The organism is Ottowia thiooxydans, from assembly GCF_040548795.1.
Classification (GTDB): domain Bacteria; phylum Pseudomonadota; class Gammaproteobacteria; order Burkholderiales; family Burkholderiaceae_C; genus Ottowia; species Ottowia thiooxydans_A.
The window spans coordinates 399516-616665 of the sequence record NZ_JBEPSH010000003.1 but is presented as its reverse complement, the minus strand read 5'-3'; the positions used below and the strand labels follow the sequence as shown (position 1 = coordinate 616665).

Genomic DNA, 217150 nt, shown 5'->3' with positions numbered 1-217150 from the left:
TCGCTGGGCCGCCCCGAGACAAAAAGGCCCCCTCAGGGGGCAGCGAAGTCCACGAAGTGGCGAGCGTGGGGGTCCGTTTTGTCGCTGGGCCGCCCCGAGACAAAAAGGCCCCCTCAGGGGGCAGCGAAGTCCACGAAGTGGCGAGCGTGGGGGTCCGTTTTGTCGCTGGGCCGCCCTGAGACAAAAAAGGCCCCCTCAGGGGGCAGCGAAGTCCACGAAGTGGTGGGTGTGGGTGCGAGTTTTTTCGTTGGACAAACTCGCATCCGATGATCGCAACGGATCAAGTCTTCTTCGTCGTGGTGACCCACTCTCGTCATTTACCTCCATCCGCCTATCCCCGTCATTCCCGCGAAGGCGGGAATCTAGGGTAACTAGCGGGGCTTGCGCAGATAGCCGGTGGCTTTTTATCGGCGTGTTTCAAGTGGTTTAGCTATAAACCCTCTCGCGTGAGGGCTAGTTGCGTCACGTAATCCTGGATTCCCGCCTTCGCGGGAATGACGGGAAGAGGCGAACGGGCCAGACCGGAAAGACGGCTAAGACGCCTGAGACGCCTGAGACGCCTAAGACGCCTAAGACGCCTAAGACGCCTAAGACGCCTAAGACGGGATGTGGCCTTGTGGTCCCTATGTGCCGACTCTGTTCACCCCCGCACAGATCTGGAGGGCCACGTCGCCAGCACCACACCCGCCAGCGCAATGCAAAAAGCCAATATTTGCATGCCTGCCAGCCGCTCTCCCAACACCACAACCCCCACCGTTGCAGCGCTAATAGGAAGCAGCACCGTAAACACACCGGCTTGAGAAGCGGGAACATTCTTCAGTCCGGTCATCCAAAGCCACACCGTCCACACACACGCAGCAAGCGAGTAAAACAGCAACAGCATCCAGCTACCCGTACTGACGGCGCCGAAGTCAAAACTCCAGGCCAGCCAGATTCCAAATGGCGTGGTCAAAACGAATCCCCAGAGATTGATCAGCGAAGTGATGCGGCGCGGGCCCAAGGTGCCAGTCAACTTCTTGCCGATCACTGCGTAGCAGGCTTCGCAAAACACCGCTCCCAGTAGCAACAGGTTGCCGAGCCAGGCTCTGTCCGGGCCACTCTGGTGGGAAACTGGGGTGGAGTGGGAAAGTGAAAGCAAGCCAATACCCAGCACGGCGCAAACCACTCCCCCCCACACTCTTGGGGCCACGCGTTCACGCAGGAATGCCCATGACAGCAGCGCCACTGCTGCGGGAATGGCGGCCATGATCACACCCGCGGAAACGGCCGTCGTGAGCTTGACCCCAGAAATCATGCACAGCGTGAAAAGGAAATTGCCCAGAAACGATTCAAGAAACAGCAATCCCTTCACCTGGCGCGTCATGGGCGGCTCATCGGCAGGCTTTTTCAGCCATCCAAGCATGGCCAAGCCGCCTATGCCAAATCGCAGCCAAGCAAGAAGGAGCACGGGAAATACCGCCGCAAGCGGTTTGGACAGGGCGACATAACTACCAACCAATGCCATTGACAGGGCCAGGCAAGCGTAGGAGAAGGCGCGGTTTTGAGCGGAGGTCAAGTGAGGCGGTGTTTAAGGAATAGTCATGATCATGCCCAACTTTCCGTGCAGGCTCTCACTGATCGCCGTGGGCCCGAAAACGGCAGCCGTTTCGTGAACGGCTTCCTGACCCCGCCGCATTTATTTTGCAATACGACTTTCATTTCTTGTATAGTGAAATATGAAATGCTGCGCTGCCGCATTTTTTCTCAATATGGGATAAATGATTTCACATTGAGATATATTGAAAATAAGTAATTGATTTAAAAGGAATAAATTTTTCTCTTGTATAAGACATAAGAATGTTCCAAGGTCTTATACAAGAGTTATGATTTGTCCCACGGCGCAATCAAAACTGTGGCGACTGCCACAAGCCAAGCCGCCCTGATTTTTCAATTTACCCACTGGAGCTTCACATGCCACAAAACGTTACTGAGCAACTTAGCCGTGAGCAGCAGATCGCTGCCCTGGAAAAAGACTGGGCTTCCAATCCACGTTGGAAAAGCGTCAAACGCGGCTACTCCGCTGCTGACGTCGTGCGTCTGCGTGGCAGCCTGCCCATCGAGCACACTTTGGCTCGCCGCGGTGCCGAGAAGCTGTGGCGCCTGGTCAATGGCGATGCCAAAAAAGGCTATGTGAACGCCTTCGGTGCCATCACTGCTGGTCAAGCCATGCAGCAAGCCAAAGCTGGCTTGGAAGCGGTTTACCTGTCGGGTTGGCAAGTCGCCGCTGATGGCAACACCAGCGAAACGATGTACCCAGACCAGTCGCTGTACGCCTACGACTCCGTGCCAACCATGGTGCGCCGCATCAACAACACGTTCAAGCGTGCTGATGAGATCCAATGGGGTCGCGGCATTGAGCCAGGCAGCAAAGAGTTCATCGATTACTTCCTGCCCATCGTCGCTGACGCGGAAGCCGGGTTTGGCGGCGTGCTCAACGCATTCGAGCTGATGAAGAACATGATTGCTTCTGGAGCAGCCGGTGTTCACTTCGAAGACCAACTGGCCGCCGTGAAAAAATGCGGCCACATGGGCGGCAAAGTGTTGGTGCCTACGCAAGAAGCTTGTGAAAAACTGATTTCCGCACGCTTCGCCGCCGACGTGATGGGCGTGCCTACCATCATCCTGGCTCGTACAGACGCTGAAGCAGCTAACCTGATCACCAGCGACCACGACGCTAACGATAAGCCTTTCCTGACTGGCGAGCGCACGCAAGAAGGCTTCTACCGTGTCAAGAACGGTCTGGAACAAGCCATCAGCCGTGGCGTGGCTTACGCCCCTTACGCCGATCTGGTGTGGTGTGAAACTGGCGTGCCAGACATCGGCTTTGCGCGTGAATTTGCACAAGCCGTGCACGCTTCCAGCCCTGGCAAGCTGCTTTCCTACAACTGCTCGCCATCGTTCAACTGGAAGAAAAACCTCAACGACAAGCAAATTGCTTCGTTCCAGGAAGATCTCTCTGCGCTGGGCTACAAATACCAGTTCATTACCTTGGCCGGTATTCACGTCAACTGGTATCGCACTTTCGAATTCGCCAAGGCATACGCTGAAGGTGAAGGCATGAAGCACTACGTCAACATGGTGCAAGAGCCTGAGTTCAAGGCACGCGAACAAGGCTACACCTTCGTGAGCCACCAGCAAGAAGTGGGCGCAGGCTACTTTGACGACGTGACCACGGTCATCCAAGGCGGCTCTTCCAGCGTCAAGGCGCTGACGGGCTCGACCGAAGAAGAGCAGTTCCATTGAGTGTTGTAGTGGCGCCGAATCGGCGCTACTAGAAAAAAAAGCCCGAAGGTGATCCCTTCGGGCTTTTTTTTTGTTATCAGGGTTATCGCCAATATTCTCAAACAGATGACCGAGACAGACTTAATAAACCGCCCGACCGGTCGGTTTATTAATTGCAAGGCTCTTCGCCTCGCAGATCCACGAAGTATAAAAAGAGGGTTCCCTACATGCGTTTTGCTTTTAAAGCTGGCCAGATAGTTTGGCCGGGTCTTGTTATCTTGATCGCTCTTATCACCGGTTGCGGTTCTTCAGATGGTCCTGATCCGGCCCCTCAAGTTCGGGCGCTTTCTTCAGATCCCAGCCGTGTAACAGGCGGGAATGTCCTGATCGAAGTCACGTTGGACGGTGCCACCAAGGACGGCAAGGTCAAGGTGACGTCAGGCGCAAAAGATTTCAGCGACTCCTTCAAGCCTACAGATTCCAACCGCAGGTATCTTGGCCTCGTCGAAGGCCTTCCAGAAGGAGCCTCTACTCTTGAGATACAGGCAGTCAGCAATTCCGGCCAGACCTCTGCCACCTCTAGCTTGAAGGTTATCAATCACCCAAGCTCCGGACCCGTTTTTGCGGGTGCAAAAGAGACCCCGTACATCTGCACCCTGTCGGAGAACGGAATGGGGCAGGCGCTCGATGCGAACTGCTCGGCGCAGACGGAAATCAGTTACCGGTACTGGGCTTCAAACGGAACATTCAAGACACTGAGCCCGGATTCGCCATTGCCTGACGATGTCACGACGACGCGAACATCAGAAGGAAAAACCGTCAATTTCATTGTGCGTCTCGAGCGTGGCACGCTCAATCGCGGTATCTACCAAATCGCGTTCTTGCATCAGCCAGGAAGCGCGCTTCCCGATCCCTGGACTAGCACTAACGAATGGAATCGCCGCTTGCGATACAACTTTGGTGGAGGATGTGGTGGCGGGCACACCCAAGGGACGTTTGAGACTACGGTTGGGGGCGTTACCTACAGCCTGGCTACTGTGCTAGATAAGACTGCTCTCGCACGCGGCTACGCCGTTGCGACGTCGTCTCTCAATGTGGGTCAGGTCAATTGCAACTCGGTAGTTGGAGCAGAAACCCTTGCCATCGTTAAGGAGTACTTCATCAAGCGATTTGGTCAGCCTGTCTGGACGGTTGGCAAAGGTGGCTCAGGCGGGGCGGTGCAGCAATTCGAGATCGCCCAGGGGTATCCGGGGCTTCTGGATGGCATTTCGCCTGACTCCAGCTTCCCCACGATGATGGAAGCTGCAACGATGTTCTCCGATTGCAAGCTGCTACGGACCTATATGACCAGTGGGGAAGCTGCTGGCTGGACTGAAGAGCAAAAGCGTGCAGTCTCCGGCTACGCGACGTGGACTACTTGCAATGGTCTTGGTGTGGGTCTTGGCAACTCGATGGTGAACGCATCTTCTTGTGATCCACGTCTGCCTTCAGGGTTCGCATTCAATGCTGTAAGCAATCCGGCAGGTGTGCGTTGTGCACTCGCAGACGTTTTCTTGAACGTTTATGGCCTTGATCCTGCCACTCAAGTTGCTCGGAGGCCATTGGACAATGTGGGCGTTCAATACGGCCTCATTGCACTGAAGAATGGTGACATATCGGTCGATCAGTTTTTGAATCTGAATGAAAAGATAGGAGGCTTCGACCTCAATGGATCAGTTCAGCGGCAACGACATGTGGGCGATACGCAAGCTTTGAAAACGGCGTATGACACGGGCCGCGTTCTCGTTGGCGTCAATCTCGATGCAGTCCCCATGATTTCATCACGCACTTACAACGATAAAGCAGGTGACCTGCATGATCGCACTCGCGACTTTCAGATCCGCGCGAAGCTCGATGATCGATTCGGAAATCATGAAAACCATGTCTTGTTGATCGCAGCGCCGGGGTCCCCTTCAGGGAGCGCCGAGATGCTCAACATGCAACTCATCGAGATGGAAAAATGGCTGGATGCTATTGCCGCAGACGCATCTGCGGATGGACTCGCCCAAAAGGTAAAACGGCATAAGCCCGTTACTGCTCAGGACACGTGTTGGCGTCCTGATGGATCGAAGGTCACAGAGCCTGCGAGTTTCGAGAGCACCGGCACTTGCAACTCACTCTACAAGCCGTACTTGGATCCGCGCTCGGCAGCAGGAGCTCCGTTGGCCGAGACAGCTCTCAAGTGCCAGCGCAAGCCTGTTGATGTGACTTCCTACGGTGTTGCTTTCTCAGCGGACCAAGCCGTGAGGTTATCTGCAGTGTTTCCGGAAGGGGTTTGCGATTACACCAAGCCAGGTGTAGAACAGAACGCTCCTACTCGCTTTTGGGCCTCGTTCTGATGCTTGCACTAAGTTTTATTAAGCCATTTTCTGTTGGGTGGGCTGCGCGCGCTACCTTGATGGAGGTGGCGCGAAGCGGGTGCGCTCAGCTTTAGCTGGAATTGAGACCTGGGACGCCACCTCTATCGAGGTGGTTCTTCCAGCGCCAAGTCGCTGACTGGCTCGACCCAAGAAGAGCAGTTAACCTGATCTGCCGGAGATCAGGAATGCCACTCATCGGAGTGGCTTTCAGCCTGCTCACAAAGCCTCCCGTAAATTGGAAGCTTTGATCATTCTGGATTGACGTTGCATCCAGCATTACCAGAAGATCTACGTGATCCTGCCGGCCAATCGTTGGTGACGGTCATGCACGGCGATCGCGCACTACGTCCTGCGTGATCTTGGGGGGCTCGATCGCCAATCGAGCGTGCTTTGGGCTCAAGGTCCATGGGGGCTGGGTACGGGTGCTACACGCCGAAAACCCATTGCGCATCCTACCAATGGGGTTGCATCTGGTTGTTCGTTCCGCCGAGGCCCAATGCGGATTGATTCATGTTGCTGAGTGGCAGTTTCCGCATAGCGGATCTCTCAAAGTGTGAACTAATTTGATTTTTGGTTTTTTACTAAAAATTCTTCAATCCTGCTATTTACTCTGAAATCACCATCGGAGAAGATCCTGGTTAATGCGGTTTTTTTACGCCGCTCCTGGATTTTTCAACTACTCGAGGATTGCATCTTTTATCGCGGTAGGCGTGCCGCATCCCTGCCGTGGCGGGGTGGACGTGAAAGCACATTTTTTTGTTGGATGCTCAGCTGTGAACTGGGTGGTCCTCTGGTTGACGAGGGACGGTTAACTGGATGACGTAGAAAAAATGCTTAAAAAATGCCAATGAACTGCTACCGAGCTGAAATGGAATTTCCTTGGCTTGCAACGATATAAATATCTTCATGAATGAAGAAAGATATTTATATCAGAATGAAAATTTATTAATGTGTACGTGTAGTCAAGGAGCGATTTAGAGGCGCTGCAAGCCTTGGGCTTTAGCTTCGAAGGCTCAATGGCGATAGCTTTCAGCTGAAAATTTTATATTAACAATAAAAAGATAAGTTTCTTTTTTTATTGTTAAGTAAATTCATATCAATCGAATTGAATGGGTAGGGAATGTCTTTAATTTATAAAAATTTTGCCATTAAGTTCTTTGGAATTTTAATGGTTTCATTCATAGGCAATGTTGCTTTGGCCGTGCCAGGGGTTCCTCAGGCCCCTACAGTGATTTGGAAAGAGGATTTTCAGAATCTTCCCGTCCCGAATGCAAGTATGGGAGGCATTGATTTGCTCACCTACCTGGGGGCGTCCCCCGCGGGGCAGATGTACACGGCAGATCCTGCTTGGCGCATGTCGTCCAATCATTGCAATGGCATTGTGACTGCATTTGATATGAATCCATCATCAAGTGCCAGTATCAGTGCTTGCGCAGGCAACACTGTAGCCTGGAGGGGAACTCAACAATTTGCCCAGGCCTTGGGTATGTTGCGTGGGCAGGATCCGGCCACCACTGCTAAAAGTAATTATGCGGTTTCTGCCTATACCGAAGGCGCGAACCCTGGGGTGGGCGGCGTTATATTTAGAACAATAAATAACATTCCTTTATCAATCGCCAATCGATTTTTGATTACTTCAATTGATACGGCTGCTACTAGTTGTGTGACAAATCCTGCTACTCTGGCATTTTCGTTGATAAGTCAATCAAATGTGGAGTTGCCAATATCGACTGCGACGGTTAGTGTGTGTGCCGGCAGCACTATAGTTAACGTGAATGATCCAGCAGGAGGCTCCGGAACGGCTATTAACAGGGTGAAGACCAGCGTGTCACCAGCAGCCATCGGTTTTTCTGGATCATCAGTGGGCTACATTGTGCGTAATCAGCAAGGGTCGGGAACAGGCAACGATTTTGCATTTGATAATCCAACCATCCTGGATGCTTCTCCTCAGCTGGATAAATCATTTTCACCTGCCACTGTTCCGCTGGGAAATACAAGCAATATTCAGTTTACGATAACGAATACCAATGATTTGTTGGCAAAGAATGGTTGGTCGTTTACAGACACCTTGTCTTCAGGGTTGACAGTAGCGGGGAACGCAACGACGACCTGTCCATTGGGCATTTCCATCATCGCTCCAGTGGGTGGTAATTCAATCACTGTGACAGGAAACCTCGATAGCGGAATGGCGTCGTGCACGGTGACTGTGGCGGTACTTGCTAATGCGGCAAATACGTTTACAAATAATGAAACTAATATTACTTCCAGCTTCCTCACGCCACCTCAACCAAACACTACCAATCAATTGGTTGTTACGCCATCAGCGGACATGCAAGCGACAGGCACGACTTTGCCAAGCACTGTCATCGCAGGTCAGACCGTTACTGGAACTATCACGTGTACGAACGCGGGACCCAGTGCAGCTGCAGATGCGACGTGCACCATTCCCGGCTTGCCCGCTGGATCGACGGTTGTTTGCACTCCCAGTTCTCCAACCGTATCGCCATTACCTAAATCTGGCGTCATTTCTTGCCAGGTCAGCTATGTTGCCCCGGGCACGGGTGCCGTGAGCGCCACTCTAACAGCCGGTAGTTCTACGCCTGACCCAGTGCCAACCAACAACACTCAACCTTACAGCGCGACTATCACGCCATCAGCGGACATGCAGGCAACAGGCACGACCTTGCCTGGTACGGTCACCGCAGGTCAGACCGTCACAGGTACTATTTCTTGCTCCAATGCGGGGCCCAGCATCGCCGCAGATGCGACATGCACCATTCCAGGCTTGCCTGCCGGCGCGACGGTGGTGTGCACTCCAAGCTCCCCAACCCTATCGCCGCTGCCTGTATTTGGTGTCATTTCTTGTGAGGTGAGCTATATCGCCCCGACGACTGGCTCTATAGCGGCCACCGTTACGGCAGCTAGCTCTACGCTAGATACTGTGCCAAGCAACAACACGCAACCTTATAGCGCCACCATTACGCCATCAGCGGATATGCAAGTAACAGAAAATACTCTGCCGACAACTTTCTCCGCAGGGCAAACCATCACGGGAACTGTGACGTGTACCAACGCGGGACCCAGTGAAGCTGTGGCAGCTAGCTGCTCAATATCAGGACTCCCAGTCGGCGCCACTGTCATCTGTAACCCCAGTTCTCCAACGGCAACACCACTCGGAACTACAAATTCCATGACTTGTGCCGTCAGCTATGTTGCCCCGGACAGCGGTTTTGTAAATGCAACTATTACAGCAGGAAGTTCTACGTCGGACCCTTTGCCGAGTAACAACACGCAGCCTTATGCAGCATCGAGCAAGTTGTTAACTATTGCACCAGTTCCTACGCTTAGCCAGTGGACACTGATGATCCTCTCTTTTGTGCTTGCGGGATTCGCTGTGCGGGGCTCTCGACGTTTTCGCGCGCATTGATAAAAAACTGAGCGCGGATTTTTTTGACGGCATGACAACTGCAATTCAGCGCTCATTTATCTGCAATCGAGACCTGGACGCCACCTCTATCGAGGTGGCTCTTTCAGCTCCAAGGCGCTGATGGGCTTGACCGAAAAGACTGAAGTTCCATTGATCCGCGGATCTGCCACGATCAAGACTGATCTTAAGCCAGACCTTTCAAAATTTTCCCTAGCCTGCGCACCAGTGGGCCCATCGTTTCCACGGCCGTATTGCCGTAACCCAGGACCAGCCCATTGTCCTGTAGCTGCGGCTCCAGCGCGAAGGTAGACAAGGCTTGCGGCGCCATGCCGTAGCGTTGGGCGGTTTCGGCCACGGCCACATCGGGATAGTCCGCAGCAAAACGAACGCACAGGTGCAGGCCGCTGCGCCCGCCTTCGATGCTGTGCAGCACACCCAGATGCTCGCCTAACGCGCTGCGCAGGGCTTGCTGGCGTTCGCGGTAGATGCGGCGCATTCGGGCCAGGTGGCGCACAAAGTGGCCCGCCTCCATGAAACGGGCCATGGCCAGTTGTTCGTGGCTGTGTCCGCCGCGCAGCAACTCACGCAAGGGCCGATCCAGCAACGGCTGCAAGGGCAGGGGTAGCACCAGAAAGCCCAGCCGCAGCGATGGAAACATGGTTTTGGAAAACGTGCCTACATACAGCACCGGCGCATCTGCCATCAAACCCTGCATCGCCCTGATGGGCTCTCCACTGTGACGAAACTCGCTGTCGTAGTCGTCCTCAATAATCCACGCGCCGTGAGCCTGCGCTGCGGCCATCAGCGCCAATCTGCGTGCTACAGACATGACTGTGCCCAGCGGGTATTGATGAGATGGCGTGGTGTAGATAAGTCGGGGTTGCTCGCTGCGCCAGTCATTGGCGGTGAAGTACAGACCCTCAGCGTCCAGGCGTTTGGGCAGCACGCGCAGATCGCCCGCGTGCAAGGCCGACTTGCCACCTCGGTAACCCGGGTCTTCCATCCACGCGGTGTCGCCGGGGTTGGTGATCAATCGCACGCACAAATTCAGCGCTTCCTGCGCTCCTTCGGTCACTACCACCTGTTCCGCCATGCAATGCACACCGCGGGTGATCGCCAAATGGCTGGCAATGGCAGAGCGCAAGGCTGGCTCGCCTAAGGGGTCGCCGTAATTGAGCGTGTTGGGTGTGGCCGTGCGCGCTGCATGGGCCATGGCCAAGCGCCAGTGTGCCTGCGGAAACTGCGTGAGCGCGGGCACACCAGGGCGCAGGGCGGTGCAGTCTGTCTTGATCATGGGGCTGGGGCGCAAGCTGGCAAGACGTGCAGCCAAGCGAGGCCGCGGCGGCGGTGAGCTTGCCTTGGAGAGTACAGGTGTGCGCAGCTCGGCCACCACGGTGCCCTGCCGGTCTGCCACCACATATCCCTCAGCCAACAGATGGTCGTAAGCCATGCTGGCGGTGTTGCGCGAGATGAGCAAACCTTGCGCAAGCACTCGTGTGGCGGGCAGGCGTAATCCGGCAGGTAAATGTCCGCCCACGATCGCGTCCTTGATGCGGAGGCACAGTTGGCGCTGCAACGGCTCGGCGCTGGCCCGATCCAGCGGGGTCTCCAGCAGTGCGGGTAAAGACGAAGGCATTTTCATCGCATCCTGGCACCATGAAAAACCAAGATTGTGGCGCTTTTTACCATGCCACAAATTTTTTATGCTTGATCGTCAGGTGCTTGGATTTGCAGATTCTGAGCGTTCAAACCAGGAGACGAAGTTATTAAGGACGATGCACATGCAATCTCGATTGGCACAGGCTCAAGACTACGCGCAGTGGCTGCCGCTTTGGGAGGCCTACCAAGCCTTTTATAAAACCAGCATCGCTGAACCGGTCACGAAACAGACATGGGCACGGTTCATGGATCCTGCCGAGCCGATGCACTGTGCCGTAGCCGAGCAAGATGGCGTGCTGGTGGGTATCGTGCATTACATCTTTCACCGCAGTTGCTGGACCTCGGATGACTACGTTTATTTGCAAGATCTGTTCGCCGCCCCTGAACTGCGCGGCAAGGGAATAGGGCGGGCTTTGATTGAGCATGTCTACGCGGCCGCACGAACGCAGGGCGGTAGTCGCGTTTGGTGGCTCACACATGAAAGCAATGCCGACGCGATGAAGCTCTACGACAACATTGCCGATAAAAGCGGCTTCGTCCAGTATCGAAAGCTCATGGAATGAAGCAGTGTTCAATATCGCTTGTGACGGCCACGTTTGGGCTGAACGCATCGTTGCTGCAAAGGGCACCCTTGGCACCCGGTGTTGGCGGCAATGGCATGGTTGTCGGCGCCCCCCGGCTGGTGCTGTGCTGCTGATGCGCGGATCCGGGCCTTCGGGCTTCTTCGGCACTTGGGTGGTGCGTGCTGCTTTCGTGATGGCCATTTTCGGGTGGGGCGTGGGCTTTTATGGGCCTCCGATTTACCTGCATGCTGTGGTGGAGCGTACGGGCTGGCCACTGAGCACCGTATCTGCAGTGGTGACACTGCATTTCCTGAGTGGCGTGCTCGTGGTGGTCAACCTGCCCAAGCTCTATGCCCGGTGGGGACTGCCAACCATCATCAGCGTTGGCGCGGTTGTTACCTCGGTCGGCATATGGGGATGGGCCGCCGCATCCGAGCCCTGGCATCTGTTCGTTGCAGCATTGGGCAGTGGTATGGGCTGGGTCACGCTGGGGGCGGTCTCGCTCAACGCAGCAATTTCGCCCTGGTACAGGCGCACACGCCCCAGGGCATTGGCCATCGCGTTCAACGGCGGAACTTTCGGAGGGGTGCTCTTTTCCCCGTTGTGGGTCGCACTGATTGCATGGCAGGGATTTCTGGGCGCTTCTGTGCTGGTCGGTGCCGTCATGGTCGTGGTGATGATTTTGCTGGCATTCCTGGTGTTCACCCATACACCTCAGGCTTTGGGTCAACAACCTGACGGCCCCGGCCCGTCCTTGGCAGCGCGGAACCTTGCTACGGCATCGCGCCCTTCGCTGCCTGGCCCACAATTGTGGCGAGACCGCGCATTCCAGACGCTGGCTGTTGGAATGGCCGTCGGGCTATTTGGGCATATGGGGCTGCTTGCGCACCTGTTTTCGCTGCTCGCAGTCAGCTTTGGTGCCCAGTATGCGGGTCTGGTCTTGGGTGGTCTCACGGTGTGCGCCATGTTGGGGCGGACAGCGACAGCCCACCTGCTGACGCTAGGGTGGGATGGGCGCGTAATAGCTGGCTCGGGCTATGCGATTCAAGCTCTGGGGGCTTTGATTTTCTTATTCGCAGACTCGGGGCATAGCGGCCTGATTTTGTTGGCTGCCGCATTGATCGGTTCCGGTCTTGGAAATGGCTCGTATCTGCCGCCCTTGATTGCCCAGAGCGATTTCGCAGCAGAAGATGTTCCTCGGGTGGTAGCCACCACCGTGGCTATCTCGCAAGCCGGCTATTCGCTTGCGCCTCTGGTGTTTGGCTTGTTATTGTCTGTATCGGGCACTGGGCCGCATACCGGAATTGGCGCGCAATCGGCCATGTTCTTCGCTGTAGCAAGTGGCGTGTTGCTTGCCGCAGCCGGGTGCTTCTTTTTCGGCCGGTGGGCCCCTCAGCTTGCTCTACGCCAGTGAGGTCACTGAGGTTACAACGATTACAACGATACTGGAGATGCAATGAAACTAACAGCTCAGGACAAACGTACCGTCTTCAGGGCACTTCATGAAAAGGGCTGCTTCGTATTGCCCAATCCGTGGGACGCCGGCAGTGCACTGCTGCTGCAAGGCATGGGCTTCAAGGCCTTGGCAACCACCAGTTCAGGCATGGCCTGGTCACGGGGGCAAGCTGATGGGGCGGTTTCCCGTGCCCTCGTTCTTGAGCATCTGCGCACGATGGTTGCGGCCACAGATCTGCCGGTCAATGCCGATTTTGAGAGCGGCTTTGCGGCAAACCCGGAAGGTGTGGCCGAGAGCGTGCGTATGGCCATTGATACGGGTGTAGCCGGTCTCTCGATCGAAGACGCAACAGGAGACCCCCATAACCCGTTGCGCGAACTGGGCGAAGCGGTTGCACGTATCAGGTCTGCACGTGCTGCCATCGATGAGGCGGGCGGAGAAACCTTGCTGGTCGGGCGCGCCGAAAACTTCTTTCTGGGTCGCCCGGACATCGACGACACCATTCAACGCTTGCGGGCCTACGCAGAGGCTGGCGCTGATTGCCTCTATGCGCCCGGCATCAAAAGCAGGGCGCACATTGAGGCCGTAGTGGCCGCTGTGTATCCCAAACCGGTTAATCTGTTGATTGGTTCTGCCAGCGAATTTACGCTAGAGGACATTGCGGCCATGGGCGTCAGACGCGTCAGCGTGGGTGGGGCATTGGCACGCGCCGCCTGGGGCGGATTTCTTCGCGCTGCCCGTGCCATTGCAGACGAAGGCCGCTTTGATGAATTTGCAAACGCGGCATCAGGCGCCGAACTTAACGCTCACTTTCATCCATCGGCCGAATGAGAAGTCGCTTGTGGAAACCACTCATCAATACTCACTTCATCCGATGACTCTTTGACCATCGTCTCGGAATTTCTCGCGGTACACCTCGTCAGCCCAGTCAATGAACACGCGCACCCTGGGTGAGAGTTGCCTGTGAAATGGGTAAAGCGCGCAGACGGGCATCTGGGGTGATGGCCAATCGGCCAGCACCTGAACGAGGGATCCGGCATTCAGATGCTCCTCCAGACGGAAGCGAGGCAACTGAATCAGTCCGCACCCTGCGAGCGCGGCGCTGAGGTAGCAGTCGGCATCGCTCACGGACATCCAACCTTGCGTGTGGAACTCGGCGACCTGATCGCCGATGATCAACTCAAAGGGGTATCGGTGGTCACTCCCTTTGGAAAAGAAACCAATGCCCTGGTGGGCGGCTAGGTCTTGAGGAAGGGTAGGTGTGCCGTATTGAGCCAGGTACTCTGGGCTGGCACAGATGATCTGTGGCATCTGCGCGAGGCGCCTGACCACGAGTGAGGAGTCACGCGGTTCTCCTGCGCGTACCACGCAATCGATACCTTCCTTGACCAGATCCACCAGTCGGTCACCGCTGCTGATGGCGAAGTTGATATGAGGGTAGCGCTGCTTGAATTCACCGATTCGCGGCAAGATGATGGCGCTTGCATGGGCGCCATGAAGATCCAGCCTCAAGGTGCCATGGGGATTGGCTACCTGGGTACTGAGAGATGTTTCGGCATCTTCCAATTCAGCCAGCACGCGCTTGCTGCGCTCGTAGAACGCCTGGCCGTCCAGAGTGGGCTTGACCTGCCGCGTAGTTCGGTCAAGCAGGCGGGCACCTAGCCGGTTTTCCAACGCCTTGATGGCGTGCGTGGCGGTGGCTCTCGGAATATTCAGTACGCCCGCTGCTTCCGTGAAGCTCCCCAATTCCACGATCTTGGTAAAGAGTTGCAGAGCGTCAAAGCGGTCCATGAGGGCGATTGTTGTGGATAGTTGAAAGATGAATGCAATTTATAGCCATTTATTGATGAGTCGTAAACCACGATGATCACATTCACCAATCTTTTCCAGATCTCGTCAGGCAATTGGGCTGCTGAACGAGCAAGTACCCAGGCCAATACCTGTGGCCCCCTTATCAATCAAAGGAAATCATCATGAGCACCATTCAAACGTCTTTCGCTCCCGCTGCTCTTGTTACGGGAGCCTCACGTGGCATAGGCCGCGCCATCGCGCTGCGCCTGGCCGCAGACGGTTTCAAGATCGCGGTCAACTATTCAGACAATGCGGCAAGCGCTGCCGAGGTGGTGGCCGCCATACAGGTAGCCGGTGGTGAAGCTATGGCCGTGCAGGCGGACGTGGCCAATACTGAAGACGTTGAGCGTCTGATGACCAAGACCGTCGAAGCATTTGGAGGTATCCATGCTGTTGTCCATAGCGCTGGCGTCATGCCGCTGGCTCCTATCGCTCCTGAAAGCACCGACCTATTTGACCGTGTCATTCATACCAATCTGCGTGGCGCGTTCATCGTGCTGGCTAATGCAGCCAAATATCTGCAGGACGGAGGCCGCATCGTCGCGCTCTCAACCAGCGTGATCGCCAAGTCTTTTCCCCAGTATGGGCCCTACATTGCGGCCAAGGCGGGTGTAGAAGGCTTGGTGCATGTGATGGCCAACGAACTGCGCGGCAGAAACATCACAGTCAACGCGGTCGCTCCAGGGCCTGTGGCCACTGAGCTTTTTCTTAGAGGCAAGTCAGACGAGCAGATCGCTCAACTCAGCAAGCTCCCGCCGCTGGAGCGCCTTGGCCAGCCGCAGGACATAGCTGGGGTGGTTTCGTTCCTGGTCGGTGCGGATGGCGGATGGGTGAACAGCCAGGTGGTGCGGGCCAATGGCGGGTTTGCTTGAACGCCTATCGCTGCAACAGGGATCTCTGCGCAGTCCTGATGGGTGTGTATTCCTTCAGGCGTAGTCGAGAGGAAGCGCTGTGGTGTATTTAAGCTGCTCCATCGCGAAGCTCGAACTCACATCAAAGAGCTCAACATCCCGGATCAAGCGGCGGTAGACGGCGTCGTAGGCCTTGATGTCAGGCACCACCACTCGCAGCAGGTAGTCGTTTTCACCGCTCATGCGGTAGAACTCCACAATCTGGGGAATGGTGGAGACCACGTCTGCAAACTTCTTGAACCACTTTTCGTTGTGCTGATTGGTCTTGATCGCCACAAACACAGTCACACCGACATTGAGCTTCTCCGGGTCTAGCAGAGCCACGCGACGCTGGACGAAGCCTTCTTGCTCCAGTCTCTGAATTCGTCGCCAGCATGGCGTGGAAGACAGGTTCACACGCTCACCGATCTCGCTGACCGAGAGCGTGCAATCTTTTTGCAGAAGCTCCAGTATGGCTCTATCGGTGTTGTCCAACGTGTGTGTCATGTCTCCAGTTGCCCTTGGGTTTTTCTGAATAGGTCGCTTTTCCTGCCTCTTGGCTTTTGCGCTTCTTCAAGCGGCGGAAGGGCTTGTCCTTCCGTGACGAATCGGCTTTTCGTATCAGTCCTTGCTTAAACTTCCACCGCAGCGCGCAAGGCATTTAGATTCGCAGTCGAGGTGCTGGCTACCTGAACCGAGCACCCGGGCCCCAGCAGAAAGGACTTGCCGTCCATTTCTTCAATCGCTGAACGCGCCATGGCTTTGACCTGCTCCGGAGTTCCCACGCGAAGGGTTTTTGCATCCACGCCTCCACCGACGGCCTTGCCCAGTTCTCTGTGGCCCGCAGCCAACGTGGGGTTATGCCCCGCGCTACGGTCCCAGTGAAAAACCTGCACAGGGTAGTCGGCCATCGCCTCGAGACGAATGGAATCTTCGCAAAGGTGAAGCATGTTGCACCACAATGGCTTCGCCGCTTCAAGCACCTGCAAGTCGAAGGGCCGAACGAAGCGCGCATACTGTTCTGCCGTCAGGCGCCCGTCGTTGGCCCATTTGGTGGAAAAGAAAATGCCGTCAACACCTTCGCCCACCAACTGCGTGACAAAGCGGGCAAACGTGTCTCCGAAGGCGGCCATGGCGCTTTCCACCGCTTGGGGGTTCTCTTCAATATGCGCACGCAGCAGCGCACCGTCGCGGTCCACCAACTTGTCCGCCACATCCAGGGGCGAGAAAACCGTCATGATCAGCGGAACCTCATGGCCTACGCGCTGACGCATGTAGCGAATGGCTTCTATCTGCTCATGCAGGGCGGGCGTGTCCAGCGGCAAGGGCCTGAGCTTGCCCCAATCAGCACTGGACTTGATAGGCATGGCGGTGCACTTGTGCAGCTCTGCTGGGTCGGTTGAGGCTTCGTAACGGAAGCCCCAGCCTTCCACGTGGTAGCTGGCGCGTGCGTGCACCTTGAGGTAGTCCCAGTCATGGCGCTCAAAGAAGTCCACCATGGTGTCGGCCAGCGAGCGCGCTGAGGTTTCCTGAGGATAGAAATGGCCCCAGGCGCTCACCGGAACGCGGTCGGGTGAGCCACCTTGGACAGCAGCTTCTAAACGGGTACGCCGCGCATCTTTCAACTGCACGGAGTTGGCTGCGCGCGTCATTCGATTTTCATCCCGCTGTCTTTGACCACTTTGGACCAGCGCACCAGGTCTGCCTTGATCAGATCGCTGAACTGCTGTGGTGTGTTGGTAGAGATGATGGCGCCTTCGGAGGCCAGTGCCTTGCGACTGCGCTCGGTACCCATGACCTTCACGATGTCGGCATTGATCTTGGTGACCAGCTCAGCAGGCGTGCCTGCAGGTGCGAGGATGCCGAACCAGGGAGAGGGGTCAAAGTTGCGCACACCGGCTTCTGCCATGGTGGGAGCGTCAGGTAAAACTTCCAGACGTTTGGGGCTGGCAACGGCCAATACCTTCAAGCGACCGCTCTGTATGTGGGGTAGCACAGTCGCAGCGCCCACCATCACCATGGACACCTGATTGCTGAGCAAATCGGTGACTGCAGGGGCCGTGCCTTTGTAGGGAACATGAACGATGTTGGTCTTGGTGAGCAGCTTGAAGTATTCCATCGCCAGATGGTTGGCACTGCCGTTGCCGGCCGAGCCATAGTTCAGCTTGCCTGGGTTGGCCTGGGTGTAGCTGATGATTTCGCCCACCGTCTTGGGCTCCAGCGAGGCATTGGCCACGAACACCAAGGGCAGCAGAGTCACAAGGGAGATGGGCTCGAAGCTTTTGACAGGGTCGTAGGGCAGCTTGGGGTAAAGCAGAGGATTCACCGACATGGTTCCGGTGTGGCCCAGCAGCAGCGTATAGCCGTCTGCCGGCGACTTGGCTACAAAGTCGGCACCAATGCTGCCGCCCGCACCAGGGCGGTTGTCGACCACCACCTGCTTGCCCCATAGATCAGTCAGCTGCTGGGCAAGCGCGCGGCCGATGATGTCTGTAGAGCCGCCTGGAGGGAAGGGAATCACCAGTTTCACTGGGCGATTAGGGTAGGAAGACTGAGCTTGCACAGGCAGGCTGGCAAGGGCTGCCACAGACAACAGTGAGAGCAAAAAGGCACGAGACTTCATGGAAAGCTCCAATAGGGGGTATCAGTTAAACGCGCGGTTAGCGTGATGAATCTGTAGTGGAGTCTACCAACGCCCCCCGGAGAAATCATTGCGATGATGATCGCTATTCTGATAAATCTAGAACAATTTGCTATATGAAAATGAAAATTTGAAATTTCATTCTAACCACGATTGCTCCCCATCGACCATGAACCATGGACCATGGACGCAAGGGCCCGCGTGGAAAGCCAATCAATGCTGCGCCTTTGCGGTAGAGCAGGTTTTGCATTTCGTGCTCAGACCACTTTTTCCAGCAGATGTGCGGAATGAAAAGGGGCACAGGAAGTGGTTACTTCGACGCTCGGCTTCATGTTTGGAACTGCAGCCAGGGCTGTGGCTTCGAGCGCGTGGGCCATGTCAGACTCCAGATCGCAATAGGCCTCCAAGCCCACATGCACACGAACCAGCGTGCCCTTGCTATCCCATGGAACAACGGCTCTCTTGGGAGCGTCCATAGGAAGGACCAGGCTCTCGTATCCGCCCCAGGACAGGCCTATGCCAAACAAGCTGAACGAGTTGAAAAATGCCTCGGTCTGCGCGCGCGTGATGGGTTTAAAGAGAAATGCGAAGAGTCCGCTCGCACCAAGAAAATCGCGTTTCCATAGGCTATGCCCTGGGTCGTCTGGCAGGCCGGGGTGGAGCACGCGCTCAACCATGGGGTGTTCCTGAAGAAACTTGGCCAGACGCATACCGCTTTCCCAATGCCGTTGCATCCTCAAGGAGAGGGTTCTCAACCCGCGGAGCACAAGAAATATGTCGTCAGGGCTCGTGGTTTGTCCAAAGTCCTGAGCGCCTGCCCGCAGTAACGGCCAGGCGCGCTCGTTGGCTGTGGCGACACCCATCAAGGCGTCGGAGTGACCAACCAGGTATTTCGTTGCAGCCTGTATGGATACGTCCACGCCATGCTCAAAGGCTTTGAAAAACAGCGGACCGGCCCAGGTGTTATCCATGACGACGAACGTATCGCGCTTGTGAGCTTGCTCGGCAATGGCGGGAATGTCTTGAACATCGAACGTGGCAGAGCCCGGAGACTCCACAAAGACCAGGCGCGTGTTGTTCCTCATCTGATCCGCAATACCGGCGCCTATCGCGGGATCATAGAACTCCACTTCCACTCCAAGACGGGTCAGCACGTCTTCGGCAAAAGCCCGGGTCGGACCGTAGACGCTGTCGGTCAAGAGAACGTGATCGCCTGCGCGTACGAATGCCAGGATCGAATGAGTGCATGCCGCCAGGCCGGAAGGAAACACCAGGGATCGGTGTCCTCCTTCCAACTCGGCCATCATGTCCTGCAGCGAGGCTGTGGTCGCCGTGCCAAAACGCCCGTAGGAAGCGTAGGGATTGCCGGGCGTCTTGCGCGCTTCCCATTCCTGAAGCGTAGGCGCCACGATGGTGGAGCCCCTGCAGATCGGGGTGTTGACCAGACCTCCGTGGTCAGCAGGGTTTCTGCCGCTGTGCAGCAAACGGGTGTCGATGTTGAAATTGGATTGCACAGGTACGCCTATTGAGTTGGGGGGACGCCTTGTTTTGAAGACGTGTTTCACAAACTGGAGTAAGGGGAGCGCGTTGTTTCGAAACGCGCCAGGTGTGACGGGTTTATTGATTGACGCGTGAAAGCAGGCCCGTCACGGTTTCTCCCGCCAGCTTCAGCGGTTCGAGCAAGTCGTTCTCGGCTACGAAGTCGCGGTTGGTCAGGCGATGCGCTCGGCATGCAGCTTCTTGGTGGCCGAAGACACCACTGCAAAGAGTGATGGAAATGACTTCTGACTTCACGCTAGCTCCTTGAGTGAGGACGAGCTCATGCAAGTACCGCATTCCGGTCTTGAATGCCGTGTAAATCCCCGCGAATCAAGGATCAATGAACTCGTGTTTGCTCAGAAAATTGTCGTCAGACCGAGGGAGTTTTTTCCTGCGTAATTGGATGGAAATCGCCGGTTTCTTAGATGACTTTTCTCGTGAATGGGCAAAATATGAAATCGTGTTTCACCCAAGTTTTTTTGATCTGAAGCCCCGGTCTTTTTCCCAAGCCAAGTGGATGTTCCAGCGCCCAGAATGAAAATGACCGCTGCAGCCGTAGCTGGAGCGGTCATGAAGGGGACGGTGACTGAAGGTTTGGAAGTTCAGATGGCCGCAAGAATGAACTGCGTGGTGCAACCGTGGTGCGACCGCGGTGGTCAGCAGATCCTCCTATGGGTCCGGAAGCCAGTTATCACGAATTATTTAAGATTTGGTGAGGATTTCTAGATCACTATTGATCAAAATAATTAGCAGACTTGTTGAACCAAAAGTCGGCAGATTTCTTATGGTGCTGCGCGGCGTTCTGTTTTGTCATTCGGTAACTTAAGGGACTTACTATGTTGATCCACACCCGAGACTCAGGATTTATCCATCCTCACGGCAGCGAGATTACATCGAAGTCGGTCTATTTACGCCGACGTGAGATGCTGCAATGGGCCACGGTGGGCAGCCTCGGCGGCGTTCTGGGTGGGCGCGCCGTGGCTCAAGACAAGCCTCAAACGGCCCTGCGTGCCATTCCTGCCACCAAGTCGACGGTCTCTGGTGCCATGGCCAGCGATACGCTCACCTCTTTCCAGGATGCGTCGAGCTACAACAACTACTACGAGTTCGGCCTGGAGAAAAGCGATCCCGCGCGCAATGCACATACCCTGCAAACCAGACCCTGGACGGTGCGAGTGGAGGGTCTGGTCAACAAGCCACAGACCCTGGGTATCGAGCAACTGCTCAAGCTGAGCGCTCAGGAAGAGCGTATCTACCGTCTGCGATGCGTGGAAGGATGGTCCATGGTGATCCCGTGGATCGGTTATTCACTCTCGAAGCTGCTTTCCCTTGTTGAGCCTATGGGAAGTGCCAAGTATGTGGAGTTTGTGACCTTGGCCGACCCCAAGACCATGCCCGGATTGCGTGCCGGCGTGCTGGACTGGCCCTACACCGAAGGGTTGCGGCTGGACGAGGCCATGCACCCGCTCACGCTACTGGGCTTCGGAATGTATGGCCGTGAACTCCCGTCGCAGAACGGTGCGCCTGTGCGCCTTGTTGTGCCTTGGAAATACGGATTCAAGAGTGCCAAAAGCATTGTGGCCATCCGCCTGGTTGAACGCGAACCGAGTACGGCCTGGAACAAGGCTGCACGCAACGAGTATGGGTTTTATTCCAACGTGAACCCAGATGTGTCACATCCACGCTGGAGCCAGGCGACCGAGCGCCGCATTGGCGAAGGCGGGTTATTTGCCAAAAGGCGCAAGACCCAACTGTTCAATGGCTATGAGGCCCAGGTAGGTCAACTGTACGCAGGGATGGACTTGCGCAAGAACTACTGAGTGGCTGGAATGAGTGTCCTGCGAAAGGCGGTCATTCGTGTGGCACTACACGGTCTGTGCCTCGTCCCGGCTCTATGGCTTACCTACCTCGCGCTGACCGATGGCTTAGGGGCCAATCCTGCCGAATCGCTGTTGCGGTCTTTGGGGGATTGGACCATTCGTTTTCTGTGTTTGGTGCTGGCTGTAACGCCGCTGCGCCAATGGCTGCGCTGGAATGCGCTGGCATCTTACCGGCGCATGTTGGGGCTGTACACCTTCTTTTACGCCACTCTGCATTGGCTGGCGTACGTCGTTTTCGACATGGGACTTGATTGGCAAGCCATTGTGCAAGATTTGCCCAAGCGCCCCTTCATTTTGGTGGGCACGTTGGCCTGGTTGATCTTGCTGGCGTTGGCTATCACTTCCATCCCCCGGCTTATCCGTCGCATGGGGGGCAAGCGCTGGCAGCTATTGCACCGCTCGATTTATGGCGTGGCTGCGTTGGCGGTGCTGCACTTTTTTTGGATAAGAGCCGGGAAGAATAACTTTGCAGAGGTGGGGTGGTATGCGGCCATACTCTCAGGTTTGCTGCTTGCCCGTTGGTTGTATCAACGCCGAAAGTCGAAGAAAAAGTGAGTTCGCTTGGTCGCCCAGATCGGTTGGCAATGTTGGGATGCCGAGGTCAGGCTGGATCGGCCTACACCTGCTTTGCCTTCCGGGTTCATCAGCGCCAAGTAAAAGGCCCTCTGCAAGGGATTTCCTTGCAGAGGGCCTTAGCCTTTCTCAGCAGATCAGTGTTTGCGGCGACGCGAAGTCCACAACCCTGCGATGGAAAGGAGCAGCACCAAGGCTGCCAATGATTTGACATCAAGCGTTGGAATGGGCTCAAGGCCCGCTTTGGATGCCACCAGATTGTTCTGGATGTTGACGACATCGGCGCCTGTGATGGTCACGGTGACGCTTGGTGTGAACATGGGGGCCTGGAACCAGAATCCCGCATTGGCGGTGGGTTGCGTCTCGGTGACCGTGCAGCTTGCGGCCAACGGCACCGGCACGGTTTGGCTTGCATCAGCGACCAGGTTGAAGCTCTGAGGGAACCCGGTCACTCCAGGCCCTGTGCAGCTCACGGTGACGCCAAACGGCTGACCCGTATAGCCCGCCACGAGACCGGTCACGGTAGGCGTCACGGTGAGTGAGCCCATGACGAGAGTCAGGGGGTTGTTCACGGTCACAGCGGGTGCTGCAGTGCCACCAGCCGGAGCATCGAACGTTTGCGGGCTGATGACCGGCGAGCCATACACAAACCCTGCAGAGACCGTTGCGGGGGTGGCGCCTTCGCTCACGGTGCAAGCGACCGTTTGTGCCCCGTTGGTGGGGGGTATTGGCATGACCTGAGCTGTGTTGGGCAGCAGGTTGACCGTCTGTTGCACTGTGGCCGCGGAGCCGCCTGCAGTGGGTGTCACTGCGCAGCTGACCGTCACCGGGAAGGTGCTGCCAGCGACATAGCCGCTGACTTCTCCAGACAAGGTTTTGGTCAGGGACACGGTCGCCGGAGGAACTATGCCAAAGTTGATTGTGCTGCCATTGTTCGTGGCTACCGTGTCGTAACGACCATTGCGCCCGCTGCCTGATGTGGCATTGGACGTTACGGTGTTGCTGAAGCTGCCGGTGTTTGCAACGGTGCCTGTAACCGCACATTGCACAGAAGCCCCATCGTCCATCCTGGGAATGACGGCGTTAAACGTGTTGTTCGCACCGGAGATGTTAGCCAGGGATACTGAAGGTGCATCGGCGCTTCCCGAGATCACACTGCAGGAGGCCGCTGTCGGCGTGAAGTGGGCACCCAGCACATCAGTCACCGCGATGTTGGTTGCCTGGTTGGCCATTCCCACCACCGCCATGCTGTTGTTGGTGAACTGCAGGTTGAACGTCATGGGTACCCCCGCAGCTGGATTGACCGGAGAGACGCTTTTGTTGGAGGCGACGTCCACACATGCTGGTACATCCGGGTCTATACGGACCTGGGCCGACGTGGGTGAGTCCGAGGGCTTACTGAAGTTCACGTAGGCGCCACCTGGAGGCATGATCAGAACCGAATCCACCTTGTTGGACACTCTTTTCCGATCAGGCAGGCACGTCAGCGTATTGATTCCAGTCCACCGTTGCTCCAGTCTGATTTCAACAAAACCGCCGCTGGCAATACTGCCTTCACCGAGGGGGGCAGTTTGATTCCCATAGGATTGGACAGGGGCTAACAATTGGCGCGGATAGGGGCCCGGTGGGCAGGCAGAGCCGGTCCCCAGCGAATCCACGGTACAGCTCATCAGCCAGAGTGAGTGAAAGGGCGCTGGGAGCGCACTGGTCGCATTAGAGCCGTTTTCGTTGAAGTATTGAACTACGTCACCAAACCTGATACCAGCCACCGGCACATGCGGACTTGTATATTGCGATCGAATCACATACCCCACGGCCTCGCCTTCGGTATCTACCACCGTATCTGAGGGGTTCGCCAGAGTCTTGGTCGTCACCAGGGTATTGGTGGCTACAGGGCAGGTACCTACACTGTTGAGGACCAGAGTGGCCCTGGCTCGGTCATTGTCAGAATTTGAATCTGACACGATGGTTCCGCCACCATTGGCGTGCAAGGTCAAAGCTGCCTCATTGACTACGCGCAAACCACCACAAACGGGAGGGGCGAATACAACGTCTTCCTCAATGACCAACGTGCTGCCCGCGGGCAGTGAAATTTTGGTCTGACTCAGTAGCTGGCCAGCACTCATCGTGGCGCCGCTGACTGCGGTAACGGCGGGTGGTGAGCTGGGGCAGCCAGTCGCACCACCGGTGGCTGAGCAACTGGCAATCGTACTGGTGTAGGGGACACCGCCGTTATTGCCTCCGTCTGTCCCCGATACGCTTTGCCATCCGTCAAAGGTGCGAGGATAGAAACTCCCCAAGTTGGGTACGGAAATGTTGGGGTCTCCGTGAAAAGTGATGCGGTAACGCACCGGGACGCCAAAGTTGGCGGGTGATGCCGTCACCAACTCCTTGGTTACCCGCAAGTCAAAGTTCGCCTGCGTGACGCTTGTGGTCACAACGCCCGAGTTGCCGGCCGGGTTGGTCTCAGTGTCGCTGGCTGCGGCGTTCACAGCGATCGAGTTGACATAGGTGCCGGGGGTAGAGGCTTTCGCTGAAATCGTGATCTCGCAACGGGCACCTTGCGGCAGGCTGGGAATGGGAATCGAGACCGTTTGGCCCCCTGTAGATTCGGCGGTTGCCGAGCTGCGTATGGCTGTCGGGATGGCGGCGTTGACTTCAGCCACAGTCGGACATACGGCGCTTCCGAAGGGTACGACGCTGGTGGCGTTCAAATCGTACAGCCGCGCGGGCAGTGTATCGACCACGGTGCTGGCGCCAGTGGTGGCATTGCCAATATTGCCTACCGTTATGGTGTAGTTGAAGGGCGCCAAAGTGACCGCGGTGCTTGGCGCGGCTTTACTGACGGTTAAGTCGACATTGGCCGCGTGGGCCATACCACTACCGGCCAATAGGGTCAGGCCCAAAGCCAAGGCAATTGCCAACTTGGGGGAATTGGTGCGACACGGCCGTTCAGGCAACGGCGCTCGGGAAATGGATGAGATGGACACAGATTCCTCCGGTGTTTAGAGCGCGTCGAATCACGCGCAGGAGGCACGATTGGATAAAAACTCAGGCCTATCTCAAAGGCATTTCTTCACGAATTGAAAGGAAGATTGAAAGGATTGCATGCTGGACATCATCAAATGAGTTCAAAAGTGATCATTAAATAGTGAATTTGGTACTTGCCTTGCCGTCAATAGTGTTCGTGTCGGTGCGGCGTGGCACCATTTTCTTGCGCCTTCGTTATCCTCTTACCCACTCCTAAAGTGGTGCTTGGCGGACCTTGCGTGGGCCTGCTTCGGGACTGGCTGCTCACGGAAGCCGGGCGTGCTTGACTTGACTATCGTCTCCAACCTCCGCCGCGCAGCTCCCATCCGCCGCGCGGACTGGGTGACCAGCGATGAGGGTGGTAGTTGTATCCAGCGCGCGGGCGCTCATAGCGGCCAGGCACCCACACGTGGCGCCCGCGTGACCAATTCCAGTAGCCGCCCACCCATACCGCACCAGCAAATGGCATCACTGGAATGACTTCTGTATAGGGGGCTGGTGGAGCAACAGGAGCATAGACGCCCTCAGAGGAGTAGGCCGGCCCGCCATATACGGGGCCCGGGGTGGGCGCCACCACGCAGCCTGTGAGTGCTGCACCTGCTGCCAGCGCCACGGCCGCTGCTTTCAACACGGGTAGATAGGTTTTCACGCGAGACTCCTTGTCAATACTGGAGCGCACGCCCCAGTTCACAGCTTTAACGACTTGAGAGAGGCTTCGCTGACGTCAAAGAGCCATACTTTGCGTTGCATTGCGATCTTTACCGCTGCTTCACAGACGAATGCCGCCGTGAGGAGACTTTGAACAGGCTCTTGGGCAGTGGAGAGTGCGAGGAGGCAAATTGAGCATCTCGTGCGGGGTAGGGTGGGCAGGTCCCAGCCGGAACCGTTAGAATTGCGCTATCGGCAACCCATAAGGGCGAGAAAGGCAAATTCGGTTATGACACCGCGAACTACAACGGAGAGTTTTACCAGCCACTAGGCTGGCCGTTCGCGCCTGCACGAGATTTATCCTTTCCCCTCGAAAAAAGCGCGGACGTGTTCCGCGCTTTTTTCTTTTTGAAGACAAGGATTCCCACATGATTCACATCACACTTCCCGACGGCTCCCAGCGCGAGTTTCCCGGCCCCGTCACCGTAGCCGAAGTTGCCGCGTCCATTGGCGCGGGCCTGGCCAAAGCCGCGCTCGCCGGCAAGATCGACGGCAAAGTGGTCGACACCAGCTTTCAGATCACACAAGACAGCCCGCTGTCCATCATCACAGCCAAAGATGCAGATGGCCTGGAAGTCATTCGCCATTCCACAGCCCACTTGTTGGCCTATGCCGTCAAAGAGTTGTTCCCGGACGCACAGGTCACCATCGGTCCTGTGATCGAGAACGGGTTCTTCTACGACTTTTCGTACAAGCGCCCCTTCACACCTGAAGACCTCGTCGCCATCGAGAAGAAAATGTCGGAACTGGCTGCCAAGGACGAGCCCGTGGTTCGTCGCGTGCTGCCACGTGATGAGGCTGTTTCCTATTTCAAGGGAATTGGCGAAGCTTACAAGGCTGAGATCATTGCCAGTATTCCTTCCAATGAAGACGTTTCGCTGTACCGCGAAGGCGCCTTTGAAGACCTGTGCCGTGGCCCTCACGTCCCTTCCACCGGCAAGCTCAAGCACTTCAAGCTGATGAAGCTGGCCGGCGCCTACTGGCGCGGCGACCACCGCAATGAAATGCTGCAGCGCATTTATGGCACAGCCTGGGCCAGCAAGGACGAACTGCAGAACTACCTGCGCTTGCTGGAAGAAGCAGAAAAGCGTGATCACCGCAAACTGGGCCGGGAACTCGATTTCTTCCATATTGACGAGCACTCGCCGGGCACGGTGTTCTGGCATCCCAAGGGCTGGACCCTGTGGCAGCAGGTGGAGCAGTACATGCGCCGCGTGTATATCGACAACGGCTACCAGGAAGTCAAAGGTCCCCAGATTCTGGATCAATCGCTTTGGGAAAAAACCGGACACTGGGACAAATACCGGGACAACATGTTCGTCACGGAATCGGAAAAGCGGGACTACGCGCTCAAGCCGATGAACTGCCCTGGCCACATTCTGATCTTCAAGCAGGGCCTGAAAAGCTACCGCGACCTGCCGCTGCGCTACGGCGAGTTCGGCAACTGCCACCGCAATGAGCCTAGCGGTGGCCTGCACGGCATCATGCGTGTGCGCGGGTTTACGCAAGATGACGGCCATATTTTCTGTACGCCTGAGCAAATCCAGGCCGAATGCACGGCCTACACCACATTGCTTCAGAACGTTTACAAGGATTTCGGGTTTACCGAGATCATCTACAAACTGGCCACCCGGCCAGAAAAACGCATTGGGTCCGAGGAAAGCTGGGATCAGGCTGAAGAAGCCCTGGCGGCGGGCCTGCGCGCCTCAGGGTGCGAATTCGAGATCAGCCCCGGAGAGGGTGCCTTCTATGGTCCCAAGATCGAATACACGCTAAAGGACGCCCTGGGCCGTGAATGGCAGTGCGGCACCATGCAGGTCGACCCCAACATGACAGAGCGTCTGGACGCGGAATATGTAGGCGAAGACGGAGCACGGCACCGCCCCATCATGCTGCACCGCGCGATTGTCGGCAGCCTGGAGCGCTTTATCGGCATGCTGATCGAGCACTATGCGGGCGCATTGCCCGTTTGGTTGGCTCCGGTGCAGGTTGCAGTGCTCAATATCACCGACGCACAGGCCGAATACGCCCAAACCGTGGCGAAAACGCTGCGCGATCAAGGGGTTAGGGTGACGACAGATCTGCGTAACGAGAAGATAACGTATAAAATACGAGAGCATTCGTTGCAAAAGCTCCCTTTTATCCTTGTCGTGGGAGACAAGGAAAGAGATGCTGGCGCCGTGGCAGTGCGCGCCCGAGGCAATGTAGACCTCGGCGTAATGTCTCTTGACGCGTTTTCCAAGCGCGTTGCCGAAGACATTGCTTCCAAAGCCTGACTTTCTACCCGAAACAAGCTCTGGCCCGCGTGTAATGAGCGGCTTTCGCTACGTGTTCGTAGCATTATGTATTGAGGATTTTTGCCATAGCTACCAATTTTCGTGATCGCCGCCAACGGGAGGAGCGTGCCCACCGTCTGAATCGAGAAATCATGGCCCCAGAGGTTCGCCTCAACGGTCCAGAAAATGAGCCAATGGGCGTAGTGCCTATCCAGGAGGCCTTGCGCCTTGCGGGTGAGTACGACGTCGATCTGGTTGAAGTTGTCGCCAATGCCAATCCGCCGGTTTGCCGGCTGATGGATTACGGCAAGTTCAAATATATCGAGCAGAAGAAGGCCGCAGAAGCCAAGGCCAAGCAAACGGTCATTGAGATCAAGGAAGTCAAATTCCGCCCTGGTACGGACGACGGTGACTACAACATCAAGATGCGCAACATTCGCCGCTTTTTGGGCGATGGCGACAAGGTGAAAGTTACCCTGCGTTTTCGCGGTCGTGAGATCACCCACCAGGAAATCGGTATGGCTTTGCTGAACCGCATTCGGGATGAACTGGCTGACCAGATTCTGGTTGAGCAGTTCCCCAAGCTCGAAGGCCGCCAGATGATCATGATGCTGGCTCCTGCGCGCAAGAAGCCCGGCGTTGGTGTTGCCAAACCTGCAGTGCCTGGTCAAGCAGCTTCCGCACCGGCAGAAGGTTGATCTCCGTTGGTGAGATGGTGAAAAGAGGAATTTGCCAGCGTACCCCGGCTCCATTGGAGATGAGGGCACAAAGGCAGATAAGTCAGCTGAAAGGCTGACTACAAGAAGTGTCTCGGGGCCAACAAGGCTGCAAGGAGTTTGCAGACGCCTCACGAGCACAACTTAAAAAGGAGCATTTAAATGCCCAAAATGAAAACCAAGAGCAGCGCGAAGAAACGTTTTCGCGTTCGTCCAGGTGGTACCGTCAAGCGCGGCCAAGCCTTCAAACGTCACATTCTGACCAAGAAGACCACCAAGAACAAACGCCACCTGCGCGGTGCGGTGAATGTGCATGAGACCAACATGGGTCACATGGCACAGATGCTGCCATTCGCTGGCCTTTGATCAACTGACGAACAAGGAGAAATAACATGCCTCGCGTCAAACGTGGTGTAACAGCCCGAGCTCGCCATAAGAAAGTCCTCGCCCTTGCCAAGGGTTTCCGCGGTCGCCGCGGTAACGTCTATCGCGTCGCCAAACAGGCGGTGATGAAGGCCGGTCAATACGCATACCGTGACCGCCGTACCAAGAAGCGTGTATTCCGTCAGTTGTGGATCGCCCGTATCAACGCCGCAGCGCGTGAATGCGGTATGACCTACAGCCAGTTTGCCAACGGCATCCGCAAGGCCGGCATCGAAATCGATCGCAAAGTCCTTGCTGACATCGCTGTGCATGACAAGGCGGCTTTTGCCGGCATCGTGGAGCAGGCCAAGGCTAAGCTGGCTGCCTGAAACCCTCTCTGCAAGCATCGCCTCCCATAGCGGAGTTTGCAGATTGCCTAAGGGGTTGAGGCCTGAACCGGCTTCAATCCCTTTTTCATTTCATCGTTGTTTTCCGCCTGCCATGAACGTACCCGCTTCCGCTGCCCCTGAACTCGATTCGATTGTCGAAAGCGCGCGCGCGGCTTTCGCCGAAGCAACTACCCCGGCTGATCTGGAAAACGCCAAGGCCCAGTACCTCGGAAAGACCGGACGTCTTACCGAGTTGATGAAAGGTCTGGGCGCTCTGCCGGTAGAAGAGAAGAAAACACGGGGTGCGGCCATCAACGTAGTCAAGCAAGCGGTCGAAGGTGCACTGAACGCACGCCGCCAGGCTCTACAGGATGCTGAACTCGACCGCCAACTTCGTGCCGAAGCCCTGGATGTCACCTTGCCTGGACGCCAACGTGGCATGGGCGGGCTCCATCCTATTTCGCTGGCCTGGGAGCGCATTGAGGCCATCTTCGGCAGCATGGGCTTTGATGTGGCCGATGGCCCCGAAATCGAAAGTGATTGGTTCAACTTCACGGCGTTGAACAACCCGCCGAACCATCCCGCACGTTCCATGCAAGACACCTTCTACGTCGATATGAAAGACGAAGACGGCCAGCCTTACTGCTTGCGTACCCACACCAGTCCCATGCAGATCCGCTACGCCACCGCGCACGCCAAGGCGCAGGCCGAGCGGCTGGCCCGGGGCGAGATGAGCGAAATCCGCGTCATTGCACCCGGACGGACCTATCGCGTCGACAACGACGCCACACACTCACCCATGTTCCATCAAGTCGAAGGGCTCTGGTTGGGTGAGAACGTGAGCTTCAAGGATTTGAAGGTCACCTATCTCAATTTCTGCAAGGCGTTCTTTGAAACGGACGACTTGATCCTGCGGTTTAGGCCCAGTTACTTTCCGTTTACCGAGCCCAGTGCTGAGATCGACATCCAGTTCCAAACCGGTCCGTTGGCTGGCAAATGGCTGGAAGTGTCGGGTTCAGGCCAGGTGCATCCCCAAGTGGTGCGCAATATGGGTCTGGATCCCGAGCGCTTTATTGGTTTCGCCTTCGGTTCTGGCATCGACCGCCTGGCCATGTTGCGCTATGGCGTGAATGATTTGCGCCTGTTCTTCGAAGGTGATGTGCGCTTCCTGCGCCAGTTCAGCTAAACCGTTAGCCAGTTCCCACAGAGAGTATTTATGCAGTTTCCTGAATCCTGGCTGCGCCAATTCTGCAATCCTCCGCTATCGACCCAGCAATTGGCTGAAGCCCTCACCATGGCTGGCCTTGAAGTCGAAGAAGTGAGCGCATTTGCGCCGCCTTTCTCCAAGATTGTCGTCGGTGAGATCAAACAAGCCGAACAGCACCCCAACGCTGACCGCCTGCGCGTATGCCAGGTGGATGTCGGTCAACCGGAGTTGCTGAACATTGTGTGCGGTGCGCCTAATGCGCGTGTGGGCATCAAAGTGCCTTGTGCGCTGGTCGGGGCCGAACTACCGCCTGGCGAAGATGGCAAGCCCTTCCTCATCAAGACTGGCAAGCTCCGCGGCGTGGAAAGCCAGGGCATGCTCTGCTCCGCCCGAGAATTGAAACTCTCGGAAGACCACGGCGGTTTGCTGGAACTCGCTGCGGACACGCCCGTAGGCAAGGACATTCGTGAAGTGCTCGCACTCGATGAAGCCTTGTTCACCCTCAAGCTCACACCCAACCTGGGCCATGCGCTCAGCGTGTACGGTATAGCACGCGAGGTTTCTGCCATCACTGGCTCGCCCTTGTTGACGCCTGTGCATCCGCCGGTGGCAGCAGGCTCCACAGAGGTGCTGCCTGTCAAGATCAGCGCCCCTGATCTATGCGGTCGCTTCTCGGGCCGAGTGGTTCGAAACGTCAATACCAAAGCTGCCACCCCTCAGTGGATGGTCGATCGCCTGGCCCGCTGTGGTCAGCGCAGCGTGACTGCTCTGGTAGATATCTCGAACTACGTCATGTTCGAGTACGGACGACCCAGTCACATTTTTGACCTTGAAAAGATCCATGGCGGCCTGGATGTTCGCTGGGGCAGGGTGGGTGAGCAGCTCAAGCTCTTGAACGGCAATACGGTCAGCCTGGATGCATCTGTCGGCGTCATCGCTGACGACCAGGAAGTCGAATCCCTGGCTGGCATCATGGGCGGCGACGCTACTGCTGTGTCTGACGACACGCAGCATGTCTACGTCGAAGCCGCTTTCTGGTGGCCCGATGCGGTTGCAGGCCGTTCTCGCAGATTCAACTTCAGCACCGATGCCGGACACCGTTTCGAGCGTGGGGTCGACCCTGCGCTGACCGTTGCGCACATAGAACGCATCACTCAGCTCATCATCGATATCTGCGGCACGCCTGCCACCGTGTGCGGGCCAGTGGATGACCTCCAGCCCAATATGCCTACCCCGCAGCCGGTCACGCTGCGCGTGGCACGTGCAGCGAAGGTGATTGGCATGCCGCTCACGCAGGCTGAATGCGCGGATGCGCTTGGCCGCCTTGGGCTCACCCTTCAAGAGGGTGAAGGCACCATCACGGTCGTGCCGCCTGCCTACCGATTCGATCTGCGCATAGAAGAAGATCTGATCGAAGAGGTTGCTCGCCTGATTGGCTTTCAGCAATTGCCCACGACGCCACCCTTGGCGCCGATTGTTCCGAACGTGCGTTCCGAATCGCGTCGCAGCCCGTTTGCGGTCAGGCGCATGCTCGCAGGATTGGGATACCTTGAGACCATCAATTTCAGCTTTGTCGAAGAAAGCTGGGAGAAAGATCTTGCGGGCAACCCCGATCCCATCCGTCTGCTCAACCCTATTGCCAGCCAGATGAGTGTCATGCGCTCCTGCCTGGTGGGATCGCTACTGCAGGTGGTCAAGCACAACACCAATCGCCGGGCTGATCGTGTCCGTGCCTTCGAAATAGGTCGTGCTTTCTTTCGTGATACCTCTGTCAAGACGTCTGACACTGCCGTACAAGGCATTCGCCAGCCGTTGCGGGTCGCTGGGATCGCGTACGGACCGGACGGTCAACAAGGCTGGGAAGGGCGGCAGTCCGCGGCAGATTTCTACGATGCCAAAGGCGACGTGGAAGCGCTGCTCTCGCCTCGCCAGCCAAGCTTTGAGCCAGTTTCACACCCTGCCTTGCACCCTGGCCGTTCGGCAGCCGTTCTGCTGGACGGCGTTGCAATCGGTTTCGTGGGTGAATTACACCCGCGTTGGCGCCAAAGCTGGGAATTTGCGCAAGCTCCTGTGGTGTTCGAGCTTGATCTTGAGGCTGTTCTGGCGCGTGCCTTGCCCCAAGCGCAGGCAGTGCCTCGGCACCAGCCCGCCGAACGGGATCTGGCTGTAGTTGTGCCTGAAGCCGTCACCCATGCACAATTGATGCAGGTCATATGGAGTGCTCCAACCGAGGGCTTGCTGCGCGATGCGGTCCTCTTCGACGTTTATCGGCCCAAGGCAGACGCAGCTTCTGCCGGCGGGCTGTCAGCCGGAGAGAAGAGTCTGGCGGTGCGATTCACACTCAGCAGCGCTGAAGCCACCTTGACCGATGAGCGTATTGATGCGGTGATGCAGTCTTTGTCTGCAGCACTTCAACGCGATTTGGGCGCCAGGCTTCGGGCTTGAGTGTCATTTTTTGAATTCAATAAGAAGAGGGAGCGAGAGCGTCATGGAACTATCGGTTGAGAGCCTGGAAATATCGGCTTTGACCAAAGCGCAGCTTGCGGAAGTTCTGTTCGAGCAAATCGGACTGAACAAACGCGAGTCAAAAGACATGATCGATGCATTTTTCGATCTGATCAGCCAGCGCTTGATTTCCGGTGAGGAAGTCAAGTTGTCGGGTTTTGGAAACTTCCAAATCCGGGTGAAAGCGCCGCGCCCCGGTCGCAATCCTCGAACGGGCGAGCTCATTCCCATTGAGGCCAGGCGGGTCATTACGTTTCATGCCAGCCAGAAACTGAAGGACCAGGTGCAGTCAGATTTTGCGGCCACCGCCGAAACCTGAACATTTCCTTTTCGCCTCTCGCCCCTGGTGCGAGAGGCTGCCGTGAATGAAGTGTCGTTCGAAGCAGCGCACATGTGGTCAAGCCCTTTCTTGCAGCGGCTGAATCTTTCTTATTCCCAATATCGGCCTACAAACCGTGACTCAGAAGCGTTTCTGAGTTGTTCATTTGTTTCGGTTTTTCAGTGGGAAGGCCATCTTGCCCCGAGATACTGAATACAAAGTCACAACTTGGCTCTTTCCCTGTAGCGGTAATGTCCAACTTGCGCTACTCTTTCGGATGGTTTGCAAGGTCTTGTAGGTCACCAGGTTAAATGGAGAACGTACTCCCCCCCATCCCGGCGAAGCGCTATTTCACTATTGGTGAGGTAGCGGAGCTGTGTGGCGTCAAGCCCCACGTGCTGCGCTATTGGGAACAGGAATTCACCCAGTTGCGCCCCATGAAGCGAAGGGGCAACCGCCGCTATTACCAGCATCACGAAGTGCTGATGATCAGGCGTATCCGTGGTCTGCTCTATGACCAGGGTTTCACCATCAATGGTGCGCGTCACAAGCTTCAGGAGCTCGCTCAGACTGAACGTGAGCGCAGCAGGTCAAATGGCTTCGGCATCCCCGTGCTCAACGCTCTGGATCCGGAAGAGTCAGTTTCGGGCGAATCGCTCGATTTGTCTGAGCAAGGTGATGGTGAAACTGATTTGGTGTTGGAAGAAGGTCATGTGCCCGAGCAGATCCGCCAGGTCGAGCGAGAACTGAAAGCCATACGCGATCTGCTGACGGTTTTCTGAACTATTGACTTTGGCGGAGCGGGCTGCCCCCTGGGACCGCCAAGCTCCAGCTTGGCAATTCGGCGCCCTAGCACAACCCAAGATTGCCAAGCTGGAGCTTGGCGCTCCCAGGAAATACCGGTGCTCTCTCGCTCTATCTACTGCCCGTTCTACTGCGGGCAAGCAACGCGTCCGTGTGCTGCCCCAGAGTTGGCGCACCAGCTTGCACACTAGTGTCTTGCCCCGCCAACCTGAAGCCGAGACCAGGTGTGCGAACCGTGCGCTCTCCCTGTGCATAGCGCCGAATCGGAAGCGACAACTTCGAGCCGTCCTCAACTTCATCCAGGAACTCCCCCAGCCGCCTCACTCTTGCCGCAGGCACACCCACGGCATTGAGCTGCTCTTCCATGTCCCTGGCAGACCGCGTTGCAAAAGCGGCATTGAATTGCTGGCGCACGTAGTCCAGGTCACGAGCAACCACAAACCCACCGCCGGGAGCATTGAATGCCGCCAGATCAAGCGCCTTGCCGTCTTCGCACAGATGCTCCAGGCCAAGAACCCGGGTCAGCTTGCGAAACTGTCCAGGCGTATTGGCTGCCGTAGAGAGCCAGCCGTCCTCGCAGCGGTAAGTGTCGGCTGTGGGGCTACCTGTGTAACCCCGGTTGCCCACCCGCTGAGGTTCCACCCGCTGGGTCATGAAAGCGCTCGCATTCGGGTACATGAGCGTCATGGCTGCTTGCACCATTGAAACATCAATGAGCGCGCCTGTTCCATCGCGGGAACGCTGGTGTACGGCAGAGACCACAGACAAGGCGCCCAGCAGACCCGCGGCTACATCGATCACTGGAAACCCCACCTTCAGCGGTGGTGCTTCCGCCGAGTCGCCAGACATCATCATCATGCCCGTGAGCGCTTGCACCACGTGATCGTAAGCGCCGCGCCCGGACCATTCTCCTTCCTGCCCGTAACCAGAGATCGAGCAGTAAATGATGTCTGGCTTGATCGCCTTGACGCTCTCATAGTCCAAGCCATATTTGGCAACCACGCCTGGACGGAAGTTCTCTATGAAGACATCCGCGCTGGCTGCCAGGCTCCGTACGGCCTCATGCCCTTCGGGCGTTCGGATATCGATAGCCAGTGATTTCTTGCCAGCGTTGAAAGTCACAAACCCGGTAGGCGTATCTCCCTCCGCAGGGTTGGCTTTGCTGGAGCGCATGACGTCCCCGCCAGCCGGTGTTTCTATCTTGATCACCTCGGCGCCGAATTGCGCCAGGTAGAAGGAAGCCATGGGCCCGGCGATCACATGGGAAAGATCAAGAACGCGAATGCCTGCAAGTGGCAGCATGTTTTTCATAAGCTTCAACCTCCGGTTACGTTGCCCTTGCGGATGATCTCTGCCCACTTGGAATTTTCCGCATGGACAAACTTGGAATAGGCCGCAGGGCTTTCACTTGTCTCCACCTCGCTGCCCCCATCGCGTGCCTTGGCCTGAACGGCAGGCGACTTCAAGGCCTTGTTGATGGCTGCATGTACCTGGTTGATGATGTCTGGCGGCGTCTTTGCGGGTGCCCAAAGCCCGGACCACGATTCCTGGATAGTCAGTGGATCGCCGGTCAACCCGTGCATCGTGGGTATATCGGGTAGCTCAGGCAAGCGCTTGGTGCTTGTGACTGCCAGCGCGCGGACTTTTCCACCCTTGACCTGAGGCACCGCGGTTCCCGCAGTCGGAAAAGCAAACTGGGTATCTCCGCGCAGTAGAGAGGCCGTGATCTCAACGGACCCACGCAGCGGAATGTGTACGGCCTGCAAGCCCTTGAGAGCTGCGAAGGTCGCCGCTGCCAGGTGCGCGCCGGTTCCTACACCGCCCGAACCGTAGTTGAACTTGCCGGGTGCTGCCTTGGCAGCGGCGGCCAGTTGATCCAAGGTTTTGTAAGGGGAATCGCTAGGGACAATGAGAATCGAGGGAGAGGTCGACATGTTTCCGGCAAACGCGAAATCCTTCAAGGGATCAAAGCTCAGCGTGGGCTGCAGTATCTTGAGGATGAGGTGTGTACTCGATCCCATGAGCAGCGTGTAGCCGTCTGCGGGCGCTGAGGCCACGAACTGTGCCGCCAGAACTCCAGCGGCTCCCACCTTGTTCTCCACCACGATCGGCTGCCCTATCGCCTCCCCAAGCGCGGGCGCCATCTGCCGCATGAGCACATCGGGGCCGCCTCCCGCGGCGTAGGGAACGATCACTCGAACAGGGCGATTCGGAAAATTGGATGCCCATGTTGCCCCGGTGGGTAGCGCCAGGGCAGATGCTGCCATGCAGAAGCTGCGTCGTTTCATGATGTCTCCTATGTGATTTTTCACCACTGTAGGCTTGTTATCTGATTCCAGGAACTGATAAATTTCTATTTACTGATAGCTTTTTGGAATTAGCATGGAAAACCCTGACTCGATCAACACTGGCGATGAAGAGCGCTTACGACGGCTGGTTCTGAGGCTTCGGTTCAGGCACTTGCAACTTTTGGCTGCGTTGCGAAAGGCCACAAGCCTGCATGCCGCAGCCAAACTGTTGCACCTGACTCAGCCATCGCTCAGCAAGATGCTTCATGAAGTGGAGCTGGCGTTTGGTCAGCCGCTTTTCCAGCGCACCGCGAGGGGCTTGGATCCCACCCCCTCAGGCCATTCAGCGATGCATGGAGCAGAAATGCTGCTGGGCGAGCTTGATCGCCTGTCCCGCGAGCTCAGTAGTCAGCCACCCCAGATGCTGCTCCGTATTGGCATGCCCCCATTCGTCGCTCATTCGCTGATGCCCCACGTTCTTGCCGAGCTTCGAAGCATGTCCAAGGAAGTCAGAGTGGAACTGACGGAAGGGGGCGTGCCCGGTTTGCACCGAATGCTGCTCGACGGCAAGCTCGATGCTCTGGTCACCAGCTTTGCCAGCGACATGTCCGAAACGGAAGGGTTGAGATTCGAGCGCCTTAAGACCACTCGTATCTCGGTCGTGGCTGCTGCGTCTCATCCCTTGGCCAGCAAACGCCAGATCAGTTGGGCCATGCTCTCAGAAGAGCCTTGGATTCTTCCGCCGCAGGACTCCCGGGTAAGGCGTTTTGTGAACGACATGTTTGCGCAGGCTGGTCGTATGACTCCCAACCCGATGATCGAGTCATCCAACCCTATCACGAACCTGCGGTTCGTGGCCGCAGGACTCGGGCTTGCGGCCGTACCTCAGGAATGCTTGCGACTCGTGGAAAACCCTGATGCCATCGCCAGCCTTCAGCTTCGAAGACGCTTGCCCGAGAGCATTCTCGCGCTTGTTCATAGAACTGACCTGAGTCATCCGCGCATGCGGATTTTTAGAGACGCCCTATGGAAGGCGAGCCAAAACAAGGCGGTTTTCTGACTGCCGAGAACGTCATTTCAAATTTCGCCTGTTGAAAAGTACGGAAAATCAGCTTGTTCTGGCGGCCTTGCAGACGCATCATTCAGCACAGAGACAAACACAAACCCGCGTTACTGCTGCAAGCCACATCTATGCCCATAGACAGCGCCACCATCAAGGCGGTTACCGCTAATCTTTACGAGCGCTCGCTCAAGAAAATTCCTGACGACACGCGACGCGTGCTCGCCACGACCGGAGCGCGCGAAACAAACCCCACAGCCAAGCGCACCATCACCATGATGCTGGAAAGCGCGGACTCGGCTGCGGGCAACGGGCAGCTCATCTGCAGCGATGTCGGCATTCCCACCTACAGCATCAAGGTCGGCACTCGCGTGCAGTTTGCCGGGCCCGTGCGCCAGGCCATCACCGAAGGCTTCGCTGAACTGGCGGCCAACATGAATCCGCCCATCCTGAAGATGGTCACGCACCCCTTGACGCACGAGCGAAGCTACGCTGGCAAGGATATTCCCATCGTCAGTTTCGACATGGTCGATGACGTCGATTACATGGACATTGTCTGCGCCCCCAAAGCCATGGGAACCGGACGTTGGGAGGCAGTTGAAGCCTTCGTCTATCCCACAGAGGAAGACGTGGAGAAATACGTGCTTGACGTGGTGCTGCGCGCCGGCTCACAGCCTTGCCTGCCGATTGTCGTCGGTGTGGGCATAGGAGGTACGTTCGATCAAGCCACACGCCTTGCCAAGGAGGCCGTGCTCCGTCCTCACGGCAAAGCTCAATCTGATCCGCTTTTGGAGCGTATGGAAAAACGCCTGCTCAATGCCATCAATGAAATGGGTTTTGGCGCAATGGGAACGGGTGGCGACACCAGTGCAATGGCCGTGAATGTGGACTATTCCGCGAGCCACGGATTCGTGCCGGTGGCCGTGTGCTTCAACTGCTGGATCAATCGCAGAACCGCTGCGCGCATCCATGGGGACGGGCGCGTGGAAATGCTGTACGAGTGAGCGCCGCGATGAGCCGTTTTCACGATTTGAAGCTTCCTCTTTCAGATGCCCAAGTGCGCGAACTGAAAGTGGGCGATATGGTGACCATCACGGGGCCTGTCACTGTAAGCATCGGAATACCCACGCACAAGCGCATGGCCGAGGCCGCTCGGTCCGGAACACCGTTGCCCGTGGATATTCGCGGCGGTGCCTTCTTTCATCTGAGCACCTTCGTACGGGAGCAAGAGGGCGTTTCGACACCGCTGTATCTCAATCCCAGCACCAGCACACGCTACAACGCCTGGATGCCCGACATCGTACGGGGCCTCGGTCCGCGTCTGGTGGGAGGCAAGGGTGGTTTAGATCAAGACAGTGTGGCTGCGTTGCGAGAGAGTGGCTGTGTGTACTTATCGTTCCTCGGCGGTGGTAGCCCACTGCTTTCTCGTGCTCTTCGTGGTGTGCATAGCTCGCACTGGAACGAGTACATCTCGCAATTTCGATTGCTGACGCTGGATGTCGAAGCACTCGGACCGGCCACGGTCTCGATTGATTCGCACGGTACCAGTGCCTATGACGATCTGGTTGGCCAAGCCCAGGCGCGTCTGCCCGGCATTCTTGAGCGCATGCGCAAGGCGCGCCAGATTGGTTGATGGACCGAGCCGCCTCACGGGCTTTTCAAATAATTAAAGGAGAACTGATGAAACGAAGAACATTCAAGATGGCCGTGGCCGCACTGGTTGCAGGCTTGGCCGTTGGCGCGCCTGCATTGGCTCAGAGTAACTGGCCGAACAAGCCCGTACGCATACTCGTGCCATTTCCCGCTGGTGGAAGTACCGATCTGGTGGCGCGCTACATTGCGCAAGGTCTGTCGGACAAGCTCGGCCAGCAGTTCATCGTTGACAACCGCGGCGGCGCTGGCGGCAACATTGGAACGGACGCGGTTGCGAAGGCTGCTCCTGATGGCTACACCATTGGCTTGTCCACCTCAGGCCCGTTGGTCAATAACAAGTTTCTTTATAAGAGCATGCCTTTCGATGCCGATAAAGAACTGGCGCCTATCGCCCTGGTCTGCGAGATCCCGTTGGTGATCATGAGCAACCCGAAAGTACCAGCCAAGAACCTCAAGGAGTTCGTGCAGCTGGTCAAAGCCAAACCACAGAGTTACTCTGTGGGGCAGCCAGGCAATGGCACGATTGGTCATCTCGCGCTGGAGCAGCTTTCTCTGGTGAGCGGAACCAAGTTCACCACCGTCCCTTACCGCGGCGACGTTCCCGCCATGACTGATTTGCTGGGTGGCAGCATCCAGGCGCTGTCTGCGCCGATCACGGCGTTCATTCCCAATCTGAGCGCCGGCAAGCTCAACGGCCTGGCGGTGACTTCATCGGCCCGATATCCAGGTTTGCCCAACATCCCGACAGCCAGGGAGCAGGGCATTGATATGGTCGCGACCGTGTGGTTTGCGGTAGTGGGCCCTGCCGGCACACCCCCTGCCATCATCGAAAAGCTCAACTCCGAGATTAACGCCATCGTTGGTACCACCTACGGCAAAGCCAAACTGCAGCAGTATGGTGCCGTCGTGAATACCGGCACGCCAGATCTGCTTCGCAAGATGATGGATGAAGACTCCAAGAGATGGCAGAAGGTGATTTCAACCGCTGGCGTCACCATCAACTGAGTCCATCAGTACTTAAATTCAGGACCCCTCATGAGCTCATCTTCCCGCCCCCTTCTGTTCGATTCGCACGCTCACCTGGTTGCCGATGACCAGACTGCCTATCCGCGCAACCCCATGCAACGTGCGGCCAACGCGCCTCCACGTCTGCCTGGCGTCATTGGCACGCCTGGAGGCCACCACGGTCCCAAGCCCATTAACGAGGTGCCGGATGTCTCGCGCATGCTCGAGTGGATGAAAGAGGAGAACGTTGACGGCGCGGTAGCTGTGCAAAAACGCATGATCTACCGTTACGACAACAGCTACATCCTGGATTCATCGGACAAACATCCAGACATCTTCTCGGCCGTGGTCATTCTCGACGCGGAAGACGCAGGAACTGCACCACTGGTGCGCCGCTATATCGAGAACAATGGGTTGGCCGGAGTTCGCCTTTTTGGTGGCCGCCAACCTGACGGCAGCATGCCATGGCTCAATTCACCCATGGCCCTCAAGACCTGGGAAGTGGCCAATGAATTTGGCCTCGTCATGGACCTGGAGGTGCTGGCCATTGGAGGAGGTGGCCCCTCGATTCCCGCGCTGATAGCGTTGTCTGAAAAGTACCCGAATGTACGCATCGTTCTGGACCACCTGCTCGAGCCAGAGATGGACGAAGGCGAACACTTTGGCCTCGACGAGCGTTACGAGACTCTCTCTCCCGTAAAGAATATTTCTTTCAAGTGGACTTCGATCAACCTCGATATCTGCCGAGAAATGGGAATCCCCGCTGACAAAGTGCTGCGCCGGGCGGTCGATCTCTACGGCGCCGATCGTGTGATGTGGGGATCAGACATTGGTACCTCTTCGGGCACCTACAAGGACATGGTGCAACGCGCCATCGACTCCACGACATTGCTGAGTGATGCAGAGAAGCGTGCCGTATTTCACGACACAGGACGCCGCATATTCTTCAAGGGCGGTGGTGGCCGAAGCGCTTGACAGAAAGAGCAGTCAATCCGCCCACACGTCCGAGGTTTTGCCGCGAGGATACGAATGACCCAACCTGATTCCAGCTTCACCACCTTGGACGCTACCACCATGGACACGGCCACAGCCTACCGATTGCTGGTTGGCGCAGTGGTGCCACGTCCGGTGGCATGGATCACCACGCGCAGCAAAGACGGCGTGGTGAATGCGGCGCCTTTCAGTTCATACAACTATGTGGCCCACAGTCCACCCATGGTGGCGGTCAACATAGGTAGCCGAGACGGGCAGCTCAAAGACACGGCGCGCAACATCACGCAAACAGGTGAGTTCGTGGTCAACGTAGCCACCTTCGAAGCCATGGAGCTGATGCATGGCAGCGCAGCAGAGTATCCACCTGAGGCCAGTGAGATAGAGGCCTTGGGAATCGAGCTCATCCCCAGCGAGCGTATTGCGCCGCCACGTATCGCGATGTCCCCCATACAAATGGAATGCCGGCTTGAGAGGGCCATTACCTTGGGCCGTGGGCTCAATACGCTTTATATCGGGGAAGTCCTGCTATTTCATATCTCATCGACCGTGTTCGATGGGCGTTACATCGACAGCGTGAAGATGCGACCCATCTCTCGCCTGGGTGGCCCGCTCTACGCAGAGCTTGGTGAGCTGCACAACCGTCCTCAATTGCAGAAACCTCCAAAGTGAAATGAACATGTCCAATTCCTTCAAGCTAGGAACATTCGTCAAGACTGCGTCACCGCATGTCATCGAGGTGCTTGGCACCACTCGGCTCGATTTCGTGTGCATTGACGCGGAGCACGCTCCAATGGACCGCGCTGTGCTCGACATCATGGTGATGGCCGCTCGCACCACCAGGTTGCAGGCCTTTGTGCGTATTCCCGAAATCAATCCAGCTGTGGTGCTCTCCACATTGGATATCGGCGCCACCGGCCTGTTGGTTCCTCATGTCGATAGTGCTGATCAGGCTGCCGAAGTGGTTGCCATGGCCCGCTATAAGGGTGGTTTGCGCGGCTTCTCAAGTTCACCGCGTTTCGCAGGTTATGGCAGCCTGGGCATGAAGGAAGCGCTTCGCGCAGGGGACGAAGCACAGATCATCTGCCAGATCGAATCTGAAGAAGCACTCAAGTCTGCCGCTGCCATTGCGGCTGTGCCCGGTGTCGCCGGACTCTTTGTAGGCCGTGCCGATCTCGCGCTTTCGATGGGGCTTGATAACCCGCGCGACGAACGCGTGACCCAGGCCACGCTCGACATACTCCGCGCGGCACGGCAGGCGGGAAAAATCGCCGGTGTGCACGTGGGCAACAACGCCGAACGCGACCAATTCGCCGCCGAGGGCGCCGATTGGTTCATTGTTTCTTCTGACCAGACCCTGCTGCGCCAAGCCGCGCAGGGCATAGCGCACGTTGACTGAACTCTGCAGGAGCCACCATGCCATTTCTTCCTTCCCAGCTTCCTACCTACGCACGCCATCACGAATATGCGCCACGCGAGGTGCCCGGTGACACATGTCTTGCCTGGATCACGCGCGGCGCCAATTTCAACGTTGTCATCTCGCGCGCATCGGACGGCGACACGTTGACCCGTGACAACATAGACGAATATGTTCTCGTAGTGCCTCCCGATGTTCCTGGGCTTTCCGTACAGGTCGAAGCTGGTGGGGAAACTTTGCACGCAGGTTCAGACAGCCTGACCATCGTGCCCCCGGGTCCGAGCAAGCTTCGAGTACAAGGGTCCGGTTTAATTGTTCGCGTGTTCTCGAGCGACGTGACCGATTTGTTGGAGCTGGCTGATAACCACGAAGCCTATCGAATCCCCAACCCTGATTGTGCTCCCCTGGTGCCTTGGCCGGAGCCCATCGGCGGATACAAGCTGCGCCACTATCGCTTGGCCGACTATGTCACAGAGGGCAGTCAGCTGCGAGTATTCCGTACCCGCAAACTGATGATCAATCCTTTGCTCAAGCGCAACTCTCCGCGCGACATCCATAAACTCAGCCCGCATACCCATTCAGATCTGGAGCAGGGCTCTCTGGCCTTGCAGGGCACCTACGTCCATCATTTGCGCTACCCATGGGGCGTTGACATGGACTTCTGGCGTGAAGACGATGCAGTGCAAATAGGTAGCCCATCCTTGACGGTGATTCCACCCAAGGTGCTCCATACCAGCCGCAATGTAGATGGGCCTGGCGTGTTGCTCGATATCTTCGCGCCTCCTCGCTGGGATTTTTCTCGCAAAGGACAAGTCTGCAACCAGGACGAATACCCCATGCCCGTGGATCCTGCCACAGCGTGAGAACTTAAAGATTGCCCAGCCTGGTGCCAATGAGGTGAGAAAGATCCTGCAAGGGCTTAAGGTAGCGGGCAACGGCTTCATCGTCGCTGATGGCCGATGCGATCCAGGTCATTCCTAATGAGGCGACCACACGCTTGTCTTCCATAACAGGGACTGCAAGCGTGCGCGAAACCGGTCTGATGCCCGGTTCGCGCAAGGAGTAACCTCGCTTGCGGGTCTGGCGCAGCATGGTCATGGTGGTTGCATGGTCGTGAGCAATGGCATCCTCCTCGTTAGTCGACAACTTGAGAATGTCCAGCAGGGCCTTTCTTTCCTGAACGCTGCAGAAAGCGAGGTAGGCACGACCCAACGCTCTCCCGGTGAGCGAAAGGCGCATGTTGATCGTAGAGTGCAGCAGAGCGAGTGGCGAGTTGGGAATAGTGCTGTAACGCACTACAACCGCGTCGTAGTCCAGCACAGCCACGGCCAAGGGCCACTTGATCTTCCGGGTCAATGCGTCAGCGGGCTGAGCTGCCGCTTCAACGATGCGTGGTTCCCCGTGATAGCCCGCCGCCAGCATCTTCACGCCTGAGGCCAGGCGGTACGCTCCATACTGCGGGGCATGGGTGACGAGATCCTTGCCTTGCAAGGTCTCCAGCAAGCGGACCAGCGTGGGCTTGGGTATGCGCGTTTGTTGGTAGAGCTGCTCCAGTGTGGACACCGGAGATCGGTTCAGGGCCAGCAGAACCTCTAGAGCACGCTCTACTGATCGGACGGGAGCAAATGACGGCATTGCAGGCTGTGTAGAGTGGGAAGGCCTTTACACCGAATTATGTTCAATCGACACACCGTTCGGGCTGAGGTTCCATGATCTCTATTAAGCATTAAAACCGTTCGGGCGGAGGTGCTAAGGTTTCTGTTAAGCATTAAAACCGTTCGGCCTGAGCCTGTCGAAGGCTTGCGCAACGCCACTTCGCCAAGCGCAGCCCGAACGGTTTTAGTTAATTCAAATGCCACTTTCCGCTCGACCAAAATCACAGAACCTCAGCGCGAACGGAGTTTGAAACTGTCGCAGCCTAGCTTAGCGCTTCAATCTCTCGACACCCGGATCAGGCCCTAACCGGCAACCCTATCAGCTTCTCCAGTTCGGCGTGGCTTAAACCATCCACTTTATCAATCAGGCGCAAACCATCGTCACCGCACTCCAGTGTCGCGAGGTCTGAATAGATGCGTTTGACACAAGCCACGCCAGTCAAGGGATAGCTGCAGCTTTCAACGACCTTGCTCTGGCCTTGTTTGGTCAGCAGATCCATCATGACCCAGGTCTGCCTTGCTCCAACTGCCAAATCCATGGCCCCACCCACTGCGGGGATGGAGTCGGGCTCACCAGTACTCCAGTTGGCCAGATCACCGGTGGCAGACACCTGGAAGGCACCCAACACGCAAATATCAATGTGACCGCCGCGCATCATGCCAAAGCTGTCTGCATGGTGGAAATAGCAGCCGCCTGGCAGCAGGGTCACCGGTTGTTTACCTGCGTTGATGAGATCGTAGTCTTCTTCTCCAGCGGCAGGCGCTGGGCCCATGCCCAGAATGCCGTTTTCACTGTGCAAGACCACTTCTACGCCAGTTGGCAGGTGATTGGCCACTTGAGTGGGCATGCCAATGCCCAGGTTGACATAGGCACCATCGTGAATGTCGCGTGCGACACGTTGGGCCAGTTCGGTCTTGGTGCGGCGGGTGTAGCTCATAGGGTGTCCTTTCATGCGGCCTTGAAGCCACCTGCCTGCGTTTGCGTGCGGGCGATGCGCACGATCTGGTTCACATGAATGCCTGGGGTAACCACGGTCTCAGGGTCGAACTCACCCAGCTCCACAATCTCGTGGACGGTGGCGACGGTCTTGCGCGCTGCCATGGCCATCACGGGTCCAAAGTTGCGAGCGGCCTTGCGGTACGTCAGGTTGCCCCAGCGGTCTCCGCGTTCGGCCTTGATCAGTGCAAGATCGCCGTGGATGGGCTCTTCCAGCACATAGCCTTTACCGTTGATGATGCGGGTTTCCTTGCCTTTGGCCAGTTCTGTGCCATAGCCTGTGGGTGTGAAGAAGCCGCCAATCCCTGCACCTGCAGCGCGCAGGCGTTCGGCCAGGTTGCCTTGAGGCACGAGTTCCAGCTCCAGTTTGCCGCTGCGGTAGAGACCGTCGAAAACCTGGCTATCTGCCTGGCGAGGAAAACTGCAGACTACTTTGCGTACACGGCCGGCCTTGAGCAATGCGGCCAGACCAGTCTCACCGTTGCCTGCGTTGTTGTTGACTACAGTCAGATCACGCGCTCCCTGCTCAATAAGCCCGTCAATGAGCTCACCGGGGATGCCCGAGGTACCGAAACCACCGATCAGCACGGTGGCGCCATCCTGGGTATCTGCCAGTGCGGCGGCGATCGATTCAGCGATTTTATTGATCACATGTCCCTTTTCTGTTCGTAGTGCGAACATTTGTTCATAATACGAATTATAAAGAACTTCAGATTTCAATTCAAATCCCGCCATGAACAACCGCGCCGAGCCCACTACGCCACGCCCCGGTGATAACTATGTACAGTCGTTTGCGCGTGGCCTGCAGGTTTTGAGAAGTTTCAGCGCCCAGGCACCTCGCCAGACACTCAGCGAAGTGGCCGAACGTGCGAGTCTTACCCGTGCGGGTGCGCGCCGTATCCTGCTGACGCTGCTCACTTTGGGCTATGTGCAGTCCGACGGCAAGCTGTTCTGGTTGACCCCTCGCGTACTTGACCTGGGCTTTGCATACCTTTCCTCCATGCCGATCTGGGATTTGGCAGAGCCTGCGGTAGAGGCTTTGGTCAATCGCGTCAAGGAGTCGAGTTCCGTAGCAGTGCTGGATGGCGCGGAAGTCGTCTATGTGATGCGCGTGCCCACCCAAAAGATCATGAAAATTTCCCTTGGCATTGGTTCGCGACTACCTGCTTTCTGCACCTCGCTCGGCCGCGTGCTGCTGTCAGATCTTGAAGACAGCGAAATCGTAAGGCGCCTGCAAAGTGCTCCGCGTACCGCGCTTACCCGCCACACGGTGACTGAAATACCCAAGCTCCTGAGCCGAATTCAACAGGTGCGAAAGCAGGGCTGGTGTCTGGCCAATCAAGAGCTTGAAGAAGGTTTGATATCGGTTGCAGCCCCACTTCATGGCGCAGATGGGCGCATTGCCGCAGCCATCAATGTCAGCGGGCAGGCCAACCGAACCAATGCCCAAGCCATCCAGGAGCAAATCCTGCCGCACTTGCTGGACACCGCGCAGACCATCAGCAGATTGCTGCGGCACAAGGGTGGGTGAGTGGCTCCATGAATCGGACTTGCGACGTGATATACATCGCCTTGACTTCGCTGCAGTACCGCCTTTGAACGTAATTTGACCGAGCTGAAATGAGTAGAGTGCTCCCTTTCGTTTGTCCTCCCGCCTATCCGTTTGCACGTCAATGGATCGAGGCGCTCCAAGTTGCCATGCCAGACGAGAAGATCATGGTCTTCGAGGAACTTGATGCCGAGCAACGTGCATCATGCGATGTCGCCATCGTTGCCAACCCGCCAGTCCAGAGCCTTCGAGAATTACCTCATCTCAAGTGGGTGCACAGTGTGTGGGCCGGCGTGGAGCGACTGGTGGCTGATCTCGCAGATCTCGACTTGAAGATCGTGAGGCTGGTTGACCCGAAGATGGCTGAAACCATGGCAGAGGCGGTACTCGCCTGGACGCTTTACCTTCATCGCGATATGCCTCGCTATGCCCGGCAGCAGGCGTCCCGCCAATGGCTGGAGCATGAGTATTTGAGCGCGGAAGAGAAGACAGTTTCGCTGTTGGGTCTGGGCGCCATGGGGGCCGCCTCAGCTGCGAACCTGCGAGCCGCTGGGTTTCAGGTTTGCGGCTGGAGTCGGACACCCAAATCGATTGAAGGCGTGCAGTGCTACTCGGGCGAACAAGGTTTGCAGCAGATGCTGGCGCGTACTGATATTCTGGTTTGTCTGGTGCCACTTACCCCGCAGACAAAACACATCGTGAACGCCAAGTTGCTTGGGGCCTTGCCTCGGGGCGCGTCCATCATCAACTTCGCCCGCGGCCCTGTAGTGGACGATCTTGCCCTTAAGCAGGCGCTGGACGCGGGGCATCTCTCACATGCCGTACTTGACGTATTCAATCAGGAGCCGCTGCCCGCAGACGAGTGGCACTGGGTGCATCCTCGTGTGACTGTCTTGCCGCATATCTCAGGCCCTACCAATCGACGCACCGCTTCGGCTTTGGCTGCGGCCAATATCCATAGATACCGCACGGAGGGCAGCTTGCCTCCCACCGTTGATAGAGCCAAAGGCTACTGACATACCGCTCATACCGCGCAGCTGCGCATTGCATTCGCTCACTCCAGTTTCATACCACTGCTACCTCTGGTGGCCACTCGCTAAAGGAAATCTCATGACACGTGACTTTGCCCCGAAGAACCAGGATCTTTTCGATCAAGGCTTGTCTACCCGCCGAGAGGTATTGGGCTCAGAGTATGTTGATGCAGCCCTGAAGAACGCCACGGACTTCAACATTGATATGCAGGAGATGGTGACGCAGTACTGCTGGGGCGACGTGTGGAACCGACCTGGCCTGGACCGCAAGACGCGCTCATTCCTGAACCTGGCCATGCTGACCGCACTAAACCGTCCGCATGAACTCAAGCTTCACGTTCGTGGCGCCATCAATAATGGCTTGACCAAAGAAGAGGTCAAGGAAGTCTTTCTGCAAGCCGCTATCTACTGCGGCGTTCCCGCCGCCATCGATTCATTCCGAGTGGCCTCGGAAGTGTTCAAAGACATGGAAGCCTGAGCCGACCGACCGCTAGGCATGCGCTCGACATTGCGGCGTTTGCGGATCGCCTCGCATGGCCATCTGGAGCTATGCGAGCCCCCGGCATCTGGTGGAAAAGCCGCGCGTCAGATTCGCGCTCCGATGCCCGTCAATGCGTCTGAGCCTTCAAGCGCCAGGAAGATCTAGATTGCCCTGACCTGCCGTGATCAACAACTGGAAAAATTTCAGGGCCGCCGGAGACAGCGTGCGGTTGCTGCGTTGAATCAATCCAATCGTGCGCGAGATTTCAGGTTGCTCCAGTCGAACGCCCGTCACGGCACCTTTCCCTCTGGGGAGCGAAAGTTCCGGCACGATCGCCACCGCAAAGCCATTTTCAACGACACCTATCAAGGTTGAAACATGCCGAACCTCACAGACGGGGCGCGGGAGGCCTTTCACATAAGCCAAAGCCTGGTCTATGAGCACCCGGTTTCCGCTCTCATGCGATACCAAGGCGTAGGGATGCTTAGCCAGCTCGCTCCAGCGGACGGACCTCCTCCTGGCCAAAGGATGATCTGATCGGCATGCCAGTACAAAAAGCTCCTTGAAAAGTGCTGTGAACTGAACATCCGGATCCTGCATGCCGGTGTAGCCCAGCGCGAAATCAGCAGCCCCTTCCTTCACACTGGCCAAAACTTCATCGGCCCCTTCTTCAATGATGCGAATCAGAACATGAGGGTGTTGCTCGCTGAAGATGCGCATCACGGATGGAAGAAAGTGATGCACGGCGGAAAAGACGCAGCCGACCGTGATATCACCCGCTTCTAGATGCGCAACATCTTGGAGATCTACAACGGATCGATCAAGATCTTCAATGGCATTTCGCACTTGCGCCAGGAAGCGCTGTCCCATTGCGGTGAGCTGAACTTTCCTGGAAGTTCGATCGAACAACCGTACATCAAGCAATTCCTCCAGGTGAGAAATGCGGCGCGAAAGTGCTGGTTGAGAAAGATGCAGTGTGTTGGCTGCGCGCGCGAAGCTGCTGAGCTCCCCCACGGCTACGAAGGCACGAAGATCGGCAAGGGTAGGTTTTGTCATCGACTCATCGTTGCGGTGATTGCATTGATCAATAAGAACAATGCAATTTACAGGATATCTGTTCAACGTCAAGATGCGCCCAGCTTCCGCAGTGATCGGAAGGTCGAAACGAGTGGATGTGGCAAATGCCACGCTGATCAACGTAATCGCTTCCGACACCCACACCTTCGACTACGGCGACACCCACCTCAAGACCATCATCCATGCAGCGGGTCCCTTGTGCTCGCTGGTTGGCACTCGCCGAAAAGACCGGTACCACCGGCCAGCAAGTGTCTTCATGCCATCAGTTGGCTGCATTTATTCAAAAACCTTGGAGACTTCATGCCATACCTCGCCTCTTGCCAATCTGCCTCTGATGACGCTTGCCAATCGGATCGTCGCGCTTTCGGTGTGAGACTGCGAACGCTAGCGTGCGCAGTCTTGAGCCTGACGGGATTGTCCGTAGCCGCTCAAGACAACATGACGCGCATCATCGTTCCCTTTGCCGCTGGTGGACCCAACGATGTGGTGGCTCGTATTGCTGCACGTGCCATGGCGGAGCCTCTGGGCACTACGATCATCGTGGAGAACAAACCGGGCGCCACGGGAGCCATAGCCAGCCAATATGTCGCTGACTCGAAGCCAGATGGAAAAACCATGCTGCTGGCCAGCAGCAGTACGATGCTCTCACCGCTGCTTCTCAAGCACGTCAAGTTCAATCCGCTGAAAGACTTCATCCCGATCGGAGTGATGGCCACGGACGACAACATTCTGGTGGTTCACCCCTCAGTCAAGGCCAGCAACGTACAGGAGCTGATCGCTCTCGCAAAGGAAAAACCAAATGGGCTCAACTACTCAACCTCTGGAAACGGTAGCAGTTACCATCTGGGAACGGAGCTGTTCAACTCCCTTTTGAACATCAAGATGACGCATGTTCCGTATAAGGGTACGGCGCCAGCAGTGGCTGACCTTCTGGCCGGCCATGTTCAAGTGCAGTTCCAAGCTGTCTCGCAAGCCACTGGCAATATCGCCTCTGGCCGTGTCCGTCCATTGGGCATCGCCAGCCTGAGTCGTCATCCTGCCTACCCGCAGATTCCTCCTCTCTCGGAAGCGGCCAATCTTCCTGGCTTCGAATTCTCAACGTGGATGGGTATCTTTGTGGCGGCGAACACACCTGAGCCTGAACTAGCCAAGTTGCGAGCAGCACTCACCAAGGCAGCAGCACAACCTGAAGTACGCAAACAACTGACCGATATCGGCATGCGACCCGTCAGCATGTCGCCGGATGAAGTCATGGCCCGTATCAAAGGCGATATCGACAAGTGGGGACCTTTCATCAAGAAGAACGCGATTTCGGCGGACTAAGCGCATCAAGACCCGGGAGAATCTGGATATGGGATTGGTATCAACACTCTTGCCATTCCGCGATGCGGTGGTCCGGTTTCGAGCGGGTAGCTGCTCGCCGCGCGAATATCTTGAGCAGGCGATCGAACATGTCACTCAAGCTGAGCCCACGTTGGAGGTGTTCGCACATCTGGATCTGGAGAGCGCTCGCAAACTTGCGGATGCTTCGACCGAGCGGTACCGCCAGGGGCAGGTGCTTTCGCCGATTGACGGAATGCCGATGGGTATCAAGGACATCATCGATACCTCAGACATGCCCACTCAAATGGGCAGTGAGATATATGCAGGCTGGCGTCCCATGGCCGATGCAGCCTGCGTACAGGCTCTGCGTCTTGGCGGAGCGCTTAGCCTTGGCAAGACGCGGTCAACGGAATTCGCCATAGGGCGTGCCACCATCACCCGCAATCCCCACGACACGGGGCGCACGCCAGGTGGCTCATCTTCTGGTACGGCGGCAGGGGTGGCAAGCGGCATGTTCTGCGCGGGCCTGGGTACTCAGACACAGGGCTCCATCGTGCGGCCTGCCAGCTATTGCGGTGTGGTCGGCTACAAGCCAACGTGGGGCGCTTTGCCATTGAATGGTGTGCACTCTGTATCCACTAGCCACGACCATTTAGGGGTGATTGCCGAGAGCGTTGAGTCCGCCTGGCAAGTGGCCAGATGGATCGCTCAAAAGACGCCCATTTTGTTTCGCCATGGACTTAACGGAGCGCCTGATCACGAATTGCCACCCAAGCCCGTGCGACGCCTGGCGGTTCTGCGAACCGCTGGGTACAGTGAGTTGGACGAAGGCTCTTTGGCGGCTTTTGAAGGGCAGCTTCAAGCGTGGCGAGCCAAAGGAATAAAGATCGTTGAACCTTGCGAAGACAAGGCTCTTTCAATGTTCTGCGCGGAGGTTGAACAGATCCCTGCAGCATCAATGAGCATGGTGGCGCATGAGATGCAATGGCCCTATCTTTCCTATCTGGAGAACCACGGAAAACTCGTGAGCGAGAAGATTCACCATCTCGTTCAGCAGGGCGCAGGGGTAGATCGGTTGCAGTATGAACGGCTATTGCGGCTGCGTACAAGTCTCGGAGTGCAGGTCCAAGCCTTGGGCGAGTACTACGACGCGTTCGTGCTCCCCGCTGCCTCGGGCGTAGCTCCAGTGGGGCTTGAAAACACCGGGTCTCGCACCTTGGTGGTGTATAGCTCGTTTCTTGGTTTGCCGGCTTGCAGCCTTCCGTTGCTGCAAGTGAACGGCTTACCACTAGGTGTTCAATTCATGGGCTCTCGCAACGGCGATTACCGCCTCTTGGGCCACGCCCAGTGGCTGATGACTGCGCAATCCACTTGAGCTCCTGTTGACTCGAGTCGCCGCCGGAGCGTAGGTGCTCATGAGTTGACGTGCACTCCCCACGGGGAACACGCAAGATTACATGCGCAAGCTGAGAGCGGTATTAGGTACTGACTAGTGCCGTTCAACAGTAACCGTGCTTCAGCTATGGAAGTGGTGCCCCCATCAAACGGGGCCTTGACGGGCCAGGATTTCCACCGCTTCCCGCTTGGTGTGCCGACGCTTGCGCACTCATCCGTGTCCGAATCTGAGTTGTTCACTCAACTCAGCTCCCCATCCCCCGCGGTGTCTGGCTGGCGATCTTTACGCGATCACCTGCTGGAGGACACATTTCGGTCCGAGTGTGATTGGGGCAGCCACATCGCATGAGGACCAGGCGGTCTATCAGGGTCGCGTCGATGATCTAGGTAATAACCCTATGCTAAAAAGTTTTGTATCGACCTAAGATGCATTCAAAATTTGCACGGAATAAACAATTAACGAAGTGATGGTTCAATTAAGCGTTGAAAATTTGCGTGAAATACTAAATCAAGAACGTGCCAGGAGCGGCCGAAGCCGCGTGGGCGAGAAGGCTCTTGTGGTGTTGGAGGACATGTTGAACCGTCCAGGGCCGGCGGCGGTAGACAGTATTTCTGAGCTGGCGGCAAAGAATGGCGTCGATCCTTCAACGCTTACCCGCTTGGGCAAGAGGCTAGGTTTTGCCGGCTTTGCGGAGTTGCAGGATGTCTTCCGCCGTCAAGTAGCTCAGACCCAGCCGTTCTATAGCAGCCGTGTACAAGAGCGCGTGGCGGAGCCGGTGGGTATAGATGATCCGCAGGAGTTGATTCGCATCCACGCTCAGTCTGAGTGCCAACGTGTGCTCAAACTCGCAAACAGCTTGGATGCCGATGCCGTGACGCGCGCGGTCGATGCCATTGTTTCAGCCAGACATGTGCATGTACTGGCCATGCGCGCCACTTATGCCTTCAGCCACTTTTTTGGTACCTACCTTGGAACTTTGCGCGAGAACGTGACCATTTTGGGAGTTCCGGGGCAGGGGCTCACCTTGGAACTGGCCAGTCTCACCCCTGATGACTTGTTGGTCGCGGTGAGTTTCCGCCCGTACACGCGCGCAGTGGTGGCAGCCGTTGAAGTCATGAAAGAAAACGGAGTGCCCATCCTGGCGCTTACGGATGCGGATTCCCCAATTCAAGTAGGTCCTGAGCATGGCACTTCGGTCGTCATTGACGAACCCTTTTACTTCGATTCAGCGACATCTCAGTTCTTTGCAATTCAGACTATTTTGCTGGCTGCCGCACGCCGATTGGGCCCTTCTGCTGTCGCCATGGTCAAGCGCCGCGAACGACTGGACAAAGCACTGAACGTAGAAATTACCTAGAAGATTTTTCCCTTATGCCCGGTCGTTTTCCGACGACTTACTTCAATTTGCCCAATGACAGCACAAACCTCCGGTTCGACAGCCATCCAGCATGCGATAGACGAAGCCAAGAGCCGCTATCGCGCAAGCAATCCCAAGAGCTGGGCGCAGCACCAAAAGGCGGCTCGCGTTTTGCCGGGTGGCAACACCCGTACGGTTCTTTTCAGCGACCCTTTCCCGATTACGCTGGCCTCGGCCGAAGGCTGCCGGGTGACTTCACTGGACGGTCAGACCTATACCGACTTTCTAGGAGAGTTCACGGCGGGCCTTTACGGTCATTCTGACCCTATCCTTAAACAGGCCATGATGCTCGCCATGGAAAGTGGGTGGGTGCGCGGTGGTCACATCGAGCAAGAAGAGCAACTGGCAAGCTTGATCTGCAATCGGTTTCCATCCATAGCGCAGATTCGTTTTGCCAACTCCGGCACCGAAGCCACGCTTTATGCACTCTCCAGCGCACGCGTGGTCAGTGGAAAAAACAAGGTCGTCGTATTTGAAGGTGCATACCACGGCGGTGTCTTTACCTTCGGTGCGCAGGTGAGCCCCTTGACTGCTCCCTTTGACTTTGTGCGCGCCCCCTATAACAACTGGGAGGAAACTGAGGCATTGCTGAACGCGAATAAAGATGATCTCGCCTGCGTGATCATTGAACCCATGCAAGGCTCGGGCGGTTGCATTGTGGCTGATCCGGACTTTCTCAGGGCCTTGCGTGACTGGACAAAAGCCCGTGGCGTGATCCTGATCTTCGATGAAGTTCAGACTTCCCGTTTGGCAGGTGGGGGGCTTCAAGGCGTCTACGGTATCGAGCCCGACATGACCACGCTTGGAAAATACATTGGCGGTGGATTTAGCTTCGGCGCCTTTGGTGGCCGTGCCGACATCATGGAAAGGTTCAATCCCCTGCGCCCAGACTACATAGCGCACGCTGGTACCTTTAACAACAACGTATTCACGATGTCCGTGGGGGTGGCTGGCCTTTCAAAGGTGTACACCCCCGAAGCTGCGGCAGCGCTTACGTCTCGCGGAGACGCTCTGCGAAATCGGCTTAATGAGATTGCCAGCAACGCCAGTTTTCCCATGCAGTTTACGGGCATCGGCTCAATGATGAACGTGCATATGTGTGAGGGGCCGGTCCGCAGCATCCGCGACTTGGTAGGCAGCAACTTGCCGCTGCGCGACTTGTTCTATTTCGATTTGGTTGAGCAAGGTTACTGGCCTGCGCGGCGTGGAATGTTCAACCTCTCGCTGCCGATGGGCGACGCAGAGATCAGCGGGCTGACGGATGTTGTCGCACGCTTCGTGCGAGATCGAAGCGCGCTTACCCAATGAGTTGGGGCAATCCCTTTACTGACAGGCCCCTACGAAATGACCCACGAAGACATACAGATGCTCAAGAAGTTTGACGCCGAGATAGACAAGCTGGCTCAGGTGGCTGAGCAGCTCTTTCTCAAGATTGCAGAGGCGTCGCGTGATGGAGAAGGAATCACCCGGCCGGCCTATTGCGAGCAAGAGACTACTGCCGGTAACGTCCTGCGTGAGTTTGCTGAAGCAGAAGGACTGCGTTGTGGTCCCGACGCAGTCGGCAATTTCGAGTACGAGCTCGAGGGCAAAGACAAGAATAATTTTGTCTTGATGGGCTCTCATCTGGACTCAGTTCCCATTGGTGGCAACTATGACGGCTTAGCCGGGGTGGTGGCTGGTGTTCTTCTTCAGGTGGCACTCAAGCGCTGTGGTCTGGTGCCCAAGTTCAGCTTGAAAACCATTGGATTCAGAGGGGAAGAGAGTCCGTGGTTTGGTACTGCTTACATCGGAAGCCGGCTGCTTCTAGGCGAGTTCGCGGGCGAACAACTCACATCTCTCACGCACAGTTTGACTGGTCTGACATTGCAGCAGCACCTGCACGAGCTCGGCGTCAGCATTGATGCCGCTGCGGCCGGCACGAAGAGGCTCGACCTGAACTGCGTTAAAGCCTATCTGGAACTTCATATTGAACAGGGGCCACTTCTGGAAGCCGAAGGCGTTCCCATAGGCGCTGCGTTGGCCATAAGGGGGAATATTCGCCGGCCTTTTGCTTCTTGCCGAGGTGAGTATGCGCACTCTGCTGCAACTCCGCGTCATCTTCGCAAGGACGCCGTCATCGCGACGGCGCATTTAGTCGCTGCTGCGGACCGGTTCTGGCAGGAGTTGATTGATGCTGGCGGCAACGACGACCTGATCATCAACTTCGGAGTTTTCGCCACCAACGCCGCAGAACACGCACTGACAAAAGTATCTGGCGAGGTCACGTTCAGCCTTAACGTGGCGGGCACTAACAACGCCGTCCGGGACGCCTTGTATGAACGCATCTTGAACGAAGCGGCACGCCTGGAGAGGGAATTTCGGGTGTCCTTCGACTTTGGTTCAAAGGTCGGCACAGATGCGGTTCAGCTCGATGCAGGTTTGATTTCGAAGACAGAGAAAGCCGCTAACGAACTTGGGCTTGCGGTGTTGACCATGCCTACGGTGGGTCACGACGCAGCCTTGTTTGCGAGAGCAGGGGTGCCAGCAGGCATGGTGCTTATCCGCAACCAGAACGGAAGTCACAACGTCCATGAATCCATGGAAATCCGGGATTTTCTCGACGGCATCAAGGTGCTGGCCCGTTGCGCGCTGGAGCCAATTTAGCTTTCTTTTGGTCTGACTCAGCTTTTGGATTTCATTTTTACAGGAGAAATCATGATGAAAAAACTCTGGCGTTTTCCGCTTCTTTGCCGCGCTTTGCTCGGCCTCGGGGTTGTAGCAGCCTGCGCTGCTCCACCGGCATTCGCAGCCTATCCAGATCGCCCTGTGAAAGTGTTGGTGGGATTTTCCGCAGGCGGCACTACGGATATTGCGGCGCGCATCATTGCCGCTGAGTTGACCAAGAGCCTGGGCCAGTCATTTGTTGTGGAAAACAGGGCCGGTGCGAGTAGCAACCTGGCTACCGCTCAAGCTCAGGCTGCTGCGCCCGATGGATATACGCTACTGGTGTTTGCCGTGACCTCAGCGATCAATCAGACTTTGTTCAAGAACCTCAAGTTTGATATCACGACCGACTTCGAACCTGTTGCCAACTTTTTTCTCTCTCCTAACTTGCTCGTGGTTAACCCATCACTTCCCATTAAGAATGTGAAGGAACTGGTGGAATACGCCAAGAAGAATCCAGGCAAGCTGGCATTTGCATCTGCGGGTACTGGAGGTTCAACCCACATGGCAGGTGAACTCTTCAAGATTCAGGCGGGCGTTGATATGCTGCACGTTCCTTACAAGGGCAGTGCGCCTGCGCTTCAAGACCTGATCGCTGGCCAAGTACAGTTGAGCTTCGACAACATGCCGTCGGCGCTGCCCCATGCCCGCGCCGGTAAGTTGAGAGCGCTTGCAGTCACAAGCCGTGAGAGATCCCCAAGTGCTCCTGATATTCCTACAGTGGCCGAGGCTGGATACCCCGAGTATGCAGTTTCGGCATGGTTCGGCATGCTCGCTCCCAAGGGTACCCCATCTGACATCGTGATGAAGCTCAACGCGGCTGTCAACAAAGCGCTGGCGGAGCCATCGGTTCGTCAGAAATTGGATCAGATGGGCGCCATCCCCTCACCTATGACCCCGGCCGAGTTTGGCCGCTTCGTGAAAGCGGAGACCGACATGTGGGGTAAGGCTGTTCGCGCTTCAGGCGCAACCAGCGAGTGAGATTGCTGCCATGTTCAATCAACTTTTAGCTGAAGGTACGGCCAAGGTATCGAGCGAGGAACTTCGCGGGAAGATCCAAACAGTACGCGGACTGATAGAACCGGATTCCCTGGGTAAGACGCTGATGCACGAGCATTTGCTGTGGGACATCCGAAGCGCGGAGCAGAAAGCTGCTGTGGATCAGGGGCCAGAAATTACGCTCTGCAACTGCTACAAGATCAATTATGGTCGCTTGAAGGTTCCAAGAAATAAAATCTTCAGGAGCTGGGAAACCGCGACGCGTGAAGTTCAACTCATGCTGGATGCGGGTGGTAATTCGATTGTCGAACTCAGCAATGGCGGCTTGGCGCCAGATCCGCTCGGCCTTAGAAATATCGCAGAAAGCACAGGCGCCCATATAGTGATGGGCTGCGGCCATTACGTTGATGCCTATCAGGACGATAGCAATCGAGACCGCTCGGTTGAGAGCTTTGCCCAGGAAATCAGATCGCAGATTCTTGAAGGTGCATGGGGCACTGACGTTCGCGCCGGCATCATTGGCGAAATCGGATGCCAGGCGCCTTGGACAGACCTTGAGAAGAAAGTCATGCTTGGTGCGCTGATCGCACAGGCCGACACCGGCGCTGCGCTGAATGTACACCCCGGCCGGCACGAAGATCAGCCGAAAGAAGTGATCGACTTCATGGTCAGTCACGGCTACCCTGTTGAACGGGTGATCATCAGCCACATCGACCGGACCATTTTTGACAACGAGAGAATTCTTCGTCTCGCTGACACTGGTTGTGTCTTGGAGTTTGATCTTTTCGGTCAGGAGCACTCGTACTATTCGCTAGGCGACATTGATGGGCTCAATGATGCAATGCGACTGAAATACATCCGTACCCTCATTGACCGTGGGTATTTGGCGCAGATCGTGATCAGCCATGACATTTGCCATCAAACCCGACTCGTCAGCAATGGTGGCCACGGCTATGGGCACATCTTTGAGAACGTAATCCCGATCATGGACCGCCATGGGTTCACTGAACAGGAGAAGTCTGCAATCCTGGTGGAGAACCCTAAGAGGCTGCTGACGTTTGCCTGAGGGCAGCCCTCCAGCAGAGCAAGGTGATGCGAGTCAGCTCTGATCCGATCATAAAATCAACACTGCATGTCAGGAGCTTGGCGCACATCTCGCGGGCCACCACAAAGACACGTCAAGCCTTGGCACTCGTTCTTTTTGCCCAGCGCAGCACACCGGTCGCGCAGATCAGTGCCACGAACAATCCGCCCAAACTGATCGCTAAACGTCCGGGCACTCCCAGGAGTTTCCCGGAGTGAACAGGATAAAGCCACACCAGGAAGCGATCAGAAGTTGATCCGCTGATATATCCAAAGCGGCTGAGCAAATTGCCGGATTCGTCGTCAACGAATATCTGTTCATACCGAACTCGAAAAACATGCTCACGCAGTCCGTTCTCCTTAAACGCAGCGCGATACAGACCTCGTGAGGCGTCATAACCCAAGTACCAATTTTCATAGTCACGCGCTTCATCTGGCAATAGCGCGCGGGCTCGATCGAGGGCTTGCTCAGGAGAAAGTACTGGCGACTTGGCCAATGGTGTTGAAGCCTTGGGTATGGTGGTGAAAGGGTGTGGCGTGATGGGGCCGAACAGGCTGACTACTGGTTTGAAAAGCTCGTTCCCAAGATTGAGGTAGATACCGGTGAATGCGGTGGACAAGGTAAGCGGCAGTACCCATAAACCGGTGGCCCTGTGCAGATCATTGATTTTCCGAAAGCCTTTGGTTCCTCCTTTGATCTTCCACGCTGGCTTCCATCGACTCCAGTAGGTGGTGACCTTCGGTTGTCTCGTACCTAGCTCTGATGCCTTGCTCGTTTTCAGTTTGGCCGGCAGCGTGAGGTAGAGGCCTGCCAAAGATATGAACAGCCACACCACTGCCACCGAGCCCAGCAGTTGATTTCCTATGCGGCCCGGCAGGGTAAGGCTGCGGTGAAAGCGGTTCATCCACGGCATCAGGTGAGCACGATCCCATTGCCACACTCCCCACTGACGCGACCCAAGCATACGGCCTGTCGTGGGGTCTACGAACAGACGATCAAAACCAATGGATGCTCGGTGGGGGCCTGTGATGGTTTTCGGTTCTACGTGTACCTCGCGCGCTTGCCCTGGCTGTGTGTCCAACGGCATTTGCGTCACGCGCAGTCTTGGATCTTGCTCTTCGATTTTGGCAATCAACGCATCAAGCGGTAGTGCTGCCCGGGCTGTTTCCGTATAGAAAAGCTCGGGGTTGAGCCAGGAGTCCAGCTCGTGTTCGAACGCTATCAAGCTTCCCGAGAGGCTGCTTGCCAACAGAACGATCGCGACACTGAGGCCGCACCAGCGGTGCAGCCTGCGGAGCAGGGCGCGCACCCGATCACCACACGTGCGTGTAGCTGATTTTCAGCACAGCGCCTGCCGCCGGAAGGCGGCTGGTGTTGTTGTTGCTTCTGAGAAGTTGGCTGTAGAGTGGGTAGTAGTGGCGATTGAACAAGTTTTCAATTCCGAATGAAAGCCGGTTCTTTGAATCGATCTTCCATTGGCTGATCAGGTCCACTGTGGTGTAGCCCTGGGTGTCGTAGCGGCCGAAACTCGTTTTCCCGTCCAAGCGGTAATCCCTGGATGCGTAGGAAGTAGCCTGAACCCGATGGCTCCAACGCGCATTCGGCCTGTATTCCACATACGCCGTCAGTTTGAGGGGAGGAATTCTGAAGCCGGTCATGCTTTGGTAGTTGCTCGCGGTCTGCAGCAGTTCGCGGCCTTTCATCCAGGTGAGAGTGCCCCCAAGGCTCCAGCGATCGTCTGTGCTGAAGTAATCCAGGCCGGCTTCCAGTCCGTGAATCTTTTCTTTGGTGCGCAGCAGCGTAAGCCCATTATTGAAGCTTTGAACGGCTCCCAGATTGGATTGAGATTGGAAGACGCTCAGGTTCGCCTGGACGTTGTTGAATTTGCCGCGCCAACCGAGTTCAAAAGTGTTGGTCTTGATGGGTTGAAGATTGGAGTTGCCTATGTCAAATCCAAGTGTGGCGTTGCGCACCACGACTCCAATATCCGGCAATTCGAAGCCTTGACTGTAGGAAGCATAGAACTCCTGGCGTTTGACAGGCGTGAACACGGTACCCAGGTTAAACGTCGAAGAGCCATACTTGACCGTACCTCCCGCAATAGACTGTGGAGTAGCCAACTTCGACTGAGAGAGCGGCGTGAAGTCATTGAAACGCGCTTCTGCCCGGTCATAGCGCGCACCGCCTTCGAGAGACCATTTTTCGTTGAATTTATGCTGCAACTGCGCAAAGCCGCCAAAACTGCTGGTGGTAATGGGCGGCATGTAGATCAAGCGGCCAGTCTTGTTGAAGACGAGGCCACCGCTGGCGTCGTATGCCTTGGGGTCGAACACGTCAATGGGCATGTCCGTGCGCTCATGGTTGAAGTCAGCACCCCAGATGAGCAAGGTTTTCTTCTCTTGCCCCATTGGAGTCTTGATGGTGAGCCGGCCGCCAAATACTTTTGAGTTCTGCATGGCCTGATCGATATTGGCGCCACGCACGGGAACCGCACGCGCATCGAAAGGCGAGAACCGGGTGAAAAAATCCCGGTAATAGAGTTGCGCGGCGAGCTTGCTTCCTCCGATGTCCCGGTTCTCATAGTCCAGGCCAAGCAAAGTGTTCTTGATCTGATTCTGATCTGAAAGCACCAGCCCTTCTATAGGGCGGGCTGCAGCGGTGCCAGGCGGCAAGCGGGCCACGGAGGGATCAGAGGCGTAGCGAGTGTCCTGATTGGCGTTGTAGTGACTGGCGGAGAGCTGCAGCCGCTGGTTGGCATCGATCTTGAGGCCCACTTTTGCGGAAGCGTTGTAGACATTGGAGTCGAACAAATCGCCCTGGCTGGGCTCCGGTGCAATACGATCGCCCTTGGCATCGAATGAGCCGCCAATTCGCCGACCACCCACGCTGAACGAGTAGTCGAGCTTGTCGTTTCCACCGGAGAGATAGTGCTGCACTTCACCGCCAAGGCCCGAACCTCCCAGCCTGGAGAGTGGGCTTAGGCCGGTCACGGTGGTTTCGGCCTTGGCCTCGCCTGAGGGTCTCTTCGTTTGAATGGCAATGATGCCGCCTGCTGCGCCACTGCCGTAGATGGCGCTGCTGCCACGCAACACTTCTAACTGCTCAATATCTGCAGGGTTGATGTTAGCCAGATTCCGGGATGAATCACGGTTGGTGTTGAGAGGAATGCCATCTATCAGCACCAGCATGTTGCGGCCGCGAAGCGTCTGCCCATAGTCGGTGATGGTATGGCTGGAATCCGCCATACCTGGAACCACTTTGCTGAGCATGGTGGCAAGACTGTCTGAACCTTGCCTGAGCTGCTGAATCTCCTCGGCCTCCAAAACGGTGACCTGCCTTGTGGGGGCTGTCAGGTTGTTCTGCGTACGCGCAGTAACCGTTACTGTGGCCAGTTGTTGCACTTCACCCGCTTCGGTGATTGAGTTCGAATCGTCCACAGCGACTTTGGATGCGGGTATGGCCCTCAGCCCATATCCGCCGCCGCTCAAGGGGATAGCTTGCAGGCCCGTGCCTGCCAGCAGCGCGACCAAGCCGCTGGCTACATTGAATTCGCCCTTCAATCCCGGGCTGGCTTTGCCTTGGGTCAGGCTGCTCGACGCCGCGAGATGAATACCGGCTTCAGCCGAAAATTGCGTGAGTGCGAATGGGAGTGGTCCGGACGGAATATCATAGGTCCGTACGGTCGACGGAGCGGTCTGCGCATGTGCGGGAGACGTTATTGCCAGAAATGAACCGCTTGCCAGTGCTATGTGCAGGGCAGTTGTAATAGGCCGCAAGGCAAAGGCAATGCAGGATTGAGAACCACGAAGCATGGTGTTGGTCTTGATCAAGAAATGTGGAGAAATGGCGAGCGCCTCATTTCCTGCTTCGATCTGGCTGCCTGCTATACGGTGGCTGTCGCTCTTGGATGTGGCCCTCTCTCACTAGGTAAATCAGCCCAGATAAAAAAAGCGGAACCATTTCTGCAATTTTTTCAAACTTTCCTGAAGATGGTTTCTTTGCCAACGTTTTTCATCTGGTGATGGGCTAGTGACGAGACTGGCAGGCGGTAGCGCGGGAGCGTCAAGTGAAAAAGAGATGCTGCTCGGGAGCCGCATCAACACGGGTTCACAACGGTTCCAAAGTGACCCACCACGGCAGCGTGCGACGCACCCGCAATGTGGCGGCATGTGCCAGAAGATTCAGTGTGGTGTTTACATCGTGCAGAGGAAACGAACCAAATACCCGCTGCTGTGCAACGGCGGGGTCCACACCAATGTGCTGGTGCGTGTAGCGGCGCAGTTCTTCCACCACTTCGATCAGAGGGATGTCCAGCGCCACCAGAGCGCCGCGACTCCACGCGGCACCTGATTGGTCGGTAGATGTCAGTGGCCTGATGCCTTGCGCGTTGAAGCGCGTTTGTTGACCTGCGCCAATCGTTTTGACATCACCGCTCGCGGCGGTACGTATTTCAACCGCTCCTTGATACACCGCAAGCACGGTTTGCTCGTTGTCTTGCCGGACTGTAAAGCGGGTTCCAAGGGCACGCAACCGGCCCTGAGGTGTCTCAACGATGAACGGGCGCTTGAAGTCATCCGCAGCGGTGTCGACGAGGAATTCTCCAGTCAACAGCTGCAAGCGCCGGAAGTCGGCGCTGTATTGTTGATTGAATGCGCTGGCGGTGTTGAGCCAGACGCGGGTGCCGTCGGGTAACTGAATCTCGCGTATTTCGCCTACACCCGTGCGGTGATCGGCTCCCAAAGCCAGTACCCAGGGGCCTGGTGAACTGCGCCAACCCATCCAGCCCAGCGCACTCGCGCTGGTGGCCACCACCACCCCGGTGAGCACATGGCGGCGGCGCCAGGTGCGGGTGTTGGCAGAGTGAAGGTTCTCTGCGGTCAAATGGGGGTCCGGGGTGTCCTGCAGCGGTGCCAATACACGCTGACTGACTGTTTCCACATAGCTCCAGGCTTGGCGATGTTCCGGATTGGTTACTAACCAAGCTTTCCAGCGTGCCCGGTCGTTGGCTGTTTCTTCGCCCGAAATCAGCAATGCGTACCAATCGGCCGCTTGCTGCATGGCGACATGGGAAGGCGTGTTCATCAGGCGCGGATCACGAGTCCTGAAGCAGGCCGGTTACCGTTTGGCTGGCTTGTGCCTGCATGCAACGGAGCATGACCTGCGCTACGTACTTACGCACCATCCGCGTGGAAACGCCCAGGTCTGCGGCCACTTCCTGGGCGCTCATTTCGCACACAGAGGATAGAAGAAAAGCCCTGGCAGCCTTGGGCGGCGCGCCTAGCAGAAGTGTGCCAATTTCGTGTAACGCTTCCAGCACAATGGCTTGCCGTTCTGCAGAGGGGGCGAAGGCCAACGGATAGCCGGCCAGAGTATCCAGCCAGGCTTGCTCGATTTCGCGCCTATGCCAGAGGTTGATGCACATCCCTTGAGCCATGGTGCGCAGATACCCACGCGCCTCTCCCTCGCTGGCAAACCCCCGTGGAGCTGGCTTAACGATCAGCCGCAAGAAAGCGTCGTGCGCGAGATCGGCTGCATCTGCAGCGCTGCCCAGGCGTTTGCGCAACCATCCCAGCAACCAGCTGTGATGATCGAGATAGAGTGTTTGCACGTCAGTGTGCAAGGGGAGGGGGGCGGCAACCATGAATATAAATAGGAATGGTTCTTATTTATGTCTGGAGTGTACTCTTCTGGCGGAAGCTGCCCGGAACAGTCTCCCGCAAGCCCAGCAAACTGGCATTCCTTCTGTTGCGGTCTGCTACCCCTGGGAGGGTGTTTTCTAATACCGTGGAGTGATCTCGAATTGAACCCACCCCTGGGGGTGGGGCGCTGTAGCACTTAACTTCCTAGACTGATACCAGTCATACAGTTGGATTTAAGAGCAATGAGAACTTTCACTACAGCAAGCAGGTGGATACACCGGGCCAAACGCGTTGCCGCCAGTATGGCGGCAACTGCCGCGTTCTGCGCGGTATCGCTGCCAGCGCAAGCGGCCATTATTTATGGGCCGGCGGGTCTACAGGCCAATAGCGCAAGCAACGCTCCTAACGTCTCAACAGCCGGGGTCAGCGCTGACTTCAATAATGACGGCTACCCCGACTTGGCTGTTCTCAATGAAAACACCTCGCAGTTGCTTATATATCACGGAACGCCCATTGGCGGCATGGCGCTCACGCGTGACTTCAATAGCCTGGTGTTCGGTTTGCAAGCACCTAGGAGCATTTCTTCCGGTGATGTGGATGGAGATGGCAAGATTGACCTAGTTATTACTGATTCTCTGGGGATTTCAGTATTAAAAGGATCGGGTAACAATAACGGTGATTTCAATGCATTTGTTATTCAAAGACCTCCTCTTGCGGATGCAGATACTGGTGCCTTTAATGCGAGCCTTGCCGATCTCAACCACGACGGGAAATTGGATATTGTTGTTGGCGTGCATGAGGCAGGTAACTTTGGTGGAACGGACTATTTTGAAGTTTTGCAAAATGTGGGGTTAGGAAACTTCATATTGATCGGGCAATATGAAGTGACTAGCAGTGGGTATGCTGCTCGCTCCTCCATAAGAACATCACATTTGGCTGATATTGATGGTGATGGAAAAGTTGATCTGGTCTTTCGTGGAAGCTACGAAGGAACGAATATTTCATGGCTAAAAGGATTGGGGAATGGAGGTTTTTTACCGCAAGCAGATTTGCTTGGAGTAGGTACTGGTGCCACCGACCTCGAGGATATTGAGGTAGCTGATATAGACGGTGATGGAAAAATGGATATATTGATGCAGAATTCCTACGGCCAAGGCGTATGGATGGCCAAGGGTGTTGGAAATGGTATTTTCTTGCCCTCCATAAAACTTTATGCTACAGGGCTATCTGGTGGCGGCGAACGTGATATGGGACGGATCATCATTGCCGATGTAAATGGCGATGGTCGGCTGGACGTTATTTCCGATGGCAATGTAGGGCTGCAGCAAGCCAACCACAGCTTTGTGTTAAACGAGCATGTTGGTTACTCGGTCACCCGCATGCTCGCTGCCATTGATGTCAACCGTGATGGTCGTGCTGATCTGGTGACATCAGGCCCTGGTGCCGGGAAAATTGCTGTTTTTAAAACGATTGCCCTCGCTGCTGCGTCAGTCGGGACTACCGGCACGCCGCAGAGCACGGTTTTCAACACCAGTTTTGCGCAACCCTTGACGATCAAGGTGCTCGACAGCAATGGCGTAGGTGTGCCTGGCATGGCAGTGAGCATTACCCCGGTGAATCCGGGACCCAGCCTGCCTGTCGCGTCTACCGGTTCGGGCACCACCAATGCGCAAGGTATTTTTAGCTATACCCCAGTGGCCAATGGCGTGATGGGTTGCTATGAGATGAAGGGAACCATTGGCGTGCTGGGCAATATGCCGATCTTTGATTTGTGCAACACCAACACGAATAGTCTGGCGGTGACTGCAGGCAACAACCAAACTACCCTGGTCAATACGGCCTTTGGCACGCAGTTGCAAGTGCGGCTGACCGACGCTGCGGACGATCCGAAGGCCGGTGTCGCGGTGACGTTTGGCGGCCCCAGCGTACCGTCACGTGTGGTGCTTTCTTCGTCCACAGCGGTCACCGATGCGAACGGTTTCGCGGCGGTCACGGCCACAGCCACAGGCATGTCTGGTGCCTACACCGTTAGTGCCACAGCGCCTGGCACGACGGGAGCGTCGTTCAAGCTGTCGAACTCCGCCCCCGCTGGAGCCGCTGCCGCGATTGATTTTGACGTGTCCACACCGCAGTGGGCGTACGTCACCCAGCCGTTTTCCGGACCCATCACCGCACATGTGCAAGATTTTTTTGGCAATCCGGTGCAAGGCGCCACGGTTATTTTTGCCATCACACCTGATGCCGCATCGGGTGCCACGGCGAGTTTCTCCGCACTGACAGCGGTGACCAACTCAGCAGGGGACGCCCAGGTGAGCGCGACAGCCAACGGGTTTGTGGGCACCTATTCTGTCAAAGCCAGTGTGCAAGGCAGTGCGCTGGTCAGCCCCCAAAGCCATCTGCTGAGAAACATTGCGGATCTGCCCAAGTTCATGACAGCTGCGAGTGGCACACCCCAAAGCACGCCAATTAACACCACTTTTGGCCAGAAACTGCGCGTGAAGGTCACGGGGTGGGATGGCAGTGTTACGCCCCAAGTCCGTGTCTATTTCCTTGCATCTGGCGGGGCGGTGTTGTCTAGCGAAAGCGCACTGGCCGATGCCAATGGCTTCGCGGAAGTCACGGCCACCGCCGATGGAACGGTGGGGTCGTATCAAGTCAGTGCCGTGGTGTATGAGACTGTGCTTGAGGAACCTATTACACAAACCTTCGACCTGACTAACACTGATGGTTTTTCCCCGCCCGGCGGCCCCGGTAGCCTGGTGCCGGTGCCGGCGAACAGCCCTCTGGCTCTGCTAGGCCTGACGTTGGCAATCCTGGCCTTCGTCCGACGCAGAGGAGGGCACTGACCCTTAGGAGTTTCACCTTTTTTCTGCCGGTGAATACTTATCCCTACCCCTTGGGGTGGGGCGGAGAGTGCAGTGGATGTGGTAGGTTGTTACAAAGTGCGTTAACAACCTAGTGATTCACACCATGTCTCTTTCTCGAGTTCAGCAACAAGCCCTGGCGCGCGTGCAGCACATGGCTTGCTTGGATTTCAACGGTCCGCAGCTGATCGAGGCTTTGTTGCATGAGCTGCATCATCTGATCGTTTTTGACACGGGGGGTTATTTCTACCCTGGCAGCGAGGGCGTGCTGGATGCCTACATCGAACCTTCGTTGGCGCGCGATGTAATGCACACCTACTTCGACCCGCAGATCATGGCCAGCGAGCGCAAGGTGATCCGCCGTAGTGCGCACGACTTTGCAGCGGCGGTGCGTGGAGACCATGGGCCGCAGGTGATGGAGCAGCTCATCACCGTGCCGATTGGGGAGCTGTTGCGCAGCGATTTTTACAACTTGGCGTTGCGTCCGGCCGAGCTGCTGGACTGCCTGAGTCTGGTGCTGCGTACGCCACAGGGCGCAGGTGTTGGGGCGCTCAAGCTGTATCGCGGACCGCAGGCACCGCGATTCGGCCCGGACGACGTCGCCATGATGGCGGAGCTGGAGCCCTGGCTGGCGCGTGTTCTACAGCTCGGCGAGGTGGATACGGACGATAGCGTGGTGCATGACCACGCGATGCTGGTGGCATCCCCGCAGGGACAGCTCCTGTGGACGTCGCCCGAGGCCGACCGGTTGCTGGCTCTGGCCTTCGAGCCGCGCTGGTATCGGCGCGGTGAGTTGCCCCCTGCGTTGCAGGCGCTGCAGCGTTGCCTGGAGTACACCTGCCAGGGCGCTAGTCTCCCGAAACCGCCCCAACTGGATCTGCACAATGCCAGTGGGACCTTCTCGCTGCGTGCCACGCTGATGGAGTCGGCCGCAGGCCAGGGCCGGGCGGTGTGTATAGAAATCACACAGCGCGTGCCGCGCGTGACCAAATTGCTGCCCGCACTGCGCGCCCTGGGCCTGCCGCAGCGTCAGCATGAGATCGCCTATTGGTTGGTGCGAGGCTTGCCTGAGGAGCAGATTGCCGCGCGCATGGGTATTAGTGCGAATACGGCCACCTACCATCGCCGGCAGGTGTACACACGGCTAGGGGTGCAGAATCGGCAGGAACTACAGGCGTTCTTGTTTGCACCGCAGAGATGCAGCACCTAGTCCCATCACCCATGGCACGCTCCCAAATTCATCAGCAGGCGATCGAGCGCTTACAGCTAATGGCCTGCCTGGATTTCAGTGGGCAGGCACTCATTGAGCCAGTGCTTCACGAGTTGCACCGCCTGATCGGCTTCGATACGGGCGTTTACTTCTATCCCGATGCCAGCGGGGCTCTGGATGCGTACATAGAGCCTTCAGTCGCACGTGAGTGGATGCACCGCTATTTTGATCCGCAGATGGCTGCGCTGGAACATGAGGTCGTCAACTACAGCTCGCACGACTTCGCCTCCGCCGTGCGGCACGAGCATGGGGTATTGGAGATGGAGCAGCTCATCTCCGTGCCCAGGAGCGTATTCATTGGCAGCGATTTCTACAACCAGGTGGCGCGACCTTCGGAGCTGCAGGACTTTCTAAGCTTGGTGCTGCGCACGCCGCAGGGGCAGGGCGTGGGCTCGCTCAAGCTATGCCGAAAACCCGGCGCGCCGCGCTTCACACCCGTGGATATTGCTCTGCTGGCCGGGCTTGAGCCCTGGCTGGCGCGCATCCTGCAGTCCGGAGAGCGCGATACCCAGGAAAGCGTGGTGCACGACAACGCTATGTTGGTGGCTACCCCGCAGGGTCGGCTGCTATGGTCGTCGCCTCAGGCCGACCGACTGATGGCGCTAGCCTTCGGACTCCGCTGGTACCGCCGCAGCGAACTGCCTCCTGCGTTGCAGGAACTGCTGATGCGGCTCCAATCGGTACAGCAGCCCGCGGTCAAAAGCTTGAGAAATCCATCCCCCGCATTGCCAGAACTGCAGCTGTACAACGCCAGCGGCGCCTTCACGGTGCGCTCCACGCAGATGGCCGACGCCACTGGCGAGGGCCGGGCAGTGGGCATCCACATCACGCAGCGGGTGCCGCGTGTGGCGCATTTGCTCTCCGGGCTGCGTGCGCTGGGGTTGCCGCAACGCCAGCATGAGCTGGCCTACTGGCTGGTGCAAGGCCTGTCCGAGGAGCAGATCGCTACGCGCATGGGCATTAGCTCCAATACCGCGACTTATCACCGGCGGCAGATCTATACGCGAGTGGGAGTGAAGACCCGCAAGGAATTTCAGAGGCTGCTGTTCTCGCCTTAGATGGGCACGGTTGTCCGCTACCATCGCCAGATGATTAAGTGTGCTTCACGCTGGCTTGAATGACCTATTTGCTATGGTCAATGCCCGCGCTCGTCATGGTTCTGGCCATTTGCAGCGGTCGCGTCAGCATGACCAGCTCCGCTGTACTCGGTCTGTTGTCAGCCATTCCCATCGCGGCGATCACTGGGCCGACGGCTTTCGGAATCGATCAATTGATCCATGCGCTCGCGCGCGGACTCTGGATTGGCGCCACGATAGCGCCTTACATCCTGGGTGGGCTTTTCTTCTGGCGAATCGCAGCGCATAACCGGAATCCAGCAAGCGGGGAGGGACCGGCAGCTCTGAACGAATCCCCCCTGGCAAGGCGTCGTAGGCTGTTCTTCGCCTGCTTCCTGGTGGGACCATTCGCTGAGGCAGCCACTGGCTTTGGGGCCGGAATGCTGGGCACTGTGACCTTGATTCGTCCCATGGGCTTCGCTCCCCGGTATCTCATGGTCTTTGCGCTGCTGAGCCAAACGATGATTCCCTGGGGTGCCATGGGCAGTGGAACCCTGCTGGCGGCTGCCTATGCTCGCATTCCGGCCTCAGAGCTAGGGCTTTACTTGATGCTGCCCGTTAGCTTGTTCATGCTGATATGGCTGCCGTTGTTCTGGCGGACCATGCGCGCCGCAGGCTGGGAGGTAGCAAAAGGCGAATGCATCCGTGAAGCTGCATGGATTGCCACAGGCTTGGTGTTATTGGCTTTTGCCACCTGGCATCTCGGGCCAGAAACGGCTCTTCTTGCCGCCTATGGCCCTTTGATTTTGCTGCGTTACTTGATCGATGAAAAGCCTGACGTGGCCCGGGCCAGGAAGACCGCATTACGAGCCATGCCGTATGTGACGCTGATCAGCGCACTGGTACTGACTCGTTTGCTGCCAGGTTTGAAGGATGTACTTGGCAGCTTCTTCAGGGTCGCACCGTTTGTGGACCTCCCCGCGTGGTCCCCTCTTTTTCACGCCGGCTCCTGGCTATTGGTCGGTGGGGTTGCCACCGCATTGATCCGCAGGCAGAGCCAGCTCATCCCTCTGGAAGCTACTGCAGCATGGGCGACAGGCAAACATGCGGTGTTGACCGTGTTCCTGTTTGCCATGATGGCGGAAGTCTTGTCAGCGGCAGGCATCTCGGGGGCCAGTGCACAGGCTATGTTTGCTGCTCTGCATGAAAAGGCCATTCTGGTCACACCGTTGGTCTCCAGTGCGTTCGGTATTCTGACCAACAGCGGCAACGCGCCCAACAGCCTGTTCATGCCATCACAACTCGCTCTGGCTGCCCAGGCCAGTCTGAGCGTGCCCGCCGTCGCCGCATTGCAGCATGTCTCAGGCACTGCGATGAGTATCTTCTCTCCTGTTCGGATGACCATTGCCGCAGGCCTCGCGCACGGAATCGGTCAGGAGCGTCTGGTCTACAAGACCTTGCTTCCTTATGCTGCTTGTTGTCTTGCCGTGCTCATGCTGGGGGCGGTGTACATAGCGCTTTTCACCTGATGCCTTTTTCGCACCGGAGTCATTTCTTCAACTCAGCAGTCCGACGACTTGCTCCAAGCGCACTTGGGCGCGCCTTCATTCAGAGGTGGAAGTCGCCTGCAGCTTCCGGCTGGTAGAGCACCTTGTCGATCTGAATGCGGCGGGTCCGGTCTGAAACTCGCCAGTCGATCGCATCGCCTTCCTTGTAGCCCAGGATGGCGGTGCCAACTCCAGAGCAAACCGAAAGCTTTTCGGTGCTGCCATCTGCATCTTGCGGGTAGACCAGGTCCACTTCCATTCTTTCGTCATCCAGATGTAGAACTGCCCTGGAATTCATGGTGACCACGTCTCGCGCGACTCGCCGCGGATCCACGACGATGGCTCGCTCAACTTCATGCTCCAGATCAACGATCTGCGGTCCTTGCTCTAGCGCAAGCAATTGGCCGAGCCGGGCTTTGTCGATTTCCGTGATGTAAATGCCAGAAGATCCGTCCGCAGTGCTTTCTCGCAAGAGTCGAAGATAGCGCTCTGAATGAATAGAAAAAGCCTTCAAGGTGGGCGTTTCGCTCTCAAGCACAAAGCCAGAGTGCAGGAAAGCCGTTAGCGAACGGGCGTTATCTGCGTGGATCTTGGCGATCAGCTTTTCTGCCCGCATGTCGAAGAAGGCGAGCTTCATGCCTTCGCGAATGGCGCTGGCGCCCAGTTTGCGGCCCCAGTTGTTCCTGTCGCCTATGACAAGGACCATTTCACAGTCCGAGCCGCTCTTGACGAGGCGGACAAAGCCGACCGGTACGTCATGCCGGTCGTAGGCCATGAAGAAACGGCCGCCCTGGTTGAACAGATGAGTCAGGATCGGCAATTGGACCCGACCAATGACTTGTTCAATGAACCGGGAGACATGACGCGAATCGCTCAGATAGCGGGTGACGCCCTCGTCCTCCAGCCAGTCCATTAACGTGAGCGCGTGGGTCCGAGTGATCTCTGGACACAGGGAAATAAAGGGCTTGCTCATCTTCACCACCTTTGGTTGCAAGAATGAAAGCCTTTCACAGCCGCTGCCATGACGGTTCTTTCGTCAGAACAGTGATTTTAAGGCAGTGCGGTGCATGGCCTGCTTTGGTCCGATAAGAGGGTGTTCGGCGTGTTCCCGCTGGGGACACCAAAATTATCGGCTTCTTATCGCCAACAGTGCAATTCCCATCACTCCAACGCCCGCGAGTTGAATGGTGTCCAGAGTTCTGCCGTAGATAACCCAATCCAACAGCACAGCGCTCAATGGGTACACATACTGCAATACGGCTATCCTGCCCAACGTCAAGCGAGTCATGCCTGCAAACAAAATTGCATAGGCCAGGCCGGTATGCAAGATACCTAGACCCGCCAGCCAGGCCCACGTGGAAGGCTCATGGGGCCATCCGTAGATGAGGGGAGCCCACGCCAACACCACCACGCCTACCGCGCACTGCCACCAGGCCATGGCGAAAGAGCTGACCACTTTCTCGCGCTTGGCCAGGATGGTCACGGCGGCATAGCTTAATGAGCCACCCAGGCAGAGGAGCAAGCCGACGACGTAGTCCTGGCCAGACCTTGCCTCAATGGAGTTGTTGTCCCAGAGCCCTGTGGTGAGGACAAGACCACTCAGCGCCACCACGGTGGCAAGCCGTTGCCGCGTGGGCACGGTTTCATGCAGGACCACTGCGCTATAGACAATGAGCCACACCGGTTGTATGTGGAACACGATGGTGGCCATGCCGATTGATGTTAGAGGAATGGCCGCAAAGAACAGTGCCCAGTTGAGGATCATGAAGCCGCCGGTGGCCAGCACAATCCACCGGCTTTTTCCTCGGATACGGAGTTCCGACGTCCGGCCTGTCGCAAGGCCCCAAGCCAGCAAAGCCAACGCGCCGAATGCGCAGCGGAACCAGACAGTGATCAGAGGGGGCTGGTTGGCTTCTTCTGCAAATACACCTACGGTGCCCAGTAGCAACCCGCCAGCGATGAGCAGCCATTGGCCCTGCCTCTGCCGGTGATGGCTTTCTACAAGCTTGTCTGCTAGAGGGAGCGCGGTCCCCTGAACTTGGTTCTGCATACCAAGATGTTCCTGTGACGGGGAGGTTTGGTAAAGCAAATAAATCGTAGATGTATTATTCGATAATCGAATGTGAGAAGAAAATGAAATACCCCGACTTGCAGATCGACTGGTTGCGTGCTTTTGTGGTTGTGGTGGATACGGGCTCTCTTTCTGCGGCGGCCCCCTTGTTGTACCGCTCTCAGGCAGCCGTCAGCATGCAGATCAAGAAGCTGGAGATGGCCCTGGGCAAGCCCGTGTTGCTGCGAGGGCCTCGCCACTTGCAATTGACACCGGCTGGTACGGAACTGCTCGGCTATGCGCGACGCATGCTGGCCTTGCAAACCGAAGCGCAAACGGCGTTGTTGGGCCCGGACCTTTCAGGCAACGTGCGGCTGGGCGTTCCGGACGACTATGCCTTTCGCTATCTCACGCCCATGCTGCGAAGTTTTGCAGGCCGCTATCTGGGGGTAGAGATCGAATTGACCTGCGAGCAATCTACGTCACTGATTCCCAAGGTGGTGCGCGGTGAGTTGGATCTGGCCTTGGTTTCACGAGACAAACCACAGCGAGGGCGCCTGCTGTTTCATGAGCCACTCGTATGGGTGGGCTCGCCCCAGTACGAAGTTTGGCGCAGAAGTCCCTTGCCTATTGCAGTCTATGAAGCGGGGAGCATGGCACGAACAGCTGCTCTATCCAGTCTGACAGCCCAGGGCAGGGAACACCGCGTGGTGTACCACAGCTCGAGCCTGGCAGGGCAGCTGGCAGCCGTGGAGAGTGGGCTGGCTGTTGCCGTGTTTACGCGTTGTAGTGTGCCAGCTCACCTGCAGATCTTGAGCAACCTGCCTGTGGGCTTTGAATTGCCCGAGCTTGTTTCAATGGAGGTGGCTGCGCTGCGCAGCAAACAATCGCGCAGCTCAGCGGCGGTGGATGCCATGTATGACCAGATGCTGAAAACCTTGAGCCATGCAGGTGGCGCGAGAGAGGTTGAGTTGTAGCGAATGGCAAGAACGAACAGACGGCATAGCGTCCATTCGTTGAACAACTAGAGGCGAGGCTTCATCTGCCAGGAAAAATCTAGAATAGGTGGGAACTGTTGCCTAGGAGGATGAATTGGCTCCGGGCATCAAGGATTGCAACACGCCACTCAAACCATGACGAAATACCTTATCTCATTTCCTGCTAGTGCAATGCAGGTTTCGCCTGCGGAGCTCGCTGCCGTGAGCGAAGCTTCGCACGATGTCATCCGGGAGGCCAAGGCTGCTGGCGTGTACGTCTTTGGTGGGGGAATTAACGGAAATATGGCGCCACTGATGGTTGCCTCAGACGGCTCAGTGGTGAACGGTACCTATCCCCAGACGAAAGAGTTCGACGGTGGTTTCTGCGTTCTCGAACTTCCCTCACGCGAAGCCGCGATTGAGTGGGCGGCCAAGATCGCCAAAGCTTGTCGCTGTTCGCAGGAACTGCGCGAATTTGGGTATGACCCTGAAAGCTGAGTAAAAGGCCAATCCGCTGTGACTGGGCACCAACCTGAAGTGCCCTTAAGTGCCGAGGGAGCGATTTCGCCAGAATGAAGGATCAGGAATGCTGCTGCTCCCGGCCTTGGCGTTGTCTGCCATGTGTTCGGGGCGGCTGGTTCCTGGAATGACGCAGGTTACTGCTGGGTGGCTGAGCACGAACTTCAGAAGCACCTGAGCCCAGCTTGCACAGTCTATTTCCTTGGCCCAATCCGGCAAGGGCTTGTTTCGCAGTTCCCTCAGCAATGCGCCGCCACCAAAGGGTTTGTTGATCAGCACGGCCACGCCTTTGTCTGCAGCCAGAGGCAACAGAGCATTGGCAGCGCTTTGATCATCAAAAGCGTAGTTGATCTGTACGAAGTCCAACGGCTCACGTCTGATCACTTGCTCTACTTCGCGGAACGCCGAAGGGGTGTAATGCGTGATGCCTATATAGCGAATTTTCCCTTTTGATTTCCAGTCTCGAAGAGTTTTCAGGTGGGTCTGCCAGTCGACTAAATTGTGAACCTGCATCAGGTCCAGCTTGTCGACGCCCAGCAAAGCAAGGGACTGCTCCATTTGCCGGATACCTGCCTCACGCCCAGAGGTCCAGACTTTGGTTGCCAAGAATGCGTCGCTGCGATGCTTCGATTTAGCCAGCAGCTCTCCGGTCGTTTTTTCGGAGCGGCCATACATGGGTGAGCTGTCCAGCACAGTGCCACCAGCCTCGAAAAGCGCGTCCACCACGCCTGGCAGGCGCGCGTATTCGGCAGAGCCTTGCGCATGGTCAAAACCCTGCCAGGTTCCACACCCCACCACGGGGAGAAGTTCGCCTGTGCTGGGAATCTTGCGTGTGATCATCTTGCCTGCCTGGGTATCTTGAGATGCAGAAAACGCGGCCTTGCCAAGCGTCGCGGCCACCGTGGCGGCGGCAGTGGCGCGCAGAAATTGCGCGCGGTTGACACCTGTACTCCGGGAATCGCTGGGTTTAATCATGTCATCTCCAAAGGAATTTCCATCACCTTAGCACTCGTTAACTGCCTGGATGTCCAAATAAAGGGGATCTGCGTCCTAACCTGCGTTAGTTTTTCCGGGGCCGCTCGGGTGTACATTGGCCGACTTGCAATCGACTTGAGATGACGGATCCGTATGCCAATCAATTATTTTCTGTACATCAGTCGATTGGCTCCAGACATGGACTCCACTTGCGTGGGAGCCATAGTCAAGCAGGCGCGCATTCTGAACGCCAACGCAGGTGTAACCGGCGTTCTGGGTTTTGATGGCGAGAGGTTCGTTCAATATGCAGAAGGGCCACCTGATGCGATCGGGGCACTCATCACCGCGCTCGCTTCTGATAAGCGCCACGTTGACTTCGACCTCAGGTCGCAAGGCCACGGGATTGCGGAGCGAAAATTTTCGGACTGGCAGATGGGGTACGCAGATTTCGAGGAATTCCCCTTCGACATCTCTTGTCTGGAGGCACTGCATGATCAGGCGGCAATCCAGTTTTTCCTCGACAACTCACGCTCCATGGATTTCGCCTAGCTTGCGGACGTTCGCCTTTGTCGCTGCAATCCCTACGATTTGAGGTCTCGCCATAGCGGGGGGATGGAGAGCAACAAAAGAAGTGTGGCAAGGGGAATCACGCACACGAAGCCGAAATACTTGAAGCCAAGCGCCCCTGCCATTCCCCCAAGAACGAACGCCAAGACCAGTGCGGCGGAAATTTTTGCACGGCGATTCCCGTCGAGTGCTTCGGCGGACAGGGCTTTATCACGTCGTCTAAAGAATGCCTTACCCAACGCCATTCCGAAGTCCGTGATGTTGCCGGTCATATGGGTGGTTCGAATGCTTCCGCCGGAGGCCTTCGAACCCACTGCGTTCTGAAGGCCCATGATGAATGAAAGCAACAGAACGGTCAGCGGTACGGCGAAGGGCGTGTTCCAGTTAAGCATGACAGCACCTAGCAGGCCGAACAAGAGCATCAACAGCGCTTCAAGCGCCAGCGGCAATGCAAAAACGCTGCTCAGTCCGCGCTCTCGCCCCCAGTTGACAAGCCCGGCACACACAGCCGCGCCTGTCACGAACGAAAGAATGGCCCCCAAGGCGTTCAGAAGCAGTCTCGAATCGTTGAGTGCAAGTCCGTCTGCCATTTGAGAAGCGAACCCCGACATGTGGGATGTGTACATGTGCAGGACCAAAAACCCACCCGCGTTGATCGAGCCCGCATTGAAGGCCAGCAACACACCGAGTGCGACATTCGTGGACGGCGTACGACGCCGGTTGGTGAGGTGACGAATTCTGCGCATGCAACAGTCTATGCTCAGTGGCGCCTGCTGCCTTCAGAGGCTCCCTGATCTGTAGTCGGGCGATAATCGAGTATGCGGGTACACCATGCCCTCCACTCAGCGCTGAAGGCCCCCGCAGGGGCAGAAACCATGCTCCCTGAATCTGATTTGCCCGAGTCGCTTCCTTCCTTCAAGTCGCGATCATCCAGGCAGAAGACGTCCAAAACATCCCCTCTGTTCATCGCCTCAACAGAGAAGTCCTTCCAGGTTCTCGAATCATTCGGTGGCACCCAGCGACAAATGTCTCTTGCAGAAATAGCGCGCATCGCCGGGTTGGACCGCAGCGCGGCTCAACGGGTTGTTTTTACACTGGAAACGCTGGGTTATCTGGCGCGCGTACCGGAGTCACGCAGTTATGAGCTCACAGCCAAAGTACTTCACCTTTCATACGACTACCTCCGTGCAAACGAGATAGTCAACAAAGCGTCGCCGTACTTACTGGAGGTAAGCCGCAACACAGGAGAGACCAGCAACCTTCAAGGCCTGCAAGGTTCGGAGATCGTATTCCTGGCTCGCTTTCACGGTCGGCATCTGGTCAATATCGATTTCGCCGTTGGAGCGCGTTTGCCGGCCATGTACACGGCTTCAGGAATCGCCATCATGGGCCGGTTGCCGGTGGAGCAACGACAGGCGATTTTGAAGCAGACCGTGCTCACGCCGATGACACCGCAAACCGAAACGGATCCTGAACGCCTGCTGGCCCGAATCGAAGAAATGGCAGACAAGGGCTATGCGGTGGTTGCGAATGAAACTTTGATGGGGGACATTGCCGTTGCGGCTCCCATCACCGACCATCGGGGAAATGCAGTCGCGGCGATGAGCATCGCCGCGCCCACCACACGTTGGACAGTGGAACGCGCCATCGCCGAACTGGCGCCTCAGGTGGTGGTAGCTGCGACTTCCATCTCAGGCGTCAAATCCTCCAGGCTGTGAGAACATGTTTGCGATCTAAAGCAGAGCCAGCGATGAGATTGTCGTCTCCTGTGTTGCCGATTCACCCTACGGACTCGTACGCAGCCAATTGAGTTTTCATTTCGGCGCGCAGTTTCTCTTGAAGTTTCGGTGCCGGTTCCACTAGCGGCGCAAGCATGGCCGGCGCCTGGACTCCGATGAGATCCATGACCGACTTCATGGGCCCGGGATTAGTCTCTGCGAAAGCCAGGTTCATCATCGGAATCAGCTTGCGGTGAAGCTTGATCGCTTCAGCGATATTCCCTGCCAGGACCAGCTCGTAGATTGCACGCCAGGCCCGCGGAAGCATGCTGGCGGTGACGACAATCCCCCCCTTGGCGCCTGAGGCTAAATGCAGCGGTAGCAGCGTATCTTCTCCGCTTAGTACCGCGAAGGAGTCGTCAACACCGGCTGTCACCTGCAGGAAGTGATACATGTCTGTGTTGCACGCCTTCATTCCAATGATCCGCTCATGTCTAGAAAGCTCATGAAGTACTGAAGGATCAATGGCAATGCGTGTTCGATACGGAATCTCATAGATCAGGATCGGAAGAGGGGACTCATCTGCAAAGCGCAAGAAATAGTCACGAATGCCGGCTTGCGTTGGATTGGTGTAGTAGGGTGTGAGCACCATAAGTGCATCAGCCCCCACATCTGAGAAAGCCTTCCCTGCCTCCATCGCGTCGAAGTACCCCGTGTCGAGGACGCCTGGAATGACAGGCACTTTTCCCTCAACCGATTCCACACAGACGCCAGCCATTCGAACGCGCTCAGCGCGAGACAGTGCGCCGTATTCGCCCGTACCTCCCAATGGAACAAGTCCGTCAATTTCTTGATGCAAGAGATAGGCAACATGTTTTTTCACAGCTTCCACATTGACCTGGCTGTCGGAGTGGACCGGGGTAGGAATAGCCGGCAGGATGCCGCGGAGATTTTCGGATTTCATCGGTTTATTTAAGTTTGGCTGCGAAGGCATCCGTGAAGATCAAGTCGAAGCAAGAAGGAGATTTACTTTTTCAATTCCCGCTCAGCGATGGGGTTCCAGCGGTTGTATTCCTCCTTGAGGAAGCTCGTGAATTTGTCGCTCGGCATGGGTGTGTAAGTTGCTCCGCTCGCGTCCACCTTCGCCTTGAACGCCGCATAGTCTGGTGGGTTGTTGAGCGCATCTGAGACAAGCTTGATCACCTTGGGGTCCGTTCCCTTGGGTGCAAACAGACCGGTCCAATTCAGAGATTCGTATCCAGTGAGGCCCGGAGTTTCAGCTAGCGCTGGAACATTGGGATATTGCGGCAGCCGACTCTTGGCCGTCACAGCAATCATCCGCAGTCGACCCCCATCGATGAGCGGCTTGACCGAAGACAAGATGTCGATCATGAAGTCGAGGCGACCGCTGACTAAATCCACATTCGCAGGAGAACTGCCCTTGTAGGGCACATGCGTCAGCTTGGTTCCTGCCATTTCTCCAAAGAGAACAACCGATAGATGGGTTGCGGACCCCGCGCCCCCGGAGCCGTACATAAGGCCTTTCTCAGTTTTTCCCGCCTTGATCAGATCTGCCACGGTCTTGAATGGTGAGTCAGCGGCCACGACCACAGCCAAGGGCGTGCTCGAGAAGTTCGCGACAGGGTCCAGGTCTTTCATGGGATCAACGCCCAAGTCCGGGAATAGCGTACGGTTGGCAATCTGAGTGCCAATTCCGCCGACGACGAGGGTGTACCCGTCAGGGGCTGCACGGGCGGCAGTCACCGTGGCAAGGCCGCCACCAGCGCCAGGTCTGTTTTCAACGTAGACCGTGCTTTTCAGTTGGTCCTGAATCCGCTGCGCCATCGCACGTCCTGCGACATCGGTGCCCCCACCTGGAGGGTAGCCGATCAGTACTTTGATGGGTTTGTTCGGATAGGCATCGCTTGCGTGTGCAAGCGGTAGAACTGCTGCACAGAACAGTGAAAGACTCAAAGCGGTGAATGTACGTCGATGCATGTGAACCTCGCTGGTGAGAGTGAAAAAGAGCAAGAACGGTGCGTTTCAGCGGAAAACTCGTTCCAGTGAAAAGTAATCGCATATCACTCATATTGGGGTGATATGAGATTGAGTTTATATTAAAAATGACCTTTCTGGTATCCTTGTGATACAAGTTAATTGGCATGAGATTTCAAATAACTGTTTTTTGATCTCACCTGAGTGCAACTTCATTCACGCCCCTCATGATCTATCTCACCGATGCTGACGTCATTGCTCTGGACATCGACCTTGAATTGGTTCGTCAAGTGGTTGGTAGCGCCTTTGCCGCCTATGGAGCCGGAGAGTTGCTCACTTCGCCCAAGTCATCGATTCCCGTGGGTCTCGGCCACGCGTTTCAGGTGCTATCTGCCGTCGATAAGTCGAGCGGCTACGCGGCCGTCAAATGGATAGGAATGGTTCCGCCTGGCGGTGCTGCGGCAGTCAATATCAATGCGACCATCATTCTTTCTGACGTTGATACGGGGGCCACGCGTTGCATCATGGACGCCAGGCATGCAACGGGGTTGCGCACGGCTGCCATGTCTGCCCAGGCAGTTCAGATCTTGGCGCGGGAGAATTGCTCAGTGCTTGGACTTGTTGGCGCTGGCACCCAAGCTCAAAGCCATCTTCTCGCGATCAAGAGGGTGCTGCCCAAGCTTGGCCGGGTCCTGGTCAGCAGCCGTACCGCAGCCTCAGCGGAGCGGCTCGCGGAGCTATCTCGAGGTCTAGGAGTAGACGCTGAGGTGGGTTCTACCGAAGAAGTTGTGAAGGCGAGCGATGTCATTGTCTCCACTGTTCCTGCTACTCCAGACTTCAAACCCATTATTGACCCTGCCTGGGTAAAGAGCGGTGGTTTGGCGATTTCCGTGGAGGTTGGCAGAGCGTGGATTCATGCTGGTTTAGCAGACATGGATCTCACCATCGTGGATGAGGAAAAGCTCAAGTACTACGCCCAGCCGGGCAACTTGGTGCCTAATCTTGAACACGCTCAGGCCACACTCACAGACCTCGTTTGTAGGCGTCATCCCGGACGCACGAGCGATGACCAGCGAATCATGTTCGTCACCAGCGGATCGGCAGTTGCGGACCTTGCCATTGCCTCGCTTATCTACGAGCAAGCGCATGCACGAGACTTAGGCCAGGTCATAGTCACCTGAAGCGAGCTATCGCAGAGAGGCCTCTACGGAGCGCGCAGGTGGGCACAAGCAACGGCGCCAGAGATAATGAAGCGGTAGGGCCAACTGCGTTGGTGAATTGATGAAAGCGCTTCGGCTGTTGTGTTCGCAGGGTCATCATCATGAATCGAGAGTTTTATCTGGCATTGAGATCTGGGCTAATCGGCACTCTGTGGCTAATGGCTGCGAGCGCGGTGCAGTCACAAGGTGTCTGGCCCGCTGACATCTCCCAGCTTCGCGCAGGTCCGTCTGAGAGCAGCATCCTCGCTGAGCTGCCGGCTGATCTCGCCGTAGAACCGCCCAGTACCGCTTTGAACGGAAATCCCAACGCGCGCTGGAGTGGAATCTGGCAAGGCTGGGCTTGCCGCTTCTATCAGTGCGATGTGAAAGTGGCCATCGAGAAGTTGTCAGGCGATACAGCTACGGTGGTCTACGCCGGAGCCAATTCCACGCAGCGAATCACGCAGCGAGGACAGGCGCAGTTTATCAATAGCGAACTGAAAATGAAGCTGCGCAACGGCGTGGACTTGCTGCTTCGCCTGCGCGAGGATGGCGACATGGACATGTCGCTCTGGAGAAACGTCACCGAGTTGGTCAGCTACGGTGTCTTGACCCAAAAGCCGCTTGCCTACACCAGAACCATAGAACGCGTGCCAACCCCCTGGTCAGAAGACGGGCGTCCCCAGACACTGGAAATGGTGATTTATCGCCCCCCTGGTCCTGGTCCTTTCCCGACCTTGGTCTTTAACCACGGCTCGACAGGCGATGGGAACAAGCCTGAGTGGTTCACAATCACTTGGGCCAGTCCTGAGGTGGGTCGATATTTCACGGATAAGGGCTGGCAAGTGGTGTTTCCACAGCGTCGCGGCCGAGGCAAGTCTGACGGCCTCTATGACGAAGGCTTCGAAGCCGACCGGTCTCGCTACGCTTGCCTGCCAGAGCGATCGCTGCCAGGCCTTGAGCGCGCCATGGCCGACCTGGATGCTGTGATGGCGCATGTCCGGACTCGTGGCGATGTAGACATGCAACGCCTGCTCATAGGTGGGGTCTCGCGCGGAGGTATTCTTTCAGTTGTCTACGCGGGCACCCGGCCGGAGATGCCGTTTCTGGGCGTGCTGAACTTCGTGGGCGGCTGGATGGGTGACCGCTGCGCGCATGCTGACGCCATCAACCCCGTATCGTTCCGTCGTGGTGCAGCTTTCCCACGGCCTATGCTCTGGCTGTATGGGGCCCAAGACCCGTTTTACTCGCTGCGCCATAGCCGCCAAAGCTTTGATGGGTTCATCGCTCAAGGTGGCAAGGGAAATTTTGTGACCTACACCGCCTTGTACGGTGTGAACGGGCACTATATTCATACACAACCCAAGCTCTGGGACGCAGCGGTCACGCAATATCTGCAGGACATCGGGCTTGGTGATGGTTTCGTCATTCATGCCAACCAACCTACCGCTGTCCGCGCTGAGTCAGTCTCAGCGCCACATTAAGCTTCAAGACGCTCAACGCTGGGGGCAGGGGACTTACCCCTTGCGACAGATCGCAGTTGAGCTCTGTCCCTTCAGCTTCAATTTCAACCGACGGCAGGTGATTTACCGCGCGCGAGAAAAACCTCCAAGCCGGCGAGAAATATCTCCACATGGGCATTGAAGCTGCTGGTGAGCGGCACCTGGCTCCCATTTTGCCAACGCAGTATGAAGGCGCGGTTGGCCAATAGGTGTATATGCCGGGTGAGGGTAGGGTGCTCCAAGGGGTCGATGGCGCGCACCCTGCCTTCAAGGGCGGTGGCCCAGCCTTCGGGGTTCTCGACCGGCATGGGAGCCAACTCCATGGTCATGAAACCCGCCAGCGAAGAGATCACGCAGTTGTAGGCTTCGCGCAGGTTTTCTTCGGTGGCGCCGGCTTCCAGCAAGACACCTATGACTCCCTCGATCAGATCCAGGCTGAGGCTTGCATTCGAAACCAACTGGGCGCCAACCAACTGGGCCACGTTGGGGTGCTTGAGCACTGCCTTCCTGTACAGCTTGAAGAGGTTGCGAATCCAGGTCTTCCAATCGCCACTGCCGCGCGGTGGGATGGCTCCTGTCATCACCAATCCTGCGACCTCAGCAAGCAATGCTTCCTTGGATTCCACGTGCCAGTAGATGGTGCTGGGATACACCCCTAGCGATCGCGCCACGTCCCGCACGCTGAAAGCGTGAGGCCCGACCCTGTCGAGTTGATTGAGTGCGACTTCCAGCAGGGCCTCGCGCGTGATGGCGCTGCTCGAGGGGCGCCCTGCGGGTCTTCGAACTGGCTTATCGGGTGCAGAAGGCGACATAGAGGAAAGACGAGCTGAGCACATGGGCGAAACGATCCTGTCTGATGTTACACGTTGATGTCGTGCGCTGTGTTGGTGCAAGCGGTGGTGTCGATCTGCACCAGTCAAAGTCACGAGCCTCTCCAATGCACGGATTTGGTTACTGAGATCGGGGTAATTCCCTAGAAATTGTCCTGCTCCACCGTGCAACAATTTAATTGTCCACTGAACAATTAAATTATGGACCATCGTGGCATATTGTTTGCATGTGTTGTAGCGAAGGTCTTCCAATTTCTTTCAACGAGCTCATCCATTTTTTGCCGCCCAGCGGTGTGCCGCACAGCGGTATGCCGCCCAGCGGTGTTGTCCAAAGGAGTACGTACATGAAACCCACACGTCGCCTCGCACTTTCGTCCATCCTGGGAGCAACTCTGGCCTTCGCGGCGGTTCCTGCTTCTGCTCAATCGCCAGCGGCGGCCAGCACCTTCCGCCTGGTTCCCACGTCTGAACTCAAGGTTCTGGATCCAACGTGGACCACTGCAGTGGTCACACGAAACCATGGCTACATGATTTACGACACCCTCTTCGGCACTGATGCCAAAGGGAAGATACAGCCGCAGATGGTGGAATCCTTCACCACCAGCAGCGATGGAAAAACCTGGACTTTCAAGCTGCGTCCGAGCTTGGCATTCCATGATGGCAAGCCGGTCACGGCCGAAGATGTTCTGGCCTCTTTAGCGCGCTGGGCCAAGCGCGATCCGATGGGGCAGCGCATGTACGCTGCGATGGCCAAGGCCGAAGCGGTGTCATCCAACAGCTTCCGGTTTATTTTCAACGAGCCTTATGGCGCAGTGCTGGAATCCTTGGGCAAACCATCTTCGCTGGTGCCTTTCATCATGCCCAAACGGATGGCCGACACGCCAGCCGACCAACAGGTCTCTGAACACGTTGGCTCTGGTCCCTATACGTTCAAGGCTGATGAATTCCGTCCGGGAGAGCGAACGGTCTACCTGAAGAACGAGAAGTATGTCCCCCGTGCTGAAGCACCTTCGGGCACCACCGGTGGCAAGGTCGTGAAAGTGGCGCGCGTTGAGTGGGTTGTCCTCAAGGATGCCCAAACGCAGGTCAATGCCTTGGTCAACGGCGAGGTAGATCTGCTGGAAGCCGTGCCATTTGAACACTACAACGCGTTGAAAGCGAACAATCGCATCACCGTGGCCGAAGCGGCTGGGGGGCAGTATCTGCTTCGCTTTAACCACCTGGTTCCTCCTTTCAATGATGTGCGCGTGCGCCAGGCGGCCATGCTTTCCATGAACCAGGAAGCGCTGCTGAAAACCCAGGTGGGTATTCCTGCGCTCTACAAGACTTGTCTCTCTGTCTACCCCTGCGGCTCTCCTCTGGCTTCCAACAAGACTCCTGGCCTCAGCGAAAAACCGCAGTTTTCCAAGGCAAAAGAACTCCTGAAAGCCGCTGGCTACAAGGGCCAGCCAGTCGTTCTGCTGCACGCTACCGACAACAGCTCATTGGCCAAACTGCCTCCGCTCGTGGCGCAGCTTCTTCGTCAAGGTGGCTTTGTGGTTGACCTGAAGTCGATGGACTGGGGATCTGTAGTTGCGCGCAGGGCGAAGAAGGAACCGGCTGATCAGGGCGGTTGGAATGCTTTCGTCACCTACTGGGGCGCTGAAGATGCTCTGAGCCCGCTGAACTACGCGCCTCTTTCGGCCAACGGTGAGGCAGGTTGGTTCGGCTGGGCCAGTGATGAGCGTCTGGAGCAACTCCGCGCCTCTTTCGCCCAGGCCACCACCGATGCTGAGCGCAAGAAACTGGGTGAAGACATTCAATTCCGGGCGTATGAGATTGGCGCCTTCGCTCCGCTGGGCGAGTTGATGCGCCCCATGGCCTATAGAAAAGGTGCAATCAGTGGCGTTCTGGCTGGTTCCACCAACGTCTACTGGAACGTCAGCAAGCCCTGAAGACCCGCTCATGCACACCTTCATACTCCGCCGGCTGCTGTCTACGGTGCCGGTACTCATCTTTGTGGCGGTCTTTGTTTTTCTGATCCTGCGGCTTACGCCTGGAGATCCGGCTGCCCTCATCGTAGGAGATATGGGCACGGACGCTGATATTGCGCGAGTCCGCCAGAGCCTCGGCCTGGAAGGCTCGTTGCCCGCTCAGTTTTTCCATTGGGTGGGCGAGCTTTTCAAGGGAAATTTCGGTCAGTCCTATTACTTCAAGACCGGCGTGGTTGAACTGATAGGGCAGCGGCTGGAGCCCACGGTGTCGCTGGCGCTGCTTACTATCGTGATGGCGGTGGTCCTGGCGGTGCCCTTGGGCGCCATCGCTGCCGCGCGGCATGGAGGCTGGCTGGATAGGCTGCTGATGGGGTTTTCGGTGCTGGGGTTCTCTGTGCCGGTTTTCATCATTGGGTACGTGTTGATTTGGGTGTTTGCGCTTAAGACGGGGTGGTTCCCGGTTCAGGGTTACAAGCGCTTGTCGTCGGGAGTCTTGCCATGGTTGTCGCACCTGATTCTTCCGGCCATCACGCTGTCGCTTGTCTATATCGCCCTGATCGCCCGCGTGACCCGCGCTGCGGTGTCCGAAGCGCTCACCGACGACTACATACGAACTGCCAGAGCCAAAGGGTTGCATGAGCGTGACGTTGTGATCAGGCATGCGCTGGCCAACGCCGCCGTTCCTATCGTCACGGTGATAGGCATCGGCATTGCCTTGCTGATAGGCGGTGTGGTGGTCACTGAAACAGTCTTTGCCATTCCTGGCTTGGGCCAGCTCACGGTAGATGCCGTGCTTTCGCGGGATTTTCCTGTGATCCAAGGCGTGATCCTGCTGTTTTCAGTGGTCTACGTTGCCATCAACCTGCTGATCGATCTGAGCTATGTGCTGCTCGATCCGCGCATTCGCTACTGAGCTGATTGTGACCATGGCTCTCAATTCCCAAGACTCTCCCCATGTCGCACCGCAAGAAGCTGCGGGGCTTGGCAGCAAGCGTGCCTCAACATGGCGCCTCGTCTGGTCGAACGGTGCGGTAAGGACAGGCGCATGCGCACTTGCGCTTCTGATATTTATCGCTGTGGCCGCGCCTTGGCTTGGCACAGTGGATCCTGCGGCCATCGATCCTGGCAGCATCAACATCGCGCCGGGTACGCGCGCGCCGTTCACAGACCTCTCCGGAGACAGTGTTGATCATCTTTTTCTCATGGGGGCGGATGGGTTTGGCCGAGACATGTGGAGCCGTGTAGCCTATGGCGCGCGCATATCGCTTTTCGTGGGGCTGGCCGTTGCCATTCTCGCGGTGTTGGGAGGCGGCTTGATCGGCTTGCTGGCAGGCTACTTTCGCAAGCTTGATGGCCTGCTAATGCGTCTGATGGATGGCTTCATGGCCATCCCCAACATCCTGCTGGCGATTGCTCTGGTTTCCATGTGGCGCGCCAGCCTGCTGACCATCATTCTGGCCATCACGATCCCCGAGCTGCCGCGTGTGGCACGCCTTCTTCGTTCGATTGTTCTTTCCGTGCGTGAAGAGCCTTATGTGGAGGCCGCCCTGGCGTTGAACACGCCTACCTGGAAGATCCTTTGGCGCCATATATTGCCGAACGCCGTGGCTCCTCTCATCGTCCATGCCACCTATGTCTGTGGCTCAGCCATGCTCGTGGAGGCCATTCTTTCCTTCCTGGGCATTGGCTTGTCACCAGAAATTCCCACGTGGGGCAACATCATGTCCGAGGGCCGGGTGAGTTTCAACGAGCACCCGGAGAGCGTGCTCTTTCCGGGTGTGTTCCTGGCGTTGACGGTGTTGGCCGTGAACATTCTGGGTGATGGTTTGCGGGACACCTTGGATCCCAAACTCCGCAAGCGGGGAGCATGAGTATGAGTACAGTTCGCTCCCCAGCTGGCAAGGCGGTCCTCTCCGTACAAGACCTCACGGTTCGCCTGCCGGCCAATTCAGACCGGGCCAATGCCGTCGAGAACATCTCGTTTGAAGTGTTCGCAGGGCAAACCACCTGCTTGATTGGCGAATCCGGCTCCGGCAAATCGGTGATCGCGCAAACCGTGATGCGTCTGCTTCCGCCGCAAGTATCACCCGCCAAGGGCAGTGTTCATCTGCTCGGCGAGGATGTATTGGCCATGCCCATGGAGAGTCTGCGGCATGCCCGGGGCGAGCGTATGGCCATGATCTTCCAGGAGCCCATGACTGCGCTCAATCCGGTAATGACGTGTGGTCTCCAGCTGGACGAAATGCTGGTGCAGCATACGGACATGGGGCGTGCACAGCGCAAGGCGCGCATTCTGGAGATATTCGAACGCACGCGCCTGCCTTCACCACCGCGCATCTTTGATTCCTATCCTCATCAGCTTTCCGGCGGGCAACGCCAGCGCGTGATGATCGCGATGGCGCTCATCCTCAAACCGGCACTGCTTATCTGCGATGAACCCACCACAGCGCTGGACGTGACGACTCAGGCAGAGATTCTCAAGCTCATTCGCGAACTGCAGAGCGAGAACGGCACGGCGGTTCTGTTCATTACGCATGATTTTGGTGTTGTGGCCGATATCGCTGACCATGTGGTGGTGATGCGGCTGGGTGAGATGATCGAGCAGGGGCCCAAGCTCGAGGTACTGCAAGCGCCTCGCGAGCCCTACACCCGGATGTTGCTGGCGGCGGTGCCGGGACTTGAGCCGGTGCAGCGCAGTGCTGTTCCAGAGCAGCCGCCCTTGATCGAGGTTCGCGGGCTTAGCAAGACCTACAGCTCGCGCAGGTTGTTTGGCGGACGCAAGGATGTACATGCCGCAAAAGATGTTTCGCTCGTGGTTCGCCCGGGAGAAACGGTGGGCATTGTGGGCGAGTCCGGCTCCGGCAAGTCCACTGTGGCCCGTTGCATCGCGCGGTTGATTGATCCGACCAGCGGCACGGTCATTTCACAGGGCGAGCCGGTAGAACAAGCGAAGGGCGCTCAACTGCGGGCGTTTCGAGAGCAGGTTCAAGTGGTTTTCCAGGATCCCTATCGATCATTGAACCCGCGTCAGACCGTCGGCGAATCCATCATAGAAGGCGCTGTGAACGGAGGGCAATCTCGCCAGCAGGCCTGGGCACGTGCAGAGGAGCTGATGACGCTGGTACGTCTTCGGCGCGATTCGCTGAACCGATACCCGCATGAATTTTCCGGAGGCCAGCGGCAGCGCATTTGCATTGCACGGGCTCTTGCTTGCAACCCCCGCCTGTTGATCGCAGACGAGGCAGTTTCGGCGCTGGACGTCTCTGTGCAGGCGCAGATTCTGGAACTTTTAGCCGAGATCCAGCAACGCTTGAAGATCGGCCTTTTGTTCATCACGCACGACCTCAGGGTGGCCAACCAGATCTGTGACCGCATCATCGTCATGCACCAGGGGGCTATCGTGGAGCAAGGCCCGGCTCACGATGTATTCACAGTCCCCGCGCACAGCTATACACGGTCGCTGCTGGACGCCGTACCGGGAAGGGGCTTTTCATTCCACGGAGCAGTTGCATGATGGCGTCTCCATCTATCTCTACCAAGGTTCTCGTGGCAAGGATGAGCCATGAAAGCCACGCGTTCAGCTGCTTACGTACCACGCTGGCGGAGTTTGGCCGGGAAGAGCTGCTGTTTGGCAACGATATTCTCGAACGCATGGCCGGAACACGCACAGAACTGGGCGGCATCATCCAGTCTGCGCAGGAATATGGCTGGGAGCTTGTACCGGTGGTCAGCGCATGTGCGTCGACGTCGGGACCAGTCACCCGAGCCGCCTACGATGCGTTGACCGAGCCCATTCTTCGGGCATTGGCAGAACATCCGGACATACAGGCCGTCGTGCTGTCGTTGCACGGCGCCATGTTTGTTGAAGGTTTGCCTGATCCCGAAGGCGATCTGCTTTTCAGGATCAGGCAGCAGACGGGCCAAAACGTGATCGTCGCTGGCAGCCTTGATCTGCATGCCAATGTCACCGATGCCATGGTTCGGTACGCAGACATTCTGACGAGCTACAGGACTACACCCCATACAGATCAGTTCGAGACCGGTCGACGCCTGAGCGCGTGGGTGCATCGAACGCTCCAGGGGGCGATCCGTCCATACCTTTGCGTTGTGCGCAGTGCCACCATCGCTGCGATGGACCTCGGACGTACGTTAGGCGATACCCCCATGACTCGCCTCCAGGCACGTGCTCGCGAATACGAAGCGCAAGGGGCCGTGCTGGATGTCAGTCTGAATGCTGGCTACTACATGGGCGATGTCTTTGAGGCCGGGCCTTCTGTGCTGGTTCTCGGGAACGGTCCTGCAAGCGCTGAACAATGCCTGGCCGTGGCGAACGAACTCATGGATGACGCCTTTTCCTGGCGCGATCAGACAACCGTTCAGCTGCAATCCATAGACGCCGCGATGGCGTTGTGCCGGGAACCGGCTCAAAGCAAAGGCCCTTTGATCCTGGCCGACTACACCGATGGGCCAGGGGGTGGGGGTTACGGCGATGCTACCCGCCTGCTTCAAGCGCTGGTGGATGCCAATCTGCCTGGCACCTTGGTTGGTCTGCTGTATGACCCCGAGAGTGCGCGCCAGGCCGTTGCTGCAGGGGTGGGCAACGAAGTGGAACTGCGCATAGCCGGAAAGACCGACGCCAACTTCGGCGGTGGCCCGGTTCCACTGCGTGTGCGCGTGGTGGCGGTGTCGGATGGGCGATTCAAACGCACTGGGCCATTCAAAACCGGCACGCCGGCCTCTATCGGAACGAGTGCCTTGCTGCAGCACGGCGAGGTGCAAATCATTGTGGCCAGCAATCGAGTGCAGGCAGAGGAAAGGGGCCAGTACCGCGTGTTGGGTGTGGACGTAGAACAGCTCAATATTCTGGCGCTCAAGGGCATCAACCACTTCCGCGCGGATCTTGAGTCTGTTTCTCGCGGGGTCGTATTTGTCGAATCTGGCGGGATTCATGTCACCAATTTACGCACCTTGCCTTACCGCAACGTTCGGCGGCCTATATGGCCTCTGGATGACGAAGCGCTCTTCAATTCTTAATCCTCGAATTTCTTCAGCGATATGACTCTTGCAACTGAACTCAACCTCCTGAGAAGCGCTTACGTAGCGAGCAACCCGAAAAGCAGCGAGTGCTATCAAGCTGCCACCAAAGTGATGCCGGGCGGCAACACGCGTTCGGTGCTGTTCTACGAGCCATTTCCCCTTGCGATTTCCCGCGGAGAAGGATCCCGGCTTTGGGATGCCGACAACCACGAATACACAGATTTGCTGGGCGAATTCACAGCAGGCCTGTACGGGCACAGCCACCCTGAGATTCGCAAGGCCATCAACGCGGCACTTGATGGCGGCATCAACCTGACAGGCCACAACCTGCTGGAGCCGCGTTTGGCCGAATTGGTCTCAAAGCGGTTTCCTTCCGTTGAAAAGTTGCGCTTTGCCAACTCAGGTACGGAGGCTAACCTTTTGGCAATCGCTGCTGCCAAGCGGTTCACGAATCGCAGCAAGGTGATGGTGTTCAAAGGCGGCTATCACGGTGGTGTGCTCACATTCGCCGCGGGTCCTTCGCCCATCAATGTGCCGCATGATTTCGTGATCGGCAGCTACAACGACATCCCCGGCACCACGGCGCTGGTGAACGAACATGCAGCGGACTTGGCGGCCATCGTGGTGGAGCCGATGCAAGGTGCTGGTGGTTGTATCGTAGGGCAGCCGGAATTTCTGGAGGCTCTGCGCAAGCTGGCGACGGAAGCGGGCGCATTGCTGATTTTCGATGAGGTGATGACATCGCGCCTCGCACCAGGCGGCAGGCAGTCTCAGTTGGGCATCACGCCTGATATGACCACACTTGGCAAATACATTGGCGGAGGCATGTCCTTCGGCGCCTTCGGGGGCCGCGAAGACATCATGGCGCTATTCGACCCCCGCACCCCAGGCCACCTGGGACATGCCGGTACGTTCAATAACAATGTACTTTCGATGTCTGCGGGGATCGCAGGCTTGAGTCGAATCTACACGCCGGAAGTAGCTGTGCAGTTAAATGCCAGAGGTGATGCACTTCGTGAGCGCCTCAATGCCAGTTGCAGTGCGCACGGCGCGCAATTGCAGTTCACGGGCCTGGGCTCTCTCATGAATTTGCATGGCGTCAGCTCCGAAATCCTTCGATGCGACGATATTCCTGCTTCCGAGGGCATCGTGAAAGACCTCTTTTTCTTCCACATGCTCCAGCATGGTTTCTATGTGGCTCGCCGCGGCTTTATCGTGCTTTCGCTGCCGCTGACCGATTCCGATCTTGACAGGTTCTGCAACGCCTTCGAGGAATTTCTGAAGCGCTATACCAAGGCGTTGGCGTCATGATGGCACGCGACGACATGCGCGGGCGCGCTCAAACCGTGTTGGGCCTGGTTGATCCCGCAACGCTGGGGCCAACCTTGATGCACGAGCACGTGTTCATTGATCTCACCCCTCCGCCGCTGAGGCTGAACCCTCCGAGTGAACAGGAAAGCGAGATTGATCTGTGCAACTGCTGGGGCATAGCCTACGGCCAGAAGCAGTTCATGCGCAATTACCGGCTTGATGAGACCGATGTGGCCATTGCCGAGATCCAGGACATGAAGGCAGCAGGTGGAGGCTCGCTGGTCGATCTGACTGTGGGTGGGCTCAACCCTCAACCTGATCGCCTGGCGGAAGTGGCACGTGCTACCGGTGTGAACATCGTCATGGGATGCGGGTATTACGTCAACGATTACCAGAGCCCGGCTAACCATACGCGCTCAGCCGATGATTTCGCGCGCGAGATGATCGAGCAGATCACCGTGGGGGCATGGGGAACGCAGGTACGCGCCGGCATCATTGGCGAGATTGGTTGCCAGGCACCGTGGACTGATCTCGAAAAACGTGTCATGGATGGTGCGATCACCGCCATGCAGGCCACGGGCGCTGCGCTCAACATTCACCCCGGACGTGATGCCGATCAGCCTCTGGAAGTGACGGAATTCATTCGCGCGCGTGGCCAGTCATTGGAACGTGTGGTGATCAGTCACATTGACCGCACGATATTTGACGACGACCGTCTCCTTCGTCTTGCCGACACAGGCTGTGTGGTGGAGTTCGACCTATTCGGCTGGGAGCAGACCGCTTATCCCATGTCTGATATCGATATGCCTAATGACGGCGCCCGGCTGAAAATGATCAAGCTGCTGGTAGACAAGGGCTATAGAGAGCAGATCTTGATCAGCCACGACATTTGCACCCGCACCAGGTTGAGTCGCTATGGCGGACACGGCTACCAGCACATCTTCGCCAACATTGCGCCACGAATGTTGCGCCGCGGTTTTACGCAGGAGGACGTGAACACGATTCTGGTCTCCACTCCGCGGCGATTGTTGACCTTGGCATAAGTGGCGTTCCGCTGTTTCCGCTGACCGGGATGGGCCAAAAAAAACCGCCCGAAGGCGGTTGGCTGAATTAGCTCCTGCGCTGGCGAACTCTGGCCATGCCAAACAGAGCCAGCATGGATGCCAAGGCCATCAGTGCCCATTGACCCAGACTCGGCACTGCCGTGACCGTTGGTGGTGGGGGCGGCGTCACTACCGGCCCTGAAGCTACGGTACACACCTCCAGCCCGGGAGAGGCGCCAGTCAGTGCGGCAGGCGTGACGCAAAAATAAAGGTACTTGTTCAGATCCGATGGCTGCAAGCTGTAGGTGACGCTGCTGCTGGCACCGCCTGTCGAGCCAGTTGCAACAACAGTACCTTCGCTGGAGTTGGCCATGCTTGGATTTGTGCTGGTGACAAACTTGTATGTGGTGCCGCTTGGGTTTTCAATATCTGAATTGTTGTCGAAATATGTATAGGTGCCCGTAACTGTAGATCCTACATGGGGCGTTCCAGTAATCGTCGGTACCGCCGTTGGAACCATATTGGGTGGCGCCCGCTCAATCACAGCCACCATGGGTTGTAATGCAGGATTCTGGTTGGTGAAAAGGTCCACGGTATAGGTGGTAGAGCGAAAGCCCGTGGGCAGGGTGGGCAATGCCGTTACCATCGCTTGGTACAGCGTCTGGAAAGCAGTGATGAATGCGGGGTCGCCAGGGTAAACAACATCATGTGTATTGTTCTCGTAGGCTGGTCGTGAATTGCCCGAAATGGCATTTATGCTGGCGGCGGTGCCGTCGTAGTCATTTCCAATTTCCCACAATGCATATTGCAGGGCCCGTTGCTGCTGACCCGTGCCGTTCTTGTAGTAGGTCAGGTAATAGGTCTCGATCAGCCAGTGAATCGCGGCAACGCCCGCAGCGCCCGAGCTACCTTTGATTGCACTGGTTCCTGCTTCACTGAAGAAGCTAGTGTCGACATCGAACGGCGGTTGTGTCGTATGGTCGATGCAAATCAGCAAAACCGGCAGGTCGCTGTAAGGCGATCCATCGGGGTACTGCAGGTTGTCTGATACCACCGAATAAACTGGGTCTCCGGAATATGCCACATGGCCTGTCAAAGAGGCGGCCATGGAGAGATTCGGCGCTGCCATGGCGAGAGCAACCGCAAGGGCTGAGATTATCTTAAGCATCGTGTATTCCTTGGCTATTAACTGGCCCAAGCGCCGCGCTTTAGAGCCAATAGTCCTCTATTGATACAAAAATCATCACTCATGTCAATTAAGCGCATTTTTGAAATCAATTTTTAGGCCATGGGTGTTTAAATTTAGCAAATGTAAAGTGAATTTACCAAATGAATGGGTCGAGCTAATTCGATCGAAAACCAACACTTTTGTGTCTTTCCGAGGCCAACCTAACAACTTATCCACGAACTCTGAAAAATTAGTGGATTTGCCCCAGAAAAGCAACGTTTCCTGGCCGCTCATGGGCACTTCAAACTAATTGGACGTAGTCTCTGGCTGACTGAGTTCGACGCTGATTAACGTGCATGATCGATGCATTGGCAGCGCGCTCCACGCCGCTGGACTGACGGTTTCTTCCTACATGAGCGGGGTGCTCGTTCTGCTCATACTCCGCCATGAAAACGTCTGGTACTTCCGCGCTACCTTCACGGCACTGGTGGCCGCTGCCTTTTGTCAGCCTGGTTGCGGGCTGCTCCTTAGTGGGGACCGGCGCGCAGACCGCCATACCGCCTGGCGTTGGCCCCAACCCTTCGCTGCCGCCGCCCCACACCAACCTGCTCCTTCCGACTGTCAATATTGCGCCAGCCGAGCCGTGGCAGCAAGGCGGCATGCCCGTAGCCCCAGCAGGTTTCAAGGTGACTGCGCTGGCCACTGGCCTGGAGCATCCGCGGTGGGTCTACACCTTGCCCAATGGCGATGTGCTGGTGGCAGAGAGCAACAAGCCCCAGCCTGAAGAAGGGGCCAAGAATGTCCATTCCGATGGCCTTCGGGGCGTGGCCATGGGGATGGTCATGAAGCGCGCTGGCGCTGGTGCGCCCAGTGCTAACCGGATCACACTGCTGCGAGATGCCGATGGCGACGGCGTGGCCGAGACCAAGGCGGTCTTCATGAAGGATCTTGCCTCACCTTTCGGCATGGCGTTGGTGGGCAAGCAGCTTTACGTCGCCAACGCCAATGCGATTGTGAAGGTGCCGTATGAAACCGGTCAGACGTCGATTGCATCGACCCCCACCAAGGTTACCGACCTTCCCGCGGGGGCCAACCACCACTGGACCAAGAACATCATCGCCAGCGCCGACGGTAGCAAGCTCTACGCCACAGTGGGCTCCAACAGCAACATCGGCGACAACGGAATGGAGGCCGAGCAAGGTCGCGCTGCCATCTGGGAAGTCGACCTGGCCTCCGGCAATAAGCGGCTATTTGCCACCGGCCTGCGCAACCCCAACGGACTGGGCTGGGAACCGCAAAGTAAGGCGCTCTGGACTGTAGTCAACGAACGCGATGAAATTGGCAACGACCTGGTGCCGGACTACCTCACGTCCGTCAAAGACGGTGCCTTCTACGGATGGCCATGGAGCTACTGGGGCCAGCACGTGGACGAGCGCGTCAAGCCCGCCAACCCTGAGATGGTCGCCAAGGCCGTGGCGCCGGACTATGGCCTGGGTGCCCATGTGGCTCCACTGGGGATGGCATTCTCCGATGCCCGCATGCCCGCGCAGTTCTCGAGCGGCGCATTCATTGGTCAACATGGCTCCTGGAACCGCAAGGATCTCACCGGCTACAACGTGGTGTTTGTTCCGTTTGCAGCAGGACGCCCATCAGGCCCGCCGGTGCCGTTTCTGACCGGGTTTCTGAGCGCAGACGGTAAAGCCTACGGTCGCCCGGTCGGCGTGGCGCTGGACGCCAAGGGCGCGTTGCTGGTGGCTGATGACGTCGGCAATACCATATGGCGTATCGTACGTACTGACTAGTTTCAACACAATATTGCCGATACCACGGTGCAGGCTAATGCGGCGAAGCACCCATGTTTCGTGCCTGCGCGCGCAGCCATCAAACTCCTAAATAGCGGTGTAAGGTGGCGGTATCGTTGGAGAGTTCGCTTGCAGTGCCGTTGTAGACCACGGCACCGGTTTCAAGCACGTACACAGAGTCCACCACGGACAGCGCGCTGCGCAGGTTTTGCTCCACCAACAGTACCGTCATGCCCTCGGCCTTCAGGGTGCGAACAGCCTGCTCCACGTGTTGCACTATCAGCGGCGCCAGCCCTTCGGTAGGCTCATCCATCAACATCAGGTCCGGGTTGAGCATCAGGGCTCGGGTGATGGCCAGCATCTGGCGCTCTCCGCCTGAGAGCTGGTTGCCCCTGTGGCCACGGCGTTCGCCGAGTCGGGGAAACAGCTCGTAGGCCCGCTCCACCGTCCACGCTTGTCGGCCTGACGAGACCGGTCTCCGTGGAATGATCTCCAGGTGCTCCTGCACCGTCAAAGAAGGAAATAGGCGGCGCCCTTGCGGCACCAAGCCGATACCCAGCATGGCCACCTCATTGGGTAAGAGGCCGCACAATTCCTGCCCATTCCAGCGAATCGAACCGGTGGTCACCTGCGGTGGTTTGACCTGCATGATGGAACGGATCAGGGTGGTCTTGCCAGTGCCGTTGCGTCCCAGCAGGCCGACGACCTGGCCGTCTTCCACTGTCAGATTCACCTCATGCAGAATCTGCGCTTCGCCATAGCTGGAAGATACGGATTTGATTTCAAGCATGGCTGCTGGCTGTTCCAAAATAAACTGATTGCACCTTTTCGTCCGAGCGCACTTCTTCGGGCGTGCCATCGGCGAGGAGGCTTCCGTAGTACAGGCAACTGACGCGGTCCGCCAGGCCGAGTGCCAGCTCCATGTCGTGTTCAATGAGCACGATGGTCAGCTCGCGTGGCAAGCGGCGGATAGTCTCGGCCATGGGGCCGCGCTCAGCTGGCGACAGACCAGCGGCAGGCTCATCAAGCAGCAGCAAGCGAGGATCGTTGGCGAGTGAAATTGCCAATTCCAACAAGCGTTGCTCGCCATAAGACATCGCTCCTGCACGCACATCGCGGCGGTTTTTCAGGCCGCACATGCTTAGTAACTCGTCGATGCGCGCACTGCTTACCGCATCCGGGCGCGTGCTGGTGAGCATATTGAGTTGGCCACCCCCGCGCCCGCGCATAGCCAGCACCAAGTTTTCTTGCACGCTGAGTCCGGAGAACACATTGGTGATCTGGTAGGTTCGTCCTAGCCCCGCCCGCGAGCGGCGCATGGCAGACCAGGACGTGACATCCTGGCCAAATAGGCTGACCTTGCCTGCACTCACGCTCAGCTCGCCAGACATCAGGGCGAACAAAGTGGTTTTTCCCGCCCCGTTAGGGCCGATCAGCACATGGCGCGTGCCCGCCTGAATGCGGAGCGAAACATCATCAACCGCTTTCAGGCCACCGAAGCTGCGGCTCACGCCGCGAAGCTCAATGGCCGCTGCACCCTTGTCTGCCGCCGAACTCGCTCGACTCATTTGGCAATGCCTTGGAAGGCGCGGCTGTACGCAGGCTGCTTTAAGTACTCCACTGGGTTGTAGCTCCAGAACTGCGACACTTGAGGGTAGGTCTCGACTACGGCATTCACCAGTTTGCCATCGGGGCGCTTGACCACGCGACGGATGTACACGTCGAACACAGGGTTGCCATACGAATCCATCTTCACGCTCTTGCCAAACGGCGTACCTGTAATGGTTTCGCTGGACAAAGCAGAAATGAGGGCTGGCGAGTCTTCGGACCGGCCATTGATTTTTTTCAGCGCGTGCGCCAACCACATGGCGCCGGTGAAACCTTCGGCAGCGAAGATGCCCGGCAACTTCTTGAACGCCTTCTCGTAGTTGTCCACGAAGCCCTTGGTGTCGGGTGAATCGCGTCCTTCGGCGAAGTGGGAGCTGGAGATGATGCCTTCACACTCGGCCGCGTTGAGCGTGCGAATCACGGATTGGTCGGTCACGTTCTGGGAGGTGACCAGCGGGATCTTGTCCTTGAAGCCGTAGCTTGACCATTGCTGCAGGATACGCGCAGAGTCGGCGCCCGTCTGCACCGAGAACACCACATCAGGATTCAGAGCCTTGATCTGGCCGAGGTAAGTACTCAGATCGGGCGTATTCAGCGGATGCCAAAACTGACCGGCCACCGATCCTCCACCTTCGGTGAACACCTGTACGAAACCGCCAACCTGCTCATGGCCGAAAGCGTAGTCTTGGCCGAGTGTCACTACCCGCTTGTAGCCGCGCTTGCGGGCCCAGTCCGCCAGGGGCCGCGTGATCTGGCTGGCGGAGAAGCCGCCTGTTCGCAGCACGTTGGGAATACGGCCCCGCTGAGTGAGTTCATCCGCGGCCACCGCTGGCATGAGATAAGGCACGTTGGCGGTCTTGGCGTACTCTGCCACTGCCAGTCCAGTGTTTGCCAGCACGTTACCTACCAACATGTGTACACCCTGTTGCTGGTGCAGTCTGCGTGCTTTCTGCATCGCAGTATCAGGGTTGGATCCATCGTCTTCAACGAGGATTTCCACCGTTCTGTTTCCAATCTTCAGGCCGTTTTGTTTCCAGAACATGTTCCACCCATCGAGTAGTTCACGACCCGTGGAGGCCGCCACACCCGTAAGAGGGGTCATGAAACCGATCTTGATGGGGCCCGTCTGGCCAAAGGCCAGCGGGCTCAGTGTCGGCAGCATCAGTGCGGCGCCGGCTTGAGCGCTGTTCAAGATGAAGTTTCTGCGTTGCATGCTTGTCTCCTAAGGTATTGAAAGTACGGGGATGAGGACAGGGACGGGATTCAGGGTTGCGACTTCTCGGTCGAACCCTTCTTGAGGCGCTCGATCACCATGCGTGCCGTGCCCAAGAGGCCCGTAGGCGCGAACAACATGGTCAGTACGAACATCGCGCCCAGCACCATGGCCCAGCGTTCGGTATAGAAGCTCACCAGGTTTTCCAGGGCGATCATCACGCCGGCACCGATAAAGCCACCCCACAAGGTGCCGACACCGCCCAGAATGGCCATCAGAAGCCCTTTGGTGGATTGCGCCAGCGCCACACTGCTGGGGCTGACAAAGCTGTTGAGGTACACGCCCAGCACGCCGGCTACACCTGCAACGAAACCGGACACGGTGAATGCGAGGGTGAGTGTCAGCGGCACGTTGTAGCCCAGGGTGCCCATGCGTGTGCTGCTCTGCTTGATGCCCCGCAACGCTAGGCCGAACTGGGAGTTCACGACGCTGCGCAGAGCAAAGAAGGTCAGCGCCACTGCCGCAAGCACGAACCAGTAGAAGTGGGCGTTGTCCTCCAGGCCTTCTGGCCTGGCGATGCCCCGCAGGCCGCTCTCGGCGCCGGTTACCGAGACCCAGCGATAGGCCACGCCCCAGACCACCATGCCCAGCGCCAGCGTGAGCAGCAGGAAGTAAACGCCTTCTGTGCGCACGGCCAGCAAACCGAACACCAGTGCCAGCAATGTGGCGGCTGCCACGCCGAGTGCAGCGGCCACCCAGGGGTCAATGCCAGCAGAGGTTTGGCACCAAGCCACCACATAGGCGGCTGTACCAAAGATCGCTCCGTGACCCAGCGAGGTGCGACCTGCCACACCGGCGAGCAAGTCGATAGAGGCAGCAAACAGGCCAAAGATCAAGATCTCGGTCAGCAAAGTCTGCGGGTAGGCATTCAACCAGAACGGAGCGCTCACCAGCGCCAGGAAAAATACCAGCGCCAACAGAAGCGGAGTGCGTTGAATCACGTTTCAGGCCTTTCCAAACAATCCAAGTGGGCGGAAGGCGAGCAGCAGTGCCATCGGTCCGAAAATCACGAAGTACGCCAGCTCGGGCAGCCACAAAGGGCCGAATGTTGCCAAGCCACCGACCAGCAAGCTACCTATCGCCGCGCCGCCCAGGCTGCCTCGTCCGCCGATGATCACGATTGCAAGGCTGAACACCAGGATTTCGGAATCGGCCGTGGGATACAGAGTGAGGAATGCGCCACCCAGCACACCACCCAGGCCCGCCAGGGCAGAGCCCAGCATGAAGGTGAACACGAAGAGGCGGCCGATGTTGACGCCCATGGCTTGCACCATTTCCTTATCGTCCACGCCCGCCCGGATCAAGGCGCCCAGTCGCGTTCGGTTGTAGACCAGCCAGAGCATCACAAAGGTGGAGAGCCCTGCGGCCATGACGAACAAGCGGTACTTGGGGTAGAACGCTTCCCCGATTTCCATCGCACCGCGCAGGAACTCGGGAATGGGCACGGTCAACGCGTCACCGCCCCAGATCACCAGCGCCAGATCGTTGATGACCAGTGCCACACCCAAGGTGAGCAAGACCTGTTTCAGATCCTGGTCTTTCACGCGCTCCAGCAGGAACCGGTCCAGCAGGTAGCCTGCCATGGCCACCGAGGCAGTGGCAGCCAGAATGCCGAGTACAAAACTATCGGAAGAGCGCACCACAGTGAGGCCGATGTAGCCTCCCAGCAAGTACAAGGCTCCATGCGCGAGATTCACCACTCGCAGCAGGCCGAAGATCAGTGTGAAGCCACTGGCCACCACAAACAGCAAGGCCGCCAGGGAGAGCGCGTTGGCGATCTGTATCAAGGTCCCCATCAGAGGCTCACTTCCGGGTTGAGATTGGTGCGGCGTCCCGGCAGGGACGCGGGCGTGCTGGCGCGCTGATCAGCGCGCGCCTCGGTCGATAGCTTGACATCCGCCGGGCTCATGCGCCGATGGCTGCGTTGACCCTGGGCATGACCTGCTCGGCCATCAGCTGCATAGACCGTTTGCCCAATGCCGGGTCAACCCAGTCGTGCCCGGCATAAAGCAGGGTACCGAAGTCACCCACTTGCTCGCGAAATGCCAGCACCTGATCAACCACCGAATCGACCGTGCCGGCAATCACCAACCGCTGAGTGACGTACTCCGGCGTGATGGCCTCGTCCGGCATGCTGGGATCAGTCTTGAAAAGATTGCCGCGTCCACCCGCACCCACTAGTTTTCGCACCAGCTGCTTGAAGTAGAAGTGGTAGGGGCCGTCTGCTTCGAGTGCGTAGCGGCGCGCCGTGGCCTCGTCGTCTGCCACGAAAATGCTTTTGGCGATCCGCCATTCATTGGGGGAGGCGACAGCGCCGATGGACGCGCGCCCTTCCACGTATTTGGGCCAGTGTGTCTTGACCCACTCGGGCATGAGGAAGTTGGCTGAGATGGGTTGCCATCCGCGCATTGCCATCTCTGTCACGCCTTGCGAGAACGGAGCGACTGCTGTGCCTACGATCAAAGGATGCGGCTTCTGAAAGGGCTTCATCATGAAGCCCTGACCGATCTCGGGGATCATGGTCTTGGCCACCGAAATGTTCCAGTATTTGCCTTCGATGTCGTACGGGGGCTCGGATTGCCAGATGTTGAGCACGGCGTTAATGCCTTCCACAAACATCTCGGTGCGGTTGTTGCCGAGATTGCCAAACACCTCAGCGTCTGACATCAGCCCACCTGGACTGATGCCCATGATGAAACGACCTTTCAGCAAATGGTCCAGCATGGCGGCCTGCGTCGCGATGGCTGCCGGGTGGCTGTTGGGCACGTTGATCGTTCCGGTGCCCAGCATGATCTGCTGCGTCTCGGCAATCAAGCTGGCGAGAAAAATCATCGACGACGTGACGGTTTCTGCAGCGTCTGTGGTGTGCTCACCCACGTAAGCCTCGGAGAAACCCAGCCGATCGGCCAGGATGATGGCCTCACGGTCTTCCTGCAGCGTCTGAGTCACGTTGCGGCCCGGCGGGTGCAACGGCATCATGAACATGCCCAGCTTCATTGTCTTTCCCTTGTTTTTCTGTGAATTGGTGAATGGTTGGGTCTGGTCAGCGTGATTCAGCAGGCGGCGCTGCGTGGAGCTGTGGCTGCTGCAGGTGGCGGTGCAATCGCCGTGGCCTCTATGTACTTGCCGTTGTGGAAGAGCAGGGGCGCTGCGTCCTCATAGGTGTAGCGTTCCACCCGACCCAAAAACAGCATGTGGTCCCCCACGGTGTGGCTGTTCATGACTGCGCATTCAATCGTTGCCGTACACCCTGTGAGCACCGGCAAACCTCCCAAACCTTCTGCGTATTCGACGCCAGCGAACTTGTCTGGCGCAGGCCGTGAGAAACGGCTTGATAGGTCCATCTGGTGCAGCGCCAGCACATTGACGACAAAGCGCCCCGCGTTTCTGAAGTTTTCAAGGTTGGGCGACTTGGTCGCCAGGCTCCACAGCACAATCGGCGGCTCCAGTGACACCGTGTTGAATGAGTTCGCCGTCACACCGACGCGCGTGCCGTCGAAGGTGCGCGTAGTGATGACAGTCACGCCTGTGCCAAAACGACCCAGGGCACGTCGCAAATCGAGGGGGTCGATCTCAGGTTTCATGTTCGCTGCTGCCATGGTGTTCATCCTTGTTCGGTTCATGCGCCGCAAAAGAAGTGGATTTCCGTGACTTTAGTGATCAAGTGATCACCATGGAATTGGGGTTTCCCCCTGCTGGAGAAAACAATGCTCAATGCGAGGCCAGGAAGGTCTGCACGGCTCGATCGAAGCCCATCGGGTTCTCTAGGTGCACCATGTGTGGGCCGTCAATTTCAATCAGCTGCAAGCGTGCATTGGAAGCTGCGTCCGCTCGGATCAACGCACTGGGAACAGCCTGATCGGCAAGCCCGGAAATCAATAACGTAGGCACCTGCAACTGCTTCAGGCGCTGCGCCTGGTGCATGTGGGCAAGGGCGCGCGCGCATGCGGCAAAGCCTTCTGCGGACATGGATGCCAGGGTCTCTCGCACAGTCTCTGTTGTATGGGGTTCGGCAGCTCTGAATGCGGGTGTGAGCCAGCGCTCCAGCGTGGCGTCCACTACTGCTGACATGCCCTCTTGTTCTACCGAAGCGGCTCGCTGTTGCCACATCTGCGTTGCTGCTGCATCCATCTCCAGCCGCGCATTCGCGATGACCAGAGACTGCACCGCTTCTGGATGGTGGTGCGCCAGTGCCAAGCCTACGCAACCGCCCAGGGAAAGGCCCACAAAGTGGCTTTGTGCAATACCCAGTTTCTGCCACAGTGCATGCACATCGCCTGCGAGGTCATCGACCCCACAGGATGGACCTTGGCTGGGAGACTCGCCATGGCCGCGCATGTCATAGCTCAACACCCGATAGCGCGTAGACAGCTGCGCCACTTGCGCGGCCCAGGTATGGCGGTTTGCGCCCACCGGATGGGCGAGGGTAACCCAGGGAGCGTTGGCCGCCCCGGTGATTGAATAAGTTGCTTCAGCGTGCATGAGTGTGTTCAAATCTGAAATTAAGTGATCAATTGATCACTATAAAAAGGTCTCTCTTCCCAGGATGGGCCGGCCCTACAATCTTTCATACCTCCATTGACAAGGCTCCCTTGAACCACAGTTCGGATCTGATCTCTGGCGCTGCTACCGCTGCCACCGGCACCCAAACCACGAGCCCTGAGCCACCGCCACGCCGCCGTTTGTCGAGGCCGGAGCGCGAACGCAGCATCGTGGAAGGGGCGGTCAAGTTCTTTGCAGAAGTCGGCTTCGATGGCGACACCAGAGAGCTCACGCGACGCCTCAACGTCACGCAGTCCCTTCTGTTCAAATATTTCCCCAACAAGGCTTCCTTGGTCGAGCGTGTGTACCAGGAGGTTTATGTAGGGCGATGGAATTCGTACTGGGAAGAAATCGTGGCTGACCGGCGAACGTCTCTGCAGGAGCGGCTCGTTCGGCTGTATACGGACTACGCCAAGACTGCGCTTACCTGGGACTGGGTCCGTCTGTTCATGTTTTCTGGCCTTCGAGGTGAGGCCATCAATCAGCGTTATCTTGGCTTCTTGCGCAGCCGCATTCTGGAGCCGGTGGCGATTGAGCTCCGCGCGGAACTCGGCTTGCCGGGGCCGGACCGTGTTCCGCTCAACATCCAGGAAATCGAACTGGTGTGGGGCATAAACGCGCGTATCTTTTACTTCGGCCAACGCCGCTGGATTTTCAATGTCCCGCTGGAGTCGAGTGTGGAAGAGCTGGTGCAGTTGACTATTGAGCACTTCATTGCCGGAGCGAATGTCCTTGTGCCTCGCATCGTGCAAGCCCAGATCGACGCCGCGCCTGCGCATGCTGATTAGAAGGGCGCAACGCATCAAGCCGCCCCCGCAACAAAGCCATCGCGCAGGGATGCAAATGCTTGCTTGAGAGTTTCACCTTGAAGCCCCCGCGCCAGCAGCAGGCGCAACAACAGGCAAGCTTTGGGGCCCGATAGTTCGCCTGCCGGCAGCACCCCTTTGCTGATCAGGTCTATCTCAGAGCCCGCAAATCCATAGGTTGATGTGAACACCGGTCCGGCCACCACGCGGGTAGCGAGGATGACGGGCAGGGTCTGCGCTAGCTCGGCCACGATGCCCACATGAGCGGCTGGCAAATGCCCGGCGCCCAAGGCCTCGATCACCGCACCGCGAAACCCCAACCCTGGCAATGCCGCCAGCAAGCGACCATCGTCGCCTAACACCGTACTCACGAGCGCCACCGGATAGAGGTTTACGTTTTCGGGCTGCGGTATTTGCGGCCCTCGTGATACGCGTGCCTGCAGGCGCAAGCCGCCTTCGATAACCCGGCCCAGCGGAGCGAAGCAGGGCGAAGCAAAGGCAGATGGGAGCGCGGTGTGAGACTTGCGAACATACCGCGCGGCATGAACTTCATCGTTGAGTACTACCAACGCGCCCATACCGGCTGCCAAAGGAGAAGCCGCCACCGTGGCAGCTGAGAGCAGGTTAGCCGGCCCATCTGCGCCCGGGGCGCCAGCGCCGCGCATGGCGCCTGTGACCACCACGGGTTGGTTTGAGGCTACCAGCACATCCAGTACGAAGGCGGTTTCTTCAATGGTGTCAGTGCCCTGAACCACCACAGCGCCCACAAACCCTTGCGCGAACCGAGCATCCAGAAGGCGCGCGATCTCTACCAAGTCTTCCAATGTTAATGAAGCGCCTGGTTTTTGCGAGTAGCTCAGCACATCCAGTTCAACCCGTTGCGCTAGCTCAGGCACGGCCCGCACCAGGTCATCGCCCGTGAGGGTTGGTACGATCCCGCCGGGGCCGGGCCCCGAAGTCATGGTGATGGTGCCGCCCGTAGAAATGAGCAACACACGGGGAAGAGCTTTGGTCATGGAAGAGCGCCTTGCGGATAAAGATGGCCGCACCGGCCAAGATGGAGGTTCATGCCGCCTGCTGAGCCTTGTAGACGTCCATGATTTCGCCGCCCGTCATCCAGGCCACGTCCTGGTGCTGGATGATGTGGTCGTACAGTGCCTCGAGGTAGCGAATGCGATGAGGCGCACCCGTCAGGTAAGGGTGAATGGAAATGGCCATCACGCGCGGAATGGTCGCGCCTTCTTTGTAAAGCTGATCGAACTGGTCGCGCCCACGGCGGAACAGTTCGTCTGAGGCGTGCTGCTGCACCGCGGAGATGACCACGTCGTTGATCTCTACGCTGTAAGGCACCGAAACAATCGGCCCGGATTGAGTCTGGATGCTCACCGGCTGGTCATCCAGAACCCAGTCCGCCACGTACTCGATGCCGGCCGCAGCGAGCAGGTCGATGGTGGTGTCTGTCTCGGTCAGGCCAGGGCTTTCCCAGCCGCGTGGCGGTTGGCCGGTGAAGGCTTGGATCGCGTCCATGGTCTTGCGTATAGCTAAGGCCTGGTCCTCTACGCGGTGCATGGGCTTTTGCTCAAAGCCATGCCCCATGAACTCCCAGCCTGCATCCAATGCAGCGCGGCATGCGGCCTCGTATTCGTGGCACGCCGAACCGTTGACGGCGAACGTCGCGCGCAGTTTCCTACTTTGCAGCACCTCCAGAAAGCGCCAAAAGCCCACGCGCATGCCGTACTCATGCCAACACCAGTTGGGCACATCGGGCAGCAGCGGTTGGCCCATTGGCGGTGAAAGCACAGCGCGGGGCATGGCGGCCTGCGGCAACCAGTTCTCCACGTTCACGATCGTCCACACGGCTACGCGTGCGTTGTTCGGCAACGCGAATGGGCGGCGCCCCACGATAGGCTGGTACGGAATGCGATCTCTCGTGGTGCGCAGCGGGTTGTTCGGGTTCACGTGGACTTGTCTCCTGCTCGCGTCTGAAATGCAATTCTGAGCGAATGTTTTCTACTATTTGGACTACTTTGAATTCGTCTAAATGCCTATGGATGCATTATTGTTTTGGGTGAAGGTCAGTCAACAAAAGTAGAATTCGTTTTACTATTTGGACGTTTTGACTTTATGACCGTTACCCATGGTGCACAGACCATCACCCGCGCAATCAGGGCCTTGAAGATCCTCGCAAGCCAGAGCTACCAGGGCATGCGTTTGGTGGACTTGGCTCGCGAGATGCAGCTGGAGCGGCCCACCGCGCACCGCCTGCTGAAGGCCTTGATGGTGGAGGGCATGCTCGTGCAAGACGCCAGCAGCCGCCGGTACACGCTAGGGCCACTGGTGTTTGAGCTTGGTCTCGCTTCAGCGCATCAGTTCAATCTGCGGGATCTTTGCGCGCCCATCCTGGAGCACTTGGCGGAGCAAACGGGTGACACGGCATTCCTGTTTGTGCGCAGCGGGACCGACGCGGTGTGCTTGAGCCGCGTGCAGGGCAAGTACCCCATACAGACACCCGCCGTACCGGTGGGAAGCAGGCAGCCGCTAGGCGTCAGCGCTGGTGGCTTGGCGTTGCTGAGCAGCCTCTCGCCGACCGAAATTAAAACCATCACGCAGGCGATTGACGCGCGGCTCAGCGTGTACGGTGATCTTGACGCCGCAGAAATTCACCGGTTGTGCGCTCAAACACAGCGCACTGGATACGCCTGGATCTCCAATCGCGCCGTACCCGGCGTCAGTGCTGTGGGTCTGGCCGTCAAGAGCGAAAACGGTACGCCCGTTGCTGCGGTGGCTGTGGCAGCGACCATGGTGCGCATGACTGAGAAACGTGTGCTGGAGATCCTGCCCTGGCTCCAACAAGCCGCCGGCGAAGTGACCAATATCTTCCGCGCTTAGCTGTCATTGCGGCAGTTGCGGAGCATGGCTCCGCACCCGTTCGGTGACAACAAGCAGGTGCGTAGCGAAGCCCTGAATCCACTGAGCAACGGGAATGGCTTCAGACTCATGAGCTTGGACCTCGCTTTTTTTCGGATCACAGGATCGGCTTAGACCCGGACCTGCGGCTGGTCGTGTACTCATGAAGCCCACTTTCCCGCCTAGCTACCGAGCTGCTCAATCTGGTAGAAGCGGGATAGTTCAGCCGTCGTTGCGAGTTTCACTTTAGGCAGGCGGACCTTCTGGTACAAATCAGAATAACGCCGCCGGTTGCCTGGGGCGACAACGGCTATGTGACGAATCATCTGCCACTTGATGGAGTCCTGGCCACCTTCCAGTGCCCCGGGTCGGTCATGTTCGAACCACGTTCGACGAAAGTACCGAAAGAGGCTGGTGGCCGTCGACACTTCTAGCAAGATGAGACCTGTGGCACGCTCCAGCCGTTGTTCAATGGTGCGCGTGTAGTTACCCTCCATGACCCACTGGTTCTGCAGTATTGCCTGGTCGTGCAGTTGAATGAATTCTGCTTGAGGGCGTGGCTTCCAGTTGGTGTGAGGTTGATGGAATAGTTGGTCGAGATGTATGGCCGGCAGGCCACGCTTACGCGCAATGGCGCAGGCTAACGTGGACTTGCCGCTGTTCGAGGGGCCTAGTATGCAAATGCGGGAGCCAAGGTCGTCAAGGGAGTGCATATGTCGGCATGTCTGATGCTGGAGTCCGGTTGAGGTTTAGCAGGGCAGGGATTGCGAATTCTAGACACGCGGGATGAACCACTGTATGTAGAGTACGTGTCTTTCAACGCCGTTCGACTTCTCCATGCTTCTAGCTCAGCGTGTAGCACTGGTTACAGGATCTACTTCAGGTATTGGAGCAGCGAGAGCGCATCGGCTGTCTAAGGATGGTTATGCTGTCGTTTTGCATTTACGCAGTTCGGTGGATATAGGAATCTCTATGGCACATGATATTGACTTCGAATGATCAGCAACATGGGTGCAGGACCGAATGAAAACATTGCCCGCTTTCTTGAGGGATGGGAGTGGTACCGCAGCCTGCCGGCAGATCTTCGTTCGCTGACGCTGACGACGGCCACCGAGCAACACGCGTTGCCCGGTGATTACATTGCCCGGGAAGGCATGCCAAGCACGCATTGGTATGGTCTATTGAAGGGGTATTTGCAGATGTACGTGGTGGGCTCCGATGGCTCGGAAACCACCCTATACTGCCTGCGAGAAGGGGAATGGGGCGGGGACGGTTCGCTGCTTAAAAATGAACCACGGCGCTATGACCTCCGCGCGCTCACCACCGCTGAAATCTGCTGCATTCCGGTCCAGACCTTTAACGCGTTGCGCCAGGCTTCGATTCCGTTCAACCACTATCTGACGGAGGTCATGAATGCGCGAATGGGCTCCTTTGTGACCATGCTGGTGGCATCCAGACTTCTAAAACCCGAAGCTCGTGTTGCTCGCGGGTTGTTGATGGTGGCCATGGACCAGCCTGATAGGCTTCAGGCGTTGGCTGTTTCCCAGCACGAACTCTCACTGATCTGCGGACTTTCGCGGCAGCGGGTTAATATGGCACTGGGTGATTTCAAGCGCATGGGAATCGTCAGCATCGAGCCCAACAAGGGTATGCTGCTTGTTGATGTGCAAAAGCTGCGTTCTTATGTCCTTACAGACGGTCAGGCGGGGTAGAGTCCAGCTGAGCGTCTGAGCCGATGGTTTTCTGAAGCAGTGGCAACCTGTCACCGCCCCAAAACAGTTCACCTTGCCAGACAAAGGTGGGAGCGCCGAATACGCCCAACTGTTCTCCGCGCGCCAACGCAAATCTCAAGTCGTACATGGCTCGAGATTTTTGATATCCAGTCCATTCCTCTGTGTTCAATCCCGCCGCAGCCAGGGCTGCGGCCACCTGTGTCGGTGACTCCAAGTCGAACTCCCGACGCCAGAAAGCTGCCAATAGTGGATCGCAGAATTCCCACAGCCGCTGTTTCGACTTTGCAAACAACAAGGCCTGGCTGGCCAGAGTGGCGTCCCAGAGTTTGGTGGTGGCTCGGATGTGGAGGCCTTGCGCCTTTGCAAGGCGTCGGCAGTCCATGTACAGGTACTTCAACTTAGCCACATCTCTGGGGCTGCGTTCCTCGACCTTTCCGCCATAAGCCGCCTCGAAGTCGGTGACGAAGGGCCACCAGTCAAGCACCACGCCGCGCTCGTTTGCAAGTTCACGTGCGGGCTGGATCGCGAGGTAGGAATAGGGGCTACGCAGGTCGATGAAAACGTCGACAGTGCGCTCGTTTTGTCCGGACATGCTGTTAATTGCTTGGGAATAGATTGCGCTTGGCCTCATTGGATTTCGACACGTCCACCCATTGCTCCCGGAGTAGATTGAGCGCACGGTCCAGCGCGGGGCGGGCGCGAATCCGGCTATACCAGGCCTGGATGTTCGGAAACTCACCCAGCTCGACACCCGTCAACTTGTGGATCCGGACCCAGGGAAAGCAAGCCATATCGGCAATGGAATACACACCGCCCAGATATTCGTGGCGCTGCAGGCGGTCGTCCATGACTTTGAGCAATCGTCGGGTTTCCTTTTGGTACCGGGTGATGCCGTAAGGAATTTGTTCCGGCGCATAACGAAAAAAGTGTTGGGCCTGCCCCATCATGGGCCCGAGACCTCCCACTTGCCAAAAAAGCCACTGCATCACATCACTGCGCTGTCGTATGTCTTCAGGTAAGAACCGCTTTTCCTTCTCAGCGAGGTACAACAAAATCGCACCGCTTTCGAACACCGTGTGAGGCGAACCACCGTCCAGCGGTGCGTGGTCCACGATGGCTGGAATTTTCCCATTTGGATTGATGGTCCTGTAAGCGTCTTCGTGCTGTGCTCCTTTCGTGATGTTGACCGGGGCGATACGATACGCAATACCCAACTCTTCGACCAGGATGTGCACCTTGTGGCCATTGGGAGCTGACCAGCTGTAGAGGTCAATCATGGTGGTTCTCAACGTGTTCGCATGATCTCTTGGCGGCGCCGGTCTTGAGCGCGTCTATTACCTTCGTCGCTCATGCCAGTGGGCAGGTGGGCGTCTAATGCCACGGTTCGTTCCTGAATCTGACGGATGACGCCGTCTTGCAACGCTTTCTTCGACATTGCGTATGCCGTGTTGCAATCTGGCGTGATGCAGCGGGCATAACTGATTGCAGTGCTGATCAGTTGGTCTTCAATGACGACCTCATGGAAGAATCCCAGTTTTTCGGCTTCGTCGAATTCGTAGAGCTTGCCGCGCAGCGTCGTCAGGGCACCGACCTGATCGCCTAGAGCGTACTTAATGATTTCCACATAGGCCGCTGGCATGGGGATGCCAATAGGAACCTCGTTGAGGCCGAACTTGGCGGGCTTGCGCGCGGCGACTCGGAAGTCGCAGTCCAGTGCCGTGATTAACCCACCAGCAATGGCGTGGCCATTCACTGCAGCGACTGTCGGTCGGGGATAGGTGAAGATGCGTAGATTCGTCTCGCGGTATGTCCGGTACCAGTCGCGAATTTTCTCCAGATTTCCGCTGCCGAAAATCTCGAAGCTGTACTGGAAATCGATCCCTGCTGAAAACGTATTGCCTTGACCGGTCAACACTACGGGCAGTTCAGTAAACTCCCGCTCCAGTCGATCGAAAGCGTTGTGCAGATCGCTGAAGAACTGGTTGTTCTGAACGTTCACCTTGTTGGTGTTCATGTGCACCACGGCGCATTCTTGAATTACTTCGATATTCCATGCCATGTTGTGTCTCCTTGAAGGCGGCTCGCCCGGATAGGCTTCAACGAAGTCTAGAGATCAACAAGAGGGTATGTTGTCGTTACGACGACAACTCGATCTCTCGCCCAATGATCCACTGTATGTAAAGTACATGCTTCTTCAACCTTGTTTGAGTTCTCCATGCCTCAACCTCAGCGTGTAGCCCTAGTCACAGGGTCGACTTCCGGTATTGGAGAAGCCATAGCGCGCCGGCTGTCTCGCGATGACTATGCCGTCGTTCTGCATTCACGCAGTTCTGTGGATGTGGGTATATCCATGGCGCGTGAGTTGGGGTTGGCCACCTATGTGCAAGCAGACCTCGCTGAAGATGCGGACCGCGTAAGACTGGTACAAGAAGCGGTTGCTCAGTGGGGTCGTTTGGACGTCGTCGTGAACAACGCGGGAATCAGTCATGTGATTGCCCATGCCGATTTGGCGGCAGCTACACCTGACATTTGGCGCGAGCTGCACGAGGTCAATGTCATCGCTCCATTCCGTATCGTTGCAGAAGCCGAAGCCGCACTGCGGGCATCTGCTGCTGCGGGAGGGCCTGCCTGCGTGATCAATGTAAGTTCGCATGCAGGCGTTCGTCCGAAAGGGGCATCTATCCCTTATGCCGCAACGAAAGCGGCACTCAATCATGTCACGCGCTTGCTAGCGATCTCGCTTGCTCCGGGTATTCGTGTGAATGCCGTCGCCCCTGGGCTGGTGGATACTCCGCTGACAGCGGACTGGACGCAGGCTCAGCAGCTGTGGAGAGAACGTTCGCCGATGCGCCGGGCGGCGAGCCCTGAAGACATTGCGCAAGCGGTGTCAATGCTCATTGAATCCAACTATCTGACAGGCGAAATTTTGCTTTGTGATGGTGGGTTGAATCTCACCTAGCTTTTGGTTGTGAGGCAGGGAGGCTACACGAGCCGTGGCAGACTCCGCAGAGAACAGCCCAAAGGTGCTTGAGACCGCCTATGGCTGGAGGGCAGGGCAGCCCTTGCGGGGCTTGTTTCACAGGTGCCCGAAGCCATCCGCGTCAATCTAGGGACTGTGTTCAAAACCCTGCCGCCGCGCGATTTCGATCACAGAGCGCATCGCTGCGTTGGCTTTTATCGCCAATAGCTCGGCTATGGGCCACAAAATCCGCCTTGCGCTGCATCTCTATGATCGACCCGCGTTTCCCGCCAGAGTTTTGAACACAGTCCCTAGCGCTTGATTTCCCTGTAGAGCGTGGCGCGACTAATACCTAGCATTTCTGCGGCGCGCTCTTTATTACCGCCAGTGGCCTGAATAGCGCGAGCTATGAACGCTTTTCGCTCCTGTTCCAAGTGCTCCTGAAGCCCCATATTGGAATGGCTGAAAAGCGAAGGTTCATCTGGTGTTTTGGGGCTATTGTCTTCATCGGCTAACCCACTCAAATCACCTGACACGAGATAGCGCAGCAGTGCGGCCTCGAGCTGCCGCACGTTACCCGGCCAGGTGAAGTGGCGAAACCGCTCGCGCATCGACGGTGTCAGTGGCCTGCTGGGTATTCCATCGCGGCGATGGAGTCTTTCGATCAGCTTGTCCACGAGAAAATCAAAGTCTTCGCGCTCCCGCACTGAAGGCATATGTACCGACAACACATTGAGCCTGAAGTACAAGTCTGCTCGAAACTTGCCCGCTCTCACCATCTTCTCAAGTGGAAGATTAGTAGCGCAAAGCACGCGAACATCCACCTTAACTGGAGAAGTACCGCCCACACGAACGATCTCCTGGTTCTGCACCGCGCGCAATAGACTGGCTTGCAGATGAAGCGGCATATCACCAATCTCATCCAAAAAAAGCGTTCCTCCTGAAGCCAGCTCAAACTTGCCTGGCTTGCCGCGCGAGCGAGCTCCCGTAAATGAGCCGCCTTCGTAGCCAAAGAGCTCCGCATCGATCAGATTCTCAGGAATAGAGGCGCAGTTCACCCAGACGAAGGGCCGCTTGGCCCGCGGAGAGAGCTCATGGATGGCATTGGCTGCCAACTCTTTCCCCGTTCCGGTCTCGCCCGTGATCACCACGGGCAGGTTCAAAGATGCCGCCTGCCGTATCTGTGTTCGTACGGCCTCGATGATTTTCCCCTGACCTACGATGTCGCCTATCCGGTAGCTCGTGGTCCAAGGGGTCTGTGTGTTTCGAATGATGGCCGCGTCTTGCGCAAAAACATCGGCCGCCCGCTTGAGTGATTCAAGATCAGAAAACAACGCGACCCCCACAGCGCCGATGATTTGATCATCTTGATATACAGGCACTTGGCGGGCCAACAACTGATGGCCTCGGACCTCAAGAGGTGAGACTGCACCCACCGCCTGGCCTTGCGCGACCAAATGCAATTTGGTCTTGTGCGTGACTACCTCTGTCACATGGCGGCCTATGAAGTCTTCGGCTTGCCCTCCCAGCAGCCGGCAGTAAGACGCGTTAATGAGTACGACGCGCCCTGCAGTGTCTACCGCGACCAGGCAATCCGAAACGTGATCGAGTACACGCCTGAGAAAGTCAGCTTCGTTTTGGCCGGAGCCAAACCATTCTGGGAAGGGCATGCTGTCTCATTTCTAAGAATTATTCTCACTTTTGAGTTTAGTTGACTTGGTAGGTTGGAGTGCGATCAGTAAAAATTATTTAAAAACAATAGCTTAGGTATTTTTAACTGTTGAGGAGACCCTGGCACACGTCGTGCATTACAGCCACTGAGCCACCAGCAGATGGTGGCGTCACACGCTTTGACGTTTAACCAAGGAGACAAAATTGAGCAAGCTCATAACGATAGGAGACATGCAGGTACAGGTTGAAGGCAAGGGGCCTCCGCTTGTCTTCTGCCATGGTTTCACCACAACGGGTCTGTTTTGGCGTGAGCAGGTGGAGCCGTTCGCTCGGACCCATCAGGTCGTCGTGATCAATCTCCCAGGTCATGGCCCCTCCGCCCGCCCTGAAGGCCGCGAGTACACCATTGAAGCCTTTGCGAAAGACTTGTCCTTGGTGTTCGATCAGCTCAAATTAGATGATGCCGTGCTGGTTGGGCTTTCAATGGGCGGCACCGTCTCGCAACGATTCACGCTCGCCAATGAGGGCCGTTTGAAAGGGCTTGTGCTGGTAGGCGCCACACCACACGGTTTGGGGCCAGATGTTCAAGTGGCCAATGTGCTGGCCGCCATCGATGAATATGGCGTTGAGGAGGCGAGCCAGCGCGTCATTGAACGCTCCTTTGGGCCTTTGACGTCCAAAGACCTCATTGAGTTTGCAAAGCGCGAAGTCATCCAAACCCCTGAGTTCGTTGCCAAGCGCGCCATCACCTCTCTCAATGAGTCCGATACGCGCAATGAGCTCCAGAAAATTCAGCTACCCACCCTAGTCGTTTGCGGCAAGGAAGATCGAATCACGCCGGCAGATCAATCACGGGCATTGGCCCAGGGGATTCCAGGCGCGCAACTGGTGCTGATCGATGACGCAGGGCACTTCCCCATGCTGGAGGCACCTGAAATCTTCAACCGCGAATTGCGTCAATTCCTGAGCGGACTCGCTCATTGAGCAGGCTCATCAAAGATTAAGAATAGGAGACAAAAATGAATGCAACCCTCAATGTGCCTTTAGCAAATGGGCAGAAACCCAAAGAGACCCGGCGAGTCGTGTTCGCTGCAGCATTGGGCACGGTCTTTGAATGGTATGACTTCTTCATCTACGGCAGCCTTGCCGTGTTTTTTGGTACCTTGTTTTTTCCAAAAGGCAATGAAAGCGCGGCCATTCTTGCTTCCTTGGCAACCTTTGGCGCAGGCTTCGTGTTGCGCCCATTCGGAGCCATCTTCTTTGGCCGTTTGGGTGACATGGTCGGGCGCAAGAAAACCTTCTTGATCACGATGATGATCATGGGGGTAGCAACGGCCACCATTGGTCTGCTGCCTACCTACGAGACCATCGGCTGGGCTGCACCAGCCATCCTCGTAGTTTTGCGTCTGTTGCAGGGCTTGGCCATTGGCGGTGAATTCGGCGGAGCGGTCACGTATATCGCTGAACATTCTGATCCCAAGAGCCGGGGCTTGACGACCAGTTGGCTGCAGGTCACCGGAACCATTGGCCTGCTGCTCTCGCTTGCAGTCATTCTGGGGCTGCGCACGGTCATGTCTCCAGAGGCATTTTCTTCTTGGGGCTGGAGGATTCCGTTTCTTTTGTCGGTGCTCCTCTTGGTGTGGTCCATGTATATGCGATCGCAATTGCATGAGTCACCCGTATTCCGGGAAATGAAGGCCGCCGGAAAAACGTCGCAGAATCCTATCAAGGATGTCTTCATGGAGCGCAAGGCTCTGGTGGCCGTGCTCGTGACGATTTTCGGAGCAGTCGCGGGACAGGCCGTGATTTGGTACACAGCCCACTTCTACACACTGCAGTACATGACGGCGACGCTCAAGATGCCACAGACTTCTGTCTACGGCTTCCTGACCTTGGCTCTGGTACTCGCCACCCCGTTCTTCGTCTTTTTTGGTTGGCTGTCTGACAAGGTCGGTCGCAAGTGGCTCATTCTTTCTGGCTGCTTGCTCTCTGCAGCCTTGTTTGTGCCGCTTTTTCAGGGCTTGGCCAAGTACGGTAACCCCGGACTCATGGAGTTCCGGGAGCGCACCCAGGTGGTGATTCAAGGCGGCGATTGCAAGGAAGACCAAACGTTCATTGGTCAGCTATTCAACCCCAAGGCCACCAAGCCCTGTACGCGTGCAAAGTCGTTCCTGACGTCTCAAGGTCTGGGTTATACCTTTGAGCCAGCGAGTACGGACCTCCGCGTCGTCATTGATGGCAACGCTTACGAAGGTTTCGAAGAAAAAGTCATTCGGCAGGTGTTGATTGACAAGGGCATGCCTACAGCAGCTGATCCTCAGCGAGTGAACGGCTCGATGATCGTGCTCATGCTCTTTTGCATCATCTTCCTGGCCACGATGGTGTACGGCCCTATGGGGGCATTTCTGGTCGAGCAGTTCCCCACAAAAATCCGTTACAGCGGGGTTTCAGTGGCACTGCAATTTGGCAACGGATGGATCGGCGGGTTTGCGCCGTTTGTGGCGACGTCCATGGTGGTCAACAGTGGGGATATGTTCCGTGGGCTGATGTACACCGTGGCTGTTGCGCTGGGTACTGTGGTCATCGGTGCGTTCTTTATCCGAGACCGTAGCCGTGTTGATATGCGGGAAGAAGAGCCGGTCGGCGTGGTGGGTGCTGGCCGGGCTGAGCGAGCCCGAGGGGCCTGAGGGGGAGGGCGGTTGCCCTCTGATTGAGCCAGCGCACAAGATCGAAATCAGGTGCGCTGTATTTTATTTTCAGCAACAAGAAACTGCGAGTGTTTTGGCATTCGGTGGCAAGCTGATAGCAGATTTAACTCCGCAATCCGATGTCATGACCGTGAGCATCGCAGTGATGAGCGCTGCATGGCCTGATCATGTCAGAGCAGAAGTACTTCAGCGTGTGCTTTCAGCCCTGGCAGAGGCATGCGATATGCCTGTGCCTTCGCCCATGTGGTGGGTGACCTTTCAGGTCATTGACGAAGGCAGTTGGGGGGCCAATGGTGGTGTGCTTTCTATCCTGGATTTGCTGCAGACTGGTGTATTTACACCGGAACGGGTGGTCGCCATTCGTCAGGCGTTAGAGAAGCACTGACGCAATAGTCACTCGATACGTCGAATCCGAGGATGTTGGTGGAGAGTGGTAGTGTCTCTAGTAATCGTCATGTTCGACAAAGGAATCGCTGCTGAATTGACCTCAGCAGCACAAGGTTCGTGGTAGTTCCGCGGTGAGCCCCATCAGCCCTAGCAGGGTGCGCACTCAAGGCGTGACCGTAAGGTTGATCCGCTTGGCCACAACAGGGGCGGTAGGATCGTTGCTACTCACACATGCGTATGCGGTATGAGAGCCTAAGATCAGTGCACCCGCGTTGATGGGTACCTGGATGGTCGCACTGGCCGTCGGAGCCAATGTGCCCGTTGTGGGCGTTCCTGTGCCAATCCACGGCGCACCGCAGTTCACAAGGCCTGTAATTTGCATGGCCAATCCAGCAAACCCAGAGACTGCTGACCAGGTTCCTGTGCCTGCTGTCCCGGGGGTAATGGCTCTAAAGACCAAGTCGCCGGTATTGGAGGCAAACCAGACCCAACGATTAACGTAAGGGGACTTGGAGTAAACCACCAACCAATAACGTCCAGGACTCAAGGTCAAATCATTCCCTGAGGCTATCAAATCCAACTTGATGGTATTGCCCGTCGTTGAAACGCCGGGGTCGGAGGGCAGTGCTGAGTATGACCAGATCGCAGCACCGGGCGACGTCTGCGGATTCCCAGCGGGATTACCTCCGGAATCTGCAAAGATCATCCATGTCAGGCCAGTGCTTGTGGCGTTTAATGCTGCGGCGTTCGACACGAACCCCTCGGCAACGAGACTCTTTAGCTTCACCGTATCGGTGAGGGTGAAATCATCGCTCGAATATTGCCCTGGACTTCCGGCATTTGCAGGGTCGAGGTATTGTGTACTGCGAAATCCTGAAGCCACGTTACCAGCCAACGCACTATAAAGCTGGATCTGCCCCATTCCAGTATCCGAGAGCGAATAGTGGAGAGGCATATCTCCGGCGTTCTGAGCACTGAACGAAACCGTGCCTTGACCACCCATTGATAGAGACAGTGCAAGATCAACTGGTGAAGACGCAATGCGCGGCCCGACCATAACTTGCACCGCAATGGTGTCCGTATCCGTCTTGGGACCGCCATCGCCTGAGTTGCCCTGATCGCTGGTGGTCAATGTGATGGTCTGACTCCCCACGAAGCCCTCAGGTGGTGTGTAGGTAAGGCTTCCGAGGGGGCCGTTGAGCGCAGCATTGAGTGCAGCGAGTGTTCCGGTGGCCACCACCTGAAAAGAGCCGTTGCCTGTCAACGTGGTCAGCGCTCCGCCAGGGTTTGCCATCGAGAGTGTTCCGTTGGTACTGGCACCCGTGCTCAGAGTCATTTGAAGCAACCCTGAACCTGCATCTACATCCGCAACGCTGACGGCATTTGCATTGGCGGTGCTAAACACCAGCTGCTCAACGTTAATCACAGTTTGCGGGCCTGGAACCGTATGCAAAGGGGGGCGGTTTTCAGGGTTCACGGTCACTGCCACCGCGGCAGCGTCTGATACAGATATACCGTCGGAAGCTGTGAAACTGAAGCTGTCTGCTCCACTCTGCCCAGGCCCGCCGGTGTACGTGACGCTGGCCGATGTCGCGTTGATGGGTGTAATGGAGCCAAGAGTTCCTAGTGCGGGCGATGCGGAGATCGTGAAGGTCAGAGGCGCGCCTTCAGGGTCGTTGCCCGACAAGATGACGACAACGCTGCCACCTTCAGTGACGGATACAGATTGACTAGCCGCCGATGGCCGAAGGTTGGAGGCGTTCCGAACATCGGCGCGTACAAAGAGATTCCCCCCCTCCACCTGTGCGAACACCGCTGTAAGATCAATGGCGGCCTCACCGCTGGTCGCGTCATTGGCAGGATCTGTCGTCGCCGGCGAACGGCCAGCCCAGTCCGAAACGTTGCCGTCTGCATTCAGCGTGGCTGCCCAAACGAGGGTTGTGGCGAAGAGGATTAGAGCAACGGGAGCAAAGCGTGCTGCATGACGGCGGGTCATCCAGGTAACCAGGCCCGTGAGCAGCAGTAATGCCGGCCAACCCCACAGGGGAACGGGGGCAGGAGACGCCGCCACACTTTGCATGGAGACGTTGCTCACCGATGCTGTATCTGCTCCTGAAGGAGAAGTTGAAGCGATCATCAGACGCGCTACGCCTTGTATGGGAAGGCTTGCCAGGGACGTCATGATCTCAATGGCATCAGCCCCGCCCACTCCACCGGCCTGGGCCACAGGGTAGCTAGAACTTTGTGCCTGCGGATCGCCAAACGCAGCGCCATCACAGGTTTCACGGATTACGGATGTCACAAGCGGAGGCGACCCTGCCACTACCGCGGTGACACGCGCCTCCATGCCAGCGACCACACCAGCCGCCGTGGTCACGCTGCAGCCACTGGCAGCGTTGTTGTCCAAGTCCAGGTAAACGGAATGGCTATATGTCTGCGCCAGCGCAGGGATACAGGCCATGAGGGGCAGCAGCAAAAGGGAGCGCAGACTCCACGCCAAGACGGAGTTGCCAAAGTTGCTGAGATACTTCCACGCGCGCGTGCATTGTTGAATGTTCATCTGTGCCTCACCTGGAAAAAGTAATGGCAATGCAATAGACAGCGTCTCGCGCTTTAATCTGGCAGTCGTTGTCACACTTCCCGGGTTGAGACCTGGCTTTGCATGCGCTTAGCCGTGGATTATGTTGCAGATTGAAACCGGAAGGTTGGAGAATTTAGTTCCAAGTACTGATCGGGGTTGATGCCTCTCCAAGCCAGATTGCACCGCAACCGTAGCTAACGGCAGGCCCGCGTGGGGTATTGAAGGGCTAGCCAATTTGCACATGACGGTGTTTGGCTCCACCGCTCACCACAGGTAAGCCGCCCCTCCCGCGCGTAAATTCCGACGCGCGTCGTTGCCGAACGAGAAGAGCGTGCGGGATCAGTACCGCGCGCCGTCCGGCAGCTTGCGGAACTCTTGCCAGACGGCCTGGCCTTCTTCCTGCAGGATTTGCTGAGGCGCGAGCTGGCGCTGCGGGTACGGCTTGGCTAAGTCCAGACCGATGTTGGAGTCGTCGAAGATGTCGTCGTAGTCGCGCCAGCCAGCGGCAAAAAAGATCTTGTCGATGCGGGCCCAGTAGGCTGTGGCGTAGCACATTGGGCAGCACTCGCAGCTGGTGTACAGCACCGCGCCGGTCAGGTTAGCCGAACCGACGTTACGGCAGGCCATGCGGATAGCGTTGACCTCGGCATGGGCCGTAGGGTCCTTGTCCTTGACGACGCTGTTACCACTGGCCGCAATGATTTTGCCATTGAGCACGATAACGGCGCCGAATGGTCCACCCGTCTTGTCGATCACACCCACCTGACGCATGAGGCGGATCGCCTCTCGCATGTACTCCCGATCTTTGTCGGTAACGACCGCCATGCCGCCGCGCGCACCGCCGGGTGGTCCAACGGCCGTCACCGCAGCTGCCTCTGCGTTGTTGGCGCCCAGCAAAGCGCTGCCCGACGCGGCCAAGCCGGCGGCCGAGAGGAAATTCCGGCGGTTGATGACGGAATATTGCGCGTAGTTTTCCTCGACTTGCTGGCCTTCGGACGGCGGATTGTGGGTCATGGAGGCGCTTTCAGGTACAGGGTTCAGGATCTAGGGGTTTGTGCTGCGGTTTCGCAAGCCTGGGCTGAAGCGCGCGAGTAGCTACGCGCATTGACGCACAACATGCGTCAATTAAGTTTCATTTTGCAATGAAATTTTGCATTTAGCAATATATTTGTGGGCGAAAGTATTGATAGCGCGCTAGAGGGTCATCTTCGAAAGCAGCTGCGAGTTGAGGAGCCGATTGAGCGCCTTGAGCAGCGGGCACGACCCGGCGCTCTAGCGGACCACCGTCAGTCGCCAGTGAGCTAGAGCGTTAGCTGCTTGACTGTCTTCTTTGGGTTGGTTGCGTGAGCCACGCGATCCAGAAGCGGGCATCCGACGAGGGGCACTTCGACCCCCGGCTCGGTGAACTGCAGCGAACGGCGGATCTGGCTCGCAGATCGGCCGTTGAGACGTCGTGCCGGTTCACGGGCCGAGTGACTGCAATGAGGCTCTCACCGTGAGCACGATGCGCGGCGCCTAAGGACCGAGATCACCGCGGAGCGGCCATTGGCCTTAACCTGTTGAACTTCCGCTTTGGGTCGATCATCCGACGATCGGCGCGGAAAACGATCGCCCCTGGCGAGGGCGCTCAAGCGCTAAGGAAGCGAGTGACTTCGGCCCAATCGTTCGTCGACAGGGCGACGTCCTCAAAGTCGCCAGCTTCCTCGTCGTAGCACGAAACGCAGAAGCGCTGGCTCCTGCCGGATCCGCGGTCGGCATAGTTGGCGTAGTCGACATACACTTTCAAACCGAGCTCCGCGTTCTCAAATGAAGGAGCAGCATCTATGCGGCTCGATGAATCGACATATCCTTCGGGTATGGTCGGCAAGGTTGTTATGTCGAAGTCGGGAAATTCGCGACGCAGTCGTTCAAGGCGCATAAGGAAAGCATGTGGAGGCTGGAGGCCAGGGATTTTACGTCGCTCGGCGTCGTCTTCCACCAGGATGTCCGCCGAAATAAGGTTTGGATTAGCGCTGCTCGAGTTTTCGCCGAGCCATGCAAAGAGATTCGTATCTCGCGCATGCGTATCCCGGGATCACTAATGACGCATTCGCGGGCTTTTTCTGCAATGCCATCAGCAAGACGGAGTGGCAGATCTTCCAGACGATCAGATCTCCGTCTGCTCCGAAATCCCTAGCGCGTCATCGAGCTCGATGCCAAGCTACCTTATTGTCGACTCCAGCTTGGAGTACCCAGGGAGCAACTGGAAGGCGCGCAGATTATTGGTGCGTCTGCAGATCAGCGTTACTTTGGTTCTGCGTATTGAATGCGTTCCGTGATCAAGTGCAGCATGACCAAATGTGCGCCCTCTCAACCGCTTACGATCATCTACCAGGCTGTTTACGGATTACCCCTGAGCAATCGATAAAGAAAAAGGACTTAGCCCCTTTCGAAGCTAAGTCCTTGATATAAATGGTCGGCGTGGCGGGATTCGAACTCGCGACCCCTTGCACCCCATGCAATTAATTGGTGGACTGTCATGGACGGTTACGGATTGATATATATAAAAAATTCATTGAAAATCAACATGTTATAGTGAATTCTTAGTCTATCTTCGTCCAAAGCGGTATACTGAAAGCTAGAAAATTGTTTACCCATTGGTTAACCCATTGAGAGTGTTGCAGCATGACCCGCTACCCCCGATCCGGCAAAGGCCGGCGCTGGACGATTCTTGAACTGAGGGCCATATCGCCTGACTGGGCAGGTGACACCCTCGCTGATGGAGACGGATTGGTTGGTGAGGTCCGAATAGCACGCGATAAAGCGGTATCCCTTGTGTTTCGCTGCGCCTTCAGGTGGGAGGGCAAGCTGACTTGGCACTACTGCGGCACTTGGCCTGCGAAGAGTATGGAGGCCATCCGCGATGAGCGTGACAAGGCGCGCGGCCTGGTGAAGCGGGGTGTCGATCCCCGAGCTGAAAAGATCGCCACACGCATTGAAGCCCAGGCCAAAGTCCAGGCCACCATTAGGCATGCCGAACAGGAGCGGGCGCAAGACCTACCACTTTCCGCAATGTTCACCGCTTGGGTTACAGATGGCGTGACCCGTGCCAATGGCAACGCCGATCTGAAACGAGCCTTCGAAAAAGACATCCTGCCCGCCGTTGGCGCGAAGCCTGTGCGCAACATCACGGAAACCGACTTGCGCGAGGCCTTGCGCAAAGTAGGCCGTGGGCGAGGCCGTGGGCGAACGGCTGAGGTATTGCTGGACAATCTGCGCCAGCTTTTCAATTGGGCTGAGCAACGTCAGCCGTGGCGCGGTCTGTTGGTCGAGTGCAACCCCGCCGAGTTGGTGAAGCTCGATCAAATCGTGAATGATGATTACGACCCTGACCCTCGCGACCGCGTGCTGCAGCCTGCCGAGGTCTGTGAGCTGCGCGACATTTTCGCCCAGATGAAGGTCGACTATGAGGGATCCGAGAATCGTCGAAGTGCCCCCCGCCCTGTCCAGAATCAAACACAGCTTGCTCTTTGGATTTGCCTATTCACGCTCTGCCGGATCGGTGAACTATTGATGGCTCGATGGGAGCACATTGATCTAAACACTGGCACGTGGTTTATTCCCAAGGAGCATGTCAAGGGCCGGCGCGGCAAGAAGACGGATCACTACATATTTCTGTCTGCTGGCGCTAAGCGGCAGTTTGAAGTATTGCGGGAACTGACCGGCCAGTCTCCTTGGTGCTTTCCCGCTCGGAACGTGAAGAGTGAGCCAACGCATGTCTGCGTGAAATCGGTCAGCAAGCAGGTGGGTGACCGGCAGGAGCGATTCAAGGAGCGTACCAAGAAGCTGAAGAATCGCCGTCAGGACAACACCTTGGTGCTGGCCCGTGGGGAGCGCGGTGAATGGACACCGCACGATCTACGCCGCACCGGCGCGACGTGGATGCAGGGGCTGGGTGTGACACTGGACATCATCGACCGTTGTCAAAACCATGTCCTCGCCGGCAGCAAGGTTCGCCGCCACTACCTGCATCACGACTATGCCGAGGAAAAACGCGAGGCTTGGAAGAAACTAGGAGAGCGGATAGAACTCATCTTGGAAGGTAGATTTCACCTGAGTCCGGGATTGGCGTTGCGCTCATGAGACATAAAGCAAGAAATATTTGATAGACGCACAGACTGCTAGTCTGTTTTTTGCGCCCAAAAACTACGGTAGCTGTTGAGCTTTCTTTAAAAGATTATGGCTCCGGGCGCTCATAGGGCGCAATCATAAATTTGTCTACCGAGTGTCGTGATCGTATTCTTTTGACCGTACTGAGCTTTTTCAGTGAAGGGATGAAAAATGGCGATTGCGACAAAAAAAAACGTAGCAGATCAGATGCTCGCAGCGATGAACTGCCCGGCCGCGCACCTGCGGATCGCGACGGTTGAGTTGATGGTCGGCCGCAAGCGCGCGTGGCTTTACAAAAGCGCGGCAGATGGCAGCTTTCCTCGACCAGTTGCCCGCGGTCGCTGGCGCGCTGGTGATGTTTTGATGTGGCTCTCTCGCGGGGAGCCTAATGCTTTAGAGGTCACCAGCACCCACCAGTAGACATACGAAAAGCCCGACCGCCTTGTCGGGGAGCTGACGGGCTGGGGCCGTTGCGGAGCGGCAGAGAATCAAGATCTTCCCCTTAGGGTTACGACTATCGCTTGACGTTACGGCTCACAAAAAACAATCTTTTTTGATGAAGCATGAAACATAAAATCCAAGGGCGTATTGCCCAAGCCCACGACGGCCTTGTAAGCTTGTCGAAGCAGCCCGTTCCGTGTGACGAAGTGGCGATGGATCCGCTTGACTTTTTCGGCGATCTGTTGGAGCTCCACGGCGCCAAGTGCGATGGTGTAACAGTGTGGGTACTGCCGCAGGCGCATTCTGCCGCGCGTTGCGGGCGCTCAGAGCCGACCTCTGCGCCAAGAGTGGTGCCGTGGACGCTAAGGGCAGATGAGTGGGCCTCGCGTGAGGCTACAGGAGAAATCACGCGGATCGACTGGCGCGAGTTGCTGAAGCGTGTAGCTGCCTACGCGAATGCGCACGGCGCGGTTTGCGCGTTCCCTCGCATTTATCCGGGCCAGCGAAAATTGACGCGCGGATACTACTGCGACCAGCAACGTCCGGCTACGGCGATGCAACTGGGGCTTCAACTGAAAGTTGGACAACTGCTTAAAGCCGCAGCTAGCCAAGCGCCCGAGGGGGGCTGGGGTTCACGAAGAAATCGCTGTTGTGCAATTCAATCTCTGCGAGTGGTTCCAGGAGGAATACGAGGTGAATTCGGAGCGAGCGCAATTGGTGCATCACTCCTGCCTCGAGAGGTGCCAGCGTGGACCGGATCACTGCGCGGCCAAGGTTTGCGTTCAGACGCTGCATCAGGCTCGCGGTCTCCTCATCATCGGCTACGTGAACTGCCCACCTTTGCGCGAATTGTTGAAGCACCAGGACCCGGCCATCGAGCGATTGCGAATGCACGCCGCCAACACAAAACCGACTTCCAGCTGCGAATACGCGTGCCCGGGCCTGACGACATTCATCGGGGGACAATTATGATTGCCGACTCCACTATTGAGGCTGCACGCGTCGCTGATCTGGTTGGCCTGATCACCGCTCGCGGGGTTGAACTCAACCGCCAAGGCAGCGAATACAAGGGTCTGTGCCCGTTTCATTCTGAGAGCACCCCCTCTTTTACTGTCGTCCCTGCAAAGGGCTTTTACCATTGCTTCGGCTGCGGCGAGCATGGCGATACTATCGACTTCGTGATGCAGCACGACAGCGTGCCGTTTCATGAGGCTGTGCAGAGCATCGTCGGCAACGTGGAGGCTATCAGCGACGGGCCAGAAAAGAAGCGCGTCGAGCGCGCGGAGTCGGCGGAGGAGTGGACACCGATCACGCCAATACCCGACGATGCTCCCGAGCCCACGAGCACATTCAACCGCCGCAAGGGTGACGGCTGGGAGAAGCTGGAGGCCAACATGCGCTTTCCTTACCACGATGGTGATGGTCGCTTGCTTGGCTATGTCTGCCGCTTCGACCTGCCAAGCGGCGGAAAGGATCTGATCCCGCAAAGCTACTGCGTGAGCTCGAAAACTGGAGCGGCACGGTGGAAATGGCACTCATTCGCCAAGCCGAGGCCGCTGTATGGCCTGGACAAGTTGGCGAGCCATCCGGATGCGCAAATTATCTTTGTCGAGGGAGAGAAGAAGTGCGATGTCGCGCAGGCCCGGTTTGAGTCGGAAGGCGTCACCAGGGACAGGCTGATCACCATGTCATGGCCAGGTGGCGTCCAGGGGGCCAGACACGCCGACTGGACGTCGGTGTACGGCCGAAAGATCGGCCTATGGCCGGACGCGGATCAAAAACGATACAAGGAGCCGAACCCGAACGCTGGTGAGCTCATTCCATTCATCGAGCAGCCCGGCACCATTGCCATGCTAGATGTGTACGCCCACCTCGCGGAGCATTGCCAGACGTTGAAATTCTTCCTGCCACCTTCGGCTGGTATCCCTGACGGATGGGACCTCGCCGATGAGTTGCCGGTCGACTTCGACCTGCTGCTGCACCTCAAATCTCACGCCATGAATGCTTCAGACGTCCAAAAACGCTTCTCGCTCACCCCTTCGATCAGCTTGGATGACAAGATTCGACCAGTTTGGCTGGTGCCGTCGACCGACCCCGACGAGATTCGCCGTGCGGAGTTCGCGGCAGAAATACTTGTCATGAAAAACCAGGAGATTGCCCAGTGCATCGATCCGCGCGGCGTGATCCTCAGGCCTTATGGCGATTTGGATGGCTTGAGAGTTGCCATCAAAGAAGTGCGGAAACTTCTGCCGGATGCTCGCCTGTATGCATTGATTCCGCTTGAGCTGGGGAATGACGCGGTCAAGCTCGCCCATGACGGCGGTGCTACCGTCGAAGTTCTGCAGCCCGGGGAGTCTTGGGTCTCGGGACTATGGGCGCAAGCCGGCATGAAAGAGCCGCCGTTCGAAGAGTGGGATGACCTTGACCTGAAAGCAGATGTCGAACTATCCGGGCAGGCACTGGTTCAGGTGGCGGAGGGTGCTGAGCGGATGAATGCAACCAGCCCCGCTGCGCAGCAGATCGCCGACGCCATTGAGCGCAGACTGTGCCACGCGCTCGACGTCCCAGCAGGCGACACCGAGGCGATCGCCAAATTCGGGATTGATGTTGGCGTGATTGCCCGCATGATCGCCGGAGCGTTCTGGTCAGGCTCGAAAAGCAAGGTCTTCTTGCTGAACCAAGTTGAGGCCTTGAACCAGTTTCATGCCGGTGATGCCTTTAAGTTTTTGGTTCAAGCCTTCGGCAATCCTGTCAAGAAAATGGCGATCGCCGACATGTTTAGAGATGCTGTAGCCGATGGACCGTTGACCAAAGACGAGGAAAAAGCTTTGAAGCACGAGATTGCCTGCGCCGTGAACGAGACCATTCTCGATCACCTGAAATACTGGAATCAGCGCGACAATATCGAATGGCGCACCGATATGTTCGCCGAACACGCCAGCATGAGCTTGATCGAGGACAAGGCGCGTATCGCGCTCACCCACAAGCCGTTCGAGGTGCCTGGCGGCTACGAGCAGGCGATCATCGCGGACTACAAGCAGCACTTCACCCGCTTTGAAGAATTCCTCGAATTCCTGGTGATGTCGCGTTTCGCACGGGACCGCAAGAAGTGCTATCTGTGGATATTGGCGGATTCCGATTGGGGCAAGGGCTTTCTGCTGGGCGTCCTCAAGGAACTCGGGCTCGTGGTGGAAACCAGCATGAAGGAAATTGAGGCTATGTTCGAGGGGAAGCCCGTTGGACGAACACCCGAGGAGTTCAAACGCGCCTTCGCCCTCGTGGTTGACGAGTTCAAGACGGTTAAATCTGAACTGAAGCAGCTTCAATCGGAGATTACCCTTTCTCCCAAGAACAAGCTCGTTTCCAGTGTCGAAATCTTCGCCAAGATTTTCCTGTCAGCCGAAAGCGTGGGCTCCCTCGTGACCAGCCACGGCATTGAAGACCAATTTGCAAACCGGATGAGCATCTTTAAGGAGACCGGTTCGCTTGATCTGCGCCCGATGTTTAATGACGTGGGAAAGCCAAGGTACTTCAACAGCGTGCTGGCCTACACTGCGGCGACCCTCAACCGCATGGTCGCGAAAATGCAAGCTATGGGTAAGCTGGAAGCCCAGACGTCCGCAGAACGCTGGGTCAATGGATTCATTCGACGACACGGCTTAGACACGCTGTATGAGAGGTTCTCGGACTCTCTGCCCCAGATGGCAGCGGACGCACTGCCGTGGCTCTACAGACAGCAAAACTACCTTGTACAGGATGGCTGTGGCCCAGAGACTCGGTACTACCTGACGAGCGCCAAAAAGGTGCTGGACGACTACATCAGCATGCACTTTGATCCATCAGAGGCACCCGGATATCGGAAGAAGAAAGACGAGATCCTGAAGCTGATCAGTGCAGACGGACGGGGCGTGGGCTCGCATCGAATCGGAAAAAAAACAGTGAAGTGCGTGCTTCTGCAGAAGGTGGGGAGCCAAGCTCATGTCGATGCAGTGGACGAGCCCGCATTCTGAACTCACCCACCTGCCACCTGCCACCTGCCACCTGCCACCTGCCACCTGCCACCTGCCACCTGCCACCTGCCACCTGCCACCTGCCACCTGCGCAGCCGCCTTCGGGCGGTTTTTTCCTCCCAAGAAGACGTTGTGACCGGCCGTGACCGGCTGTGACCGGGCGTTTGGTCACACAAAAGCTCCGTGTATCAAGGATTTCCAGCAGTGTGACCATGTGACCGCAACTTTTCTACTTTCTTGAGTTAAAAAAAGAAAAACGATAGAAGGACGTAGTGTCGAGAAATATGTATCCGGGTATTCGTGGTTTTCCCGGTCGCACGGTCACATCGCCGGAAACTCAGTACGGGAGCGGGTTCTGTGTGACCGGGCTCAAAAACGGTTTTGGTCACAGCCGGTCACAGCGCGCGGCGATGCAGTGCTGGCTGGCGCTGTTTCTGCGCGTGGATATGAAAAACGTCGTCATGGTCCCGTGACGGCATGCTGGTGGCGCCGACTAGGTCCGGGGTGGCCCAGGAACTGTGGGTAGCGAGTCTGGTGCTGACTTGGGGTGAATTTCAAAACTACCTCGCCCAAATGGGGTCGTGACGGAAAAATATCGAAACGCCAATGAGGCGGTTTTGAGTTTTGAGAGGTTTCCTATGGCAAGACCTGCAAGCCCGATGCGGGATGAAGCGATCGCCGATATCCGAACGCTGACGGCCAAGCACGGCGCGCGCGAAGGTGCCCGGCTGGCGCGTGAAAAGTTTCCCTCCGTGCCTTATGGCACGTTTGTTCGATGGCGGCAGGATGCCATTGGCCGTGTCGACGATGCTGACATGAAAGCGACATCAGCGCTGGGACTGGAAATACGACGTGCCATTCCGAATCCGGAAACTCTCGGGCAGGCGATCGAGAATCCGGTACCCGCAGCGCATAGAGCGCTCCGGTTTTGGGAACAATTGGACTTGTTGCTTCACGATGCCGATTTGCTGCGCGCGTATTCACTTTCGGCTGGGCCAGATGGGAAGTTGAAAGTGCGCGTGCCGCGTGCGCTGATGGACGCGGCCAACATGCGTCGAGACCTCATGAAAATTGCCTTGGCACAGGCCGAAGCTGCGTATGGCGTTGAGCGAGCAGCGACGTTTTTTGAGACCATTATCGGTGAGATCGGCCAGGAGTCGCCGGAGTGTCAGAGGCGAATTCTTGACCGCCTTGCTCGCGTGCAGGGCGAGGCTGCAGCACGCGGCTTCTGATCACTTGTCGCATTCAAGATCGAGACGACTTTGTGGTGAAGGAAAAAGACTTGAGAGGCTCGACTTATTGCTGCTTGGGAGGGTTTTCTGGCCAGAGTAGCCGGATAGCGATAGCAAGTAGCAGAAAGAAAATCCCAGTCTCAGCCTCTTGAAATTGAGCGCCAGGCCTCATGCGCTGTATCAAATCAGTCATAAAGAACACTGTACCGATGAACAAGGCGGCGATAGAAGCGTATTTCATGAAATTTCCTTTTTTTGATGAAGTTTCTTTAAGAAGAGCCGCGACGTATATTGCGTGAGGTACTTCTGGCTGCTGCCGAATTTGAGTCATCCGGCTTGTGGTTTGCAGCACCTCTGATGGAGTATGTGCTGATGGTCGCTTCTGGCCTGACGTCGCTTTACATAGGCAATCACTGTGCGAGCTAATTGATTGCAGGAAATCACTCGTATCGACTATTGATTCCCTGGTTGCGCGGCAACGACGCCATGCACTGCGCCATAGTCGGAAAAAATGTCCAGACTTCAGCGCGTCCCCCGCCAAGCGGGCGCTCAACCTCAATGACTCCACCGGCAAGGTCATTCGTGGTGGCGTACTGACCGAAACTCTGAATTTCGCGGATTTTTTCGGCTGGTGAGTCAACCTCTAAACAGCTAGATTTACTCGGATTTCTGCCAAACCACTGGCGCTTAGCCGGAGCGGTTGCCTGCACAGCAAGCTGAGAGTCTCCAGTCTCGGGCATTGCCGTTGACCGCCCAGAAGTGCCACTAGAGGCTGCTGCATCGCGGAATGTCGCGGGGGCATTTTCGGTGGTCTTGTCGTCTGAACATCGCATCCAGTGCTGATTAGCACCGATGGCTGCTTGTGGCCCCCAGCACCAACCTCGCTTTTCCGCCTCGAGCGACTTGTCATCGCGCTTTTCGCAGGCCTGAGATGTTTTTGGGGTGCTTCCGCTTCCACCACGGCATAGGTCGTTTAGCGTGTCAATTTCGCTGAGCAGCGCTTCGATAGGTTGTTGTGCTGCTTTCGAGGAAGACTCGTTCGGGGTTTTCTGTGTGCAGGCCACCGTCAGGGCCGCAGTCAAAATGACCGTGTACTTTATGGCGGACATCTGCATGTCTTTTGAATGTTGCTGAAGATGGATGTAAGTATATGTGGAAGATCATCCGTGGTGTGATTGGCGTCAAAAAAAGACGATGCGCATATGCCAATTGCATCGCCACAGCACGCCGATCATCCCGACTTGATTGCGCTCGGAGCGGCGATTCGGCAGGCGCGTCTAGAGAAGAAAATTTCTCAGGAAGAACTGGCCCATCAAAGCGAAATTGACCGTTCTTACATGAGCAGCATCGAACGAGGTCAGCAAAACCCGGGGATTGCTTCAGTGCTGAGAATTGCTAGGGCATTGGAAATCACGGGGGCTGAACTACTGGCCCGTGCACAACTTTGATTGAAGGGCGCTTGATGATGGACGGCGTTGGGGAGCACCTGTCGCTGAACCGGTCAAGCTTAAAGATTCACGCGTTTGCTGACAGGCACGCCTGACCTCAATGTGAGCCAGTCAACCAGGCTCTTAACGTCGAGAAAAGTGCTGAGTCTGTCAGGCAATGCGTCTATACTTTGAGCCTTGCCGCCAAAGCCGAGCGCCAATTGTTCGGCCAGCGTCGGCAGGTACTGTTTAGTCACGACATAGAGGGTGGAAGCGCCGCTGCCGCGCTCGCATAGCTCAACCTCGATGTCTCCGTTGTCCCGCACCCAGACGAGACCGAACGTTCCCCGGCGCGCACCAGGCATGCTAAGCCAGTAACCATCGCTCTCAATGGGTGACTTCAGGCGCTGCCTCATGTTGACATTTTCTCAGCTTTGCAGGTTCGCATCGCGCCAAAGGCGTGGCCGTGGTCATCGGGATCAAAAGCGCCCGGTAGCCAGGTCTCGCCAGCGTCCGGCGTGAAAAGTTGGACCACGGTCGGCGACGCGAAGAACCTCGGCAACGGACGGCAGCTGGCACCTTGGCTGGGGCCGGTACCCGGCAGTCCTGCGGCAAATCGAATCTGCTGGGCATCAGCAAACGCGGCGATACCTATCTACGAACCCTGTTGATCCATGGCGCACGGGCAGTGCTTCATCACATCGAACGTAAAGCTCGAGCGAGAAGAGAGCCGGTCGGCTGGATTGGTCAGAGACAGCGACGCAAGCCGCATCAGAGTCCGAATGTATGGGCGCAATCTATAGCTTCGAACCAGCATGAATTGAACGTGTGGCAAAGGGGGCGTCATGTACGATTGGAGCGGCACGAGCATTGCCGGCTCGTCGGTTCCAAGCCCCCGGGGATCAGGAAACAGGCCCCAATCCAACAGACCGAGGCAACGACACATCGTCGTAGATACACGTGGCATTCCGCTGGCAGTATTGATCAGCGGAGCCAACCGACATGACTCGATGATGTTCGAGAAATGCCTGGATGCGCTACCTGCCCTTAAAGGACTGCGCGGGTGACCACGGTGCCAACCGACCAAACTGCATGCTGGTAAGGGCTACGACTACAGCGTTGTCGTGAATACCTGAAACGACGTGGAATCACCAACCGTATTGCGCGCAAAGCGCGTTGAAGCAGTAGATGACTTGGCAAGCACCGGCTGGGTTATCGAGAGAATACATGGCTGGTATGCGGGCTTTGGAAAATTGCGTATCCGCCTCGAGCCTCAGCTGGAGACTCATCAAACGCTACTGTTGCCAGCAGTTGCGTTCATCGGTTCATGATTTTATTGAGCAGTCGTGTTAGCCCCTCTAAAGCTGGAATGTGTCTGGATTAGAAACAGTCCATATAGCAAATTTTCTCGCAAAAAATCAAACACAAAAGAATTAAAAATCGGTAAAAATACACTTTTGTACGTTGATCACGTAACCCATTCTACCCCATACGGCCTTTGACTTGTCCGCTTCACCTGCAACCTTAACATCCTCACAGAACAGCTTGCAAATTACATTTAATTTGATAAGTGCTTATATAAGTAAAAGAATTATCCATTTGAAGAGTAATTAAACCATTTCTTATGGTGCAAACACCATTTTATCAAATTCACTTGGATTAATATGAACGGATTATTCAAGCCAAAATCCGTTAGTGCCAAGTATGGGCTTTCATCTTTAAATACTCAGGCATTAATAGAGCAGTTGGAAGATATAATTCAGGCTCTTCTTGAGATTTTACCTCAAAAAGAGCCATGGCAGCGCATTTTAATAAGGCAACTCAATCAAGCTGATTGTGATATTAAAGATCTCCGCTCAATGGTTTTCAAACCGAAAAAAAAGGAGGAATTTAATCGCCTTTCACATTTGCTGCACGAGCATATATCTGAATCGAGTATGCAGGTTGAAGAGAGTTGTGCAGACAAGACCTCCAAGAGTGCAATGAGATTTGCAAAGGCACTCTCTGCAGATATTTGCCATAAGGACTAGCTGTGAAGCTTCAATAGGTTGTCGCCGGGTGTCATCTGGATTGGGTTTGAGAGACTGAAAGTCGCCAACCACCAAATCCTCAAGGAACCGCTCCGGATGAACACTCCAGGTCGCCCACCGTCTTGAGCTCCAACATGCGCATAGAGTCGATGGCTTTCCCCGTGTCGGTCTCGATAGGCGATGATCATCTCGAGTGACAGGCTGTCGATATTCTTCAGCTGCGCTATCTCGTCATGCGATTGGATACTGTCCTGCGGGATCAGCAGTGTCTCCGCAATCAGGCAGCGGGTGATTTCCAGGCTATCTTGGCTCAGATGTCTTTGGCTTCATGGAGACAATGCGGGCAGCGTCATGGTCTTCCCGCTCAAAAAACGTTCGCGCGTCGCGGCCCGAGCCTTCTTTCCCGAGGTGGTCCGCTCGATGCAGCCATTGGAGACTACATCCACCGCGTCGGAGCACCCAGCAGGCCGGCAGCGGCTGAGGCGATGGTTCCGAGCGCGTGCGAATGAACGGATTGGCGTACCGCGTTCTCATGCATGAGCAGGAACAGGTCGGACTCAGGCAACGCCCCTTGATCCTGGAGCAGCAGGATCACCCGTCTCCGAACACAGGAGTTCTGCCACCGCCTGTTCGATATCCTGTGGCCAGACATTCCTGCCGCGCACGATCATGACGTCCTTCCTGCGGCCCGTGATGAACAGATCGCCCTCTGCATCGAGAAAACCCATGTCGCTCGTGGCAACGCCGGTCGCGGGCTCCAGCAATCGAAGGCTGACATGCATCGTAGATGCCGGACATCTGCGCGGCGCCATACACCATGACATCGCCCACGATGCCGGCGGGAAGCGCCGCCCCGCGCTCATCTCGCACCGTCAGTCGCCACCCAGGCAGCGGCCTTCCGCAACTGACGAAGTCCTGCGCACAGGAAACGGCACCTTCCGCATCGGCAACACCACTCGCGGAATTCACGATGAAACGTCGATGCGCCCGTGCCCACGGAAGCTCGCACACGGTCACGGCAAGGGTTGTCTCCGCGAGACCGTAGCTGGGTCTGAACGCGTTGACATGGAAGTCTGTCTCCGCATAGCGGTCAGCAAAGGATTGGAGTTGCGACGGGATGATCCGGTCACCGCCTACACCTGCAATGCGCAGGGCCTGCAAGCGAAGCTCAGGCGTTGCCGGCACGGCGGAGGTGGGACACTCCAGCGGTTGTTTGGGGAGGCGCAGCGCCAAGCCCTTGAAGCACGCGATAGCCAGCACATCCAGACGCTTGCCGTCCACTCCCAGGCACTCCTGTCACAGCAGGGCTTCGGGAACGAAGTGCTCGTTGTTGGCCAGCGCAAAGAGCACCCGGCGGTTGCTGGCTAGCACGCGCGCGGAGATTTTCTCGATATCGGGGCGGGATAACATCTCGTCGAAAAGGGGCTCCGAGACTTTCCACAGTATCTGCCGGGCCACCTGCGTGTGGGGCGCCATGCCCATGGTGATCGGGCAATTCGTAATCTTAATGAAAAGTTCTCACTGAAACACAGAGACTAGCCAAGCCGGAGAACGTCCTCTATTACGCACGATAAGGAAAGGGACGAATGGAGAAAGTTCTTGGCGACTATGTTCTGGCACCAGAACCGTTGTACCCCAAAAAAAAAGGGGAATTGCACGCTCATGCAACTCCCCCTTTTTCGCTAAGCCCTATTACATCAAGGCCGCTGACGGCGGCGCAGCGCCAAGCCGCCCAAGCCAGCGCTCAGCAAGCCCAGCAGACCCAGGCCGCCCAGGCCCAGAACAGGCACCGCCGTGGGGGTAGATGCTCCAGCAGGCGGCGTCACGACAGGATCCACTCCAGTACACGCAGCTGTCACATAGAAGTCTGCCATGGCAGCCATTGCACATACTCCATCGGAGCAGGCGTTAGTCGCTTGCAGACCATCCAGCATCAGACCAATGGTGTTCTGGCCACGCGCGAAACCCGGGATATTAGGCGTCGTGGCAGTTTGGAATGAACCATATCCGTTAGGCAGGTAGAGACCAGAGTTGTCGAAGACCGGTGCTCCGCCCGCAGGCTGCACAAAAACGGAATTGCCATAGTCGTCAAACGCAAATCGACCATCCAACTTGATGGACGCCAGATCGACGTTGTTGCCCACGGTAATGGGTTGATTCATCACAAATACGGAAGCGTGGTAACCCGCCTTTGCCTGTCCAGTCGCCGCTGGATAAGGCAGCCCGGGAACATCGCTTGCGCCCGGATTTGTGGTACCAGGGCTAATCCAGCGAGCGTTGGTTTCCTGGCCTGCTGGTAGCGTTGCTGGATTGACGTAGGCACCGGCCCAACTATAGTTGTCGAACAAGGGCTGCTCAACATTCTCCAACGCCGTGCCCGCCGCATTCGTGCGCCAGGTCCATTTCCAGTCACGTGCGTTGGTAGTGAACGGGCCAACGCGAACCGTCTGGCCTGCTGTATTGCCAACAGGGCAAATCAGGGCTGCCGTAGGCTGCGGTGCCGGTGGGGTCAGGCAGTCCGCCGTGATTTCCACGTCGAGCATCATCCCGGTGGGCCAGACCGCGGTCGTGCCATCGCCGTTCAGTGAAACACCAATGGTGTTGTCGCCGTAGTAAAAGCCCAGGTTGCCATCTTCCATATTAATGGCCTGCGGTGCAGTCCAGCCATTGATCATGGCGGTGCTCTTGAACCAGTTGGTGGTGTTGGAGACACCGCCGGGCAATGTAGAGGGCTTGACCACGAAGCGCCCGTCAAAGTCGGCGCCGCCTGTGCCAACGATCTTGATGGTGGACAGGTCCACATTGGTCCCGACGGTGATGGGCTCGGTACGGATGAACATCACGCGACCAGCAGTCCAGGCCCCATTGGCGGTGACACCGGTAACGTTCACAACCGGATCCCCGTCCCCCCCCGTACCAAATGACAGCCAGTGACCTTGCAGGGGCTGCCCGGCCAGCGTGCCGGCGCCGGCGCCATGCGTGACTCCAACTGGATCGAAATAGGTGCCCGTCCCAGTCCACCGCTTGTCGAGCACTGTGGCCATGGGGTTGCCTCCTGGATCGGTCACGTACTTGGCATCGCTCGTCCAACCCGATGCCGCCGTCGTGCTCACTCGCAACGGCGTGCTCCCACATGTCAGTTGTGCTGCTTGTACGCTAGTTGCCGACATAAGGCACAGAAGCGCCATAGAAAGCAGTGGCAACTTTAGACTACCACGTCTCGGATCGGCCGATTTGGTGGTTAATTGGCGTGTATTCATAAGCTCCCCCTTGATAAGTCGACAGATCAAATAGCAAGATGCAACGAAAAATTCGTTACGCAACTAGGCACTTTAGATTTATAGCTTCTAAAGAAAAAGTGAAAGTTTGGTTAATATCAAAAACATTTGCAAAACTTAATTTCAAGAGAAATTTTTTTCAGTCGTTGTAGCAGCACTACATCGCAGCTGTCCTGCGTCAAAACGTTCTCATTTCAAATGCACTAGGGCAGGTCTGCTAAACCCCATTTGATGGATGTGCCTGACGCTACGCGGCACGCATAGGTTTCTAAATTTCACCAAGACCTGGTTCGGGGCCGCCTGTTTTGTATTGAGAGCAGCCCCAGGCTTTGTTTAGCCGCTTTAGCCGCTTTAGCAGCTTGCAGGCGCCCCTATCCCTGCGTGGCCATGATTTGCTTCTGCTTCATCTACTGATTACCCAGCGCCAACAGCATCGTCAGTCGCGCTGCTTTTGCGCGGCTGTAACGCCAAAGGCACCAAACCGAACAAGCTTCGCCGGCAGGAGGCCGAAGTTGTGATCCAGCTCGCCAACGGCCAGATCGAATAGTCGGGGGGCAGGTGGTGGGCCAGGCCGAGGTGATCGCGCACGTGCGGCGGGCTTTGCCCGAGGGCGCGCGGATACTTTTGCCGGCGAGCGTCACCTCACGGACTGGAGTGCCCCCCACGAGACAACCGTCAATCAACTTGAGAATGGATGCTTCTTTGAGTGGCCGCGATGATCGCGCATTTCAACTCACTGGCCGAACGAAGTGCTATCAGCGGTGGCGGTGGAGCTTCTCCCAGCCATGAGGGAGCATTGCGACTTTCTTCCATTGTGAAAAGGAAGAATTGGAGAGCAGTTTTGTCCTCTTGCATCTGTGCCAACAGTACCCAATCAGCGGCTGGGAACCGTGACTTCTTCGGGAACTGCCAGCGTTTGGTGAGAAGTGGGCTTCGCGGCCAAATTAATTGGATCCTAAGCCTGCAACGACTCTCGATGATCAGGACGCGACTCCGGGTATGGATATGGCAAGCGATGCCTTCCGAGGCAATGAGTGCGGCGATATCCTTGCCAAGTTGATTTCCGACATTACGTCCAACCACTTTGCGTTTTTCGTGCAACGAGCGCGCTGCTCGCGAATCTCTGCCTGCAAGCTCCAGGGCCTTAGCCACAGAGCCAAAGGCATTCGTATATGCCTTTCTCGATCTGATGCCAATTGCTTCGAGATCTAGTGTGTTGACGTTTGGATCCTGGGCCAACTTGGCCCGAAGGATCTCCAAAAGCTCTTCCTTATCGGATTGCTGTCTTCTGCGCTTCCAGAGCTTACGCTGTACCCGGTCCCATAATTCTTTCTGAACCACTCGTTCGATAACGCCTTCCGCCCTGGTTGCTGGCCGTTTTCTTATGGCTTTGCCCGCCGCGTGGTGCGCCCGTCCCCAGACGAAATTTCCCGCGAACGCCTCACACCTTAGTAATCGATCAACAACAGGCGCCCTGAATTGATTTCCACTTGGCGTCAAAACGCCTTCTTCTTGAAGTGTCCTCGCCGTCTTTTTAATGGTCCCGCCCTCAGCGGCGTACAGTTCAAAAATGCGGTTCACGAGCTTGACCTCGCTTTCCGGCCCAAGTACCCAGGCAATGCGTTCGTTCTGTAAGCCCTTCCTCTGGAATGGTGCCAACGGTCGCCTGTTTCCCCATCGATCAATCGCAACCCGCCTTAAACCCAAAGGTGGTAGGGATCCCATCTGAAATCCCAGTTGAATGGCACGGTCCTGTCCCGCACGTGTTTTCACACCTAATTCGCGAGCGTACTCCGCCGCCATTGCCCTTTTTAGAGTCTTCAGCAATGCGGTTAGAGGATCAATGTCGGAGCCGAAGGGCTCTTGAACATAGACCACACGGACACCGTTCATGCGGCAGGTGTACTCGTAGTAAGCAGCTGCGTCGATGTCCTGAAAGCGGCCCCAACGGCTTACGTCATAGACCAGCACCACCTCGAAAGGCGGTGGCACCTCTAAAACATCCCGAAGGAGTTCCTTCATTCCATCGCGGTTTTCGATTCTCAGGCCGCTTTTTGCTGTGTCCTGGTAGATCTTGATAAGCGTGAGGCCATTCTTAAAAGCGTACGACCGGATCGCCTCCAGTTGGGTGCTGAGAGAAAGCTCTTGCTTGTCACTCGACATTCGCAGATATGCGGATGCCCGTAAATCCGGCAGTGGCTTCGTGACGGCGGTCATATCACACTCCAGTAGGGTCAACCTCAAGGTACCACCATACCCCCAAATTCGAGGGGTTGGACTTTATTCGTTCCTTGGTCCCGAGTTCGCCAGACGGCATTCGTGAGGGTGGTTCTCACGTTCGAGTGCTAGAGCTCTAGAGCGGGAATTCTGGCAGAGAAGGCGTCTGCGTAGGTGGGGCGAGTTATATCTCCACCTGCTCATGGAGACGATCGTCGAGGAATCGCGGCAAATGCGATGACCTTTGGACATTGGCATGCCGTCAGCGCAAACCCCTTGGTTCCGCTTGCCATTCCGGTGGCACAAGGCGGGCAGTATCGGGTTCCGCAAGCTGGCGTGGACGCAGCTCACTTGCTGTCACGGCAAAGCGGGATATCACGTGAAGCGCTGTACCAGACACTTGACCGGGAGGCCTTTGCCAATATGCGCCAGAATCTGATGAAAATCGCGCTGGCGCAGGCTGAAGACATATATGGTGCTCAACATGCTCAGGAGATCTTTGAAGCTGCCGTAGACGCTGTAGGGCAGGAATCGCCGGAGTGCTAGAGGCGCGTTCTCGGCCGCCTTGCTCGCGTGCAGGGCGAGGCGGCAGCGCGCGGGTTCTGATCACTCCTACCCCCAAGTAAGACCGAGAGCGCTTCCTGTCAGTTGATCTCCGCCAGCGACTTTTTGCCGCCAGCTTCCCGGTATTGGCCATACTGGCGCTTGATTTGATCTTGGCCGACTGGTTGTCCGTCGATCAGGATCTGGCCGACGCGGAGCCGTGCGCGTGGACGCCTACAGGGTATCTTGGCTCGTGTGGCTCTGGGCAAGTCGAGACGCAACTTACGGAAGTCGGCGGACGGTGGCGGACGCGGTGCGGGTCGTGTGGGGTAGGTGGCTCTTGAGCTATTCCACGGCGGCAGACGTTACCGATAGGTAGGGGTCTTTGCCAAAGCCCTAAAGCCGTGCTATGCGATATGCTGGGTTTTCAACAACAAAGGAGAAAACCTTGAAAACATGGGGATCGGAAAAGGGAGCGGACAAAACATGTACTCAGTGTGGCTCGGTCTATGAGGTTTTGAATCGTCGAGCACCTTTCAAAGACACCGACTCGGCGGACTGCTTTGTATGCGGCCAGGAGTTGGACAGATGGAGGTCTACTGAGTATCCCAGCTTCTCACTCAAGACACGCGGAGTGTGGCCCAAGGATTCACCCGCGGACTAGGTGGGATCAGCATCAGCTACCTGTGCCGCCAGCGCGAGCGGCTCCATAGTGCTTGTTCCGCGCTGCGCATCCAGCCAATCGGCTCATTGCTGGAGCACTACGCGGCGCTGGCGCAGGTATAGCGCTCTGCTCGAAGATCTCAGATAGATGTGTGCGCAGGTTGCGGGCGGTTTCTGGAGCACGTGTCTTCACTTTTTGTAGTAGCGCGGACAGCGCTAGGTGCGTGATGCTGTCGACTTGGCGACCACGCAGTGTCAGTAACCCGGAATGAAGGGTTGGCACGTTGGTGCAGATAGCGCAATGGGCAGCGGGGCTGGGAGTTGGGTGGACGCAGGCACTCAGTGCCACGTTGGTACAACCACGGAGCCGGTCAGCAGCCCATGGAACGCATACTACCCACCGAAACGACGTTCGCGGCTCCTGCGGGCTTGTAGTGTTGCTGTAGCGGTAGTTCGGCTGACCGGATTGGATGCCCAAGAAAAGGGCTTCAATTCAGAAACTGCACGGAGGGCTGTCCGCGGTCTACGCGGCTCGTTTGGCGTCGATTAACACAACGGGCATGCGTCATGCGAGTTAGTATTTAGCCAGGAGGAGACCAACAATGCACTTGGCCAAACTGGTCATCAAGAACTTCCGCAAGCTCAAGCATGCGGAGTTGTCATTTCAACCCGGCCTGAATGTATTGGTCGGCGGCAACAACGTTGGCAAGACGGCGGTGGTCGATGCCTTGCGCGCACTGCTTGCCGGGCACGAAGAGCCTCATCCGCGCCTCGGCGAAGAGGATGTTCACCGGCCCAAGAGCGGCATGCCGTCCGGCGACATCGTCTTCGAGTACGTGTTCACCTGCCTCGACGCTGACGATGAAGCGGATTTCCTTGCCGCCCTCGTACCCGATGCGTCGGGCAAGCTCGAGGCGCATATCAAAATCCGTTACTCGGACCCCGACAAAGGAGGCAGGCTGCGCGCCAGGCGATGGTGCGGCGAACACGAGGACGTCGGGCTGACGGCTGACATGATGGAGAACCTTAGGGGTGTGTACCTGCCACCACTGCGCGATGCGCCCCAAGGCCTAAAGCCCGGCCGCACCAGTCAGCTTGCGCGACTCCTGCAACTGCTGGCTGAGGACGATGGCATCGAAGGTATCGACAAGGCGTTGCGAGACCTCGACAAAGAGCTGAAGATGCACCTGCCCATAGTCAATACTCAGAAGGCAATTGGCACCCGGCACAAGATGATGCTCGGCGAGCAACTCGCGCAGTTCCTTGAGGTCGGCCTGAGCGCCAGTGACTTCAAGAGCTTGAAGTCTCGTTTATCGTTAATGGTGGATGCCTTTGAGATCGAGCAAAACGGGTTGGGCTTCAACAACCTGATCTACATGGCCGTCGTGCTTAGCGAGCTGACCAAAAACCTCGACTCCTGCTATCGGAGCTTGATCGTCGAAGAGCCCGAGGCTCATCTGCATCCTCAACTTCAGGCCGTACTACTGCAGTACCTCCAGTCCATCCAGGCCGCCGACGGTGAGAAGCCCGTACAGCTCTTCGTCACTAGCCACTCCCCGAACTTCGCGAGCATCGCCAACCTAGACAGCCTGGTGTGCCTCGTCGACACCGGCAACGAGGTCGAGACCTTCCTTCCTCGCAGCATTAACTTCGACAAAGGCAAGCGCGAGAAGCTTGAGCGCTACCTTGACGTCACACGCGCCGAGCTCTTCTTCGCCCGTCGGGTAATCTTCGTCGAGGGTGCAGCCGAACTTATGATGGTCGACGCGCTCGCCCAGCGCATGGGCTGCAACCTCCGCCAGCATAGTGTCAGCCTGATTAGCGTCGAGGGACTGAACTTCGATTCGTTCCTGCCCCTCTTCGGGGTAAAGGCGCTGAAGATCCCTGTGGCTGTCCTTACAGATGCCGACCCCGTGGCGCCCAAGGCTGGTCCGGTGAGCGCGTATGCGGACCCCGCAACAGCGGCCGCCGTGCCAACAGCTGTACCGCTCGCAGCCACACTGATAGCAGCGTCTACCGTGGCAGAAGACACCGACGAAGAGGAGGACGAGGATGCCGAGCCGGTCTACCCAGCACCGGGCGACACCATCATCGTTTCTGCCAATACGGCAAAGATGAAGGCCCGCGAGGATGGCCACGTCAAGGTGTTCCATGGTCTCAAAACCTTCGAATACGACTTGGCCCTGGAGGCAGACAACCGCACGGCCATGATCAAGGCGTTGAAGGAGCTGCGGCCACGGATCGCCAAGTCTCTTGAAGCCACTGTCGTCGGTAAGGTAGGTGATGCGGAACAGGCCAAGGCGCTGTTCTGCGGCATGTTTGAACGCAAGCAGAACAACATCCAGAAAGGCAGCTTTGCCCAGTCTTTGGCACAGGTCATTTCAGACAAAACCGTCCCCTTCAAGGTGCCGGCCTACATCCAGGCTGCTATCCAGCACGTTTGCCATGTGGCAGGGCCCACGTTATGAGTGATCTCACAATTGAACAGCAAAACGTCGTTGATGCGCCGATGGTACCGTTGTGCGTCATCGCTTGCGCGGGTAGCGGCAAGACCAAGACCGCAGTGCATCGCCTCGTTCGGATGCGCAGCAATCTCGGCGCGGCGCGAGGCCGCGTGGCACTGCTGTCATTCTCCAACGTGGCGGTTGACACCTTCCGCAAGGCCTATGACGACTTGGCGAGTAGCTTGCCGTCCGGCGCCGGACGGTCGCGGGTTGACATCGACACGCTGGACGGGTTCATTACCACCCACATTGTCCGGTCGCATGGCCACCGGACCATGAAGTCCCCGCGGGCGGCATATCTCGTGACTGGTGATGAAGCCTTCCTCGATGGTTTCAAGTTCCCGACGGCGACGTTTCCTCAGTCGATCAAGGCACTTAACTTGGCGTTTGTGAGCGGCAAAGAGGTCTTCTTCCACCTGTTCAACGATCAGATCTACCCGATCGACGACTTCTTCGCTCGCAAGCTCATCGCAAGACTGGGCTGCACGGGGGCCTACACCCACGACCTCGGCCGCTACTGGGCGTATCGGGCGCTGAAGGAGCAGCCCAAACTACTCGCAGCACTAGCGCGCCGCTACCCGCACATCGTGATCGATGAGGCCCAGGACATCGGGTCAGTCCATCAGGCCATCCTGGAGTTGCTGATCGGCGCCGGCTCATGCGTGACGCTAATCGGAGACCCCAACCAGGGCATCTACGAGTTCGCGGGCGCCGATGGAAAATTCCTCACCGACTATCACCAACGCCCCGGCGTCCAGCAGCACTCCCTGCAAAAGAACTTCCGGTCGGCTCCCAACATCGTGGAGCTGGCCAACAGCCTGTGTGGCCGTGGCGACGTCGCTGAACGGCCTGCGCCGACCGTACCCCACGGGGCCTTCTTCACCGGCTACAAGCGCGACCAGCATCACCATGTCTTCACGGCGTTTCAGGTCGCGATGTCCGCTGCGGGCTCAGACGCTAAGGGGTCCGCCATCTTGTGCCGCGCCAAAAAGCTGGCCGGAACGATGCGTGGCGATGATGCGCCGGTCGGCCAGGGCATCGTCAAGGCGTTCGCTGCCGCCGCGATGCTGCGTGACCGGCGCAAGGACTTCCTGAAGGCGTTCCAGCGCGTAGCTGTCGCCGTGGTCGCGTTGCTGGACAACAGCCCCCATAGTCTTGTGAGCCAGATCACGCAACTCTCCAGCAGTCCGGCCGACCGGGAACTGCGCAAAGCCATCTGGGCGTTCACTCGCGACAAGGCCACTGGCCTGCCGTCGTCGCACCTAATAGCCGACAAGGACTGGCATGCCCAACTGCTGGCACACATCAAGGTCCTGCTGGCCAACCTGGAGTCGGACTTCGGGTTAAAGCAGGTCACTAACCTCGGCAACAAGCTAGCCAAGAAGGCGTTGCCGAGCACGCCGCTGATTAGCGCTGAGGACTTGGCCGACAGCAACGCCAAGGCCTTGCGGATCGACACAGTACACAAGGCGAAGGGAGAAAGCATGGATGCGGTCCTGTACATCACTACCAAAGAGCACGCGCAGGCGCTGCTGAATGGCGTTTCGACCGAGGTTGGCCGCATCGGCTACGTCGCGGCGACACGCGCCCGAGACCTGTTGTGGGTGGCTGTGCCACACAACTCTTTAAAAGACCTTCGGCCTCAGTTTCTGGCAAGAGGATTCAAGGAGGTGGGCACGGCAGTGACGCCGGCGCCCGCGTCCACAGCCAAGTCCATGTCGGACATGGGGGGGCGCAATGCGGTCACTGACGATTGATAGCTACCAGCCTAAAGCGGTTTCAAGTCAGCGTAGCGAAATGCTGCTCCTGGGCGAAAAAGACCATTTTCTGCCAGGGGTCCGCTTTCCGCTCGTCAGAGAGGGTCGGCGCGCAGGGGAGCATAGGCCGCTCTGTGTTTACCCATTGGTTTACCCATTGAGTCGGACAAAGAAAAAGGACTTAGCCCCTTTCGAAGCTAAGTCCTTAATATAAATGGTCGGCGTGGCGGGATTCGAACTCGCGACCCCTTGCACCCCATGCAAGTGCGCTACCAGGCTGCGCTACACGCCGACAAGCCAACGATTATAGCCTCTATTTTTCTTGCTTTTTCCCGGCGTGCAATCTTTGTTGGATATCTTTGCTGGTGTCCACAGAGCAGGTGGGTTGGCCTGATCGCGAGTAGCATTGCCAACGGGATCGTCTCCCTGGCGGGCCACTGGCTCGTGAGCCATTTCAAATAGGAGAGCTTCAAAAGCAAGCTGCGATGGAAAACCTGGACGTTACCGTTTTACGTGCCTTGCGCGACTGGCGTGCTGCAGGCAAGCGCGCGCTGATGGCTACCGTGGTCAGAACCTGGGGTTCTTCGCCGCGGCCCATTGGTTCGATCATGGGGTTGGCCGAAAACGGCGCTGTGGTGGGATCGGTCTCCGGTGGCTGCATTGAAGATGATTTGATTGCTCGCTATACCCAGGCCGCTGCAGCTGATGCGCTCAAGGCTACTGCCAATGGCGCACCGCAGTTTGTCAAATACGGGGTCACGGCCGATGAGGCTCATCGCTTTGGACTGCCGTGCGGTGGCACGCTGGAGTTGCTGCTGGAGTTTGACCCTGACGCTGGCGTTCTTTCAAATCTGGTGACTGCTCTGGAAGCTGGGCAACTGACGCACCGCAGGGTTGATTTGTCTGATAGCACGGTCACACTCGAAGTCGCCCAAGCACCGGCGGAATTGAGTGTCTCCAATACGCGGCTGGTGAACACGTTTGGCCCTGAATACCGCATGCTCCTCATTGGGGCTGGCCAACTGGGCGAATACCTGGCCACCATGGCGCTGTTTTGCGGCTTTGCCGTGACCGTATGCGACCCTCGTGAAGAATACCGGGGTGCATGGAGTGTGGCGGGCGCTCGTGTCCTCAGCACCATGCCTGATGACACGGTAATTGACTTCAAGCCTGATCGGCGTAGCTGCATCATCGCTTTGACGCATGACCCCAAGCTGGACGATCTTGCATTGCTAGAAGCACTTAAAAGCGAGGCGTTCTACATTGGCGCTATTGGTAGCCGCCGCAACAATGAGGCTCGGCGCCAGCGGATGATTGATCATCTGGAGCAAACCGAGGAAAGCCTTAAACAACTCCGCGGGCCGGTGGGCATTTTCATTGGCAGCAAGACGCCACCTGAAATTGCGGTGAGCATCATGTCCGAAGTGCTGGCTGTCAAAAACGGGGTCACGTTGCCGCGTGATATGGATGTGGCGCATGTGAAGAACACGCAAAACATAGAGGCTTCCCAAGCTGATGATGAACTGGTGTGCTTTACCCGTTGACCGTGCCTGAAAAAACAGGCGCCATCATCATGGCCGCAGGGGCAGGGCGGCGCATGGGGGGGAAGCCCAAGTCTTTGCTTATGCGAGATGGCGTGCCTTTGATTGAGCGGCAGTTGCGTGCTTTGGCGCAAGTGGGCGTTTGCGAGGCCGTGGTAGTGCTGGGGCATCACACGGCGCATATCGAGCCTGTTGTCGCCAAACTTCAATCTCAGTTGGCTGGATCAATGGATATACGCTGGGCACTCAACTCGCAGCCTGACGATGGTCCAGGCTCTTCCTTGCGCGTGGGGTTGAGAGCGCTTTCGCCAGAGTTGAAGGCAGTGCTTGTGACCCTGGCAGATCAGCCTTTGCTGGAATCTTCGGATATGAGTGCGGTGCTGGCTGCGTGGAAGAGCAGGGCGCCTGGGGTTGAGTTGGTGGTGCCAATCTTTGAAGGGGAGCCCGGTCACCCGGTGGTTTTTGGGGCGCTTGTGCGTGATGCCGTTGTGGCCATGAACGGCGGGGCGGGCTTGCGTGATTGGCGGAGAGCGCACGCAGATCAGGTGCAGGCTCTGGCCGTGGATCATGCGCGCCATACGGTGGATATCGATACGGAGTTTGACCGTGTTGCACTGGCTGAATGCTATGGCGTTGCTTTGGAGTGGCCCGCTAATCTGGACGGAGATGGCATTGCCTCAGATGGCATTCGAGACCGTTAGGACTGAGCTTGGCCTGTCCTTGGCTTATCGAAGGGGGTGGGGCGTTGCGCCAGGCTTCGACAGGCTCAGCCCGAACGGTGTTTTGGGTTTGACTGAACCATGGAACCTCAGCCCGAACGGTGTTTGGGGTTTGACTGAACCATAGAGCCTCAGCCCGAACGGTGTTTGGAGTTTGACTGAAGCGTAGAACCTCAGACCGAACGGATTTTTTGGGCGCCGACTTTGGACCAAGCGCCGAATGCAGAGGACCCTACCAACACCTCAGCTCCGACCGGTTCGCGCATAGACGTCGAACCTTCGTAGCTGGGCTTCGCTGTTGTCGATTTCATCCAGGCTGGCTTGTCCGCCGCTCTGGACGAGCATGGCCACAAGGGTTTGTGCCACGGAGAGCGCGGGTACGACCGATGGGAACAAGGATGGAGAGGCGTTGGCAAATAGCAGAAGGGCGTGGGCAGGCCCGGCTATGGGGGAAACGGTGCTGTCCGTCACCGCCACAATGCGCGCGCCACGTTCGTGCGCAAACTCTACGGCTGCCACGGTGTCCCGGGCGTAAGGCGCGGCGCTGAAGACCACCATGGCGTCTTCAGCACCTACTTTGCGGAGCGCGTCGGTGAAGACGCCGCCGGTGCTGGTTAATAAAGTCGTGTCCTGTCGGAACATGCCACAGGCGTAGCTGAAATAGTACGCGGCAGGAAACAGGCTGCGCAGACCCACCACATAAATATGCCGAGCTTGTGCCAATAGCTTTTGCGCTGCTGCAAAGCGCTCAACGGCTTCTGGCGCCAAGGTCTGGGTCAGATTCTGCGTTTCCGATTGCAGCATGTCTGCCATGAGGCGGGCGTCTGCGTTTTGTACCTCGCGCTGTTGCAAGGCACTGGCCCGTGCAGAAAACGTATCTGTACCTTGGCCCAGCCAGGTTTTGTAGACCGTGCGGAAATCTTCATAGTTGTCGAAACCCAGCTCACGCGCCAGGCGCAGCATGACGCCTGCCTGCACGCTGGCCGCTTGGCCCAAGGCCCGCATGGACTGCATGGCGACGTCGCGTGGATGATCCAGGACGTAGCGGGCGGCCAGCTGCAATTTGGGTGTCAGTGCAGAAAATTGCTGCGCGATGCGCTGATCAAGCGTGCGCTTGTCCATGAGAAAGCTCCTATTCACGGACCTGCATTGTCATGCACGTTCAGGCAGAGCCATCAGAGTACCGCGAGATTCATCAACGGCTTGCGTGCGCCTCCTGCACAGCGGTATCGATGGCCTGGTGCAGCAGGTCGGTAATGGTTTCCAGTTCGGCTTCGGTCACGATGTAGGGCGGTGCCAGCAGCACATGATCGCCCACGGCACCGTCCACTGTGCCTGCCCCGGGGTAGCAAAGCAGACCCACCCGTTCAGCCGCTGCCTTGATGCGGGCGTTCAGTTTCAGGGAAGGGGCAAAGGGCTGGTTGCTGGCGCGGTCTGCTACCAGCTCGACTGACCAAAACAAACCGCGCCCGCGGATGTCGCCCACATGAGGGTGATCCCCCAAGGCGCCGCGCAGCATTTGTTCGAAGCGCGGCCCCAGAGTGGCCACTCTTTCAACCAGGCCATCGCGCTGGATGATGCGCTGAACTGCCAGCGCCGCCGCACAGGCGACCGGGTGGCCCACATAGGTGTGGCCGTGCTGGAAAGCGCCGGTGCCTTGATGCAGCACATCTACCACCTTGCGGTGCGCCAACACCGCGCCTATGGGTTGATAGCCACTGCCAAGCCCTTTGGCCAGAGTAACGATGTCTGGCACGATGCCTTCTTGCTCAAACGCGTGAAAGGTGCCCGTTCGGCCCACGCCAGACATGACTTCGTCCAGGATGAGCAGTACGCCATGGCGGTCACAGACTTCTCGAATCTTGCGGAAATACCCCGGTACGGGGGGCACGGTGCCGGCGGTTGCGCCGACGACGGTTTCAGCCACAAAGGCGGCCACGGTGTCAGCGCCCAGTTGGACAATGGTTTGGTCCAACTCTGCGGCCAGGCGGGTTGCGTAGCGCTCATCGCTTTCGCCGGCCTCACGGTACCGGAACGGAAAGCAAGGTGACACGTGGTGGCTTTCCATCAGCAAGGGCTGGTAGAGCGCGCGGCGGGCCATGTTGCCACCAATGGAAAGCGCAGCCAGCGTATTGCCGTGGTAGCTCTGGCGCCGCGACACGAAGCGGTGCCTTTGCGGTTCACCACGGTCCACGTGGTACTGGCGTGCCATTTTGAGGGAGGTCTCCACCGCTTCCGAGCCGCTGGAGACGAAGTAGGAATGCCCGAGGCCGGCAGGGCTGCGCGCGGCCAGGGTTTCCGCCAGCGCTTCTGCCGCTTCGGTGGTGAAAAAGCTGGTGTGTGCGTATTCCAGTGCATCCAGCTGCGCTGAGATGGCGGCACGCACCTCAGGGTGCCCGTGGCCCAGGCATGAGACAGCGGCGCCGCCAGAGGCATCCAGATAGCGGCGACCATGGCTGTCGATGATGGTGCAGCCTGAACCGGAGGCTGCTACGGGCAGCGGTACGTGCGGGTTGCGATGGACGATGTGAGTCATTGGAATCTAAGGTCCGGTGTCTGGCCTGCTGCTTGACAGCGCCGGCTACCGTGGATAAAGTGAATGTGTGATTTCGATGAATAATAAATCATTTGTTCCATTTTGTCTGAAACCAATGGTGGTTTTCAGTCGCTTACCTCACCTTACTCACCAGTAGAGATTCACAACATGTCCATTTCTTTTCGTGCTGCGTTTGCGGCCTGTGTTGTTGTCATGGCGCCTTTGGCAGGCGTGGCAGCTTCGGCTCAGTCATGGCCAGACAAGCCGCTTCGTCTGGTAGTGCCCTTTGCAGCCGGTGGCACCACAGATCTTCTGGGGCGCCTATTGGCTGAAGGCATCACGCCGGAGCTGGGTCAGCCAGTGGTGGTGGTGAACAGGGCAGGGGCTGGCGGTAGCCTGGGCGCGGCGGAGGTAGCTCGTGCTGCACCGGATGGCTATTCGCTTCTGTTGGGCACGCCGGGTACCCAAGCCATCAATGCCTACGTGTACAAGAGCATTGGTTATGACCCCAGGAAAGATTTTTCGCCTGTGGCGTATGTCGTGCAAGTACCGAACGTTGTGCTGACCAATCCGCAAAGCGGGCTCAAGACCATGGCAGACGTGCTGCGGTTTGCCAAGGCGAGCCCCGGCAAGTTGAACTGGGGTAGCCCCGGCGTCGGTAGTTCAGGGCACTTGATGCTGGAAATGTTCAAACAACGCGCTGGGGTTGATATCACGCATGTGCCCTATAAGGGCGCCAGCCAGGCCAACAACGACCTGCTGGGTGGGCAAATTCAAATGTCGGGAGACAACCTGCCGACGGCTCTGCCTTTCATCAATACAGGCAAACTGGTAGCGCTGGGCGTGACCAGCAAAGAGTCCGTGCCCTCGGCACCGGGCGTGCCTCCCGTGGCGGCCACCTTGCCGGGTTTTGAGCTGACTTCCTGGTTTGTCTTGATGGCACCGGCTGAGACGCCACGCCCTGTGGTGGATAAGCTGAACACGGCAGTGGAGCGTTGGCTTGCCAAACCTGAAACGCGCAAGCGTTTGCAAGAGCTTTCGGCCCAGCCCGTAGGTGGCTCACCAGAGAGCCTGGCGCGCCACCTGGAGTCAGAGCAGCGCAAGTACAAGGATCTGACCTCCGCCGCTAAGATCGAACCTCAATAAGCACAGCCTTAACGACCATGAGCATTGACGTAGTGCCGCGCAAGAAGCGGTTGGCGGTGGCGCGCTTCTGGTATGAGGGCAATGTCTTTTGCCCGGTGCCTTGCACGCAGGAAGATTTTGACCGCCGGGAATGGCGCACAGGGGCTGATGCGCTGGCCGCTGCGCACGACACGGCCACCGAGCTGGGTGCGGTGGAGCGTTTTGCGCGTGAGCGTTCAGACTGGGAAGTGGTGGCTTTGCGCTGCGCATCTGCTCTGCCAGGCGGTGCCATTGAAGATGAAGTCTTCACCCGCTTCTACGACGAAGTCATGGTCGGCCTGGCGCAGGGCGGACCGTGGGATGCTGTCTATCTATCGCTGCACGGTGCATCGATTACCGATGCCCGGCAAACACCTGAGATGGATGTCCTGAGCGCAGTGAGGTTCCTGCTGCCCGGTGTACCCATCGGTGCCAGCTTTGATCTGCATGCCAACCTCTCTCCAGGCATGGGGCCTTTGCTCGACATGGTCAGCGGTTACAAGACTTATCCGCATATTGACATGGCAGAGACCGCGCAGCGTGTCTTGGACGGTCTTGTTGCCATTGTCGATAAAGGCCAGCGGACCCGTGTGACGGTAACCAAGCCTCGCGCCATGCTGCCAAGCTTCAATATGCGCACCGCAGATGGTCCCATGAAAGATTTGCAGGAACTGGCCGCTGCGCAGATCCGGCCGGGGGTCGCAGAAGCCCTGGTGTTTGGTGGATTTCCATACTCCGACACTGCGGATACGGGCTCGTCCGTGGTCGTGGTGGCAGATCTCGTCGCCGACCCTGAAGGGCAAGTCGCTGTCCAAACCAGCATCAGGTTGGAAGAGGCGGTGCGCGCGCTCGCGCCACGTTTTGCGGTGCATCTGCCGAATGCTGAAGAAGGCTTGCGGCAGGGCTTGTCAGTTCTGGAGTCCAAAGGCGGGTTGGTGGCGGTGACCGACCCCGGCGACAACCCGCTTTCAGGTGGCGCATGTGACACACCGGGGCTGTTCGCCGCTTTGCTGCAGACAGGCACGACTGTGCCTTGCTTGTTCGCCAGCTTTGCAGACCCCCAGGCGGCGCAGGTTTTGTACGAGGCCGGTCCTGGCGGTGTGCGCCAAGTGGCACTCGGAGGAAAGCTTTCAACGGATTTCGGACCACCGGTCCAGGTGACGGTGCGCGTGGAACGCATCACAGACGGGACGTTTCGAAACACCGGGCCCATGGAAACTGGTGTTGAAACGCGTTGCGGGCAAACCGCGCTGGTGTCATTAGCCGATAGACCGAATATTCAATTGATTGTGACCAGTGCTGTGGCTCCGGCCAATGACCCCGGTTTCTTCGCCTTGCATGGTATTGACCTGAATGCTTCCATGCTGCTTTGCGTAAAGGCGAAGAATCATTTTCGTGCGGCTTTCCTGGATCGCTGCCAGGCGATCATCGACACCGACGTTCCTGGTCCATCAGCATTGGATCTGGACCTGCTGCCTTTCAAACATGCGGACAGGTCGTTGGCGCCGAAGTAGCGGGAGCGCAGCGGCGTTAAGCGGGCGCGATCTTTGTGGTCAGTCGACTTTCGCGCCTGATTCAAGCACCACCTGCTTCCAGCGAGCTAGCTCCGCGTGAATGTGCTGTTTGAATTGCTCTGGCGTCCCGCCCAACGGGTCAGCGCCCAGCTTGAGCAAGCTCTCTTGCATGGCCGGTGTCTTGAGGCCTTTGTTGATCTCTGCGTTGAGGGCATTGATCACTTCTTGCGGCGTTCCTTTGGGGGCTAGCAGGCCCCACCATGATGTGACGTTGAAGCCCTTATCCGACGGGGCGCACTGCGCGTTAAGCAATACGTAATGCGCACCTCATGCTTCACGCTTGCAGCGGAATCCCGACCTTGGTGATCACAGCGTGCCAGCGGGCGATTTCTTTTTGCACCATGGTGCGGAATTCGTCCGGCGTGCATGGCGAGGCAGCACTGCCCGCGGCGGCGAGTGATTGCTGCAGCGTGGCGTCCTGCAAGGCCTGATGCACTGCTGCCGTGAGCTTCTGGACAACGGGGGCGGGCGTCGAGGCTGGCGCGGCAATGCCAAGCCACGAACGCACCTCAAAGCCCGGCAGCGTTCCTGACACGGGGGGTATATCTGGTATTGAAGGCCATGCAGTCGCACTGGTGACGCCCAGCGCCCGCAGGCGCCCAGATTTGAGGTGGGGTGTGGCGACGGTCAGGGTGTCGGTCAATACGTCTACATCGCCCGCAATCACCGCTTGCACGGGAGCGCCCCCGCCGCGGTAAGGTACGTGCAGTAACTCTGCGTTGGCGGCAGAACCCAGCAGTTCGCCCACCATATGCTGCGTAGAGCCCACGCCCACAGAGGTGAATGTGATCTTGCCCGGGTCTTTCTTGGCTAGCGCTATCAGTTCTGCGAGCGTTTTGGCGGGATGTTCAGCACGTACCGCAACGACGAAGGGGAATGACGAAACCGTAGAGATGAATGAAAAATCCTTGACCGGGTCGTACGGCAGGGATTTTTTAAGCGCGGCCGACACGGTGTGTGCCCCAGTCAACATGACCAGGTTGTATCCATCAGGTGCTGACTTGGCAACAAAGTTGGTGGCGATGCTGCCGCCCGCGCCACTTTTGATGTCTATGACCACGGGCTGCTTGAATGAATCCTGCAGTTTCTGGGCCACCAGGCGAGCCACGACGTCCGCGTTACCACCGGCGCCAAAACCGTGAATCAGTTGGACCGGGCGTGAGGGATAAGTGCCTTGCGCCCAGGCCTGAGGCAGTGCAAGCGAGGCGGAGCCAGCGATCAGGGCGGTACGGCGGCTGAGTAGAAAAGTCATGATGAGTGTCTCCGTTATGGTGTTGTTTTTAGGGCTGGCCGGCCAGCGAGAGCCGTTGGACCCCATCGCTCATGTGTCAGAGGGCGCGTGTCGAGGGGATGGGCTTAGGTCGATTGCGACGCTCGAACGTAGCCAGTTTTGGCGCCAAAGACTTTCTCGCGTTGCGACCAGTCGTGGGTCGCGTTCCATAGGGCCAGCACCTGGGGCGCTTCCGCTTCGAACTCTGGATAGCGTGCTGGATCGCAAGTTCGCGTGGTCAGTTCCAGACGGTGGCCCGACGGATCAAAAAAGTAGATCGAGGTAATGAAGTCGTCGTGATTGGTGGGGCCGACGACGGACAGGCCCTTGCCTTCCAGGTTCTTCTTGGCTTGCAGCAAGGTGTCGATGTTTTCCACTTCGAAGGCGAAATGCTGAACCCAGGCTGGGGTGTGCGGATCGCGACCAGATGGTTCTCCTTGATCCTGCGGGCACTCGAAGAATGCAATGTTGCTGCCGTCTTCCATCTCGAAGAAGATATGGATGTGCGGACTGTATTTGCCGGTGGAGGGCACATGGTCTTCGCCCATGGCGTGGGCGAATTTCAGACCAAGTACTTCGGTGTAGAACTTCACTGTTTCCGCTGCGTCTTTGCAGCGGAAGGCGGCGTGGTGGAGCTTTTTGCAGAGCATGGCGTTTTCCTGTTAGCTAAACGGGTGGTTATCGCGTGGGGCGCTCTCATGCGCCGGTGAAACCGGAAGGCGCTTCCTGCCACATGGGCTGAAAGAATGGGGCGGGCGTGAGGAACTTGGATTCCTGGCTTTGCAACATGGGTAGCATCCTGGACACATAGGCCTGCCATTGCGGATCCTTCATCAGGCGTGCACGCAGCAGGGCACGCTCGTTCATGTCGGTGTAGGCCCACAGATGCACGATCTGATTCAACGGCCCTGACTCTGTGGTGTAGTAGCCAACCATGCGGCCCAGGATGCGCCGCTGCACAGCCAAGCCCTCGGCCTCATACAGGGCCAGGTAGTTGCGCCATTGGCCGGGATGGGTGGTGTAGGTGCGTTGTTCGACGAGCATGGTGGCTTCTCCCTCAGTCCGACGCTAGGCAGCCGCTGCCAACGCAGTGTTGGTGCAATGACCCCAGCCGATGCTGACGTAGCCTTTGCGCGAAAAATGGCCGCGGAAGCTGATTTCGTCACCGTCATCCAGGAAGCTACGTTGTTTGTGGGTGGCGGCAAATTGCAGGCTGGTGTGCGTCATTCATGCACCCTTTGGCCTGTGTGCTGTCCCGCCAGGCGGGAGTGAGCCTTCTCAGGGGGGACTGGCTTGGTGCTCATAACGTGTGTCCTCCGTCAATGACGATGCGTGCACCCGTGGAGGTGCGCAGGTGCGTGACGCAGGCGAGGATGGCTTGGGCCACATCTTCTGGAACCACTACGCGGCCCAGGGGGGTCTTGGCCGCCTTTTGCTCCAACTCGCTGCGGTTGCGCCCGTTCACGAAATCGGTGTCGACCGAGGCCGGTGAGACACACAGAAAGCGCACCGGAGCAAAGGCACGGGCCAGGGAGACGGTGAGCGTATCGAGCGCCGCTTTGGCCGCGCAATACGCCATGTTGCTGCCGAGGCCGGTAAAAGCCGATACGGACGATACGTTGACGACCGTGGCGTCAGGGTGGGTGCGAAGAAGTGGCAGAAGGGCTCGCGTTATGCCATACGTGCCCCCCACGTTCTCGGTGAGGATCTGGTTGAACAGTTCCGGCGTCAAGGTGTCCAGATCCGTGTGCGAAATGCGCTGCGTGAATCCTGCAGAGTTCACCAGGACATCCAAGTGACCGTGCTCTGCCTGTAGCCAACTTCTTGCAGCCGCGTGGGTTGCTGGGGCGTCCAGCGAGATCTGCAACGTGGCATGGCGGCTCGCTTCGTCAAGGCTGGCACGAAGGGCTTCTGCACGGTCACGTCCGTGGTGGTATGCGATGACAACGCGGGCGCCTTCTCGCGCCAGAGCACGCACCGTGGCGGCACCTATGCCGTTACTTCCTCCTGTGACGAGAGCGACTTTGTCTTGCAGTGAGCAGACGGGATTACGTTCCATGTTCTATTGCCGATCTGTAGCGTCGTGTCCGATAGTTGGATGGCTTGGGAGCCAACTGACGGAATTGTTTTCTAATTGCGGGATGGCGTCATTAATTTGTCCGATAAACGAACATGAATAAAACCTCTGACTCAGGTTCACTCAAGCGCGGTGTTGTCTTGCTGAAGTTGCTGGCCACTGGTGGCGCCAGAGGATGTCCGTTAAGTGAACTTTCTGAAAAGTCCGGAATGCCACACCCCTCGGCGCACCGAATCCTCAAGCAGTTGATTGCCGAGCGTCTGGTAGAGCACAACCGAGAAACGCACCGCTACAAGCTGGGTCCGTTGGCGTTTGAGCTGGGCATCGCTGGCTCCACCATGCATGACATTCGGGATTTGTGCGAACCCACCATGCAGGCGATGGCGTTGGAGACGGAGGACACGGTGTATCTCGTAGTACGCAGCGGCTTCGAGGCGGTGTGCATGCATCGTTGGGAAGGTAGCTTCCCGATTCGTACGTTGGTGTTGGAAGTGGGAAGCCGTCGTCCGTTGGGGGTGGGTGCAGGTGGTCTGGCTATTCTGGCTGCCGTTGCAGAAGATGAGCGCGAGGAGATCATCCGGCGAGTGGGGCCGGCACTTCCGGCATTTGGAAAACTCACACCCGCTGCCTTGGCGGAAGCCTGTGACACCACTCGAGCCCACGGGGTGGCGGTCATCCAGAACCGGGTGAGTCTGGGCGTGACAGCTGTGGGCGCTGCGTTTCGCGACAGCATGGGGTTAGCAATCGGTGCCGTCAGCGTGGCGGCACTGTCTCAGAGGATGGGGCAGACACGACTGCGCAAGATTTCTGAACTGGTAGTGCGCGGCGCGCGCGATATAGAGGGCAGCATTCGCAGGCAACGGGCATCGGTCAAGACAGGCAAGGGCGGGCGGATGGGAGAGCCTTCATCGGTCGCTGTCTCCGTAAATAGCTTGTGACGAGGCGGAGCACCGCCTCTGAAATATGGCTTGAAGGACATTAGTGAAGCGGGCGAAGCAACAACAAGACGCAGAGCATCAACATGGAGACGGCAACGCTCGCATCAAGTACGCGCCAAGCCATTGGGTTGCGGAACGCAGGCTGCAGGAGCCGAGCGCCAAAACCCAGCGCTGCAAACCAGACGACGCTTGCTACGCAAGCGCCTAAGCCAAAAGCCCACGATACATCCCCCGTGTAGCGGGTGGAGAGACTGCCAATAAGGACCATGGTGTCTATATAGGCATGTGGGTTGAGGAAGGTGAATGCCAACCCTGCCAGCAAGACGCGGCGCCAGTTTTTCTCATTGCTCTGCTGAGCGCTCAAAGCGGCACCGCCTCGCCACGCACGCAACGCTGCCTGCAGGCCGTTCCAACCGATGAAGGCTGCACCGCCCAGGCGCAGCAACTCCAACAGATCGGGCCATTCGCGAATGATGGCCCCCATGCCGCCAACGCCGGCCAAAATCAATGCGATGTCTCCAATCGCGCAGACCGCCACCACCAAGCCGACATGGCTGTGCTTCAGCCCTTGCCGAAGGACAAAAGCGTTCTGAGAGCCGATAGCAACAATGAGGCCAGCTCCGGTCAAAAATCCAGCGGTGGCGGCTGTGAGAAACATCGACGACTACTCCAGGGGCAGAAAAGTTCTTTGAGATGCCCGATAGTGCTGCCTGGTGGTGGTTAAGTAAAACTAGTTTTTCTTAAGATAATGAAGAAAATCTAATCTGGAGAGTCATCATGGATCTGGTTCATCCGCAGTTGGCGGCGTTTTCCGCCGTCCTGGAAGAAGGCAGCTTCGAAGCTGCTGCTCGCCGCTTATCCATTACCCCGTCTGCCATGTCTCAGCGCATCAAGGCTCTGGAGGACCGGCTGGGCCAGGTATTGGTGGTGCGCCAGCCCCCGTGCCGGCCCACGCCAGCGGGGGAGATGCTGCTGCGCCGCGTACGCCCCATGCAGACTCTGGAGGCAGAGGCGCTGGCTGATCTGCTGCCAGAAATCAGTGGCGACCCCGCGTCTCGCGCTTTCCGCCCATCCCGGCCTATCGCCATTGCAGTCAACAGCGATTCACTCGCCACCTGGTTTCTTGGGGCCTTGTCCCAGCTCTATGAGCGGCATGGCTATCTGTTTGACGTCAAGCGAGACGATCAGGATCACACCCTCCATTTGCTGCGCGATGGCTCTGTGCTTGGCGCGGTAACCGCAGAAGCGGCGCCACTGCAAGGGTGCGAGGTGCAGGCATTGGGGGCCATGCGTTACCAGGCGATTGCTTCGCCCACGCTGGCCGAGCGCTATTTCTCTGGTGGGGTGGATGCCGCAGGCCTGGCGAGCGCGCCCATGATTGTGTTTAACCGCAAGGACGAGCTGCAGTGGCGTTTTGTGCGCAGGGTGACGCGCACGCGGGTCAATCCTCCGGTGCATTACCTGCCGTCGGCGTCTGGTTTTATCGAGGCTGCGGCACTGGGTTTGGGGTGGTGCCTGGCTCCAGAAGCCATGCTTCAATCTGCTCTGCAGGCCAGGAAGATAGTGCTGATTGCGCCAGACCGTTGGCTGGACGTGCCCTTGTACTGGCAGCATGCGGGCATTCGCTCGGATACGCTTCAAAACATTGGCGCCGAGTTACGCAGAGCGGCCGGCGCTGTCTTGAGAAAGAAGTAGCCGACCTGGCCGGTACTCAAGGCGATCCTTGTACAGGACTGAACTTCCTTGTGAGACCGAGAGGCAGGCCCCATATGCAGAATTGCGGTGTTTGCGCGCAAAGCCCTCGTCGCTGGGATAATCCTGGACCCAATGACTGACCGCACCGTGCCTTTGAACCCGCCCTTGAAGATCGAATTTCCTCCCAACCTGCCTGTATCGGAGCGCCGTGCCGAGATAGAGGAAGCCATGGCACGGCACCAGGTCATCATCGTCTGCGGCGAAACGGGCTCTGGAAAAACCACCCAGTTGCCCAAGATGGCGCTCGCTATGGGGCGGGGCAAGATGAATGCGAAACCGGGAGAGCGGGGCCGGCTCATTGGCCATACCCAGCCGCGCCGGATTGCGGCCAGCAGCGTGGCCAAGCGGATTGCAGAAGAGTTGAAAACGCCGCTGGGCGAGGTAGTGGGCTACAAGGTGCGTTTTCAGGACCGCTTGTCCCAGAACGCGTCCATCAAGCTGATGACCGACGGCATTTTGCTGGCGGAGACGCAAACCGACCCGCTGCTCAAAGCTTACGACACCCTGATCATCGATGAGGCCCATGAACGCAGCCTGAACATCGATTTTCTGTTGGGATATCTGAAACAGATACTTCCCAGGCGTCCGGACCTGAGGGTGATTGTCACTTCCGCCACCATCGATGCGGACCGCTTTGCCAGGCATTTTGAAAGCAGAAATGGCCCGGCGCCCGTGCTCATGGTGTCTGGAAGAACTTTCCCGGTTGAGCAGCGTTACCGGCCTTATGAAGAGAACCGTGAATACGACCTGAACAACGCTATAGCTGATGCCGTGGACGAGCTATGGACTGGCCGGCCGGTGGGCGATATTTTGGTTTTTCTTCCCGGTGAGCGTGAAATTCGCGAAGCGGCAGATCACCTGCGCAAGCACCTTTCACACCACGCGGGAACGCGCGGTGCGGAGGTGCTGCCTTTGTTCGCTCGTCTGTCTCAAGCTGAGCAAGACCGTGTGTTTGACTCTCATGGCGCGCCGCGCATCGTGTTGGCCACTAACGTCGCTGAGACATCGCTTACGGTGCCTGGCATTCGTTACGTGGTAGATGCAGGTACGGCCAGGGTCAAACGGTACAGTTACCGAAGCAAGGTAGAGCAACTGCTGGTGGAGCCTGTGAGCCAGGCTGCTGCCAACCAGCGCGCCGGCCGTTGCGGCCGTGTGGCCGACGGCATTTGCATACGCTTGTACGACGAGAAAGACTTCTCAGGCCGCCCACGCTTTACCGACCCTGAAATCTTGCGCAGCTCGCTTGCGGGCGTGATCTTGCGCATGAAGAGCCTGCGCTTGTTGGGCGATGGTGGCCGGGTAGAAGATTTTCCGTTTCTGGAGTCGCCTTCTGGCCGCGCCATTGCCGATGGCTACCAATTGCTGGGTGAGCTGGGCGCTGTCAACGATGCAGGCGAACTGACGCACCTGGGCAGCGAATTGGCCCGTCTGCCCCTGGATCCGCGCATAGGCCGGATCATTATTGAAGGGCGGGACCGCGGGGCCCTGGAAGAGGTCATGGTGATTGCGTCTGCGCTGAGCGTGCAGGACGTGCGTGACCGCCCCCTCGAAGCACAGGCACAGGCAGACCAGGCGCACGCCAAGTTTGACGACGAGAAGAGCGAATTCAGCGGCTACCTGCGGCTGTGGAAATGGCTGCATGACGCCCGTGGGGGACACGCTGCGGGAACCCGCCGCGAAATGGCGGCTCGGGAAGCCAAAGCCCCCAAAATGCCCGCCAATGTGGCGGTGCTGCCTGTGGCCCAGCGTGCCGCCTTGGCAATGCAGGCAGCTAGGCAGGCGCTTCAGCAGACGGCCCAAAGTGCTGTTCCAGCTTCAAAGGCGGGGGCGCGCATTGCGCAGGCCGCTGATCAGGGCCGTGCGATCGATCCGTCGTCTCACAAACTGAGTAATCGGCAATACGAAAGCCTGCTGCGTCAGAATTTCATCAGCGTTCGGCGTGTGCGCGAATGGCGCGACATTCATACGCAGCTACATACGGTGGTGGCTGAGCATAAGTGGAAGGTCAACGCCCAACCAGCAGGCTATGAAGCGCTGCACAAGTCCTTGCTGGCAGGCTTGCTGGGCAACATAGGCTGCAAGCTGGAAGAGGACGCTGGTGGCAGCTCGGGCGAATACCTGGGCGCACGTGGCATCAAGTTCTACCGGCATCCCGGCGCGCATCTGAGCAAGAAGCCGGGACGCTGGATCGTGTGCGCGGAACTGGTTGAAACCACCCGACTGTTTGGCCGCGGCATTGCCAATATAGAACCGCAATGGCTGGAAGAGGTCGGGGGCCACTTGCTGAAGAAACAGCTTCTGGCACCGCACTGGGAAAAGAAGGCCCTGGACGTGATTGCGCTGGAGCGCGCCACACTTTATGGCTTGCCTGTGTACACCGGCCGGCGTGTCAGTTTTGGCAAGGTTGATCCTCACGCCGCCCGTGAACTCTTCATACGCGAAGCGCTGGTGGGTGGTGAGTGGCCGGATGAGTGGGCGCGACGCCTTCCCTTTCTGCCTGCCAACGTCAAGACCATCGCCAAGGTGGAAGAGCTGGAGCACAAAAGCCGCCGGCAAGACGTGCTGGTGGACGACGAGCTCATTTACGCTTTCTACGACCAGCAGATTCCGCAGGATATCTGCAACGGCAGGGATTTTGAGTCCTGGTGGAAAGAGGCCAGCCAGACCAAGCCTGATCTGCTGCGGCTGACGCGTGAAGAGCTGATGCGCCACGACGCGGCTGGCATCACGACCAGTGCCTTCCCCAGGGTGGTCCGGCTGGGAGGCGTTGATTGCGCCGCCAGCTACTTGCATGAGCCGGGAGATCCCAAGGACGGCCTCACAGTGACTGTGCCGCTCTTTGTACTGAACCAGGTGAACGAAGAGCGTGCTGAGTGGCTGGTGCCCGGCATGCTGAAAGACAAAATCCAGGCGCTTTTGAAGAGCCTGCCACAAAGGCCACGCAGCCGATTTGTGCCGCTCCCCGAAAGCGCTGCTCGCCTGAATGAGCAGTTGAGTTCGTCAGATGCTTTTGGCAATGGAAGCTTGGTCGATGCATTGTTGAAGATGGTCCGTGACGCGACCAGTCTCCAGGTCGCACGAACAGATTTCAAACAGGACATGCTGCCCATGCACCTGTTCATGAACTTTGTGGTGGTGGACGAGCATGGCCGCCAACTTGGCACAGGCCGCAACTTGGCCGCGTTGAAGGCGGAGCTGGGTTCTCAGGCAAGGGGTGCGTTCCAGGCGCTGGCGGCATTGAAGGTCAGCACGCCAGACGGCACGCCCTCACCGGCCTCGCGAGGCCAGAGTGCCCAGCCAGGTGCTGGTACGCAGGAAGCCGCTGCTCGTATGCGGAGCGCTGCGAAGTCGCCGGCGGGTGCACCCGCAGCGCGAGAGGCAAGCCGGTCTGGTGCGACTGACGAGATTGTCACCAGCCAGCGTCACACGACATGGAGCTTCGGTGAATTGCCAGAACTGATGGAAATTCGCCGCAAAGGGCAAACGCTGATCGGGTTTCCTGCTTTGGTCGATGGGGGCGATGCGGTCACTATAGAGGTGTTCGACGAACCCGATGTGGCTGCTAGCAAGCACCGTGGGGGTCTACGCCGCCTGGTGTCTCTCCAGATCAAGGACGCCCTCAAATACCTGGAAAAGAATATTCCGGACCTACAGAAGATGGGTGTCGCCTTCATGAGTCTGGGCACGCCCGAAGAGTTGCGCCAACAAATCATTGATGTGGCGCTGGACCGCGCTTTTCTGCAGGAACCTCTGCCGCAAGATGCTCAGAGCTTTGGCCGCAGGGTAGAGGAGGGCAGAGGCCGCCTGACCTTGATTGCGAACGAAGTTGCGCGGCTGGCGGGTGTGATTCTGACCGAATATGCTGCTGTTGCACGCAAGCTCAAGGACGCCAAGAACGCCACAGAGGCCGTGGCAGACGCCCAACAGCAACTGCAGCGCTTGATCAGCAAGCGCTTTCTTCAAGAGACTCCCTGGACAGCGCTGCAGCACTTTCCACGGTATCTCAAAGCCATTTTGCTGCGCATGGACAAGCTTCGCGCAGATCCGGCCCGGGATGCACAGCGCATGGTGGACGCGCGTGCTCAAGAGCAACGGTTCTGGCGTCTGGTCGCGGAACGCAAGGGGGTGCAAGATGCCCGGCTGCAAGAACTCCGTTGGCTGCTGGAAGAGTTGCGCGTGAGCTTCTTCGCGCAGGAGTTGAGAACCCCTCAACCAGTCAGCGCGAAGCGTCTCGAAAAAGTGTGGGGACAGGTGAAGGGCTGAGACTCCCTTCTCTGTTACCGGCTTGGAGCCGGACCTTTGCACGTGGTCGGTGGTTGCCGGGATAGTTGCGTTCTTTGGTTAACAGGATCTCGCTGCAAAGGCCGATTCTCACTGCTCACGCTAAATCTTTATCCTGCTATCGCCCTGGGCTGGGTTTTGCAAAATTTGATTTGATTCTCAAGGAGCTAGCAAGCTGGGAGGCGGCGCGCTGCTTCTTTGGCCTTGCGCCGCGCAAATAGGTGTTTTGGCTTCATAGCCAATTAACCCGAGCGCTTCCACATTCGCATTCACTCCCACCTATCAATCTAGGTGAAAAGAACGTGGCATTGCGAGGAACGGAATACTTCAGTCCTAGTTATTTGAACGGCGTTAAGCGCGGAAAATAAAAGATGCACGCCTAAACCACAAATATGTCACGCATAAGGCGTACACACTGCGTCTCGAATGAACATTTTCTTGTCTCGCTGGTCACAATTGGAAACAGGCAATTCCTATTAACCCACATCATGTTCTCCTTCTTTACCTCAGCCATTTTTCTGCTCCTCGCGTTCGCGATAGCGGTGGTTGCTGGCGCGTGGGGATATCGTGCATGGGGAATTCGCGTTGCCAAGCGTCAGCAGCGCATTCCGAAAAATTGGCCTTTAGCCCAAAGAGCATTGGTTAACACCGACGAGTTCGGTGTATGGCGCTGGCTGATGCATACCTTTCCTGAGCACCGGGTCATGATCAAGCTGCCGCTTACCCGTTTCGCCATGCCGCACGAAAGAGAGCAGGCCAACGCACTGCACCAACTGCTTGGCTCCGTGTATTGCACTTTCACCATTTGCGGCGTTGACGGCAAAGTGGTTGGCTGCGTGGATGTACCTGCGCCCGGGGATTCTCAAAGACGGGGCTACCGTATCAAGCGCTCATTGCTTGGTCAGTTTGGTTTGCCGTACTGGGTGGTGCGGGCGGACAATCTCCCCGATCCGTCCCTCATGCGCAACGAGTTTCTTGATGGCCAACATGCCTCCGCCGCAATGGAGCGTCATGTGGGGCATGAAGAACAGGAAATGTTGAGCGCTCAGGCGAGTTTGCGATCTGCACTTTCCCGACAGCGGCAAAGCCGAGGCCACAGTGATTTTGGCATCCTGCCCTCAGAACTTGCCAATATGGACGATGGCGATTCTCGCCATGGGCGCCATGACCGCGGGGGTTGGCAGACCAATTCGTTTCTCTTTCCCGTGGACAGCCGCGAAGGCGAATTACGTTGAATGGCAGATGGGCCCGTATTTTCTCGATCAGAGCCAGCTGAAAATCAAGTTGAATTTCAGTTGAACTAGAAAATGCTTTTTGAGTTCTGGAACTGATTTCGCCAGTCACTCGATGTGCATCGCTTACGCTTAAGGTTCGCTAGCGCTCCAATAATTTCGAGAGAAAATCACGCCCGCGCTCGGTTTGCGGCGCCGTGAAGAAACTCTCTGGCGCAGATTCTTCCATGATCTGGCCTTCGTCCATGAATACGATGCGGTCTGCCACGGCCCGCGCAAAATTCATTTCATGGGTGACACAAAGCAGCGTCATACCTTGCTCAGCCAAGTCGACCATGACATCCAGCACCTCTTTGACCATCTCAGGGTCCAAGGCCGAGGTGGGTTCGTCAAACAACATAATGCGCGGTTTGAGGCATAGCGCCCGCGCGATCGCGACCCGTTGCTGCTGCCCACCGGACAGTTGTAGCGGGTACTTTCCAGCTTGCCCGGCGATACGTACACGCTCAAGCTGGGCCATCGCCTGATCGCGCGCCTCAGACGGCGACACCTGATTTACCCAGACGGGGGCGAGCGTCAGGTTCTCCAGCACGGTGAGATGCGGAAATAGATTGAACTGCTGAAACACCATGCCTACCTGGCGTCGCACTGCCTGCACTTCCTTGAGGTCATCGCCCAGCACATGGCCGGCGACTGTTAGCTGGCCTTCCTGATAGTCTTCCAGCGCATTCACGCATCGCAAGAGGGTTGATTTGCCAGAGCCAGACGGCCCGCAAATGACCAGCCGCTCGCCTGCCTGTACATCCAGCTCTATGTCGCGAAGGACATGCAGGCCGTCGGCGTACCACTTGTTCACCCGCGCGAAGCGGATCAAGGGGGCATCAGAAGGGGTAGGCGAAACGGTCATGAGGCGTGGCGGTGCAAGCGGGCCTCCAGACGCCTTGCATAAAGCGACATGGAGAAGCAAAGCGTGAAATAGATCATCGTAATGAACAGGTAGCCTTCTATTTTGTAAGGGCGCCAGACGGGATCACCCGAAAGCGCCAGCCCCAGTGCGCCCGTCAGTTCATAAAGGCTCACGATGGTCACCAGCGATGTATCTTTCAGCAAGGCAATGAAGTTGTTCATCAACCCGGGAAGCACAGTCGTCAGTGCCTGGGGCATGACCACCAATCCTTGCGTTTTCCAGTATCCCAATCCCAGGGATGCGGCTGCTTCCTGCTGTCCGGTCGACACTGCTTGCAGGCCACCCCGAACCACTTCTGCCATGTAGGCTGCGGCAAACAAGGTAATACCGATGATCACGCGTATCAACACGTCCGGGTTGCGCCCAGCTGGCAGCAGCAGGGGGAACATGAAGCTGGCCATGAACAGCACGGAGATCAGCGGTACGCCTCGGACCAGTTCCACATACACGGTGCAGAATGCACGCACCGCAGGCATGGACGAGCGCCTGCCCAGAGCCACGGCGACCGCCAACGGGAAGGCCAGTGCAAGTGAAACGGTCGTCAGCAGCAGCGTAAGCGGTAGCCCACCCCACTGCGAGGTGTTGACTTTGGGCAATCCCGCGATCCCGCCACCCATGAGCGCCACAAAACTCACCAGGCCGACGATCCATGCCGGAAGCAACCACTTGCGCCAGAGTTGGCGTATTCCGCTGGCGACGACCAATGCCAGCATCAACACCGAGGCCAGAGCCGCGCGCCACTGTTCTGCGTAAGGGTAGTGACCAAACAGGATTACTCTGTATTTCTCGGCAACGACACCCCAACATGCACCTTGGCCGCGTGCGGCTTCGCAGGCCTGGGCGTCTGGAACGAAGACTGCATGTACAAGCGCCCAATTGGCCAAATGCCAGAGAGCCCAAGCGGCCAGTACGCCCAGCGCGCCAGTGGCGAGCAGGCTCATCGGACTGGCTCCCAATGCGGCACGCAGCCGCTGAACGAAACCAGCGCTTTGTTGCGGTGCGGGACGCGCTTCAATAAATGTTCTGGGAGCGCTCATACTCAACGCTCCTTGATGGCCACACGGCGATTGAACCAACCCATCAAAGCAGAAGTCAGCAGTGAGAGTGCCAAATACACCAGCATGATGAGGGTGATGCATTCCACCGCTCGACCTGTCTGATTGAGCGAGGTGTTGGCAACCGAGACCAGGTCTGGATAGCCAATGGCCACGGCAAGCGATGAGTTTTTGGTGAGGTTCAGGTATTGGTTGGTGAGCGGTGGAATGATCACGCGCAAGGCTTGCGGCAGTACCACCAGCCGGAGCACCAAGGCGCGTGGCAATCCTATGCTGGCGCCAGCTTCCAGTTGCCCTCGGCTGACTGAAGAGATGCCAGCGCGCACGACTTCCGCGGTGAAAGCGGTGGTGTAGGCCGTCAGCCCCAGCAGCACGGCCATGAATTCAGGGGTGAGGGACACCCCCCCTTCTATTGAGAAACCCCCCAGTTCGGGCACATCCCAGGCGGTTGGCATGCCACCTGCGAGCCATCCCACCAAGCCAGCCCCCAGGATGGTGACCAGTGGCTGAAGCACCAGACTGGGAGGGCGACCACCTGCATTCCGGAAGCGGCGGCGCGCCCGCAGGCCTGTCAGCGCTGCGAGGATCGCGCCCACACCCAAACCAGCCAACGTCCAATCCCAACCCACTGAGGCGGCTGGCGCAGGCAGTGCCAAGCCCCCCTTGCTCAGATAGACAAGACCGCCCAGGCTAAGCGCCTCACGTGCGGGCGGCAACACCTCTACAAAGATCAAGTACCAGACAAGCAATTGGATGAGCAGCGGCACATTGCGAAACAGCTCCACATACCCCTGGCAGAGTCCGCGAACCAGGGCGTTGCTGGACAATCTTCCTATGCCAATCAAAACACCGGCCACCGTGGTGAGCAGGCATCCAACAATGGCCACGCGCAAAGTGTTGCCTATGCCGACAAGAAACGCTTTCCAATAGGGATCGCTACTGGAAAAATCCAGCAGGCTTTCACTGATATCAAAGCCAGCGCTGTCGGTCAGAAAATCAAAGCCACCTTGAATGCCACGCGCTCGCATATTGGCCCAGGTGTTCGAAAACAGCCAGGCCAAAAGGCCAACCACCGCAGCGATTGCGAGCGCCTGATACACCCAGCGGCGCAGGCTGCGACTGCGCCAGCTCCATGCGGCTCGGCGCGGCACGACCGGTGCTGGTCTTGCGGGAATCGTCATCCGCGGGCTTCCCGCAGGCAGGAGAACCTGTGATTAGCGAACCGGTGGCGCATACATCAAGCCACCTTTGTTCCACTGCCGGTTCAAACCACGAGGCAAACCGACAGGCGTTTTTTCACCCAGGTTGCGTTCAAAGATCTCGCCATAGTTGCCAACGGCCTTGATGGCTCGGGCCAACCATTCGCGGTCAAGTCCAAGCAACTTGCCCATGTCTTCGCCCTTGCCGAGCAAACGCATCACGACGGGGTCTGTGCTGTCATTCTTGAGCTGATCCACATTGGCTTGTGTGATGCCGTTTTCTTCTGCTTCGATCAAGCCGTACACCACCCATTTGACGATGGTGAAGAACTCGTCGTCGCCACGGCGGACCAGTGGGCCCAGTGGCTCCTTGGAGATCAGCTCAGGCAAGATGACATGGTCCTTGGGATTCTTGGCTTCCTTGGAGCGAATGGAAGCCAGGCCAGAGACGTCCGAAGTGTAGACGTCGCAGCGGCCACCAAAATACGCTGCAGCCGAAGCATCGAGTTTTTCAAACACGACGGGCTTCAGATTGAGCTTGTTGGCACGAGAGAAGTCCGCCAGGTTTTTCTCTGTGGTGTTGCTTCCCTGCAGGCAAACGGTGGCACCCTTGAGCTGCTTGGCGCTGGTGATTTTGCTCTTGGCGGGCACCATGAAGCCTTGGCCGTCGTACAAAACGATGGCTGTCTGGACCAGGCCCAGGGAGGCGTCGCGCGTCAGCGTGAAGGTGGTGCCACGAGACAGCAGGTCGACCTCCCCGGACTGAATGGCCGTAAAGCGCTGCTGCACTGTCAGGGGCACCCACTTTGTTTTTTCAGGATCGCTCAGAATGGCAGCAGCCACTGCGCGGCCGATATCTACATCCAGTCCGGTCCAGCGGCCCTGGCTGTCGGGTGCGGACAAGCCCGGCACGCCGCTGCTCACACCCACAATCAGTTGGTTGCGCGATTTGATGGTGTCCAGGGTCTTGCCGGCAAAAGCGGGCAGAGACGCTGCTGCCAGCAGGCCGGCGACCAGAAGATGTTTACCAATGGATTTAGGTGAAAAGGCCATGGTCACGCGACTCCGAAATGCGGTTGAAGAAAATCTGCTCAGCACCTGAGGTGCTACTGCTCATGCAGTTTCCGCCTTGATGACAGGAGAGCTTTCGATAAATACATGGAATACTGTAACAGCCGCGTATCAACGAATTGATCTCAGCTCATAGCTTGAAGGCATATGGCCGGGCCACGAATGGCCGGGCCCTGCACATGAAGAACCCGGACTAACTAGTGCGGATTGCCCCATTCACGTCTCATTCGACATAGAATTTTAAATTCCACTGAAGATTTGCCATGAAGGCGTCTGTTAGTTGAAGATCCTTCATCCAAGACGCGATACGGTCAGGCATGCTGCGGCTGCTAAAGCGTCACCGCTACGGTCCAGCTATTGGGCCAGTAGGTACGAATCCCACAAGGAAACCCATGATTGATGCCCTCGTCTCTGGCAAGTTATATGGCCAAGCGCAGCAACGCGACGGTGCCAATGGTAAGCCCTTCACCACCGCAAAAATACGTGCCTCTGTAGGCGAAGGCGAGCCCCTCTTCGTCAATGTGATCGCGTTCACACACTCTGTGCAGGAAGCACTCCTGGCTCTGGATGACGGAGAAAGTGTGGCGCTGTCTGGAGAGCTCACGCCAAAAGTGTGGACCGATAAAGACGGCAACGTTCGACCGGCTGTCGATCTGGTGGCTCACGCAGCGTTGACTACGCATCAAGTGGTTCGCAAGCGCCAAGCCTTGGATCGCGATCGGGGGTGATGGGGCAAACCCCCCATTAGTGCGGCCCCTGTTCATAAGCTACACGAAACAAAAAACGAAGCGCCCGGTGACCGGGCGCTTCGTTAAGGTTGGATTGCAAACCGTGCAGGCTCCAGCTTGAGACGGGTGGGCCTCAAGCATGGAGCTGCTTCAAGCCAGCTCTATTCCTCAATCGAGATCTTTGCTTTGGCAGACAGGTTGCGCCAGCGGTTGAGGTCAGTGGTGACAAACTTCTTGAACTCGTCACCGCTCAAAGGCGCTGGGTCAAACCCTTTTTCTTGCAAGCTCTTGATGAACTCAGGGTCATTGATCACCTGGACCATGGCAGCACGCAAAGCTTCGGTAGTGGCGGCTGGCATGCCAGCAGGCCCGGCTATGCCCCACCAGTTTTCTACGCGCAGATTGGGATGTCCGATCTCTGGCGATGACGGAACTTGCGGCAGGACATCGCTACGCCGGCCTCCAAAGACCGCCAGCATCTTGACCTTGCCGTCTTGAACCATGGGCCGGATGGAGCCTGGCGAGACAATGCAGGCATCGATGTGGCCACCTTGCAGGTCGTTCAGCACAGGGGCCATGCCCTTGTAGGGGATGACGTTGAGTTCGATTCCCAGATCCGATTGCAGCATCATGGCGCCCATGTAGTCGAGCGCCCCAATGCCTGCGGAACCGATGCGGATGGTGCCTGGTTTGGCCTTGGCGGCTCTGACGAAGTCGGCAAAATTATTGGCCGGAAAATCCTTGCTCACTGCCAGACCAAAGGGGCTGCTCGCAATACGCACCAGAAAGGTGAAGTCGCGATCGACAGAGTAGCGAACCGACTTGTTGATCGCCGGAAGAATGCCCATGCTGGCGGTGGCGCACAGCAAAAGCGTCTGGCCATCGGCCGGTTTGGACTGGGCGACGTACTGGGTGCCCAACATGGAGCCAGCGCCAGGGCGGTTTTCGACGATGAACGACCGGTTCATCTTTTTGCCAAGGGCATCTGCCATCAGCCTACCGACCAGGTCGTTCGATGCGCCTGCGGCAAATGGCACGACGATGCGGGAAGCTTGCTGGGCGAATGCACGCAGGGGTGCCAGTGACGCAAGCGTCACTGCGGCCGCGCCTTGGATGATGCTGCGACGGTTGGAAAAAATGGATGGCTTCATGTCTCGTTACCCTTGTTTAATTGGTGGAAACTGGTTGGCTCAGGAACTCCAGAACAATCTGGTTGAACTCGTCCGGACGCTCCCAATTGATGGAGTGGCCGGCGTCGCCGATCAGTGCGAACTGCGCGCGTTGCAGGTGCCTGGCCCAGGTTTTCATCAGGGCAGGAGGAGCCAGAAGGTCGCTGCCGCCCATCAACACCAGGGTTTGAGTGGCGATGGTCGAGATCTTGGCGAACGTATTGGGTGTGCGCAGGGCCTGCTCGGGGGCGCCTTCTTGTCGGGAAGAGTGCTCCATGGCGATAAAACGTTGGAAGCCTTCAGGGTTTTCCGAGCGATAGGCCACACCGACTTCCAGATAAGGCCGCACTTCCAGCCGGCCGGTCAAGCCGGGTACTGCGATTCGCGCGTAAAAATCCTGCATCTCGGGTTCGGTGAATTTCCCGTTGCTGCCGGCAATAACCAGTTTCAAAAGGCGAGACGGCTTCCATGCAGCGTAGTCCAGAGCGGCAAAGCCGCCTCCGGCGATACCCAATAGATGGAATTTTTCCAAGCCCAGTGCGTTCACCAGGCCCTCTAAGTCTTCTGCAATGCTGCCCGGCTGAGGGCCGGTTGCGGGGTCTGCCATGCTTTTCCCCCAACCCCGGCGATCAAAGGCAATGACGCGGTAGCCTGCCCCATGAAATGCGACAAACTGCTCGTGCCAGGACGCCACGGTAGAGGTGTTGGCGTGCAGCAAAATCAGCGGCGTGCCTTCTCCGCCACTGTCCATGACCCAAAGGCGGGCTCCTTCCACGGCGACCTCCTTCGCTGGAAAGGTGGAGGCGGGCAGGGGGGATGTGTTTGATTGAGTCATGCGTAAATTCTTTTTTATGAGCTCTTATTCTCGGCAAAGGGGTGCCTTCTGAGGGCGGGACGCAAAAAAGTGAGTCGATCTGCGGCCCGTTCGCCGTGGTGCGCGCGTGCGCAAACCTGAATTAGTCGTGTCTCCGATGTAGTGTCTCCTGGCAGGTGCTGCAAGCCCCCGCGTGTTCAAAGTCTAAGCGTCCGTCGATGTTCGGCCTATCGCGGTTGAGTCAAAGCAGTTATGCAAGACGATTTGCATTTGGAGTATTTCTACAACGCGAGTCTTGTCAGTGTCTGGCCGGCCTTGCAGTTTGAGACAATATCGACACTCATGTCACGCCAAGAAGACGCCCACCGCCCCGTTACGCCAGATCCTCAATGGCTTGAACGCATGTACAACAATCGCATGCGCGTACCCGATCACGGCGATTATTTCACCCGATGGGCAGCTCAATCGGCCCTGGTGCGTCAGCATTTGCCTTGCGAGCGCGACATTGCATACGGTGATGATCCCCGCGAAAAGCTGGACGCGTTTCATGCGCCGAGCAAAGGCGCCCCCCTGGTCGTGTTCATTCATGGTGGGTACTGGAAGGCGCTGGACAAATCCCATCACAGCTTCCTGGCGGCTGCATTCCACGAAGCTGGCGCTGCAGTCGTCATACCCAACTATGCGTTTTGCCCCCGCGTGACGATTCCGCAGATCACGCTTCAAGTGGCTCGTTCAGTGATCTGGGCCTGGAAAAACGCGTCGCGCCTGGGTGCAGATGCCCGCCGCATCACTGTGATTGGGCATTCAGCTGGCGGCCATATGGCGGCGATGATGCTGGCTTGCGCCTGGAATGTGTTTGATAAAGATTTGCCTGCTGGTGCGGTCAAGAACGCTTTGGGGGTGTCCGGCCTGTATGACCTGGAGCCCCTGATGCATACCCCCAGCCTTCAGGAAGTTCTGCGAATCACGCCCGAGCAGGTGCATTCAGCCAGCCCGGCGCGGCTGCCGCGCCCTGTCAAAGGGCGCTTCTACAGCGTGGTGGGTGGGCAAGAAAGCGGTGAATATCTCCGCTTGAATCGACTCATCCAAAAGGCTTGGGGCCCTGAGCGCGTGCCAGTAGTTGCCACCCTGGCGGGGCTGAACCATTTCAGCATTCTGGACGCTTTGGCAAAACCAGGCCATAGGCTGAACGCTATGGCGCGTGAACTGATAAGTTAGCTGCTGAGTACGGTGGCTGCGTTTGCCGCGCCAGATACAGCGGCAGTTTCCTCTGGCGTGAAACTGCCGCGCACGCCTCGCGCTTACATCAGCAGGTGTTCGCCCGCGTTGTCACCGCCCAAAATGACGTAATTCACCTTGCGGATGTCCAGCAGCTTTCTGCCACCCGCGTAGCTGATGGAGCTTTGAACATCTTGCTCCATCTCGGTGAGCGTGTCGCTCAGCTTGCCTTTGATAGGCTCCAGGATGCGCTTGCCCTCGACGTGGCGGTACTCGCCTTTGTTGAAGTCGCTGGCCGAGCCGTAGTACTCCTTGAAAAGTTCGCCATCGACCTCTACGGTACGGCCTGGCGATTCTTCATGGCCTGCGAACATCGAACCAATCATGATCATCGTGGCGCCAAAGCGGATGCTTTTTGCGATATCGCCGTGGCTGCGGATGCCGCCGTCGGCAATGATAGGCTTGGTGGCCACCCGGGCACACCACTTCAGGGCAGATAGCTGCCAGCCGCCGGTCCCAAAGCCTGTTTTGAGCTTGGTGATGCACACTTTGCCGGGGCCCACCCCCACTTTCGTGGCGTCAGCGCCCCAGTTTTCCAGGTCGATGACCGCCTCTGGCGTTGCCACGTTTCCGGCAATGATGAAAGACTCAGGCAGCTTGGCCTTGATGTGCGCAATCATGTCGCGCACGGTGTCCGCATGGCCGTGGGCGATGTCTATGGTGATGTATTCGGGAACCAGGTTCTCTGCTGCCAGTTGGTCTACGGTGGCGTAGTCCGGGCTCTTGACGCCCAACGAGATTGAGGCGAAAAGTCCCTGCTTTTTCATGTCGCGCACAAAGGCGACGTTGTCCAGGTCAAACCGGTGCATGACATAGAAGAAGCCGTTGCTGGCAAGCCAGGTGCACGTCTTCTCATCCACCACCGTCTTCATGTTGGAAGGAACCACGGGCAGTTTGAAGCGGCGGCCGCCGAATTCAACACTGGCGTCGCACTCGCTGCGGCTTTCCACCAGGCATTTGCGTGGCAGCAGCAAGACGTGGTCGTAGTCAAAAATTTCCATGAGATCCAAGCTCCGTTCAAGTTTGAGGGATGGGCGCTTGGTCTGGCTACCGGCATTTGTGGACGGCCACAAAAAACCGGGCCAAGAAATCTTGGGCCCGGTGGCTGATTCTACTGCGTCAAGTCGCTGGCTTGGAATGGGGGCGTCTCGAACCCTTGGTGAGGTGGGGCAATCAACTCCCAAGGCGCTTTCGGCCGTCTAATTTGGGAACTATAGGATTAATGCTGTTACTTACTCTTGTATTGGTGTTTGACGGGCGCTTGAGCTTTCGCGCCAGCCTGTTGAGCGAAAACGCATTGGTTTCTCCAGAACCCCTGAACGATTTTCATAAGGAAGTCAGCATGTTGGGCCGCACCGCGAACAATGAGACAAGGCAACAAAATGCCCCGCAATCAAATTCTGGCCGCAACATGGAGTGCCTGCAGGATTTGCGTAGAACGCAGACGGGGCGCGGAGTAGCGCTTTCCAATGAAGGTGTAGGGGCTTCGCTGGATGATGACAGGAACCACCTGGCTCACGAGATTCACGCCGCTCACGCTCCACTGAGAGGACCTGAACCATCGCAGAAGAACTTTGAAACGGAATTCAGGCGAGACCTGGCGAGTCTTCCGCTGTTGTGCGCAGAGGCTAACGCTGTCGTCCCTTCGCCGCAAAGAAAAGCCGCTCCGGACAGCCGCGTTGAAGACGGGCCACCTTATCCAGCATCCCACCGAGCCATGTTAATGTCAGCTCAAAGGGGCAGGTTGCAGGCAGTGATAGATGCCATCGCGCGCGGAGTTGACATCAACGCCACATCGCACGAAGGTGACACAGCGTTGATGCGCGCGGCGCAAGCAGGACACGCGCCGGTCGTGGATTGGCTCATTGCGGCAGGGGCATCTCTTAACGTACGCAATGCGGCTGGAGAATCTGCGCTGACGCTGGCGACTCGGGCGGGTCAGGTGGACGTGACCAGACGTTTACGTATGGCGGGCGCCGTCATACCGATCATGAAATTCGACCAAGGCTTGAGAGCTTTGCGCAACGCCGTGGTGACCAATGCCCATGCTGAGGCTATCGCCTGGATGATTGCCGGACTGACACCTGGCGAGATGTACCCATGTTTGGTGCAAGAACTTCAACCATCGTTCAATGGTGCCGGAGACGAAAGTCGTTCTGATGCTGCGGCAAGGCGGGCTTTGTTGGTAGCCAGAACACAGAATGCAAACGCTCTGCCGATGGCACTGCGTATTCAATTGAGTCTCGATACCCACATCGTGACAGCGGCTGCAGATGAAAGACTGGGCCTGGTTCAGGCTTTGAGGTCCGAAGGCGCGAACTTGCCCGAGAGATGTGTGGGCGTTGCCAGAGATGCTCTGATGGAGGATGCACATGTGGGTCGTACGGCAGGTGTGCAGGCATGGCTGGCAGCAGGGGTCTCAGTCAACGCAGTCGATGGCGAGCAGCGTACGGCCTTGATGCATGCGAGCATGCCTGGCAACACCGGTTTACTCAACATGCTTATCAATGAAGGCGCAAGGCTGGACCTGCAGGACCAGCATGGCAATACGGCGTTGATCTACGCTGCCAAAGCAGGGAAAAACTCAGCCATAGAGCTGCTGCTTAAAAAGGGCGCATCCATGGGGCTCGCCGACAATCAGGGACTATCACCCATAGATTGGGCTGCTAAAGGCTTTCATCTGAAAGTGCTGAATACGCTTGTGCGAAATGGAGCCCGATTTACTGTAGAGCACATGCGCCATGTCATTTTAGGTCTGGCAAGACGTCGGCCTGTAAGAACGCCTTGATAGCGTCTTTCTGCTCGGATAGCTCTTGGAACTGAGCCGCAATGAACTGATCCAGGCACGTAGGTTGGGGGTAATCAGGGGCGCTTCGGCAGAGGGTTTCGGGCACGCCTCACCTGCTTTTTCTACAATGGGCGCAATGTACCTCGAAAGCCCCGTGTCAGACCACTCATTACCCCTTCTCACGGGCCTCAATCCCGAACAGGAAGCCGCCGTCACGCTCCCAGCCGAACATGCGTTGATTCTGGCTGGCGCCGGCTCTGGAAAAACGCGGGTTCTCACTACGCGCATAGCCTGGCTTCTTCAAACGGGGCAGGTGTCCCCCGGCGGTGTCTTGGCGGTGACGTTTACCAACAAAGCTGCCAAAGAGCTCCTCACCCGGCTGACGGCCATGTTGCCGTTGAATGCGCGCGGTATGTGGATTGGCACCTTCCATGGCCTTTGCAACCGTTTCCTGCGTGCCCACTACAAGCTGGCCAATCTTCCTCAATCCTTTCAGATTCTGGACACGCAAGACCAGCTGTCTGCCATCAAGCGTCTATGCAAGCAGTTCAATATTGATGATGAACGCTTTCCGCCCAAGCAATTGCAATGGTTCATAGCCGGGTGCAAGGAAGATGGGGAGCGGCCCTCAGATGTGGTGGCGCGGGACGAAGAAACCCGTAAGAAGATAGAGATCTATCAGCTGTACGAAGACCAGTGCCAACGCGAGGGTGTGGTGGACTTCGGTGAGTTGATGCTGCGCAGCTATGAATTGCTGCGAGACAACGACGCGGTACGGGAGCATTACCGCCGGCGTTTCAGGCATGTTCTGATTGATGAGTTTCAAGACACCAACCGCCTGCAATACGCTTGGATCAAGATGATTGTCGGCTTGCCCTCTGAAAGCGGCGGTGCGGTTCTGGCTGTGGGCGATGATGACCAGAGCATCTACGCCTTCCGCGGCGCTCGCGTGGGCAATATGGAAGATTTTGTGCGCGAATTTGAGGTGCGGCACCAGATCAAGCTGGAAGAAAACTACCGCAGCTACAGCAATATCCTCGACAGCGCCAACCACCTGATCAGCCACAACAAGAAGCGTTTGGGCAAAAACCTGCGCACTTCACAGGGGGCTGGCGAGCCGGTGAGGGTCTATGAGTCTGCCACCGATTTTGCTGAGGCTGAATGGGTGGTGGAAGAGCTGCGCCAACTGGTGCGGGGCGACGGTTTCTCGCGCAGTGAAATAGCTATTTTGTACAGAAGCAACGCGCAAAGCCGCGTGATCGAAACGCAGCTGTTCAATGCTGGCGTGCCTTACCGTGTGTATGGCGGCTTGCGATTCTTTGAACGGGCCGAGATCAAGCATGCACTGGCTTACCTGCGCCTGCTGGAGAACTCGCGCGACGACACCAGCTTCTTGCGTGTGGTGAACTTCCCTCCTCGCGGCATCGGTGCGCGCTCCATTGAGCAACTTCAGGATGCAGCGCGTGCAGCCGGTAGTTCATTGCATGACGCAGTGACGTCCATATCAGGCAAGGCGGGTGCCAATCTGGCTGGTTTTGTGGCTCAGATCGACGTGCTGCGCGAGCAAACCGCAGGCTCCACCCTGCGCGAGATCATTGAGACTGTGCTCCATTCCAGTGGCCTCGTGGATCATTACCGAGCCGACAAGGAAGGTGCGGATCGCATCGAGAACTTGGAAGAATTGGTCAACGCTGCAGAGAGCTTTGTGACCCAAGAGGGCTTTGGACGCGATGCAGTGGCGCTGCCAGTGGACGAGCACGGCACGCCCCTGACGCAGAGCCCTGTCAGCCAAGGTCTTGATCCAGATGCGCCCGTGCTCAATGACGCCTTCGTGGCGCCGATTGACGCAGAAACGGGAGAAACTCTTTCCCCGCTGGCAGCCTTCTTGACCCACGCAGCTTTGGAGGCTGGAGACAACCAGGCCCAGGCGGGCCAGGAAGCCGTCCAACTGATGAGTGTGCATGCGAGCAAGGGCCTGGAATTTGACGCCGTGTTCATCACGGGGCTGGAGGAGGGGTTGTTCCCTCATGAAAACTCCATGAGCGACTATGAAGGGGTGGAAGAAGAGCGTCGGCTCATGTATGTCGCCATTACACGGGCCCGAAAGCGTCTGTACCTGAGCCATGCCCAAACACGCATGCTGCACGGAAAAACGCGCTATCACGTGCGGAGCCGATTTCTGGAAGAGTTGCCTGAGGGCGCGCTGAAGTGGATCACGCCCAAGCGTTCTGGATTCGGATCGGGTTTTGGGTCTGGATCGGGCGCTGGTTTCAATGCGGGTGCCCGAGGCACCGGCATGGCACAACCGGCTTGGGGCCGCAGCGGGATTGGCGTGGAAACCTTCGCCAGCCCGCCGGTGCCACCGCAGAAAGCAGCGCCTAGCCATGGCATCAGAGCAGGCATCAAGGTGTTCCATACCAAGTTTGGTGAGGGCAAGGTGCAGGCGGTGGAGGGCGTTGGAGACGACGCCCGTGCGCAGGTGAATTTTCCGCGCCATGGGGTCAAATGGCTCGCACTGTCAGTTGCCAAGCTGACGGTGGTGGACTGAGGCACCAGGCTGGCCCGCTTGGACTTTGCGAAACGGGCTGTTTCCCCTGGGACGCCAAGCTCCAGCTTGGCATCTTCGTGGTCCCTGCAAGCGCCGAATTGCCAAGCTGGAGCTTGGCGCTCCCAGGAGAAACCAATCCGGTTCAGGCTGCCAGGTGACGAGCTTGGAGTTCGGCCCGGACTCAGCTTCTCGATGACACGCAGCCCACGCAAAATCTCCCGGACTTCGCGAAGTGGGCTGTTCCCCCCTGGGAGCGCCAAGCTCCATCTTGGCATCTTCGTGGTCTCTGCGAACGCTGAATTGCCAAGCTGGAGCTTGGCGCTCCCAGGAAAAACCAATCTGGTTTAGGCTGCCAGATGACGAACTTGGAGTTCAGTCAGCACTCAGCTCATCGATGAGAATTAGCCTAAAAAATCTCCCGGGTTTCGCGAAGCGGGCTGTTCCCCTGGGAGCGCCAAGCTCCAGCTTGGCATCTTCGTGGTCCCTGCAAGCGCCGAATTGCCAAGCTGGAGCTTGGCGCTCTCAGGAAATACCGATTCAGCGGCTACGTCGGCTATTGGCCAGTGGCGTAACGCTTCAATCGTTCCTCAAGCGTGCCGGTGTGAAGCTCGAACAAATGATTGTCAAAATCATAAAAGTACAAGGAGTTCCCTTCTCCTTGAACACGCGGGCGCGGCGCTTGAATGTCAACGCCTATTGAGCGAAGGCGGGCTTCAAACCCAGAAAGTTCATCTTCAGTAACCTTGAAGGCCAGATGGCGGTAAGTCCGCTCTGCCGGAGGCACTCCTTCCATCGCCGCGAGCCAGACGCCGCCCAAGAGGAAGAATTTTTCCCGCGAGACAGAGTAGTTCTTGGCGCTGCTGTCATAGACCTCCTGAGCGCCAAGCCCTTCGCACAGAAACTTCTTCATCAGTTCAAGGTTGCGGACTATGAAGGTGATGTGGCTTATGCCTTGGATTTGCATGCTTTCCTCTAGACAATTTCGCAGGGTGGGGCCCGCTTAAGTGATCATCGCCTATATCCAACTGCCACCACAGGCTTTTGCCCGGCCTGTTGTGCGACCAGAACGGAAAGCCTCATAATCGCCGGCCATGCAAGAGCTGCGCAAATCCCTGCTGCTGACTCGCCTGGTTTTGGCGTGGTTCTTGTTGACGTTGGGGGTAGCCATTGCTTCGCCCATCGTTCAGCCCCGTGCCATGCAGATGATCTGCGCTGCCAATGGCAGTATTCAGGTCATTGTCCTGGATGACAGCGGACAGGCTGAGGCCAGTCCCCATCACACGCTGGACTGCCCGCTGTGCGTAGCCATTACCACGCCGCCGGTATACCCCGACATCCAGTTCGAGCAGCCCGTGCCACAGGCCATCGCCCTGTACGCACTCGGCTCGCAGCACATCGCGGCGATTTTAGGCGCCCCTTTTCCTCCCAGGGGCCCTCCAACTCTGATGTAAGTCCAGCGTGACCCGTTCTACGGCGGGTCGTGCTCATTCGCCGTCGGGCCGTGCGTTGCCCGACCGAGTTCACTTACATAGAGTCTCTCATGAGTCGTTTCGTTTTTGCTGCAACGCCGCAGGGCGTAGCCCTTCGTTTTTCGTCCGTATCTTTTCCACGCGCTCGTGCGGGTTGGGCGCTGCCTCTGGCTTTAGTTTCAGCATCGGGGTGGGCTCAAACGGCCTCCAGCTTGGATGCGGTCACCGTGCGATCGTCCGGCGAAACAGCGCTGGAACGCCCGGTTTCCACCGGCAGCCGTCTGGACGTTAGCCTGCGCGATACGCCCGCCAGCGTTGAGGTGATCACGCGTGAGCAACTGGAGTCCAAAGGCGACACCTCATTGATTGACGCCGTGACCCGTTCCACGGGCATCACCAGCCTCGGCCATCCCGGAAATAGTGGCAGCTCGCTATCGGCGCGGGGGTTTACAGACACGACATCAGTGATGCGTCTGTATGACGGTACCCGTCAGTATGGCGGCGTGGGTGTCAGCTTTCCCTTTGACACCTGGTCCATTGACCGAATTGAAGTTTTACGCGGTCCGGCTTCTGTGATCTATGGCGATGGCGCCATTGGCGGTGTCGTCAATGTCATTCCTAAAAAGCCCTTGAGGGGGCCTATCCGCAATGAGGTCCAGGGGACCTTAGGCACAGACGGCAAGCGTGCGCTGGCTTTCGGCAGCGGGGGAGCGATCAATGAGCAGTGGTCGTACCGGGTGGATGTCAGCGGGGACCGCTCAGACGGTTGGGTAGACCGTGGGGACTCCAGCAACCGGACATTCTCTGGTGCCCTGCGTTGGGATGTGACACAGGACCTCAGTCTTCAGCTTTCACACGCGCAGGGCCATCAGAAGCCGATGCGGTACTTTGGCACGCCTCTGATCAACAGCGTGCAGGACCCTGCCATCCGCGAGCGCAACTACAACGTGCTGGATAGCCGCATTCAGTATAAGGACCGCTGGACTGAACTCATGGCGCAGTGGGCACCTGGCAGCAACGTGATGGTGCGCAGCAAGCTCTATCACATCAAGAGCGACCGCTACTGGCGCAACGCAGAGGCCTATCGCTACAACGCTGCCACAGGCTTGATTGACCGCTCAGACAACACCGAGATCGGCCATGACCAGACACAGACCGGCAACACCACTGATGTCACCTTCACAGGCACGCTTTTTGGCCGCGCTAACCAGGCTTCCGTGGGCTTTGACGTCAATCGCGCATCGTTCCAGCACACCAACAATACCTACACCGGTAGCTCTGGTTCGGTAGACCCTTATCACCCTGATCCTGGTTACTTCGCCAGTGCCGTTCCATTTATTCCGCGCTACCGCAACCATGTGGAACAGTACTCCGTGTTTCTGGAGAACCGGATGGAGTTGACCGAGCGCTGGTCCGTGGTGGGGGGAGCTCGATTCGACCATGCAGACCTTTCTCGCCAAGACCTGGTCGCAGGAAGCCAGGCCTTCAAGCGCAGCTATGCGAACACCGGTTGGCGACTTGGCGCGGTCTACAAGTTCAGTCCTGACACCTCTTTGTACGCGCAATTTTCCAAGGCAGCAGACCCGGTGAGCGGTTTGCTGATGTTGTCAGCCGCTAATGCAGCTTTTGATGTCTCCAAAGGCAAGCAGTTTGAAATCGGCGTCAAACAGACGTTCCTGGAAGGCCAGGGTGAATGGACGCTGGCGGCGTACTCCATCACCAAAAACAACCTTCTGACGCGGGACCCCAGCAATCCGTCCTTGCGTGTCCAGGTGGGGCAGCGGTCGTCCAGAGGGTTGGAAGGCACAGTTTCCATGCGCGTGACCAAGGCTCTGCAGCTTGATGCCAACCTTGCGTTGCTCAGAGCCCGCTACGACGACTTCAGCGAATCGGTGGGCGGCGTGGCGGTCTCGCGTAATGGCAATGTGCCCACGGATGTCCCAGAGCGTGTGGCTAATGTCTGGTTAGGCTGGAAGGTGATGCCCGCGGTGACTTTGTCCGGTGGCGTGCGCCATGTCGGAAAACGGTATGCCGACAACGCCAACACTTTGAAGCTGCCCGGTTACACCACGCTCGACTTGGCGCTGCAGTGGAAGGCCACATCAAACACGACCCTGACGCTTCGTGGATTCAATGTCCTCAACAAAAACTACTTCTCCACGGCGTACTACACGACCAGCCAGTGGTTGGTCGGAGAAGGTAGGCGATTTGAAGTCACGCTGAACCATCGTTTTTGACCGGAGGCGCCATGTGGTCAGCTTCCCATTCAAAACGGTTGGTGTTTCTGATTCATCGATGGACTGGTGTGGCAGGGTGCGTGTTGATGGCCCTGTGGGTGTTCAGCGGCGTGGTGATGCTTTTTGTCGGCTATCCCAAATTGCTGCCCACCGAGCGGCTGAGCGCCTTGCCACCTCTGTCTGGCCCGCACTGCTGCGTGCCGGTAGAAACCGCACTGCGGCACAGCGAGGCGCCGGACAAGGTTCAGCAGGTAGTGCTCACCACCATCGCGGGGCGGCCCAGCTACCGGTTCAAAGAGGAGGGGGGCGCGCTGCGGGTGGTGGATGCGGCCAGCGGCCACATGGCGCCCTTGCCCGATGATGCAGTTGCAGCGCGCAGTGCGCAGGCGTTCCTGCCCGGAGCCAACGGTGTTCTGCTAGGCCAAACCCAGGACGATCGCTGGACCCATTCGGGTCTGCTGGATCCGCACCGACCGCTGTTCAAGATGCAGATGGACGACCCGGAGTCAAGCTTGCTCTACGTATCTTCGACCACGGGCGAAGTGGTCATGGATGTACCACGCTATCAGCGCTTGTGGAACTACGTGGGCGCCTGGCTGCACTGGGTGTACATGTTCCGTGATGGGTCCAGGGATGCAGTGTGGAGCTGGTTGGTGATTGGCCTTTCGGCATTGGGGACCATCTCCGCCGTTGCCGGGGCCTTCGTGGGCATCTGGCGGTGGCGGTTTACGGGACACTATAAGTCTGGAGCCAAGACACCGTATCGGGAGTTTCAGATGCGCTGGCACCACATCACTGGGCTGCTGTTCGGGCTGGTCATGGTCTTGTGGATTTTCAGTGGACTGATGTCCATGAATCCGCTGGGCGTTTTTAGCCCTGGGGGCCCACGCCCCGATGTGAAGGCGTATCAGCAGGCAAGCGCGGGCAGTGTGCTTCCCGGTATCGCGACGAAAGATGCCCTGGCGCTGCTCGAAGCAGATGGGTTTGATACACGAGAGCTTGAGTGGAGGGTGCTGGGTGGTCGGCCTTACTTGCTGGCTTCTGACCGTGAAGGGGCGACGCGGGTGGTGTCCTCTGTTGGCAGCGCCTATCGCGTGCACAAGACTTGGGAACTTGAGATGCTGGAGCAGTCTGCGCGTCGGTTGTTCGCTTTTGACGTTCGCTCTACCAGCGTCCTTGATGACTATGACGCCTACTACTTCCGGCGAGGTGATGCGTCGATGTATGCCGGATCGGCGCGAGATCTGCCGGTGTTGCGCGTGCAATTTGATGACCCAGGGCGCACTTTGGTTTATATCAGTCCGTACTCGGGAGAAGTAGTGCTCAGCGTTGACAAGGCGCAGCGCACGGGCCGTTGGCTTTTCAACTTTTTGCACAGCTGGGATCTGTCCTGGATGCTGCGGCATACCTGGCCCCGTGATGCCATCCTGGTGCTACTGAGTATCGGCGCCTTCGCCCTAGCTTTTACCGGCGTTGTGCTTGGGTACAGAAGGCTTATGCTGTTCATCAGACACAAGTTCCGCCTTCGTCACTGAGAAATGTAGATCCACTTCAGGGGCCGCTGATCCCAAGGTCTCTCCCTGGGACCGCCGAGCTCCTGCTCGGCACTGCAGCGCTTGCAGAGATCGAGAATGCCGAGCAGGAGCTCGGCGGTCCCAGGGAACAGCCGGCTTCGCAAAGTCCGGAAGATCTTTGGTGGGCTGCGTGTCATCGAGAAGCTGAGTCCGGGCTGGACTCCAAGTTCTTCGCATGCCAACCCGAACTGGATAGGTATTTCCTGGGGGCGCCAAGCTCCAGCTTGGCAATTGGGCATTGGTAGAGACCACCAAGATGCCAAGCTGGAGCTTGGCGCCCCCAGGGGGAAAGCCGGCTTCGCGAAGCCCGGGAGATTTTGTGGGAAGCGTTTCGCTGAAAAAGTGAATCAGGGCTGAGCTCGAAGGTTCGTCACATGGCAGTCAGAACCGGATTGGTATTTCCTGGGAGCGCCAAGCTCCAGCTTGGCAATTCGGCATAGGTAGAGGCCACGAAGATGCCAAGCTGGAGCTTGGCGCTCCCAGGGGGAAAGCCGGCTTCGCGAAGCCCGGGAGCTTCTGCACAGCGACTATCGCAGTTGTGCAGACAAGCCTGATTCGAGGGCGCTCACTGTGGATCCCGTGTCTGCCGTACCGGCAAGCTGACCGAGACTTCCAGCCCAGGCCCTGCGTTGCGCACGTGCCAACTCCCACCGTGCGCTAACACGACCAGTTTGCACAGGTAGAGCCCCAGGCCGACACCGCCAGTGGCGCGTTCGCGGGCAGCATCGGGGCGGTAAAAGGGTTCGGCCAGGTGCGGCAGCACCGCTTCTGGCACGCCGGGGCCGTGATCGCGCACCACAAGGCGCACGGCGCCGGTTTCTGCCTCCGCTCGCAGGTAGATCTCTGGAGGAAAGGGCGCATCGGCGCTGTGCTGCAGGGCGTTGGTGATCAGATTGTTCACCAGCAGGCGGGTGCGGGTGCGGTCGAGCATGGCATCTGCCAGGCCGCCCTCTAAGTGCATAGCCACGTTGGTTGCGGCGTTAGCGTGCAATTGAATCTTTGCCACCACATCGCGCACCAACTCGGCCAGGTCGGTCGACTCCAGATGCAACGCAGCGTGGCCAAGGCCCAGGCGTTCGCTCTCCAGCAGATCGCTGATCAGGTCGCGCATCGCGGCAAGATCGCGCAAAAGCGCTTCGCGAAGGGGCTGTGTGTCGACGCTCTCTGGCAGCAGTTCGGTATTAATGCGGGCACGCGTCAGCGGGCTGCGCAGTTCGTGGCTGATGGCTAACAGCAGCCCGCGCTGGGATTGCAGCATCTGGTGAATGGACTGACCCATGGCATTTACATCGGAGGCCAAGGTACCTAGTTCGTCGCTGCGGCGCACCGGAATTGGCTCTGCAAAATCGCCGCCACCGAACCTCTGTGCACCTGCGCGGATGTCGTCTAGCGGGCGTAACATCCGCCGCACATAGGCATAGGCACCGGCGGTGAGCAGAAGCAGCAAACCGAGGGTGAACCAGCCGACCCTCCGAGACGGGTGCTGCCAGTTCGTCGCGCTCAGGCCAAACACGATCTGGTGACCATCGGCCGTGGTGCGCCGCAATAGCGGGGCGTTGGAGTCATTGCCATCACTGCCATCAATTCCCTGGGCTTCGTGATTCATCCAGTCGCGCCGCTGCCGCCAGCTGTCCTTGCGAGAGTCGGGCTCCGATTGCCAGTTCACTTGTGGGCCGATGATGCGCAGCGAGATAGGTAGTCGCTTCACGAGCGCTTCTGCGCGTTCGACGCTGGGCGGGTTGCCTATTTCGGCTACCAACCGGTCTATGTAGTCGGCCACCAAGGGACGTGCCGCATCGCGCCAGCCCCCACTCAACGCCTTCTGCATGCCACCCAGAAATACCACCGTCATGGCCAGCGCAAGTACCAGGAAAAGGAACACCAGCCGCAGCCGCAGGGAGTGGCGCAGCGAATAGCCTAGTCGCTTGAGGTGCGTACGCGAGCGCTCAAACATCCGTAGCCCTGGCCAGACCCAGTGCGTAACCTGCGTTGCGCAGTGTCTTGATGCCGTCGAGCGGCTCCAGCTTTTTGCGCAGCCGGCTCACTACGATATCGACCGCGCGGGTATAGAGCTCAGCCTCATGGCCGCGCAACTGGTTCAGGATATCGTCGCGGCTAAACACCTTGCCCGGCTCGCGCGCCAACAGGTGCAGCAGATCGAACTCCGTACTGGTCAGCTCCACCGGCTGCCCCTGGCGCAGCACCGTGCGGGTGACTGGGTCGACTACCAGGCCGTCAAAACGCAACGGCCCTGCGATCGGTGATGCACGCGACGGCTGGCGTCGGCGCAGCACGGTCTGCAGCCGGGCCACCAGCTCGCGCGGCTCGAAAGGCTTGGGTAGGTAATCGTCCGCGCCGAGTTCCAGGCCGACCACACGGTCCATCACGTCGCCGCGTGCGGTGAGCATGATGATCGGAATATCGCTGGTCTTTCGGATCTCGCGGCACAGCGCAAAACCGTCCATCTCGGGCAGCATGACGTCGAGGATGGCGGCTTCGAAGCCGCCTCGGGACAGCTTCTGTAAACCGATACTGGGCCGCAGCGCTTGCTCCAGCCCATATTCGAAGCGGGCAAAATAGGTGCCGAGCGGGGGGCCAAGGTCCGCGTCGTCGTCAATCAACAATATGCGTTGCATTGCAGGATTGTCCTATTCACCTGTTGCGCTTCTCTGCATCATGCGTGAGCACCCTCAGCCCTAAACGACATGATGCAGCACCCACATTGTCACCCGTGGCGGCTCCAACGCGAGCGACGGTTCATGAAGTCGCGCACCTTTTGTTGCTGTGCAGGATTCAGGCTGTCATAGAAGTCACCCAGCGCGGTGATGACCTCCGGACTTTGACTATTCAGTGCGGCGGTCTTCTCTGTGACCAGAGCCTGGGCACGTGTGCGGTCAAATTTTTCCCCGGCCACCAGCGCAGTGATGTCGGCGCGTGGGTTGGCGCTGCTGCCCATCAGGGCAGTACGCTGTGCGTGCAGCTTGTCAGCCACGACGGTGAGGCGCTGCTTCTGATCAGCGTTCAGATCGAGTTTGCTGCTCACGCGCTCGATCATCTTGCCGCGGAACTTGGCTGAGTCCTCTGCGCTGGTTTGCCAGCGGCCTTCTCCTCGTGTCCCGCAGGCGGTAAGGCCACCCAGCAGTATGGAGGCGCCCACCACGCCGAAGAGTGTTCGTTTGATCCAGGATTTCATGACATGTCTTTCTTCAGACAGGGGTTGAACATGTCTGTGATGGTGCCGTTGGAGGCGCTCGGCGTCCTGTCAGCGGGGTTTCGCTTTGTTTCGGTTTATGTCAGAGGTGGTGGGTATGGGTTGCCAACGCAAGCTTTATCGTTGAAACCGGGGTGCGGTGGAAAACGCGAATGCCGAGCAGGAGCTCGGCGGTCCCAGGGGAACAGCCGCTTCGAGATATCTTGCAGATGACTCGTAGTCGATGCTCGTTGTGAGCGCCGGACTGTTAATCCGAAGGTCTCGCCGCCTGGGAGCGTCTAGCTCCAGCTTGGCATTGCGGCGTTTGCAAAGGTCCCGAAGATGCCAAGCTGGAGCTTGGCGCTCCCAGGGGAACAGCCCGCTTCGCGAAGTCCGGGAAACTATCTTAGGGCGACGTTCCGCGGGAAGGTGAATCAGGACCAGCCTCTAAAGTTCGTCTCACCGGAACCTGGACAGCATTGGTATTTCCTGGGAGCGCCAAGCTCCAGCTTCGCATTGCAGCGTTTGCAAAGGTCCCGAAGATGCCAAGCTGGAGCTTGGCGCTCCCAGGGGAACAACCTGCTTCGCGAAGTCCGGGAAACTATCTTAGGGCGACGTTCGGCCGGAAAGGTGAATCAGGACCGGCCTCTAAAGTTCGTCTCACCGGAACCTGGACAGCATCGGTATTTGCTGGGACCGCCGAGCTCCTGCTCGGCATTGCGGCGTTTGTGAAGCTCCAAATGCCGAACAGAAGCTCGGTGGTCCCAGGGTGAGCAGCCGACTGGGAAAAGCCGCATGCGACACCCAGCGTTCCAATGCCATTTCACTCAAAGACGGAAGATGCTAAATCCTCAGCCCTACAGACCGGTTCGTCAAGGCAGCGTTAGGCCTGCCTTGGTGATGACCATCTGATGGGAATAGTCGCCAGCTGCAGGGCGGCTGACTGTGCCCTTGGCGCGGATGTAGTCCACAAAAGTCTGCGTGTAGAGCAGATAGTTGTTGACGTAGTTGCCGCTGTCATAGATCGGCTTGAAGCTGGCGTAACCGTCTTGGCCTTTTGCCAGAAAATCGTTGGTGGCCACGATATAAGTTTGAGCCGGGTTGATGGCAGACCAGACACCCGTGGTGCGGTTCTTGACTTCGAGTTGCGTAAAGCGCGAACCTTTGGGCTTGCTCATGTCCAGGTGCCAGCGCAAGCCTGCCGCATAAGGGTGACCACCGCCTGTGGTTTGGCCTGCGTCCAAGTAATTGGAGACAGCATCTTCCAGCACAGCAGTGATTTGCTGGCCGGTCGCTGGCAGTTCCACCAGCACGTTGGAGAACGGAAGCACCGTAAATGCATCACCCATGGTGATGGTGCCCGCAGTCAGAGGCACGCGCACGCCACCAGCGTTCTGGATAGACACATCGGCTCGCAGGCTGGCGTTCAGGAAGGCTTGCGCCACGACTTGTGCGGCGTCGCTGCCGCGCGCCAGCTTATTGGCGTCTTCGCAACCAGCAACGCCTGCGCTGCGGTTGGTGCTCTCACCTGGGGTGCGCACCAGGCACAGGGCTTCGGTGGTGGAGCCTATGGGCTCTTTCTTCAGGATATCCACTTGGCCGGAGTAAACGGCCAGCACGGACGTCGCGCCCGCATCTGGAGTGAGCATCTTCAAGCCCTTGTCAGCGGCCACGGCGGTGGCAATCTGCTGCTGTGTGGGGGCATCGACATTGGCCCAGGTGCCGTCAGCACCCTGGCGCTTGAAGCTGTTCCCAATGATGAGCGAAGCCTGGCCTGTGCAGGAAGACACTTCACCGTCTTCATTGAAGCTCACGCGCATTTCACCCATGGCTTTGCTGTATTCAAACGCATGGCCGATACAGACCGGCTTGCCGTCCTTGTTGGTCACCTTGGTGGGGTACGCCCCGGAAGTGGAGTAGCCGCTGCCTTGTGCGGAGAAATCGCCAAGCAGGGTGTGCGAGTCGCCACCGATGACGACATCCACATCGGTCAGCTTGGCAGCGATAGCTTTGTCAGCGTCGTAGCCCATGTGCGTCAGCAGCACAATGTGCCGAATGCCTTGGGATTTGAGCTGGTCGATAGTGCGCTGGGCCGCCACGGCTTCATCTTCAAAGACGGTGGAGGGCAGGGGGCTTGAGGAGTTCTGGGTTTTTGACTTGATCGTCAAACCAATGATGCCCACCTGAACGCCCTTGACGGTCTTGAGTGTGTACGGCTTGATGTAATCGTTTTCGGCTTTGGGTGCCAGCGGTGTTCCGATCTGCGGACGAATGTTGGCAGCCAACACGGGGGTCTTGCAGGCGCCAGCTTGTAGATGCTCAATGAAACTCTTGAGCTGGGCGTCGCCATCGTCGAACTCGTGGTTCCCAACCGGCATAGCGTCGAAACAGATGGTGTTCATCATGTCGGCATCGGCTTTGCCCTTGAACAGCGTGTAGTACAGCGTGCCGGTATTGGCGTCGCCTGCATGGAGTTTGAGCACGTCGTCACGGCCAACATATTGCTTGAACGCAGTCGTCACACGGCTAAAGCCACCCAGCTCAACCTGCGTGTCCACCCCGCCGATTTTCATGGTCTGAGCGGGGAAGGGATCCAGGTTCGAGTGATGGTCTCCGATATGGGCGATGGTCAGATCAAGGGGGGCGGACTTGTTGGAATCATCGTCTCCACCTCCGCAAGCAGCCAACGCGGCGGCGAGAGCCAAGGGAGCCAGAAGGAGTGCGCGGCGAGGGTTGAGCAGTAGAGTATTCATCTTGACATGAGGCGGACGTTAAGTACCGCGTCATGCTGCTTTGCTCGCGTGAAAATACGTTGACTAATTCGTGACGATGGCGTGACGTGCTCAGGCTGTCGGCCGAGCGCATCGCCGTGGACTGAATTTACTCGTGGTCCATAGGATCGAACAACGCCTTGGCCTGCTCCGCTGGAGTCATCTTGCAACCTCGCCCGGACATGGGAGGGGGCGATAAGCGCGTCGCTTTCCGCCTCTTCCTCATCGAGACCAGCAGGAAAAGAAACTAGAACGCGACTTTGGCAACGCCCTTAAGCCCAAGAATCTCACGTGCCTCGGCCGGCGTAGCTACCTCAAGCCCCAGGCCTTCAATGATTTTGCGCACCTTGATCACCTGTTCGGCATTGGTCTGTGCAAGCTTGCCTGCACCGATCCATAGGCTGTCTTCCAACCCAACTCTGACGTTACCGCCCATGGAGGCCGCCATGGCCGCCACAGGCATCTGGTTGCGGCCCGCACCAAGAACAGACCAGCGGTAGCTATCGCCGAATAGGCGGTCAGCGGTGCGTTTCATGTGCATCACGTCTTCAGGATGCGCGCCGATGCCGCCCAGAATGCCAAACACCGTCTGCACAAAAAATGGTGCTTTGATCAAGCCACGGTCTACAAAGTGCGCCAGGTTGTAGAGGTGGGAAGTGTCATAGCACTCGAATTCATAGCGAGTTTCGTTGGGCGCCATGCTCTTGAGCGCAGTTTCGATGTCTCCATAGGTATTGCGGAAGATGAGGTCTTTGCTGCCTTCAAGATAGGGGCGTTCCCAATCGTGCTTGAATTCCTTGAAGCGCTCCAGCATAGGGAACAGGCCGAAGCCCATGGTTCCCATGTTCATGGAGGCCACTTCGGGCTTGAGCACCATGGCAGGCTGAATGCGCTCGTTCACGGACATGTAGGGCGAGCCCCCAGTGGTCAGGTTCACCACTGCGTCGCATCCGGCCTTGATTTTTTCCAGGAACGGGCGGAAGGCTTCTGGTGTCTGATCCGGCTTGCCCGTCACCGGATCGCGCGCGTGCAGGTGGATGATGGCCGCACCAGCTTCTGCAGCCTCAATGGAAGACTTCGCGATCTCGTCCGGCGTTACCGGCAGATAGGGCGACATGGAAGGGGTATGAATTGCACCGGTGACAGCGCAACTGATGATCACTTTCTGACGGGTCATGGCTTGCCTCTTTCTTTTTGCTGAACAGGCCGGGGCAGGCGTGTTCTTCGTTGGCACGATTTTAGTATGCTAAGAAATTGTATGCCAGTATCTCACTCAAGAATCGAGCGGATCCAGAGAATCGCCGGCAAGCAGCAGCACGATGGTGGCAGTAGAAGTCAGGAGTGCTCGAAGATTCATCTTGAGTAGACATGGCTTTGTCTACTGAGTGCCTGGACGACCGAAATCCCGCCCCCGTGGTCAGGGCGATTCGGCCCAAGTACCTTGCGAGCAGGTGGTCTCGAATTTGTGCAGCCAAGGGGCAATGTCATGCCCGTTGGTTTTCAGCCAATCGTCGTCGTAGACGGTGTCCAGATAGCGCTCACCGCCGTCGCACGCCAGGGTGACGATGCTCCCGGTTTCGCCGCGCGCGCGGATCTCACATGCAAGCTTGAGAGCACCGTAAAAATCGGTCCCCGTGGAGCCACCGAAGCGCTTGCCCACCACCATTTCAAGATAGCGTGCGGCAGCGAATGAGGCAGCGGTTGGCACGCGCATCATGCGGTCGATGACGCCGGGAACAAAGGACGGCTCCACGCGAGGCCGACCAATTCCCTCGACTCCCGATCCGCGAGGGCTGGTGAGTGTGACATCGCGGGTTTCGTAGTAGTCCATGAACACGGAGTGCTCCGGGTCTACCACGCACAACTGGGTGGCGTGACCCTGGTAACGAAGGTACCGACCTATGGTGGCAGAGGTACCCCCGGTGCCAGCACCGACCACGATCCAGCGGGGTACGGGGTTAGGCTCCGCGCTCATTTGCTGGAATATGGACTGTGCGATGTTGTTGTTACCTCGCCAGTCGGTGGCCCGCTCAGCATAGGTGAACTGGTCCATGTAATGGCCATTGCACTCACGAGCCAGGCGCTCGGCTTCGGCGTAGACCTGGTCACCTTTGTCGACAAAGTGGCTTTGGCCACCGTAGAAGGCAATCTGAGCCACTTTGGCGGCAGACGTGCTGCGCGGCATGACGGCGATGAAGGGCAGACCCAGAAGCCGGGCAAAGTACGCTTCAGAAACTGCGGTGCTGCCTGAAGATGATTCTATGACCGTCGTGCCCTCCTGGATCCATCCGTTGCACAGCGCATAGAGGAACAAGGAGCGCGCCAGGCGGTGCTTCAAGCTGCCGGTAGGGTGGGTGGATTCGTCCTTGAGGTAGATCTGCACGCCGGGGAACGCAGCCAATTCAATCGGAAACAGGTGTGTGTCGGCAGAGCGCTGAAAATCACGTTCGATGCGCCGGATGGCGTCGGATACCCAGGAAGAAGGCATGCAGGTCTAGGACTAGGAAGTAACTGGCGACAGTTCCTGGTCAGCTGTGAAGCTGTCGCGGAAGGTGAACCAGAGAGAGCTGAAAAACATGGAAGCGACCATGATCGCGATGGGCATGAGACCAAAGGTGGCGATCGACGCGCTGCCAGTAATGGCCGCGATGACCACCAGCACCAAGCCTGCAGCGAATGACATGGCCATCCACATCAAACCATAGAGAAAGAATGCGCCCAAGTTCCGAAACACGGCCACGGTACTGAAAAACAGGCTTTTCAGCGGCGACACCCCGTGCCAGTGGACAAGGGCTGGGGCATGCCAGAACGCGATGGAAATGGGCAGATATAGCAGGGTGAATGCCCACATGGCAGTGCGAAATGACGCGTCTTGAATCATTTCCTCGGTGATGCCTCCGCCGCCTACATAGAGCTCCGCAAAGCGGCCACCGTCAATCATGGCCGACACCCCCATGGCCACCATGACCGCCACAGCGTAGAACGCGCCAAGTATCAATATCGCCCGTCGGGGCTGCGGGCCTTGCCGCAGGGCGACCGCAAGGGTGAGTGGCATGGGGAACCGCCCTGCGTCCGCTTCACGGGCTGCCGCCATGAGGCCGACAGTGGCGGCAGGCACTAAAACCAGGGCCAGCACGCCGCCGACGAAGGGAATGAGTGCCACCAGTGAAATGCTGACCACGAACATGAAAAACAACCCCAGAATGGCCAGGGGTTGCTTGAAAAAGGTGCGGACGCCGTCACGGGCCCATCGGGTGCCGGTGCGGGCAGGGACTATATTGAGCTTCATACTGGAAATCAGGGGAGCAGTGGCGCAGCGATGCGGGCCTGCAGCACGCGTTCAAAGTGCGTGGGGTCATGTGGTTTCAGCATGGCAGCTTCGCGGGGCAGGTAAAAGTCCCAAAGCCGGGAAATCCAGAAGCGCAGGGCACCGGCACGCGCCATGGCAGGCAGGAGCCGGCGCTCTGCATCAGAAAGAGGGCGTACAGCTTCGTACGCCTGGAGCATTGCATGCGTACGAGGGGCGTCTGCCCGGCCCGTGGGGTGGTCAATGGCCCAGTCGTTCAGCGTAATGCAGAGATCAAACAACCAAGTATCTACACCCGCAAAGTAGAAATCAAAAAAACCCGACAGCACGGGTTGTTCCTTGGTGCCCTCGAACATGACATTGTCCCGGAACAGGTCCGCATGCACCGGACCACGAGGCAAGGCGGCGTAGGCCGAGCTTTGCGCTATGTGGTTTTGGTAGGCCAGCTCCGAGCGGATCAGGGCGGCTTGGGCTTCATCCAGATGCGGCATCACCACCGGAACGGTTTCGTTCCACCAGGGCAAGCCACGCAAATTAGGCTGGCGGCCTTCGTAGTCGCGCCCGGCCAGGTGCATACGGGCCAACATGTCGCCTACAGCAGCGCAATGCGCGACAGTGGGGGACATCTCGCTCTTGCCTCGCAGGCGGTTGACAACGGCCGTAGGTTTGCCCTTCAGGGTGTGAAGCAGATCATCCTCACCTCTTGGAACCGGCGCAGACTCCGGTTTGGCGCACGGCGCAGGCACGGGAATGCCCCGGCTTGCCAGATGCTTCATGAGGTGAAGATAAAAAGGCAGTTGTTCGTGCGTTAGCCGCTCGAACAGGGTCAGCACCCAGCTGCCTTCTGTAGTGGTGGCAAAGTAATTGGTGTTCTCTATGCCCCCTTCTATGCCGCGCAACTCGATGAGGGTGCCCAGACCCATGGAATGCAGGAACTGGCCTGCCTCGTCTTCGGAGACTTCTGTAAAAACCGCCATGCTGGATTAGAAATTCAGGACTTTCCAAACGCGCCGGCCTGCGCCACCAGGGGCTGTTTCGCCACTGTTCGCGCCTGTGCCGGAACGGTCTGCTGGCTGAACTTCATAGGCAGGCACGCCCACCTTGGGTTGCACGGTGATGCTTTTGGTCTCTCCGCCTGAGCGGACTTCATCCACCCGGCTTCCAGCGTCTTCAATACGAATGTTTTCTATTCGCTGCGTCCTGCTGTCGTGTTGCACCGGGTCCTCGCGAACAACGGGCGCATTGGCGTTGCCTGCCGTAGCGGGCGCCGGCGCTTGCGCGAACGCGGCGGCGCCGACTAGGCAGGTGGCCGCCAGCAGGGCAGCCTGGGTGGTGATCGAGACTCGCATATAGGGTGATTGTAGAGGCCGGACTCTTTAGACGCATCATCTGACCTGTAGGTTTGTACGCCCATCTTCCGACGGACGGGTGGCCGTGCATGCACAATTGCCCCATGACCGAATTTGCCTCAGCGCCCGCCGACCAAGCCGAAAGCCAGCCCCAACTCCTGCTGGTGGACGGTTCCAGTTACCTTTACCGTGCTTTTCACGCCCTGCCTGATCTGCGCGTGGACCCCAACGACCGGGCAAGTCAGCCCACCGGAGCGATCCGTGGTGTGATCAATATGCTGACTGTGCTGCGCAAGCAATACCCGAAAGCGCAGTATGCGGTGTGCGTGTTCGACGCGCCTGGCGGCACTTTCAGGGACGATATCTACCCTGAATATAAAGCCCAGCGCGCGCCCATGCCGGACGACTTGCGCAGCCAGATTGCACCGATCCATGAGGCGGTGGACCTTCTTGGCTGGAGAGTTCTGGCGGTGCCGGGGGTGGAAGCCGATGACGTGATTGGCACTCTGGCGCGAACTGCGGCCGAGCAGGACATCGAAGTGATCGTCAGCAGCGGGGATAAGGATCTTGCGCAGTTGGTGACTGAGCGGATCACCATCATCGACACCATGAGCGGCAAGCGCCGTGATCTGGCTGGGGTGCAGACCGAATTCGGGGTGCCTGCATCGCTCATGGTCGACTACCAGGTGCTCCTGGGTGACTCTGTAGACAACGTGCCAGGCGTCGACAAAGTGGGCCCCAAGACTGCGGCCAAATGGTTGACCGAGTACGGCTCGCTGGATGCCATTGTGGAAAACGCCAGCAAGATCAAGGGCATGGCGGGCGAGAACCTCCGCAAGGCGCTTGAATGGCTGCCCACAGGCAGGCAGTTGCTGACCATACGAACCAACTGCGATCTGACCGGTTATGTGGACGGCTTGCCTTCCCTGGACGCTGTCACTGGTCGCGAGATCAATGCCGAGGCGATGGTGGAGTTCTACAAGAAGTATGGCTTCAAGACGCTCGCGAAGGGGTTGGAGGCAGGTCAATCCAAGACTGCGTCACCTGCAGCGGGTAGCGGCCCTAAGAGCGGGTCCAATAGCGACCCCAGTACGGGAGACCTCTTTGCAGATCCGCCTGCCGCATCGCGCGCAGGGGAACTGAAGTACGACGTGGTATTTGACTGGCCTGCATTCGATGCCTGGCTGGCGAAGATTGAAGCTGCAGAACTCACAGCGCTGGATACAGAGACGACATCTCTGGACGAGATGCAGGCACGCATCGTGGGTATCTCATTCAGCGTGACGCCGGGAGAGGCGGCCTATATTCCGCTGGCGCATACAGGCCCTGACACCCCGCAACAATTGCCCCTGGACGAAGTGCTGCAGCGATTGAAGCCCTGGCTGGAAAACCCTGGGAAGAAAAAACTCGGCCAGCACATCAAATACGACCGCCACGTCTTTGCCAATCATGGCATTGAAGTGCGGGGCTACGCACACGACACCATGCTGCAAAGCTACGTGCTGGAGGTTCACCGTCCGCATGGCCTGGCCAGCCTCGCTGAGCGGCATCTGGGGCGCAAGGGCATTCAGTATGAAGACCTGTGCGGCAAAGGTGCGCATCAGATCCCTTTTGCGCAGGTGGCGGTAGACAAGGCCGCAGAATATTCCGCGGAAGACTCCGATCAGACGCTGGATGTGCATCTTGCGCTTTGGCCGCGCCTGGAAGAGAACGACAAGCTGCGTGGCATCTATGAGCTGGAGATGGAAAGCAGCGAAGCGCTCTACCGCATCGAACGCACAGGTGTGTTGATCGACGGCGATGCGCTCAGAGTCCAGAGCCATGAATTGGGCCAGCGCATCCTGGCGCTTGAGAAAGAAGCGCATGAGCTGGCGGGCCAACCGTTCAACCTGGGTTCGCCCAAGCAGATCGGCGAAATTTTCTTTGTGAAACTCGGCCTGCCGGTGGTCAAGAAAACGGCCACAGGCGCGCCCAGCACCGACGAGGAAGTACTTGAAAAGCTCGCAGAGGATTACCCCTTACCAGCGCGAATTCTGGAGCACAGGGGTCTTTCCAAACTCAAGGGCACCTACACGGACAAGCTGCCGCTGATGGTGAACGCGGCCACGGGCAGGGTGCACACGCACTATGCGCAGGCGGTGGCTGTCACGGGGCGTTTGTCCAGCAACGATCCCAATCTGCAGAACATTCCCATCCGCAACGCAGAAGGTCGGCGCGTGCGGGAGGCGTTTGTGGCACCTCCTGGCTGTGTGATCGCCAGCGCTGACTACAGTCAGATTGAGCTGCGCATCATGGCCCATATCAGTGGCGATGAAGCGCTGTTGCGTGCCTTTACTGAAGGCCTGGATGTGCACCGTGCTACGGCCGCAGAGGTGTTTGGCGTGGAGACCGAGCAAGTGACAAGCGAACAACGCCGCTATGCCAAGGTCATCAATTTTGGCCTGATCTACGGCATGAGCAGCTTTGGACTGGCCCGCAACCTGGGTATAGACAACACCGCAGCGCGCAACTACATCGCACGGTATTTTGAGCGTTATCCCGGGGTGAAAAAGTACATGGACGATACGCGCCAGTCGGCCAAGGACACCGGTTATGTGGAAACCGTGTTCGGCCGACGCCTGTATTTGCCCGAGATCAACTCACCCAATGGTCCGCGCCGCGCTGGTGCTGAGCGCGCAGCCATCAATGCGCCTATGCAGGGAACGGCCGCAGACTTGATCAAAATGAGCATGGTGCAAGTGCAGAAAGCGCTCGATGAGCAGCAGCGCAAGACCCGGATGATCATGCAAGTGCACGATGAATTGGTGCTGGAAGTGCCTGAAGCCGAAGTTGAGTGGATGCGCAGCGAGATTCCACGTCTGATGGCGGGGGTGGCAGCGCTGAAAGTGCCCTTGTTGGCTGAAGTGGGCGTGGGCCCGAACTGGGAACAGGCGCACTAGGGCTGAACGGTAATGCAAGGTATTAAACGGAAGATTGTTTACGTCACCCTTTTTGAATTGATTGCGGTGGCCGTCACTACGGTGGCGTTCGCAGCTTACTCGGGGCAGGGGGCAGGCCACTCCACCTTTTTGGCGGTGGCGTCTTCACTGATCGCCACAGTGTGGAACCTGTCTTACAACACGGCTTTTGAAAAGTGGGAGTCTCGCCAGACGGTGCGTGGTCGAAGCGTGAAACGGCGCTTGGCTCATGCGTTTGGCTTCGAAACAGGGCTGACTGTGATGCTGGTGCCGCTGTTTGCCTGGTGGCTTCAGATTTCCCTGTGGGAGGCTCTGGTGCTGGACGTCGGGCTGATTGTCTTCTTTCTGGTCTACGCCTTCCTCTTCAATCTCTGGTTTGACCGCATTTTTGGTTTGCCCGCGTCGGCGCAAGCTTTGCCTGCGTCTTCCGGTGCTTCCGCCAATGAGTCCTCTGTCATGCCAAGCTCACTTTCGCCAAAGCGGTAAGAATCCCACCGAGGTAGCCTCCGCAAACCAACGCGTTGCAGCTTATCCTGCGGCCAGCGTCCGGCATCATTGATGGGTTTTGCAGGGGCTGCCTAGACTGAAGATCAGGTTTACCTGAAAGAAAAGAGCCGCAATGCATGGTTGCAGGTCAGGCTTCTTATCAGATCGAAACCTTTTCGCATGCGGCATTCATCCGACGCCGAAGCTTCATTGTCGGGTGAATTTTTCTAAATCAGAATCGCTTGAACTTGCTCGTTCTAGTTATTTCCTCCGCCCCCGCCGCACGAGATCGGGGTAGTCGTGCAGGAGCCATTGGGTTCCAAGAGCGTACCGGCTGCACAGCCGATCCACTCGGGAACGACGCCGGTGATGCGCACCGGAACTCCCGAACGGTTGGTAAGCGTTAGCTGCTCGCTGTTCGGAACTTGCAGATTCAGCGTGCCAGAAGGGCTCACAATATCTGCAGTGGCGGCATAGGCTTTCTGTATCAATCCACCGCCACCCTGATTCGCCATGAAGGCAGCGGCCGTCAGAAGTGCTGCAGCCAAGGGGCGTGCGCCCGGTAACTTTCTTTGACGCCACGCCATCACCGCAACGCCAGCAATCAACGCAGCCAGTGCAAGATCAGACAGGCTTGGAACTGCAGCTGGAGTCGGCGGTGCTGCCGAGATGTGGTCAATGGCAACACTGCACATCAAGGATTGTGCCCAAGAAGTAACCGAGCATAGGCTGGTAATTACTCCGATAGCACCTATTCGATAGACTGGGCGGATAAATTGAGTCATTTAATTCTATTCCGTATTTCTATTAATCGTGAGTTTCTCCATGGGTTATCATGTGTAGTAAATTAAGTTTACTAACATTGCCATGGAGGGCCTTATTCTATTAACCTGAATAAGCGGGATTTCATGCGGAATTTTGTATTTATGTAATAAGGCCGCTTGGAGGAAAGAAAATCACGAAAACTAGATCTTCTCGTGTTGCATAGCTGAATTGTCAAAATGTGCAAGGCTTTAGATAATCAGAGGGATACGCGTGGACTTGTCGGCTTTTATTCTTAATTCGCGCGTATCAGGCCTTTACATCCCACCGCGTCAAGGGCTTAGGTCGTAATTTCATTGAGGCGGGGCGGAAAATGCCTCGAAGGACTTCAGTAGTCCTATTTATTCAAGTTGTCGCGGGGAAGTTTTCTGGGGGCAAGTCCCTTGCTAAAGAGGGACTCCGCGACCTCGTGTCCTCGTTGAAGAGGTGCTGATCAGGCCAATAGCCCCGAGCCGCGTAGTTGCGCCGTTAATCCTTCAGCGAAGCGCCGATAACCCTGAGCGTTCGCGTGAATTTGATCGGAACGCAAGCTGGCGTCGGCAAGTACATCTGCCCACCCGTTCGGGTGCAAAGGAAGCTTTAGCTCCTCCGCGAGTTCTGCATAAAGTGGGTGGTCGGTGAGTCGACCGGTGCTGGCAGCGAGTAGCGAGAACTGGGGTATTGCGACTAGAAGAGTTTGCGCGCCAGACGCTGTTGCGGCCTCGCAGATTAAGCGAATGTTGTCTTTGACACCGGCCGCACTCATTTGGCGTAGAAAGTCATTGCCGCCGATGCTCACAATCACAAGTTCGGGTCTATGCTCCTGAAGCAGGGCCGGCAGGCGCACAAGGGCCTGCGCGGATGTTTCTCCTGACACTCCGCCATTGACCACTTGCCAGCCCGTCAGCTCGTGCAGGACAGCGGGATAGGCTGCGGAGGCATCCGCCCCAACTCCATAGGTCAACGAATCCCCCAGCGCCAGAACGGTGCCACCGGCGGCGATGGCTCGGGCCGCTGGCATGCGCTTTTTACCGCAGGCTGCGATGAGGGCGGTTGCGGACACCAGGGCCAGCAAATGGCGGCGAGAAAGATGGGAATGGGTCATGCTTATGAAGAGCGAGTTGCCAGAAGAGGGGTGTTGGATCCTCAATGAAAAGGCATTTTCGGGTATTTGACGTGGTTTCGCGGCATTCGCCTACAGCGCCATGTGCTCTCTTATCAGATAGGATGGTGCAGTTGCTTTGAGCAACGCATGAAGGGAATTTCCATGAAATCCACAACAACAAAAACGCTCGCAGGCCTGCTGGCTTTGTGTATGGTGAGCGCTCCGGTCATGGCGCAGCCAGGCCGTGGTGATGGCCGCGACCATGGGCGTGATGGGCGAAATCCCGGTCATCAACAAGGAGGACCGGACCGCCGCGGCCCGCCACCTTCTTACAACCACAGGCCAGGGCCTCCTCCCCACGCAGGCCCGCACAGGCCAGCTCCACGTCCACCGGGATGGGTGAACCGCCCTGGCTATAACCACCCTGAATATCGGCGTTTCAATCGTGGCGATCGCCTACCGCCTGAGTTCCGTCAGCGCCAGTATGTGGTGAATGACTGGCGTGGGCACGGTCTGCGTCCGCCACCCAGAGGTTATTACTGGGTGCAAAACGGTTCAGACTACTTGTTGGCGGCCATTGCAACCGGCATCATCTCAGCCGTGGTCATCAATGCAATGATGCGTTGAATATCGCAGGTTTTGCCCACTTCGCAGTGGGTAAAACCTGACAAGCTTACTGGCTTGAGCTTGCGTGCTCGTGATGGTAGGCAGTGACTCGGTCCACTTCGTTCTTGCTGCCAAGAATAACGCTGACGCGTTCATGCAATTGACCCGGCTGCACATCCAGGATGCGCTCGTGGCCATTGGTAGCAGCGCCGCCGGCTTGTTCTACCAGCCAACCCATGGGGTTGGCTTCATACATGAGGCGCAATTTGCCGGGTTTGCTGGGTTCTCGCTTGTCCCACGGGTACATGAAGATGCCACCACGCGTCATGATGCGATGAACGTCGGCCACCATGCTGGCAATCCAGCGCATATTGAAATCCTTGCCACGTGGGCCTTCGCGGCCCTCCAGGCATTCATCCACGTAGCGCTTCACCGGAGTGTCCCAGTGGCGCATATTGCTCATGTTGATGGCAAATTCCTTGGTGTCGGCCGGAATGCGCACATCGTCCTGGGTCAGCACGAATGAGCCTTGCTCGCGATCCAGGGTAAACATAGCCACGCCGTCGCCTACGGTCAGTACCAGTGTGGTCTGAGGACCGTACACGCAATAGCCGGCTGCCACCTGGCATTTTCCGGGCTGCAGGAAATCGCGCTCTTCCACACCGCGGTCGCCTTCGGGCATTTTCAGAACACTGAAAATGGTGCCTATGCTGACGTTGACGTCGATGTTGCTGGAGCCGTCCAGGGGATCGAACAGCAGAAGGTATTCACCCCGTGGATAGCGGTTGGGCACGAGGTAGATGGCGTCCATTTCCTCGCTGGCCATGGCGGCCAGGTGGCCACCCCATTCGTTGGCTTCGATCAACACCTCGTTGGCGATGATGTCGAGTTTCTTCTGCACTTCGCCCTGGACGTTCTCACTGCCAGCGGTACCCAGCACATCACCCAGAGCGCCTTTGTTCACGGAATGGCTGATGCGCTTGCAAGCGCGTGCCACCACTTCCAGCAGCAAGCGCAGTTGCGAAGGAATGTGTCCGTCGACACGCTGCTTTTCAACCAGATAGCGGGTAAGAGAAATGCTTCTGCTCATGAATGGGCTTTCTGCTCGGGGTCCGAGCCTGCTGGGGTGTCGGAAGAAAATGCGTCGGCTGACGGTTCAGTCAGAGCCGAAGGAGCCGCGGGAGTCGATTCGACCGCCAGCGTACGGGTGATGACCTCGCGCACGTCGTTGCTGAGGTCCGTCTTGGCGGCGACGCGCTCGATGGCCGTGCGCGCGGCTTGGCGGTAGGGCTCTGCAAGGCGGGCCCATTGGTCCATGGCGCGCGCAAGGCGGGAGGCGACCTGCGGGTTGAGCTTGTCCAGTTCAATGACTCGGTCTGCCCAGAAGTTGTAGCCCGCGCCGTCCCGGCGGTGAAAACCAGCCAGGTTACGGTGGCAGTAGGTCGACAGAACGCTGCGGGCGCGGTTGGGCGTACGCAAGCTGAAATCCGGATGCTTGATGAGCTTCTGAACGATGGGCAAGATATTGCCACCGCGGTCTGGTGCCAGAACCTGCAGGGCGAACCATTTGTCGAGTGCCAGTGCTTCGGTGTGGAACAGCTCGTAATAGCGCTCCAGCGCGCGGGCTGCGAGCTCATGACCACTTTCCAGCAGGGCGTTCAACGCGTTTTGGCGGTCGGTCATGTTGCCGGCGTCCTTGAAGCGTTGATAGGCCTTGCCAGGCCAGATGGCCTCGTTGGTAGCCTGCGCCGACTGGCAGAGCGCGCTCAATGCGAGCCCGGCAAGTGAGCGGCGTCCGGTTGAAACCGGATCCGGCTGATAGGCGCCCGTGTCCTTGTAATGATCGTACGCCCATTCCCAATCGTCGCGCAGATCTGTGACCAATTGCGCTTTCATGGCCTCCCTTACAGCGTGAATGCGCTGGGGGTCTACTTCGCTCATCTGTTCAGCGATGTAGTCATCGTCTGGCAGGCTGAGCACCAGCGCCTTGAAGGCGGCGTCCAGTTCAGGATGGCGCAGAACACCGCGCAAGGCCGCGATATAGGCTTCGCTTAAGGGACGGGCAGGGGCTGCAGTCTCACCGGCGGTTGGCGTACTCATCGCATCGATGGCAGTGCGCAGGCCCAGAAGCTGTGCAGCTTCCCAGCGGTTGAACGGGTCGCTGTCCTTGGCGAGCAGGCGCATCAGTTGCTCGAAGGTGTAGTTGCAATCGAGCTTCACGGGTGCGCTGAAGCCACGCATCAGGGACGGAACGGGCTCGCTGTCCACGTCCAGGAACGTGAGCGTGGCCTGCTGATCACTCAGCACGTAGGTCCTGCTGCCATCGGGGTCGCCTTGCACCTGCGCGAAGCTTCCTTGCTCCAGTCGCAAGGGGAGGTCGCGGCCATCTTCCGCCACGAGACCCAGCCGGACGGGTATGACGAATGGCTCTTTCACGGGCTGTCCGGGGGTGGGAGGGCAGCTTTGCGAGAGCTTCAGCGTGTAGGTACGAGCGGCAGGGTCGTATGTGCCTTCCGCTTTCACGACTGGGGTTCCGGACTGGCTGTACCAGCGCTTGAACTGGGGCAACAGGCGGGCCAGGTCGCTGGCCGGGTTGGCGTCTGCCATGGCCTGGGCGAAATCATCGCAGGTGACGGCCTGGCCGTCATGGCGCTGGAAGTAAAGGTCCATGCCTTCGCGGAAACCGTCGCGGCCTACCAGAGTCTGGTACATGCGCACCACCTCCGAGCCTTTTTCATAAACGGTGGAGGTATAGAAGTTGCCGATTTCCAGATATTCGTCTGGCCGTACGGGGTGGGCCATGGGGCCCCCGTCTTCGGGAAACTGAGCCGAGCGCAGACCTATGACGTTTTCAATTCGTTTGACGGCCCGCGCACTGGGTGTGCTGGCCAGGTCCATGCTGAATTCCTGATCGCGGAAAACAGTAAGACCTTCTTTGAGCGAAAGCTGAAACCAGTCTCGGCAGGTGACGCGGTTGCCTGTCCAGTTGTGGAAGTATTCGTGACCAATCACGCTTTCGACGGCGTCGAAATCGGCGTCGGTGGCCGTGGAAGCCTTGGCCAGCACATACTTCGTGTTGAAGATGTTCAAGCCCTTGTTTTCCATGGCCCCGGCATTGAAGTCGCTGGTGGCAACAATCATGAAGCGTTCCAGATCCAGCGGCAGCCCGAAGCGCGCCTCATCCCACAGCACGGAGTGGATGAGCGAATTCATGGCGTGCTCGGTCTGGTCCAGATCGCCCGGACGCACATAGACCTGCAGCAGGTGCTCTTTGCCCGAACGGGAGACGATGCGTTGCTCACGCGCTACGAGTTGCCCCGCGACCAATGCGAACAGATAGCTGGGCTTCTTATGCGGGTCTTGCCACTTCGCAAAGTGGCGGCCGCCATCGAGTTCACCCTCATCCACCAGATTGCCATTGGACAGCAAGACCGGGTATTTGGCCTTGTCGGCGCGCAAGGTCACTGTGTAGCTGGCCATGACATCTGGCCGGTCTATGAAATACGTGATGCGACGAAAACCCTCTGCCTCACATTGCGTGAAAAACGCACCGCCGCTCAGGAACAGACCCATGAGCTTGGTGTTTTTCTCCGGGTTGCAGGTGGTGAAGATTTCCAGCTCAAAAGGCTCATGGCCTTCTGGCAAGCTTTCAAGCACCAGCTGTTCACCTTCCATGCGAAAGGACGTGCCCTGGCCGTTGACCAGTACACGCGCCAAATTCAGTTCGTCACCATCGAGCCTGAGCGCTTGTGGGGCCAGGTCCGGGTTACGGCGCAGCGTCATTTTGTTGAGAACGCGCGTCTTGGTGGGATCGAGGTCGAATGTGAGGTCGACCGTATCAATCCAGAAAGCGGGGGGGGCATAGTCCAACCGCCGGGTGACGGTGGTGTGTCCTTCACGCATGGAATTTCCTTTTTGTTGTCAGTGGGGGCGTGCTTGAGGCGGGCTTATGGCGTGTTCAATATGATTTTGAACACGCGCTTAAACGCCTTGCTTCAGGCTGGCTTCAATAAAGACATCCAGATCGCCGTCGAGCACCTTTTGGGTGTTGCTGATTTCAACGTTGGTCCGTAAGTCCTTGATGCGGCTGTTGTCCAGCACGTAGCTGCGGATCTGGTGACCCCAGCCCACGTCAGTCTTGCTGTCTTCGAGCTTCTGCTGTTCTTCCTGACGCTTGCGCATCTCATGGTCGTACAGGCGCGAGCGCAGGCGTTTCCATGCGACGTCTCGGTTGCTGTGTTGGCTGCGGCCATCCTGGCACTGCACCACGATACCTGTAGGGATGTGCGTCAAGCGCACGGCCGAATCGGTCTTGTTGATGTGCTGTCCACCGGCGCCACTGGCACGGTAGGTGTCGGTGCGGACGTCGGAGGGGTTGATGTCGATCTCGATCGAATCATCTACCTCCGGATAGACGAACACGCTGGCAAAGCTGGTGTGCCTGCCGCCGGAAGAGTCGAACGGGCTCTTGCGCACGAGGCGGTGCACTCCGGTTTCAGTGCGCAGCAAGCCGTAGGCATATTCACCTTCGATTTTGATGGTTGCGCCCTTGATGCCCGCGGTTTCACCAGGCGTTTCGTCCTCGATCTCAGCCTTAAAGCCCTTGCGCTCCGCGTACTTGAGATACTGGCGCAGCAGCATGCTGGCCCAGTCCTGGGCCTCGGTTCCGCCTGCGCCAGCCTGAATATCCAGAAAGGCGTTGGCGGGGTCTGCCGGCTGGTTGAACATGCGGCGAAACTCAAGCTCTTCAACCGTAGTAGCAAGCTTGGCAGCTTCGCCCTCTATGGTCTTGAGGCCGTCTTCGTCGGCGTCTTCGCGGCTCATCTCGTACAGCTCGGCGTTGTCTGCCAGTTCACGCGTAAGCATGTCTATGACTTCGACTACGCCGTCCAGGGCCTTCTTTTCCCTGCCCAGTTCCTGGGCTTTCTTGGGGTCGTTCCAGACGGAAGGGTCTTCAAGCGATGCGTTTACCGTACGCAGGCGTTCAGCTTTGGTATCGTAGTCAAAGATACCTCCGTAAATCCACCGTACGAGCGGTGAGGTCTGCAATTTGTGTGCCGATCTGGTTGATGTGTTCTGCTTCCATGATGTATTCCTGAAGGTAATTGGGGCCCAGTCAATAAAGTATGGGCGAATCCATCATTTTCTCATGGGAGAGGGCGGTTTGGAGGCTATTCAGGATCTGGTTTCCCCCAGCACCTGCAGCCACCGGTTCAAGACCGGCGTTTCCTGGCTGGCGACCCACATGACGCTGGTCTCACAGACGGGAAGGTAAGGGGTTTCCTGCAACTCGCGGTACACCACGCCAGCGCGCTGCAATTGACTGACACTTTTGGGCACCCAGGCCAGCCCCAGCTCCGCAGACACCAGGTTGACGATGGTTTGCATCTGAATGGCTTCTTGCTCAACCTTGAGCGGCTGGCCCGCTGCCGCGTAGCAGGCCTGCAGGCCGTCGTAGACCGCAGGCAGGATGGCGCGGGGAAACAGTACCAAGGGCTCGCCCGCGACCTGCTCGAACGACAGCGTTTTGGCTTTGGCCAGGGGATGCGCCTGCGGGAGCGCCAGCCAAAGCGGTTCCTGGCCTATGGTCTGGCGCGCGATACCGGGCGGCGCTGGCTCTTCATGCGCGTGCAACACGATGCCGGCGTCTATGCGTCCGTCCCTCAGCCATTGCAGTTGCACGTCTCCGGTAGCTTCAGTGAGTTCCAGCCGCACACCAGGGCTGGTGGCGCGAAACTTTCTGACCCAGCCTGGGAGGCCGCCAAAGCCCACGGTGGACACAAAGGCAAGCCTTAACCGCCCGACTTCGCCGCTGGCGGCGGCGCGCGCCTGCTCCGGTAGGGCCAGGGCTCTGGCGACAAGATCTTGTGCCTGAGGGAGCAACGCCGCGCCCGCAGGCGTGAGCTGCACATGGCGTTTATTGCGATCGAACAGGCGCACGCCCAGATGCCGCTCCAGGCCGGCAATGGCCTGTGTCAGCGGCGGCTGCGTCATGTTGAGCCGCAAGGCGGCGCGGCCAAAATGCAGTTCTTCCGCCACCATGATGAACTGGCGCCACGCTCTTACATCGATCAAGGGTAGACTCATATGTAAAACATATTAGTCGAGATTTTTAAAGGTATTGGATCAAATTAGCGGAAAGTTTCATACTTGACCCTGTTGGTTGGGCACAGAGTTCCTTCAAGCAAAGCAAATGCTCGGAGGAGACCACACGAGCGCACGCGCCCAATACCGAGAACCGAGATTTTTACAACCCTACAAAGACCACGATGCCTGCCTACCGTTCCAAGACTTCCACCGCTGGCCGTAACATGGCTGGTGCCCGTTCCCTCTGGCGTGCCACCGGCATGAAGGACGAGGATTTTTCCAAGCCCATCATCGCGGTGGTCAATTCGTTCACCCAGTTTGTGCCGGGACACGTCCATTTGAAGGACCTGGGCCAGTTGGTTGCGCGCGAAATCGAAGCGGCAGGGGGCGTGGCCAAGGAGTTCAACACCATTGCGGTGGATGACGGTATTGCCATGGGGCATGACGGCATGCTGTATTCACTGCCAAGCCGTGACATCATTGCCGACAGCGTGGAATACATGGTCAACGCTCACTGCGCAGACGCCATGGTCTGTATTTCCAACTGCGACAAGATCACCCCCGGCATGCTCATGGCCGCCATGCGCTTGAACATCCCTGTGGTGTTTGTCTCAGGCGGTCCCATGGAGGCTGGCAAGGTGCGTCTGGCGGTACCAGAGACGGCGACCATTCAGTTCAAGAAACTGGACCTGATTGACGCCATGGTGATGGCCGCGGACGACAAGGTCAGTGACGCTGACCTGGCTGAAGTGGAGCGCTCGGCTTGCCCCACATGCGGTTCATGCTCCGGCATGTTCACCGCCAATTCCATGAACTGCCTGACAGAGGCGCTGGGTCTGTCCTTGCCCGGCAACGGCACAGTGGTGGCCACGCATGCGGACCGCGAGCAGCTTTTCAAACGCGCCGGTCGCCGCATTGTGGGCCTGGCTCAACAGTACTACGAGAAAGACGACGAATCGATCTTGCCCCGCTCGATGGGATTCAAGGCGTTCGAGAACGCCATTACGCTGGACATCGCCATGGGCGGCTCCACCAATACGATCTTGCACTTGCTGGCGATTGCGCAGGAAGCTGAGATCGACTTCGGCATGGCCGATATCGACAGGCTATCGCGCACTGTGCCGCAGTTGTGCAAAGTGGCGCCGAACACCAACAAGTACCACATTGAAGACGTTCACCGTGCAGGCGGCATCATGGCCATCCTGGGTGAACTGGATCGGGCTGGAAAACTCCACACCGACGTGCCGACCGTGCATGCCAAGACCCTGGGTGAAGCCCTGGACCAATGGGACATTACACGCACCAACGACGAAGCCGTGAAGAACTTCTACATGGCTGGCCCTGGTGGGATTCCTACCCAAGTGGCTTTCAGCCAGAACGCACGCTGGCCCAGCCTTGACATGGACCGTGCAGACGGCTGCATCCGTTCTTACGAGCACGCATTCAGCAAAGAGGGCGGCCTGGCTGTGCTCACCGGCAATATTGCATTGAATGGCTGCGTGGTGAAGACAGCGGGTGTGGATGACTCCATCCTCGTGTTCGAGGGACCGGCCCATGTGGTGGAGTCCCAGGATGAGGCAGTGGCCAACATCCTGGATGACAAGGTCAAAGCAGGTGATGTGGTTGTGGTGCGCTATGAAGGTCCTAAAGGCGGCCCTGGCATGCAGGAAATGCTCTACCCCACGAGCTACATCAAATCCAAGGGTCTGGGCAAAGCTTGCGCCTTGCTGACAGATGGGCGCTTCTCAGGCGGCACATCCGGCCTCTCTATCGGGCATTGTTCGCCTGAGGCTGCTGCGGGTGGGGCCATTGGCCTGGTCAAGACGGGCGATCGTATTCGCATTGACATCCCCAACCGGACGATCAACGTGCTGGTGAGCGACGAGGAACTGGCCAAACGCCGGGTCGAACAAGACGCCAAGGGCTGGAAGCCTGTTGAAGCGCGTCCGCGCAAGGTGTCAGCAGCACTGAAGGCCTACGCCAAGTTGGTGATGTCTGCGGACAAGGGCGCGGTGCGGGATCTGTCTTTGCTTGAAGATTAATGGCAGTTCGCTTCTACAGAGGTGGCTCTCTGTGGTGAGTTTCGCTCAATCGCAATGAGCTTGGCCGACCGAGCGCGTAGTCATCCGCGCGCTCTGTCGCGTGGTCCATGGGGCCGAGCACGCACTAGAATCGCTTCGCATGCATAGTGAGCTGCCCTTGATCCTGGTGGTGGAAGACGAACCCGGCATTGCCGAGACTATCCACTATGCGCTGTCGTCAGACGGTTTCTTACCCGAGGTGTGCGCCACTGCGCGCCATGCGATGGAGCGCTTTACCGAGAAAATACCGGCCTTGGCCATTCTGGACGTCGGCTTGCCGGATATGAGTGGCTTCGAACTGTTGCGTCGCCTGCAGGATCTCCCCGGCGGAAAATCGGTGCCCATGCTTTTTTTGACGGCACGCGCCGGTGAAATTGACCGCGTGGTGGGGCTCGAGCTTGGCGCGGATGACTACATCGCCAAACCTTTCTCACCGCGTGAATTGGTCGCCCGCGTACGCACTATCTTGCGGCGAAGCCAGCGCATGACAGCGCCTTCAGAGCCCGCGCAGACAACTGCTGCTCAAGCGCCTGCTCCTGGCACTGACAAGGAAGGCGGAGTCCGGGTCAATGGGAGTGTGGCCACTGCTGGCTTGCCCACAAACACCAGCAGTCCGGCTTCTGACGACCCAATTGTTGGCGGCGCCTCCTTGCCTAGTCCGTTCGTTCTGGATGAAGAGTGCCGCCTGATTCACTACCATGGTCAGTCGCTAAACCTGTCGCGCTATGAATATGGTCTGCTGGCTGCGCTCATACAACGGCCTGGACGCGTGTTTACACGCAATGAACTGCTGGAGCGAGTGTGGGACGATCCGGGTGAGAGTTTCGACCGTACGGTAGACGCCCACATCAAGACGCTGCGTGGCAAGCTTCGACTGGTGCGAGAAGACGAAGACCCCATACGCACGCTGCGCGGCATTGGCTACGCATTGAGGACACCCTAGATCCTTATATGAGCCGTCGCACCCGCATTTTCCTTGCGTTGGTCGCGGTCTATGTCATCGGCATGGCTGCGCTGCTATACCAGTTGCTAGGCGATCTGGATCCGCGCTATAGAGAGTCTGCCGAGGAGGGGCTGGTCGAAACGGCGCAGTTGCTAGCGACGGTGATCGAGCAGGATGTGGAGCAGGGGGCCCTTCCTACAGATCGCATGGCTGGCATCTTCAGGGATTTGTACGCGAGGCAGTTTTCTGCGCAGATCTACAGCTTGCACAAGACGCGCGTGGAGTTGCGCGCTTACGTCACCAATCGGCACGGCATTGTGGTGTATGACTCCACGGGGCGTGATTTTGGCAAGGACTATTCGTCATGGCGCGATGTTCGCTACACCCTGCGTGGCGAGTTCGGTTCTCGAACGACGCGTGACGTGCCTCAGGACCCCAATAGCAGCGTGATGTATGTGGGCGCCCCTATCCGCTGGCAAGGGGAGATCGTGGGCGCGCTTGCGGTGGGCAAGCCGGTGCAGAGCCTGGGGCAGTTTGTTTCTGCGGCACGGGGCAACATTATTTCGGTCGGTGTGGCGTCGGCTTTTTCTGTGCTGCTGCTGGCCATCGTGCTTTCATTCTTGTTGATCCGTCCACTGGGTATTACAAGTGATTTGCTGGCGGCATTGCGCACCGCCTGGTGGCGCGACGCTGCAGGCCAGCGCCATTTCAGCCCGCGCCGCGCCTGGCGGGCCTTGCGCGCGCAGACACGCGCTGCCGCTCAGGAGGTGCGCGACGCCATTGCAGGACGCAACTACGTTCAAGAGTATGTGGAGCAACTGACGCACGAGTTGAAAAGCCCTATTTCAGCTATTCGAGGTGCGGCTGAGCTGCTGCAGGAGCCCGACATGCCGGCTGAGCAGCGGCAGCGGTTTACTTCCAGCATTGCACGGGAGACTCACCGTTTGCAAGAAGTTGTGGATCGGATGATGGAGCTGTCTTCGCTGGAGAGCCGGCGCCTGCTGAAAGACCAGCAAGCGGTGGAGTTGGCACCGCTACTGCATGAGCTGGCGGGTATTGCACGGACTCAGGCGCCAGCGCTCAAGGTGGAGGTGCACATCCGCACGGAATTGACCGTGGAGGGCGATCCCTTTCTGCTACGCCGCGCCATCGGCAACTTGCTGGACAACGCAGTGGGATTTTCGACCCCCGGAAACGGGGCTGGGCCGGACATCGTGCTCAGGCTTGCGCGCGAGGGGCGCATGGCGCGTATCGAGGTGCGTGACCGTGGGCCAGGGGTACCGGTATTTGCGCAGGGCAAAGTGTTCGAGAAGTTCTTCTCCCTGGCGCGCCCAGGCTCGGGTAAGCGAAGCACTGGCCTGGGATTGGCCTTTGTGAGGGAAATTGCTGCTTTGCACCAGGGCAGCATCACGCTTGGCAATGCCGACGATGCGCCTGGTGCACTGGCGGTGCTGCGGCTGCCGCTGCTGAAGGGTTGAGCGCACTTTCGAACAGGCTGTTCCTCCTGGGAGCGCCAAGCTCCAGCTTGGCACGGCAGCGCTGACAGATCCGCCCGAATTGCCAAGCTGGAGCTTGGCGCTCCCAGGGGCAACAGCCTGCTTCGCGAATTCTTTGGGGTGTGTTGGTGCTTGCGAGATGCGGGCGCCGCTGTGTGACGGTATTGGGCTTGCCTTTCCTCAGCGCAGATTGCCTCAATGACGGCCGTCAATCCTGGGAGCGCCAAGCTCCAGCTTGGCACGGCAGCGCTGACAGGTCCGCCAGAATTGCCAAGCTGGAGCTTCGCGCTCCCAGGGTGAACAGCCTGCTTCTTGAACCCATTGGGGGCCTCGGTGCCTTTCGGTGACGGGCGTCGCCGTTGTTTCCCGCTTTCTCCGCTGAGACCAACCAGCCCGGATTTCACGGGGACTTCACACAGACTTCACACAACGCCCCAAGCGGTGCGCGGTTTTCCTGACTTCTTCTTGCGGACTTCATCGCTGCTTCGAAGGTGATTTGCACAGTAGAGGGCATCCAAGCTCAACACTGAAAGGAAGTCCCTTGATCAACCCTGCACATCTCATCCAATCTGCCTCCGCCACCGTCGCAAAGAGACTGACATGGGGTTTGGCTTTCACGGCCTTCGTGCTTCTGGCACCGTCCGCACGCGCTCAGGCGGATGCTCCGGCCAAGTCTGAAAGCCCTTACTTCTTTGTTCAAGGCTCGCAAGCGGGTGTAGAGGCTCTGCCGCTCAAGCGCACAGACGTCAAAGTGAATATCAGCGGCGTGATCGCTGACGTGGTGGTGACCCAGACCTATAAGAACGAGGGCACGACACCCATTGAGGCGAAATACATTTTTCCGGGCTCTACGCGCGCAGCGGTCGACGGCTTGAATATTCGCGTGGGCGAACGCCTGGTCGTGGCGCAGATTCGCGAGAAGCAACAAGCCAAGGTGGAGTACGACGCTGCCAAACGTGAGGGCAAGACCACTGCCTTGCTGGAGCAGCACAGGCCCAATGTGTTCCAGATGAATGTGGCCAATATCTTGCCTGGTGACGACGTGCAGGTCGAGTTGCGCTACAACGAGTTGGTGGTCCCTGAAGACGGACAATATCAGTTTGTGTTTCCCACCGTAGTGGGACCGCGCTACGCTGGCGCCGGCGCCAGCGTAGATGCAGTCGCGCAGGGCTTTCCGGCTCAGCCGGTGTTGCGCCAGAATCAATCGAACCCCAGCGCCTTTGACCTCAAAGTCAATCTGACCAGCCCCATCGGTATCCAAGAGGTCCGCTCGCCCAGCCACGCCATAGACACGGAGATGAATGGTCAGCGCGCCAGCGTTCAACTGGCCGGCAGCGCCTCGCGCGGCGTGAGCAAGAGCAACAACCGCGACTTCATTCTGGACTACCGTCTGGCCGGCGCACAAATCCAGTCGGGCGTGCTGCTGCAGCGCGGCGAGAAGGAAAACTTCTTTATTGCCATGGTCCAGCCGCCCAAGGCCGTGCCTCAGGCAGCGATCACAGCGCGCGACTATGTATTTGTGGTGGACATCTCCGGCTCGATGCATGGTTTCCCGCTGGACACGACCAAAGCCCTGATGCGCCAGCTCCTGGGCAACCTGAAGGCCAGCGATACCTTCAACGTCATGCTGTTCTCTGGCAGCAACCGGTTTTTGGCGCCTCAGTCGGTTCCTGCCACTCCAGCCAACGTCAACGCAGCCATTCGGACCATAGAGCAAATGGGTGGTGGCGGTTCTACCGAGTTGCTTCCCGCCTTGCGAAGGGTTTATGCGCAACCCAAACCAGCGGATCTGTCTCGCACGGTTGTGGTGGTGACGGATGGGTATGTCACGGTGGAAAGCGAAGCTTTTGCGCTGGTGCGCAAACAACTCGGGCAGGCCAATGTGTTTGCCTTTGGCATAGGCTCTTCGGTTAACCGCCATCTCATGGAAGGCCTGGCGCGTGCTGGCATGGGTGAGCCCTTCATCGTGACCAATCCGAGTGAAGCCAAGGCGCAAGCCGAACGATTTCGCCGCATGATCGAGTCGCCAGTGCTTACCAGCGTCAAAGCACGCTTTGAAGGCCTGGACGTGTACGACGTCGAGCCTCCTGTTCTGCCGGATGTTCTGGCAGAGCGTCCGGTGCTGGTGTTCGGCAAGTGGCGTGAGTCCAGCCAATCCACGCAGCCCAAGCTGGTGATTGAAGGCCATGCCGCTGGCGGGCAATACCAGCAAGCACTTCCCATCGATCTGCAAGTGTCTGACAACAGCACCACCGCGCTGCGTTACCTGTGGGCACGCCACCGAATCGCTGCCTTGAGCGACGAGGAGGCCCTGACCGGAGGTGACGCGCAGAAGGCCGCCATTACCCGGCTGGGCTTGGACTACAACTTGCTGACCCAATACACAAGCTTCATTGCTGTGGACAAGGTGGTGCGCAACCCCGGTGGGCAAGGCGCCACAGCCAACCAACCGAGCGCGATGCCTGAAGGTGTGAGTGACCTGGCCGTTGGAGAGGCTTCTGCCCTGGGCGCGGATGTCAGCAGTACCCCGGAACCCGAGACCTGGGCCGCCATGCTGGTGGTGATGGCTGTGCTGGGAGCGCAGATGGCACGCCGGCGTCAGCGCCGGACTTTCACGGGTTGATCCATCATGAACTCTGCTCTTCTTATGCGCCAGGGGCCCATCATTCACCATGCCATTCGACTGGACCGGGCCCCTGCCTGGGTATGGATTGCACTGCAGACAGTGGCGCTGTGGCCCACATGGCGCTGGATGGCTACACGTGTGTCAGATGGCTCTGATGACCCACTGGGCTTGTTGGCCATCGCCGCGATTGCGGTGCTTGTGTGGTCGGTACGCAAGCAGCTTTGCTCCGCACCACGCCTGTCCTGGATGGCAGTGGCCTTGGTCGGGACCCTGGCAGCCACTTCCATGCGGGGAACCGTCACCCCGCTGGCCACCAGCTTGCTGGCTATCGTCAGTTGGGCATGCGGACTGATTGCATTCTTGCCTTCAGTGCGCCGCGGTGCAATGCATGCGAGCAATGGCGTGCTGTGGCCTGCACCACGCCATGCCGTGGCGACGGTGCCCGTTCTGGGGCTGGCTGTCCTGGCTTTGCCACTGATTGCGTCATTGCAGTTCTACGCCGGATACCCGCTGCGGGTGCTGACGGCTGAAGCCAGTCGTTGGCTGCTGGCAGTGGGGTTCGCAGTGCAACGTGAAGGCAGCAGCCTGCTGGTCGACGGCCACCTGGTCATTGTGGATGCGCCGTGTTCTGGGGTTCAGATGGCCTGGGCTGGTTACTTTACCGCTTGCGCTGTGGCGTTGTTCAAGGGGCAAAGCAACCGTGGCTTTGCGCTGCGTCTTCCCTTGGTTGGCTTCACGGTGCTGGCTGGAAACGTGCTGCGCAATACCGCTTTGGTTGCGCTGGAAGCCACGGGAAATGCTTCTTCACAAGTGGTGCACCAGGGCATTGGCCTGGTGACGCTGGCCGCTGTGTGCGGGGCCGTCGCCTGGTTGATGGGGTCTTGCGTTGGCGATGCCGCCAGGTCGGAGATCTTTCGTGGTGTTTCAGGTCAGCGGTGCAAACAGGGAGAGTGCAAATGATAGAGAACACTTTTCATAACCGGGTGCTGGGCAAGTTGTTGTTCGGCTGCGCCATGCTGGGGTGTGCGTTGGCTTCGGCGTTGCCGAGCGCCCGTGAAGTGACTGCTGCACCTGCCGTCCAGGCAGGCGAACTCCCGCACCTATGGGAGGGAGCCGCTGTGCGGCCGCTGGCCTTGTCCGCCGTAGAGCGGCGCTTTGCAGATCGCTTTCCTGGCCGTATCACGCGCTTGACGGATGAGCGCCGCATCATCGTTCTGCGTGATGTGGCTGCGCCTACACGCATGCTGCACCCTGCCGTTGATTGTTATCGCGCATTGGGCTATCGGATTGAGGGTGAACACCTGGAGAGTGCGAGGGTCCGATCTCCTGTCACGCCTGTTGCATTGGCCTCTGAAGCTGCTGGAGTTGCGGTCGCGGGCGGCCTTCAGCGCTGCTTCATCGCTCGACGGGAGGGCGTTGCCTTGAAGGTATGCGAGCAGATCGAGGACGCACACGGCCAAAGTTTTGCTGACACCTCTGCCTGGTACTGGGCCGCCACGATGGGGCAGTCAAGCGGCCCGTGGCGTGCCATCACGGTCACGACGCCTGTGTCTGGGGGAAACACATGAAGAATCAAGTCGCCATTGACCATGGTCGGCCCCGGTGGGGTCTTGTCCTGGCCTGTTCGATTCTGTTTCCTGCCCTGCTCTTGGCATTGCTATGGAGCACAGCGCGCATGGCGCTGGCTCCGCAGACCAATGAGTGGTCCGTCAGGGTAGGGCGGGGCCCGTTCCAATTGGAGGCCAGCGTGCCGCAACTGGTGTGGCTGGCCACAACGCCCTGGATAGGACAGGCCCTGGATGGGGTGCGCGTGCCTACCCGCATTGGCTTCATGACCCTGGGTTGGAAGCCTGCAGATATGGAACAACGCGAGCCCGTATTCATTCTGCACTGCGAGCCCTGCACGCTGCCTGTACCTGCTGCCGTGGGAAAGGGACGGCTGAGGGTGCCTGCCGCGCGGATTGCCCTGTCACGCGGTCAAGGTCCGGGGCGTTTGCAAGGGCAACTGCTCCTGGCTTCAGAGTCGCCAAAGGGTGAGAAGGAAATTATTCAGGCGCAATGGCAGGCCGACCGATCCGGTTCTGGTTGGGAAGTGTTGATGCAGTGGCCTGAAGCGCCCGCGCGTCACTGGGCGGCCTTGCTGGCGCCTGGTCTCTCTGAGTTGAAGGTGGCACGCATAGACGGCAGCGTTTCGGCTACGGCGCGCATCCAGCTGCCATCTGGCCGGTTTGAGCTTACCCCGCGCGTGCAAGGCCTTTCGGTCAGTGGCCTGGGCACCGAAGCATGGGCGCATGCGCGGTCATCTTGTGGTCCCATTGAGAATTACCGCGCGCGTGGCTGGCTTGCACGTTCCGTGCTGGCCGCAGAAGATCAGCGCTTTTATGAGCATCCAGGCTACGACATGGATGAGCTTGAAAATTCACTGGCCATCAATGAAACCCAATCTGTGGTCCGGCGTGGCGGTAGTACCCTGACGCAACAAGTAGCCAAGTTGATGGTCGCCGGTGGCGAGCGCACGTTGACTCGCAAAGTGCGTGAGCTGCTGTACGCAGTGGAGATGGAGCAGACGCTGGGAAAGGCGCGTATTCTTCAGCTCTACCTGAACCTTGCTCCCTGGGGGCATACGGCGGAAGGCCAACTGGTGTGCGGAGCGGATGCCGCTGCGCGGCATTACTTCGGATTGCCTGCAGCGCAGTTGAGCCCACGCCAAGCGGTGACCTTGGCCGCCATCTTGCGCAACCCTGCCCATGAGGCCAATGCCAGTCGCCTGCTGTGGGTGGCTGAGCAGGTTCGCGGTGTGCCCAGGCCTGAGCAACGCGCGCTGGCTCAGGAGCTGAGAGTACGTGCTTTAGCCGAACTCAACGTGTCCGAGAAAGGCTAAATGAGCGCGACAGAAACTGCCGGTAATGGGTATTGATTTCATTCGGGCTCGCTCAGGTCAATACGCTCAGGAAAGCCTCGTTCAATTTCCGGTCGTGGTAGAAAATTCCGCGCCCCACTTCTTCCCAACTCCATGTGATGGGTGGCATGTCTGGGTACCACTGGTAGCCGCCTGCGAACGTTTCAAGGCGGTTGCCAGAGGGATCGAAGAAGTAGATGGTCGTGCCCTGTGTAATGCCGTGTCGCGTGGGACCGATGTCTACCGAGACACGGTTGCGGCTCATAAGATCGGCTGCTCGCAGCACCTGTTCCCAACTCTCCATCATAAAACTCACATGGTGAAGCTTGGCATCTTCCGAGTGCCTCACCATGGCCAGATCATGGGCCTTGGTGCTGCAAGTGAGCCATGTGCCTAGATCGGTACTCCCGTCTTCAAGCTTGACGCGTTCCACAAGGCTGAACCCCAATACTTCCGTGAACAGTTTGAGGTTGCCGTCAATGTCTCCCCCATAGATCAATGCGTGATCCATACGCACGGGTCGGATACCAGGACCATCGATCACATCCACGTCAGGGTCGTTGTAGCCACAGACGCTTCCCACGCATTTTTTCTCGGAAAACAACTCGATCGTATGACCCGTCGGGATCTGAAAGCGTACGCGTTCCCCTGTTTCGAGCATCTCTCCTGCAGGAATGCGCTCGGTTTTGACACCTGCCGCTTGCAGTTTTTTGTCGAGCTCTTCCAAGGTGGCCTGGTCGAGGACCTTGAAACCGAAGAAATCCATTCCCGCATGATCCGCCTGTCGTAGCACAACGCTGTTGTGGTCGTGCTCCTGACGGCATTTGAAATACACGCGACCCGAGCTATCTCGCCCGGTTTCCATGAGCCCCATCACCTGGGTATAGAACTGAACGGATTCTTCCATATCCAGAACGCGAATCTGTGCGTGACCAGGCCGCAAAATTCCTGACATTGCCATTTCAAATCTCCTTTAGTTTTCTTCAGGTTGAGGACGTGGGGGAATCGTCTACAGGCTCAACCAGCCTGCAGACGTTCTTTTTCATTTGTCCAAGCACCGAGATCCGCAGATCGCTGGTGGGCTTGATTCGGCACGAAAGCGCGCGGCCAACAAGTTCTTCAGCCGCACTGACGTGCTCGCGGCTCATCACGCGCCGCGTGTACTGACCTTCAATCACCTGCACCTTGCAAACACCGCAACCACCGTTTCGGCAGCCCACAGGAATGCCCTTCTTTCCCAGCGCTTCCATACCTTCGAGCACCGAGCGATATCCAGCACACCGATAGCTTTCGCCGGTCTCCATCAAAGTGATCGTGTAGACAGCAGCACTCATCTCAATCACCCGCACCGCCTTCCGCGACCCGCAACCACCTCAAAAGGCCGCAGTGCAAGCCACACGAGAACCAGCGCGGAGCGGGCTTGGCCCGGCCGCTGGTGGTGTTCCCCAGAGGGGGAAGGCGCGTAAGCGACATAGGGGGGAGTCGTGTGCTCCAGCGCGGAGCGGGCTTGGCCCGGCCGCTGGTGGTGTCCCCCTGAGGGGGAAGGCGCGTAAGCGACACAGGGGGGAGTCGTGTGCTCCAGCGCGGAGCGGGCTTGGCCTGGCCGCTGGTGGTGTCCCCCTGAGGGGGAAGGCGCGTAAGCGACACAGGGGGGAGTCGTGTGCTCCAGCGCGGAGCGGGCTTGGCCCGGCCGCTGGTGGTGTCCCCCTGAGGGGGAAGGCGCTTAAGCGACACAGGGGGCTCTCATATCTTCTTGAACAGCGGACTGCGGACCTGCTGAGCATCAGCAGCCGATATGAACTTCTCGGTGTAGATGTCGCGCTCGAAAAGACGCCCTTGCATCAAAGTGCTGATGCAGGCGTCAATCATGAGCGGTGGACCGCAAAGATAGGCTTTGTGACCTCGGAAATCGTTCTTGAAATGGACCTTGGCTGCCTCATGCACGAATCCTTTCGCACCTTGCCAATCCGCTTCCTCAGAGGAGAGGGCGGCCACGTAGCTGAAGTTGCTGTGCTCAATGGCCAGAGCCGTGAACTCTTCATGGTGGTAGAGCTCCTCCGAGCTGCGTGCTCCGTTAATGAGCGCAATGGGTTTTTTGCAGCCGCGCTCCAACAAATCCAGAATCATCGAGCGCGGGCTGGAAAGGCCTGAGCCGCCAGCCAGGAAGATATAGCCCAACTCGTCCTTTTGGTGTGCGGACTCCCGCACGAAGAACCGGCCGTAAGGACCTGATAGTTGGACTTCCTCTCCACTGCTCAGTTGTTGGTGCACCCATGCAGTTCCTTTGCCACCCGGTACCAAGCGGATATTGAGTTCGATCTCTGAGGCCTGACCAGGGGCACTTGCGATCGAGAAAGCCCGGGGAGCGCTTTCACCAGGGATGTGCAGATTGACGTACTGGCCGGCCTGGAAGTCCATGGGCCTATCCAATTTGATCCACACGCCCTTGATGGTGGGGGTGAGGTCTTCAATTCGTGAGACCGTGCCTCGATAGTCCTGAACGGGGAGGAATCGCGCATCGGGCTCCTCATCAATTTCCGCTTCGATGGTCGTATCGGATTGCAAGGTAGCGCAGCAGGCCAGGCATTGGCCTTCGTCGCGTTCATAGTCCATCAGTGCGAACGTACTCGCTTCGCCATGATCAATCTCTCCTTCCGTGACGATGACTTTGCAAGTGGCACACAGGCCATGACAGCAGGCGTGGGGAATATAGATACCCGCGCGGAGTGCTGCATCGAGGATGGTCTGGCCGTCTTCGATGTCCAGCACCTGGCCCAGGGGTTCAATGGTGAGTTGGTAGCTCAAGCTAATCTTCCTGGGGTAGTTGCTCAGTGGGCGGAGCCCTTCAGGCCGGTCAAGCCAGGCGTGCGAAAGCGGATGACATCCTTATGCCCTAACCCGTTTTCGGCCAAAGTCTTTTCCATGTCTGGAGTCCAGGGTTGACCGGATTTGAACCACTCGGCCTTGTCCCAGTCAATGTTGGCGAAATCTGGATGGGCGCCAAAAAAACCTGGGAATGCGCCGCGGCACATATCCGCGAACTTCAGCGTAGGGGGCAACGGCACGGCAAAGGGTGCACAGAACATCTTGTGGTCTTCCCAAGAGAGGAACAGCAAAGGGGCGGGGAATTTTTCGGCGCCGTCCTTCTGCGGGAATTCGTACTTGCCAATGGAGGTCATAGTCATGTGGGTTCTCCTTGCAATCAGTTGCCTGTGGCTTGTTCGCGCCACTTGTCAAAGTTCTTCTTGTCCGTTGAGTCCGCGTAGTCGAGGTTGTCCTCTCCCCAGGTCATCCGGTACCAGCGCAGCACTTCGGCCAAGGGGTTGAAGTCAGGCTGCGTGGGGTCTGCATCGGGGCAGAAGCAGTTGCCCTGATAGATCTGCTGCACCGGTAGCCAGCTCTGGCTGTACTTCT

Annotated in this window: 188 protein-coding genes, 1 tRNA gene and 2 pseudogenes (1 of these 191 running past the window's edge); 99 read left to right on the top strand and 92 right to left on the bottom strand. The window is 57.7% G+C overall.

All coding sequences use genetic code 11. From position 1 onward, the window contains the following. Positions 1 to 640: 640 nt before the first annotated feature. Positions 641 to 1555, bottom strand: a complete 915-nt coding sequence (locus tag ABIE13_RS09680) for a DMT family transporter (protein ID WP_354442922.1) — start codon at positions 1553 to 1555, stop codon at positions 641 to 643. A gap of 395 nt (positions 1556 to 1950) precedes the next feature. On the opposite strand from ABIE13_RS09680, the gene aceA reads away from it, so the two are divergent. From aceA to ABIE13_RS09665, 3 genes are all read left to right on the top strand, one after another. Continuing rightward, a complete protein-coding gene (gene aceA / locus ABIE13_RS09675; RefSeq protein ID WP_354442921.1) occupies positions 1951 to 3282 on the top strand; it encodes an isocitrate lyase in 1332 nt (443 codons plus the stop codon). Positions 3283 to 3488: 206 nt separating this feature from the next. After that, on the top strand, positions 3489 to 5639 hold the full coding sequence (locus ABIE13_RS09670; RefSeq protein ID WP_354442920.1) for a DUF6351 family protein: 2151 nt from the start codon (positions 3489 to 3491) through the stop codon (positions 5637 to 5639). A 1141-nt stretch (positions 5640 to 6780) separates the two neighbouring features. Beyond that, positions 6781 to 9087, top strand: coding sequence for an IPTL-CTERM sorting domain-containing protein (locus ABIE13_RS09665; RefSeq protein ID WP_354442919.1), 2307 nt, complete (start codon positions 6781 to 6783; stop codon positions 9085 to 9087). Positions 9088 to 9271: 184 nt separating this feature from the next. On the opposite strand, the gene ABIE13_RS09660 is transcribed toward ABIE13_RS09665, so the two are convergent. After that, positions 9272 to 10729: a PLP-dependent aminotransferase family protein gene (locus ABIE13_RS09660; protein WP_436278390.1), complete on the bottom strand. Its 1458-nt coding sequence runs from the start codon at positions 10727 to 10729 to the stop codon at positions 9272 to 9274. A 139-nt stretch (positions 10730 to 10868) separates the two neighbouring features. Here ABIE13_RS09660 and ABIE13_RS09655 point away from each other — a divergent pair, with 139 nt between their 5' ends. From ABIE13_RS09655 to ABIE13_RS09645, 3 genes are read left to right on the top strand one after another with little or no spacing between them, the layout of a single operon-like run. Beyond that, on the top strand, positions 10869 to 11309 hold the full coding sequence (locus ABIE13_RS09655) for a GNAT family N-acetyltransferase (protein ID WP_354442940.1): 441 nt from the start codon (positions 10869 to 10871) through the stop codon (positions 11307 to 11309). A gap of 4 nt (positions 11310 to 11313) precedes the next feature. Further along, positions 11314 to 12723, top strand: coding sequence for an MFS transporter (locus ABIE13_RS09650; protein ID WP_354442917.1), 1410 nt, complete (start codon positions 11314 to 11316; stop codon positions 12721 to 12723). 42 nt (positions 12724 to 12765) lie between these two features. Beyond that, positions 12766 to 13596, top strand: a complete 831-nt coding sequence (locus ABIE13_RS09645; RefSeq protein ID WP_354442916.1) for an isocitrate lyase/PEP mutase family protein — start codon at positions 12766 to 12768, stop codon at positions 13594 to 13596. Between the two features lie 36 nt (positions 13597 to 13632). Here the strand turns inward: ABIE13_RS09645 and ABIE13_RS09640 are convergent, their stop codons facing one another. Next, a complete protein-coding gene (locus ABIE13_RS09640) occupies positions 13633 to 14556 on the bottom strand; it encodes a LysR family transcriptional regulator (protein ID WP_354442915.1) in 924 nt (307 codons plus the stop codon). A 182-nt stretch (positions 14557 to 14738) separates the two neighbouring features. On the opposite strand from ABIE13_RS09640, the gene ABIE13_RS09635 reads away from it, so the two are divergent. After that, entirely contained in the window at positions 14739 to 15488 is a 750-nt protein-coding gene (locus ABIE13_RS09635; RefSeq protein WP_354442914.1) for an SDR family oxidoreductase, read from the top strand. 54 nt (positions 15489 to 15542) lie between these two features. On the opposite strand, the gene ABIE13_RS09630 is transcribed toward ABIE13_RS09635, so the two are convergent. The 5 genes from ABIE13_RS09630 to ABIE13_RS09610 form a co-directional block, all read right to left on the bottom strand. After that, complete coding sequence (locus ABIE13_RS09630) at positions 15543 to 16001, bottom strand: Lrp/AsnC family transcriptional regulator (protein WP_354442939.1); 459 nt, start codon at positions 15999 to 16001, stop codon at positions 15543 to 15545. Positions 16002 to 16138: 137 nt separating this feature from the next. Then, positions 16139 to 17158: a uroporphyrinogen decarboxylase family protein gene (locus ABIE13_RS09625; protein WP_354442913.1), complete on the bottom strand. Its 1020-nt coding sequence runs from the start codon at positions 17156 to 17158 to the stop codon at positions 16139 to 16141. Beyond that, on the bottom strand, positions 17155 to 18129 hold the full coding sequence (locus tag ABIE13_RS09620; RefSeq protein ID WP_354442912.1) for a Bug family tripartite tricarboxylate transporter substrate binding protein: 975 nt from the start codon (positions 18127 to 18129) through the stop codon (positions 17155 to 17157). Before ABIE13_RS09620 ends, ABIE13_RS09625 begins: the two co-directional genes overlap by 4 nt. 275 nt (positions 18130 to 18404) lie before the next feature. Next, complete coding sequence (metC, locus tag ABIE13_RS09615; protein ID WP_354442911.1) at positions 18405 to 19661, bottom strand: cystathionine beta-lyase; 1257 nt, start codon at positions 19659 to 19661, stop codon at positions 18405 to 18407. A gap of 103 nt (positions 19662 to 19764) precedes the next feature. Next, on the bottom strand, positions 19765 to 19941 hold the full coding sequence (locus tag ABIE13_RS09610) for a hypothetical protein (RefSeq protein WP_354442910.1): 177 nt from the start codon (positions 19939 to 19941) through the stop codon (positions 19765 to 19767). 581 nt (positions 19942 to 20522) lie between these two features. Between ABIE13_RS09610 and msrP the strand changes: the two genes are divergently transcribed. Together msrP and ABIE13_RS09600 are read left to right on the top strand one after the other, a co-directional pair. Beyond that, on the top strand, positions 20523 to 21506 hold the full coding sequence (msrP, locus tag ABIE13_RS09605) for a protein-methionine-sulfoxide reductase catalytic subunit MsrP (protein WP_354442909.1): 984 nt from the start codon (positions 20523 to 20525) through the stop codon (positions 21504 to 21506). Between the two features lie 9 nt (positions 21507 to 21515). Beyond that, a complete protein-coding gene (locus ABIE13_RS09600) occupies positions 21516 to 22121 on the top strand; it encodes a sulfite oxidase heme-binding subunit YedZ (RefSeq protein WP_354442908.1) in 606 nt (201 codons plus the stop codon). 155 nt (positions 22122 to 22276) lie between these two features. Here the strand turns inward: ABIE13_RS09600 and ABIE13_RS09595 are convergent, their stop codons facing one another. Both ABIE13_RS09595 and ABIE13_RS09590 read right to left on the bottom strand, forming a co-directional pair. After that, positions 22277 to 25129, bottom strand: coding sequence for a DUF5979 domain-containing protein (locus tag ABIE13_RS09595; protein WP_354442907.1), 2853 nt, complete (start codon positions 25127 to 25129; stop codon positions 22277 to 22279). Positions 25130 to 25461: 332 nt separating this feature from the next. After that, complete coding sequence (locus ABIE13_RS09590; RefSeq protein ID WP_354442906.1) at positions 25462 to 25818, bottom strand: hypothetical protein; 357 nt, start codon at positions 25816 to 25818, stop codon at positions 25462 to 25464. 427 nt (positions 25819 to 26245) lie between these two features. Between ABIE13_RS09590 and thrS the strand changes: the two genes are divergently transcribed. The 8 genes from thrS (at position 26246) to ABIE13_RS09550 (ending at position 34434) form a co-directional block, all read left to right on the top strand. After that, entirely contained in the window at positions 26246 to 28153 is a 1908-nt protein-coding gene (gene thrS, locus ABIE13_RS09585) for a threonine--tRNA ligase (protein WP_354442905.1), read from the top strand. Positions 28154 to 28230: 77 nt separating this feature from the next. Then, positions 28231 to 28851, top strand: a complete 621-nt coding sequence (infC, locus tag ABIE13_RS09580; RefSeq protein ID WP_354442938.1) for a translation initiation factor IF-3 — start codon at positions 28231 to 28233, stop codon at positions 28849 to 28851. A 180-nt stretch (positions 28852 to 29031) separates the two neighbouring features. Beyond that, positions 29032 to 29235 (top strand): 50S ribosomal protein L35, encoded by a 204-nt coding sequence (gene rpmI, locus ABIE13_RS09575; RefSeq protein WP_009517525.1) that lies wholly within the window; start codon positions 29032 to 29034, stop codon positions 29233 to 29235. Between the two features lie 26 nt (positions 29236 to 29261). Next, positions 29262 to 29621: a 50S ribosomal protein L20 gene (rplT, locus tag ABIE13_RS09570; protein ID WP_354442904.1), complete on the top strand. Its 360-nt coding sequence runs from the start codon at positions 29262 to 29264 to the stop codon at positions 29619 to 29621. A 112-nt stretch (positions 29622 to 29733) separates the two neighbouring features. Further along, a complete protein-coding gene (gene pheS / locus ABIE13_RS09565; protein WP_354442903.1) occupies positions 29734 to 30807 on the top strand; it encodes a phenylalanine--tRNA ligase subunit alpha in 1074 nt (357 codons plus the stop codon). Between the two features lie 30 nt (positions 30808 to 30837). After that, positions 30838 to 33273 carry a phenylalanine--tRNA ligase subunit beta gene (pheT, locus tag ABIE13_RS09560; RefSeq protein WP_354442902.1) on the top strand — a complete coding sequence of 812 codons (2436 nt, stop codon included), beginning with the start codon at positions 30838 to 30840 and terminating at the stop codon, positions 33271 to 33273. Between the two features lie 43 nt (positions 33274 to 33316). Further along, entirely contained in the window at positions 33317 to 33652 is a 336-nt protein-coding gene (locus tag ABIE13_RS09555) for an integration host factor subunit alpha (protein WP_354442901.1), read from the top strand. Between the two features lie 311 nt (positions 33653 to 33963). Beyond that, positions 33964 to 34434 (top strand): MerR family transcriptional regulator, encoded by a 471-nt coding sequence (locus ABIE13_RS09550; protein ID WP_354442900.1) that lies wholly within the window; start codon positions 33964 to 33966, stop codon positions 34432 to 34434. A 133-nt stretch (positions 34435 to 34567) separates the two neighbouring features. On the opposite strand, the gene ABIE13_RS09545 is transcribed toward ABIE13_RS09550, so the two are convergent. Then, positions 34568 to 35767 (bottom strand): CaiB/BaiF CoA transferase family protein, encoded by a 1200-nt coding sequence (locus ABIE13_RS09545; protein ID WP_354442899.1) that lies wholly within the window; start codon positions 35765 to 35767, stop codon positions 34568 to 34570. Positions 35768 to 35772: 5 nt separating this feature from the next. Beyond that, the gene (locus ABIE13_RS09540) at positions 35773 to 36744 is read right to left on the bottom strand and encodes a Bug family tripartite tricarboxylate transporter substrate binding protein (RefSeq protein WP_354442898.1); all 972 of its coding nucleotides are present in this window, start codon (positions 36742 to 36744) and stop codon (positions 35773 to 35775) included. 94 nt (positions 36745 to 36838) lie between these two features. On the opposite strand from ABIE13_RS09540, the gene ABIE13_RS09535 reads away from it, so the two are divergent. From ABIE13_RS09535 to ABIE13_RS09500, 8 genes are all read left to right on the top strand, one after another. After that, positions 36839 to 37804, top strand: a complete 966-nt coding sequence (locus ABIE13_RS09535) for a LysR family transcriptional regulator (RefSeq protein ID WP_354442897.1) — start codon at positions 36839 to 36841, stop codon at positions 37802 to 37804. A gap of 131 nt (positions 37805 to 37935) precedes the next feature. Next, positions 37936 to 38808 carry a fumarate hydratase gene (locus tag ABIE13_RS09530; RefSeq protein WP_354442896.1) on the top strand — a complete coding sequence of 291 codons (873 nt, stop codon included), beginning with the start codon at positions 37936 to 37938 and terminating at the stop codon, positions 38806 to 38808. An 8-nt stretch (positions 38809 to 38816) separates the two neighbouring features. Then, positions 38817 to 39437, top strand: a complete 621-nt coding sequence (locus tag ABIE13_RS09525; RefSeq protein ID WP_354442895.1) for a fumarate hydratase C-terminal domain-containing protein — start codon at positions 38817 to 38819, stop codon at positions 39435 to 39437. Positions 39438 to 39484: 47 nt separating this feature from the next. Beyond that, on the top strand, positions 39485 to 40462 hold the full coding sequence (locus ABIE13_RS09520) for a Bug family tripartite tricarboxylate transporter substrate binding protein (protein WP_354442894.1): 978 nt from the start codon (positions 39485 to 39487) through the stop codon (positions 40460 to 40462). A 30-nt stretch (positions 40463 to 40492) separates the two neighbouring features. Further along, positions 40493 to 41437, top strand: a complete 945-nt coding sequence (locus ABIE13_RS09515) for an amidohydrolase family protein (protein ID WP_354442893.1) — start codon at positions 40493 to 40495, stop codon at positions 41435 to 41437. 54 nt (positions 41438 to 41491) lie between these two features. Continuing rightward, complete coding sequence (locus ABIE13_RS09510; RefSeq protein WP_354442892.1) at positions 41492 to 42124, top strand: flavin reductase family protein; 633 nt, start codon at positions 41492 to 41494, stop codon at positions 42122 to 42124. A gap of 7 nt (positions 42125 to 42131) precedes the next feature. Next, a complete protein-coding gene (locus tag ABIE13_RS09505; protein WP_354442891.1) occupies positions 42132 to 42851 on the top strand; it encodes an HpcH/HpaI aldolase family protein in 720 nt (239 codons plus the stop codon). A gap of 17 nt (positions 42852 to 42868) precedes the next feature. Then, the gene (locus ABIE13_RS09500; protein WP_354442890.1) at positions 42869 to 43732 is read left to right on the top strand and encodes a hypothetical protein; all 864 of its coding nucleotides are present in this window, start codon (positions 42869 to 42871) and stop codon (positions 43730 to 43732) included. Positions 43733 to 43736: 4 nt separating this feature from the next. On the opposite strand, the gene ABIE13_RS09495 is transcribed toward ABIE13_RS09500, so the two are convergent. The 3 genes from ABIE13_RS09495 to ABIE13_RS09485 form a co-directional block, all read right to left on the bottom strand. Further along, positions 43737 to 44504, bottom strand: a complete 768-nt coding sequence (locus tag ABIE13_RS09495; RefSeq protein WP_354442889.1) for a DNA-binding transcriptional regulator — start codon at positions 44502 to 44504, stop codon at positions 43737 to 43739. Between the two features lie 316 nt (positions 44505 to 44820). Next, entirely contained in the window at positions 44821 to 45462 is a 642-nt protein-coding gene (locus ABIE13_RS09490) for a 3-oxoacid CoA-transferase subunit B (protein WP_354442888.1), read from the bottom strand. Positions 45463 to 45473: 11 nt separating this feature from the next. After that, the gene (locus tag ABIE13_RS09485; protein WP_354442887.1) at positions 45474 to 46172 is read right to left on the bottom strand and encodes a 3-oxoacid CoA-transferase subunit A; all 699 of its coding nucleotides are present in this window, start codon (positions 46170 to 46172) and stop codon (positions 45474 to 45476) included. 82 nt (positions 46173 to 46254) lie between these two features. Between ABIE13_RS09485 and ABIE13_RS09480 the strand changes: the two genes are divergently transcribed. The 3 genes from ABIE13_RS09480 (at position 46255) to pcaC (ending at position 48579) form a co-directional block, all read left to right on the top strand. Continuing rightward, the gene (locus tag ABIE13_RS09480; protein WP_354442886.1) at positions 46255 to 47052 is read left to right on the top strand and encodes an IclR family transcriptional regulator domain-containing protein; all 798 of its coding nucleotides are present in this window, start codon (positions 46255 to 46257) and stop codon (positions 47050 to 47052) included. Between the two features lie 89 nt (positions 47053 to 47141). After that, the gene (locus tag ABIE13_RS09475) at positions 47142 to 48086 is read left to right on the top strand and encodes a 2-hydroxyacid dehydrogenase (protein WP_354442885.1); all 945 of its coding nucleotides are present in this window, start codon (positions 47142 to 47144) and stop codon (positions 48084 to 48086) included. 94 nt (positions 48087 to 48180) lie between these two features. After that, positions 48181 to 48579 carry a 4-carboxymuconolactone decarboxylase gene (gene pcaC, locus ABIE13_RS09470; RefSeq protein WP_354442884.1) on the top strand — a complete coding sequence of 133 codons (399 nt, stop codon included), beginning with the start codon at positions 48181 to 48183 and terminating at the stop codon, positions 48577 to 48579. 147 nt (positions 48580 to 48726) lie between these two features. On the opposite strand, the gene ABIE13_RS09465 is transcribed toward pcaC, so the two are convergent. Beyond that, entirely contained in the window at positions 48727 to 49638 is a 912-nt protein-coding gene (locus ABIE13_RS09465; protein ID WP_354442883.1) for a LysR family transcriptional regulator, read from the bottom strand. 40 nt (positions 49639 to 49678) lie between these two features. On the opposite strand from ABIE13_RS09465, the gene ABIE13_RS09460 reads away from it, so the two are divergent. The 8 genes from ABIE13_RS09460 (at position 49679) to ABIE13_RS09425 (ending at position 58563) form a co-directional block, all read left to right on the top strand. Then, a complete protein-coding gene (locus ABIE13_RS09460; protein WP_354442882.1) occupies positions 49679 to 50032 on the top strand; it encodes a hypothetical protein in 354 nt (117 codons plus the stop codon). A gap of 65 nt (positions 50033 to 50097) precedes the next feature. Beyond that, positions 50098 to 50982 (top strand): Bug family tripartite tricarboxylate transporter substrate binding protein, encoded by an 885-nt coding sequence (locus ABIE13_RS09455; protein WP_354442881.1) that lies wholly within the window; start codon positions 50098 to 50100, stop codon positions 50980 to 50982. A 28-nt stretch (positions 50983 to 51010) separates the two neighbouring features. Then, positions 51011 to 52357 (top strand): amidase, encoded by a 1347-nt coding sequence (locus tag ABIE13_RS09450; protein WP_354442880.1) that lies wholly within the window; start codon positions 51011 to 51013, stop codon positions 52355 to 52357. A gap of 592 nt (positions 52358 to 52949) precedes the next feature. Next, the gene (locus ABIE13_RS09445; protein ID WP_354442879.1) at positions 52950 to 53735 is read left to right on the top strand and encodes a MurR/RpiR family transcriptional regulator; all 786 of its coding nucleotides are present in this window, start codon (positions 52950 to 52952) and stop codon (positions 53733 to 53735) included. A 54-nt stretch (positions 53736 to 53789) separates the two neighbouring features. Then, the gene (locus ABIE13_RS09440) at positions 53790 to 55103 is read left to right on the top strand and encodes an aspartate aminotransferase family protein (RefSeq protein ID WP_354442878.1); all 1314 of its coding nucleotides are present in this window, start codon (positions 53790 to 53792) and stop codon (positions 55101 to 55103) included. Positions 55104 to 55139: 36 nt separating this feature from the next. Next, the gene (locus ABIE13_RS09435; RefSeq protein ID WP_354442877.1) at positions 55140 to 56438 is read left to right on the top strand and encodes a hydantoinase/carbamoylase family amidase; all 1299 of its coding nucleotides are present in this window, start codon (positions 55140 to 55142) and stop codon (positions 56436 to 56438) included. Between the two features lie 54 nt (positions 56439 to 56492). Then, the gene (locus ABIE13_RS09430) at positions 56493 to 57479 is read left to right on the top strand and encodes a Bug family tripartite tricarboxylate transporter substrate binding protein (protein WP_436278397.1); all 987 of its coding nucleotides are present in this window, start codon (positions 56493 to 56495) and stop codon (positions 57477 to 57479) included. A gap of 10 nt (positions 57480 to 57489) precedes the next feature. Continuing rightward, a complete protein-coding gene (locus ABIE13_RS09425; RefSeq protein WP_354442875.1) occupies positions 57490 to 58563 on the top strand; it encodes a phosphotriesterase family protein in 1074 nt (357 codons plus the stop codon). Positions 58564 to 58675: 112 nt separating this feature from the next. On the opposite strand, the gene ABIE13_RS09420 is transcribed toward ABIE13_RS09425, so the two are convergent. The 4 genes from ABIE13_RS09420 to ABIE13_RS09405 all read right to left on the bottom strand — a co-directional run bounded on the left by ABIE13_RS09420 (position 58676) and on the right by ABIE13_RS09405 (position 64222). Next, complete coding sequence (locus ABIE13_RS09420) at positions 58676 to 59890, bottom strand: PepSY-associated TM helix domain-containing protein (protein WP_354442874.1); 1215 nt, start codon at positions 59888 to 59890, stop codon at positions 58676 to 58678. Between the two features lie 4 nt (positions 59891 to 59894). Further along, positions 59895 to 62393 carry a TonB-dependent receptor gene (locus ABIE13_RS09415; RefSeq protein ID WP_354442873.1) on the bottom strand — a complete coding sequence of 833 codons (2499 nt, stop codon included), beginning with the start codon at positions 62391 to 62393 and terminating at the stop codon, positions 59895 to 59897. Between the two features lie 295 nt (positions 62394 to 62688). Further along, entirely contained in the window at positions 62689 to 63663 is a 975-nt protein-coding gene (locus ABIE13_RS09410) for a FecR domain-containing protein (protein ID WP_354442872.1), read from the bottom strand. 10 nt (positions 63664 to 63673) lie between these two features. Further along, on the bottom strand, positions 63674 to 64222 hold the full coding sequence (locus ABIE13_RS09405; protein WP_354442871.1) for a sigma-70 family RNA polymerase sigma factor: 549 nt from the start codon (positions 64220 to 64222) through the stop codon (positions 63674 to 63676). A gap of 240 nt (positions 64223 to 64462) precedes the next feature. Between ABIE13_RS09405 and ABIE13_RS09400 the strand changes: the two genes are divergently transcribed. The 4 genes from ABIE13_RS09400 (at position 64463) to ABIE13_RS09385 (ending at position 70938) form a co-directional block, all read left to right on the top strand. Then, complete coding sequence (locus tag ABIE13_RS09400; protein WP_354442870.1) at positions 64463 to 67066, top strand: FG-GAP-like repeat-containing protein; 2604 nt, start codon at positions 64463 to 64465, stop codon at positions 67064 to 67066. A gap of 124 nt (positions 67067 to 67190) precedes the next feature. After that, on the top strand, positions 67191 to 68294 hold the full coding sequence (locus ABIE13_RS09395) for a helix-turn-helix transcriptional regulator (protein ID WP_354442869.1): 1104 nt from the start codon (positions 67191 to 67193) through the stop codon (positions 68292 to 68294). A gap of 11 nt (positions 68295 to 68305) precedes the next feature. Further along, on the top strand, positions 68306 to 69412 hold the full coding sequence (locus tag ABIE13_RS09390) for a helix-turn-helix transcriptional regulator (protein ID WP_354442868.1): 1107 nt from the start codon (positions 68306 to 68308) through the stop codon (positions 69410 to 69412). A 59-nt stretch (positions 69413 to 69471) separates the two neighbouring features. After that, a complete protein-coding gene (locus ABIE13_RS09385) occupies positions 69472 to 70938 on the top strand; it encodes a hypothetical protein (RefSeq protein WP_354442867.1) in 1467 nt (488 codons plus the stop codon). Between the two features lie 79 nt (positions 70939 to 71017). Here ABIE13_RS09385 and ABIE13_RS09380 read toward each other — a convergent pair whose 3' ends face one another. After that, entirely contained in the window at positions 71018 to 71929 is a 912-nt protein-coding gene (locus ABIE13_RS09380) for a bifunctional GNAT family N-acetyltransferase/nucleoside diphosphate kinase regulator (protein ID WP_354442866.1), read from the bottom strand. Between the two features lie 153 nt (positions 71930 to 72082). Further along, positions 72083 to 73006 carry a DMT family transporter gene (locus ABIE13_RS09375; protein WP_354442865.1) on the bottom strand — a complete coding sequence of 308 codons (924 nt, stop codon included), beginning with the start codon at positions 73004 to 73006 and terminating at the stop codon, positions 72083 to 72085. A gap of 83 nt (positions 73007 to 73089) precedes the next feature. On the opposite strand from ABIE13_RS09375, the gene ABIE13_RS09370 reads away from it, so the two are divergent. After that, positions 73090 to 73983 (top strand): LysR family transcriptional regulator, encoded by an 894-nt coding sequence (locus ABIE13_RS09370; RefSeq protein WP_354442864.1) that lies wholly within the window; start codon positions 73090 to 73092, stop codon positions 73981 to 73983. Between the two features lie 156 nt (positions 73984 to 74139). Next, complete coding sequence (locus ABIE13_RS09365) at positions 74140 to 74481, top strand: YciI family protein (RefSeq protein ID WP_354442863.1); 342 nt, start codon at positions 74140 to 74142, stop codon at positions 74479 to 74481. Between the two features lie 45 nt (positions 74482 to 74526). Here ABIE13_RS09365 and ABIE13_RS09360 read toward each other — a convergent pair whose 3' ends face one another. Beyond that, positions 74527 to 75477 (bottom strand): aldo/keto reductase, encoded by a 951-nt coding sequence (locus ABIE13_RS09360; protein WP_436278389.1) that lies wholly within the window; start codon positions 75475 to 75477, stop codon positions 74527 to 74529. Positions 75478 to 75630: 153 nt separating this feature from the next. Here ABIE13_RS09360 and ABIE13_RS09355 point away from each other — a divergent pair, with 153 nt between their 5' ends. Continuing rightward, positions 75631 to 76026, top strand: coding sequence for a BLUF domain-containing protein (locus ABIE13_RS09355; protein WP_354442862.1), 396 nt, complete (start codon positions 75631 to 75633; stop codon positions 76024 to 76026). 32 nt (positions 76027 to 76058) lie between these two features. Here ABIE13_RS09355 and ABIE13_RS09350 read toward each other — a convergent pair whose 3' ends face one another. Continuing rightward, positions 76059 to 76790 carry a YoaK family protein gene (locus ABIE13_RS09350; RefSeq protein WP_354442861.1) on the bottom strand — a complete coding sequence of 244 codons (732 nt, stop codon included), beginning with the start codon at positions 76788 to 76790 and terminating at the stop codon, positions 76059 to 76061. A gap of 129 nt (positions 76791 to 76919) precedes the next feature. Here ABIE13_RS09350 and ABIE13_RS09345 point away from each other — a divergent pair, with 129 nt between their 5' ends. Next, positions 76920 to 77762, top strand: a complete 843-nt coding sequence (locus ABIE13_RS09345) for an IclR family transcriptional regulator (RefSeq protein WP_354442860.1) — start codon at positions 76920 to 76922, stop codon at positions 77760 to 77762. Between the two features lie 61 nt (positions 77763 to 77823). On the opposite strand, the gene dapA is transcribed toward ABIE13_RS09345, so the two are convergent. Together dapA and ABIE13_RS09335 are read right to left on the bottom strand one after the other, a co-directional pair. Then, positions 77824 to 78726: a 4-hydroxy-tetrahydrodipicolinate synthase gene (dapA, locus tag ABIE13_RS09340; RefSeq protein WP_354442859.1), complete on the bottom strand. Its 903-nt coding sequence runs from the start codon at positions 78724 to 78726 to the stop codon at positions 77824 to 77826. Between the two features lie 62 nt (positions 78727 to 78788). Beyond that, positions 78789 to 79760 carry a Bug family tripartite tricarboxylate transporter substrate binding protein gene (locus tag ABIE13_RS09335; RefSeq protein ID WP_354442858.1) on the bottom strand — a complete coding sequence of 324 codons (972 nt, stop codon included), beginning with the start codon at positions 79758 to 79760 and terminating at the stop codon, positions 78789 to 78791. Between the two features lie 224 nt (positions 79761 to 79984). Here ABIE13_RS09335 and ABIE13_RS09330 point away from each other — a divergent pair, with 224 nt between their 5' ends. Together ABIE13_RS09330 and ABIE13_RS09325 are read left to right on the top strand one after the other, a co-directional pair. Next, positions 79985 to 80938, top strand: a complete 954-nt coding sequence (locus ABIE13_RS09330) for an ornithine cyclodeaminase family protein (protein WP_354442857.1) — start codon at positions 79985 to 79987, stop codon at positions 80936 to 80938. A gap of 140 nt (positions 80939 to 81078) precedes the next feature. Continuing rightward, positions 81079 to 82440: an alpha/beta hydrolase family protein gene (locus ABIE13_RS09325; protein WP_354442856.1), complete on the top strand. Its 1362-nt coding sequence runs from the start codon at positions 81079 to 81081 to the stop codon at positions 82438 to 82440. Between the two features lie 83 nt (positions 82441 to 82523). Here the strand turns inward: ABIE13_RS09325 and ABIE13_RS09320 are convergent, their stop codons facing one another. Further along, the gene (locus ABIE13_RS09320; RefSeq protein ID WP_354442855.1) at positions 82524 to 83270 is read right to left on the bottom strand and encodes a TetR/AcrR family transcriptional regulator; all 747 of its coding nucleotides are present in this window, start codon (positions 83268 to 83270) and stop codon (positions 82524 to 82526) included. Between the two features lie 362 nt (positions 83271 to 83632). Here ABIE13_RS09320 and ABIE13_RS09315 point away from each other — a divergent pair, with 362 nt between their 5' ends. The 7 genes from ABIE13_RS09315 to ABIE13_RS09285 are packed head-to-tail and all read left to right on the top strand — an operon-like array spanning position 83633 to position 92652. Further along, on the top strand, positions 83633 to 85222 hold the full coding sequence (locus ABIE13_RS09315; RefSeq protein ID WP_354442854.1) for an ABC transporter substrate-binding protein: 1590 nt from the start codon (positions 83633 to 83635) through the stop codon (positions 85220 to 85222). A 10-nt stretch (positions 85223 to 85232) separates the two neighbouring features. Further along, positions 85233 to 86174, top strand: coding sequence for an ABC transporter permease (locus ABIE13_RS09310; protein WP_354442853.1), 942 nt, complete (start codon positions 85233 to 85235; stop codon positions 86172 to 86174). A gap of 13 nt (positions 86175 to 86187) precedes the next feature. Further along, positions 86188 to 87132, top strand: a complete 945-nt coding sequence (locus ABIE13_RS09305) for an ABC transporter permease (protein ID WP_436278388.1) — start codon at positions 86188 to 86190, stop codon at positions 87130 to 87132. Positions 87133 to 87134: 2 nt separating this feature from the next. Beyond that, the gene (locus tag ABIE13_RS09300; RefSeq protein WP_436278387.1) at positions 87135 to 88775 is read left to right on the top strand and encodes an ABC transporter ATP-binding protein; all 1641 of its coding nucleotides are present in this window, start codon (positions 87135 to 87137) and stop codon (positions 88773 to 88775) included. Then, entirely contained in the window at positions 88772 to 90295 is a 1524-nt protein-coding gene (locus ABIE13_RS09295) for a M81 family metallopeptidase (protein WP_354442850.1), read from the top strand. The genes ABIE13_RS09300 and ABIE13_RS09295 overlap by 4 nt, the downstream gene beginning before the upstream one ends. A gap of 21 nt (positions 90296 to 90316) precedes the next feature. After that, entirely contained in the window at positions 90317 to 91609 is a 1293-nt protein-coding gene (locus ABIE13_RS09290; RefSeq protein WP_354442849.1) for an aspartate aminotransferase family protein, read from the top strand. Further along, positions 91606 to 92652, top strand: coding sequence for a phosphotriesterase family protein (locus tag ABIE13_RS09285; protein WP_354442848.1), 1047 nt, complete (start codon positions 91606 to 91608; stop codon positions 92650 to 92652). Before ABIE13_RS09290 ends, ABIE13_RS09285 begins: the two co-directional genes overlap by 4 nt. A 67-nt stretch (positions 92653 to 92719) precedes the next feature. Here the strand turns inward: ABIE13_RS09285 and ABIE13_RS09280 are convergent, their stop codons facing one another. Continuing rightward, positions 92720 to 93820, bottom strand: coding sequence for an IPTL-CTERM sorting domain-containing protein (locus tag ABIE13_RS09280; protein WP_354442847.1), 1101 nt, complete (start codon positions 93818 to 93820; stop codon positions 92720 to 92722). A gap of 446 nt (positions 93821 to 94266) precedes the next feature. Here ABIE13_RS09280 and ABIE13_RS09275 point away from each other — a divergent pair, with 446 nt between their 5' ends. Then, entirely contained in the window at positions 94267 to 95622 is a 1356-nt protein-coding gene (locus tag ABIE13_RS09275) for a PQQ-dependent sugar dehydrogenase (protein WP_354442846.1), read from the top strand. A gap of 79 nt (positions 95623 to 95701) precedes the next feature. Here ABIE13_RS09275 and ABIE13_RS09270 read toward each other — a convergent pair whose 3' ends face one another. The 8 genes from ABIE13_RS09270 to ABIE13_RS09235 all read right to left on the bottom strand — a co-directional run bounded on the left by ABIE13_RS09270 (position 95702) and on the right by ABIE13_RS09235 (position 102985). After that, positions 95702 to 96412 (bottom strand): ABC transporter ATP-binding protein, encoded by a 711-nt coding sequence (locus ABIE13_RS09270; RefSeq protein ID WP_354442845.1) that lies wholly within the window; start codon positions 96410 to 96412, stop codon positions 95702 to 95704. Then, positions 96405 to 97190, bottom strand: a complete 786-nt coding sequence (locus ABIE13_RS09265; protein WP_354442844.1) for an ABC transporter ATP-binding protein — start codon at positions 97188 to 97190, stop codon at positions 96405 to 96407. The genes ABIE13_RS09270 and ABIE13_RS09265 overlap by 8 nt, the downstream gene beginning before the upstream one ends. Further along, positions 97187 to 98443: an ABC transporter substrate-binding protein gene (locus ABIE13_RS09260; protein ID WP_354442843.1), complete on the bottom strand. Its 1257-nt coding sequence runs from the start codon at positions 98441 to 98443 to the stop codon at positions 97187 to 97189. Before ABIE13_RS09260 ends, ABIE13_RS09265 begins: the two co-directional genes overlap by 4 nt. A gap of 50 nt (positions 98444 to 98493) precedes the next feature. After that, positions 98494 to 99444 (bottom strand): branched-chain amino acid ABC transporter permease, encoded by a 951-nt coding sequence (locus ABIE13_RS09255; protein ID WP_354442842.1) that lies wholly within the window; start codon positions 99442 to 99444, stop codon positions 98494 to 98496. Between the two features lie 3 nt (positions 99445 to 99447). Then, positions 99448 to 100299 (bottom strand): branched-chain amino acid ABC transporter permease, encoded by an 852-nt coding sequence (locus ABIE13_RS09250; protein WP_354442841.1) that lies wholly within the window; start codon positions 100297 to 100299, stop codon positions 99448 to 99450. Positions 100300 to 100408: 109 nt separating this feature from the next. Then, positions 100409 to 101500: an LLM class flavin-dependent oxidoreductase gene (locus tag ABIE13_RS09245; RefSeq protein ID WP_354442840.1), complete on the bottom strand. Its 1092-nt coding sequence runs from the start codon at positions 101498 to 101500 to the stop codon at positions 100409 to 100411. 56 nt (positions 101501 to 101556) lie between these two features. After that, positions 101557 to 102102 (bottom strand): flavin reductase family protein, encoded by a 546-nt coding sequence (locus tag ABIE13_RS09240; protein WP_354442839.1) that lies wholly within the window; start codon positions 102100 to 102102, stop codon positions 101557 to 101559. Between the two features lie 112 nt (positions 102103 to 102214). Next, complete coding sequence (locus ABIE13_RS09235; RefSeq protein WP_354442838.1) at positions 102215 to 102985, bottom strand: alpha/beta fold hydrolase; 771 nt, start codon at positions 102983 to 102985, stop codon at positions 102215 to 102217. A 110-nt stretch (positions 102986 to 103095) separates the two neighbouring features. Here ABIE13_RS09235 and ABIE13_RS09230 point away from each other — a divergent pair, with 110 nt between their 5' ends. Beyond that, positions 103096 to 103833 carry a TetR/AcrR family transcriptional regulator gene (locus ABIE13_RS09230; protein ID WP_354442837.1) on the top strand — a complete coding sequence of 246 codons (738 nt, stop codon included), beginning with the start codon at positions 103096 to 103098 and terminating at the stop codon, positions 103831 to 103833. Between the two features lie 14 nt (positions 103834 to 103847). Here ABIE13_RS09230 and ABIE13_RS09225 read toward each other — a convergent pair whose 3' ends face one another. Together ABIE13_RS09225 and ABIE13_RS09220 are read right to left on the bottom strand one after the other, a co-directional pair. Beyond that, a complete protein-coding gene (locus ABIE13_RS09225; RefSeq protein WP_354442836.1) occupies positions 103848 to 104867 on the bottom strand; it encodes an asparaginase in 1020 nt (339 codons plus the stop codon). Between the two features lie 49 nt (positions 104868 to 104916). Further along, positions 104917 to 105810, bottom strand: a complete 894-nt coding sequence (locus ABIE13_RS09220) for a polysaccharide deacetylase family protein (protein WP_354442835.1) — start codon at positions 105808 to 105810, stop codon at positions 104917 to 104919. Between the two features lie 165 nt (positions 105811 to 105975). On the opposite strand from ABIE13_RS09220, the gene ABIE13_RS09215 reads away from it, so the two are divergent. Further along, complete coding sequence (locus ABIE13_RS09215; RefSeq protein WP_354442834.1) at positions 105976 to 106740, top strand: IclR family transcriptional regulator; 765 nt, start codon at positions 105976 to 105978, stop codon at positions 106738 to 106740. A gap of 200 nt (positions 106741 to 106940) precedes the next feature. On the opposite strand, the gene ABIE13_RS09210 is transcribed toward ABIE13_RS09215, so the two are convergent. Then, positions 106941 to 107471, bottom strand: coding sequence for an AAA family ATPase (locus tag ABIE13_RS09210; RefSeq protein ID WP_354442833.1), 531 nt, complete (start codon positions 107469 to 107471; stop codon positions 106941 to 106943). A gap of 124 nt (positions 107472 to 107595) precedes the next feature. On the opposite strand from ABIE13_RS09210, the pseudogene ABIE13_RS09205 reads away from it, so the two are divergent. Further along, positions 107596 to 107745: pseudogene (locus tag ABIE13_RS09205) on the top strand (SDR family NAD(P)-dependent oxidoreductase); the annotation flags it as partial. Between the two features lie 8 nt (positions 107746 to 107753). Next, positions 107754 to 108470 carry a Crp/Fnr family transcriptional regulator gene (locus ABIE13_RS09200; protein ID WP_354442832.1) on the top strand — a complete coding sequence of 239 codons (717 nt, stop codon included), beginning with the start codon at positions 107754 to 107756 and terminating at the stop codon, positions 108468 to 108470. On the opposite strand, the gene ABIE13_RS09195 is transcribed toward ABIE13_RS09200, so the two are convergent. Genes ABIE13_RS09195 through ABIE13_RS09185 form a run of 3 tightly spaced genes read right to left on the bottom strand, consistent with a single transcriptional unit; the run spans position 108448 to position 110550 of the window. Further along, entirely contained in the window at positions 108448 to 109083 is a 636-nt protein-coding gene (locus ABIE13_RS09195) for a DsbA family protein (protein ID WP_354442831.1), read from the bottom strand. The genes ABIE13_RS09200 and ABIE13_RS09195 overlap by 23 nt on opposite strands. 4 nt (positions 109084 to 109087) lie before the next feature. Next, complete coding sequence (locus ABIE13_RS09190; RefSeq protein ID WP_354442830.1) at positions 109088 to 109768, bottom strand: glutathione S-transferase N-terminal domain-containing protein; 681 nt, start codon at positions 109766 to 109768, stop codon at positions 109088 to 109090. Between the two features lie 8 nt (positions 109769 to 109776). Next, entirely contained in the window at positions 109777 to 110550 is a 774-nt protein-coding gene (locus ABIE13_RS09185; RefSeq protein ID WP_354442829.1) for an enoyl-CoA hydratase/isomerase family protein, read from the bottom strand. A 156-nt stretch (positions 110551 to 110706) separates the two neighbouring features. On the opposite strand from ABIE13_RS09185, the gene ABIE13_RS09180 reads away from it, so the two are divergent. Next, positions 110707 to 111450 (top strand): SDR family NAD(P)-dependent oxidoreductase, encoded by a 744-nt coding sequence (locus ABIE13_RS09180; RefSeq protein WP_354442828.1) that lies wholly within the window; start codon positions 110707 to 110709, stop codon positions 111448 to 111450. 311 nt (positions 111451 to 111761) lie between these two features. On the opposite strand, the gene ABIE13_RS09175 is transcribed toward ABIE13_RS09180, so the two are convergent. Continuing rightward, positions 111762 to 113120 (bottom strand): sigma-54 interaction domain-containing protein, encoded by a 1359-nt coding sequence (locus tag ABIE13_RS09175; protein ID WP_354442827.1) that lies wholly within the window; start codon positions 113118 to 113120, stop codon positions 111762 to 111764. A 205-nt stretch (positions 113121 to 113325) separates the two neighbouring features. Between ABIE13_RS09175 and ABIE13_RS09170 the strand changes: the two genes are divergently transcribed. The 3 genes from ABIE13_RS09170 (at position 113326) to ABIE13_RS09160 (ending at position 116214) form a co-directional block, all read left to right on the top strand. After that, the gene (locus ABIE13_RS09170; RefSeq protein WP_354442826.1) at positions 113326 to 114105 is read left to right on the top strand and encodes an alpha/beta fold hydrolase; all 780 of its coding nucleotides are present in this window, start codon (positions 113326 to 113328) and stop codon (positions 114103 to 114105) included. 35 nt (positions 114106 to 114140) lie between these two features. Then, positions 114141 to 115808 carry an MFS transporter gene (locus ABIE13_RS09165; protein WP_354442825.1) on the top strand — a complete coding sequence of 556 codons (1668 nt, stop codon included), beginning with the start codon at positions 114141 to 114143 and terminating at the stop codon, positions 115806 to 115808. 145 nt (positions 115809 to 115953) lie between these two features. After that, positions 115954 to 116214: a hypothetical protein gene (locus ABIE13_RS09160; protein ID WP_354442824.1), complete on the top strand. Its 261-nt coding sequence runs from the start codon at positions 115954 to 115956 to the stop codon at positions 116212 to 116214. Between the two features lie 165 nt (positions 116215 to 116379). Here ABIE13_RS09160 and ABIE13_RS09155 read toward each other — a convergent pair whose 3' ends face one another. The 3 genes from ABIE13_RS09155 to ABIE13_RS09145 all read right to left on the bottom strand — a co-directional run bounded on the left by ABIE13_RS09155 (position 116380) and on the right by ABIE13_RS09145 (position 120715). After that, positions 116380 to 118776 (bottom strand): Ig-like domain-containing protein, encoded by a 2397-nt coding sequence (locus ABIE13_RS09155; protein ID WP_354442823.1) that lies wholly within the window; start codon positions 118774 to 118776, stop codon positions 116380 to 116382. Positions 118777 to 119136: 360 nt separating this feature from the next. Continuing rightward, positions 119137 to 119811, bottom strand: a complete 675-nt coding sequence (locus ABIE13_RS09150; RefSeq protein WP_354442822.1) for a nucleoside deaminase — start codon at positions 119809 to 119811, stop codon at positions 119137 to 119139. Between the two features lie 613 nt (positions 119812 to 120424). Further along, entirely contained in the window at positions 120425 to 120715 is a 291-nt protein-coding gene (locus tag ABIE13_RS09145; protein WP_354442821.1) for a hypothetical protein, read from the bottom strand. Between the two features lie 746 nt (positions 120716 to 121461). Here ABIE13_RS09145 and ABIE13_RS09135 point away from each other — a divergent pair. From ABIE13_RS09135 to ABIE13_RS09115, 5 genes are all read left to right on the top strand, one after another. Then, complete coding sequence (locus tag ABIE13_RS09135) at positions 121462 to 122919, top strand: tyrosine-type recombinase/integrase (RefSeq protein WP_354442820.1); 1458 nt, start codon at positions 121462 to 121464, stop codon at positions 122917 to 122919. A gap of 198 nt (positions 122920 to 123117) precedes the next feature. Continuing rightward, entirely contained in the window at positions 123118 to 123366 is a 249-nt protein-coding gene (locus ABIE13_RS09130; RefSeq protein WP_354442819.1) for a helix-turn-helix transcriptional regulator, read from the top strand. A gap of 143 nt (positions 123367 to 123509) precedes the next feature. Next, a complete protein-coding gene (locus ABIE13_RS09125; RefSeq protein WP_354442818.1) occupies positions 123510 to 127397 on the top strand; it encodes a CHC2 zinc finger domain-containing protein in 3888 nt (1295 codons plus the stop codon). A gap of 272 nt (positions 127398 to 127669) precedes the next feature. Further along, entirely contained in the window at positions 127670 to 127870 is a 201-nt protein-coding gene (locus tag ABIE13_RS09120; RefSeq protein ID WP_354442817.1) for a hypothetical protein, read from the top strand. Between the two features lie 165 nt (positions 127871 to 128035). Then, entirely contained in the window at positions 128036 to 128629 is a 594-nt protein-coding gene (locus ABIE13_RS09115; protein ID WP_354442816.1) for a hypothetical protein, read from the top strand. A gap of 64 nt (positions 128630 to 128693) precedes the next feature. Here the strand turns inward: ABIE13_RS09115 and ABIE13_RS09110 are convergent, their stop codons facing one another. Beyond that, complete coding sequence (locus ABIE13_RS09110) at positions 128694 to 128870, bottom strand: hypothetical protein (RefSeq protein WP_354442815.1); 177 nt, start codon at positions 128868 to 128870, stop codon at positions 128694 to 128696. A 199-nt stretch (positions 128871 to 129069) separates the two neighbouring features. After that, positions 129070 to 129744, bottom strand: a complete 675-nt coding sequence (locus ABIE13_RS09105) for a hypothetical protein (protein WP_354442814.1) — start codon at positions 129742 to 129744, stop codon at positions 129070 to 129072. An 87-nt stretch (positions 129745 to 129831) separates the two neighbouring features. Here ABIE13_RS09105 and ABIE13_RS09100 point away from each other — a divergent pair, with 87 nt between their 5' ends. After that, positions 129832 to 130077: a helix-turn-helix domain-containing protein gene (locus ABIE13_RS09100; protein ID WP_354442813.1), complete on the top strand. Its 246-nt coding sequence runs from the start codon at positions 129832 to 129834 to the stop codon at positions 130075 to 130077. A gap of 59 nt (positions 130078 to 130136) precedes the next feature. Here the strand turns inward: ABIE13_RS09100 and ABIE13_RS09095 are convergent, their stop codons facing one another. Further along, a complete protein-coding gene (locus ABIE13_RS09095) occupies positions 130137 to 130472 on the bottom strand; it encodes a hypothetical protein (RefSeq protein ID WP_354442812.1) in 336 nt (111 codons plus the stop codon). Between the two features lie 120 nt (positions 130473 to 130592). Between ABIE13_RS09095 and ABIE13_RS09085 the strand changes: the two are divergent. From ABIE13_RS09085 to ABIE13_RS09075, 3 genes and pseudogenes are all read left to right on the top strand, one after another. Beyond that, positions 130593 to 130745: pseudogene (locus ABIE13_RS09085) on the top strand (transposase); the annotation flags it as partial. Positions 130746 to 130901: 156 nt separating this feature from the next. Continuing rightward, on the top strand, positions 130902 to 131123 hold the full coding sequence (locus ABIE13_RS09080; RefSeq protein ID WP_354442811.1) for a transposase: 222 nt from the start codon (positions 130902 to 130904) through the stop codon (positions 131121 to 131123). 597 nt (positions 131124 to 131720) lie between these two features. After that, a complete protein-coding gene (locus ABIE13_RS09075; RefSeq protein WP_354442810.1) occupies positions 131721 to 132086 on the top strand; it encodes a hypothetical protein in 366 nt (121 codons plus the stop codon). Positions 132087 to 132522: 436 nt separating this feature from the next. Here ABIE13_RS09075 and ABIE13_RS09070 read toward each other — a convergent pair whose 3' ends face one another. The 5 genes from ABIE13_RS09070 to ABIE13_RS09050 all read right to left on the bottom strand — a co-directional run bounded on the left by ABIE13_RS09070 (position 132523) and on the right by ABIE13_RS09050 (position 137581). Further along, entirely contained in the window at positions 132523 to 132681 is a 159-nt protein-coding gene (locus tag ABIE13_RS09070; protein WP_354442809.1) for a hypothetical protein, read from the bottom strand. Next, positions 132678 to 133367 (bottom strand): AMP-binding protein, encoded by a 690-nt coding sequence (locus tag ABIE13_RS09065; RefSeq protein WP_354442808.1) that lies wholly within the window; start codon positions 133365 to 133367, stop codon positions 132678 to 132680. Before ABIE13_RS09065 ends, ABIE13_RS09070 begins: the two co-directional genes overlap by 4 nt. A 15-nt stretch (positions 133368 to 133382) precedes the next feature. Next, positions 133383 to 133568 (bottom strand): hypothetical protein, encoded by a 186-nt coding sequence (locus ABIE13_RS09060; protein WP_354442807.1) that lies wholly within the window; start codon positions 133566 to 133568, stop codon positions 133383 to 133385. A 215-nt stretch (positions 133569 to 133783) separates the two neighbouring features. After that, positions 133784 to 135130, bottom strand: a complete 1347-nt coding sequence (locus ABIE13_RS09055) for a hypothetical protein (RefSeq protein ID WP_354442806.1) — start codon at positions 135128 to 135130, stop codon at positions 133784 to 133786. Between the two features lie 909 nt (positions 135131 to 136039). Continuing rightward, positions 136040 to 137581: a recombinase family protein gene (locus ABIE13_RS09050; protein WP_354442805.1), complete on the bottom strand. Its 1542-nt coding sequence runs from the start codon at positions 137579 to 137581 to the stop codon at positions 136040 to 136042. Positions 137582 to 137818: 237 nt separating this feature from the next. On the opposite strand from ABIE13_RS09050, the gene ABIE13_RS09045 reads away from it, so the two are divergent. The 3 genes from ABIE13_RS09045 to ABIE13_RS09035 all read left to right on the top strand — a co-directional run bounded on the left by ABIE13_RS09045 (position 137819) and on the right by ABIE13_RS09035 (position 143048). Further along, positions 137819 to 138127 carry a hypothetical protein gene (locus tag ABIE13_RS09045; protein WP_354442804.1) on the top strand — a complete coding sequence of 103 codons (309 nt, stop codon included), beginning with the start codon at positions 137819 to 137821 and terminating at the stop codon, positions 138125 to 138127. Positions 138128 to 139389: 1262 nt separating this feature from the next. Continuing rightward, positions 139390 to 141255, top strand: a complete 1866-nt coding sequence (locus ABIE13_RS09040) for an ATP-dependent nuclease (RefSeq protein WP_354442803.1) — start codon at positions 139390 to 139392, stop codon at positions 141253 to 141255. Continuing rightward, positions 141252 to 143048 carry an ATP-dependent helicase gene (locus ABIE13_RS09035; RefSeq protein ID WP_354442802.1) on the top strand — a complete coding sequence of 599 codons (1797 nt, stop codon included), beginning with the start codon at positions 141252 to 141254 and terminating at the stop codon, positions 143046 to 143048. The genes ABIE13_RS09040 and ABIE13_RS09035 overlap by 4 nt, the downstream gene beginning before the upstream one ends. A 215-nt stretch (positions 143049 to 143263) precedes the next feature. Here the strand turns inward: ABIE13_RS09035 and ABIE13_RS09030 are convergent. Next, positions 143264 to 143340, bottom strand: a tRNA-Pro gene (locus ABIE13_RS09030). Positions 143341 to 143533: 193 nt separating this feature from the next. Between ABIE13_RS09030 and ABIE13_RS09025 the strand changes: the two genes are divergently transcribed. After that, on the top strand, positions 143534 to 144592 hold the full coding sequence (locus tag ABIE13_RS09025; RefSeq protein WP_354442801.1) for an XdhC family protein: 1059 nt from the start codon (positions 143534 to 143536) through the stop codon (positions 144590 to 144592). Then, positions 144577 to 145290: a nucleotidyltransferase family protein gene (locus ABIE13_RS09020; RefSeq protein WP_354442800.1), complete on the top strand. Its 714-nt coding sequence runs from the start codon at positions 144577 to 144579 to the stop codon at positions 145288 to 145290. The genes ABIE13_RS09025 and ABIE13_RS09020 overlap by 16 nt, the downstream gene beginning before the upstream one ends. Positions 145291 to 145551: 261 nt before the next feature. On the opposite strand, the gene ABIE13_RS09015 is transcribed toward ABIE13_RS09020, so the two are convergent. Both ABIE13_RS09015 and ABIE13_RS09010 read right to left on the bottom strand, forming a co-directional pair. Then, positions 145552 to 146430 (bottom strand): MurR/RpiR family transcriptional regulator, encoded by an 879-nt coding sequence (locus ABIE13_RS09015; protein ID WP_354442799.1) that lies wholly within the window; start codon positions 146428 to 146430, stop codon positions 145552 to 145554. A gap of 73 nt (positions 146431 to 146503) precedes the next feature. Continuing rightward, positions 146504 to 147844, bottom strand: a complete 1341-nt coding sequence (locus ABIE13_RS09010) for an aspartate aminotransferase family protein (protein ID WP_354442798.1) — start codon at positions 147842 to 147844, stop codon at positions 146504 to 146506. 168 nt (positions 147845 to 148012) lie between these two features. Between ABIE13_RS09010 and ABIE13_RS09005 the strand changes: the two genes are divergently transcribed. Continuing rightward, the gene (locus ABIE13_RS09005) at positions 148013 to 148990 is read left to right on the top strand and encodes a Bug family tripartite tricarboxylate transporter substrate binding protein (RefSeq protein WP_354442797.1); all 978 of its coding nucleotides are present in this window, start codon (positions 148013 to 148015) and stop codon (positions 148988 to 148990) included. 17 nt (positions 148991 to 149007) lie between these two features. Further along, on the top strand, positions 149008 to 150522 hold the full coding sequence (locus tag ABIE13_RS09000) for a M81 family metallopeptidase (RefSeq protein WP_354442796.1): 1515 nt from the start codon (positions 149008 to 149010) through the stop codon (positions 150520 to 150522). Positions 150523 to 150561: 39 nt separating this feature from the next. Here the strand turns inward: ABIE13_RS09000 and ABIE13_RS08995 are convergent, their stop codons facing one another. The 6 genes from ABIE13_RS08995 to ABIE13_RS08970 all read right to left on the bottom strand — a co-directional run bounded on the left by ABIE13_RS08995 (position 150562) and on the right by ABIE13_RS08970 (position 153911). Beyond that, positions 150562 to 150834 carry a tripartite tricarboxylate transporter substrate-binding protein gene (locus ABIE13_RS08995; RefSeq protein ID WP_354442795.1) on the bottom strand — a complete coding sequence of 91 codons (273 nt, stop codon included), beginning with the start codon at positions 150832 to 150834 and terminating at the stop codon, positions 150562 to 150564. Between the two features lie 22 nt (positions 150835 to 150856). After that, positions 150857 to 151834: a tripartite tricarboxylate transporter substrate binding protein gene (locus tag ABIE13_RS08990; RefSeq protein ID WP_354442794.1), complete on the bottom strand. Its 978-nt coding sequence runs from the start codon at positions 151832 to 151834 to the stop codon at positions 150857 to 150859. Between the two features lie 104 nt (positions 151835 to 151938). Continuing rightward, entirely contained in the window at positions 151939 to 152502 is a 564-nt protein-coding gene (locus ABIE13_RS08985) for a VOC family protein (protein ID WP_354442793.1), read from the bottom strand. Positions 152503 to 152548: 46 nt separating this feature from the next. Beyond that, positions 152549 to 152896, bottom strand: coding sequence for an NIPSNAP family protein (locus ABIE13_RS08980; RefSeq protein WP_354442792.1), 348 nt, complete (start codon positions 152894 to 152896; stop codon positions 152549 to 152551). A gap of 24 nt (positions 152897 to 152920) precedes the next feature. After that, a complete protein-coding gene (locus ABIE13_RS08975) occupies positions 152921 to 153079 on the bottom strand; it encodes a hypothetical protein (RefSeq protein WP_354442791.1) in 159 nt (52 codons plus the stop codon). Positions 153080 to 153152: 73 nt separating this feature from the next. After that, the gene (locus tag ABIE13_RS08970; protein ID WP_354442790.1) at positions 153153 to 153911 is read right to left on the bottom strand and encodes an SDR family NAD(P)-dependent oxidoreductase; all 759 of its coding nucleotides are present in this window, start codon (positions 153909 to 153911) and stop codon (positions 153153 to 153155) included. Between the two features lie 113 nt (positions 153912 to 154024). Between ABIE13_RS08970 and ABIE13_RS08965 the strand changes: the two genes are divergently transcribed. After that, entirely contained in the window at positions 154025 to 154867 is an 843-nt protein-coding gene (locus ABIE13_RS08965) for an IclR family transcriptional regulator (RefSeq protein ID WP_354442789.1), read from the top strand. Positions 154868 to 154907: 40 nt separating this feature from the next. On the opposite strand, the gene ABIE13_RS08960 is transcribed toward ABIE13_RS08965, so the two are convergent. Then, positions 154908 to 155525, bottom strand: a complete 618-nt coding sequence (locus tag ABIE13_RS08960) for a LysE/ArgO family amino acid transporter (RefSeq protein WP_354442788.1) — start codon at positions 155523 to 155525, stop codon at positions 154908 to 154910. A 119-nt stretch (positions 155526 to 155644) separates the two neighbouring features. Here ABIE13_RS08960 and ABIE13_RS08955 point away from each other — a divergent pair, with 119 nt between their 5' ends. The 3 genes from ABIE13_RS08955 (at position 155645) to ABIE13_RS08945 (ending at position 162138) form a co-directional block, all read left to right on the top strand. After that, complete coding sequence (locus tag ABIE13_RS08955; RefSeq protein ID WP_354442787.1) at positions 155645 to 156562, top strand: LysR family transcriptional regulator ArgP; 918 nt, start codon at positions 155645 to 155647, stop codon at positions 156560 to 156562. A gap of 132 nt (positions 156563 to 156694) precedes the next feature. Further along, positions 156695 to 160885: an ATP-dependent RNA helicase HrpA gene (gene hrpA, locus ABIE13_RS08950; RefSeq protein WP_354442786.1), complete on the top strand. Its 4191-nt coding sequence runs from the start codon at positions 156695 to 156697 to the stop codon at positions 160883 to 160885. A gap of 506 nt (positions 160886 to 161391) precedes the next feature. Beyond that, the gene (locus ABIE13_RS08945) at positions 161392 to 162138 is read left to right on the top strand and encodes a hypothetical protein (RefSeq protein ID WP_354442785.1); all 747 of its coding nucleotides are present in this window, start codon (positions 161392 to 161394) and stop codon (positions 162136 to 162138) included. Between the two features lie 139 nt (positions 162139 to 162277). Here ABIE13_RS08945 and ABIE13_RS08940 read toward each other — a convergent pair whose 3' ends face one another. From ABIE13_RS08940 to ABIE13_RS08925, 4 genes are read right to left on the bottom strand one after another with little or no spacing between them, the layout of a single operon-like run. Further along, positions 162278 to 163042 (bottom strand): amino acid ABC transporter ATP-binding protein, encoded by a 765-nt coding sequence (locus tag ABIE13_RS08940; protein ID WP_354442784.1) that lies wholly within the window; start codon positions 163040 to 163042, stop codon positions 162278 to 162280. Next, on the bottom strand, positions 163039 to 164139 hold the full coding sequence (locus ABIE13_RS08935; RefSeq protein WP_354442783.1) for an amino acid ABC transporter permease: 1101 nt from the start codon (positions 164137 to 164139) through the stop codon (positions 163039 to 163041). The genes ABIE13_RS08940 and ABIE13_RS08935 overlap by 4 nt, the downstream gene beginning before the upstream one ends. A gap of 2 nt (positions 164140 to 164141) precedes the next feature. After that, positions 164142 to 165338 (bottom strand): amino acid ABC transporter permease, encoded by a 1197-nt coding sequence (locus tag ABIE13_RS08930; protein ID WP_354442782.1) that lies wholly within the window; start codon positions 165336 to 165338, stop codon positions 164142 to 164144. A 33-nt stretch (positions 165339 to 165371) separates the two neighbouring features. Beyond that, a complete protein-coding gene (locus ABIE13_RS08925; RefSeq protein WP_354442781.1) occupies positions 165372 to 166409 on the bottom strand; it encodes an amino acid ABC transporter substrate-binding protein in 1038 nt (345 codons plus the stop codon). 410 nt (positions 166410 to 166819) lie between these two features. Between ABIE13_RS08925 and ABIE13_RS08920 the strand changes: the two genes are divergently transcribed. Next, positions 166820 to 167155, top strand: a complete 336-nt coding sequence (locus ABIE13_RS08920; RefSeq protein WP_354442780.1) for a single-stranded DNA-binding protein — start codon at positions 166820 to 166822, stop codon at positions 167153 to 167155. A gap of 161 nt (positions 167156 to 167316) precedes the next feature. On the opposite strand, the gene ABIE13_RS08915 is transcribed toward ABIE13_RS08920, so the two are convergent. Together ABIE13_RS08915 and ABIE13_RS08910 are read right to left on the bottom strand one after the other, a co-directional pair. After that, a complete protein-coding gene (locus tag ABIE13_RS08915; protein ID WP_354442779.1) occupies positions 167317 to 168306 on the bottom strand; it encodes a Bug family tripartite tricarboxylate transporter substrate binding protein in 990 nt (329 codons plus the stop codon). 16 nt (positions 168307 to 168322) lie between these two features. After that, complete coding sequence (locus tag ABIE13_RS08910; RefSeq protein WP_354442778.1) at positions 168323 to 169159, bottom strand: alpha/beta fold hydrolase; 837 nt, start codon at positions 169157 to 169159, stop codon at positions 168323 to 168325. A gap of 321 nt (positions 169160 to 169480) precedes the next feature. On the opposite strand from ABIE13_RS08910, the gene ABIE13_RS08905 reads away from it, so the two are divergent. Beyond that, positions 169481 to 170356: an alpha/beta hydrolase gene (locus tag ABIE13_RS08905; protein ID WP_354442777.1), complete on the top strand. Its 876-nt coding sequence runs from the start codon at positions 169481 to 169483 to the stop codon at positions 170354 to 170356. Positions 170357 to 170439: 83 nt separating this feature from the next. Here ABIE13_RS08905 and ABIE13_RS08900 read toward each other — a convergent pair whose 3' ends face one another. After that, positions 170440 to 171417 carry a GMP reductase gene (locus tag ABIE13_RS08900; RefSeq protein ID WP_354442776.1) on the bottom strand — a complete coding sequence of 326 codons (978 nt, stop codon included), beginning with the start codon at positions 171415 to 171417 and terminating at the stop codon, positions 170440 to 170442. 722 nt (positions 171418 to 172139) lie between these two features. On the opposite strand from ABIE13_RS08900, the gene ABIE13_RS08895 reads away from it, so the two are divergent. Then, positions 172140 to 173204 (top strand): ankyrin repeat domain-containing protein, encoded by a 1065-nt coding sequence (locus ABIE13_RS08895; RefSeq protein WP_354442775.1) that lies wholly within the window; start codon positions 172140 to 172142, stop codon positions 173202 to 173204. 136 nt (positions 173205 to 173340) lie between these two features. After that, positions 173341 to 175752, top strand: a complete 2412-nt coding sequence (locus tag ABIE13_RS08890) for a UvrD-helicase domain-containing protein (protein ID WP_354442774.1) — start codon at positions 173341 to 173343, stop codon at positions 175750 to 175752. Between the two features lie 553 nt (positions 175753 to 176305). Here the strand turns inward: ABIE13_RS08890 and fosX are convergent. Beyond that, the gene (fosX, locus tag ABIE13_RS08885) at positions 176306 to 176716 is read right to left on the bottom strand and encodes a FosX/FosE/FosI family fosfomycin resistance hydrolase (RefSeq protein WP_354442773.1); all 411 of its coding nucleotides are present in this window, start codon (positions 176714 to 176716) and stop codon (positions 176306 to 176308) included. 127 nt (positions 176717 to 176843) lie between these two features. Between fosX and ABIE13_RS08880 the strand changes: the two genes are divergently transcribed. From ABIE13_RS08880 to ABIE13_RS08870, 3 genes are all read left to right on the top strand, one after another. Beyond that, on the top strand, positions 176844 to 177203 hold the full coding sequence (locus tag ABIE13_RS08880) for a DUF2946 family protein (RefSeq protein ID WP_354442772.1): 360 nt from the start codon (positions 176844 to 176846) through the stop codon (positions 177201 to 177203). Positions 177204 to 177292: 89 nt separating this feature from the next. Next, positions 177293 to 179458: a TonB-dependent receptor gene (locus ABIE13_RS08875; RefSeq protein WP_354442771.1), complete on the top strand. Its 2166-nt coding sequence runs from the start codon at positions 177293 to 177295 to the stop codon at positions 179456 to 179458. An 11-nt stretch (positions 179459 to 179469) separates the two neighbouring features. Beyond that, positions 179470 to 180993: a PepSY domain-containing protein gene (locus ABIE13_RS08870; protein WP_354442770.1), complete on the top strand. Its 1524-nt coding sequence runs from the start codon at positions 179470 to 179472 to the stop codon at positions 180991 to 180993. Between the two features lie 604 nt (positions 180994 to 181597). Here the strand turns inward: ABIE13_RS08870 and ABIE13_RS08865 are convergent. The 9 genes from ABIE13_RS08865 to ABIE13_RS08825 form a co-directional block, all read right to left on the bottom strand. Further along, on the bottom strand, positions 181598 to 182986 hold the full coding sequence (locus ABIE13_RS08865) for a sensor histidine kinase (protein WP_354442769.1): 1389 nt from the start codon (positions 182984 to 182986) through the stop codon (positions 181598 to 181600). Continuing rightward, a complete protein-coding gene (locus tag ABIE13_RS08860; RefSeq protein ID WP_354442768.1) occupies positions 182979 to 183668 on the bottom strand; it encodes a response regulator transcription factor in 690 nt (229 codons plus the stop codon). The genes ABIE13_RS08865 and ABIE13_RS08860 overlap by 8 nt, the downstream gene beginning before the upstream one ends. Positions 183669 to 183757: 89 nt before the next feature. After that, positions 183758 to 184225, bottom strand: coding sequence for a Spy/CpxP family protein refolding chaperone (locus tag ABIE13_RS08855; RefSeq protein ID WP_354442767.1), 468 nt, complete (start codon positions 184223 to 184225; stop codon positions 183758 to 183760). 869 nt (positions 184226 to 185094) lie between these two features. Further along, positions 185095 to 186975 (bottom strand): bifunctional metallophosphatase/5'-nucleotidase, encoded by a 1881-nt coding sequence (locus tag ABIE13_RS08850; protein WP_354442766.1) that lies wholly within the window; start codon positions 186973 to 186975, stop codon positions 185095 to 185097. A 265-nt stretch (positions 186976 to 187240) separates the two neighbouring features. Further along, positions 187241 to 188170, bottom strand: a complete 930-nt coding sequence (locus ABIE13_RS08845) for a 3-keto-5-aminohexanoate cleavage protein (RefSeq protein ID WP_354442765.1) — start codon at positions 188168 to 188170, stop codon at positions 187241 to 187243. A 240-nt stretch (positions 188171 to 188410) separates the two neighbouring features. Further along, a complete protein-coding gene (locus ABIE13_RS08840) occupies positions 188411 to 189481 on the bottom strand; it encodes a PLP-dependent cysteine synthase family protein (RefSeq protein WP_354442764.1) in 1071 nt (356 codons plus the stop codon). A gap of 12 nt (positions 189482 to 189493) precedes the next feature. Further along, a complete protein-coding gene (locus tag ABIE13_RS08835) occupies positions 189494 to 190282 on the bottom strand; it encodes a BPSS1780 family membrane protein (protein ID WP_354442763.1) in 789 nt (262 codons plus the stop codon). 8 nt (positions 190283 to 190290) lie between these two features. Then, the gene (locus ABIE13_RS08830) at positions 190291 to 191277 is read right to left on the bottom strand and encodes a homoserine kinase (protein ID WP_354442762.1); all 987 of its coding nucleotides are present in this window, start codon (positions 191275 to 191277) and stop codon (positions 190291 to 190293) included. 6 nt (positions 191278 to 191283) lie between these two features. Next, positions 191284 to 191649, bottom strand: coding sequence for a hypothetical protein (locus tag ABIE13_RS08825; RefSeq protein ID WP_354442761.1), 366 nt, complete (start codon positions 191647 to 191649; stop codon positions 191284 to 191286). A 104-nt stretch (positions 191650 to 191753) separates the two neighbouring features. Between ABIE13_RS08825 and polA the strand changes: the two genes are divergently transcribed. Further along, positions 191754 to 194588, top strand: a complete 2835-nt coding sequence (polA, locus tag ABIE13_RS08820) for a DNA polymerase I (RefSeq protein ID WP_354442760.1) — start codon at positions 191754 to 191756, stop codon at positions 194586 to 194588. Between the two features lie 12 nt (positions 194589 to 194600). Then, positions 194601 to 195092 (top strand): PACE efflux transporter, encoded by a 492-nt coding sequence (locus ABIE13_RS08815; RefSeq protein WP_354442759.1) that lies wholly within the window; start codon positions 194601 to 194603, stop codon positions 195090 to 195092. A gap of 257 nt (positions 195093 to 195349) precedes the next feature. Here the strand turns inward: ABIE13_RS08815 and ABIE13_RS08810 are convergent, their stop codons facing one another. Further along, the gene (locus ABIE13_RS08810) at positions 195350 to 195877 is read right to left on the bottom strand and encodes a midcut-by-XrtH protein (RefSeq protein ID WP_354442758.1); all 528 of its coding nucleotides are present in this window, start codon (positions 195875 to 195877) and stop codon (positions 195350 to 195352) included. Positions 195878 to 196347: 470 nt separating this feature from the next. After that, on the bottom strand, positions 196348 to 196998 hold the full coding sequence (locus ABIE13_RS08805; protein ID WP_354442757.1) for a GDSL-type esterase/lipase family protein: 651 nt from the start codon (positions 196996 to 196998) through the stop codon (positions 196348 to 196350). Between the two features lie 162 nt (positions 196999 to 197160). Between ABIE13_RS08805 and ABIE13_RS08800 the strand changes: the two genes are divergently transcribed. Then, on the top strand, positions 197161 to 197625 hold the full coding sequence (locus ABIE13_RS08800) for an RcnB family protein (protein ID WP_354442756.1): 465 nt from the start codon (positions 197161 to 197163) through the stop codon (positions 197623 to 197625). Between the two features lie 46 nt (positions 197626 to 197671). On the opposite strand, the gene ABIE13_RS08795 is transcribed toward ABIE13_RS08800, so the two are convergent. The 4 genes from ABIE13_RS08795 to ABIE13_RS08780 all read right to left on the bottom strand — a co-directional run bounded on the left by ABIE13_RS08795 (position 197672) and on the right by ABIE13_RS08780 (position 203691). Further along, positions 197672 to 198694 carry a class 1 fructose-bisphosphatase gene (locus ABIE13_RS08795; RefSeq protein WP_354442755.1) on the bottom strand — a complete coding sequence of 341 codons (1023 nt, stop codon included), beginning with the start codon at positions 198692 to 198694 and terminating at the stop codon, positions 197672 to 197674. Continuing rightward, the gene (gene pepN / locus ABIE13_RS08790; protein ID WP_354442754.1) at positions 198691 to 201507 is read right to left on the bottom strand and encodes an aminopeptidase N; all 2817 of its coding nucleotides are present in this window, start codon (positions 201505 to 201507) and stop codon (positions 198691 to 198693) included. Before pepN ends, ABIE13_RS08795 begins: the two co-directional genes overlap by 4 nt. A 78-nt stretch (positions 201508 to 201585) precedes the next feature. Beyond that, positions 201586 to 202690 (bottom strand): peptide chain release factor 2 gene (prfB, locus tag ABIE13_RS08785; RefSeq protein WP_354442753.1). Its coding sequence is split into 2 segments (ribosomal slippage): positions 201586 to 202608 and positions 202610 to 202690, totalling 1104 coding nucleotides; the frame shifts between segments, so codons are not numbered across the junction. 89 nt (positions 202691 to 202779) lie between these two features. Continuing rightward, positions 202780 to 203691, bottom strand: coding sequence for a LysR family transcriptional regulator (locus ABIE13_RS08780; RefSeq protein ID WP_354442752.1), 912 nt, complete (start codon positions 203689 to 203691; stop codon positions 202780 to 202782). 182 nt (positions 203692 to 203873) lie between these two features. On the opposite strand from ABIE13_RS08780, the gene ilvD reads away from it, so the two are divergent. The 7 genes from ilvD to ABIE13_RS08745 all read left to right on the top strand — a co-directional run bounded on the left by ilvD (position 203874) and on the right by ABIE13_RS08745 (position 213718). Beyond that, on the top strand, positions 203874 to 205733 hold the full coding sequence (gene ilvD, locus ABIE13_RS08775; protein ID WP_354442751.1) for a dihydroxy-acid dehydratase: 1860 nt from the start codon (positions 203874 to 203876) through the stop codon (positions 205731 to 205733). A gap of 139 nt (positions 205734 to 205872) precedes the next feature. Next, on the top strand, positions 205873 to 206715 hold the full coding sequence (locus ABIE13_RS08770) for a response regulator (RefSeq protein WP_354442750.1): 843 nt from the start codon (positions 205873 to 205875) through the stop codon (positions 206713 to 206715). 8 nt (positions 206716 to 206723) lie between these two features. Beyond that, the gene (creC, locus tag ABIE13_RS08765; protein ID WP_354442749.1) at positions 206724 to 208193 is read left to right on the top strand and encodes a two-component system sensor histidine kinase CreC; all 1470 of its coding nucleotides are present in this window, start codon (positions 206724 to 206726) and stop codon (positions 208191 to 208193) included. 559 nt (positions 208194 to 208752) lie between these two features. Then, positions 208753 to 210834 carry a VIT and vWA domain-containing protein gene (locus tag ABIE13_RS08760; RefSeq protein ID WP_354442748.1) on the top strand — a complete coding sequence of 694 codons (2082 nt, stop codon included), beginning with the start codon at positions 208753 to 208755 and terminating at the stop codon, positions 210832 to 210834. A 6-nt stretch (positions 210835 to 210840) separates the two neighbouring features. Beyond that, positions 210841 to 211797, top strand: a complete 957-nt coding sequence (xrtQ, locus tag ABIE13_RS08755; protein WP_354442747.1) for an exosortase Q — start codon at positions 210841 to 210843, stop codon at positions 211795 to 211797. Beyond that, a complete protein-coding gene (locus tag ABIE13_RS08750) occupies positions 211794 to 212405 on the top strand; it encodes a hypothetical protein (RefSeq protein WP_354442746.1) in 612 nt (203 codons plus the stop codon). The genes xrtQ and ABIE13_RS08750 overlap by 4 nt, the downstream gene beginning before the upstream one ends. Then, complete coding sequence (locus ABIE13_RS08745; protein WP_354442745.1) at positions 212402 to 213718, top strand: biosynthetic peptidoglycan transglycosylase; 1317 nt, start codon at positions 212402 to 212404, stop codon at positions 213716 to 213718. Before ABIE13_RS08750 ends, ABIE13_RS08745 begins: the two co-directional genes overlap by 4 nt. Positions 213719 to 213770: 52 nt before the next feature. Here ABIE13_RS08745 and ABIE13_RS08740 read toward each other — a convergent pair whose 3' ends face one another. From ABIE13_RS08740 to ABIE13_RS08720, 5 genes are all read right to left on the bottom strand, one after another. After that, complete coding sequence (locus ABIE13_RS08740) at positions 213771 to 214697, bottom strand: catechol 2,3-dioxygenase (RefSeq protein ID WP_354442744.1); 927 nt, start codon at positions 214695 to 214697, stop codon at positions 213771 to 213773. Positions 214698 to 214719: 22 nt separating this feature from the next. Then, on the bottom strand, positions 214720 to 215070 hold the full coding sequence (locus ABIE13_RS08735) for a 2Fe-2S iron-sulfur cluster-binding protein (RefSeq protein WP_354442743.1): 351 nt from the start codon (positions 215068 to 215070) through the stop codon (positions 214720 to 214722). 409 nt (positions 215071 to 215479) lie between these two features. Then, positions 215480 to 216541: an NADH:ubiquinone reductase (Na(+)-transporting) subunit F gene (locus ABIE13_RS08730; RefSeq protein ID WP_354442742.1), complete on the bottom strand. Its 1062-nt coding sequence runs from the start codon at positions 216539 to 216541 to the stop codon at positions 215480 to 215482. 23 nt (positions 216542 to 216564) lie between these two features. Beyond that, on the bottom strand, positions 216565 to 216921 hold the full coding sequence (locus tag ABIE13_RS08725) for a phenol hydroxylase subunit P4 (protein ID WP_354442741.1): 357 nt from the start codon (positions 216919 to 216921) through the stop codon (positions 216565 to 216567). A 17-nt stretch (positions 216922 to 216938) separates the two neighbouring features. Continuing rightward, positions 216939 to 217150, bottom strand: the end of a protein-coding gene (locus ABIE13_RS08720) for an aromatic/alkene/methane monooxygenase hydroxylase/oxygenase subunit alpha (RefSeq protein ID WP_354442740.1). It continues 1336 nt past the right edge of the window; the window shows 212 of its 1548 coding nt (coding positions 1337–1548); its start codon lies beyond the right edge, outside the window; its stop codon occupies positions 216939 to 216941.

Coding starts and splice junctions, on each gene's coding strand:
- ABIE13_RS09250 (WP_354442841.1), bottom strand. CDS start 100,299: ATGGGGACCTTGATACAGATCGCCAACGCGCTCTCCCTGGCGGCCTTG.
- ABIE13_RS08740 (WP_354442744.1), bottom strand. CDS start 214,697: ATGGCAATGTCAGGAATTTTGCGGCCTGGTCACGCACAGATTCGCGTT.
- ABIE13_RS09665 (WP_354442919.1), top strand. CDS start 6,781: ATGTCTTTAATTTATAAAAATTTTGCCATTAAGTTCTTTGGAATTTTA.
- ABIE13_RS09215 (WP_354442834.1), top strand. CDS start 105,976: ATGACCGTTACCCATGGTGCACAGACCATCACCCGCGCAATCAGGGCC.
- ABIE13_RS08895 (WP_354442775.1), top strand. CDS start 172,140: ATGTCAGCTCAAAGGGGCAGGTTGCAGGCAGTGATAGATGCCATCGCG.
- ABIE13_RS09185 (WP_354442829.1), bottom strand. CDS start 110,550: ATGGCATGGAATATCGAAGTAATTCAAGAATGCGCCGTGGTGCACATG.
- pcaC (WP_354442884.1), top strand. CDS start 48,181: ATGACACGTGACTTTGCCCCGAAGAACCAGGATCTTTTCGATCAAGGC.
- ABIE13_RS09240 (WP_354442839.1), bottom strand. CDS start 102,102: ATGGCAGCAGCGAACATGAAACCTGAGATCGACCCCCTCGATTTGCGA.
- thrS (WP_354442905.1), top strand. CDS start 26,246: ATGATTCACATCACACTTCCCGACGGCTCCCAGCGCGAGTTTCCCGGC.
- ABIE13_RS08880 (WP_354442772.1), top strand. CDS start 176,844: ATGCAAGAGCTGCGCAAATCCCTGCTGCTGACTCGCCTGGTTTTGGCG.
- ABIE13_RS09500 (WP_354442890.1), top strand. CDS start 42,869: ATGCCATTTCTTCCTTCCCAGCTTCCTACCTACGCACGCCATCACGAA.
- ABIE13_RS09080 (WP_354442811.1), top strand. CDS start 130,902: ATGTACGATTGGAGCGGCACGAGCATTGCCGGCTCGTCGGTTCCAAGC.
- ABIE13_RS09300 (WP_436278387.1), top strand. CDS start 87,135: ATGAGTACAGTTCGCTCCCCAGCTGGCAAGGCGGTCCTCTCCGTACAA.
- ABIE13_RS09325 (WP_354442856.1), top strand. CDS start 81,079: ATGAATCGAGAGTTTTATCTGGCATTGAGATCTGGGCTAATCGGCACT.
- ABIE13_RS08975 (WP_354442791.1), bottom strand. CDS start 153,079: ATGACGCACACCAGCCTGCAATTTGCCGCCACCCACAAACAACGTAGC.
- ABIE13_RS08985 (WP_354442793.1), bottom strand. CDS start 152,502: ATGCTCTGCAAAAAGCTCCACCACGCCGCCTTCCGCTGCAAAGACGCA.
- ABIE13_RS09330 (WP_354442857.1), top strand. CDS start 79,985: ATGATCTATCTCACCGATGCTGACGTCATTGCTCTGGACATCGACCTT.
- ABIE13_RS09445 (WP_354442879.1), top strand. CDS start 52,950: ATGTTGAACCGTCCAGGGCCGGCGGCGGTAGACAGTATTTCTGAGCTG.
- ABIE13_RS09645 (WP_354442916.1), top strand. CDS start 12,766: ATGAAACTAACAGCTCAGGACAAACGTACCGTCTTCAGGGCACTTCAT.
- ABIE13_RS08870 (WP_354442770.1), top strand. CDS start 179,470: ATGTGGTCAGCTTCCCATTCAAAACGGTTGGTGTTTCTGATTCATCGA.
- ABIE13_RS09165 (WP_354442825.1), top strand. CDS start 114,141: ATGAATGCAACCCTCAATGTGCCTTTAGCAAATGGGCAGAAACCCAAA.
- ABIE13_RS08900 (WP_354442776.1), bottom strand. CDS start 171,417: ATGGAAATTTTTGACTACGACCACGTCTTGCTGCTGCCACGCAAATGC.
- ABIE13_RS09660 (WP_436278390.1), bottom strand. CDS start 10,729: ATGAAAATGCCTTCGTCTTTACCCGCACTGCTGGAGACCCCGCTGGAT.
- pheT (WP_354442902.1), top strand. CDS start 30,838: ATGCAGTTTCCTGAATCCTGGCTGCGCCAATTCTGCAATCCTCCGCTA.
- ABIE13_RS09540 (WP_354442898.1), bottom strand. CDS start 36,744: ATGAAACGACGCAGCTTCTGCATGGCAGCATCTGCCCTGGCGCTACCC.
- ABIE13_RS09245 (WP_354442840.1), bottom strand. CDS start 101,500: ATGAAGCTGGGCATGTTCATGATGCCGTTGCACCCGCCGGGCCGCAAC.
- ABIE13_RS09635 (WP_354442914.1), top strand. CDS start 14,739: ATGAGCACCATTCAAACGTCTTTCGCTCCCGCTGCTCTTGTTACGGGA.
- pheS (WP_354442903.1), top strand. CDS start 29,734: ATGAACGTACCCGCTTCCGCTGCCCCTGAACTCGATTCGATTGTCGAA.
- ABIE13_RS09055 (WP_354442806.1), bottom strand. CDS start 135,130: ATGGCCACAGTGCTCGACAAGCGGTGGACTGGGACGGGCACCTATTTC.
- ABIE13_RS08955 (WP_354442787.1), top strand. CDS start 155,645: ATGGATCTGGTTCATCCGCAGTTGGCGGCGTTTTCCGCCGTCCTGGAA.
- ABIE13_RS09655 (WP_354442940.1), top strand. CDS start 10,869: ATGCAATCTCGATTGGCACAGGCTCAAGACTACGCGCAGTGGCTGCCG.
- ABIE13_RS08865 (WP_354442769.1), bottom strand. CDS start 182,986: ATGTTTGAGCGCTCGCGTACGCACCTCAAGCGACTAGGCTATTCGCTG.
- ABIE13_RS09115 (WP_354442816.1), top strand. CDS start 128,036: ATGGCAAGACCTGCAAGCCCGATGCGGGATGAAGCGATCGCCGATATC.
- ABIE13_RS09235 (WP_354442838.1), bottom strand. CDS start 102,985: ATGCACGCTGAAGCAACTTATTCAATCACCGGGGCGGCCAACGCTCCC.
- ABIE13_RS08725 (WP_354442741.1), bottom strand. CDS start 216,921: ATGACTATGACCTCCATTGGCAAGTACGAATTCCCGCAGAAGGACGGC.
- ABIE13_RS09370 (WP_354442864.1), top strand. CDS start 73,090: ATGAAATACCCCGACTTGCAGATCGACTGGTTGCGTGCTTTTGTGGTT.
- ABIE13_RS08795 (WP_354442755.1), bottom strand. CDS start 198,694: ATGAGCAGAAGCATTTCTCTTACCCGCTATCTGGTTGAAAAGCAGCGT.
- rpmI (WP_009517525.1), top strand. CDS start 29,032: ATGCCCAAAATGAAAACCAAGAGCAGCGCGAAGAAACGTTTTCGCGTT.
- ABIE13_RS09135 (WP_354442820.1), top strand. CDS start 121,462: ATGACCCGCTACCCCCGATCCGGCAAAGGCCGGCGCTGGACGATTCTT.
- ABIE13_RS08965 (WP_354442789.1), top strand. CDS start 154,025: ATGAATAAAACCTCTGACTCAGGTTCACTCAAGCGCGGTGTTGTCTTG.
- ABIE13_RS09160 (WP_354442824.1), top strand. CDS start 115,954: ATGACCGTGAGCATCGCAGTGATGAGCGCTGCATGGCCTGATCATGTC.
- ABIE13_RS08850 (WP_354442766.1), bottom strand. CDS start 186,975: ATGAATACTCTACTGCTCAACCCTCGCCGCGCACTCCTTCTGGCTCCC.
- ABIE13_RS09315 (WP_354442854.1), top strand. CDS start 83,633: ATGAAACCCACACGTCGCCTCGCACTTTCGTCCATCCTGGGAGCAACT.
- ABIE13_RS09150 (WP_354442822.1), bottom strand. CDS start 119,811: ATGACCCACAATCCGCCGTCCGAAGGCCAGCAAGTCGAGGAAAACTAC.
- ABIE13_RS09285 (WP_354442848.1), top strand. CDS start 91,606: ATGATGGCACGCGACGACATGCGCGGGCGCGCTCAAACCGTGTTGGGC.
- ABIE13_RS09405 (WP_354442871.1), bottom strand. CDS start 64,222: ATGGTTGCCGCCCCCCTCCCCTTGCACACTGACGTGCAAACACTCTAT.
- ABIE13_RS08980 (WP_354442792.1), bottom strand. CDS start 152,896: ATGCTCGTCGAACAACGCACCTACACCACCCATCCCGGCCAATGGCGC.
- ABIE13_RS09345 (WP_354442860.1), top strand. CDS start 76,920: ATGCTCCCTGAATCTGATTTGCCCGAGTCGCTTCCTTCCTTCAAGTCG.
- ABIE13_RS09095 (WP_354442812.1), bottom strand. CDS start 130,472: ATGAGGCAGCGCCTGAAGTCACCCATTGAGAGCGATGGTTACTGGCTT.
- ABIE13_RS09555 (WP_354442901.1), top strand. CDS start 33,317: ATGGAACTATCGGTTGAGAGCCTGGAAATATCGGCTTTGACCAAAGCG.
- ABIE13_RS09045 (WP_354442804.1), top strand. CDS start 137,819: ATGACCTTTGGACATTGGCATGCCGTCAGCGCAAACCCCTTGGTTCCG.
- ABIE13_RS09350 (WP_354442861.1), bottom strand. CDS start 76,790: ATGCGCAGAATTCGTCACCTCACCAACCGGCGTCGTACGCCGTCCACG.
- ABIE13_RS08860 (WP_354442768.1), bottom strand. CDS start 183,668: ATGCAACGCATATTGTTGATTGACGACGACGCGGACCTTGGCCCCCCG.
- ABIE13_RS09040 (WP_354442803.1), top strand. CDS start 139,390: ATGCACTTGGCCAAACTGGTCATCAAGAACTTCCGCAAGCTCAAGCAT.
- ABIE13_RS09435 (WP_354442877.1), top strand. CDS start 55,140: ATGACCCACGAAGACATACAGATGCTCAAGAAGTTTGACGCCGAGATA.
- ABIE13_RS09305 (WP_436278388.1), top strand. CDS start 86,188: ATGGCTCTCAATTCCCAAGACTCTCCCCATGTCGCACCGCAAGAAGCT.
- ABIE13_RS08910 (WP_354442778.1), bottom strand. CDS start 169,159: ATGACTCAATCAAACACATCCCCCCTGCCCGCCTCCACCTTTCCAGCG.
- ABIE13_RS09415 (WP_354442873.1), bottom strand. CDS start 62,393: ATGCTTCGTGGTTCTCAATCCTGCATTGCCTTTGCCTTGCGGCCTATT.
- ABIE13_RS08825 (WP_354442761.1), bottom strand. CDS start 191,649: ATGCGAGTCTCGATCACCACCCAGGCTGCCCTGCTGGCGGCCACCTGC.
- pepN (WP_354442754.1), bottom strand. CDS start 201,507: ATGCGTGAAGGACACACCACCGTCACCCGGCGGTTGGACTATGCCCCC.
- ABIE13_RS09460 (WP_354442882.1), top strand. CDS start 49,679: ATGCAATTTACAGGATATCTGTTCAACGTCAAGATGCGCCCAGCTTCC.
- ABIE13_RS09365 (WP_354442863.1), top strand. CDS start 74,140: ATGACGAAATACCTTATCTCATTTCCTGCTAGTGCAATGCAGGTTTCG.
- ABIE13_RS09280 (WP_354442847.1), bottom strand. CDS start 93,820: ATGCTTAAGATAATCTCAGCCCTTGCGGTTGCTCTCGCCATGGCAGCG.
- ABIE13_RS09010 (WP_354442798.1), bottom strand. CDS start 147,844: ATGACTCACATCGTCCATCGCAACCCGCACGTACCGCTGCCCGTAGCA.
- ABIE13_RS08925 (WP_354442781.1), bottom strand. CDS start 166,409: ATGGCCTTTTCACCTAAATCCATTGGTAAACATCTTCTGGTCGCCGGC.
- ABIE13_RS09210 (WP_354442833.1), bottom strand. CDS start 107,471: ATGCACTCCCTTGACGACCTTGGCTCCCGCATTTGCATACTAGGCCCC.
- ABIE13_RS09005 (WP_354442797.1), top strand. CDS start 148,013: ATGTCCATTTCTTTTCGTGCTGCGTTTGCGGCCTGTGTTGTTGTCATG.
- ABIE13_RS08970 (WP_354442790.1), bottom strand. CDS start 153,911: ATGGAACGTAATCCCGTCTGCTCACTGCAAGACAAAGTCGCTCTCGTC.
- ABIE13_RS08990 (WP_354442794.1), bottom strand. CDS start 151,834: ATGACTTTTCTACTCAGCCGCCGTACCGCCCTGATCGCTGGCTCCGCC.
- ABIE13_RS09195 (WP_354442831.1), bottom strand. CDS start 109,083: ATGTCCGGACAAAACGAGCGCACTGTCGACGTTTTCATCGACCTGCGT.
- ABIE13_RS09025 (WP_354442801.1), top strand. CDS start 143,534: ATGGAAAACCTGGACGTTACCGTTTTACGTGCCTTGCGCGACTGGCGT.
- ABIE13_RS09050 (WP_354442805.1), bottom strand. CDS start 137,581: ATGACCGCCGTCACGAAGCCACTGCCGGATTTACGGGCATCCGCATAT.
- ABIE13_RS09600 (WP_354442908.1), top strand. CDS start 21,516: ATGAGTGTCCTGCGAAAGGCGGTCATTCGTGTGGCACTACACGGTCTG.
- ABIE13_RS09260 (WP_354442843.1), bottom strand. CDS start 98,443: ATGCAACGCAGAAACTTCATCTTGAACAGCGCTCAAGCCGGCGCCGCA.
- ABIE13_RS08840 (WP_354442764.1), bottom strand. CDS start 189,481: ATGCCTTCTTCCTGGGTATCCGACGCCATCCGGCGCATCGAACGTGAT.
- ABIE13_RS09145 (WP_354442821.1), bottom strand. CDS start 120,715: ATGCGCCTTGAACGACTGCGTCGCGAATTTCCCGACTTCGACATAACA.
- ABIE13_RS08890 (WP_354442774.1), top strand. CDS start 173,341: ATGTACCTCGAAAGCCCCGTGTCAGACCACTCATTACCCCTTCTCACG.
- ABIE13_RS09495 (WP_354442889.1), bottom strand. CDS start 44,504: ATGCCGTCATTTGCTCCCGTCCGATCAGTAGAGCGTGCTCTAGAGGTT.
- aceA (WP_354442921.1), top strand. CDS start 1,951: ATGCCACAAAACGTTACTGAGCAACTTAGCCGTGAGCAGCAGATCGCT.
- ABIE13_RS09035 (WP_354442802.1), top strand. CDS start 141,252: ATGAGTGATCTCACAATTGAACAGCAAAACGTCGTTGATGCGCCGATG.
- ABIE13_RS09515 (WP_354442893.1), top strand. CDS start 40,493: ATGAGCTCATCTTCCCGCCCCCTTCTGTTCGATTCGCACGCTCACCTG.
- ABIE13_RS09385 (WP_354442867.1), top strand. CDS start 69,472: ATGACCTATTTGCTATGGTCAATGCCCGCGCTCGTCATGGTTCTGGCC.
- ABIE13_RS09465 (WP_354442883.1), bottom strand. CDS start 49,638: ATGACAAAACCTACCCTTGCCGATCTTCGTGCCTTCGTAGCCGTGGGG.
- ABIE13_RS08815 (WP_354442759.1), top strand. CDS start 194,601: ATGCAAGGTATTAAACGGAAGATTGTTTACGTCACCCTTTTTGAATTG.
- ABIE13_RS09100 (WP_354442813.1), top strand. CDS start 129,832: ATGCCAATTGCATCGCCACAGCACGCCGATCATCCCGACTTGATTGCG.
- ABIE13_RS08935 (WP_354442783.1), bottom strand. CDS start 164,139: ATGAGCGCTCCCAGAACATTTATTGAAGCGCGTCCCGCACCGCAACAA.
- ABIE13_RS09190 (WP_354442830.1), bottom strand. CDS start 109,768: ATGATTGACCTCTACAGCTGGTCAGCTCCCAATGGCCACAAGGTGCAC.
- ABIE13_RS09390 (WP_354442868.1), top strand. CDS start 68,306: ATGGCACGCTCCCAAATTCATCAGCAGGCGATCGAGCGCTTACAGCTA.
- ABIE13_RS08915 (WP_354442779.1), bottom strand. CDS start 168,306: ATGAAGCCATCCATTTTTTCCAACCGTCGCAGCATCATCCAAGGCGCG.
- ABIE13_RS08905 (WP_354442777.1), top strand. CDS start 169,481: ATGTCACGCCAAGAAGACGCCCACCGCCCCGTTACGCCAGATCCTCAA.
- ABIE13_RS09355 (WP_354442862.1), top strand. CDS start 75,631: ATGCCAATCAATTATTTTCTGTACATCAGTCGATTGGCTCCAGACATG.
- ABIE13_RS09535 (WP_354442897.1), top strand. CDS start 36,839: ATGGAAAACCCTGACTCGATCAACACTGGCGATGAAGAGCGCTTACGA.
- ABIE13_RS08750 (WP_354442746.1), top strand. CDS start 211,794: ATGATAGAGAACACTTTTCATAACCGGGTGCTGGGCAAGTTGTTGTTC.
- ABIE13_RS09375 (WP_354442865.1), bottom strand. CDS start 73,006: ATGCAGAACCAAGTTCAGGGGACCGCGCTCCCTCTAGCAGACAAGCTT.
- ABIE13_RS09425 (WP_354442875.1), top strand. CDS start 57,490: ATGTTCAATCAACTTTTAGCTGAAGGTACGGCCAAGGTATCGAGCGAG.
- ABIE13_RS08835 (WP_354442763.1), bottom strand. CDS start 190,282: ATGAAGCTCAATATAGTCCCTGCCCGCACCGGCACCCGATGGGCCCGT.
- hrpA (WP_354442786.1), top strand. CDS start 156,695: ATGACTGACCGCACCGTGCCTTTGAACCCGCCCTTGAAGATCGAATTT.
- ABIE13_RS08805 (WP_354442757.1), bottom strand. CDS start 196,998: ATGACCCATTCCCATCTTTCTCGCCGCCATTTGCTGGCCCTGGTGTCC.
- ABIE13_RS09620 (WP_354442912.1), bottom strand. CDS start 18,129: ATGAAGTCTCGTGCCTTTTTGCTCTCACTGTTGTCTGTGGCAGCCCTT.
- ABIE13_RS09335 (WP_354442858.1), bottom strand. CDS start 79,760: ATGCATCGACGTACATTCACCGCTTTGAGTCTTTCACTGTTCTGTGCA.
- ABIE13_RS09295 (WP_354442850.1), top strand. CDS start 88,772: ATGATGGCGTCTCCATCTATCTCTACCAAGGTTCTCGTGGCAAGGATG.
- ABIE13_RS09455 (WP_354442881.1), top strand. CDS start 50,098: ATGACGCGCATCATCGTTCCCTTTGCCGCTGGTGGACCCAACGATGTG.
- ABIE13_RS09400 (WP_354442870.1), top strand. CDS start 64,463: ATGAGAACTTTCACTACAGCAAGCAGGTGGATACACCGGGCCAAACGC.
- ABIE13_RS09510 (WP_354442892.1), top strand. CDS start 41,492: ATGACCCAACCTGATTCCAGCTTCACCACCTTGGACGCTACCACCATG.
- ABIE13_RS09360 (WP_436278389.1), bottom strand. CDS start 75,477: ATGATTAAACCCAGCGATTCCCGGAGTACAGGTGTCAACCGCGCGCAA.
- ABIE13_RS09640 (WP_354442915.1), bottom strand. CDS start 14,556: ATGGACCGCTTTGACGCTCTGCAACTCTTTACCAAGATCGTGGAATTG.
- ilvD (WP_354442751.1), top strand. CDS start 203,874: ATGCCTGCCTACCGTTCCAAGACTTCCACCGCTGGCCGTAACATGGCT.
- ABIE13_RS09430 (WP_436278397.1), top strand. CDS start 56,493: ATGAAAAAACTCTGGCGTTTTCCGCTTCTTTGCCGCGCTTTGCTCGGC.
- ABIE13_RS09290 (WP_354442849.1), top strand. CDS start 90,317: ATGACTCTTGCAACTGAACTCAACCTCCTGAGAAGCGCTTACGTAGCG.
- ABIE13_RS09265 (WP_354442844.1), bottom strand. CDS start 97,190: ATGAGTCGAGCGAGTTCGGCGGCAGACAAGGGTGCAGCGGCCATTGAG.
- ABIE13_RS09155 (WP_354442823.1), bottom strand. CDS start 118,776: ATGAACATTCAACAATGCACGCGCGCGTGGAAGTATCTCAGCAACTTT.
- ABIE13_RS09670 (WP_354442920.1), top strand. CDS start 3,489: ATGCGTTTTGCTTTTAAAGCTGGCCAGATAGTTTGGCCGGGTCTTGTT.
- ABIE13_RS09175 (WP_354442827.1), bottom strand. CDS start 113,120: ATGCCCTTCCCAGAATGGTTTGGCTCCGGCCAAAACGAAGCTGACTTT.
- ABIE13_RS08930 (WP_354442782.1), bottom strand. CDS start 165,338: ATGACGATTCCCGCAAGACCAGCACCGGTCGTGCCGCGCCGAGCCGCA.
- ABIE13_RS09550 (WP_354442900.1), top strand. CDS start 33,964: ATGGAGAACGTACTCCCCCCCATCCCGGCGAAGCGCTATTTCACTATT.
- ABIE13_RS09490 (WP_354442888.1), bottom strand. CDS start 45,462: ATGAGCTACACCCGCCGCACCAAGACCGAACTGGCCCAACGTGTCGCA.
- ABIE13_RS09505 (WP_354442891.1), top strand. CDS start 42,132: ATGTCCAATTCCTTCAAGCTAGGAACATTCGTCAAGACTGCGTCACCG.
- ABIE13_RS09275 (WP_354442846.1), top strand. CDS start 94,267: ATGAAAACGTCTGGTACTTCCGCGCTACCTTCACGGCACTGGTGGCCG.
- ABIE13_RS09130 (WP_354442819.1), top strand. CDS start 123,118: ATGGCGATTGCGACAAAAAAAAACGTAGCAGATCAGATGCTCGCAGCG.
- ABIE13_RS09320 (WP_354442855.1), bottom strand. CDS start 83,270: ATGTCGCCTTCTGCACCCGATAAGCCAGTTCGAAGACCCGCAGGGCGC.
- ABIE13_RS09125 (WP_354442818.1), top strand. CDS start 123,510: ATGAAACATAAAATCCAAGGGCGTATTGCCCAAGCCCACGACGGCCTT.
- ABIE13_RS09395 (WP_354442869.1), top strand. CDS start 67,191: ATGTCTCTTTCTCGAGTTCAGCAACAAGCCCTGGCGCGCGTGCAGCAC.
- fosX (WP_354442773.1), bottom strand. CDS start 176,716: ATGCAAATCCAAGGCATAAGCCACATCACCTTCATAGTCCGCAACCTT.
- ABIE13_RS09200 (WP_354442832.1), top strand. CDS start 107,754: ATGATCAGCAACATGGGTGCAGGACCGAATGAAAACATTGCCCGCTTT.
- ABIE13_RS09075 (WP_354442810.1), top strand. CDS start 131,721: ATGAACGGATTATTCAAGCCAAAATCCGTTAGTGCCAAGTATGGGCTT.
- ABIE13_RS08780 (WP_354442752.1), bottom strand. CDS start 203,691: ATGAGTCTACCCTTGATCGATGTAAGAGCGTGGCGCCAGTTCATCATG.
- ABIE13_RS09520 (WP_354442894.1), top strand. CDS start 39,485: ATGAAACGAAGAACATTCAAGATGGCCGTGGCCGCACTGGTTGCAGGC.
- ABIE13_RS09180 (WP_354442828.1), top strand. CDS start 110,707: ATGCCTCAACCTCAGCGTGTAGCCCTAGTCACAGGGTCGACTTCCGGT.
- creC (WP_354442749.1), top strand. CDS start 206,724: ATGAGCCGTCGCACCCGCATTTTCCTTGCGTTGGTCGCGGTCTATGTC.
- ABIE13_RS08770 (WP_354442750.1), top strand. CDS start 205,873: ATGCATAGTGAGCTGCCCTTGATCCTGGTGGTGGAAGACGAACCCGGC.
- ABIE13_RS09380 (WP_354442866.1), bottom strand. CDS start 71,929: ATGAGCAAGCCCTTTATTTCCCTGTGTCCAGAGATCACTCGGACCCAC.
- ABIE13_RS09015 (WP_354442799.1), bottom strand. CDS start 146,430: ATGGACAAGCGCACGCTTGATCAGCGCATCGCGCAGCAATTTTCTGCA.
- xrtQ (WP_354442747.1), top strand. CDS start 210,841: ATGAACTCTGCTCTTCTTATGCGCCAGGGGCCCATCATTCACCATGCC.
- ABIE13_RS09480 (WP_354442886.1), top strand. CDS start 46,255: ATGAACAACCGCGCCGAGCCCACTACGCCACGCCCCGGTGATAACTAT.
- ABIE13_RS09530 (WP_354442896.1), top strand. CDS start 37,936: ATGCCCATAGACAGCGCCACCATCAAGGCGGTTACCGCTAATCTTTAC.
- polA (WP_354442760.1), top strand. CDS start 191,754: ATGACCGAATTTGCCTCAGCGCCCGCCGACCAAGCCGAAAGCCAGCCC.
- ABIE13_RS08735 (WP_354442743.1), bottom strand. CDS start 215,070: ATGAGTGCTGCTGTCTACACGATCACTTTGATGGAGACCGGCGAAAGC.
- ABIE13_RS09270 (WP_354442845.1), bottom strand. CDS start 96,412: ATGCTTGAAATCAAATCCGTATCTTCCAGCTATGGCGAAGCGCAGATT.
- ABIE13_RS09475 (WP_354442885.1), top strand. CDS start 47,142: ATGAGTAGAGTGCTCCCTTTCGTTTGTCCTCCCGCCTATCCGTTTGCA.
- msrP (WP_354442909.1), top strand. CDS start 20,523: ATGTTGATCCACACCCGAGACTCAGGATTTATCCATCCTCACGGCAGC.
- ABIE13_RS09625 (WP_354442913.1), bottom strand. CDS start 17,158: ATGACGCGCGCAGCCAACTCCGTGCAGTTGAAAGATGCGCGGCGTACC.
- ABIE13_RS08940 (WP_354442784.1), bottom strand. CDS start 163,042: ATGACCGTTTCGCCTACCCCTTCTGATGCCCCCTTGATCCGCTTCGCG.
- ABIE13_RS09410 (WP_354442872.1), bottom strand. CDS start 63,663: ATGAACACGCCTTCCCATGTCGCCATGCAGCAAGCGGCCGATTGGTAC.
- ABIE13_RS09545 (WP_354442899.1), bottom strand. CDS start 35,767: ATGAAAAACATGCTGCCACTTGCAGGCATTCGCGTTCTTGATCTTTCC.
- ABIE13_RS09440 (WP_354442878.1), top strand. CDS start 53,790: ATGACAGCACAAACCTCCGGTTCGACAGCCATCCAGCATGCGATAGAC.
- ABIE13_RS09525 (WP_354442895.1), top strand. CDS start 38,817: ATGAGCCGTTTTCACGATTTGAAGCTTCCTCTTTCAGATGCCCAAGTG.
- ABIE13_RS08845 (WP_354442765.1), bottom strand. CDS start 188,170: ATGACCCGTCAGAAAGTGATCATCAGTTGCGCTGTCACCGGTGCAATT.
- ABIE13_RS08960 (WP_354442788.1), bottom strand. CDS start 155,525: ATGTTTCTCACAGCCGCCACCGCTGGATTTTTGACCGGAGCTGGCCTC.
- ABIE13_RS08920 (WP_354442780.1), top strand. CDS start 166,820: ATGATTGATGCCCTCGTCTCTGGCAAGTTATATGGCCAAGCGCAGCAA.
- ABIE13_RS09000 (WP_354442796.1), top strand. CDS start 149,008: ATGAGCATTGACGTAGTGCCGCGCAAGAAGCGGTTGGCGGTGGCGCGC.
- ABIE13_RS08830 (WP_354442762.1), bottom strand. CDS start 191,277: ATGGCGGTTTTTACAGAAGTCTCCGAAGACGAGGCAGGCCAGTTCCTG.
- ABIE13_RS08945 (WP_354442785.1), top strand. CDS start 161,392: ATGTTCTCCTTCTTTACCTCAGCCATTTTTCTGCTCCTCGCGTTCGCG.
- ABIE13_RS08875 (WP_354442771.1), top strand. CDS start 177,293: ATGAGTCGTTTCGTTTTTGCTGCAACGCCGCAGGGCGTAGCCCTTCGT.
- ABIE13_RS09450 (WP_354442880.1), top strand. CDS start 51,011: ATGGGATTGGTATCAACACTCTTGCCATTCCGCGATGCGGTGGTCCGG.
- dapA (WP_354442859.1), bottom strand. CDS start 78,726: ATGAAATCCGAAAATCTCCGCGGCATCCTGCCGGCTATTCCTACCCCG.
- ABIE13_RS08810 (WP_354442758.1), bottom strand. CDS start 195,877: ATGACTCAATTTATCCGCCCAGTCTATCGAATAGGTGCTATCGGAGTA.
- ABIE13_RS09310 (WP_354442853.1), top strand. CDS start 85,233: ATGCACACCTTCATACTCCGCCGGCTGCTGTCTACGGTGCCGGTACTC.
- rplT (WP_354442904.1), top strand. CDS start 29,262: ATGCCTCGCGTCAAACGTGGTGTAACAGCCCGAGCTCGCCATAAGAAA.
- ABIE13_RS08745 (WP_354442745.1), top strand. CDS start 212,402: ATGAAGAATCAAGTCGCCATTGACCATGGTCGGCCCCGGTGGGGTCTT.
- ABIE13_RS09225 (WP_354442836.1), bottom strand. CDS start 104,867: ATGACCAAAGCTCTTCCCCGTGTGTTGCTCATTTCTACGGGCGGCACC.
- ABIE13_RS09110 (WP_354442815.1), bottom strand. CDS start 128,870: ATGAAATACGCTTCTATCGCCGCCTTGTTCATCGGTACAGTGTTCTTT.
- ABIE13_RS08855 (WP_354442767.1), bottom strand. CDS start 184,225: ATGAAATCCTGGATCAAACGAACACTCTTCGGCGTGGTGGGCGCCTCC.
- ABIE13_RS09105 (WP_354442814.1), bottom strand. CDS start 129,744: ATGCAGATGTCCGCCATAAAGTACACGGTCATTTTGACTGCGGCCCTG.
- ABIE13_RS08800 (WP_354442756.1), top strand. CDS start 197,161: ATGAAATCCACAACAACAAAAACGCTCGCAGGCCTGCTGGCTTTGTGT.
- ABIE13_RS09060 (WP_354442807.1), bottom strand. CDS start 133,568: ATGGGCATGGCGCCCCACACGCAGGTGGCCCGGCAGATACTGTGGAAA.